This is a genomic window from Rhodobium gokarnense, from assembly GCF_025961475.1.
Classification (GTDB): domain Bacteria; phylum Pseudomonadota; class Alphaproteobacteria; order Rhizobiales; family Rhodobiaceae; genus Rhodobium; species Rhodobium gokarnense.
Genome location: NZ_JAOQNS010000004.1, coordinates 172033 through 400128 on the forward strand (window position 1 = coordinate 172033; position 228096 = coordinate 400128).

209 protein-coding genes and 5 tRNA genes (1 of these 214 only partly in view) are annotated in these 228096 nt (G+C 64.8%); 130 read left to right on the forward strand and 84 right to left on the reverse strand.

From position 1 onward, the window contains the following. Window positions 1–70 precede the first annotated feature (70 nt). The gene (locus M2319_RS08430) at window positions 71–2407 is read right to left on the reverse strand and encodes a S8 family serine peptidase (protein ID WP_264601018.1); all 2337 of its coding nucleotides are present in this window, start codon (window positions 2405–2407) and stop codon (window positions 71–73) included. Between the two features lie 268 nt (window positions 2408–2675). After that, window positions 2676–3671, reverse strand: a complete 996-nt coding sequence (locus M2319_RS08435; RefSeq protein ID WP_264601019.1) for an AAA family ATPase — start codon at window positions 3669–3671, stop codon at window positions 2676–2678. A gap of 219 nt (window positions 3672–3890) precedes the next feature. On the opposite strand from M2319_RS08435, the gene M2319_RS08440 reads away from it, so the two are divergent. The 3 genes from M2319_RS08440 to M2319_RS08450 all read left to right on the forward strand — a co-directional run bounded on the left by M2319_RS08440 (window position 3891) and on the right by M2319_RS08450 (window position 5997). Next, window positions 3891–4841: an STM4504/CBY_0614 family protein gene (locus M2319_RS08440; protein WP_264601020.1), complete on the forward strand. Its 951-nt coding sequence runs from the start codon at window positions 3891–3893 to the stop codon at window positions 4839–4841. Window positions 4842–4936: 95 nt separating this feature from the next. Beyond that, window positions 4937–5191, forward strand: a complete 255-nt coding sequence (locus M2319_RS08445; protein WP_264601021.1) for a hypothetical protein — start codon at window positions 4937–4939, stop codon at window positions 5189–5191. 131 nt (window positions 5192–5322) lie between these two features. Continuing rightward, window positions 5323–5997 carry a thermonuclease family protein gene (locus tag M2319_RS08450; protein ID WP_264601022.1) on the forward strand — a complete coding sequence of 225 codons (675 nt, stop codon included), beginning with the start codon at window positions 5323–5325 and terminating at the stop codon, window positions 5995–5997. Between the two features lie 270 nt (window positions 5998–6267). Here the strand turns inward: M2319_RS08450 and M2319_RS08455 are convergent, their stop codons facing one another. After that, window positions 6268–6846, reverse strand: coding sequence for a tyrosine-type recombinase/integrase (locus M2319_RS08455; protein ID WP_264601023.1), 579 nt, complete (start codon window positions 6844–6846; stop codon window positions 6268–6270). A 268-nt stretch (window positions 6847–7114) separates the two neighbouring features. Here M2319_RS08455 and M2319_RS08460 point away from each other — a divergent pair, with 268 nt between their 5' ends. The 10 genes from M2319_RS08460 to M2319_RS08505 all read left to right on the forward strand — a co-directional run bounded on the left by M2319_RS08460 (window position 7115) and on the right by M2319_RS08505 (window position 15706). Next, a complete protein-coding gene (locus tag M2319_RS08460) occupies window positions 7115–8203 on the forward strand; it encodes a mitochondrial fission ELM1 family protein (protein WP_264601024.1) in 1089 nt (362 codons plus the stop codon). Window positions 8204–8363: 160 nt separating this feature from the next. Beyond that, complete coding sequence (locus tag M2319_RS08465; RefSeq protein ID WP_264601025.1) at window positions 8364–8639, forward strand: hypothetical protein; 276 nt, start codon at window positions 8364–8366, stop codon at window positions 8637–8639. A gap of 679 nt (window positions 8640–9318) precedes the next feature. Continuing rightward, complete coding sequence (locus M2319_RS08470) at window positions 9319–10173, forward strand: phage integrase N-terminal domain-containing protein (RefSeq protein ID WP_264601026.1); 855 nt, start codon at window positions 9319–9321, stop codon at window positions 10171–10173. Between the two features lie 5 nt (window positions 10174–10178). Beyond that, window positions 10179–10505: a hypothetical protein gene (locus M2319_RS08475; RefSeq protein WP_264601027.1), complete on the forward strand. Its 327-nt coding sequence runs from the start codon at window positions 10179–10181 to the stop codon at window positions 10503–10505. Window positions 10506–10664: 159 nt separating this feature from the next. Beyond that, on the forward strand, window positions 10665–11126 hold the full coding sequence (locus M2319_RS08480) for a helix-turn-helix domain-containing protein (protein WP_264601028.1): 462 nt from the start codon (window positions 10665–10667) through the stop codon (window positions 11124–11126). Between the two features lie 32 nt (window positions 11127–11158). Then, window positions 11159–13126 (forward strand): BTAD domain-containing putative transcriptional regulator, encoded by a 1968-nt coding sequence (locus M2319_RS08485; protein WP_264601029.1) that lies wholly within the window; start codon window positions 11159–11161, stop codon window positions 13124–13126. 21 nt (window positions 13127–13147) lie between these two features. Then, entirely contained in the window at window positions 13148–13396 is a 249-nt protein-coding gene (locus M2319_RS08490; protein ID WP_264601030.1) for a hypothetical protein, read from the forward strand. Between the two features lie 29 nt (window positions 13397–13425). Beyond that, window positions 13426–14646, forward strand: a complete 1221-nt coding sequence (locus tag M2319_RS08495; protein WP_264601031.1) for a YcaO-like family protein — start codon at window positions 13426–13428, stop codon at window positions 14644–14646. Continuing rightward, window positions 14643–15359 (forward strand): TfuA-like protein, encoded by a 717-nt coding sequence (locus M2319_RS08500; RefSeq protein WP_264601032.1) that lies wholly within the window; start codon window positions 14643–14645, stop codon window positions 15357–15359. The genes M2319_RS08495 and M2319_RS08500 overlap by 4 nt, the downstream gene beginning before the upstream one ends. A 110-nt stretch (window positions 15360–15469) precedes the next feature. Then, window positions 15470–15706, forward strand: a complete 237-nt coding sequence (locus M2319_RS08505) for a hypothetical protein (RefSeq protein WP_264601033.1) — start codon at window positions 15470–15472, stop codon at window positions 15704–15706. A gap of 152 nt (window positions 15707–15858) precedes the next feature. On the opposite strand, the gene M2319_RS08510 is transcribed toward M2319_RS08505, so the two are convergent. After that, window positions 15859–16383 carry an antirestriction protein ArdA gene (locus M2319_RS08510; RefSeq protein ID WP_264601034.1) on the reverse strand — a complete coding sequence of 175 codons (525 nt, stop codon included), beginning with the start codon at window positions 16381–16383 and terminating at the stop codon, window positions 15859–15861. Next, on the reverse strand, window positions 16380–16592 hold the full coding sequence (locus M2319_RS08515) for a hypothetical protein (RefSeq protein ID WP_264601035.1): 213 nt from the start codon (window positions 16590–16592) through the stop codon (window positions 16380–16382). The genes M2319_RS08510 and M2319_RS08515 overlap by 4 nt, the downstream gene beginning before the upstream one ends. A gap of 385 nt (window positions 16593–16977) precedes the next feature. Between M2319_RS08515 and M2319_RS08520 the strand changes: the two genes are divergently transcribed. Both M2319_RS08520 and M2319_RS08525 read left to right on the forward strand, forming a co-directional pair. Next, on the forward strand, window positions 16978–17220 hold the full coding sequence (locus M2319_RS08520; RefSeq protein WP_264601036.1) for a type II toxin-antitoxin system ParD family antitoxin: 243 nt from the start codon (window positions 16978–16980) through the stop codon (window positions 17218–17220). Next, the gene (locus tag M2319_RS08525; RefSeq protein ID WP_264601037.1) at window positions 17220–17552 is read left to right on the forward strand and encodes a type II toxin-antitoxin system RelE/ParE family toxin; all 333 of its coding nucleotides are present in this window, start codon (window positions 17220–17222) and stop codon (window positions 17550–17552) included. Before M2319_RS08520 ends, M2319_RS08525 begins: the two co-directional genes overlap by 1 nt. Before the next feature lie 17 nt (window positions 17553–17569). On the opposite strand, the gene M2319_RS08530 is transcribed toward M2319_RS08525, so the two are convergent. Further along, window positions 17570–19018, reverse strand: a complete 1449-nt coding sequence (locus tag M2319_RS08530) for a MobA/MobL family protein (RefSeq protein ID WP_264601038.1) — start codon at window positions 19016–19018, stop codon at window positions 17570–17572. Between the two features lie 238 nt (window positions 19019–19256). Between M2319_RS08530 and M2319_RS08535 the strand changes: the two genes are divergently transcribed. The 5 genes from M2319_RS08535 to M2319_RS08555 all read left to right on the forward strand — a co-directional run bounded on the left by M2319_RS08535 (window position 19257) and on the right by M2319_RS08555 (window position 25550). Then, a complete protein-coding gene (locus tag M2319_RS08535) occupies window positions 19257–20990 on the forward strand; it encodes a type IV secretory system conjugative DNA transfer family protein (protein WP_264601039.1) in 1734 nt (577 codons plus the stop codon). Continuing rightward, the gene (locus tag M2319_RS08540; RefSeq protein WP_264601040.1) at window positions 20962–21951 is read left to right on the forward strand and encodes a M48 family metalloprotease; all 990 of its coding nucleotides are present in this window, start codon (window positions 20962–20964) and stop codon (window positions 21949–21951) included. Before M2319_RS08535 ends, M2319_RS08540 begins: the two co-directional genes overlap by 29 nt. Before the next feature lie 480 nt (window positions 21952–22431). Next, a complete protein-coding gene (locus tag M2319_RS08545; protein ID WP_264601041.1) occupies window positions 22432–23298 on the forward strand; it encodes a radical SAM protein in 867 nt (288 codons plus the stop codon). Further along, window positions 23282–24820 (forward strand): hypothetical protein, encoded by a 1539-nt coding sequence (locus M2319_RS08550; protein ID WP_264601042.1) that lies wholly within the window; start codon window positions 23282–23284, stop codon window positions 24818–24820. The genes M2319_RS08545 and M2319_RS08550 overlap by 17 nt, the downstream gene beginning before the upstream one ends. Window positions 24821–24902: 82 nt before the next feature. Next, on the forward strand, window positions 24903–25550 hold the full coding sequence (locus M2319_RS08555) for an MBL fold metallo-hydrolase (RefSeq protein ID WP_264601043.1): 648 nt from the start codon (window positions 24903–24905) through the stop codon (window positions 25548–25550). 3 nt (window positions 25551–25553) lie between these two features. Here M2319_RS08555 and M2319_RS08560 read toward each other — a convergent pair whose 3' ends face one another. From M2319_RS08560 to M2319_RS08575, 4 genes are all read right to left on the reverse strand, one after another. Further along, window positions 25554–26444 (reverse strand): phosphoenolpyruvate carboxykinase (ATP), encoded by an 891-nt coding sequence (locus tag M2319_RS08560; RefSeq protein ID WP_264601044.1) that lies wholly within the window; start codon window positions 26442–26444, stop codon window positions 25554–25556. Window positions 26445–26943: 499 nt separating this feature from the next. Beyond that, window positions 26944–28092, reverse strand: a complete 1149-nt coding sequence (locus M2319_RS08565; RefSeq protein WP_264601045.1) for a tyrosine-type recombinase/integrase — start codon at window positions 28090–28092, stop codon at window positions 26944–26946. 92 nt (window positions 28093–28184) lie between these two features. Then, window positions 28185–28258, reverse strand: a tRNA-Gln gene (locus M2319_RS08570). A 222-nt stretch (window positions 28259–28480) separates the two neighbouring features. Further along, entirely contained in the window at window positions 28481–29134 is a 654-nt protein-coding gene (locus M2319_RS08575) for a helix-turn-helix domain-containing protein (protein ID WP_264601046.1), read from the reverse strand. A 127-nt stretch (window positions 29135–29261) separates the two neighbouring features. Here M2319_RS08575 and M2319_RS08580 point away from each other — a divergent pair, with 127 nt between their 5' ends. From M2319_RS08580 to M2319_RS08605, 6 genes are all read left to right on the forward strand, one after another. Next, window positions 29262–29471, forward strand: a complete 210-nt coding sequence (locus M2319_RS08580) for a hypothetical protein (RefSeq protein ID WP_264601047.1) — start codon at window positions 29262–29264, stop codon at window positions 29469–29471. Further along, window positions 29468–30382 (forward strand): glycoside hydrolase family protein, encoded by a 915-nt coding sequence (locus tag M2319_RS08585; RefSeq protein ID WP_264601048.1) that lies wholly within the window; start codon window positions 29468–29470, stop codon window positions 30380–30382. Before M2319_RS08580 ends, M2319_RS08585 begins: the two co-directional genes overlap by 4 nt. Beyond that, a complete protein-coding gene (locus tag M2319_RS08590; RefSeq protein ID WP_264601049.1) occupies window positions 30375–30584 on the forward strand; it encodes a hypothetical protein in 210 nt (69 codons plus the stop codon). Before M2319_RS08585 ends, M2319_RS08590 begins: the two co-directional genes overlap by 8 nt. A gap of 3 nt (window positions 30585–30587) precedes the next feature. Then, the gene (locus M2319_RS08595) at window positions 30588–30968 is read left to right on the forward strand and encodes a hypothetical protein (protein ID WP_264601050.1); all 381 of its coding nucleotides are present in this window, start codon (window positions 30588–30590) and stop codon (window positions 30966–30968) included. Between the two features lie 752 nt (window positions 30969–31720). After that, entirely contained in the window at window positions 31721–32902 is a 1182-nt protein-coding gene (locus M2319_RS08600; protein WP_454557347.1) for a Ppx/GppA phosphatase family protein, read from the forward strand. After that, window positions 32899–33615, forward strand: a complete 717-nt coding sequence (locus M2319_RS08605; RefSeq protein WP_264601052.1) for an RlmE family RNA methyltransferase — start codon at window positions 32899–32901, stop codon at window positions 33613–33615. The genes M2319_RS08600 and M2319_RS08605 overlap by 4 nt, the downstream gene beginning before the upstream one ends. A 288-nt stretch (window positions 33616–33903) precedes the next feature. Here the strand turns inward: M2319_RS08605 and M2319_RS08610 are convergent, their stop codons facing one another. Continuing rightward, entirely contained in the window at window positions 33904–34605 is a 702-nt protein-coding gene (locus M2319_RS08610; RefSeq protein ID WP_264601053.1) for an SDR family oxidoreductase, read from the reverse strand. A 285-nt stretch (window positions 34606–34890) separates the two neighbouring features. Here M2319_RS08610 and guaB point away from each other — a divergent pair, with 285 nt between their 5' ends. The 3 genes from guaB (at window position 34891) to gatA (ending at window position 38298) form a co-directional block, all read left to right on the forward strand. Next, a complete protein-coding gene (gene guaB, locus M2319_RS08615) occupies window positions 34891–36393 on the forward strand; it encodes an IMP dehydrogenase (RefSeq protein WP_264601054.1) in 1503 nt (500 codons plus the stop codon). A 131-nt stretch (window positions 36394–36524) separates the two neighbouring features. Continuing rightward, the gene (gene gatC, locus M2319_RS08620; protein ID WP_264601055.1) at window positions 36525–36812 is read left to right on the forward strand and encodes an Asp-tRNA(Asn)/Glu-tRNA(Gln) amidotransferase subunit GatC; all 288 of its coding nucleotides are present in this window, start codon (window positions 36525–36527) and stop codon (window positions 36810–36812) included. Window positions 36813–36816: 4 nt separating this feature from the next. After that, on the forward strand, window positions 36817–38298 hold the full coding sequence (gatA, locus tag M2319_RS08625) for an Asp-tRNA(Asn)/Glu-tRNA(Gln) amidotransferase subunit GatA (protein WP_264601056.1): 1482 nt from the start codon (window positions 36817–36819) through the stop codon (window positions 38296–38298). Window positions 38299–38403: 105 nt separating this feature from the next. Here the strand turns inward: gatA and M2319_RS08630 are convergent, their stop codons facing one another. Further along, window positions 38404–38892: a hypothetical protein gene (locus tag M2319_RS08630; RefSeq protein ID WP_264601057.1), complete on the reverse strand. Its 489-nt coding sequence runs from the start codon at window positions 38890–38892 to the stop codon at window positions 38404–38406. Between the two features lie 321 nt (window positions 38893–39213). Between M2319_RS08630 and M2319_RS08635 the strand changes: the two genes are divergently transcribed. Continuing rightward, the gene (locus M2319_RS08635) at window positions 39214–39501 is read left to right on the forward strand and encodes a hypothetical protein (RefSeq protein ID WP_264601058.1); all 288 of its coding nucleotides are present in this window, start codon (window positions 39214–39216) and stop codon (window positions 39499–39501) included. A 41-nt stretch (window positions 39502–39542) separates the two neighbouring features. On the opposite strand, the gene M2319_RS08640 is transcribed toward M2319_RS08635, so the two are convergent. Next, the gene (locus M2319_RS08640) at window positions 39543–40706 is read right to left on the reverse strand and encodes a DUF2235 domain-containing protein (RefSeq protein WP_264601059.1); all 1164 of its coding nucleotides are present in this window, start codon (window positions 40704–40706) and stop codon (window positions 39543–39545) included. A 119-nt stretch (window positions 40707–40825) separates the two neighbouring features. Between M2319_RS08640 and M2319_RS08645 the strand changes: the two genes are divergently transcribed. Further along, window positions 40826–42253, forward strand: coding sequence for a DUF2779 domain-containing protein (locus M2319_RS08645; RefSeq protein WP_264601060.1), 1428 nt, complete (start codon window positions 40826–40828; stop codon window positions 42251–42253). Between the two features lie 171 nt (window positions 42254–42424). On the opposite strand, the gene M2319_RS08650 is transcribed toward M2319_RS08645, so the two are convergent. Both M2319_RS08650 and M2319_RS08655 read right to left on the reverse strand, forming a co-directional pair. Beyond that, window positions 42425–42763, reverse strand: coding sequence for a hypothetical protein (locus M2319_RS08650; RefSeq protein WP_264601061.1), 339 nt, complete (start codon window positions 42761–42763; stop codon window positions 42425–42427). 293 nt (window positions 42764–43056) lie between these two features. Beyond that, complete coding sequence (locus M2319_RS08655; protein WP_264601062.1) at window positions 43057–46779, reverse strand: vitamin B12-dependent ribonucleotide reductase; 3723 nt, start codon at window positions 46777–46779, stop codon at window positions 43057–43059. A gap of 602 nt (window positions 46780–47381) precedes the next feature. On the opposite strand from M2319_RS08655, the gene M2319_RS08660 reads away from it, so the two are divergent. The 4 genes from M2319_RS08660 (at window position 47382) to M2319_RS08675 (ending at window position 53011) form a co-directional block, all read left to right on the forward strand. Next, entirely contained in the window at window positions 47382–48095 is a 714-nt protein-coding gene (locus tag M2319_RS08660) for a response regulator (protein ID WP_264601063.1), read from the forward strand. A 169-nt stretch (window positions 48096–48264) separates the two neighbouring features. Beyond that, window positions 48265–48663, forward strand: a complete 399-nt coding sequence (locus M2319_RS08665; protein WP_264601064.1) for an NADH:ubiquinone oxidoreductase subunit NDUFA12 — start codon at window positions 48265–48267, stop codon at window positions 48661–48663. A 150-nt stretch (window positions 48664–48813) separates the two neighbouring features. Then, on the forward strand, window positions 48814–49572 hold the full coding sequence (locus tag M2319_RS08670) for a class I SAM-dependent methyltransferase (protein ID WP_264601065.1): 759 nt from the start codon (window positions 48814–48816) through the stop codon (window positions 49570–49572). 565 nt (window positions 49573–50137) lie between these two features. Then, window positions 50138–53011 carry a ribonuclease E/G gene (locus M2319_RS08675; RefSeq protein ID WP_264601066.1) on the forward strand — a complete coding sequence of 958 codons (2874 nt, stop codon included), beginning with the start codon at window positions 50138–50140 and terminating at the stop codon, window positions 53009–53011. A gap of 51 nt (window positions 53012–53062) precedes the next feature. Here the strand turns inward: M2319_RS08675 and M2319_RS08680 are convergent, their stop codons facing one another. Next, the gene (locus M2319_RS08680) at window positions 53063–54226 is read right to left on the reverse strand and encodes a pyridoxal phosphate-dependent aminotransferase (RefSeq protein ID WP_264601067.1); all 1164 of its coding nucleotides are present in this window, start codon (window positions 54224–54226) and stop codon (window positions 53063–53065) included. Between the two features lie 206 nt (window positions 54227–54432). On the opposite strand from M2319_RS08680, the gene M2319_RS08685 reads away from it, so the two are divergent. The 5 genes from M2319_RS08685 (at window position 54433) to aat (ending at window position 58424) form a co-directional block, all read left to right on the forward strand. Next, entirely contained in the window at window positions 54433–55203 is a 771-nt protein-coding gene (locus M2319_RS08685; protein WP_264601068.1) for a DsbA family protein, read from the forward strand. A 143-nt stretch (window positions 55204–55346) separates the two neighbouring features. Next, a complete protein-coding gene (aroQ, locus tag M2319_RS08690; RefSeq protein WP_264601069.1) occupies window positions 55347–55799 on the forward strand; it encodes a type II 3-dehydroquinate dehydratase in 453 nt (150 codons plus the stop codon). 13 nt (window positions 55800–55812) lie between these two features. After that, the gene (accB, locus tag M2319_RS08695; protein ID WP_264601070.1) at window positions 55813–56280 is read left to right on the forward strand and encodes an acetyl-CoA carboxylase biotin carboxyl carrier protein; all 468 of its coding nucleotides are present in this window, start codon (window positions 55813–55815) and stop codon (window positions 56278–56280) included. Between the two features lie 11 nt (window positions 56281–56291). Beyond that, entirely contained in the window at window positions 56292–57641 is a 1350-nt protein-coding gene (gene accC, locus M2319_RS08700) for an acetyl-CoA carboxylase biotin carboxylase subunit (RefSeq protein ID WP_264601071.1), read from the forward strand. Between the two features lie 96 nt (window positions 57642–57737). After that, the gene (gene aat / locus M2319_RS08705; protein ID WP_264601072.1) at window positions 57738–58424 is read left to right on the forward strand and encodes a leucyl/phenylalanyl-tRNA--protein transferase; all 687 of its coding nucleotides are present in this window, start codon (window positions 57738–57740) and stop codon (window positions 58422–58424) included. A 131-nt stretch (window positions 58425–58555) separates the two neighbouring features. On the opposite strand, the gene M2319_RS08710 is transcribed toward aat, so the two are convergent. Further along, complete coding sequence (locus tag M2319_RS08710) at window positions 58556–59260, reverse strand: DUF2155 domain-containing protein (protein ID WP_264601073.1); 705 nt, start codon at window positions 59258–59260, stop codon at window positions 58556–58558. A 244-nt stretch (window positions 59261–59504) separates the two neighbouring features. Here M2319_RS08710 and M2319_RS08715 point away from each other — a divergent pair, with 244 nt between their 5' ends. The 3 genes from M2319_RS08715 (at window position 59505) to prfB (ending at window position 64797) form a co-directional block, all read left to right on the forward strand. After that, window positions 59505–60809 carry an N-acetylmuramoyl-L-alanine amidase gene (locus tag M2319_RS08715; RefSeq protein WP_264601074.1) on the forward strand — a complete coding sequence of 435 codons (1305 nt, stop codon included), beginning with the start codon at window positions 59505–59507 and terminating at the stop codon, window positions 60807–60809. A 249-nt stretch (window positions 60810–61058) separates the two neighbouring features. Next, the gene (locus M2319_RS08720) at window positions 61059–63530 is read left to right on the forward strand and encodes a penicillin-binding protein 1A (protein ID WP_264601075.1); all 2472 of its coding nucleotides are present in this window, start codon (window positions 61059–61061) and stop codon (window positions 63528–63530) included. A gap of 141 nt (window positions 63531–63671) precedes the next feature. Then, window positions 63672–64797 (forward strand): peptide chain release factor 2 gene (prfB, locus tag M2319_RS08725; protein ID WP_406682087.1). Its coding sequence is split into 2 segments (ribosomal slippage): window positions 63672–63737 and window positions 63739–64797, totalling 1125 coding nucleotides; the frame shifts between segments, so codons are not numbered across the junction. Window positions 64798–64993: 196 nt separating this feature from the next. Here the strand turns inward: prfB and M2319_RS08730 are convergent. The 3 genes from M2319_RS08730 to bcp form a co-directional block, all read right to left on the reverse strand. Further along, window positions 64994–66295, reverse strand: coding sequence for a peptidoglycan DD-metalloendopeptidase family protein (locus M2319_RS08730; RefSeq protein WP_264601077.1), 1302 nt, complete (start codon window positions 66293–66295; stop codon window positions 64994–64996). A 128-nt stretch (window positions 66296–66423) separates the two neighbouring features. Next, entirely contained in the window at window positions 66424–67236 is an 813-nt protein-coding gene (locus M2319_RS08735; RefSeq protein WP_264601078.1) for a ferritin-like domain-containing protein, read from the reverse strand. Window positions 67237–67256: 20 nt separating this feature from the next. Beyond that, window positions 67257–67724: a thioredoxin-dependent thiol peroxidase gene (gene bcp, locus M2319_RS08740; RefSeq protein ID WP_264601079.1), complete on the reverse strand. Its 468-nt coding sequence runs from the start codon at window positions 67722–67724 to the stop codon at window positions 67257–67259. A 265-nt stretch (window positions 67725–67989) separates the two neighbouring features. On the opposite strand from bcp, the gene M2319_RS08745 reads away from it, so the two are divergent. Further along, window positions 67990–71307 carry an AsmA-like C-terminal region-containing protein gene (locus M2319_RS08745; protein ID WP_264601080.1) on the forward strand — a complete coding sequence of 1106 codons (3318 nt, stop codon included), beginning with the start codon at window positions 67990–67992 and terminating at the stop codon, window positions 71305–71307. A gap of 14 nt (window positions 71308–71321) precedes the next feature. On the opposite strand, the gene tyrS is transcribed toward M2319_RS08745, so the two are convergent. Continuing rightward, entirely contained in the window at window positions 71322–72575 is a 1254-nt protein-coding gene (gene tyrS / locus M2319_RS08750; RefSeq protein WP_264601081.1) for a tyrosine--tRNA ligase, read from the reverse strand. 254 nt (window positions 72576–72829) lie between these two features. Between tyrS and M2319_RS08755 the strand changes: the two genes are divergently transcribed. Then, complete coding sequence (locus tag M2319_RS08755) at window positions 72830–73939, forward strand: anhydro-N-acetylmuramic acid kinase (RefSeq protein ID WP_264601082.1); 1110 nt, start codon at window positions 72830–72832, stop codon at window positions 73937–73939. 25 nt (window positions 73940–73964) lie between these two features. Here the strand turns inward: M2319_RS08755 and M2319_RS08760 are convergent, their stop codons facing one another. After that, complete coding sequence (locus M2319_RS08760) at window positions 73965–74621, reverse strand: alpha/beta hydrolase (RefSeq protein ID WP_264601083.1); 657 nt, start codon at window positions 74619–74621, stop codon at window positions 73965–73967. 346 nt (window positions 74622–74967) lie between these two features. Between M2319_RS08760 and M2319_RS08765 the strand changes: the two genes are divergently transcribed. The 8 genes from M2319_RS08765 (at window position 74968) to tenA (ending at window position 82630) form a co-directional block, all read left to right on the forward strand. Then, window positions 74968–76128: a cysteine desulfurase family protein gene (locus M2319_RS08765; RefSeq protein ID WP_264601084.1), complete on the forward strand. Its 1161-nt coding sequence runs from the start codon at window positions 74968–74970 to the stop codon at window positions 76126–76128. 39 nt (window positions 76129–76167) lie between these two features. After that, window positions 76168–77637 (forward strand): Fe-S cluster assembly protein SufB, encoded by a 1470-nt coding sequence (gene sufB, locus M2319_RS08770; RefSeq protein WP_264601085.1) that lies wholly within the window; start codon window positions 76168–76170, stop codon window positions 77635–77637. Between the two features lie 78 nt (window positions 77638–77715). Beyond that, window positions 77716–78468: a Fe-S cluster assembly ATPase SufC gene (sufC, locus tag M2319_RS08775; protein ID WP_264601086.1), complete on the forward strand. Its 753-nt coding sequence runs from the start codon at window positions 77716–77718 to the stop codon at window positions 78466–78468. A gap of 52 nt (window positions 78469–78520) precedes the next feature. Then, the gene (gene sufD / locus M2319_RS08780) at window positions 78521–79843 is read left to right on the forward strand and encodes a Fe-S cluster assembly protein SufD (protein ID WP_264601087.1); all 1323 of its coding nucleotides are present in this window, start codon (window positions 78521–78523) and stop codon (window positions 79841–79843) included. After that, window positions 79840–81093 carry a cysteine desulfurase gene (locus tag M2319_RS08785; RefSeq protein ID WP_264601088.1) on the forward strand — a complete coding sequence of 418 codons (1254 nt, stop codon included), beginning with the start codon at window positions 79840–79842 and terminating at the stop codon, window positions 81091–81093. Before sufD ends, M2319_RS08785 begins: the two co-directional genes overlap by 4 nt. A gap of 10 nt (window positions 81094–81103) precedes the next feature. After that, window positions 81104–81538 carry an SUF system Fe-S cluster assembly protein gene (locus tag M2319_RS08790; RefSeq protein ID WP_406682088.1) on the forward strand — a complete coding sequence of 145 codons (435 nt, stop codon included), beginning with the start codon at window positions 81104–81106 and terminating at the stop codon, window positions 81536–81538. A 34-nt stretch (window positions 81539–81572) separates the two neighbouring features. After that, window positions 81573–81944, forward strand: a complete 372-nt coding sequence (sufA, locus tag M2319_RS08795; protein WP_264601262.1) for a Fe-S cluster assembly scaffold SufA — start codon at window positions 81573–81575, stop codon at window positions 81942–81944. Between the two features lie 20 nt (window positions 81945–81964). Continuing rightward, complete coding sequence (gene tenA, locus M2319_RS08800) at window positions 81965–82630, forward strand: thiaminase II (protein ID WP_264601089.1); 666 nt, start codon at window positions 81965–81967, stop codon at window positions 82628–82630. A gap of 115 nt (window positions 82631–82745) precedes the next feature. On the opposite strand, the gene M2319_RS08805 is transcribed toward tenA, so the two are convergent. The 6 genes from M2319_RS08805 to parE all read right to left on the reverse strand — a co-directional run bounded on the left by M2319_RS08805 (window position 82746) and on the right by parE (window position 90050). Further along, entirely contained in the window at window positions 82746–83807 is a 1062-nt protein-coding gene (locus tag M2319_RS08805) for a GGDEF domain-containing protein (protein WP_264601090.1), read from the reverse strand. A 119-nt stretch (window positions 83808–83926) separates the two neighbouring features. Further along, entirely contained in the window at window positions 83927–85453 is a 1527-nt protein-coding gene (locus M2319_RS08810) for a DEAD/DEAH box helicase (protein WP_264601091.1), read from the reverse strand. Between the two features lie 288 nt (window positions 85454–85741). Beyond that, window positions 85742–86176 (reverse strand): hypothetical protein, encoded by a 435-nt coding sequence (locus M2319_RS08815; protein ID WP_264601092.1) that lies wholly within the window; start codon window positions 86174–86176, stop codon window positions 85742–85744. A 138-nt stretch (window positions 86177–86314) separates the two neighbouring features. Beyond that, window positions 86315–87079, reverse strand: coding sequence for a sulfotransferase family protein (locus tag M2319_RS08820; RefSeq protein WP_264601093.1), 765 nt, complete (start codon window positions 87077–87079; stop codon window positions 86315–86317). Window positions 87080–87110: 31 nt separating this feature from the next. Then, a complete protein-coding gene (locus tag M2319_RS08825; RefSeq protein ID WP_264601094.1) occupies window positions 87111–87848 on the reverse strand; it encodes a sulfotransferase family protein in 738 nt (245 codons plus the stop codon). A gap of 114 nt (window positions 87849–87962) precedes the next feature. Next, complete coding sequence (gene parE, locus M2319_RS08830; RefSeq protein ID WP_264601095.1) at window positions 87963–90050, reverse strand: DNA topoisomerase IV subunit B; 2088 nt, start codon at window positions 90048–90050, stop codon at window positions 87963–87965. Window positions 90051–90280: 230 nt separating this feature from the next. Between parE and M2319_RS08835 the strand changes: the two genes are divergently transcribed. Further along, a complete protein-coding gene (locus M2319_RS08835) occupies window positions 90281–90838 on the forward strand; it encodes a thioredoxin family protein (protein WP_264601096.1) in 558 nt (185 codons plus the stop codon). 99 nt (window positions 90839–90937) lie between these two features. Beyond that, on the forward strand, window positions 90938–91801 hold the full coding sequence (purU, locus tag M2319_RS08840; RefSeq protein ID WP_264601097.1) for a formyltetrahydrofolate deformylase: 864 nt from the start codon (window positions 90938–90940) through the stop codon (window positions 91799–91801). A 67-nt stretch (window positions 91802–91868) separates the two neighbouring features. Here the strand turns inward: purU and M2319_RS08845 are convergent, their stop codons facing one another. From M2319_RS08845 to M2319_RS08855, 3 genes are read right to left on the reverse strand one after another with little or no spacing between them, the layout of a single operon-like run. Next, window positions 91869–95474 carry an efflux RND transporter permease subunit gene (locus M2319_RS08845; protein WP_264601098.1) on the reverse strand — a complete coding sequence of 1202 codons (3606 nt, stop codon included), beginning with the start codon at window positions 95472–95474 and terminating at the stop codon, window positions 91869–91871. Between the two features lie 2 nt (window positions 95475–95476). Continuing rightward, window positions 95477–96583: an efflux RND transporter periplasmic adaptor subunit gene (locus tag M2319_RS08850; RefSeq protein ID WP_264601099.1), complete on the reverse strand. Its 1107-nt coding sequence runs from the start codon at window positions 96581–96583 to the stop codon at window positions 95477–95479. Window positions 96584–96608: 25 nt separating this feature from the next. Next, window positions 96609–97163, reverse strand: a complete 555-nt coding sequence (locus tag M2319_RS08855; RefSeq protein WP_264601100.1) for a PadR family transcriptional regulator — start codon at window positions 97161–97163, stop codon at window positions 96609–96611. 326 nt (window positions 97164–97489) lie between these two features. On the opposite strand from M2319_RS08855, the gene M2319_RS08860 reads away from it, so the two are divergent. The 3 genes from M2319_RS08860 to M2319_RS08870 all read left to right on the forward strand — a co-directional run bounded on the left by M2319_RS08860 (window position 97490) and on the right by M2319_RS08870 (window position 100472). Then, a complete protein-coding gene (locus M2319_RS08860) occupies window positions 97490–97831 on the forward strand; it encodes a hypothetical protein (RefSeq protein WP_264601101.1) in 342 nt (113 codons plus the stop codon). Window positions 97832–97990: 159 nt separating this feature from the next. Further along, the gene (locus M2319_RS08865; RefSeq protein WP_264601102.1) at window positions 97991–99085 is read left to right on the forward strand and encodes a TRAP transporter substrate-binding protein; all 1095 of its coding nucleotides are present in this window, start codon (window positions 97991–97993) and stop codon (window positions 99083–99085) included. A 106-nt stretch (window positions 99086–99191) separates the two neighbouring features. Further along, the gene (locus M2319_RS08870) at window positions 99192–100472 is read left to right on the forward strand and encodes an FAD-dependent monooxygenase (RefSeq protein ID WP_264601103.1); all 1281 of its coding nucleotides are present in this window, start codon (window positions 99192–99194) and stop codon (window positions 100470–100472) included. A 12-nt stretch (window positions 100473–100484) separates the two neighbouring features. On the opposite strand, the gene M2319_RS08875 is transcribed toward M2319_RS08870, so the two are convergent. Then, the gene (locus tag M2319_RS08875) at window positions 100485–101411 is read right to left on the reverse strand and encodes a carbohydrate kinase family protein (RefSeq protein ID WP_319801772.1); all 927 of its coding nucleotides are present in this window, start codon (window positions 101409–101411) and stop codon (window positions 100485–100487) included. 146 nt (window positions 101412–101557) lie between these two features. Here M2319_RS08875 and paaX point away from each other — a divergent pair, with 146 nt between their 5' ends. Both paaX and M2319_RS08885 read left to right on the forward strand, forming a co-directional pair. Continuing rightward, window positions 101558–102478: a phenylacetic acid degradation operon negative regulatory protein PaaX gene (gene paaX, locus M2319_RS08880; RefSeq protein ID WP_264601105.1), complete on the forward strand. Its 921-nt coding sequence runs from the start codon at window positions 101558–101560 to the stop codon at window positions 102476–102478. A 113-nt stretch (window positions 102479–102591) separates the two neighbouring features. After that, entirely contained in the window at window positions 102592–103290 is a 699-nt protein-coding gene (locus M2319_RS08885; RefSeq protein WP_264601106.1) for an RluA family pseudouridine synthase, read from the forward strand. Here the strand turns inward: M2319_RS08885 and M2319_RS08890 are convergent. The 5 genes from M2319_RS08890 to paaG all read right to left on the reverse strand — a co-directional run bounded on the left by M2319_RS08890 (window position 103287) and on the right by paaG (window position 107865). Then, on the reverse strand, window positions 103287–103907 hold the full coding sequence (locus M2319_RS08890) for a TetR/AcrR family transcriptional regulator (RefSeq protein WP_264601107.1): 621 nt from the start codon (window positions 103905–103907) through the stop codon (window positions 103287–103289). The genes M2319_RS08885 and M2319_RS08890 overlap by 4 nt on opposite strands. 58 nt (window positions 103908–103965) lie before the next feature. Then, on the reverse strand, window positions 103966–105276 hold the full coding sequence (gene paaK / locus M2319_RS08895) for a phenylacetate--CoA ligase PaaK (RefSeq protein ID WP_264601108.1): 1311 nt from the start codon (window positions 105274–105276) through the stop codon (window positions 103966–103968). A gap of 115 nt (window positions 105277–105391) precedes the next feature. Then, a complete protein-coding gene (pcaF, locus tag M2319_RS08900; RefSeq protein WP_264601109.1) occupies window positions 105392–106597 on the reverse strand; it encodes a 3-oxoadipyl-CoA thiolase in 1206 nt (401 codons plus the stop codon). After that, window positions 106594–107004, reverse strand: a complete 411-nt coding sequence (gene paaI, locus M2319_RS08905; protein WP_264601263.1) for a hydroxyphenylacetyl-CoA thioesterase PaaI — start codon at window positions 107002–107004, stop codon at window positions 106594–106596. Before paaI ends, pcaF begins: the two co-directional genes overlap by 4 nt. A 60-nt stretch (window positions 107005–107064) precedes the next feature. Beyond that, entirely contained in the window at window positions 107065–107865 is an 801-nt protein-coding gene (gene paaG, locus M2319_RS08910; RefSeq protein ID WP_264601110.1) for a 2-(1,2-epoxy-1,2-dihydrophenyl)acetyl-CoA isomerase PaaG, read from the reverse strand. Between the two features lie 285 nt (window positions 107866–108150). Here paaG and paaN point away from each other — a divergent pair, with 285 nt between their 5' ends. From paaN to M2319_RS08955, 9 genes are all read left to right on the forward strand, one after another. Continuing rightward, a complete protein-coding gene (gene paaN / locus M2319_RS08915) occupies window positions 108151–109812 on the forward strand; it encodes a phenylacetic acid degradation protein PaaN (protein ID WP_264601111.1) in 1662 nt (553 codons plus the stop codon). 106 nt (window positions 109813–109918) lie between these two features. Next, window positions 109919–111076 (forward strand): ABC transporter substrate-binding protein, encoded by a 1158-nt coding sequence (locus M2319_RS08920; RefSeq protein ID WP_264601112.1) that lies wholly within the window; start codon window positions 109919–109921, stop codon window positions 111074–111076. A gap of 98 nt (window positions 111077–111174) precedes the next feature. After that, the gene (locus tag M2319_RS08925; RefSeq protein ID WP_264601113.1) at window positions 111175–112047 is read left to right on the forward strand and encodes a branched-chain amino acid ABC transporter permease; all 873 of its coding nucleotides are present in this window, start codon (window positions 111175–111177) and stop codon (window positions 112045–112047) included. Further along, window positions 112048–113016 carry a branched-chain amino acid ABC transporter permease gene (locus tag M2319_RS08930; protein WP_264601114.1) on the forward strand — a complete coding sequence of 323 codons (969 nt, stop codon included), beginning with the start codon at window positions 112048–112050 and terminating at the stop codon, window positions 113014–113016. It begins immediately after the preceding gene. Then, window positions 113013–113801 (forward strand): ABC transporter ATP-binding protein, encoded by a 789-nt coding sequence (locus M2319_RS08935; protein ID WP_264601115.1) that lies wholly within the window; start codon window positions 113013–113015, stop codon window positions 113799–113801. Before M2319_RS08930 ends, M2319_RS08935 begins: the two co-directional genes overlap by 4 nt. Beyond that, window positions 113788–114489 (forward strand): ABC transporter ATP-binding protein, encoded by a 702-nt coding sequence (locus M2319_RS08940; protein ID WP_264601116.1) that lies wholly within the window; start codon window positions 113788–113790, stop codon window positions 114487–114489. The genes M2319_RS08935 and M2319_RS08940 overlap by 14 nt, the downstream gene beginning before the upstream one ends. 398 nt (window positions 114490–114887) lie before the next feature. Then, entirely contained in the window at window positions 114888–115535 is a 648-nt protein-coding gene (locus M2319_RS08945) for an ABC transporter ATP-binding protein (RefSeq protein WP_319801775.1), read from the forward strand. Between the two features lie 3 nt (window positions 115536–115538). Continuing rightward, window positions 115539–116786 carry a hypothetical protein gene (locus M2319_RS08950; RefSeq protein ID WP_264601117.1) on the forward strand — a complete coding sequence of 416 codons (1248 nt, stop codon included), beginning with the start codon at window positions 115539–115541 and terminating at the stop codon, window positions 116784–116786. A 317-nt stretch (window positions 116787–117103) separates the two neighbouring features. Beyond that, complete coding sequence (locus M2319_RS08955) at window positions 117104–118234, forward strand: polysaccharide biosynthesis/export family protein (RefSeq protein WP_264601118.1); 1131 nt, start codon at window positions 117104–117106, stop codon at window positions 118232–118234. A 253-nt stretch (window positions 118235–118487) separates the two neighbouring features. Here the strand turns inward: M2319_RS08955 and irrA are convergent, their stop codons facing one another. Next, window positions 118488–118892, reverse strand: coding sequence for an iron response transcriptional regulator IrrA (irrA, locus tag M2319_RS08960; RefSeq protein ID WP_264601119.1), 405 nt, complete (start codon window positions 118890–118892; stop codon window positions 118488–118490). 202 nt (window positions 118893–119094) lie between these two features. On the opposite strand from irrA, the gene M2319_RS08965 reads away from it, so the two are divergent. Both M2319_RS08965 and guaA read left to right on the forward strand, forming a co-directional pair. Further along, complete coding sequence (locus tag M2319_RS08965; protein WP_264601120.1) at window positions 119095–120399, forward strand: RsmB/NOP family class I SAM-dependent RNA methyltransferase; 1305 nt, start codon at window positions 119095–119097, stop codon at window positions 120397–120399. 96 nt (window positions 120400–120495) lie between these two features. Next, complete coding sequence (guaA, locus tag M2319_RS08970) at window positions 120496–122043, forward strand: glutamine-hydrolyzing GMP synthase (RefSeq protein ID WP_264601121.1); 1548 nt, start codon at window positions 120496–120498, stop codon at window positions 122041–122043. A 79-nt stretch (window positions 122044–122122) separates the two neighbouring features. On the opposite strand, the gene M2319_RS08975 is transcribed toward guaA, so the two are convergent. Further along, window positions 122123–123100, reverse strand: coding sequence for a LysR family transcriptional regulator (locus M2319_RS08975; RefSeq protein ID WP_264601122.1), 978 nt, complete (start codon window positions 123098–123100; stop codon window positions 122123–122125). 223 nt (window positions 123101–123323) lie between these two features. Here M2319_RS08975 and M2319_RS08980 point away from each other — a divergent pair, with 223 nt between their 5' ends. After that, a complete protein-coding gene (locus M2319_RS08980; protein WP_264601265.1) occupies window positions 123324–123986 on the forward strand; it encodes a L,D-transpeptidase in 663 nt (220 codons plus the stop codon). A gap of 52 nt (window positions 123987–124038) precedes the next feature. Next, complete coding sequence (locus M2319_RS08985; protein WP_264601123.1) at window positions 124039–124998, forward strand: VOC family protein; 960 nt, start codon at window positions 124039–124041, stop codon at window positions 124996–124998. 84 nt (window positions 124999–125082) lie between these two features. On the opposite strand, the gene M2319_RS08990 is transcribed toward M2319_RS08985, so the two are convergent. Then, the gene (locus M2319_RS08990) at window positions 125083–126003 is read right to left on the reverse strand and encodes an NmrA family NAD(P)-binding protein (RefSeq protein ID WP_264601124.1); all 921 of its coding nucleotides are present in this window, start codon (window positions 126001–126003) and stop codon (window positions 125083–125085) included. 157 nt (window positions 126004–126160) lie between these two features. Between M2319_RS08990 and M2319_RS08995 the strand changes: the two genes are divergently transcribed. Then, window positions 126161–126532 (forward strand): winged helix-turn-helix transcriptional regulator, encoded by a 372-nt coding sequence (locus M2319_RS08995; protein WP_264601125.1) that lies wholly within the window; start codon window positions 126161–126163, stop codon window positions 126530–126532. A gap of 66 nt (window positions 126533–126598) precedes the next feature. Here the strand turns inward: M2319_RS08995 and M2319_RS09000 are convergent. Then, window positions 126599–126674: transfer RNA gene (locus M2319_RS09000), tRNA-Asn, on the reverse strand. Window positions 126675–126823: 149 nt separating this feature from the next. Here M2319_RS09000 and M2319_RS09005 point away from each other — a divergent pair. Continuing rightward, complete coding sequence (locus tag M2319_RS09005) at window positions 126824–127123, forward strand: hypothetical protein (protein WP_264601126.1); 300 nt, start codon at window positions 126824–126826, stop codon at window positions 127121–127123. A 13-nt stretch (window positions 127124–127136) separates the two neighbouring features. Here M2319_RS09005 and cbiB read toward each other — a convergent pair whose 3' ends face one another. Together cbiB and M2319_RS09015 are read right to left on the reverse strand one after the other, a co-directional pair. After that, a complete protein-coding gene (cbiB, locus tag M2319_RS09010) occupies window positions 127137–128138 on the reverse strand; it encodes an adenosylcobinamide-phosphate synthase CbiB (protein ID WP_264601127.1) in 1002 nt (333 codons plus the stop codon). 146 nt (window positions 128139–128284) lie between these two features. Beyond that, window positions 128285–128358, reverse strand: a tRNA-Cys gene (locus M2319_RS09015). Between the two features lie 322 nt (window positions 128359–128680). Between M2319_RS09015 and M2319_RS09020 the strand changes: the two genes are divergently transcribed. From M2319_RS09020 to M2319_RS09100, 17 genes are all read left to right on the forward strand, one after another. After that, entirely contained in the window at window positions 128681–129352 is a 672-nt protein-coding gene (locus M2319_RS09020) for a protein-L-isoaspartate O-methyltransferase family protein (RefSeq protein ID WP_264601128.1), read from the forward strand. Window positions 129353–129634: 282 nt separating this feature from the next. After that, complete coding sequence (locus M2319_RS09025; RefSeq protein ID WP_264601129.1) at window positions 129635–130996, forward strand: TolC family outer membrane protein; 1362 nt, start codon at window positions 129635–129637, stop codon at window positions 130994–130996. Between the two features lie 179 nt (window positions 130997–131175). After that, window positions 131176–131925: a PopZ family protein gene (locus tag M2319_RS09030; RefSeq protein ID WP_264601130.1), complete on the forward strand. Its 750-nt coding sequence runs from the start codon at window positions 131176–131178 to the stop codon at window positions 131923–131925. Window positions 131926–132126: 201 nt separating this feature from the next. After that, window positions 132127–134889 carry a valine--tRNA ligase gene (locus M2319_RS09035; RefSeq protein WP_264601131.1) on the forward strand — a complete coding sequence of 921 codons (2763 nt, stop codon included), beginning with the start codon at window positions 132127–132129 and terminating at the stop codon, window positions 134887–134889. A gap of 747 nt (window positions 134890–135636) precedes the next feature. Next, window positions 135637–135873 carry a hypothetical protein gene (locus M2319_RS09040; RefSeq protein WP_264601132.1) on the forward strand — a complete coding sequence of 79 codons (237 nt, stop codon included), beginning with the start codon at window positions 135637–135639 and terminating at the stop codon, window positions 135871–135873. A 488-nt stretch (window positions 135874–136361) separates the two neighbouring features. Further along, window positions 136362–136700, forward strand: a complete 339-nt coding sequence (locus M2319_RS09045) for a P-II family nitrogen regulator (protein WP_264601133.1) — start codon at window positions 136362–136364, stop codon at window positions 136698–136700. Between the two features lie 106 nt (window positions 136701–136806). Further along, a complete protein-coding gene (gene glnA / locus M2319_RS09050) occupies window positions 136807–138216 on the forward strand; it encodes a type I glutamate--ammonia ligase (protein WP_264601134.1) in 1410 nt (469 codons plus the stop codon). 187 nt (window positions 138217–138403) lie between these two features. Continuing rightward, window positions 138404–139906: an NAD(P)H-hydrate dehydratase gene (locus M2319_RS09055; protein WP_264601266.1), complete on the forward strand. Its 1503-nt coding sequence runs from the start codon at window positions 138404–138406 to the stop codon at window positions 139904–139906. A 152-nt stretch (window positions 139907–140058) separates the two neighbouring features. After that, on the forward strand, window positions 140059–140202 hold the full coding sequence (locus M2319_RS09060) for a hypothetical protein (protein ID WP_264601135.1): 144 nt from the start codon (window positions 140059–140061) through the stop codon (window positions 140200–140202). A 253-nt stretch (window positions 140203–140455) separates the two neighbouring features. Beyond that, window positions 140456–140540, forward strand: a tRNA-Leu gene (locus M2319_RS09065). A 114-nt stretch (window positions 140541–140654) separates the two neighbouring features. Further along, window positions 140655–142001, forward strand: coding sequence for a trigger factor (gene tig, locus M2319_RS09070; RefSeq protein WP_264601136.1), 1347 nt, complete (start codon window positions 140655–140657; stop codon window positions 141999–142001). 221 nt (window positions 142002–142222) lie between these two features. Further along, on the forward strand, window positions 142223–142864 hold the full coding sequence (locus M2319_RS09075; RefSeq protein WP_111433008.1) for an ATP-dependent Clp protease proteolytic subunit: 642 nt from the start codon (window positions 142223–142225) through the stop codon (window positions 142862–142864). Window positions 142865–143172: 308 nt separating this feature from the next. Next, window positions 143173–144435 carry an ATP-dependent Clp protease ATP-binding subunit ClpX gene (gene clpX, locus M2319_RS09080; RefSeq protein WP_264601137.1) on the forward strand — a complete coding sequence of 421 codons (1263 nt, stop codon included), beginning with the start codon at window positions 143173–143175 and terminating at the stop codon, window positions 144433–144435. 226 nt (window positions 144436–144661) lie between these two features. Beyond that, entirely contained in the window at window positions 144662–147088 is a 2427-nt protein-coding gene (gene lon / locus M2319_RS09085; protein WP_264601138.1) for an endopeptidase La, read from the forward strand. A gap of 183 nt (window positions 147089–147271) precedes the next feature. Then, complete coding sequence (locus tag M2319_RS09090; protein WP_111433011.1) at window positions 147272–147547, forward strand: HU family DNA-binding protein; 276 nt, start codon at window positions 147272–147274, stop codon at window positions 147545–147547. Window positions 147548–147736: 189 nt separating this feature from the next. After that, window positions 147737–148942: a thiolase family protein gene (locus tag M2319_RS09095; RefSeq protein WP_264601139.1), complete on the forward strand. Its 1206-nt coding sequence runs from the start codon at window positions 147737–147739 to the stop codon at window positions 148940–148942. Window positions 148943–149113: 171 nt separating this feature from the next. Continuing rightward, the gene (locus tag M2319_RS09100; RefSeq protein ID WP_264601140.1) at window positions 149114–150943 is read left to right on the forward strand and encodes a feruloyl-CoA synthase; all 1830 of its coding nucleotides are present in this window, start codon (window positions 149114–149116) and stop codon (window positions 150941–150943) included. A 213-nt stretch (window positions 150944–151156) separates the two neighbouring features. Here the strand turns inward: M2319_RS09100 and M2319_RS09105 are convergent, their stop codons facing one another. From M2319_RS09105 to M2319_RS09130, 6 genes are read right to left on the reverse strand one after another with little or no spacing between them, the layout of a single operon-like run. Then, entirely contained in the window at window positions 151157–151804 is a 648-nt protein-coding gene (locus tag M2319_RS09105) for an isochorismatase family cysteine hydrolase (protein WP_264601141.1), read from the reverse strand. After that, complete coding sequence (locus tag M2319_RS09110; protein WP_264601142.1) at window positions 151801–152619, reverse strand: N-formylglutamate amidohydrolase; 819 nt, start codon at window positions 152617–152619, stop codon at window positions 151801–151803. Before M2319_RS09110 ends, M2319_RS09105 begins: the two co-directional genes overlap by 4 nt. A 3-nt stretch (window positions 152620–152622) precedes the next feature. Next, on the reverse strand, window positions 152623–153516 hold the full coding sequence (locus M2319_RS09115; protein WP_111433016.1) for a branched-chain amino acid ABC transporter permease: 894 nt from the start codon (window positions 153514–153516) through the stop codon (window positions 152623–152625). Window positions 153517–153520: 4 nt separating this feature from the next. Beyond that, window positions 153521–154234, reverse strand: coding sequence for an ABC transporter ATP-binding protein (locus M2319_RS09120; protein ID WP_264601143.1), 714 nt, complete (start codon window positions 154232–154234; stop codon window positions 153521–153523). 22 nt (window positions 154235–154256) lie between these two features. After that, entirely contained in the window at window positions 154257–155426 is a 1170-nt protein-coding gene (locus M2319_RS09125; RefSeq protein ID WP_264601144.1) for an ABC transporter substrate-binding protein, read from the reverse strand. Between the two features lie 43 nt (window positions 155427–155469). Continuing rightward, entirely contained in the window at window positions 155470–157287 is a 1818-nt protein-coding gene (locus M2319_RS09130) for a branched-chain amino acid ABC transporter ATP-binding protein/permease (RefSeq protein ID WP_264601145.1), read from the reverse strand. 212 nt (window positions 157288–157499) lie between these two features. Here M2319_RS09130 and M2319_RS09135 point away from each other — a divergent pair, with 212 nt between their 5' ends. The 3 genes from M2319_RS09135 to M2319_RS09145 are packed head-to-tail and all read left to right on the forward strand — an operon-like array spanning window position 157500 to window position 161016. Then, on the forward strand, window positions 157500–158384 hold the full coding sequence (locus M2319_RS09135) for a MurR/RpiR family transcriptional regulator (protein WP_264601146.1): 885 nt from the start codon (window positions 157500–157502) through the stop codon (window positions 158382–158384). Continuing rightward, window positions 158381–159694 carry a glutamine synthetase family protein gene (locus M2319_RS09140; protein ID WP_264601147.1) on the forward strand — a complete coding sequence of 438 codons (1314 nt, stop codon included), beginning with the start codon at window positions 158381–158383 and terminating at the stop codon, window positions 159692–159694. The genes M2319_RS09135 and M2319_RS09140 overlap by 4 nt, the downstream gene beginning before the upstream one ends. 2 nt (window positions 159695–159696) lie before the next feature. After that, entirely contained in the window at window positions 159697–161016 is a 1320-nt protein-coding gene (locus M2319_RS09145; RefSeq protein WP_264601148.1) for an aspartate aminotransferase family protein, read from the forward strand. Between the two features lie 27 nt (window positions 161017–161043). On the opposite strand, the gene M2319_RS09150 is transcribed toward M2319_RS09145, so the two are convergent. Continuing rightward, window positions 161044–161958, reverse strand: a complete 915-nt coding sequence (locus M2319_RS09150; RefSeq protein WP_264601149.1) for a helix-turn-helix domain-containing protein — start codon at window positions 161956–161958, stop codon at window positions 161044–161046. Window positions 161959–162095: 137 nt separating this feature from the next. On the opposite strand from M2319_RS09150, the gene M2319_RS09155 reads away from it, so the two are divergent. Together M2319_RS09155 and M2319_RS09160 are read left to right on the forward strand one after the other, a co-directional pair. Further along, window positions 162096–163259, forward strand: a complete 1164-nt coding sequence (locus M2319_RS09155; protein WP_264601150.1) for a cytochrome P450 — start codon at window positions 162096–162098, stop codon at window positions 163257–163259. A gap of 78 nt (window positions 163260–163337) precedes the next feature. Then, the gene (locus M2319_RS09160) at window positions 163338–163661 is read left to right on the forward strand and encodes a 2Fe-2S iron-sulfur cluster-binding protein (protein WP_264601151.1); all 324 of its coding nucleotides are present in this window, start codon (window positions 163338–163340) and stop codon (window positions 163659–163661) included. A gap of 48 nt (window positions 163662–163709) precedes the next feature. Here the strand turns inward: M2319_RS09160 and M2319_RS09165 are convergent, their stop codons facing one another. Continuing rightward, a complete protein-coding gene (locus tag M2319_RS09165) occupies window positions 163710–165119 on the reverse strand; it encodes an MFS transporter (protein WP_264601152.1) in 1410 nt (469 codons plus the stop codon). Window positions 165120–165258: 139 nt separating this feature from the next. On the opposite strand from M2319_RS09165, the gene M2319_RS09170 reads away from it, so the two are divergent. Both M2319_RS09170 and M2319_RS09175 read left to right on the forward strand, forming a co-directional pair. Continuing rightward, window positions 165259–166206 (forward strand): LysR family transcriptional regulator, encoded by a 948-nt coding sequence (locus tag M2319_RS09170; protein ID WP_264601153.1) that lies wholly within the window; start codon window positions 165259–165261, stop codon window positions 166204–166206. 368 nt (window positions 166207–166574) lie between these two features. After that, a complete protein-coding gene (locus M2319_RS09175) occupies window positions 166575–167093 on the forward strand; it encodes a hypothetical protein (protein ID WP_264601154.1) in 519 nt (172 codons plus the stop codon). Window positions 167094–167161: 68 nt separating this feature from the next. Here M2319_RS09175 and M2319_RS09180 read toward each other — a convergent pair whose 3' ends face one another. The 7 genes from M2319_RS09180 to M2319_RS09210 form a co-directional block, all read right to left on the reverse strand. Beyond that, window positions 167162–167593, reverse strand: coding sequence for a GlcG/HbpS family heme-binding protein (locus M2319_RS09180; RefSeq protein ID WP_264601155.1), 432 nt, complete (start codon window positions 167591–167593; stop codon window positions 167162–167164). 93 nt (window positions 167594–167686) lie between these two features. Then, window positions 167687–168529 (reverse strand): class III extradiol dioxygenase family protein, encoded by an 843-nt coding sequence (locus M2319_RS09185; protein ID WP_264601156.1) that lies wholly within the window; start codon window positions 168527–168529, stop codon window positions 167687–167689. A 5-nt stretch (window positions 168530–168534) separates the two neighbouring features. Then, window positions 168535–168882, reverse strand: coding sequence for a protocatechuate 4,5-dioxygenase subunit alpha (locus M2319_RS09190; protein WP_264601157.1), 348 nt, complete (start codon window positions 168880–168882; stop codon window positions 168535–168537). A 26-nt stretch (window positions 168883–168908) separates the two neighbouring features. Then, the gene (locus M2319_RS09195; protein WP_319801773.1) at window positions 168909–169775 is read right to left on the reverse strand and encodes an amidohydrolase family protein; all 867 of its coding nucleotides are present in this window, start codon (window positions 169773–169775) and stop codon (window positions 168909–168911) included. 17 nt (window positions 169776–169792) lie between these two features. Continuing rightward, window positions 169793–170851 (reverse strand): 4-oxalomesaconate tautomerase, encoded by a 1059-nt coding sequence (locus tag M2319_RS09200; RefSeq protein ID WP_264601158.1) that lies wholly within the window; start codon window positions 170849–170851, stop codon window positions 169793–169795. After that, complete coding sequence (ligK, locus tag M2319_RS09205) at window positions 170844–171518, reverse strand: 4-carboxy-4-hydroxy-2-oxoadipate aldolase/oxaloacetate decarboxylase (protein WP_264601159.1); 675 nt, start codon at window positions 171516–171518, stop codon at window positions 170844–170846. Before ligK ends, M2319_RS09200 begins: the two co-directional genes overlap by 8 nt. Further along, complete coding sequence (locus tag M2319_RS09210) at window positions 171518–172252, reverse strand: PIG-L deacetylase family protein (RefSeq protein WP_264601160.1); 735 nt, start codon at window positions 172250–172252, stop codon at window positions 171518–171520. Before M2319_RS09210 ends, ligK begins: the two co-directional genes overlap by 1 nt. Window positions 172253–172459: 207 nt before the next feature. On the opposite strand from M2319_RS09210, the gene M2319_RS09215 reads away from it, so the two are divergent. The 10 genes from M2319_RS09215 to M2319_RS09260 all read left to right on the forward strand — a co-directional run bounded on the left by M2319_RS09215 (window position 172460) and on the right by M2319_RS09260 (window position 181502). Continuing rightward, window positions 172460–173683 carry a LysR family transcriptional regulator gene (locus M2319_RS09215; protein ID WP_264601161.1) on the forward strand — a complete coding sequence of 408 codons (1224 nt, stop codon included), beginning with the start codon at window positions 172460–172462 and terminating at the stop codon, window positions 173681–173683. Window positions 173684–173876: 193 nt separating this feature from the next. Next, the gene (locus M2319_RS09220; RefSeq protein ID WP_264601162.1) at window positions 173877–174815 is read left to right on the forward strand and encodes a DUF1932 domain-containing protein; all 939 of its coding nucleotides are present in this window, start codon (window positions 173877–173879) and stop codon (window positions 174813–174815) included. Beyond that, window positions 174812–175204: a protocatechuate 4,5-dioxygenase subunit alpha gene (gene ligA, locus M2319_RS09225; RefSeq protein ID WP_264601163.1), complete on the forward strand. Its 393-nt coding sequence runs from the start codon at window positions 174812–174814 to the stop codon at window positions 175202–175204. Before M2319_RS09220 ends, ligA begins: the two co-directional genes overlap by 4 nt. Next, a complete protein-coding gene (locus M2319_RS09230) occupies window positions 175197–176036 on the forward strand; it encodes a class III extradiol dioxygenase subunit beta (protein ID WP_264601164.1) in 840 nt (279 codons plus the stop codon). The genes ligA and M2319_RS09230 overlap by 8 nt, the downstream gene beginning before the upstream one ends. Before the next feature lie 115 nt (window positions 176037–176151). Beyond that, the gene (locus M2319_RS09235) at window positions 176152–177099 is read left to right on the forward strand and encodes a Gfo/Idh/MocA family oxidoreductase (RefSeq protein WP_264601165.1); all 948 of its coding nucleotides are present in this window, start codon (window positions 176152–176154) and stop codon (window positions 177097–177099) included. 51 nt (window positions 177100–177150) lie between these two features. Next, complete coding sequence (locus M2319_RS09240; RefSeq protein ID WP_264601166.1) at window positions 177151–178155, forward strand: aldo/keto reductase; 1005 nt, start codon at window positions 177151–177153, stop codon at window positions 178153–178155. Window positions 178156–178233: 78 nt separating this feature from the next. Beyond that, window positions 178234–179256: a TRAP transporter substrate-binding protein gene (locus M2319_RS09245; RefSeq protein ID WP_264601167.1), complete on the forward strand. Its 1023-nt coding sequence runs from the start codon at window positions 178234–178236 to the stop codon at window positions 179254–179256. 28 nt (window positions 179257–179284) lie between these two features. Further along, window positions 179285–179794 (forward strand): TRAP transporter small permease, encoded by a 510-nt coding sequence (locus M2319_RS09250; protein WP_264601168.1) that lies wholly within the window; start codon window positions 179285–179287, stop codon window positions 179792–179794. Window positions 179795–179802: 8 nt separating this feature from the next. Next, a complete protein-coding gene (locus tag M2319_RS09255) occupies window positions 179803–181077 on the forward strand; it encodes a TRAP transporter large permease (protein ID WP_264601169.1) in 1275 nt (424 codons plus the stop codon). 11 nt (window positions 181078–181088) lie between these two features. Further along, window positions 181089–181502, forward strand: a complete 414-nt coding sequence (locus M2319_RS09260) for a bacteriohemerythrin (RefSeq protein WP_264601170.1) — start codon at window positions 181089–181091, stop codon at window positions 181500–181502. A 106-nt stretch (window positions 181503–181608) separates the two neighbouring features. Here the strand turns inward: M2319_RS09260 and M2319_RS09265 are convergent, their stop codons facing one another. Beyond that, window positions 181609–182334, reverse strand: coding sequence for an aspartate/glutamate racemase family protein (locus M2319_RS09265; protein WP_264601171.1), 726 nt, complete (start codon window positions 182332–182334; stop codon window positions 181609–181611). Between the two features lie 109 nt (window positions 182335–182443). On the opposite strand from M2319_RS09265, the gene M2319_RS09270 reads away from it, so the two are divergent. The 6 genes from M2319_RS09270 to M2319_RS09295 all read left to right on the forward strand — a co-directional run bounded on the left by M2319_RS09270 (window position 182444) and on the right by M2319_RS09295 (window position 189473). Continuing rightward, the gene (locus tag M2319_RS09270) at window positions 182444–184144 is read left to right on the forward strand and encodes a thiamine pyrophosphate-binding protein (RefSeq protein ID WP_264601172.1); all 1701 of its coding nucleotides are present in this window, start codon (window positions 182444–182446) and stop codon (window positions 184142–184144) included. Window positions 184145–184248: 104 nt separating this feature from the next. Further along, window positions 184249–185520 (forward strand): NAD(P)/FAD-dependent oxidoreductase, encoded by a 1272-nt coding sequence (locus tag M2319_RS09275; protein WP_264601173.1) that lies wholly within the window; start codon window positions 184249–184251, stop codon window positions 185518–185520. Between the two features lie 43 nt (window positions 185521–185563). Next, on the forward strand, window positions 185564–186538 hold the full coding sequence (locus M2319_RS09280; RefSeq protein ID WP_264601174.1) for a TRAP transporter substrate-binding protein: 975 nt from the start codon (window positions 185564–185566) through the stop codon (window positions 186536–186538). An 81-nt stretch (window positions 186539–186619) separates the two neighbouring features. Then, entirely contained in the window at window positions 186620–187153 is a 534-nt protein-coding gene (locus M2319_RS09285) for a TRAP transporter small permease (protein WP_264601175.1), read from the forward strand. A gap of 10 nt (window positions 187154–187163) precedes the next feature. Further along, window positions 187164–188477, forward strand: coding sequence for a TRAP transporter large permease (locus M2319_RS09290; RefSeq protein ID WP_264601176.1), 1314 nt, complete (start codon window positions 187164–187166; stop codon window positions 188475–188477). 51 nt (window positions 188478–188528) lie between these two features. Then, window positions 188529–189473, forward strand: a complete 945-nt coding sequence (locus tag M2319_RS09295; protein WP_264601177.1) for a hypothetical protein — start codon at window positions 188529–188531, stop codon at window positions 189471–189473. Between the two features lie 53 nt (window positions 189474–189526). Here the strand turns inward: M2319_RS09295 and M2319_RS09300 are convergent, their stop codons facing one another. The 3 genes from M2319_RS09300 to M2319_RS09310 form a co-directional block, all read right to left on the reverse strand. Continuing rightward, on the reverse strand, window positions 189527–189784 hold the full coding sequence (locus tag M2319_RS09300; RefSeq protein WP_264601178.1) for a hypothetical protein: 258 nt from the start codon (window positions 189782–189784) through the stop codon (window positions 189527–189529). Between the two features lie 93 nt (window positions 189785–189877). Beyond that, on the reverse strand, window positions 189878–190327 hold the full coding sequence (locus M2319_RS09305; RefSeq protein WP_264601179.1) for an NUDIX hydrolase: 450 nt from the start codon (window positions 190325–190327) through the stop codon (window positions 189878–189880). 30 nt (window positions 190328–190357) lie between these two features. Next, window positions 190358–191224 carry a LysR substrate-binding domain-containing protein gene (locus tag M2319_RS09310; protein WP_264601180.1) on the reverse strand — a complete coding sequence of 289 codons (867 nt, stop codon included), beginning with the start codon at window positions 191222–191224 and terminating at the stop codon, window positions 190358–190360. Window positions 191225–191359: 135 nt separating this feature from the next. Between M2319_RS09310 and M2319_RS09315 the strand changes: the two genes are divergently transcribed. After that, window positions 191360–192619, forward strand: a complete 1260-nt coding sequence (locus M2319_RS09315) for an MFS transporter (RefSeq protein ID WP_264601181.1) — start codon at window positions 191360–191362, stop codon at window positions 192617–192619. A 10-nt stretch (window positions 192620–192629) separates the two neighbouring features. Here M2319_RS09315 and M2319_RS09320 read toward each other — a convergent pair whose 3' ends face one another. The 5 genes from M2319_RS09320 to M2319_RS09340 all read right to left on the reverse strand — a co-directional run bounded on the left by M2319_RS09320 (window position 192630) and on the right by M2319_RS09340 (window position 198951). Then, window positions 192630–192950 carry a DUF6455 family protein gene (locus M2319_RS09320; protein ID WP_264601182.1) on the reverse strand — a complete coding sequence of 107 codons (321 nt, stop codon included), beginning with the start codon at window positions 192948–192950 and terminating at the stop codon, window positions 192630–192632. A gap of 107 nt (window positions 192951–193057) precedes the next feature. Further along, window positions 193058–194986: a TRAP transporter permease gene (locus M2319_RS09325; protein WP_264601183.1), complete on the reverse strand. Its 1929-nt coding sequence runs from the start codon at window positions 194984–194986 to the stop codon at window positions 193058–193060. Next, entirely contained in the window at window positions 194983–195966 is a 984-nt protein-coding gene (locus M2319_RS09330) for a TAXI family TRAP transporter solute-binding subunit (RefSeq protein ID WP_264601184.1), read from the reverse strand. Before M2319_RS09330 ends, M2319_RS09325 begins: the two co-directional genes overlap by 4 nt. 77 nt (window positions 195967–196043) lie before the next feature. Then, a complete protein-coding gene (locus M2319_RS09335; protein ID WP_264601185.1) occupies window positions 196044–197492 on the reverse strand; it encodes an aldehyde dehydrogenase family protein in 1449 nt (482 codons plus the stop codon). Between the two features lie 175 nt (window positions 197493–197667). Beyond that, window positions 197668–198951 carry a Rieske 2Fe-2S domain-containing protein gene (locus tag M2319_RS09340; RefSeq protein WP_264601186.1) on the reverse strand — a complete coding sequence of 428 codons (1284 nt, stop codon included), beginning with the start codon at window positions 198949–198951 and terminating at the stop codon, window positions 197668–197670. 135 nt (window positions 198952–199086) lie between these two features. Here M2319_RS09340 and M2319_RS09345 point away from each other — a divergent pair, with 135 nt between their 5' ends. From M2319_RS09345 to M2319_RS09355, 3 genes are read left to right on the forward strand one after another with little or no spacing between them, the layout of a single operon-like run. Continuing rightward, window positions 199087–200031, forward strand: coding sequence for a PDR/VanB family oxidoreductase (locus M2319_RS09345; RefSeq protein ID WP_264601187.1), 945 nt, complete (start codon window positions 199087–199089; stop codon window positions 200029–200031). Continuing rightward, window positions 200021–201187 carry a Gfo/Idh/MocA family protein gene (locus M2319_RS09350; RefSeq protein ID WP_264601188.1) on the forward strand — a complete coding sequence of 389 codons (1167 nt, stop codon included), beginning with the start codon at window positions 200021–200023 and terminating at the stop codon, window positions 201185–201187. The genes M2319_RS09345 and M2319_RS09350 overlap by 11 nt, the downstream gene beginning before the upstream one ends. 25 nt (window positions 201188–201212) lie before the next feature. Beyond that, window positions 201213–202202: an ABC transporter substrate-binding protein gene (locus M2319_RS09355; protein WP_264601189.1), complete on the forward strand. Its 990-nt coding sequence runs from the start codon at window positions 201213–201215 to the stop codon at window positions 202200–202202. A gap of 99 nt (window positions 202203–202301) precedes the next feature. On the opposite strand, the gene M2319_RS09360 is transcribed toward M2319_RS09355, so the two are convergent. Next, entirely contained in the window at window positions 202302–202835 is a 534-nt protein-coding gene (locus M2319_RS09360; RefSeq protein ID WP_264601190.1) for a MarR family winged helix-turn-helix transcriptional regulator, read from the reverse strand. Window positions 202836–203068: 233 nt separating this feature from the next. Here M2319_RS09360 and M2319_RS09365 point away from each other — a divergent pair, with 233 nt between their 5' ends. Next, window positions 203069–204799: a thiamine pyrophosphate-binding protein gene (locus tag M2319_RS09365; protein WP_264601191.1), complete on the forward strand. Its 1731-nt coding sequence runs from the start codon at window positions 203069–203071 to the stop codon at window positions 204797–204799. A 28-nt stretch (window positions 204800–204827) separates the two neighbouring features. Here the strand turns inward: M2319_RS09365 and M2319_RS09370 are convergent, their stop codons facing one another. Further along, window positions 204828–205733: a LysR family transcriptional regulator gene (locus M2319_RS09370; protein ID WP_264601192.1), complete on the reverse strand. Its 906-nt coding sequence runs from the start codon at window positions 205731–205733 to the stop codon at window positions 204828–204830. Window positions 205734–205834: 101 nt separating this feature from the next. Here M2319_RS09370 and M2319_RS09375 point away from each other — a divergent pair, with 101 nt between their 5' ends. Continuing rightward, window positions 205835–207022 carry an MFS transporter gene (locus M2319_RS09375; protein WP_264601193.1) on the forward strand — a complete coding sequence of 396 codons (1188 nt, stop codon included), beginning with the start codon at window positions 205835–205837 and terminating at the stop codon, window positions 207020–207022. 17 nt (window positions 207023–207039) lie between these two features. After that, window positions 207040–208074, forward strand: coding sequence for an aldo/keto reductase (locus tag M2319_RS09380; protein ID WP_264601194.1), 1035 nt, complete (start codon window positions 207040–207042; stop codon window positions 208072–208074). 77 nt (window positions 208075–208151) lie between these two features. Here M2319_RS09380 and M2319_RS09385 read toward each other — a convergent pair whose 3' ends face one another. Beyond that, a complete protein-coding gene (locus M2319_RS09385; protein ID WP_264601195.1) occupies window positions 208152–208946 on the reverse strand; it encodes an alpha/beta fold hydrolase in 795 nt (264 codons plus the stop codon). 76 nt (window positions 208947–209022) lie between these two features. Between M2319_RS09385 and M2319_RS09390 the strand changes: the two genes are divergently transcribed. Next, window positions 209023–209379, forward strand: coding sequence for a MerR family transcriptional regulator (locus M2319_RS09390; protein WP_264601196.1), 357 nt, complete (start codon window positions 209023–209025; stop codon window positions 209377–209379). A gap of 39 nt (window positions 209380–209418) precedes the next feature. On the opposite strand, the gene M2319_RS09395 is transcribed toward M2319_RS09390, so the two are convergent. Beyond that, complete coding sequence (locus M2319_RS09395) at window positions 209419–210159, reverse strand: SDR family oxidoreductase (RefSeq protein ID WP_264601197.1); 741 nt, start codon at window positions 210157–210159, stop codon at window positions 209419–209421. A gap of 100 nt (window positions 210160–210259) precedes the next feature. Between M2319_RS09395 and M2319_RS09400 the strand changes: the two genes are divergently transcribed. Continuing rightward, complete coding sequence (locus M2319_RS09400; RefSeq protein WP_264601198.1) at window positions 210260–211162, forward strand: LysR family transcriptional regulator; 903 nt, start codon at window positions 210260–210262, stop codon at window positions 211160–211162. 22 nt (window positions 211163–211184) lie between these two features. Here the strand turns inward: M2319_RS09400 and M2319_RS09405 are convergent, their stop codons facing one another. Continuing rightward, window positions 211185–211646, reverse strand: coding sequence for a carboxymuconolactone decarboxylase family protein (locus M2319_RS09405; RefSeq protein WP_264601199.1), 462 nt, complete (start codon window positions 211644–211646; stop codon window positions 211185–211187). Window positions 211647–211713: 67 nt separating this feature from the next. Between M2319_RS09405 and M2319_RS09410 the strand changes: the two genes are divergently transcribed. Beyond that, complete coding sequence (locus M2319_RS09410) at window positions 211714–212190, forward strand: MarR family winged helix-turn-helix transcriptional regulator (protein ID WP_264601200.1); 477 nt, start codon at window positions 211714–211716, stop codon at window positions 212188–212190. 12 nt (window positions 212191–212202) lie between these two features. Here the strand turns inward: M2319_RS09410 and M2319_RS09415 are convergent, their stop codons facing one another. Continuing rightward, window positions 212203–213162, reverse strand: a complete 960-nt coding sequence (locus M2319_RS09415; RefSeq protein WP_264601201.1) for a quinone oxidoreductase family protein — start codon at window positions 213160–213162, stop codon at window positions 212203–212205. Between the two features lie 95 nt (window positions 213163–213257). Between M2319_RS09415 and M2319_RS09420 the strand changes: the two genes are divergently transcribed. Continuing rightward, window positions 213258–214103, forward strand: a complete 846-nt coding sequence (locus M2319_RS09420) for a LysR family transcriptional regulator (RefSeq protein ID WP_264601202.1) — start codon at window positions 213258–213260, stop codon at window positions 214101–214103. 40 nt (window positions 214104–214143) lie between these two features. Here the strand turns inward: M2319_RS09420 and M2319_RS09425 are convergent, their stop codons facing one another. Further along, window positions 214144–215040 (reverse strand): LysR family transcriptional regulator, encoded by an 897-nt coding sequence (locus tag M2319_RS09425; RefSeq protein ID WP_264601268.1) that lies wholly within the window; start codon window positions 215038–215040, stop codon window positions 214144–214146. A 200-nt stretch (window positions 215041–215240) separates the two neighbouring features. On the opposite strand from M2319_RS09425, the gene M2319_RS09430 reads away from it, so the two are divergent. Then, a complete protein-coding gene (locus tag M2319_RS09430) occupies window positions 215241–216443 on the forward strand; it encodes an MFS transporter (protein ID WP_264601203.1) in 1203 nt (400 codons plus the stop codon). A gap of 214 nt (window positions 216444–216657) precedes the next feature. Here M2319_RS09430 and M2319_RS09435 read toward each other — a convergent pair whose 3' ends face one another. Then, window positions 216658–217008 (reverse strand): winged helix-turn-helix transcriptional regulator, encoded by a 351-nt coding sequence (locus M2319_RS09435; RefSeq protein ID WP_264601204.1) that lies wholly within the window; start codon window positions 217006–217008, stop codon window positions 216658–216660. Window positions 217009–217094: 86 nt separating this feature from the next. Between M2319_RS09435 and M2319_RS09440 the strand changes: the two genes are divergently transcribed. Beyond that, a complete protein-coding gene (locus M2319_RS09440) occupies window positions 217095–217844 on the forward strand; it encodes an SDR family NAD(P)-dependent oxidoreductase (RefSeq protein WP_264601205.1) in 750 nt (249 codons plus the stop codon). 293 nt (window positions 217845–218137) lie between these two features. On the opposite strand, the gene M2319_RS09445 is transcribed toward M2319_RS09440, so the two are convergent. The 9 genes from M2319_RS09445 to M2319_RS09485 form a co-directional block, all read right to left on the reverse strand. Continuing rightward, window positions 218138–218227, reverse strand: a tRNA-Ser gene (locus M2319_RS09445). Between the two features lie 260 nt (window positions 218228–218487). Further along, a complete protein-coding gene (locus M2319_RS09450) occupies window positions 218488–219261 on the reverse strand; it encodes an SDR family NAD(P)-dependent oxidoreductase (RefSeq protein WP_264601269.1) in 774 nt (257 codons plus the stop codon). 39 nt (window positions 219262–219300) lie between these two features. Further along, complete coding sequence (locus M2319_RS09455; protein WP_264601206.1) at window positions 219301–220410, reverse strand: ABC transporter ATP-binding protein; 1110 nt, start codon at window positions 220408–220410, stop codon at window positions 219301–219303. A gap of 119 nt (window positions 220411–220529) precedes the next feature. Continuing rightward, window positions 220530–221420 (reverse strand): sugar phosphate isomerase/epimerase family protein, encoded by an 891-nt coding sequence (locus M2319_RS09460; protein WP_264601207.1) that lies wholly within the window; start codon window positions 221418–221420, stop codon window positions 220530–220532. Between the two features lie 57 nt (window positions 221421–221477). Beyond that, entirely contained in the window at window positions 221478–222242 is a 765-nt protein-coding gene (locus M2319_RS09465) for an SDR family NAD(P)-dependent oxidoreductase (RefSeq protein ID WP_264601208.1), read from the reverse strand. Between the two features lie 40 nt (window positions 222243–222282). Continuing rightward, on the reverse strand, window positions 222283–223104 hold the full coding sequence (locus M2319_RS09470) for a carbohydrate ABC transporter permease (RefSeq protein WP_264601209.1): 822 nt from the start codon (window positions 223102–223104) through the stop codon (window positions 222283–222285). Further along, window positions 223097–224023: a carbohydrate ABC transporter permease gene (locus M2319_RS09475; RefSeq protein ID WP_264601210.1), complete on the reverse strand. Its 927-nt coding sequence runs from the start codon at window positions 224021–224023 to the stop codon at window positions 223097–223099. The genes M2319_RS09470 and M2319_RS09475 overlap by 8 nt, the downstream gene beginning before the upstream one ends. 110 nt (window positions 224024–224133) lie before the next feature. Next, the gene (locus M2319_RS09480) at window positions 224134–225471 is read right to left on the reverse strand and encodes an extracellular solute-binding protein (RefSeq protein WP_264601211.1); all 1338 of its coding nucleotides are present in this window, start codon (window positions 225469–225471) and stop codon (window positions 224134–224136) included. A gap of 131 nt (window positions 225472–225602) precedes the next feature. Beyond that, window positions 225603–226712 (reverse strand): LacI family DNA-binding transcriptional regulator, encoded by a 1110-nt coding sequence (locus tag M2319_RS09485; RefSeq protein WP_264601212.1) that lies wholly within the window; start codon window positions 226710–226712, stop codon window positions 225603–225605. A gap of 135 nt (window positions 226713–226847) precedes the next feature. Between M2319_RS09485 and M2319_RS09490 the strand changes: the two genes are divergently transcribed. Continuing rightward, window positions 226848–227507 (forward strand): nucleoside/nucleotide kinase family protein, encoded by a 660-nt coding sequence (locus tag M2319_RS09490; protein ID WP_264601213.1) that lies wholly within the window; start codon window positions 226848–226850, stop codon window positions 227505–227507. A gap of 427 nt (window positions 227508–227934) precedes the next feature. After that, a protein-coding gene (locus M2319_RS23170; RefSeq protein ID WP_319801774.1) for a septal ring lytic transglycosylase RlpA family protein crosses the window boundary here: on the forward strand, window positions 227935–228096 show its 5' end (the start). It continues 1440 nt past the right edge of the window; the window shows 162 of its 1602 coding nt (coding positions 1–162); the start codon lies at window positions 227935–227937; the stop codon falls past the right edge of the window.

Below are 228096 nucleotides of genomic sequence, written 5' to 3' on the forward strand. Positions count from 1 at the left end.
AGCCTTGAGGCCGGTCGGCGGGCGGATCACCATGTTTACCGGAGATGCTATGGCTAGCGGCGATCAGACGTTATTGGCCGACAACCACGCTAGTTTGAATAGCCTGTTGTATCTCGTCGAGGATATCAAACTGGGTTTCGATTTCGGCTTGAAGCGAAACGACAACTGCGAACTCAATCTCTTCGTCAGGACTTAATCCACCACTGGCGGCATCTCGGCATTGGATGCAGATCGGGATGGATTCTTCATCCCCGAAAGAGGGCACCTTCTGAACCGCGTTTGTGAGGCGGCGGGAAAAAACCGTTCCCTTCTTCTGTGCATTGATGTCAGGGCAATCAGAAGCCGATTTCATAGAAAAGCCCCATTGATTATCTGTATCGGAATGATGGTTTTCAGTACAAATTGGTTCTAGGGCTGCAAGACGATACTGCGCCCGAGATGGATTCATGGGTGAAAACCACGCGACTGTTACTCGCATCGTTCGTGGCATTTTTTGTCCGGACATCGAGGGTGGTTTCGGTAGCTTGAAGACAAGCGCCTGATCTTTTCTAAGATGCCCGTAGCCGACCGCTGTTGCTCCGGTTTCAGGGGAGGAGGTCATCAAATCCACATCCAAGATGCCATGACCGTAAAAACGGGAGATGTCATCTTTTGCTCGCTTGTGCCCATGGGCACCGTATTCTTGCAAAGCAATATTCTTGATCTCATCAGCTTCTGTGGGCCAACGTGCGGCGTGGATCGCAAGAGCCTTTGTCATCAGAGCAAGTTGTCGCCGGGGAAGCTCCTGCCCCTCGTAGGGCCCCCCTTCAGTCGTGAGTGCTTCGGCTGCGAGCAGCAATGACCGCGTCGTCAAAGCGGCAGCGTCACTAGTTCCATGGGAGTTCACAACACCGCCTGTTGCATTGGCAGCAGCTACAACGAGCCCGGACCGTTTCAGGGCTGTTGAAGGACGTATGCGGACGTCATTGCCCGAAGGCTGTAATCGGACTTCTTGTTTACCACCAATTGATAGAATATCTGGTTTGATTGCTTTCACATGCCCTAAGCCTAAACAGCTCGAAATCTGCGGCACGGCTTCTTCATTCATGTGCAATGAGAAAATACTTGCGTCATGCGGCGGCTGGTGATCGATGACGTCTTGGGACAATGCTCCGACTGAAATCGGATTGAGTGCTTCCGCTGGGGATAGCAGGGTCCGGATATGGCGTTGTTGATGCAGTGCTTCTAAGATCTTTTTCCGCTTATCCTCAGTGTTTAGGGCTTCAAAAGCGGAATATCCGGTATTCAAAATTTCAATTGGGCTTTCGTTATTCCCTGCAGAAATAACGAAAAGTACCCCATGGGCGTTTGCCCACCAGTCAATCAACCGCGCTAGTGAACTAATCCGGTTTGCGTAGCCATGATTTCTGATGCCAATGGAGAAGTTTACAACAAACGCGTCCGGGGCGAGAGGCTCATCACCTGCAAATAGTTGGTAGAGAGTGCTGTGAATGATATCGACAAAAAGTCGGTTTGGCGGCGACTCGGTAGAGCCGTTAGTATCAATAAGCACAGGCACGGCGAGCAGACTTGAATCCTGAAGCGGTGCTCCATCGCCACGAAGATCGCCCCTCAAAATCAAAGATGCCATGGCGGTCGCGTGTTTTCGATCACTTACAATCGTCTGGCCGACGAGATCGTTGAGGTCTTCAATGGAGACGCCATCGGTCAGGGCTGGATGCTGAGCGACCGGCGTGCCATCCAGCAAGACAGCACGTTGTGGTGCGTCGGGTGAGAAAGCCGCAAAATCTACTTTCTCGGCCTCTTCAATTGTATCGTCGGGAGACGGGATGCTTTGTGCAATTGTCTGAGCTTGGATAAACTGAATACCTTCGAGTTGGGCCAAACTCCCAGGCTGGTCGGGTTGACCGATTAGCGCCCTCACTTCTCCCGCTGGCAGATTGACGAGGAGTGCTTCATAGATGAAGCCATCCTCTGCGATCGTGCTTTGATCCAAAATCTCCCCATTTGCGGCTCTGATCCAGCTTCTCACGGACCGACGCCATTCATTTCGTTTGTCTTGGTTAGAGGTCGGAAATATCTCGATTTCGAGGTTTACGGCCTCGTCGTCGTTTAAGGGGAGGTGTTCGGCAATCTCGTTGATTGCCGCCTGGTCAAGGCGATCTTTCGGTCCCCATGGGTGAACATCCAGCAACAAATCAAAAACAGCGCGCCAGCCCGTAAAGCCGCGAGGAGGATCTATGTTGTTTTTGTAATCATTCCAACAACTTAAGAGGGTTCGAAATGACTCAAGCGTCGGCATAGTGGCGTATAGCGTGCGCGCCAGAGTAGTTTCGTCACCTGCTGGCTGGAAGCCATCTGGAATGGTGGCTAGGGCCTCTAGGTCCATTTCACCTAAAACTTCCAAGCCGGTTCTTTGGGCTAGCTCAACGAACTTTTGAGCATCACCCGCAATTTCGAAAACAAGAGCCCGTTCAGGTGCAATCCCGTTTGGGTCGGCTCTCAAGATGGAAGCAGGGTCATCACCTTGGAGGGCTTGTGAAATCCGATCAAACTTATTTCCTAGACGCCGAGTTTGGCCAGCACGGCCCGGGCCGCCCGGGCTTGGTATCCAGGCAGGACTTCTCGTACTTCTCCGAGCTGGCACTGGATCTTGAAGGCGGAGAATCGGTCGGTTAGGCATCCTTTCCGCTTACCGTTGGTTGAAACTGTTTTCTAGTCAAAAAAGCCTTCACACGATCATCTATCACCGCTCGCAAATCTTTTAATCCTTGAGATAGTATAAGTCGCCTCTTTATGTCTTCAAAGAAGTTCTCCGCTTCAGAGAAATTTGTTGGCTTAATCTTATCGTAAAGTCGTTTCGCAGTATATCCCGGACGGCCGCCTAGCATTTGGAGATAATGCGAGAAATAGCTAAGCATCAATTGTTCGGAAGGGGAATCGATTTGTAAGACAAACTGAAACCTGCGCCAAGCTGCACGATCAAGAAGTTCATGGTGGTTTGTGGCGCAAACGAGGACACAGTATGAGGGAAGGCGGTCGAGTTGCATTAGAAGGGTTGTGACAACCCTTTTGATCTCGCCAGTTTCATTCGTATCGCCGCGTTCTTTGCCGATCGCATCGAACTCATCAAAAAAGAGGACACACGGTTCAGTTCGGACATATTCGAAGAGGCGTTGCAACCGCTGGGCAGTTTCGCCGAGGTAGCTAGTGACTACGGCTTCGTATCGAACGGTGAACAAGGGGAGCGCCAGCTCGTAAGCCAGTGCTTCTGCCAGAGATGTTTTACCGTTGCCTGGGGGGCCGCAAAAGAGAACTCTGTGACGGGGCTCTAGCCCATGGGCGCGTAGGAGGTCGGCCCGACGTTGCTCTTCAATGATTTCCAGGCATGCTGACTGAATGCCGCTTTCGACGAACAAGGTGTCGAGCGGCCGCTCTGGTTCTTTGTGAAGGATGCCACCAGAGCCATCCCTTACGCGGAGCCCAGGGCGGCTGTTATTGACGTTGGCTGGTGGTGGTCGATCCAGAACGCGGTTTATTCTATCCGCAACGCCAAGGTGCTTTTTAGAACGCTCATCGGCAGCGATCGCTTCCGCGATTTGCCTAGCTTCGGTCGTGTCCCCTGTTACCCCGGCTTTTACCAGGCCGAGAATGAGGTCGCTGCGCGCCATAGTGCCAAAATCTTTTTTTCATTGTGCGTTCCGGAATCCCGTGATTCCACCCGTATTTGCTATAGCATGTCACGGATTACGGGGATTGTCTCCCGGATTTTGATGTTTTTTCCCGCGCAAGCCGATCTGATTCTACGAGCAAGCACTCTAATGTGCGTGATCAATGCGAGTGATTGATGATAGAATTTCTTTCTGATTGAGGAAGGAGGCGAGTCGACTGTGCCAATTTTTGAAACGTTTAAAAAGCGCATGCGAAGGCAACGTGGTGATATTTTCGATGTATTTCAATATGAAACGGCCCCGGACAGTCTACGCAATCAAATTGTTCAGATAATGTTTAGCGTTGTTGGTGGCCAAGAGGAATACTGGATCAACTACGGACAGGATGGTGGAGTTAAAGAAGCCTACAAAATTATTGTTGAAACTCTTCGGCGGGAACGGGGAGTTTTTCGTTTGCCTCCAACTAGGCAGCACCAAAACGAAGACTTTTCTGTGGAGCTTGCAAATTATATTTTATCTGAGCCGGATATTGAAGAATTTCTCAGTGCAGTTGAGCTTCTGTGCCGCGTAATCGAAAATGTTGTGGGTGATTTCAATTATCGCCGTTTCCAAGATTCGAAGGAAAAATCGGCTGAAGCGATCAAAGAGATCAATCATCGTTTCAGAGAGCATGGTCTTGGTTTCGAATATGATGGTGAGTTAATTAGAGTCGATAGCGAGTTAGTTCATTCTGAGACTGTTAAACCGGCATTAACTTTATTAAGAAATGGCCGGTTTAGTGGGGCAGAGGAAGAATTTCTCGGTGCTTATGATGATTACAAAAATGGGAAATACGAAGATGCACTTACAGACGCATTAAAAGCCTTGGAGAGCGTATTAAAGGAGATATTAGCTCGCCGTGGGTGGAGTCATGATCCTAACAGAGATTCTTTTAGTAAATTGTTGAACGTTGCTTTCGACAATCACCTCGTGCCCGGTTTTTGGCAAAGTCATTTTGCAGCATTGCGGAGCACGTTGGAGGCGGGGGTGCCTACAGCTAGAAACCGCCTTGGGGGGCACGGTCAAGGCACAGCTACTCGGGAGATACCTCCGCATCTGGTTGGATATGTTTTGCATATGACGGCTTCGGCCATTGTTTTCCTTGTGAAATCGGATGAGACATTGCCTTAATCCGTGTCCTGGGCGCACCCTTTGTGGCTCCAGCGACGGAGTGGAATTGGGTCGAACTTTCGCTTAGAACAAATATGAAGCCGAGGTTCCACGCCATGACCTCACCGCGCGACGGCTATATCGACTATCTCAAGAAACCCGCCCAACACAATTTCGACTACGAGCCGCTGGCCGAAGTGCTCGCCGCCTGCCGCCAACAGCTGCTGGTCCTCCACCGGGCCTGTGGAATCCGTGCGCCCCTGTATTGGGAGAGTGGCTCCGGCGTTGAGGTCATCGATGCTGTCGCCGCCATGCTGCCCCCATGTGCCAATGCGCGTGAGCGTGTCATTCCGCCGGACGACTATTCCTGATAGCCAAACTGGCTCATCCCGTCATCTTGTGATGCTCCGCAGCCTTGACCCTACCCCCTGGCAACGCTCATTAGTGGGCGGAAACGCCTGCAACCATTTTGCGGCTTACGATATTGCCGGGGGAGGCACCCATGAACGTCCTTGCGCGCCTTGCTATTGCCGCCTGCGCAGTAGCAGCCCTCACCACGTCCGCTGTCGCCTACGAGTTCAAAGGTCGGGGTGAGGTGGTTGATGGCGACACGCTGGTGATCGACCAGCAATCGATCCGGCTCTCCGGCATCGACGCCCCCGAAGCGGGACAACGCTGTCAACGCCCCAACGGCAAAACTTGGCGCTGCGACAACGCCGCCATGGATCGTCTCCAGGCCATGCTGGCAAAAGGCGACGTCACCTGCCGAGGTGATGAATTTGACGGCTACGAACGACTCCTGGCCCACTGCACGACCAAAGACGGTATCGAGATCAATGAAACGCTCGTACGCGAGGGCCTGGCCTGGGCATTCGTCAAATACAGCAACGCCTATGTCGCACAGGAACAGGAGGCCCGCCAGGCACGCCGCGGTATCTGGCAGGCCGATACCCAACCGGCCTGGGCCTACCGGGCAGCCAAATGGGACGTCGGCGAGCAGAAGGCACCAGACGGTTGCCCGATCAAGGGCAACATCTCTCGGAACGGGCGGATCTACCATCCGCCGTGGTCGCCCTGGTATAGCCGGACCAAGATCAGCCCCGAGAAGGGCGAACGCTGGTTCTGTAGCGAACGCGAAGCCCTCGACGCTGGCTGGCGGGCACCGCGATGGCGCTGACGCCCGATCCCGAGCAATTGGACGAACTGACGGCTCACCTCGACGCCGCGCTGAGGCTTGCAACCGAACAGGACTTGAACCTGCTTGCTTATCTTATTAGCTGCGCTCTGGAAGAGGCCGCGGTTCAGGGCGAACCAGCCAAGGCCCAACCGACAGCATCAAACTCGGACACACAGGCAGATGGCCCCCCGCGCGATTGGCGCCGGAGCCGGTCGCCGCGGCGACCGTGATCCAGTCACAACCTTGCACCCCACACTTTTGGTATGCCGATCACATCCACATCCGTTCCGCAATCATCCGCTCTTCGCTCCCCGTCGCATTCGCATAGATCGCGGTAGTGCTCATCGAGGCATGGCCCATCCATTTTTGCAGCATGTTGAGTTGGACGCCGTAGCGGATGGCGTGAACGCCGAACCCGTGGCGCAAGCCCTTGGCGGTGGCCTGCGGCCCGCTGATGGCCGCCCGTTCCATCACCGTTTTGACGATCCGCCACGCAGTCGCGCGGTGGTACGGCCACAGCGGCGTGGTCGTCGCAATCGGCCCCGCCCGCTGCGCATGATGAACCTCATGCACGCGGTCTAGTAGCGCCAACAAGACCGGCGGCACCGGGACTTCCCGTACGATGACCTTGTCCCGCTTTTTCAGACAGCGGATGGCAATGATGCCTGGCCCCAGCTGAATCGCGGCTGGCGTAAGCGCCAACGCTTCGGACAGGCGACAGCCGGTATAGGCGAGGGTCAGGCACAAGGTCTGGACCGGGCCGCCTGCGGCATCGGCCACCGCCAGGAAGCGAGCCCGTTCATCCGCGTTGATGTACAGCCGCTCCCCCGTGGCGGCGTAGATACGCATTTCGGAACTGGTCGTCGGCATAAGCGGGGCGGCATCTTCAATTTAACAAACGGTCGCGTCGCGGCCCCGGGCGGGGGCAGGCGCAACGAAATTACCAATTCGGTTGCAGGGTGGGATTCCAGTCGCGGCATCAAAAGGATGCGCGGCTTCACAATAATCCGTAGCGTATTTAATGGCGTTTTACAAGTGGGAATTTGTAGTTTTTCCAAATACATAACACTATTGGTAATTCTGTTGCAGAACCCACAAGTCATTCTCAGGGTTTGCAATGAACATTGCGGAGATTTTACCGAGGATAGAAACTCGGCATGACTTCAGTAACCTTTCCGCCTGGATTGTCGACAACGGCGCAGTCGGCGACGTCAAACAATGCCGGGGCATCGCCAACGCTCTCAACCTGACCGACGTCGAACTGATCCCTCTCCAATTGCCACACCCGCCGAAGCTGGTCCGGCGGCTGTTCCCCGGCATCGGGTGCCGGATTCCGCCGCCGCCGTATCCGGATGTCGTGTTCAGTTCCGGGTCGGATGCGGCGTTCGCAACCCGCCTGATCAAACAGGCCAGCCCGGCCACCGTCGCGGTTCACCTGGCCAAGACCCACGTCCCGGCGGACGCGTTCGATGTGGTCGTGACCCCGCTCCATATGATTGAGGATCATGCCGGGTGTGCCAGCGGCAAGGTGCTGCCGATCTTCGGCGTGCCCAACAACATCACCCCCGAACTGCTGGCCGCTGAGCGTGCTGCCTGGGCGCCGGTACTGGACCAACTACCAAAACCGCGACTGGCCGTGCTCGTCGGCGGCAGTGCGGGCGGGTTCAGGTTCCGGCCGCGTCAGGTGCAGGCCTTTTGCCTTGATCTGATCGGGCTCGCCTCGCTCCGGCACTATTCCCTGATGGTGTCGACCTCCCGCAGGACGGGCCGGGCCCGGCACGAAGCGATCCTGAGCAACCTCGAACTGGTCGGGATGCAGACCCATTGGTACGACGGCGCAGCCGATCTCCATGATGGGATCAGGCTGCCATACGATGCTCTGAACCTCAGCGGCAATCCGCTCGTCGCGTTTCTGGCGATGGCGGATGCCATTGTGGTGACGGCGGACTCGCTGACGATGACCTCGGAAGCCTGCGCCACCGACAAGCCCGTCTACGTCTGGGGCCGGTACGAGGCCAACAGGCCGGAACGGTTCGGCGTCCATGTGCGGTTTCAGGAAACGCTGCGCTTGCTCGGGCGGACCTCGTTTCTGGTGGATAACGACCCGGTGCCGCCACCCAATCTCACGCCGCTGGACGAAACGTCCCGGATTGCAGCGCATATCGCCAAGCTGCTGCGGGCACGCGCGGCCGGGGCTGTGGCATGAGCGAATGGCGCCATTCCCCATATCGATAAAGTGTTCCGCACCATGGATGACCCAATCAGTATCATTGCTTGGGTGAGGGCGGGGCAATTGTAGCGCGCTTGGCGATGTCCCATTCCTGATGTAGAACATATCAGGAACATGCGCAGCCAGGGAGACGGCCATGACCCCACCGCGCGGCGGCTATATCGACTACCTCAAGAAGCCCGCCCAGCATAATTTCGACTACGAGCCGTTGATCAAGGCGCTGAGTGCGTGCCGTCAACAACTGGTCGTGTTGCAGAAGGCGTGCGGCGTGCGGACCCCGCTCTATTGGGAGAGCGGGGCCGGGATCGATGTCATCGATGCCGTGGCGGCATTGCTGCCGCCGAGTACCGAAGCGCGGGAACGGGTTACCCCACCCGACGAACTGCAACGCTTCCGGTCGTCCGCTTATTAGCGCCGCTCCGGCGGCGCTTCCCCAACGCCCGCGTTGGGACGGCGCAGCGCGCCGTTGCCGTGGGGTTCGGGGAGTGGCCAACGTCCCCGTCCGCACAACGTGCGGATGGCCAAGGGTAGGGGAGCGGCCGAGAGCATCCCCGCTGGCCCAATGGTACTCGACGTGCCCGCGGGCCATGAAGCGGCCGAGCCGCTGTCACTACCCGAAATTGTTTCGGTAGTGACAGCGGCGCTAACCCCAATCTCCCCAAGCCCTTAGCTTGTACTCCCACAAATGCTCCACGCGTGCTCACCGTCTGCGACACACGCGGAATACAACTTTTGCTTGCATTTTTCCGCGTTTTGGGGTAGTATTTTGTCAGTCTGGAAAAACTCCCGGCTTTCGTCGACTCATCTGCTGATCATTTCACCACGAAAGGAGACATCGCCATGTCAGCCCGTTTGACTGGCTGCACCTGACGCAGCCCCATGCAGTGCGTATGACCTACGGTCCCAGCGCCTGCCGCCGATCCCGGCACGATACCGAGTGAGCCCAAGCGGCTCTTTTTTTGTGCCTGAAGGCACCAACCACGAAGGAGACCACATCCACGTATCCGGCCTTTACCGCGCCATGCGCGGGCCGTGCTGTGCCAAGGCCAGCCGGCGGCCACCAACACTAACCATAACGAAAGACCGATCCCGTGAACGACCTCGCCCTGGCCCTGACCCGGTTGTGCCGCCACAACCGCGACGGCTCTCGGGCGACCCAGGCCAACCGCTTGCGGGGGCTGAAAGCCCTGGCGAACGATCTCCACCGCCTCGGCTACAAACTCCCCCGCGCCGACTCCCTCAAGCCCAAACACGTCACCGCTCTGGTCACCGACTGGCAAGGCCGGGGCCTCAGCCCCGCCACGCTCAAAAACCGCTTGGGCTGGGTGCGCTGGTGGGCGGAGAAGGTCAATAAGGCCTCGGTGGTGCCGCGCGCCAATGCCGACCTCGGCATTGATCCGCGCGGCGCGGCTGCGGTGAACCGTGCCTGGCAGCTCTCGAACGATACCCAGCTTGCCGATCCGCACATGCAAACCTCGCTGGAACTGATGGCCGCGTTCGGCCTGCGCCTCGAAGAAGCCCTCAAACTGCGCCCGCATGACGCCGACGACGGCCATGTCCTGCGCTTACAGGGCTCATGGACCAAGGGCGGGCGGCCCCGTGATGTCCCGATCCGAACCGAACATCAGCGTGCCGTCCTCGCCAAAGCGCAAACGCTCGTCGGCCGAAACTCCCTGATCCCGACCGAGCGCAGCTACATCCAGCACCGCAAGGCGTTTGAATACCAGTCCCTCAAAGCCGGGCTCGCCAACCTCCACGGCCTGCGGCACGCCTATGCCCAAACCCGCTATGTCGAACTGACCGGCTGGATCTGCCCGCGACAGGGCGGCCCGCTCCCGAAAGGTATGACGTCTAACCAACAACGCCTCGACCGCCACGCCCGGTTGGTCATTGCCGCCGAACTCGGTCACGGCCGCGTCAGCATCACGGCGACCTATCTGGGATGACGGCTATGGAGATGATTGATTCTTATGAGGCAGGCGTGCTGACCCAAGAGGGGCGGGAAGGCTATGCCCGCAGTCTGTTCGACCCAGCCAAAGTGATGATCCGGATCAAACAGGCCGCTTCCATCGGCCTCAGCAACGTTCGGATTTTTCAGGAGGTGCCCGCCGACCTGAGCGAGACCGCTGCCGCGCGCAATCTGGTCAGCCGCCTCCAAGCTCTCGGCTATGTCGCAATCTGGGAAGAATCCGCCCAGCGCGAAAAGGACGGTAAGCGCGAGACGGGGCGGTTCTTGCGGTATCAGGAACTCATCGTGGCGTGGGGAGCGGTGTCTTGAAATGCCGGAAATCCACAGCGCGTATCTTGTCACAGTCTATACTTTTAATTGAGGCTGCCGTATCGTTGGTGTTGGCCAATTCTTCGTGCCGGCAGGTCGCGCGGCGCGAACAGCGAGTGGCGACGCTCATCGTCGCGTTTGCATCGGCAGAGGTAAGGTATGTCGGCAAAAATGCCCAATTCCATCGATGTCTTCGTTGGTTCGCGGGTTCGTTTGCAGCGTATGCTCCTGAATATGTCGCAAGAGCGCCTGGGCGCCGAATTGGGGATCACTTTCCAGCAGATTCAGAAATACGAAAAAGGCACGAATCGCATCAGCGCGTCGCGGTTGCAGGAAATCGCGAACGTCTTGCAGGTGCCGGTTGCCTTTTTCTTTCAGGATAAAGGTCAACCAGCCGGGTCCGTGCTGGTTGCCGGTGACGCGCCGGACTATGAGCTGGTGGCGGACTTTCTCAGTTCCCGTGAGGGCATCGCTCTCAGCAAGGCATTCACGAAAATCAAAAACCCCAAGACCCGTCAGGCAATCGTGGCGCTTGCCAAGACGCTGGCGGAAGAGGGTGACAAACAGATCATCGAATTTCCTGGCCGCATGCACACCGCCAAACCCCACGTGGAGCCATAGTCAGACAGCTCCGAGCGATCGGTTGCCAAAGCATGCGTCAGACGTTTCGCCTTTACACGTTCGGTAACGTGCGCCTGACCGACCGGGACGGCCAAACCATCCCTTTTCCGGAAAAGGGCTTGGTGACGCTTGTTTACCTGCGCTCCCGCGGTTTGACGCACATCTCGCGTGCCGAGCTGGCGCGCGTCCTGTGGGGCGAGCAGACGGACGCCGACATCCTCCGCAATTTGCGCCAACTGATCCTGCGGGTGAAAACGCGACAGCACGAACTCGGGACGACCCTTTTCCATATCGGCGACAACGCAATCGGCCTTGAGCAAGGCAACCTGTCGTTCGACCTCGATGATCTGGATCAGGCACGGGACGCGGCACCGGCGGTCCGCTTGCGCGCCCTTGTGACCCACGTGCGGGGCCTGTTCCTGGCCGATGTCAACTTTCAAAGCGAACAGGTGCAGTTCTGGATCGAAGGGGAACGCGCCAAACATCTGTCCGCGCTTGCGGCGGATGTGCAGGCGTTGGCGACCCGGCGGGATGTCAAAACCTTTGCCGATTTGGTTCAGGAGGCGGCCTTCCGCTTACTCGAACTGGATGCGTACAACGATGTCGCCTACGAAGCCTTGATGCGCGTGTTTGCCTGCCAGGGGCAACTGGCCCAGGCCAAAGCGATCTTCGCGCAGTACAAGGAGCGGCTCTGGCACGATTTGGGCACCTCGCCGCCGCAACAAACCCTCGACCTCACGCGTGCCCTGCGGATTGCGGAGCCGGTGCGGCGGCCCCGGCAGGACGCCGGAAGCTTCGCGGCGGCGCGGGCGCCGACCCCGGATGCAGTCGAGCCTATTCGTTTTCCGCGGGTGGCGTTGCTGCCGCCCACCGGTGACGCGCCGGACGACACGACCGGCCTGCTGGCAGCGGCGCTGCTGGAGGACGTGACTATCGGCCTCTGCCGCGTCCGCACGATCAAAACCGTTGCCCCGCGTACCGCCCGCCAAATTGCTGCCCGTGAGGCCAAAACGGGCGACCTCCTCCATGAACGACGCATCGGCTACGCCGTCGAAACCCGGTTTAGTGCCCGCACCGGCAGGGCATCATTGTGGGTAGAACTGGTGGACGTCCCGCGTGAAGATCTGCTCTGGGCCGAACGGTTCGACCTGACGCCGAGCAAACTGCCGCGGTCCTATAACGAGATGGTGCGGCTGACGGTCGGGACGGTCGCGGGCCGGATCGAAGCTGACCAACTCGCCCGGATCGACGACGCGCAGCGTCCCAGCGCCTACCAGCACTATTTGCTGGCACAGCGCCATCTCCGGCGCGTCGACCTCCCGGATATTCGGCGGGCGCGTAAGGCCTTTCGGGCGTCACTGCGGGATGCGCCGGAGTTCTCGGGCGCGCTCGCGGGCCTGGCCCGCACTGAACAACTGGAATGGCTCCTGACCGCCCGCGGCGACGCGGAACTGCTGGAATCGGCGGAGACCCACGCGCTGCAGGCGATCTTGATGGACGGCGACGACGCCGGCGGCTACCGGGCGTTGGGCGTCACCAAGCTTTTTCAAGGCGCTTTCGATGAGAGCATCGACGCGTTCAAAGGTGCCGAGATCAGTGCGCCCTGGTACGCCGATTTGCTGGCCGACTATGCGGATACCCTGGTCCACGCCTCCGAGCCCGGATTGGCTCTCGATAAGATCAATCTGGCGATTGAACTGAACCCATACTGTCCGGACATCTATTGGTGGACCGCCGCAGGCGCCAACTATTTTCAGGGCGGCTATCAAGCCGCGCTGTCCTGCATCAACAACATGGATGATAAGAACGCCGCCGTCCGGCTGGAAGCGGCCTGCTGGGGCATGCTCGGCGACAAGGCGAAAGCGAACGCCTTGATGCGGCGGACGATGTCGATTTTTCCGGACTTCGAAATTGAAAAATGGCTGGCAATCATGCCGGTCAAAGAATCCTGGCAAAAGGATCAATACCGGGAAGGCTTACGCAAAGCTGGATTTAAATAACCCTTTAGACTGGAGGATAACATGGCAAAGTTTGTGGTGCTGGGCTTGCGCGGCGAGAACGGTTATTGGCTCGTTGATTTCGCAAACGGGACGGTTGCGCCGCTGCCGGACCTCGATAGCCCGCCGTTCGACTATTCTGACGCAGCAAGGGCGAACGGGGCCGTCTTGACCGCCGGTATCGATCTCGGCGTTCAGGTGGTGACCGAGGGCGAGGCGTTCTCGGGGCAGTTCGATATTTCGGAGGCCTTTTCCGGACAATTTGATAGCTAGCGGCTCGTTGGCTGATTTCCGGGCATAGCATGTCCGGTGCGGGCGATCGGGGCGAGCGCGTCCCGGTCCGGTATTCGGATCGGGTGTGCTCGCCCGCCGACACCTTGGCACGGGTGACGCCGCTGCTGGTAGGCAGCGGCGTCACCCGACTGGCACGCATTACCGGGCTGGATGCCATCGGCATCCCGGTCTGGAATGCGATGCGGCCCAACGCGCGCTCGCTGGTCGTGCATCAGGGCAAGGGGATCACCGATCTCGACGCCAAAGTCTCGGCGGCAATGGAGGCACTGGAACGTGCCGTCGCCGAAAATCCCCCTCTGCCGACCCGACGAGCGAGTATCCAGGCGCTGCGGGCGGACGGTCGGCGTGCCGACCCGTTGTCCGGCCTGTTGGCGGCCGGCAGCCCGGAAATCGCCCCGGATACGGCCTTGGAATGGATCGCGGCCTGTGACCTGGTGCACGGAACACCGGTCTGGGTCCCCCGCGCGGCGGTGACGTTGGATCGCACCCGCCCGAGCCGCTACTGGCAGTCGTCGGACGGCCTGGCATCCGGCAATACTGCCGCGGAAGCCATTTTCCACGGGGTGCTCGAACGGATCGAACGGGACGCCAAATGCTTGTGGCAACTCGCCGGTCCGGCGCAGCGGGCACGGACTTGTGTCGATGTCAGGTCATATGCTGACGACCCGGTGGTGCGTGACCTGCTTGACCGGATCGAACATGCCGGGTTCCGCATCCAGTTGTTCGATGTCACCAGCGACGTCGGCGTGCCGGTGTTCATGGCGTTGCTGGCGCCGGCCACGCTCCGGATGAGCGCAGCAGCGAAGTACATCGACGTGACCCACGGCAGCGGGGCGCATCCGCACCCCGTGCGCGCGCTCATCCGCGCGCTGACGGAGGCGGTCCAGTCGCGGCTGACGCTGATCAGCGGCACGCGCGACGATGTTGCGCCGGAGACCTTTGCCCGGCCGCTGCCGCCTGCGCTGCGGCAGGAGCTGGACTTTCCCGTTCGGTGCGACCACCGCAGCTATGCGGTGGCGCCGGCCGGATCGCTGACCGAGATGACGGCCGCGGTGATCGGGATGCTCGACCGCAAGGGGCTGGGTCCGCTGCTGGCAGTCCGGCTCAATCCTGACGAAGACCGGATGGCGGTGGTCAAAGTCCTGGCTCCCCGCCTGGAAAATCCTCCCGGCGCACGCAAGCACCCTTTGGGCGCGCGGGCATTGGGCAAGATGCTGGTATTTCGATGAAGGTTATCTTTGCGGGTCCATCGCTGTCGGGCATGCCCTGGAACGAAGCAGCCGACGTTGACCTACGCGCACCGGCGGCCCAGGGCGACGTTTATGCCGCCGTTGGCGGCGGCGCCAATGTGATTGGCCTGATTGACGGGGCGTATGAAAGTGTGGCCGCCATTTGGCACAAGGAAATTCTGTTTGCTCTGGCCCAAGGGGTCCAGGTGTTCGGCGGCGCCAGCATCGGCGCGCTGCGCGCGGCCGAGTGCGCCGCGTTCGGTATGATCGGCGTCGGGGAAATCTATCGCGCCTATGCGGCCGGCGACGTCGACGACGACGCCGCGGTGGCCTTGCTCCACGGCCCGGCCGAACTTGGTTATGCCCCGCTGACCGAACCCTTGGTGAATGTCTGGGCCACGTTGGCGCATGCGCAGCAACAGGGCCTGATTTCCGGCGAAGAGCAGGTGCGGTTGGCCGCGGCGGCTGAAGCCACATTCTTCAAGGAGCGGACCTGGGGCACAATCGTTGCCGGTGCCGGCCTGGCGCCGGCGCGCCGCGCCGCGCTGGCCCGCATCCTTAAGGAGAATGGTGTCGATCAAAAGCAGCTCGACGCGGCAGCGGTACTGCAAGCGGTGCGTGGCGCAAAGAATGCGCGGGTGCCGCAGCCCGAAGGCTGGGAGTTCGCGCACACGGCGCAATTCCGGCAATGGGTAGCCCGCGAACAGGAATAAACCGGTACCGGAGTATGCGCGTGTAACGCTGATATAACGCCCAACCAAGTTGAATAGCTGGATTGGGGACGCTGATCTGTCTGCTAGATCAACAAAGAGGGGTGTGGAACATGTCAACGGAACTCACGGCTACCGTGTCCGAAACGGAAACCGAACGCGAAATTGCTGCGATCGCGCGGATGATTGCCTTTGCCCGCCAAAGCGCACACGCGCAGGCGCTTGATCTGGTCACCTATTGCCTTGATACGGCGCTCGCGGCCGCGTTGGAGGAACTCGACAAATCGGCCGCCAACGCGGCCGAGGCCCAGGTCCACGTGGAGGCTCTCTGCGGTGAGGTGGTTCACTAGGCTAGCGCCAGCCGAGCTGGCCACGGGAGGCTAAACCGCCTGATTTGCCGCGCCTAAGTAAAGGTTCGTGGCATTTCCTTTAATTACGCCGACGCTAAGAAAAGGATGCCCGCTCCGGCAACAGCCGGGGCGGGCATCGTGCTGGTGGACGATCAGTAGCCCATGATCAGGACGGTCTCGCCATCGATGTCAACCTCGTTGATCTCGCCGTTCAGACGCATGTCGCGGGCAACCGCGGCATAGTCGACGTAGTAGCGCAGCGCCTCGGGCAGCTCATAGCAGTCCTCGACCAGTTCCTGCGCGTACTCCTCGGCTGTGCCGTGCCAGACGGTCAGGTCGTCCAGCCGATCGGGGATATCGGCCATGGCGTAGCCGTTCTCGGCCAGATAGACCGCCTTGAGGTAGTCGTCGTTATCTGGATCAAGCTCCGCGAACGTCTCGAACCAGAGCGACAAGGTCGCTTGGTTGACGTTGAGGGCGTTAAACAGCCGCGCGTTGTCCCCGTCGATGAACTGGATTTCGTACTCTTCGACCGGCATGCCGTGGCGGTCGGTGTGCCCGGCCGCCCGGGCTTCATACTCCTCCAGGGCGGAGAAGTAGAAGCCTTCGGCGACGATGCTGTACGGCTGGGCGAAGTACACCGCCTCTGGCGGGTAGATGAGGGGAAGCGGGCTCATTTGCTCGCCTCCTGATCCCGGTTCACCTTGCGGACCACCGTCCGGCCCTCGACCAGCGGGGTGTAGTTGATGGCGAGGTTCAGGCCGTCGCCGTCGTTGTGACCCCAGCCCACGCCGATTTTCGTCCAGCGGGCTTTATCCCCGTCGCCGACCACATGAAAAACTTCGTGGGTCGGTGCCTTGTTGAATGTTTTGGTTTGTTTTGCCATGTCGGCTCTCCTTCCTTTCGTTACAGCCGCCCCATGCGGCTGGTCGGAAAGCCAAAAAGGCCGCGCCCATCAGTTCCCCGTGCAATGGTCTTCTCGGGAGACCGCTTGCGGCGGAAGACCGTTGCACGGGGGACGGGTCGGCCTAATTTCCGACCGTTCCCGGCCGCGGTGGGCTGTTCTAAGGGAAGGAGAGGCCTGCTGCCCAAACCAGGGCTTAACACGGCAGACCCAACATGATTTGTGGACGGTAGGAGCTATCCCGCGAACTTAATCAATGTGGCTGATTTGTCAGAGCAGGCGATCGGCATCTAATTCCGTCAATAAAAATAATTGCTAACAGTTGTTATTTGTGGGAGCCTTCATAGGAAGAACAGGAGGTGCCGAAATGAACTTTTCCCTGGGCAAGAAGCTGGAAGAGTACGTGGCCGAGCAGATTGCGCGTGGCCCCTACAACAACGCCAGCGAAGTAGTGCGGGATGCCTTGCGGTTGCATGAGGAGCATCATTTGAAGCTGGAAAGCCTGCGCCGGGATGTCCAGCGCGGCATGGAATCGGTCAAAGCCGGCAAGGTCAGCCGCGCCAGTGCCGACGAAGTGATTGCCAAAGCCAAACAACGGAAGCAGGGGTAGTGGACACCTGGTTTCTGTCACTCGATGCCGAAGAAGATATCCAGGACATTTATATCTATTCCGAAGGGAAGTGGGGCGAGGACCAAGCCCGCAGGTACGTGTTCAGCCTGTATGACGTCTTCGCGACTATCGGCGATAATCCGCGCATAGGCCGCCTCCGGCGCGAACTCGGTGACGGCATCCGCAGTCTGCCCCATGCGTCGCACATCGTGTTCTTCATGGAGTGGCAAGGCGAAACAGCCATCGTGCGCGTGCTCCATAAATCCCGCGATTTTGAGGACCTGTTCGGGACCTATAACCCGCTGCCCGGCATTGAAGAAAGCCAGCGGTAGACGCCACACCGAACGCCTCAGCGTTCGGGCTCGCGGTCCCGGTCGTCGCGCTCGTATTCCTCGCGCATCTTTTCCTGCGCCCGCTCGAGGGTGTCGCGGGTTTCCGGTCGGTAGTAGGGACCAGGCTCCGGCTGGGTTTGACCCTGCTGTCCCTGACCCTGACCGCCAAGGAAATCGTCCAGGCGTTCCCGTAGACTCGGGTCCATCTCTTTTTCGAACCTGGAGAGGCGTTTGGCGTCATCCTCGGCCCGGATGTGCCGCATACGCTCCTCGATGACGATTTCCTTGATGCGGTCGCGGACCTCCGGGGTCGCCCCCTCGGCCAACGTCAGCAGCTCGCGCTCCTCCCGGTTCGGTCCCTGATTGACGGCCCGTTCCCAGACGTTTTGCTCGTAGGCGCTGCGCCGCTCGGTGAGGTCCTGTTCCAGGTCACGCACCGGCTCTCGGACAACCCGGTCGTATCCTTCGGGCATCTGATGCTCGGCACGGGCGCGCGACAGCGCGGCCTCATACCAGGGTTTGGGTTCCCGGGCTTGCTCACGCCGCCGGGCGGCATCTTCATTGGTACGATCCAGCCAACTGCCGAGATCCCGCCTGCGGACCTCGGCGGTATTGGCCTGTTCGGCTTCTGCCCTGCGATCATCCCAATAGCGTGCCAACTCGCCCCGTTCGTGCTGGCTCATGTCCCGCGCGGGCTGTTCGCTGGTCGGGGGCCAGTCTTCCCGTTCGGTCAGCAACGGATACGCACGGCGTTCATCGTCACTCGCCCGGCGGTTCATGGTCTGCTCCTTGAACTGGCGGGCCTGTACACGGCGCAGCGCACGCTCGGCCGGGTTGGGTCCGCGGTGTTTGGTCGGTTCAGCCTGGATGCCGCGAGCCTTGTGGCTGCGTTTGTCCAAACGCAGCGCGGACCCGGCAGCCTCCAGAAATTTGTTGCTGTTCGCTTCCCAGCCCGTTCGGGCTTTGGTCACGAAGGTTTTTTGATCCACGTTCGTGATCTTGGCCCCGAAGCCCTCCGGCTTCAGGGTACGGACGGTCAGCAGAATGTGGACATGGGGGTTGTGACCCGTACCGTCGTCATGAATGGCCACGTCAGCCACCATGCCTTGCGCCACGTACGGGGCGACAAAGGCATGGAGCAGGGGCACCCATTGATCTTGCGGGATGTCCCGCGAGATCGCCGCATCGATGGTCTTGGCCAGGCGGGCGTCGCGCCGCTTGGCGGTCGTATCGACCATGTTCCAGAGTTGGGCGCGGTCCCGCGCCCATGCAGGGGCACCCTCCGGTGCCAGTAGCGCGCTATGCACCACATCGGCCCGGTTGCCGAAATTGGTGACCTTGTTCTCGCGCTCATTCCAGATGGCCGTGCCGGAGTTGTAGGCCGCTTTCGCCACGGCGGAACGTTCTCCGCCGTCCGCCTTGCGTCGGGACAGGTTGTCGACGTGACAGTGGATGGTGTCCATCATCGGCGTCGGCCTTCGGGTACGCATTCACCAAATCGCACGGCGTGGGGGTGCAGGGGGTCTCCCCCTGCCGCACTTCCGTGTTCGCCGGGCCCGCGAGGGACCTGCGAACGCGGCAATGTTGCGCAACCTGTACGCGTTGTGCAACATGTAAGTGCGCTGTTAGATGGATAAACATATCCCCGAACATGTTCCGGGGAAAGTTGAGCAGCCTGAAGTAGTTGCGTGCCGGGGGGGCTATATGGCGGACGATCCGTTCGACCAGCTCAAGAACATGCCAATCCAGCCGGTCAAAGGCTTCGGGAACGAGGTCCGGGACGGTGTGCGGATCACTCAGGGCGGGCTGCGTGCCGGTCTGAGTATCGGCCGTGGCATGAGTGCCTGGATGCTCCGCCGCCGTTTGGAGAAGGAAGGCTACGACCCCATCACGATTGAGGCCGCCGTCGAAGCGGTGAAGGCCGGACGTGAGCCGGACGGTATCCTTGCCGCTGCTCAGCAGGCCTATCGGGCCAGGCGCAAACTCGATGAGATGCGGACCAACCCGCCGCCGATCCACGGCTCAGCGGCGTGGGCATTGCCCCAGGCACTCGTCGACGCCGGGTTCCTCGGTCCCGAGACCCAGGCGGACGGCCGCGGCATCCTGCTGGGGAAGGCGGACAGCGGCCAGCCGTTGCAGTGGGCCGGTGAAAGCCACCTGCTGACTGTCGCCCCTACGCGGACCGGCAAGGCGACGATGCAGATCATCCCGAACCTGCTCCACTACCGGGGCAGTGCGGTGGTGCTCGACCCGAAAGGCGAACTGGCTCTCGCCACCGCCCGCTGGCGTGCCGAGAACGTCGGCCCGGTCTATATCCTCAATCCGTTCGATATCCCGCAGTTCAACGGTGTCGGTCACGCGTTCAACCCGCTTGACCACGTCAAGGACGAGCGGGACGCGACCAAGCTGGCGGAGATGATTTATCCCCGAACGGACGACGATCGGCAGCGGTTCTTCGATAACGAAGCCATCGGGTTCCTGTCCGGCGTGATTTTGTTCAACGCCCGCTATGCGCCCGAACCGCACCGGAACTTCGGCACCATTCGCGACACGTTATCCTCGCTCAGCAAGGACTTTTACGGCCTCTTGCGGGCTATGAGCGATCCCGTGATGCCGGCGGCGATCCGCAACGCGGCCCAGACGGTCCAGACCAAAACCCGCGACGTGGGCCAGCCCCGGCTGATCGACAGCCTCAGCCAATATCTGCGCATCTGGGATACCCCCGGCCTGCGCCAGGCCACAGCACAATCTGACTTTGATTTTCGGGCGCTGAAGGATGCGCCGGCGACGGTCTATCTGGTTCTGCCGTTCGAAGAGATCAACGCCTACGGCACCTATGTGCAAATGGTCTTTGCCGCCGCGCTCGACGCCATGCTCGCCAATCAGGCCAAGCCCGATATCCCCGTGCTGTTTGTGCTCGATGAGTTTCTGGCGCTGGAAGCCGATGACCGGTTCATCAACGCGCTCAGGACCCATGCCAGTGCCGGGGTGCGGCTGTGGTTCTTCCTCCAGGACCTGCCGACGCTGGAACAGAAATACCCGACCACCTGGAAATCGTTCTTCCAGGCGGAGGTGAAGACGTTTTTCGGGACCGATGACCCGCATACGGCGGAACTGGTCTCGAACTATCTTGGCGACACCACCGTTGCGTACGAGTCGCCCAACACGAACATGGCGGTGGGCGGCGGCGGGGCGTCGTATTCGATTTCCGACAACGTGCATCTGACCGGCCGCAAGCTGCTGAACCCGGACGAAGTGATCCGGTTGCTGGCCACGACCGACGCCTCGAAGCCGCGCAAGGCGGTGCATTTCCTGCGGGGGGTTGCGCCGGTCCAGGCCACCCTGACGCCATGGTTTTCAAACGAGACCTGCCGCACTCGACACGGCAACTGGAATGGGGGGAATCCCAATGGCGACACTCGATCCGGCCCGACTTAGGAATCCGGTCTGGCCGACGGTGACGATCATGGTGATCGGCGCCATCATCGGCGTGTTCATCGGTACAGCGTTCGCGCTGACGACCGGCATGTTTGCCGCGGGCTTTGCCGGGCCACTGGCCTTCCTCATGTTTGGCCCGCTGGTGTTGGCTGAAGCCGGGGCCGGTCTCGCACTGGCGCTGGTCGCAGCACCGACCTGGGCCGGGTTCGGCGGCTGGCACTTCGGCGCAAAAGCCGCCACGCCCGGCGTGGCTGCGACCACCCTGGGCGTGACGTTGTTTTCGGAAGGTCACCCCATCCACCAGTACATCAACAAAAAAGCCGAAGAACTGTCGTTGCCGCCGATCAAATGGGTCGGCTGGTTCGATGATGAAGCGATTAACGCCTTCGCGATGGGGACCACACAAGAGAACGCGCTGCTGGCGTTCTCACGCGGGGCGATCCAGAAACTGACCATGCCACAACTGGATGCGGTGATGGCCCATGAACTGGCGCACGTGGCCAACAACGATATGGCCCGCATGACCTATGCCTATGGCGCGCAAAACGCCCTGACCTGGTTCCTCTACTTTCGCGGCCTCAAGAACATTGCCCGCTGGCTGTTCACGCCCACGTCGCAGATCGAAATTATGCGGTTCTCGCGACAGCGGGAGTTCTGGGCCGATGCCGTTGCGGCGGTGCTCACCAACCCGGAACAGATCATCGGGGCGTTGGACGCGATCCAGAACGATGTAGCCAAGCCCCCGAAGCAACAGCGCGCATTCGCCAGTTTCATGCTGCGGGCCAACCTCAACAATCTGTTCGCCAGTCATCCGCCGATTTCGGATCGGATACAGGCAATCGAAGATGGCCGATATATCAAGCGGTTGCCCTACCTGAACGCTGACGCGGCTCAGGGTGCGCCCACGACAGCACCGGTCGGGGCTGCTATGCCCGCGCCCGTGCGCGCTTCCGAACGTTGATCGCCGAGGCATTAAGCTGCGTCTTGATGTGCGCGGCATAGTGCTTCTCGATCATTTCGACGCTGGTGCGGCAGTTCTTGGCAACCTGATAGATGTCAGCGCCTTCCAGCAGGGCAGACAGATATAGGTATGCCGTAGGCTGTAGGCCGTGCGGCGGGCGCTTTCATGCTCGAGCTTGAACACTGTTACCAGCAAAAGCGGTTGAACCGCTCATTGTAGATGGTAGCAAATTTGACTCATAATCTATGACGTGTTGTTGTTTAATTTTGGAAGTTGAGGCTAGTCGATTTGCGTGACTTGAATTTCTGTAAATTAATAACATTCGAGGCCTTTCGAATTAAAATGCGTTCGACAGTCAAAAACAGGTCTTATGATCGAATTCTTGGACGCAGAGACGACAACCTATAATTGACGATAGGCATAGAGATTATATACCATTATCAAAATGCGTCGCTATTGCGCTAACGGAGGAGCATATTGATGCCCTGTTCAATTTACGATCCCGAGTTAGATATCGTAAAAATAGATACAAAAAAAGAACATAATCCGCTAATCAGTGTTTGCTTCGAACCGACTAATCGATGCCAAGGCATGTGTCCATACTGTTTAATTGAGAGGCACAAACCTGATATCGCGTTGGATAAAGCAATCACGTATGTCGATCTTTTAAATCAACTTGGCACTCGCAGAATCGGGTGGGGTGGCGGAGAGCCTTTACTTTTTCCGGGAATTTATGATCTCGGAACGTATGCACGCGGTCTCAACATGGGCTCATTATTGAGAACGAGTGGAACATTTACGATCGACGCGAGTGAGGCAATTAGTGCTTTCGATTGGGTCGATGTTTCACTTGACTCAATCGATCCAAACGTTTTCTCACAGTGTCGCCCGGGCGTTTCTTTCGAAAAACTGATTTATAACATTGTTAGCTTGTCTCCAATACTAAGGGTTCGTGTAAGTATATTACTTACATCGGTAAATAAGAATTCTCTATTCGAAACAATAAAATGGGCTTCAGCCACTGGGGTCAGGTGTGTCAGGATTCAGACACTTGTTCCCCGCGGTCGTGCGAAATCAAGATATGGCCAACTATCGGTGGATCCGTCTATTGAGCATAAATTGATCGAAGAAGCGATAAATTACGCCGAAAGCCTTAGTCTCCCTTGCTATGAACTTAAATCTGTATCAAAAGGTTTGATCGCAATTTTGAAGCCAAACGGAGATATCTATTCCGGTGACCCTGCGGGGATTGTCAAGTTAGGAAACTTGGAAGACGATCAAATTAGCATATTGATTGCAAATGCACTGGGAGATTCTCATAGGAGTCATTATGCAATTGGACAGTAATTATCACGAAATAATAAAAACGCTTAAATATCCGTACAGTGATACGCTTTTTACAGCCAATGGCGGCATTTTCTTTTGTGACGACTGTATTGTTAAGATTTCTCCAATTTCAATTAAAGATGTTATTCAATCAGTTAAAGAAAGGAAAATTTATGAGGAGCAAGATATCGATGTTTCTTCAGAAAAATGCACGCTTAACGGAAAGCATTACAAAGTGGAGAAATTTCCATTATATGCAGAAAATAGGTTTCTTGCCAATATTCTATGTTCAAAAGACAAAGTAAATATAGAAAGGATAGTTGCCAGCCATTTTTCACTAAGTAAGGTGTTCCCGCGCGATCCTGTGCTCGCGAAAACCTATTTCGCGGCACTTCGGAAGAATTTTAGGGAACAAAAAGCACACTTACATACGGAATATAGCCACGAGTTAGGTGAATTAGAAAGCGTGTTTCTATTTCTTATGGCTGCATCGGAGGCGAATGAAAGATTGAATGCCCGCATATCGGCACTTCATTTGTGCCACGGAGATGTCCATCCAGGAAATATTCTCTTGCATGGTAGTCGATGCTTGTTTCTCGACCCTTCAACAGGGCCTAGATATCATTCAAGGAATTTTGTTTGGAATGATTTGGCCGCACTTGCGGGGAGTTCTATAATGTTAGCAAGGGAGGACGTTGCCGAAAATGTGATTTCTTGTTTGGATGGTCTGTATCATGATTTCGATCTGAGGTTGTTTAGTCAGTGGATGATTCTTAAATCTTTGGTCCGGGTTCGATTTGAGCGTTCGATACTTAATTTAAATGGGCACATGCCATCACACCGATTGTATTGGCGAAAGGAGTTGGTTACAAACGGTTTAAAACGATTAATATTTTATATAGACTCGTCTAACCTGCTTATACGCCGCGGAAGGCGCTGCTTCTCTCAAAATGATTTGCACGTAATTATTAATAGAAGCGATAAGATGTTGGAGACATTGAACTTCAGAAGAGTTGAACTCGTTTACAAGTCAACTGTTCTGCTTGCTGTCTATGCTGCTATTCTTGCGGCAGATATACAGGCGCTGTCGACTATTGATAGCGGTGCAGTTGGGAAATATGCACGGTTTCTCGCTCTTGTTAGTTTATTTGCGGCTCTAATTGGTGCCATTAAGACATTGGGAATCATAAAGCGGTTATCAAAACCGAGAGGGAGCCGACGTATTCGTGGGAGAATTTTCTTTTTTGGTTGGATCGCTGGGCAAGAACAAAAAGTTTTACGAGAAGTCCTGCTCGAAAGCGATCCTGAAAAACTCATTGATGAAGTCGGACGCCAAGCGGTTGCTTTGTCTTTGAACTTAGAGGATCGATATGCGGCGCTTAGGTGGGCCTATCGTTGGGCCGTCATCGCACTGACAATGCTTTGCGCCTATGCTGCTGTCGGCCCGTCCATAGAATTACTTAATGGCGTGACTAGTTGGTTGGCCGCATGGGACATTCGGGATATGGTAGTGTTGTTTTTGGAGTTTTTCCAAAGGGAGTAGGGTTATGAAACTAACTATGATTGGAACGGGTTCGATTCTTACGAACCCTCTCAGTGCATGTTGTCTCATCGATGACTGTATAATGGTAGATGTTCCTAATGGCGCTGTTAAAAATTTGCGGCGAATGGATGTTAATATAGCTGATATCGACGTTTGCCTGATAACGCATTTCCATGGAGATCACTACTTCGACATACCTTTTATGTTACTAGAACAAGGGTTAAGAAATAAGCGGGAAAATGATTTTAATATTGTTGGTCCTTCTAGCGTAGAAGAGTATGTTTTTAATTTGTTTAATATGGCTTATCCTGATCAGTGGGATCGAATAGCGGAGGGCTCGCGAGTCAAATTTTTACCGCTGAGAGCCAATGAATTTCAGTCGGTGTGTATTAATGGCTACGAAATAAATTCGGTACCTGTAAAACATGATGGGCTCGAGGCTTATGGGTATTGTGTTACAAAAGACGGGAAAACGATTGGTATCTCGGGAGATTCGGAACTCTGTGATGGGGTTGAGTGGATAGCGCGGGTATCGGACTTAGCTGTTGTAGATACCTCTTTTTTAAAGGCTCGATCGGGGCATATGGGTGTTGATGATATGGCGTATCTTGTTAGGGCATATGGATCAATAGGAAAAACTTTTGTTGCCACACATATGAGTGATGAAGTGCAGTCCATTGATACGGATGAGTTTATTGTTCCGAAAGACGGTTCTGTTTTTAATGTTTAATAATTACGATAGTATTTCGTTTAGTGCGTAGGCCCATGCCTTTTTGAGTGATGGGAGGTCAGACCTTAAACAGTAACAACGTATACCGGAGAAATTAAAGGTCGCAAAATTGTTTTTCTCTTGGAGTTCGAGCGGCTTCTTGATCGTTGTTGGAAGGACTTGTTCTGAGAGGGGGAGGTTGAGCAGGTCGATCACGTTCGATCGTTCTTTGTTTGTCTCTAGTTCGGATAAACTGTAGTGAGATTCGCATTTCTGATATTCGATAGCGGCGACTATTTCGCACTGATTGAGGATTTTGGGAGATTGGGAGCCTGTGTGTTCTCGGATTACCGAAAGATAGTCAACAGGGCTTAAACTTAGTCTGCCATCATAGTATCCGTTCAATGGACTGGCGTGAAGTATTTTCGGAATTGGCGATTCTTCAATATACCCTAAGGGCGGCTCGCGAAAACGAGTTATGGCAGGGTAAGACAATGCCCGTAAAAAGTTGTTTTCTTGACGTAAAATGCACTGATCGTTTGTGACGAAATCGTAATGACCAATGGGGAGTATTCCCTGTAATGCTGTCGTTTTCCCGCCTCCTGGTTTCGCAGTGATGAGTACACCTTTTTTACACGTATTGGCTATCGCGGCTGCGTGTATATTAACTCCACCCATTTCTATTGCTCGAAGCTTTGCTGAAATGCGAACGGTTGAAATAGCGTCTAAGATCTTCTGCCTTGTGTCGGTACCGTTGGCTTGATGTTGACCGTTTTCTTGAAATATTTGGACTTTTGAAAAATACGGATTGAGCTCTCTGGATAAAATATCGGATTGGTCGGATGAAAAGAAATTACTCGTAGCCGCCCGTATATTTAACTTTAGGCGCTCGTCGCTGAATTCAATTGTATTCATTGGTGGCGTGACTCCGATTGGATGGATCGAATTATTTGCAAATAGGAGGGGCGTTTTTTGGTCTACTCATGAGGCGCTATTTCGGGGCGACTTGAGCTAAAGGTTCCATCAATCTTTTTGGGATGCTTTACGCAGAAAATAGTGATTTAAGACGTGAAATCTAGTGTTTGAGTAGCGCGAATTGTACGTGTTTAAGTGTGCTCGATCCAGCGCAATTTGAGGCGAAATGAAATATCGCGGATGCCAATGCGAACGGTCTTTGCGTCGTCGCACGCAATTGCCATAAACCAAACAGTTAAAAGGCATTTGGCGCTTAAGGCGTGTCTCGATACTGCGCAGCGCTAAGTCTAACGTTTTTTGCACCATTTAGTTCTTTTTGGCCGCCGGGGCTGTGAACATTGTCTGTACTATCACATTACCATCTTCGTTGGGCCGTTTGCACTATCCAAGGAGTTCGATTATATTTGGAATGATTTACGTTTTTCAATTTTGAATTCGATCATCCATCGTTTTTTGACACGCGTTTCCGAACGTTGATCGCCGAGGCGTTGAGCTGCGTCTTGATGTGCGCGGCGTAGTGCTTCTCGATCATTTCGACGCTGGTGCGGCAGTTTTTGGCGACCTGATAGATATCAGCGCCCTCCAACAGGCGCAGACAGATATAGGTATGGCGCAGGCTGTAGGCCGTTCGGCGGTTGCCCTGGCGGTCGTACTTGAGGCCTTCTTCCTCCAGGATCCGGTTGAACCCTTTGCGGTGATAGGCCGGAAACAGCTTGTCGGTGGGGGCAGGGGTGTTGCGCTCGACCATCCGCTTGAACGGATGCACGGCCCCGGCCGTGCTCTTGCAGTAGCCGACCCCGCGCTTGCCCCGCACCTCAATCACCAGAATGGTTTGGCCGCCGTCCTGCTCAATCGACACGTCCCGGTATTCGAGGTTGTTGGCCTCATCGGGCCGCAGGCCGGTGTTGGCCATGAACAGCACATAGTCGTGCATCTGCTCGGCCGCCCATTGCCATTTCTTGCCCTGGGCTGCCTTCGCGTTGCGCCGGGTCGCCTGATAGAGCTTCTTGTAGTCCTCCGGTGAGAACCACGCCCGATGGGTGACCTTCCGGGAAAGCTGGTAGGGCGTTGAGAAGTCGGGCAGGTGCCCAATCCAGCCCTCGCGCAAGGCGGTCTTCATGACCTGCCGGAGCACGACGATTTCCTGATTGAGCGTGCTGTGTGCCGGCACTTTGCCGTTTTCGTCCGGCGTTCGCCGGAGCACCCGGTACTCCTGCAACAGGCCGGGGGTGATTTCCGACAGGCCCTTGGTGCCGAAGAACGGCAGCAGGTGGTTGTTTAGCCGTCCCTGGTGGTTCTGCACATACCGCTCGTTCCGCTCCCCTGCGGTCATCACCGCGTACTGCGTGGTGAACAGCTTCGCCGCGTCGGCAAACGTCTTCTCGTTCTTGATCTCGCCGCGGCGCACCTTGACGCGCAGTTCCAGATACCAGTCCTCGGCAAACTCCTTGGCGCGGGCCAGGCTCTTCTCACGGGTGCTGGTCCGCATCTTCTTGCGGTTGACGTAGGTATGGCACTGCCAGACGGAGCTGCTGCTCCGTTTGTAGACCCGAACCTTCCCGCCCAGAATGGAATGCGATTCAGCCATGGCACACCCTCCGAAAAGTGTGCCTGCAGTGTGCCTGCGGTTTTTGGCGAAAATGTGAGTCGAAAGACCGACCGTAAGTATCTGATTTTGCTTGGCTGGGGAACCTGGATTCGAACCAGGACCGACGGAGTCAGAGTCCGCTGTTCTACCGTTAAACTATTCCCCAAGGATGCCGTCGGGTCGGCAGCCCGGCTCCGCGGGCGCGGCCCGCGGAAGACCCTCCGTATAGGGTCGGCAAAATGCGTTGTCAACGGCGGGGCGGCGCCGGCAAACGGGTTTTGCCGAAAGGGGCGTTCGGCCGGGCTGCATGGCGCTTGAGCGTTGCCGGCGCGGGGCGGGCCCGAGAGCTCGGTTGCGGCTGGCGTTGGGTCCGCAAGGCCTTGCCGGTTCAGGGCGTTCTCAGGATCCAGACGACCTTTGCTGCGATCCGCGTGTCGATGCCGTCCTTGCCGTGCCCGGTGCGGATGGGCTCGGCCGTGCCGGCGGCCGGGTCGGCTTCGACCAATTCGGTCCGGCCGCCATGTCGTGAGACGCGCCGCGCGGTGCGCTCGACGATGCCTTGCGCCTTCCTCAGGCGTTCCACCACGACGAGGGCGCCGTCATTTGGAGCGGCGTCGGGGTCGAGCGCCCGGCAGATGAGGAAGCCGCCTTCCGGAGCAAGGTGACCGAGCGAGCCGTCGCGGACGCGATAGGCGACCATGGCGCCGTCCTCCGTTCTGTCGTCAATGACCGGCAGGAAGGCCGTCGGCGTCCGGTCCGGGGCCTCCTCGATCCACGCCCCCTTGGCGATCTCGCCGACGACCGGGGTAGGGGCGGGCGCTGCCTTGCCCTTTTTTTCCAGCGGTTCGGCCTCGCCCGTCAGCAGCCAGGCGGCAGTGACGCCAAACGCTTTGGCGTAGCGGCGGGCGACGTCCGGCCCGAAGGCGTTCTGGCCGTTTTCATGGGCGGCATAGGTGGAGGGGGAAAGGCCCAGGCTCAGCGCTGCGGCGCGGGCGGAGCGGAATCCAGCTTCGGCCCGGGCGGTGCGCAATCGGTCGGCCATCGTGTCCATCCTGTCCCCCTTCAACACGGAATGTACATAAATCATGTTGACATTATAAACACAAATAATGTAAATAACAGATCACCGCGAGGCGGTTTCTTTTCAAATCTTCAAGCGAGGCGACGCGATGGCCGTTGCACAGATGCCGGCGCCGGCAGGGGCGCCGAACAATCCCGTTTTGCCCGAATGCGAGCGGGGGCGATCCACGGGCGTTGCCGCCGCCCTCGGCATCACGCCCTGCACCTGGTGGGTGCCGAATGCCGATCCGCTGGCGCCGCGCGGCGGGCTCGTTGCTGTGTCGCTGGCGCGGCTGTCGTTCCTGGAGGATCCACAATGAGCTTTTGCCTGTCGCCGCGCGGCGCGGCGTTCCTGGAGCGCCGGGAGGGGTTCGTCGCCAACGCCTATCGCGACGCGGTCGGCGTCGTCACCATCGGTACCGGTTTCACCGACGCCAGCCGCATATTCCGGGCCTATTGGCAGGAAACTCGCGGCCACCGGCTGCGCATGGGCGACACCATCACCCGCGCGGAAAACGCCCGTCTCTTGAGCGAGGTCGCCGACGGGGAATATGGCGCCGCCGTCACCGCGTCGATCCGTCCAAAGGAGCAGCATCACTACGACGGTGCGACCTCGGTCGCCTTCAATCTCGGCAAGGGATCTGTCGCCTGGCGCTGGGCGCAGGCGCTGAGGGACGGCGATCCGGCCCGCTGCGCGGCGCTCTTGAGGGTCGGCTACAACACGGCCGGCGGGCGTCGGCTTGCCGGGCTCGTCGCGCGGCGGCGGCTGGAAGCGGCGCTCATCGAGCACGGCGACTATGCCGACGGTGGCCCGAATGGCCATTCCGCCGATGGGGACGACAAGAAAACGCTTGCCGACTACCAGAAGCTCCTGAAGGACCGCGGTTTCGATCCGGGGCCGGCCGACGGGCTCTGGGGGCCGAAGACGAGGGCAGCCGTGCTTGCCTTCCAGCGGTCCCATGACGGGCTCGCCAATGACGGCATTCTGGGGCCGGCGACGAAGGCCGCGCTCGACCGCGGCGCGGTCGCGACGCGTGATGCAAGGTCCTCGGCCCTTGCGGCGGGGCTCGCCACGGCGGCGGGCGGGGCCGTCTCTGCCGGCTCCGATACCGGCGCCCCGGCCTGGGTGCTCGCCGTGGTGGCGACAGTCATTGCCGCATCGCTCGCCTATGTCCTCTGGCGCAATGGCGACGAGATCGCCCGCAGGCTGCGGGGGCTCGGCCATGCGTGAGACCCTCAAACGCCTGAAGGGCTGGCGCACGCGGCTCTCCAACGCCGCCTTCGCCGTCGTCGGCCTCCTTGCCCTTGTCGAGCCGCAGCTCTGGGCGGCGGTCGTGCCGGTCAAGTATCAGGGCGCCGTCCTCGTCGTCTCGGCCCTTGCCAACATCCTGCTCCGCCAGGTCACCACCGGCCCGGCCGGCACCAAGGTGTGAACGATGCTGAAGCTGGTCCTCTCCTGGCTCACCGGCGGCGTCGCCGACCGGCTGATCGAGGCCTATCGGGCAAAGCTCGACGCCGCCAACGATGCGGAGCGAATCGCTGCCGATATCCGCATCGGCAAGCTGGAAGCCCAGCGCGATCTCGCCCTTGCCGAGAGCGGGTATTTCTGGTCGGCGACCCGGCTCGGGCGGTTTCTCTTCGCCGTGCCGCTCGGCCTGTGGTACGCCGCAGGCGTCCTCGACAGCATCTTTTTCTTCGATTGGAACGTTGCGGCGCTGCCGCCGCAGTTCTGGTCGATCGCCGAGATCGTCATTCCGGCTCTGTTCCTGTCCGAGACGGCCCAGATCGGCCTGCGCTACTGGGGCCGCAAGGCCTGACGGCTGCCGTCCGCGCGCTCGACAATCCGCCGGCACTCAATCGTCCATCGTGGGCAAGACGCATTCCGCCCGGTCAGTTTCGGCGCGGCGAATGCTTGCACCCTGTCCTTTGCCTGCTACACTTGTCGGCAACGGGAAATATCGGCGTCGCCGCGCGCGGTCTCTCGCGCGGTCGGTGACGCGAGAGGATAAAATTGAGTGACACGGGTGACGGTCCGCCGCCGGCGGATCGGGATAGGCCCGGTGACGGCGCGCGGATCGGCGTGAACGATCTCGCGTGCGGCAAGGCCGAGGCAGCCGGCGGAGCCGGCGCTGAACCGGGGCGCAAGCATCGCCGCCGCAAGAGAAGGCGTGGCAAGGCGGCGCATGGGACCGGGCAGGGGGCGTCGGCTGTGCCGGCGGGAGAGGCTGCGCGCGCGATGCAGCACTCCCGGCCTGACCAGCCCCGGCAGAACCAATTCCAAGACACTGAGAACGGACCGGCCGCGGCGAACGCGTCGACGAGCGCTGCTGCGGGGGGCGATGCTTCCGGCATCGATCCTGCCAATGGGCCGGGCAACGCCGTTGACCAGCCCCGACATGGCGGCCCGGACGGCGTCGCGTCTTCCGGGACCGGCGGAAAGCGCCGCCGGCGGCGCAACCGCGCAAGGCGGCGCCTGAAGGAGGCCCTCAGTCAGGAGCAGGCGCGGGCCCGCGAGGAAAGCGCGGCGGAAGAGCCCGTCGTTGCTCCCGTCCTGAAGGACCCGGGGCCGGTGCCGGACCTGCCGGGACCCGAAGAACCGGTGGTCATTGCCGCCGCCGACCCCGTGCCGCCCGCCGATCCCCCCTTTCCCGAAAAGGCGCCGGATGCCGGGCGGCCGAGATATGGTCACGGCGGCTCGCGGCCGCCTTCCGGCAATGGCAAGCGCGCCCTTTATGCTGCCCTTGATCTCGGCACCAACAACTGCCGGCTGCTCGTTGCCGAACCCCAGGAGCGCGGGTTCAGGGTCGTCGATGCGTTCTCGCGCATCGTCCGGCTCGGCGAGGGCGTCCAGCGCACGGGCACGCTCAGCGACAACGCCATGGAGCGGGCGATCGAGGCGCTGCATGTGTGCCGCAAGAAGCTGACGGACCGCGGCGTGGAGCGGGTCCGGCTGATCGCCACAGAGGCCTGCCGGGCGGCCCTCAACGGCGAGGCGTTCCTGGAGCGCGTCCATGGCGAGACCGGCCTGACGCTGGAGATCGTCAGCCGCGAAACCGAGGCGCGGCTTGCGGTTGCCGGCTGTTCGACGCTGGTCGATCCGCAGGCCGCCGGCGTCGTCCTGTTCGATATCGGCGGCGGCTCCTCGGAACTCGTCTGGCTCGACCTGCGTGGCCGCTCGCGCGAGCGCGGTGTCGCGCTGACCCGCTTCATCCGCTCCTGGACGTCGATGCCGCTTGGCGTCGTCACCCTGTCGGAGCGTCATGGCGGGGTGCATGTCTCGCGCGCCGTCTTTGAGGACATGGTCGCCGACGTCGACACCCATCTCGACCATTTCGCCGAGGCCGCGCTCCTCACCAAGATCATCGCCGGCCGGCAGGTCCACATGCTCGGCACGTCGGGCACGGTGACGACGCTTGCCGGCGTCTATCTCGGCCTTGAGCGCTACGACCGGCGCCGGGTCGACGGCGTCTGGCTCGACGAGGACGATCTCGGCGCGATGATCACGCGGGTCGCCTCCATGAGCTATGACGAGCGGGTGGCGAATCCGTGCATCGGCGCCGACCGAGCCGATCTGGTGCTGGCCGGCTGTGCCATCCTGGAGGCGATCCGCCGGCGCTGGCCCTGTCCGCGCCTGCGCGTTGCCGACCGGGGACTGCGCGAGGGCATCCTCGTGGAACTGATGGCCGCCGACGGCGTCTGGCGGCGGCGACGCCAGCAACGGCGCCAGCGCAACCGGGGAGGTCCGTCATGAGCGGCAGGCGAAGCGGCGGTACTGGCAGTGGCAGTGGGGGCGGCCGCAACATCCACACCAAGGTGCGCGCCAACAGGAAGCGGACCGAATCCTCGCGCCGCTGGCTGGAGCGCCAGCTCAACGACCCTTACGTACAGCGCGCCAAGATCGAAGGGTTCCGCTCGCGCGCGGCCTTCAAGCTGATCGAGATCGACGAGCGTTACTCGCTCCTGAAGCCGGGCGCCCGGGTCGTCGACCTCGGCGCCGCGCCCGGCGGCTGGTCGCAGGTCGCGGCCGACAAGGTCGGATCGACGGATACCGACCCGCTGGTCGTCGCCATCGACCTCCTCGACATGGAGCCGGTGCCGGGCGTTATCTTCATGAAGAAGGATTTTCTGGACGACGACGCGCCGGACGCCCTCAAGGCCGCGCTCGGCGGGCACCCGGCCGATCTCGTCCTCTCCGACATGGCGGCCCACGCCACCGGCCACCGTAAGACCGACCATTTGCAGATCATGCATCTGTGCGAGGTGGCGCACGAGTTCGCCCGCGAGGTGCTGGCGCCCGGCGGACATTTCCTCGCCAAGGTCCTGCGCGGCGGCACCGAGCACACCCTGCTCGCCGCCCTGAAGCGCGATTTTTCGTCCGTCGGCCACGTCAAGCCGGCGGCGAGCCGGCAGGATTCGGCGGAACTCTATGTGCTGGCGCGGGGATTCCGGGGCGAGGGGGAATAGGCTACGATTCCGGTCCTATTCTCCGGCATTGGCTCCAACTCTGCCGTCACCCCGGCCGTAGCGGAGCGGAGAGCCGCGGGCTTTTGTCCTTGTCCCGACGTTATGCCGGGGCGCGTCACGGAGGCTGTTTCTGGATTGCTTCGCTGCGCTCGCAATGACGGTTTTCCCAAGAATTTCAACGTCATTGTGAGGAGGCCGTAAGGCCGACGCGGCAATCCAGTCCTGCCTTGCCAGGCGCTCCAGCGTCGATGCGGGCATCTGTCTGGCTTGATGTCCGACCGACGTTCCTCACGTCGAATGGGTGAAGCCGCCGTCGACCCGGATATTCTGGCCGGTGATGTAGCCGGCGCCGTCCGAGAGCAGGAATGCCGCCGTCTCGGAGATCTCCGTGAACCGGCCGTAGCGCGCCATCGGGATGCGGTTGAGGATCGCGTCTTTCGGCTCCAGGGACTCCATGAAGCCCGGCAGCACGTTGTTGATGCGGATGCCCTTGGCCGCGTGCTGGTCGGCGTAGAGCTTGACGAAATTGGCGAGCGCGGCGCGAAACACCGATGAGGTCGGAAAGGCGGCTTCCGGCTCGACCGATGAGAAGCCGGTGATGTTGACGATGGCGCCCCTGGTCTTTTCCAGGTGCGGTGTCGCCAGCCGGATGAAGCGGACGATCGCCAGGAAATAGACCTCCATGCCGCGCACCCAGTCATAGTCGGTCAGTTCCGCGACCGGACCCTTGGGCCCGTGGCCGGCGCTGTTGACGAGGGCGTCGATGCGCCCGTAGCGCTGAACGACCGCGTCGATGAAATCGGTGCAGGCATCGTGGTCGAGATTGTCGGCGATCATGCCGAAACCGCCGAGTTCGGCACCGAGCTTTTCGGCCTTGTCCGACGACGAGGAGACGGCGACGGTATAGCCCCTGGCAGCAAGGGTGCGGGCGATGTCGGCGCCCATGCCGCTGCCGGCGGCGGTGACGACGGCGATTTTCGGCTCGCTCATGGTCGGCTGGTCCCATTCAAGACGTCAAAAACCCTGCGGCCATCACCGGCGAGCGGCCCCGAAATGTCAAGCCGCCGGCGCGCTTGTTCGCGGCTTCATGGAAAAGCCGCAGAAAGCCCGTATACCGCGCTTTTCACCGGCCCGTCCGCATGGTAATGACCGGCGCCAATCCTTTCCGGAGTTGCCGAGTCGCCAGCCAGCCCAAGGGCTGGCCGACCGTGCTGCGAAGGATGCCATTCGGAGCGCTTTCCCGGCCCTTCGATCCAACACTTCGGGAGCTGGCTCATGCCGACATTCTACGAACCCGCGGGCAGCCGGGAAGCGCTGACCTTTGATGACGTCCTCCTGTTGCCGGGCCACTCGGAAGTGATGCCGGGCCAGGTCGATGTGAAGACGCGGCTGACCGCCACCATCGAGCTCAACCTGCCGATCCTGTCCGCCGCCATGGACACCGTGACGGAATCGCGGCTCGCCATCGCCATGGCCCAGGCCGGCGGCCTTGGCGTCATCCACCGCAACATGACGCCGGAACAGCAGGCCGAAGAGGTCCGCCAGGTCAAGAAGTTCGAATCCGGCATGGTCGTCAATCCCGTGGTCATCGGCCCGGACGCAACGCTCGCCGACGCGCTGGCGCTGAAGGAGCGCTACGGCATTTCCGGCATTCCGGTGGTGGAGAACGGCGGCACCGGCGGCCAGCATGTCGGCCGTCTCGTCGGCATCCTCACCAACCGCGACGTGCGCTTTGCCTCGGACATGGGCCAGAAGGTCTATGAGCTGATGACGCGGGAGCACCTGATCACGGTCAGCGAGAACGTCCGCCACGAGGAAGCCAAGCGGCTCCTGCACCAGCACCGCATCGAGAAGCTCCTCGTCGTCGACGACGACCGCAACTGCATCGGCCTGATCACCGTCAAGGACATCGAGAAGTCGCAGCTCCACCCGAACGCCTGCAAGGACGACCAGGGCCGGCTGCGCGCGGCGGCGGCGACCACCGTCGGCGACGACGGCTATACCCGCTCGGAACGGCTGATCGATGCCGGCGTCGACCTCATCGTCATCGACACGGCGCACGGCCACTCCCAGAAGGTGCTCGATTCCATCGGCCGCACCAAGGCGCTGTCCAACCGGGTCCAGGTGGTCGCCGGCAATGTCGCGACGGGCGACGGCGTCAAGGCGATGATCGATGCCGGGGCGGATGCGGTGAAGATCGGCATCGGGCCGGGCTCGATCTGCACCACCCGCGTCGTTGCCGGCGTTGGCGTGCCGCAGCTCACCGCAATCATGGATGCGGTCGAAGTGGCGGATGCCGCCGACATTCCGGTCGTTGCCGATGGCGGCATCAAGTTTTCCGGCGACCTGGCCAAGGCGCTCGCCGCCGGTGCGTCCTGCGCCATGGTCGGCTCGCTGCTGGCCGGCACCGACGAAAGCCCCGGCGAGGTCTATCTCTACCAGGGCCGCAGCTACAAATCCTATCGCGGCATGGGCTCCGTCGGCGCCATGGCGCGCGGCTCGGCCGACCGCTATTTCCAGGCCGAGGTGCGCGACAGCCTGAAGCTGGTGCCGGAGGGCATCGAGGGCCAGGTGCCCTACAAGGGCCCGCTCGGCAGCGTGCTGCACCAGCTCGCCGGCGGCCTTCGGGCGGCGATGGGCTATGTCGGCGCGCCGGATCTGGCCTCGTTCCGGGAAAAGGCCCGGTTCGTCAGGATCTCGTCCGCCGGTCACCGGGAAAGCCACGCCCACGACGTCACTATCACCCGCGAAAGCCCGAACTATCCGGGCAACCAGTAGGCACCGCGGCATGCCGGTTCTTGCGGGGGTTTTTGCCCCGGTGCTATAGCCCGGTGTGAGGGACCCGTGTGAACGACCGTTTCGGGCGCGCCTCCCGTTGCCTCGCGCCCGCCATCTCTTTTGGAGCATCCATGTCCGTCGATACCGCCACCGTCAAACGCGTCGCGCACCTGGCGCGGATCGCCGTCACCGAGGAAGAGGCCGAGAAGATGACCGGCGAGCTCAACGCCATTCTCGGTTTCGTGGAGCAGCTCGACGAGGTCGACGTGACCGGCGTCGAGCCGATGACCTCTGTCGTCGCCGTCACCATGAAGAAGCGGGCGGACGGCGTCACCGACGGCGGCTATCCCGACGACGTGGTCGCCAACGCGCCGGAGACGGAAGACCATTTCTTCGTCGTGCCGAAGGTCGTGGAGTAAGCCGATGACCGATCTGACGGAGCTGACCGTTTCCGAAATCCGCGACGGCCTTGCCGCCAAGGATTTCTCCGCCCTGGAACTGACCGACGCCTACCTTGCGGCGATTGACGCCTTCAACGGGCGCTTCAATGCCTATGTGGCGGTGACGCCCGATGAGGCCCGCGAGATGGCGATCGCGTCGGACGCGCGGATCGCCACCGGCGAGGTCCGGCCGCTGGAGGGCGTGCCGGTCGGCGTCAAGGACCTCTACTGCACCAGGGGCGTCCACTCCCAGGCCGGCAGCCACATCCTCGACGGCTTCAAGCCGCCCTATGAATCCACCGTCACGGCGAACCTGTGGAACGACGGTGCGGTGATGCTCGGCAAGCTCAACATGGACGAGTTCGCCATGGGTTCCTCCAACGAGACCAGCTATTACGGCCCGGTCGTCAGCCCGTGGAAGTCGCGCGAGAGCAACGCCGACCTCGTGCCCGGCGGCTCGTCGGGCGGCTCGGCGGCGGCCGTCGCGGCGAACCTTTGCGCGGCGGCAACCGCAACCGACACCGGCGGCTCTATCCGCCAGCCGGCCTCGCTGACCGGCACGGTCGGCATCAAGCCGACCTATGGCCGCTGCTCGCGCTGGGGCATCGTTGCCTTTGCCTCCTCGCTCGACCAGGCCGGGCCGATCACCCACACCGTGCGCGATGCGGCGATGATGCTGAAGTCGATGGCCTCCGTCGACGCCAAAGACACCACTTCGGTCGATATCGAGGTGCCGGACTACGAGGCGGCGATCGGCCAGTCGGTCAAGGGCATGAAGATCGGCATTCCCAAGGAATACCGGGTCGAGGGCATGCCGGCGGAGATCGAGACCCTGTGGGCGAAGGGCCGCGACTGGCTGAAGGATGCCGGGGCGGAGATCGTCGACATCTCGCTGCCGCACACGAAATATGCGCTGGCTGCCTATTACATCGTGGCGCCGGCCGAGGCCTCGTCGAACCTTGCCCGCTATGACGGCGTGCGCTACGGCCTCCGGGTGCCGTCCGACGAGATCATCGAGCAGTATGAAAAGACTCGGTCCGCCGGCTTCGGCGCCGAGGTCAAACGGCGCATCCTGATCGGCACTTATGTGCTCTCGGCCGGCTATTACGACGCCTACTACCTGAAGGCGCAGAAGGTCCGAACGCTGATCAAGAAGGACTTCGAGGACGTCTTTGCCGCCGGCGTCGATGCGATCCTGGCCCCGGCAACCCCGTCCGCGGCCTTTGCCGTCGGGGCCATGGACAATGCCTCGCCGGTTGAGATGTACCTGCAGGACATTTTTACCGTCACCGTGAACATGGCCGGTCTGCCGGGCATTTCCGTCCCCGGTGGGCTCGACGCCTCCGGCCTGCCGCTCGGCCTGCAGCTCATCGGCCGCCCGTTCGACGAGGCGACGCTGTTCCGCGCCGGCCAGGTCATCGAGGATGCCGCCGGGCGCCTGCGGCCGCAGAAGTGGTGGGGCTGAGCGCCCGCGCCTCAAAAATTCACCGGAAAACAAAAACGCCGCGCGGCCGGATCGGCTCGCGCGGCGTCTTGATTCCGCGGAAAGGTCGGGCCGGCGGCGTCGGCGCTACTGCGCTTTGGCGGCGGCGTCGCAGGGCGTGTAGGTGCCGGTGATGTATTCGAAGTTCGGCACCACCTCGTCGGCCTGGTCGTCGGTCTGCTCGCCGTCGTTTTCCGGCACCGGCGTCAGGCTGAGGGCGACCTCGCCCATGACGAACTCGTTCTGCGACTGCACCCGCAACTCGCCGTTCTGTTCGCGGATGACGGACAGCATGTCCGGGCGGGTGATGCCCGAATCGTCGCCGCAGGAGACCAGCACGGTCACCGTACCGTCCTTGCCGCCCCAGAAGTCGCGGTAGGTGCAGCCGAACTCGGTACCAAAGATGCCGGTCTTGTCGAGCACGAGGGCGCCGGACTCCTCCCGCGCCGCCTGGTCTTTGCACGCGGCGGGATCGGTGGCGTATGTCTTGTTGAAGAAGTCGGGCATCTGACCGGCCAGCGCCGGCAGCGTCGTCCCGGTAAGGATCATGGCAACGAGCGCAGTCTTTCGAAGCATGGAAAACCACCTGAAGGGTTCGAGAAACGGTGCGGGATTATTAGGCAAGTTTTTGGCGTTGCCAATGGCGAAATGGCGGCGAAAAAGAGGCGCCGTCAGGGGTTTTTCGCGCCCGGGCATGCGGCCGTGCGAAGACATCGCAAGAAAGGCCGTTCCGGCGTGACCGGGCCGCTTGCACTGCGATTGCCGGTGGGTCCGTTCGGGAGCAGATTGGGGGCGCTTCAGGCCGACGCTCTCGTCGCGGAGCAGCACCCCATAGGACCATGATGCGACAGGTGTCGTTTCCGGGCCCGACGATGCAAAGACAAGGGGATGAATGTGATGACGGTCGACGAATTCGCAGCCACGCTTGACGCCGGCACGCCGCCGGCCGGCCTGTCACCGGCGCTCCTCGGCCTGTGGCATGCGGGACGGGGCGAATGGACGACGGCGCACGAGATCGTTCAGGACGACGACGGGCGCGACGCGGCCTGGGTCCACGCCTGGCTGCACCGCGACGAGGGCGACACCTGGAACGCCGGCTACTGGTACCGCCGCGCCGGCCGGCCGGTATATTCCGGTGCGCTGGACGAGGAGTGGCGCGAGATCGCGGAAGGGCTGCTGGGGTGAGGGGTTATCTTGCCTTTTGAGGTTCCTGAGCGGCTCCCCCATCACGCCTCGATTTCATATTTCTTGGGGAAGTTCACCGGGTCGTAGTCGGTGTCGCTCCGCCGGTCGACAACGGATTTGTGGATGCGGGGGACGACCGCGTCGTTGTCGATCATGCGCGGCTCGGCAAGCGGCAGATAAAGGCCTCCCAACCGCCGTCGCGGCCATTCCATCCACTTTGCGTCTTTCGGCACGTATTCGAGCGGCTGCCAGCCCCATGTGAGCGAGTCGTGGGCCCTGGCCTTGTGGTCGGGCCTGACGTAGACGGTCTTTGCGCCCATTCGCGGCTTGCCGAGGACGATGTGGTTCCACATCGGAGTATTGACGCTGAGGCCGCTGGCCTTGGCTTCGCGCAGCATCCAGTCGAGGGGGAACTTCGCCAGCCCGCTTTCCGCCTCCGGATAACCGCCGCCGACGTCCGAATGGCAGCCGGCGAACCAGACCTGTTTGATGTCCTGGAGGGTTGCAGGGGCCTTTTTGTCGAACGGGTTGCGTTTGAAGGGTTGCGGTTCGATCCATCGATTGAGGCGGAACATCGCCCGTCTTTCGTCGATCGCCATGGCGTGGCGGACGATTTCGACACTCGGATTGGTCCGCGTGTGGACCAGCATCTGGAGTTGCGGGACCAGGCGATCGGGCCGGGGAGTGATGATCGACGACACCGTATCCCAGATGCCGAGGAACTTGATGCGAACACGCGTGTTGCTTCCCGCGATCTTGGCAAAATGCCAGGAAATGGTGAATTCGCCTTCCTTGCTCGTTTGCTTGAAGGCGCGAAAGGCATAGTTCGCGATGTTGAGCTGGTCGACGGGGAGCAGTCCGACGACGTGGACGAAGGCGGCAAGCACGCGGACCGTGTAGGCACCCCGGCTGAAGCCGAACAGGAAGATCTGGTCGCCTTTTTCGTAGTTGCGGCACAGGAAGTCGTAGGGGCCGAGCACGTCGTCGTCGAGGCCGTGGCCGGTCGCCAGTTCGAACACCGATTTGACGTTCTGACGGTAACGCGCCCAGGCGTCGCTCGAGCCGACCGTTCCCACGCCGGCATTGTAATAGACGCGCTGGGCATCGTTCTTGCGGCAAACGCGAAACAATTTCAGGACATTCGACAGATTTTCTTCGATCTGGTTTCCCGTGCCGTCGCAACAAATGACGATGTTTTTTCCCATGCACCGGCCCCAATTCGAAATACCCTGTATCCCTTTTCGGTCGCCCAATTAGATCAATAATTGAAATCTCGATCAATTGCCCGGTAGGGTGGTTTTTTCGGAGAGCTGTGGGCGGCGCAATGTTGTCGAAGTCGGATTTCATTCAGTATCTCAATTGCCCGAAGTCCCTCTGGCTCAAGCAGCACAAGCCGGACGCCTATCCCGAGGACGATTCCTCCGAATACCCGGGAAAGCTCGCCGCGGAAGGCTATCTGGTGGAAGGTTATGCGCGGCAACTGGTCGAGGGCCGACCGGATTCCGGGCGCTTCTCATTCCAGACCGTTTTCGAGACGGAAGACGGTCTTTATGCCCGCGTCGACATGCTCCGGAAAAACGAGGACGGCAGCGTCGATATCTTCGAGGTCAAGTCGTCGACGAGCGTGAAGGGCGACACAGCTCACGATCACCTGAAGGATGCGGCCTTCCAGACGATTGCGGCGGGAAAGGCAGGGCACGACGTCAGAAACGTCTTTATCGTTCACCTGAACAAGGACTATGTGCGCGATGGAGAGATCGACCCGCAGGGCCTTCTTGCTTTCGCCGACGCGACAGAGCCGGTCAAAGGCCTTTTGAAAGAGACGGAGCTGGAAATCGCCGGGGCATTGGCGCTGCTCCGTGAGCCCTCGATCGACGAAAGCTCCTGTAGTTGTCTGGCCCTATCCCGTGCGCATCACTGCGAAAGCTTCGACTATTTCAATCCGGCCGTGCCGGAATTCTCGATCTACTCCCTTCCGAACTTATCCGCATCAAAACGGGCGACCTTCGTGGCCGAGGGGCGGTTCGGCCTCGATCAGATCGAGCCCGGGGAAGTCACGCGGCTGCAAAAACCGGTCCTCCACGCCCACAATGTCGAGAATCCTTATGTGGATCTGGCCGACATCGATAACTTCCTCGATGTGTTGGAGTATCCGCTCCATTTCCTCGACTACGAGACCTACGCATCGGCAGTTCCGATCATGAACGGAATGGCGCCGCACGAGCCGCTGCCGTTTCAGTTCTCGTTGCACGTGCTTCACGACGACGGCCGGCTCGATCATGTCGAGTATCTGGCCGACCGGCCGCAACGGCCGCTTCCTCTGGTGGAAGCCCTGGAACAGGCAGTCGGCGCGGCAGGATCCGTGATCGTCTGGAACAAGCGGTTCGAGAACGGACAAAACGAGCGCATGGCGAAAGCCTTTCCGGAGAAGAGGGCATTTCTACTGGGTGTCGTCGACCGGACCGTCGATCTGAGGGATGTTTTCAAGACGGGCTACGTCGATATCCGGTTCAATGGCTCGACCTCGATCAAGAAGGTCTTGCCGGTCGTCATTCCGGAATTGAGCTATGAGGGAATGGAGATCGCCGACGGCACTGCGGCGATGGATGGCTGGGAAAAGATGCTCGGTGAGAGCGACCCGGCAAGGCGCGAACACCTGCGGCAGGCGCTTTTGACCTATTGCGAGCTCGACACGCTCGCGATGGTGCGCATATTCCAGTTTGTGGCAGCTCGCGACTTTCGCAGCGGATAGAGCGAAGTCGCACCGGCCGGCGCGGCACGGCTCGCTCGGAAAAAGGATCGGCAGGACATCGGCGAAGCGCCGTTGGGGGAGGGGCGTCGCTGCTCGGCGCCCCCTGCGTCACGCCCAACATGATTTCAGGACGTTGGTCCGTTCAGGCTCCTCTTTGGGCGACCAGTGCAGTCAGGAGGAGCAGTTCTTTGCAATGATGGCTTGCTGCACCGCTTGTCGCTCACCCTTCAGGCGCGCGATTTCGGGGGCGATGTTGTCGCCTGAAAGCGACGAGACCGGAAGACCAATAAGGATTACCCCGACCGTATCGTTGGATCTCGCTTTCTCCTGCTGCTTGGCGGCAACGGTATAGGCGTCGGTCAGACGTATATCTTCTTCGTTAAGTTGCTCGCAGGTATAATCGCGGTACTTTAGATCGCTCACATAGGCGGGAGAAATACTTTCTGGGGATTTGGCGCAGGCGGCAACGGCTAAAGTCGCGAAAAACAAAATAAATCTATTTATCATCATGCGTCCTCTCCGGTGTCGCATTCAATCAGTTCCCCCTGCTTCGGTCATCCTTTCCAGCGTTGCTATTAGGGAAACTTGGTAGTGACATTCTGTCCGGAAATGAGCTTCGGCACGGGCGCGCAGGTGGCGGCGTCTTCGTGCAGCTTCGTCCGGCGCCGTGGGCCGGATTTCGACACAGCATGGCGGTCCTCAAAACAAAAAGGCGGCCCTGGGGCCGCCTAGTCTGGACGCACCGGGAGGTGCGTCTTCGCCGGAAAGGGCCGCCGGCGTTGGTGCCGGCGGCTGGCTGTTCCTTAGCTGCAGCCGCTGGTGGCGCCGCAGGTGTCGCATTTCAGGCAGGTGCCGTTGCGGACCATGGTGAAGTTGCCGCATTCGCCGCAGGCCTCGCCCTCATAGCCCTTGAGGCGGGCAAGGGCGATCTGGTCGGCCTTCGGCGCGGTCTCGGCTTCCATGGGGGCCTCGTCGGCGCTGAGTTCGGCCTCAAGCTCCTCCTGCAGGTCGCGCTTGAACGCGGTGGCCGCGGCCTGGCCGGAGGCCGCCGTCGTCGACGCGGAGCTCTTCAGGCTGGTCACGTTGCTGCCCGAAGCCGTCGTGCCGCCGCCGGCCTCGCCCTTCGGGTCGCCGGAGCCGGAGAGCACCCGGAAGCGCTCGGTGCGGCCGCGCACCAGCCCCTTGGAGACGACGTTCTCAGCAGGCTTTCCTTCGGCAACGCCGGAACCCATCGCCGTGGAGCCGATGTCGTTCGGGTCCACATGGGCAAGGTCGTGGCGGCCGAGATAGGAGACGGCCAGCTCGCGGAACACGTAGTCGAGGATCGAGGTGGCGTTCTTGATCGCCTCGTTGCCCTGCACCAGGCCCGCCGGCTCGAAGCGGGTGAAGGTGAAGGCGTCGACATATTCCTCCAGCGGCACGCCGTATTGCAGGCCGAGCGAGATGGCGATGGCGAAGTTGTTCATCAGCGACCGGAAGGCGGCGCCTTCCTTGTGCATGTCGATGAAGATCTCGCCGATGCGCCCGTCATTGTACTCGCCGGTCCTGAGGTAGACCTTGTGGCCGCCGACGATCGCCTTCTGGGTGTAGCCCTTGCGCCGGTCGGGGAGCTTTTCGCGGTCGCGGATGTGGCGCTCCACGATCCGCTCCACGATCCGTTCGGCCACGGCCGCCGCGCGGGCATTGGCCGGCTCGGAGGCGACCATCGCCTCTGCCGCGTCCTCCGCATCGTCCTCGTCCTCGGCAAGGAGCTGGGAATTCAGCGGCTGCGACAGCTTGGAGCCGTCGCGGTAGAGGGCGTTCGCCTTAAGGGCCAGCCGCCAGGACAGCTCGTAGGCGCTCTTGCAGTCGGCGACGGTGGCGTCGTTCGGCATGTTGATGGTCTTGGAGATGGCGCCGGAGATGAACGGCTGGGAGGCCGCCATCATGCGGATGTGGCTTTCCACCGACAGGTAGCGCTTGCCGATGCGGCCGCAGGGATTGGCGCAGTCGAAGACGGCAAGGTCGTCTTCCTTCAGGTTCGGCGCGCCTTCCAGCGTCATCGCCCCGCAGCAATAGACATTGGCGGCGTCGATGTCGGCCCTGGAAAAGCCGATGGCGGCCAGCAGGTCGAAGCCGGGATCGTCGAGGGAGGCGGCATCGAGGCCGAGGGTCTCCACGCAGAAGGTCTCCGTCAGCGTCCACTTGTTGAAGCAGAACTTGATGTCGAAGGCCGAGGCGAGGGAGCCCTCCACGGTCTTGATGGCGTCCTCGGTGAAGCCCTTGGCCTTCAGCGTCTCGTGGTTGACGCCGGGCGCACCGGCAAGCGTGCCGCGGCCGACCGCATAGTCGACGATGGCGCGGATGTCGGCCTCGCCGTAGCCGAGGGTGGCAAGGGCCTCGGGAACCGCCCGGTTGATGATCTTGAAGTAGCCGCCGCCGGCCAGCTTCTTGAACTTGACGAGGGCGAAGTCCGGTTCGATGCCGGTGGTGTCGCAGTCCATGACGAGGCCGATGGTGCCGGTCGGCGCGATGACCGTCGCCTGGGCGTTGCGGTAGCCGTGCTCCTCGCCGAGCGCGAGCGCCCGGTCCCAGGCCTGGCAGGCCGCGTCGACCAGACGGCGGTCCGGGCAGGCGTCGTGCTCCAGCGGCACCGGCGGCGTGTTGAGGCCTTCATAGCCCTCGACCATGCCGTGGGCGGCGCGGCGGTGATTGCGGATCACCTTCAGCATCGCCTCGCGGTTCGGCTCGTATTGCGGGAAGGCGCCGAGCTCGCCCGCCATTTCGGCGCTGGTGGCGTAGGAAACGCCGGTCATCAGCGCGGAGATGGAGCCGGCAATGGCGCGGCCCTCGTCGCTGTCGTAGGGGATCGCCGAGGACATCAGGAGGCCGCCGATATTGGCAAAGCCGAGGCCGAGCGTGCGGTACTGGTAGGAGAGTTCGGCGATGCGCTCGGACGGGAACTGCGCCATCAGGACGGAGATTTCCAGGACGACGGTCCACAGCCGGACGGCATGCTCGAAGGAGACGACGTCGAAGCGCTTCGCCTGATCGCGGAACTGCATGAGGTTCAGCGAAGCGAGATTGCAGGCCGTATCGTCGAGGAACATGTACTCCGAGCACGGATTGGAGGCGCGGATTTCGCCGCCGGCCGGGCAGGTGTGCCAGTCGTTGATGGTGGTGTGGAACTGGATGCCCGGATCGGCCGAGGCCCAGGCGGCGTGGCCGATGTCTTCCCACAGGTCCGAAGCGTTGAGGGTCTTGGCGACGTCGCCATTGGTGCGGCGGATCAGGTTCCAGTCGTCGCCGTTCTGGGCGGCTTCCAGGAACTCGTCGGTGACGCGCACCGTGTTGTTGGAGTTCTGGCCGGAAACCGTCAGGTAGGCCTCCGAATCCCAGTCGGTGTCATAGGTGTCGAACTGGATCGAGGTGTAGCCCTGGCGGGCGAACTGGATCACCCGGCGGATGTAGTTCTCCGGCACGCCGGCGCGCTTGGCGGCGCGGATTTCGCGCTTCAATGCCGGGTTCTTGGCCGGATCGAAGCAGTCGTCGCCGGGGCCCTGGCAGTTGATGCAGGCCTTCATGATGGCGTTGAGGTGCCGGTTGCAGATCTTGGAGCCGGTGACGAGGGCGGCGACCTTCTGCTCTTCCTTGACCTTCCAGTTGACGAATTTCTCGATGTCCGGATGGTCGATGTCGCAGACCACCATCTTGGCGGCGCGGCGGGTGGTGCCGCCCGACTTGATGGCGCCGGCGGCGCGGTCGCCGATCTTCAGGAAGCTCATCAGGCCGGAGGAGCGGCCGCCGCCGGACAGCGGCTCGCCTTCGCCGCGAAGGGCGGAGAAGTTGGTGCCGGTGCCGGAGCCGTATTTGAACAGGCGCGCCTCGCGCACCCACAAATCCATGATGCCGCCGCTGTTGACGAGATCATCGCCGATCGACTGGATGAAGCAGGCGTGCGGCTGGGGATGCTCGTAGGCGGTCAGGGAGCGGGTCAGCTCGCCGGTGCGGAAGTCGACATAGTGGTGGCCCTGGCTCGGGCCGTCGATGCCGTAGGCCCAGTGCAGGCCGGTGTTGAACCATTGCGGCGAGTTCGGCGCCACCTTCTGGGTCGCCAGCATGAAGCGGATTTCGTCGAAGAAGGCGCGGGCGTCGTCCTCGCCGTCGAAATAGCCGCCCTGCCAGCCCCAGTAGGTCCAGGTGCCGGCAAGTCGGTCGAACACCTGCTTGGCGGAGATTTCAGAGCCGGCGCGCTCGGCCTCGGGCAGTTCGGCGAGCGCCTCGGCGTCGGCCTCGGAGCGCCACAGCCAGGACGGGACGGTGTTTTCCTCGACCCGCTTCAGGCGCGCAGGCACGCCGGCCTTGCGGAAATATTTCTGGGCGATGATGTCGCTGGCGACCTGCGACCACGCCGCAGGCACCTCGATGTCGGCCAGACGGAAGACGATCGAGCCATCCGGATTCCGGATCTCGCTGGTGGTGGTCCGGAACTCAATGTCCGCATAGGGAGAACGCCCCTTGGACGTGTAACGCCGCTCGATCCGCATCGATTTGCCTCTTTCAATTCGCTTGTCTTCAGGCCGCGTCCGGACGTGCCGGACCCGTTGCCCGGTCCCCAAAACCCGGCGCCCGCATCTCTGTTTGAAGCCTGCTTAAACCCGATTCGCCGATCGGTTATCTAGTGTCTTATGCCGCCTCGAAACACTAAATATAGTGTTAACAGGGTTTGAAAGGCAAATCCTTTGTCACTCCGGAAGCGGCCCTTGACAAGGCACGCAAAATCCCCTGCCGGCGGCGGGTGGAAAACCCGCAGGTCGGCCTGAAAACCCCAGAAATCACAGGAACTTGCCGTACTCGTGCCGCAACGCCCGAAAGGGCTCTCGACGACGAGGGAAAAGCTAGTCTGACTCGGCTTTTGCCGTCAAGCGATAGTGGCGCCAAATCCCTAATCGGCTAAATATTGTGTATGGGCTGTGGAGATCGGTTTTCCGGCCGCGAAAGACGACTGTACAGGTGCGGAAAAAACGCGCCCGGGAAAGGGATTTGCGCCGATCGTTACAATTGTAGGCATCTTCTTGAACCGGGTTTAAGCCGGTTGTGGCAGGGTCACCGTCCGATAGTGTGAAACCCCGCAGCAGGCCTAGACAAAATGGCGCACCACACCGCGTTTCGGCGTCCGCCGGAAGACCTCGACGTGATCATCGTGGAGGACTCAAAGCCGATGCAGACCGTGCTCCGCTCGATCCTGATGCCGCTGCGCTTTGCACGCACCAGGGTGTTCGATTCGGCCGACGTCGCGCTGCAGGCCATGCTGAACGAGCCGCCGAGCCTGCTGATCACCGACTGGCGCATGCGCCCGACCAGCGGCTTCCAGCTGCTGCGCGCCATCCGCCACGAGCAGATGGCGCCGCTGTGCTACGTCCCGGTGATCTTCGTCACCGCGCATGCGACGCGGCCGCTGGTGGAAAAGGCGATGCGGGCGGGCGCCCATCATCTCCTTGCCAAGCCGGTCTCTCCGGCGCGGATGCACGAATGCATCTCCTGGGTGATCCGCGATTCGCGCGAGCTGCACGCCGCCGAGGACGGCACGGTCGGCATCGAGGGCGTGCGCGAGGCGTTCGACGCCCAGCACGAGCGGATGAAGACGATCAACCGGGCCAAGGCCTTCCACCAGCACATGGAGCGCCGCTCCAACGAGCTGCAGGGCCAGGTCGACCAGATCATGGGCAGCCAGGCCGTCGGCGCCGAGCCGGTGACGGCGACCAGCGCCGCCAAGGCGAAGATGCAGGTGAAGCCGGTGCTGCGCTCGCGCCGCGCCGGCGAGGCCGGCGAGTTCGCCGCGGTCAAGCGCCGCTTCGGCTGAGCGTCCCGTCGCGACAGGGGACGGCCGGGAAGGGACCTGCCCCCATGGCCGGCTCCCCGGTGATTCCCCGCACAAAAGCCGGCGGCGCGCTTCCCGCAACAGGTTCTGGACAAGCGCGGGCGCGGGCGGCATAGTCCGGCCCGTTGTTCCCGGAATTCGGACCTGTCCCATGAAGACCCTTCTTCTCCTCATCTTCACCTGGTGGAACCGCCAGACCGCCGGCACCTGGTTCTATACCTGGCGCAAGGGCGAACGCGTCGGCGAGGACGAATACGGCAACGTCTACTACCGGGCGAAGAACGCCGGGCCGCTCGGCGAGCGGCGCTGGGTGGTCTTCAGCGGTGTGGCCGAGGCGAGCGCCATTCCGGCAAGCTGGCACGGCTGGATGCACCACCGCACCGACCGGACGCCGGACGAGGAAAAGCGGGCGCCGTTCCCCTGGGAAAAGCCGCATCGCCAGAACCTGACCGGCACTGCCGGCGCCTACCGGCCGGCCGGCTCGATCCTCAACACCCGTCCGCGGGCCGAGGGCGACGGCGACTACGAGGCCTGGACGCCGGGCACCTGAGTTCGGGGCACCCCTTGCGGTATCGGGCACCTGAACCCGTCACCGTCCGGGCCCTGCCAACCTTCGTTCACTCGATCGTGATCCCGCCGACGGCGCGCTGCCGAGACCCGCGCCGGCCCGGCATGTCGTCTTCCTGAAGGAACACCCGCAATGGCCGACAAACAGACCTGGTCCGCCGAATCCTACGGCCGCGATGCCCGGTTCGTCTCCGATCTCGGGGCCGATGTGGTGGCGCTGCTCGATCCCAAGCCCGGCGAGCGGATCCTCGATCTCGGCTGCGGCGACGGAGCGCTGACGGAAGAGATCGCGGCGGCCGGGGCCGAGGTCGTTGCCGTCGATTCCAGCCCGGATTTCGTTGCCGCCGCAAAGGATCGCGGCCTCGACGCACGGCTGATGGACGGCGAGGCGCTGACCTTTTCCGGCGAGTTCGATGCGGTTTTTTCCAATGCGGCGCTGCACTGGATGGTGGATGCGGGCGCCGTTCTCGACGGCGTGTCCCGGGCCCTGAAGCCCGGCGGGCGCTTCGTTGCCGAGTTCGGCGGCCACGGCAACGTGGCGGCGATCGCGACTGCCATGGTCGCCATTGCGCGCCACCGCGGCGCCGATCCGGCACTGGCCCATCCCTGGTTCTTCCCGACCCCGGCGGAATATGCCGAACTGCTTGAGGCCAAGGGCTTTTCGGTGGAGACGATTTTCGCCTTTTCCCGGCCGACGCCGCTGCCGACCGGCATGAAGGCCTGGATCGCCTTGTTCCGGGACCCGCTGTTCCGCCAGTTCGGGCCCGAGCGCGAGGAGGCGCTCGACGAGGTGGAGGCGCTGCTTGCCCCGGCGCTTCGCGATTCGAGCGGAAAATGGCACGCCGACTATGTTCGGCTGCGGGTGGCGGCCTCGCTCAAACCCGTTTTTTAAAAGCGCTTTAAACGGTTTGACTGTGCGGACTTGCCATTTGGTCAGCCGCTACGTAAATAACAAAGTACGGATTTCCTTGTCCGGCCCAAGCTAACCGACCACGGGCGACGAGGGTGCGCGCGAGAATTTCCGCGTTGGCCTCAACGCGTTACGCGAACACCGACCGGCTCTCGGTCTCGCCCGTTCGACCAGCACCAACGGCTACAGGATCCGAAGGTTTTGCGCTTGCCGACGCCGGCAAATCGTCACAACGCACGGCAAGCGGGTTGATAGGTCGTGACCGGATTCCGGCGCGGCCACGATGCGGACGCCGCTAGACCAACAGCGGGTCAAACAAACACGAGGGGTCGCCAGCGCACGCCATGATGCATCACGCCACGGACAGTTTTGTGCGCGTGGTCGGGCGGCGCTCAGCCGGTCCGTGCGAGGCCGGCCGACTTCGTCGACGCCGACAGGGCTCGCGGCTCCTTTACCCCCATCCTGCCACAGACGGCATCGTCCCGGGAATCGCGGCGCATCAGCGCGCGTGGGGACCCCCGCACGATCGCCGTGGAGTTTTCGCCAAATGGCCAACAAAATGCTTATCGATGCCGCCCACCCGGAAGAGACCCGGGTCGTGGTGGTGCGTGGAAACCGGGTCGAGGAATTCGACTTCGAGGCCGCCAACCGCAAGCAACTGCGCGGCAACATCTATCTTGCCAAGGTAACGCGGGTCGAGCCGTCGCTGCAGGCGGCCTTCGTCGATTATGGCGGCAACCGCCACGGCTTCCTCGCCTTCAGTGAAATCCACCCGGACTACTACCAGATCCCGGTCGCTGACCGGCAGGCGCTTCTGGACGAGGAGGCCGCGGAAGAGGCCGCCGCCAAGGAAGAGGACGTCGAGGACGACGAGGCTTCCGCCGACGAGCACGGCGAAGACGCGGGCGACCACGACGATCCGGACGCCGACGACGAGGCCCATAACGACGCCGACGCGGACGACGAGGACGACTCCGACGAGGAGCCGGACCACGATGACGAGGATGGCGACGACGATGACGGCGACGAGCCGTCCGGGGACGACGACGCGCCCCGGGCGATGGCCGCATCGGCCGGTGACGGCGACACGGTGACCGCGGAGGCCGACGAGCTTTCCGACGATGGCGAGTCCGATGACGATGCCGGTGACGGGGAAAAGACCCAGCGTTCCAGCTCCCGCTCGCGCGGCCGGCGCCGCCGGCGCCCGTCGGGCCGCGACCGGGGCGGCGATCGCGACGACGACGACCAGGTCGAATCGGTCGGCGCCGAAGATGCCCTGGAAGAGGTGCCGCAGCGCGGCCTTCGCCGCCGCCGGCAGTACAAGATCCAGGAAGTGATCCGGCGTCGCCAGGTGCTGCTGGTCCAGGTCGTCAAGGAGGAGCGCGGCAACAAGGGCGCGGCGCTGACCACCTATCTGTCGCTCGCCGGGCGCTATTCCGTCCTGATGCCGAACACGGCGCGGGGCGGCGGCATTTCCCGCAAGATCACCAATCCGACCGACCGCAAGCGCCTGAAGAAGGTCGCCTCCGATCTCGCCGTGCCGGAGGGCATGGGCGTGATCCTGAGGACCGCCGGCGCCAGCCGCACCAAGTCGGAGATCAAGCGCGACTTCGAATATCTCCTCAGGCTGTGGGAGAACGTGCGCGACCTGACCCTGCAGTCCTCTGCGCCGTCGCTGGTCTATGAGGAAGGCAGCCTGATCAAGCGGTCGATCCGCGATCTCTACAACAAGGACATCGACGAGGTTTCCGTCTCCGGCGAGGAAGGCTACCGCGAGGCGAAAGACTTCATGCGCATGCTGATGCCGAGCCATTCCAAGCATGTGCAGCCCTATCGGGACGCAACGCCGCTGTTCACGAAGCACGGGGTCGAGGCGCAGCTCGATGCTATGTTCTCGCCCCAGGTGACACTGCCGTCGGGCGGCTACATCGTCATCAACCAGACCGAGGCGCTGGTCGCCATCGACGTCAACTCCGGCCGCGCGACCCGCGAGCACAATATCGAGGACACCGCGCTTGCCACCAACATGGAGGCGGCGTCCGAAGTGGCGCGGCAGCTCCGCCTGCGCGACCTTGCCGGCCTCATCGTCATCGACTTCATCGACATGGAGGAGAAGCGCAACAACCGGTCGGTCGAGCGCAAGCTCAAGGAATGCCTGAAGTCGGACCGGGCGCGCATCCAGGTCGGCCGCATCTCCCATTTCGGGCTGATGGAAATGTCGCGCCAGCGCATCCGCACCGGCGTCCTTGAAAGCTCCACCGAGGTCTGCCCGACCTGCCGCGGCACCGGCACGGTGCGCTCCACGGAGTCCGTTGCCCTGCACGTGCTTCGGGCGCTGGAAGACCACCTGATGCGCGGCGTCAAGCATCACCTCAGGATCCGCACCCGGACCGAGGTGGCGCTCTACATCCTCAACCAGAAGCGGCCGCACCTGGCCGACCTGGAAAGCCGCTTCGGCCTGACCGTTGCGGTCTTCGCCGACGAGATGATCAATGGCGAGCACTTCATCCTGGAGCGCGGCGATCCGATCGAGCGGGTCGAGCGGCCCGGCGTGGAGGCGATCGCGCCGGATCAGGTGCGCGCCGACGAAATCGACATGGAAGAGGACGAGGACGACAGCGAGACGGATACGGATACGGACGGCGACGAGAAGAAGTCGTCGAGCCGCCGCCGTCGCCGGCGGCCGCGCCGGCGCTCCTCGTCGGACCGGGACGGGTACGACCGGGACGGCTCCGAGACGTCCCAGCGGTCCGACGAGGGCGAGGACGAACTCGCCGCTTCCGACGACAGCGGCGACGACAACGGCGACGGCAATTCTTCCGACGGCGACGACGGCGACAACAAGCGCCGGCGCCGGCGCGGCCGCCGCGGCGGCCGCCGCAACCGCCGCAACCGCTCGGACAAGGACGACGCACGCGCCTCCGAGGGCGACGAGGACCGGCAGGACGGTTCCGATCAGGATGGCTCCGATCAGGACAACTCGGACGCCGATGGCGGCGACAGCTACGACAGCCAGCCGGTCGCCGAGGCTTCTGACGTCAGTCAGGGTTCCGGAGATGCCGGAGACGCGGCGGCGCCCGTTGCCGCAAATGACGATGATACGTCCGGTCCGGAAGAGGCAGCCGGCGGTGCGTCCGTCGCCGAGGAGACTTCGGAAACACCGGATGCCGGCGAGGCCGAGCCCGTTCGCGTCGAGGAGGCCGAAGACGTACCGGCCGCCGAAGCGCCGTCAGGGGACAACGATGCCGCAACGGGCGAGGAAGACGACACCGCGCCCGCGGCGGCGTCCGCCGATGGAGAGACTGACGAGACCGCTGGCGACGTTGCTGGCGAGACGCCGTCCGATGAGGCGGACGACGGTGAGGGCGAATCGGGCGGGACGAAGCGGTCCGGCTGGTGGCAGCGCCGCTCGTTCTTCTGATTTTCAGGGGCGTTCAGGCGCCACGCGGGCTTGACGGCGCAAGAGCGCCGTCTATCTGAGCCAGTTCTGGAGGCGGTCGCAGCCCTCTGCGATCGCCTCCGTCGTTCCGGCGAAGGAAAACCGCAGATAGTTGTGGCCGCCGAGCGGATCGAAATCGACGCCGGGCGAGGCGGCAACGCCCGCCTCAAGCAGCATCTTTTGCGCGAACTCCATGGAATCGTTGGAGAACTTCCGCACGCTGCCATACACGTAAAAGGCGCCGTCGACGGGTAGCAGCTCGTCGAAGCCGATCTGCGGCAGCCGGTCGAGCAGAAGCCTGCGGTTGGCGGCGTAGCCTTCCTTGATGGCTTCGAGTGCGTCCTTTGCCTCGAAGGCGGCAACAGCAGCGCGCTGGGACAGCTCCGGCACGGAGAGATAGAGGTTCTGGCCGAGGCGCTCGATCGGCCGCACCAGCCGCTCCGGCACCACCATCCAGCCGACCCGCCAGCCGGTCATGCAGTAGTATTTCGAAAAGCTGTTGATGACGATCGCATCGTCGGAGAGCGCCAGCGCCGTCTCTGCGCGGCCCTCATAGACGAGGCCGTGGTAAATCTCGTCGGAGATGAACCAGATGCCGAGTTCGCGGCAGACATCCGTCAGCGCCTTCAGGGCGTCCGGCCGGACCATGGTGCCGGTCGGGTTGGCGGGGCTGGCGACGAGGACACCCTTCAGCGGTTTTTCGGCGTGGGCGGCGCGGACCATCTCCGGCGTCAGCGCCCAGCGGCTTTCCGCCGTCGTCTCGATCTCCACGGCGTCAAGGCCGAGGGCGGCGAGGATGTTGCGGTAGGCCGGATAGCCGGGCGTCGGCAGGGCGACCCGGTCGCCGACGTCAAAGCCGGCGAGGAAGGCGAGGTTAAAGGCGGCCGACGAGCCGGTCGTGATGGCTATGCGGTCCACCGGCACCTCGATGCCATAGGCCTCGCGGTAATGCACCGCGATGCGCTCGCGCAGCGGCAGGATGCCGAGGGCCTCGGTGTAACGCACCTGGCCGACGTCCAGCACCCGGCGGGCGGCTTCCAGAACCGGAGCAGGGGCGGGTGCGCCCGGCTGGCCGACTTCCATGTGGACGATCGTCCGTCCGGCGGCCTCCAGCGCATTGGCCTTGGCCAGCACATCCATGGCGTGAAACGGTGCGACATTGCATCGCGCGGACGGGGCGGGGGCGTTGGCGGACATGGGTCAGTCCCTGCTGCTTCGGCGCGTTTCGTGGTGCGGCCCGGGGCGGTAAGGGCGTCTGCGCTCAAGCAAAATTGAAGCTTCCGCCGATGCGGCGGGTTTTGGGCAGCCGCGTGCTGCCCTATAACCCGGCGCCAGGATCACATACCCGTTGCCGAGCGATGTGACAACGCAGGACCGGCGGCCCAACACTGGAGAACACCCATATGAACCGTCTCGTGCGCGCCGCCACTGCCGGCGCCCTCATGCTTTCCTTTGCCGGCGCTACTGTGTCCGTCCAGGCCGCCGACGAGGTGTCTGATGCGGAACGCGGCCGTATCGAGGGCGTCGTCCGGGACTATCTCCTGAAGAACCCGGAAATCATCCAGGAAGCGCTGGTCGCTCTGGAGAAGAAGCAGGAGGCGGAAAAGGTCGAAAAGCGCAAGCAGATGATGTCGGAGAACAGCGGCGCGCTGTTCAACTCGCCGCGCCAGGTGGTGCTCGGCAATCCGGACGGCAAGATCACAGTCGTTGAGTTCTTCGACTACAATTGCGGTGTCTGCCGGCGCGGCTATGGCGACATGATGAAGGTCCTGAAGGAGAACGAGGACGTCAAGTTCGTCCTCAAGGAGTTCCCGATTCTCGGCCGGCCGTCCCAGGAGGCGGCGCGGGTCGCCATCGCCCTGCACCTGACCGATCCCGACAAGTATCTCGACTTCCACACGGCGATGTTCGCGCTTGAGGGCGGCGTCAACGAGGAAAAGGCGCTGATGGTCGCGGAAAACCTCGGCGCCGACATGGATGCGCTGAAGAAGAACATGGACAATCCGGAGATCTTCAAGACCGTGGAAGAGGTCTACACGCTCGCCAACGGTCTGGGGCTCACCGGCACGCCGTCCTACGTGGTCGGCTCGGAAGTCTTCGGCGGCCTGATCGGCTACGAGCAGATGTCGAAGGTGATCGCCTCCATGCGCGAGTGCGGCGAGACCTCCTGCTGACGGCTGCATCGCCTGCCGAAAATTCCCTGCGGCATTCGATTTTGCCCCTGACGGCGGCGGGGTCTTTCCCTCGTTCATGAGGTCCCCTATAAGAGCGGAGCTTCGTGGCGCGGTTCCGGCCGCGCCACCGTCAAAGGCTGCTCATGGCGATCTCGATCTATATCCTCAACGGCCCCAACCTGAACCGCCTCGGCACGCGCGAGCCGCAGATCTATGGCTCGGCGACGCTTGCCGACATCGAGGCGGATTGCGTCCGCCGTGGCGCGGCGCTCGGGCTGGACATCGACTTTCGCCAGAGCAACCACGAAGGCATGCTGGTCGACTGGATCCATGAGGCAGGGGACGCCGCCAAGGGTCTGATCATCAATCCCGGTGCCTATTCGCACACCTCCATCGCCTTGCACGACGCCATTCAGTCGGTCTCCCTGCCGGTGATCGAAGTCCATATCTCGAACATCTTTGCGCGGGAGAGCTTCCGCCATCACTCCTATGTCTCGCCGGTGGCGCGCGGAGTGATCTGCGGAATGGGGACGCAGGGATACGGGCTCGCACTTGAAGCGCTGGCCGGAATGGTCGGCGGGGCGCGATCGTCATAACGGACAGGTTTAGATGTCATCAAAAAAACACGCGATCAATCAGGACCTCATTCGCGAGCTCGCCGCGCTTCTCAATGAGACGGATCTGACCGAGATCGAGGTCGAGCAGGACAATCTGCGCATCCGCGTCGCCCGCCAGACCCAGGTCGCGGCCGCCGTCGCCGCTCCCGTGCCGATGGTCGCGCCGGTCGGCATCACCTCGCCGTCGGGCAAGGCGGCACAGGGCGCCGACGAGTTCGCCGACCATCCGGGCGTCGTCACCTCGCCGATGGTCGGCACCGCCTACCGCTCTCCGGAGCCGGGCTCGGCCCCGTTCGTATCGGTCGGCGATACGGTCACCGAGGGCCAGACGCTCCTCATCGTCGAGGCGATGAAGACCATGAACCAGATCCCGGCACCGCGCGGCGGCGTCATCAAGTCGATCCTGGTCGAGGACACCCAGCCGGTCGAGTACGGTGAGCCGCTGGTCATCATCGAGTGAGCGGCGCACCCATGTTCTCAAAAATCCTGATTGCCAATCGCGGCGAGATCGCCCTTCGGGTCCTCAGGGCCTGCAAGGAACTCGGGATCTCGACCGTCGCGGTGCACTCCACCGCCGATGCGGACGCCATGCATGTGCGGCTCGCCGACGAGAGCGTGTGCATCGGCCCGCCTTCGGCCGCCGAAAGCTACCTCAACATCCCGCAGTTGCTGGCCGCCTGCGAGATCACCGGCGCCGACGCGGTGCATCCGGGCTACGGCTTCTTGTCGGAAAACGCCCGCTTTGCCGACATCCTGAAGGCGCACAAGATCAATTTCATCGGCCCCTCCGGCGACCACATCCGGCTGATGGGCGACAAGATCGAGGCCAAGAAGACGGCCGAAAAGCTCGGCATCCCGGTGGTTCCGGGCTCCGACGGCGAGGTGGCGACGCTTGAGGATGCGCGCCGGGTCGCCAAGGAGATCGGCTATCCGGTCCTGATCAAGGCGTCTGCCGGCGGCGGCGGGCGCGGCATGAAGATCGCCCTGACCCCCGACGACATCGAGATGGCGTTTTCCACGGCGCGGGCCGAGGCGCGGGCGGCCTTCGGCAACGATGCGGTCTATCTGGAAAAATACCTCGCCAAGCCGCGCCACATCGAATTCCAGGTGCTCGGCGACGGACGCGGCAACGCCATCCACCTCGGCGAGCGCGACTGCTCGCTGCAGCGGCGCCACCAGAAGGTCTGGGAAGAGGCGCCGTCGCCGGCGCTCAACGAGGAAGCGCGCACGCGGATGGGCGAGATCGTCGCCAAGGCGGTGGGCGACCTCGGCTATGCCGGCGCGGGCACCATCGAGTTCCTCTACGAGGACGGCGAGTTCTATTTCATCGAGATGAACACCCGCCTGCAGGTCGAGCATCCGGTGACCGAGATGGTCACCCGCATCGACCTCGTCAACGAGCAGATCCGGGTCGCCTCGGGCGCCAACATCTCGTTCTCGCAGGAAGATGTGCTGCCGTCGGGCCATGCCATCGAGTGCCGGCTCAACGCCGAGGACCCGCGCACCTTCGCGCCGTCGCCGGGCAACATCACCTATTACCATCCGCCGGGCGGCCTCGGCGTCAGGGTCGATTCCGCCGTCTATCAGGGCTATTCGATCCCGCCCTATTACGACAGCCTGATCGGCAAGCTGATCGTCCACGGTCGCAACCGTGTCGAGTGCATGATGCGCTTGAAACGCTGTCTCGATGAGATCATCATAGACGGAATCAAGACCACGCTTCCGCTGTTCCGCGACCTTGTGGACCATCAGGACATTGCCGACGGCATGTATGATATCCACTGGCTGGAGCGGTATCTTTCGCAACCGGAAGATGCGTGAGGAGCGGTGACGGCGGGGCCCGCGGCATGCGGGCCCGGTACGGCGGGATGACGGCATTCGGGCATTTGGAATTCGGGGTTTCGGCAAGAGCGGCTCATGGCAGGTTCTGACGACGTCGTTCTGGAAATCACGCCGCAGGTCCTCCTGAAAGCCTATGCCTGCGGCATCTTCCCGATGGCCGAGTCGGCGGAGGATCCGGGGCTCTACTGGATCGAACCGGAACTGCGCGGCATTGTGCCGTTCGAGCGCATCCACGTCCCGAAACGGCTCGTGCGCACCATCCGCCAAGACGTCTTCACCGTTCGCATCGACACCGATTTCGAGGGCGTCATCGGCGGCTGTGCGGAATCAACGCCGGACCGCGGCAAGACCTGGATCAATTCGCGCATCCGCCGCCTCTACCAGGAGCTCTACGAGCTCGGCCACTGCCATAGCGTCGAAGCTTGGCGCGACGGGAAACTGGTCGGCGGGCTCTACGGGGTGCGGCTCGGCAAGGCATTCTTCGGCGAGAGCATGTTCTCGCGCGAGCGGGATGCCTCCAAGGTTGCGCTGGTGCATCTGATGGCGCGGCTGATCGCCGGCGGCTTCACGCTCCTCGACACCCAGTTCGTCACCGACCATCTGCGCCGCTTCGGCGCGGTGGAAATCCCGCGGCACGACTATCACGTGCTCCTGGAGGATTCCCTCAACGGCTTCGGCGATTTCTTCGCCCTCGACCGGGAGGCGGACGGCGTCGCCGTCCTGAAGGTCCTTGCGGACCACGCCGGGGAGCGGCATCGCTAAAGCGTTTCACGCGATGATGGCATCGCCCGAAACGCTCCGGCTTCTTGTCTTGACGCGTATTCCTGTCCGACAACCGGGTCCCGCTTTTTGCGGAACACGGTCAAACGGCGTCGCCCGTCGTCGGAGAAAAACTAGTCAGTCAGATTGAGCTGCGGCAGGGGCTGCTGCTCGAACTGGTCCTGCCCGAAGGGCTGCTGCTCGAATTCCTGCTGGCCCGGCGGCTGTTGGTCGAACTGTTGTTGACCCAGCGGCTGCCGTCCCGTCGGCGGTTCGGGCTTGGGCTTCGGCACGTCGGTCGGGGCCGGGCCGTTATAGTCGCTGCTGTCGCCCTCATTGGCCGGCGTCAGCTCGGTGGCGCGCTCTTCGGCATTGGACTTGGCCGCCTCGGCGGCCTTGGAGCCCGGCGGTGGCGGCACGTTGCTCTTTTCCTTGCAGCCGGTCAGCCAGATGTCATAGACGGCGTGCTCGACGGCGTGCAAGCCGGGGCTGGAGGCGAACATCCAGCCGGTGAAGATGCGGCGCACCTTGTTGTCGAGGGTGATCTCGTCGATTTCCACGAAGGTGGTCGTCTGCGGCGCTTCGGACAGCGGCCGCGTATAACAGACGCGGGGCGTCACCTGCAGGGCACCGAATTGCACCGTCTCGTCGATATAGACGTCGAAGGAGATGATGCGGCCGGTGATCTTGTCGAGGCCGGAAAAGACGGCGACCGGATTGGAGATCTTTTCCGCCCGGGCCGGGCCGGTGCTGAAAAGCGAGACCGACGCAGCGGCAAGCGCGGCGAGGAAAAGGGCAGGGCGAAAGGCCGGGATCAGGCGGTCCGTGAGGAGAGACATAAGCCGCATGCGCTCGTTCGTTGTGCTGGCCGCGTGGCGCTCGCGGCCGGGCCGCTCAGATGACAGGCAAAGGGTCGCACCGGGACGCCGGGACCGGCGCGGGGCGCGCGTGAAAACGCGCCGACATATAGCTGACAGCGTCCTTTGAGGGCAATATCTCGGCGACTTCGTCAATACCGGGTTAACCAAAGCAGTCCTATGTCTTATAGCTGACGCAGCAAGGGAGCCGCGAGACCGGGTCGCAATGTTCCGCACACGCATCAATGGCTTGATACGCGCGCCGGGGGGGCTGGCGCTGGCATTTCTGGCGCTTTTCGCCGCGACGGTGCTCGCCGTCGGCAACGGCCCCGTGCTAGCGGCCGAGGCGGGCGAGATTGAGGCCAGGGCCGCCCGAATCGCGGGCGACGCCACCCGCACCCGCTTCGTCGTCGATTTGACCGACGCGGTGGAGATCGCTCCCTTCGTGCTCGGCGACCCGCACCGAATCATCGTCGACCTGCCGAATGTGCGCTTTGCGCTGCCGCCGGAGGCCGGCAAGGGCGGGCGCGGCCTCATCACCGGCTGGCGCTACGGCAGCATCGCCCGCAACAAGGCCCGCATCGTCATCGACACCAAGGGCCCGGCGCTGATCGACAAGAGCTTCGTGTTGCCGAAGGTCGACGACCAGCCGGCGCGCATGGTGCTCGACATCGTCACGGCGACCGAGGAAGCGTTCGCCGAGGAAGTGGCGCGCACCGCCAACGCGGCGCAGGCCGGCGCGGTGACCGCCGGCAAGGGCGACCGCCAGCCGATCCGCAACAAGGAGCGGACCCGGCCGCTGATCGTGCTCGATCCCGGCCATGGTGGCATCGATTCCGGCGCCGTCGGCAAGAAGGGCACGCTGGAAAAGGCCGTGGTGCTCGATTTCGCCAGCGTCCTGAAGCGCAAGCTGGAAGAGACCGGCCGCTTCGAGGTTGCCCTGACGCGCTCCGACGACAGCTTCATCCCCCTGAAACAGCGGGTGGAAATCGCCCGCGGGCTGCATGCCGACCTGTTCGTGTCCGTGCACGCCGACTCCGTGCGCCAGGCCTATGTGCGCGGCGGCACCGTCTACACCCTTTCGGAGCGGGCCTCGGACCGCCTTGCCGCGCAGATCGCGCGCAACGAAAACCAGTCGGACATCCTCGCCGGCCTGGAATTCGAGGAGGAGGCGGACGACGTCAGCGACATCCTCATCGACCTGACGCGGCGCGAGACCAAGAATTTTTCGGTCTATTTTGCCAATGCGCTCGTCGGCGAGCTGCAGAGCGCGGTGAAGATGATCAACAATCCGCACCGCTCCGCCGGCTTCGTCGTCCTGAAGGCCGCCGACGTTCCCTCCGTGCTGGTGGAACTCGGCTACCTCTCCAATGCGCATGACGAGCAGCTTCTGACATCCGACGAATGGCGGGGGCGGGCGGCTGATGCCATCACCGCGGCGATAACACGTTTTTTTGAGCCGCGAATCGCGCACCAGGATGCCGCGATCGAGGGAAATTCGATAGCCGGTGTTGCGCCGTCACAACAATAGTGCCACAGCATCACCACAGACTTGTCGATATTGAGCGATAACGGCATTCGGGCATGGCGATCGGTCGTTGACCGGTTCGCCCCGTCGCTGAGACAATCAATGGAACCGGCGAACGGGACGGCGGAACGGACCCGAGCGAACCGGCGACAGGCACCGTGCCGCCACCCTTTTTGAAACGGCCGAGAAACGGCGCCGCGGCGCCCGGCGGCAAGCGACACGCAATTAGCGAGAATTACGGAAACCGGCGATATGAAGTTTTTCGTCAAAATGTTCGGCTACTTCTTCGGGATCGGCGCGGTCTTTTTCCTGATCGTCGCAGCAGTCCTGTGGATCGTGCTGAGCGATGCGACCAAGGACCTGCCCGACTACACGGCGCTGAAGAAATACGAGCCGCCGGTGATGACTCGCGTGCATGCCAGCGACGGCAGCCTGATCGCCGAATATGCCCGCGAGCGGCGCCTGTTCCTGCCGATCCAGGCGGTGCCGGACCTGGTCAAGAACGCGTTCCTGGCGGCCGAGGACAAGAACTTCTATTCCCATCCCGGCGTCGACATGATGGGCATCGCGCGCGCCGTCGTCACCAACATCAAGAACCGCGGCTCGAACCGGCGCATGGTCGGCGCCTCGACCATCACCCAGCAGGTCGCCAAGAACTTCCTGCTCTCCAACGAATACAGCTACGAGCGCAAGATCCGCGAGGCGATCCTGGCGCTGAGGATCGAGCAGGCCTTCACCAAGGACGAGATTCTCGAGCTCTACCTCAACGAGATCTATCTCGGCATGGGCTCCTACGGCGTCGCCGCGGCCTCGCTGTTGTATTTCGACAAGGCGGTGCAGGAGCTGACGCTGGCCGAGGCCGCCTATCTGGCGGCGCTGCCGAAGGCGCCGAGCAACTACCATCCCTTCGACAACACCGAAGCGGCGATCGAGCGCCGCAACTGGGTCATCGACCGCATGGTCGAGAACGGCATGGCGACCGCCGAGGCGGCCGAAAAGGCGAAGGTGCTTCCGCTCGACGTGACGCCCCGCACCCGCGGCCCGCACCTCTTTGCCTCCGACTATTTCGCCGAGGAAGTGCGCCGCCGGCTGCTGGAGCGCTACGGCGAGAAGGGCCTTTACGAGGGCGGCCTGTCGGTCCGCGGCACGCTCGATCCGCAATTGCAGGTCCTCGCCCGCAAGGCGCTGATGGACGGCCTCGTGGAATTCGACCGCCGCCGCCGCGGCTGGCGCGGTGCGGTCACCACGATCGACGTCAGCGCCGGCGATTGGGGTCCGGCGCTCGGCAAGGTCGAGGCGCTGTCCGACGTGCCCGAATGGCGGCTCGCGGTGGTGCTTTCCTCCGGCGACGGCGAGGCGCAGATCGGCCTGCAGCCGAAAAAGCTCGTCTCCGGCAAGCTGTCGACGGATCGCGAGCGCGCCGTCGTGCCGCTCGAACACGTCAAATGGGCGCGCTGGGAGAAGGGGCCGAAGCGGCGCCAGCCGATCCGCGCCGTCAGCGATGTGCTCGCCCCCGGCGACGTCGTCTATGTGGAAAAGGACCCGGAAGGGGGGTCGGACACCTATATCCTGCGCCAGGTGCCCGAGGTCTCCGGCGCGATCGTCGCCATGGACCCGCACACAGGGCGCGTGCTGGCGCTGGTCGGCGGCTTCACCTTCGCCAAGAGCCAGTTCAACCGCGCCACCCAGGCTTGGCGCCAGCCCGGCTCCTCGTTCAAGCCGATCGTCTATGCGGCCGCGCTCGACAACGGCTATACGCCGTCGAGCGTCGTGCTCGATGCGCCGATCTCGCTGCCGATGGGCAACGGCAAGATGTGGACGCCGAAGAACTATGGCGGCAAGTTCTACGGCCCGTCGACGCTTCGCACCGGCATCGAGCGCTCGCGTAACGTGATGACCGTGCGGCTCGCCAAGGACATGGGCATGCCGCTGGTCGCCGAATATGCGACCCGCTTCGGCATCTATGACGAGCTGACGCCGGTGCTCTCCATGGCGCTCGGTGCCGGCGAGACGACGGTGCTGCGGCTGACGGCGGCCTATGCGATGATCGCCAATGGCGGGCGCAAGCTGCATCCGACGCTGATCGACCGCATCCAGGACCGCCGCGGCAAGACCATCTACAAGCACGAGGAGCGCATCTGCGACGCCTGCGAGGCCAGTTCCTGGACCGGCCAGGACGAGCCGGAGCTGATCGACAATCGCGAGCAGGTGCTCGATCCGATGACCGCCTACCAGATCACCTCCATGATGGAGGGCGTCGTCCAGCGCGGCACGGCGACCCGGGTCAAGGCCGTCGGCAAGCCGGTCGCCGGCAAGACCGGCACCACCAATGACGAACGCGACGCCTGGTTCGTCGGCTTCTCGCCGGACCTCGCTGTCGGCGTCTTCGTCGGCTACGACACGCCGCGGCCGATGGGGCGCGGTGCGACCGGCGGCCAGGTGGCCGCGCCGATCTTTACCGAGTTCATGAAGGCGGCCCTGAAGGACAAGCCGGCCGTGGAATTCCGCGTGCCGCCGGGCATCAAGCTGATCGCCATCAACCGGCGCACCGGCATGCCGGCGAGCGGCTCGGGCGGCGACGTCATCCTGGAAGCCTTCAAGCCCGGCACCGGTCCGGCCGACACCTATTCCATCATCGGCTTCGACGGCTCCTCCGGCACCCTGCAGCAGGTCTCGCCGGCGGCGGCGAGGGCAGTCATTTCCTCGCCCGGCGGGCTCTACTGACAGCGCCCGCCGATCCGTCCGGATCGGTCTCGTCGGACGTTTACAGGCCGCGGGCGGCCCGTTACATTCGCCGACCGCAGCGGTTGCCGGGTTTCCTCCGGCAGCCTTGCATATATCCAACCAACCGAGAGCGAGTAGCGAATGCGTGCCGAAGTGCAGGGCATTGTCGACGAAATCAAGCAGACGATCGGTCTGCTGAGGAGGCATCTTTGACTGGGATGCCGCAACCGCACGCCTTGAAGAGCTGAACGCCAAGGCCGAAGACCCCGACCTCTGGAACGACCCGGAAGCCGCCCAGAAGCTGATGCGCGAGCGCCAGCAGCTGGACGACAGCCTGACGTCCATCCGCACCGTCGAGCAGCGGCTCACCGACAATATCGAGCTGATCGAACTCGGCGAGATGGAGGGCGAGGAGAGTATCGTCGCCGAGGCGGAAAAGGCGCTGGGCGACCTTGAGGACGAACTGGCGCGGCGCCAGGTCGAGACCATGCTGTCCGGCGAGGCCGATGCCAACGACACCTATTTCGAGGTCCATGCGGGCGCCGGCGGCACGGAGAGCCAGGACTGGGCCAGCATGCTCCTTCGGATGTACATCCGCTGGGCGGAGCGGCGCGGCTTCAAGACCGAGGTGCTGGAAGTCCATGACGGCGAAGAGGCGGGCATCAAGTCCGCCACTGTCATGATCAAGGGCCATAACGCCTATGGCTGGATGAAGACCGAATCGGGCGTCCACCGCCTGGTGCGCATCTCGCCCTTCGACAGCCAGGCGCGGCGGCATACCTCTTTCGCCAGCGTCTGGATCTATCCCGTCGTCGACGACAATATCGAGATCGACGTGTCGGAAAGCGACGTGCGCATCGACACCTACCGGGCGTCGGGCGCCGGCGGCCAGCACGTCAACACGACCGATTCGGCGGTGCGCATCACTCACATTCCGACCAATATCGTCGTGCAGTGCCAGAACGAGCGCTCGCAGCACAAGAACCGGGCGACGGCCTGGGCGATGCTGAAGGCGCGGCTCTACGAGGTGGAGCTGCAGAAGCGGGAAGAAGAGGCAGCGGCGAGCGCGGCCTCCAAGACCGAGATCGGCTGGGGCCACCAGATCCGCTCCTACGTCCTGCAGCCCTACCAGCTCGTCAAGGACCTCAGGACCAACGTGGAAAGCACCAACCCGAACGACGTGCTGGACGGCGCGCTCGATCCGTTCATGGAGGCAGCACTGGCCCAGCGCGTGCTCGGCGAGGCGGCGACCGAGGCGGCGGGGTAGGCGATCCGGTCGCGTTCGATTGGAAACAAAACGGCGCCCATTGCGGCGCCGTTTTTCGTTTCACAAGTGGGCTGGATTGCTTCGCTGCGCTCGCAATGACGAATGAGAATCCTCAAACATTTCAATGTCATTGCGAGGAGGCCGTAAGGCCGACGCGGCAATCCAAAAGGCGGTCAGTGGAAATGCACCCCAACCCTCAGAGCAGGTTGCCGAGCTTGCGGCCGGCGCTGAGGTAGAGCATCGGGTTGATGGTCTTCTTGCCGACGCGGGTCTCGTAGTGAAGGTGCGGGCCGGTGGAGCGGCCGGTAGAGCCGACCTCGCCGATCTTCTGGCCGATGACGACGCGCTGGCCGCGTTTCACGGAAATCCGCGACAGGTGCGAGTAGCGGCTCCGGAGCCCGCGGCCGTGGTCGATCTCCACGGTGTTGCCGTAGCCGCCCTTGCGGCCGGCGATGACGACGCGTCCGTTGGCGGTGGCGTTGACCCGGGTGCCGGTGGTGCCGCGGAAATCGATCCCGGTGTGCATCGCCGGGCGGCCGAGGAAGGGATCGATGCGCGGACCGTAGCGGCTGGTGACCGGGGCATTGCCGATCGGTTTCCTCAGCGGGATGGCGGTGGTCGCCTTGCGGATCTGCGTCAGCCGGGTGATCGCCGTCTCGGCGCGCTTGATGCGGTCGGCAAAGCCGTTTGGCGACAGCGGCACGAAGGGCCCGCCGGTCGCCGTGTTGTCGGCGTCGTCGCCGGCCATCGGGTCGGCTTTCGCGAGGCGTACGCCGATCCGCTTCAGCACCTTCTCGAAGCGGTTGACGTCGGTCTCCGCAGCAAGGGCAAGGGCGTCGAGGGCGTTGCCCTGTTCGTTGAGCATCGCCGTCATGTCGGTCGCGACCGTGTCGAGCTTTTTCGCGTAGGGCGAGCCGTAGCGCTCGGGATCGTCGGCGCGGGCCTCCTCGTCGGAGGGCAGGGCCATCGACGACTTCATCGGCTCGGCCGGCTCCAACTCGCCGCCGATGCCGCCGGTCACATCCGGGTCATCAAGGTCGACGCCCGGTTTCGGCTGCGGGACGATGGTGGAGGCGAGTTCGATGCCGTTCTTGCGGGCCTGCTCGATGACCTGGGTGACCAGCACCTGGCGGTCGGAGAGCGCGTTCTGCTTGGCGAGCAGCCTGTCGAGCTTGATCTCGAAGGATTCCTGGTCGATGAGCTGGCGGCTGGTGATGCGATCGACTTCCGAGCGCAGCGCCGCTATACGGTCCTCATAGGCGTGCTGCATGCGGGCCTGGCGGGCCATCGCCGCGCCGATCAGGTCGTCGCGGAAGAAGAGGTAGGTGGTGGCGCCGAGATAGACGACCGCGAACAGCGTCAGCAGCCCGGCGATGGCGCCGACCATCAACGGGTTCAGCGTCACGGAGGTGATGCGCTCGCCCTTGGCGAAAATGATCTGGTGATGGTCCTTGCGGCGTCCGAATGCCTTCGGAGTTCCTGCAGCCCGGGTTTCCATGTTCTGTCACCGTTGGCGCTACGCGTTACAGGTCCGGACCGCCGGGCGGCCAACCCTCTCAAATCCCGGTGACGATTAGAAACCGTTAGGGTTAATTTTTGCTTTCGCGGCGCTGTCAGTCAGTCGGCTTATCGGGCGGTTGCGACCAGCGGCTTGTAAAAGCCCGGCGTCAGGCCGGCAGCGGCGCGCGCGGCGTCGTTGAAGGGCGGCTTGAGGGCGCCGCGGAAGTGCTTTCTGACCAGCGCGTGGAAGGTCGGCTCCGGCTCCAGCCTTTCGCGGTCGCACAGGAACCGGAACCATTTGGCGCCCGCCGCCACATGGCCCTTTTCGTCGCGGTAGATGATTTTCAGGATATCGGCAGTGGCGCCGTCGCCGGCCTCCTCGGTGCGCTCGATCATCGAGGGCGTGATGTCGAGGCCGCGCGCCTCCAGCACCAGGGGGATGATGGCGAGCCGGGCAACGAGGGAGTCCCTGGTCGAATCGGCCGCCTGCCAGAGGCCGTCATGGGCGGGCAGGGCGCCGTAGTCGGCGCCGAGGTCCTGCAGCCTCTGGCGCAACAGGCCGAAATGCTTTGCTTCCTCCATGCCGATCTTGACGAAATCGTCGAAGAAGGAGCGCGGCATCGCCGTGTCGTTGAAGCGGGCGATGAGATCCCAGGTGAGGTCGATGGCGTTGAGTTCGATATGGGCGAGGGCGTGGATCATGGTGATCCGGCCGCGAAGCCCGTGGGAGGTGCGCTTCGGCATCTCGCGCGGCGGCAGCAGTTCCGGCTTTTCCGGCCGTCCGGGACGCGCCGGCAGCGGGCCGTCGGTGCGCGGCGCGCTGCGGTCGAGCCGGCGCGCGAACCAGGCAGTGCCGGCCGCGCCCGAAAGCGCGACCTTTTCCGCCGGGTCCGGGGCGGCGACGATGCGCCGGGCAAGGCCGGTGAGGCTGTCGGCCATGGCGTCTGGGGCCTTGGTTCCTAGAGCGCCTTTGCGGCGTCCAGAACGGCCTCGGCGTGGCCGGCCACCTTCACCTTGCGCCAGACCCTGGCGACCTTGCCGCCGCCGTCGATCAGGAAGGTGGAGCGTTCCACGCCCATGTATTTCTTGCCGTACATGGATTTCTCCACCCAGACCCCATAGGCCTCGATGGTCGCCTTGTCCTCATCGGCGGCGAGCATGACGCTGAGCTCGTGCTTGGCCTTGAACTTGTCGTGCTTGGCGGCCGAATCGGGCGAGATGCCGATGACGACGGCGCCGGCCTTCTCGAACTCCCCGGCCAGTTCGGTGAAGGCAATCGCTTCCTTGGTGCAGCCGGAGGTGTCGTCCTTGGGATAGAAATAGACGACGACGGTTTTTCCTTGCAGATCCGACAGCTTGACGCGTCCGCCGCCGTCGGTCGGAAGGTCGAAGTCTGGCGCCTTGGCGCCTTCGGTGATGTCGCTCATGCTGCCTCCGTTTGGTCGCGTTTTCGTTGCTTGATGTAGCGGAAATCCGCAAGGGTTGCCAGCGGGCATCGGCGCCACGACAAAGGGGGGGAAGGGGCGCAACGACCCGGTACTCCAGTATGCCGTGCAAATGCCGCAAGGGCACCACATGCCCCCTGCACCGGGCGTCGTTTTCGCGCTATGGGTTGGCAAAGGGGGCAGGCAGGCTGCGCGGCAAAGCGCACCGCGATGCCCTTGGCGGGGACAACGAGACACAGGGACTGGAATGGCGCCGCGACGGCTCCAGCCGTTAACACAGCATACCCATCACGTTCACAGCGCCTTCGGCATCCTGCTGCGGGTGGCGCTGGTGCTGGTTGTGGTGACGGCGATCGCCATCGGCGCCTTCGCCTGGCGGGTCTCCAGCGGGCCACTGACCCTCAACATCTTTGCCGAGGCCGTGCGGGCGCGGATTGCCGAGGCCGTCGGTCCCGACGCCAGGGTCGGGCTGTCCGCCATCGTCCTTGCCTGGTCGGAGGACGGCGGGCCGCGGGTGCGCCTGCGCGGCCTCGTCATCGCTGATACCGAGGCCGGCTTCGAGGCCGAAGTGCCGACCGCGGACGTCCGGCTCAACGGTTTTCAGCTTGTCATCGGCCGGGTCTCGCCGCGGGCGATCCGGGTCTATTCGCCCCGCGTGCGCATCCCGGTCGCCGGCGGCGCCAGCGCGTCGCCGGAAACGCTTTTGGAATTCGCCGATCACGCCTTCAAGGGCACGCTCGCCGGCGCCCGCTCCATCGGCCTTTCCAGCATCCGGGTCGAGGACGCCACGGTGGAGATGCGCTCCACCGACGACGATGGACACAGCCGGACCTATTCCAGCGTTTCCGCCGATCTCGGCTTTGCCCACGACACCCGCACGACGACCCTCGACGTCAGCGGCATCGGATTCGGCGGCAAATGGTCGGCGTCCGCGGTGCATCGTCCGGACCCGGCCTCCGGCGGCTCGGTGCTGGCGCTTTCCGGCACCGACATTACCGTCGACGACGTCTTCGGCATCGGCGATGCCGCGCGCACCGGGTCCGCCACCCGTATCCCGCTCTATCCGAGCTTTGCGGCCCAGTATGACGAGGTCGGCCGGCTGACGGCAGCGCATATGAAGCTGGTCGTCGGCGCCGGCCATGTGCCGTTCGGTGGCGGCTCGCCCTATCTGCTCGACGAAGCGGTGGTGGACGTTGCCTGGGTGCCGGACGAGAAGGTCTTCAAGATCGGGCCCTCCGTGGCCGAGTTCGGACCGACGAAGCTTCCCTTCACCGGCATCGTCGTGCCGCCGCGCGGCCCGGAGGCGGCGCTTTGGGAGTTCGGCGTCGAGGCGCGCGATGTGGAAATCGCCTCGCCCTTCGAGGGCGAGCCGCCGACGCCACTCGACCTGGTGGTGACGACCGGGACGTTCGACCCCGATCTGCTCCGGATCGGTGTGACGAAATTCCAGGTCGGTGCCGGCGCGACGCCGCTGATCCAGTCGACGGCCGTCGTCGATCTCGGTGCCTTCGGGCCGAAACTGGAGGTCGACGGCCGGCTCAACGCGGTCCCGGTGCACGAGCTGAAGCGGATCTGGCCGGAATTCATCGCCCCGCCGGCGCGGCGCTGGATCCTCGACAACGTCGTCTCCGGCGACACCGTCGACGGCAGCTTTCGTGCCGCGGTCGGCGCGGAGGAACTGGACGACAATCCGGAGACCTGGGGCTGGGGCGAGGACGACCTGACGGCACACTTCACCGTCAGAAACGCCGTCGTGAAGACCTTCGGCGAGATGCCGGCGGCCAGGGCACCGGTCGCGACCGGGCAGATCGACGGCGGCCATCTGAAGGTCGAGATTCCCGGGGCGAGCCTCACGACCGCTTCCGGCGGGAAGGTCACCGTCGACGAGGCGGTGTTCGAGATCGCCGACATCAGGCCGCCCAAGCAGACGGCGAGCCTGCGCCTGCAGCTCTCCGGTCCGACCCGGAACGTTGCCGAGGTCGTCAACGCCAAGCCGATCGAGGCGCTGGGGCCGATCGGCGTTACCCCCGCCGCGCTCGGCGGCACGGCGACCGTGAAGGCGGGGGCGAGCTTCGCGCTGCTGCGCGAGCTGTCCTTCGACGATGTGGACTACGGCCTGACGGCGGAGCTTGACGATTTCTCCTCAAAGACCCCGATTTCCGGCAGGAAGGTCACCGACGGCACGCTCTCCGTCACGGTCGCCGAGGGCGTTGCGCGGATCGACGGCAAGGCCCGGTTCGACGGAGCGATGGCAACCGTCGACCTGACGGAGCCGCTCGACGGCAGCGGCGGCGGCGCCAGCAAGGTCGGCATCACCCTGAAGCTCAGCGATGCGGAACGGCGCGAGCAGGGGCTCGACCTCGGCGGGCTCCTCACGGGTCCGATCGAGGTCTCGATCGCGTCTGAGGGCGACGGCGCCGACAGGTACGAGATCGACCTGAAGGACGCACGGCTCGCCGTTTCGCCCCTCGGCTGGGCCAAGGAGCCCGGCGTTCCGGCGACGGCCCGGTTCCGGATCGCCGGTGCCCGCAAGAACGAGGTCAGCGACCTTCGGATCGAGGGCAAGGATTTCGCGATCGCCGGCCATGTGGTGCTTGACGACAAGGGCGACCTGAAGTCGGGCGAGCTGACGTCGGCGCGGCTCGGACGGACGGTCATCGACCGGGCCGTGATGCGGGCCTCCGACGCCGGCCAGGACGTCGTCCTCACGGCGAGCGCGATCGATGCGCGTACCATCCTCAAGGGCATCACCGACGTGCGCGGCAAGGACGAGGGCGCCGACCTGGAAGGCGATTTCCACATCCGCGGCAAGATCGGCACCCTGATCGGCTTCAACGGGGCCAACTTCTCCGGCGTCGACCTCGACGTGACGGTCGCCGGCGGCAGCCTCAGGGCGCTGAAAGTCACCGGCAGCTCCGGCAAGCGCGGCCGGCTCGACCTGACGCTGAAGCCGGACGGCGCCCGGCGGGCGCTCTATGTGGAATCCGACAATGTCGGCGACTTCCTGCGCTTCCTCAACATCTACAAGCGCATGCAGGGCGGCTCCGGCGAGATCACCGCCGCCCTCGGCGACGGCACGGCCTCACAGGGCCGATTCCGGATCAGCGACTTCCGGGTCACCGAGGACCCGGCCCTGAAGCAGCTCGTCGCCCGCGGCAATTTCGAGGATCGGCTGCGCGGTGACCGCCCGGTCAACATCCGGCCGATCGCGGAAAGCGGCGATACGGTCTTTGAAAAGCTCGACGTTTCGTTCCGGCTGGAGAGCAACCGCATGGTGATCACCGATGCGCTCTTAAAAGGCGCGGTGATCGGCGGCACCATGAAAGGGACCGTCGATTTCCGCAACAAGCGCATGGCGATCGCCGGGACCATGGTGCCGGCCTATGGCATCAACAATCTGTTCGGGCGGGTGCCGCTGCTCGGCCAGGCGCTTGGCGGCGGCCGCAATGGCGGGCTGATCGGCGTCACCTTCAAGATCGAGGGACCTGTCGGCGACACCAAGATGACGGTCAATCCGATGTCCGTCGTCGCGCCCGGCATTTTCCGCAAGATATTCGAGTACTGACCGCGCCGCGGTTCTTACACCGGGCGCAGCAGCACGTGGCGCTTCTTGCCGACTGACAATTTGATGACGCCGTCGCCGGTGACGTCGGCCATGGTCAGGGATCCGCGCTCGTCGGTGACGACGCTGTCGTTGACGCGGATGCCACCGGAGCGGACCTGGCGGCGGACCTCGCCATTGGAGGCGGCAAGGCCGGCATGGACGAAGGCGGCAAGGACGCCAAGGCCGGCTTCAAGCTCCGCGGCTGCGATGTCGACGCTCGGAAGGTTCTCCGCCAGGGCGCCTTCCTCGAAGGTCAGGCGGGCCGTTTCGGCCGCAGCCTCGGCCGCGGCGCGCCCGTGCAGCATGGCGGTCGCTTCGGTTGCAAGCGTTTTCTTTGCATCGTTTAGTTCGGAACCTTCGAGCGCTTCCAGGCGTTTGATCTCATCCATCGGCAGATCGGTGAACAGCCTCAGGAACCGGCCGATGTCGGCGTCCTCCGTGTTGCGCCAGAACTGCCAGTACTCGTAGGGGCTCTTGGCGTCGGCGTTGAGCCAGACGGCGCCGTCCGCCGTCTTGCCCATCTTGGCGCCGGAGGCCGTGGTGATCAGCGGCGTCGTCACGGCGAACAATTCGGCGCCGGCGAGACGGCGTCCGAGGTCGATGCCGGACAGGATGTTGCCCCACTGGTCCGAGCCGCCCATCTGCAGCCGGCAGCCGGTACGTCGAAAAAGCTCGACGAAATCGTAGGCCTGCAGGACCATGTAGTTGAATTCGAGGAATGAGAGATGCTGTTCCCGCTCAAGGCGCATCCGGACGGCGTCGCGCTGGATCATCTGGTTGACCGAGACGTGGCGCCCGACATCGCGCAGGAGATCCACATAGCCGAGGCCGAGCAGCCAGTCGGCGTTGTCGACCATGACGGCGTCTTGCGGCCCGTCGCCGAAGGTCAGGAACGACGAGAAGACCTGCCGGATGCCTTCCTTGTTGGTCTCGATCGCGTCCGGCGTCAGCAGCTTGCGCGATTCGTCCTTGCCGGACGGATCGCCGACCCTGGTCGTGCCGCCGCCCATCAGGACGATCGGCCGATGGCCGCATTTCTGCAGCCAGCGCAGCATCATGATCTGCACCAGCGAGCCGACATGCAGGCTCGGCGCCGTGCAGTCGAAGCCGATATAGGCGCTGACCGTTTCCGTCGTCAGGCAGCGATCGAGCGCTTGCGGATCGGAGCACTGATGGATGAAGCCGCGCTCGGAAAGCGTGGCGAGAAACTCGGACGAAAACTCGGTCATGACCGGAACTTCCCTGGAAAGGATCGGGGATCGGCGGGCCGGATCAAGGGGCCCGGCGCGCTCTATAGCGCAACTTTTGTGCAAAGGCACGGGGGGCGGCCAATGCGAAATGCGGGAGCCCGCCATGCGCAGGAATACCCCGAAGGATTAACCCCCTCTTTGCATACAGCCAATACAATTTGTCGCTGCGCCGTACGGCGCGACCACGCTAAGCTGGCTTGCTGCGGGCATTCTCTGGGAGGTCACAAAAACAGATGAAAACCTTTCGGGCCATCGGGCTCATGAGCGGGACGTCGTTCGACGGCGTCGACGCCGCCATCATCGAAACGGACGGCGAAAAGGTTTTTGCGACCGGCCCGGGACTGACCCAGCCCTACACCGACGACGAGCGCCAGATCCTGAGGACCGCGATGGCGGTGGCGGCGCAGCAAAGCGACCGCGACGCCCGTCCCCCGGAGCTGGCCGAGGCCGAACTGGTGGTGACGGAGGCCCACGCCAAGGCGGTCGACGTCATCCTGGCCGCGGCCGGCCGCGACCGCTCCGAGATCGACATCATCGGCTTTCACGGCCAGACGGTGTTCCACGCGCCCGACCGGCACCTGACCATCCAGCTCGGTGACGGCAACGCGCTGTCGCGGGCGACCGGCATTCCCGTCGTCTTCGATTTCCGCAAGTCCGACGTTGCCGCCGGCGGCCAGGGCGCGCCGATGGTCCCGGTCTATCACCGGGCGCTGGCCGACCAGAGCGGCCTTGAGCGGCCGCTCGCCATCATCAATCTCGGCGGCGTTGCCAATTTCACCTGGATCGGCCGCGACGGCGCAATGGTCGCCTGTGACACCGGACCGGCGAGCGCGCTGATCGACGACTGGGTGTTTTCCCATTCCGGCGCCGCCTTCGACATGGACGGCGAGCTTGCGGCCTCCGGAACGGTCGACCGGGGGGTGCTCGGTGCCCTGCTGGACAATCCCTATTTCGGGTTGCCGGCGCCGAAGTCTTTGGACCGGCACGCCTTTTCGCTCGATCCGGTGAGGGGGCTGTCACTGGAGGACGGGGCGGCGACGCTGACCGCGTTCACCGCCGAGACGCTCGCCATCGGCCTGAAACGGGTGCCGGAGACGCCGCGCATGCTGGTCGTTTGCGGCGGCGGCGCGCACAACCCGTCCCTGTTGTCGGCGATCGAACGGGCGACGGGCATCTTCACGGTGGTCACCGGCGAAGCGCTCGGCTGGTCGTCAGACCACATCGAGGCGGAGGCCTTCGGCTATCTCGCGGTCCGGCGGATGCTGTTCCTGCCGATCAGCTTTCCGATGACGACGGCCGTCGATGCGCCGATGATGGGCGGCGAGATCGCCGCGCCGAAATAGGGCGCCGAGACCGGACGTTTCTGACTTAAGCGGCGTCGGTGATCGCGGCCAGCCGCCGGTCGACATAGTCGGAGCAGACGCCGACCAGTTCTTCCACGTGATTCTCGAAGAAATGGTTGGCGCCGGAGATCGTCGTCTGGTCGATGACGATGCCCTTCTGGGTCTTCAGCTTGTCGACGAGCGCCTGGACGTCCTTGACCGGCACCACCTTGTCGGCGTCGCCATGGGCGATCAGGCCGGACGAGGGGCAGGGGGCCAGGAACGAGAAATCGTTGAGATTGGCCGGCGGGGCGATCGAGATGAAGCCTTCCACTTCCGGGCGCCGCATCAGCAGTTGCATGCCGATCCAGGCGCCGAAGGAAAAGCCGGCGATCCAGCAGGCGCGGGCGTCGGGGTGGATGGTCTGCACCCAGTCGAGCGCGGCGGCGGCATCGGACAACTCGCCCGAGCCGTGGTCGAACTCGCCCTGGCTGCGGCCGACGCCGCGGAAGTTGAAGCGCAGCACCGCAAACTCGCGTTTCGCGAACATATAGAACAGCTGGTAGACGATCTGATTGTTCATCGTCCCGCCGAACTGCGGATGCGGGTGCAGGATGAGGGCGATCGGTGCGTTGCGGCTCTTGGCGGGCTGAAACCGCCCTTCCAGTCGGCCCGCAGGACCGTTGAAAATGACTTCCGGCATGGTGCGTTGGGGTCTCTCTGAGGCGTTTTACGGGAACGTTACTCTTGTCGATCGCAGGGACCTTCAGCCTCGGGCGATCCTTGACTTGGATATAGGGGCTCCCTAGAACTTTGCTAAGAGCTAATTTGCTTGTCCGACCGGACCTTGACCCCGGCCAGGGCGGCGCGAAATGGACATGAGGGGAGTTTCGTCTCCCCAAACTCGTCTTCTTAGACAGGTGCCCGCGTTTTCTCAAGGCGGGTTTTGTCGGGGAGCATCCGGTCCTTGCGTTTCAGCGCCTTCCTGCCTTGGCCGTGTCAGGCCGGCCCGACACCGGGGCGATGGCAACGAGGCGATGCAGGAAACCGTGACCGAGAACAGAGCCTATCTCGACTGGAATGCGACGACACCGCTGCGGCTTGATGCCCGCGCGGCGATGGCGGCTGCGTTCGACGTTGTCGGCAATCCGTCCTCCGTCCACGGCGAGGGCCGCAAGGCGGCGGCGATCCTGCGCGATGCCCGCGATGCGGTCGCCGACCTCGTCGGCGCTGCGTCCGACCGCGTCGTCTTCACCAGCGGCGGCACGGAGGCGAATGCCGCCGTCGTCCGTCCCGATCTCTATGACAGGATCATCGTCTCCGCCGTGGAGCACGATTCCGTCAAGGCGGCGGCCTCAAGCGATCCGGCAAGGCTCGTGACCATTCCCGTCGACGTGACGGGAGAGATCGATCTCACGGCCCTCGACCGCCTGCTCGACCAGACGGCCGGAGCGCGCGTGCTCGTCTCCGTCATGCTCGCCAACAACGAGGTCGGCACGATCCAGCCGGTCGCCGAGGCGGCCGAGCTCTGCCACGCCCATGGCGCCGTCATCCATTGCGATGCCGTCCAGGCGGTCGGCAAGCTGCCGGTGTCGATGGCGGCCCTCGGCGTCGATTTCCTGACGCTCTCAGGCCACAAGTTCGGCGGCCCGAAGGGCGTCGGCGCGATCGTTTGCGGGCCCTCCGCCGCGGTTACCCCGCTCATTCGCGGCGGCGGCCAGGAGCGGCGCCAGCGGGCCGGTACGGAGAATCTCATCGGCATTGCCGGCATGGGCGCGGCCATTCGGGCCGCGGCAGACGGCATGGACGATTGGGGCCGCGTTGCGGCGTTGCGTGACCGCATCGAGGATTTCGTCGGCAAGCTGCCGGGCGTCGGGGCCAGCGCGCCGGTGCTGATCGCGCCCGAGAAGCGCCTTCCCAACACCACGGCGGTTGCATTGCCGGGCCTGAAGGCCGACATGATGGTGATGACGCTGGACCTTGAGGGCGTTGCGGTGAGCGCGGGCGCGGCCTGCTCGTCCGGCAAGGTCAAGCGGTCGGACGTCCTTGCGGCGATGGGCGCGCCGGCGGCGATCGCCGATGCCACCATCCGCGTCAGCCTCGGCTGGGAGACCGGCGAGAAGGACGTGGACCGCTTTTGCACCGCCTTTGAAACACTCTATCGCCGCTGGCGCCAGCGCCTCGGCGCCGACAGGCTTGAAGTGGCGTAACGGGGCCTGAGCCCCGCCGTCCAAGGGAGACGAACAGACATGGCAGCCGTCAAGGAAACCGTCGATCAGGTCGCCGAACTGGAGCGCTACAAGTACGGCTTCGTCACGGACATCGAATCGGAATTCGCGCCGAAGGGCCTCAACGAGGACGTGGTGCGGTTCATTTCCGCCAAGAAGGGCGAGCCGGACTGGCTGACGGACTGGCGGCTCGAGGCGTTCCGGCGCTGGCAGACCCTGAAGGAGCCGAGCTGGGCCAAGCTCGGCTATCCGCCGGTCGATTTCCAGGACCTCTACTACTACGCCGCGCCGAAGAAGAAGGAGGGGCCGAAATCGCTCGACGAGGTCGATCCGGAACTGTTGGCGACCTATGAGAAGCTCGGCATCCCCTTGCGGGAGCAGGAGATCCTCGCCGGCGTCGAGGGCACGGAAAACCGCGTCGCCGTCGATGCCGTGTTCGATTCCGTTTCCGTCGTCACCACCTTCAAGGAGAAGCTGGAGGAGGCCGGCGTCATCTTCTGCCCGATCTCGGAGGCCGTACATCGCTGTCCGGAAATCGTGCAGAAATATCTCGGCTCGGTGGTGCCGATCACCGACAATTTCTATGCGACGCTGAACTCGGCGGTGTTCTCCGACGGCTCCTTCGTCTACGTGCCGGAGGGCGTCAAATGCCCGATGGAGCTCTCCACCTATTTCCGCATCAACGCCCAGAACACCGGCCAGTTCGAGCGCACGCTGATCATCGCCGACAAGGGCGCCTACGTCTCCTATCTGGAGGGCTGCACGGCGCCGCAGCGCGACGAGAACCAGCTCCATGCCGCGGTCGTTGAACTGGTCGCGCTGGAGGACGCGGAGATCAAATACTCCACGGTGCAGAACTGGTATCCGGGCGACAAGGACGGCAAGGGCGGCATCTATAATTTCGTCACCAAGCGTGGCGACTGCCGCGGCGCGCGCTCCAAGATCTCCTGGACGCAGGTGGAAACCGGCTCGGCGATTACCTGGAAATATCCGAGCTGCATCCTGCGCGGCGACGACAGCGTCGGCGAATTCTATTCCATCGCCATCACCAATGGCCGCCAGCAGGCCGACACCGGCACCAAGATGATGCATCTGGGCCGGAACACTTCCAGCCGGATCATCTCCAAGGGCATTTCGGCCGGCCATTCGTCGAACACCTATCGCGGCCTCGTCTCGGCCCATGGCAAGGCGAAGAACGCGCGCAACTACACCCAGTGCGATTCGCTGCTGATCGGCGACAAATGCGCCGCGCACACGGTGCCTTATATCGAGGCCAAGACCGCCAGCGCCGTCTTCGAGCACGAGGCGACGACGTCGAAAATCTCCGACGACCAGATGTTCTATTGCATGTCGCGCGGGCTCTCCGACGAGGAGGCCGTGGCGCTGATCGTCAACGGCTTCGTCAAGGAGGTGATCCAGCACCTGCCGATGGAGTTCGCGGTGGAAAGCCAGAAGCTCATCAACATCTCGCTGGAAGGCAGCGTCGGCTAGGCGCGCTGGAACAGCGGACCGACACGATCGATATCAGCCGGCCGGGGCGAAAAACCGGCAAGGGCAAGGGAAGAAAGAATGCTTGAGATCAAGAACCTCCACGTCGCCGTCGACGGCAACGAAATCCTGAAGGGCATCGACCTGACGGTGAAGCCCGGCGAGGTGCACGCCATCATGGGCCCGAACGGCTCGGGCAAGTCGACGCTCTCCTATGTGCTCGCGGGCAAGGACGACTACGACATCACCGAGGGCGAGGTTCTCTTCAACGGCGAGAACCTCCTGGAAATGGAGCCGAACGAGCGTGCCGTCGCCGGCATGTTCTTGGCCTTCCAGTACCCGATCGAGATCCCGGGCGTCGCCACCATGACGTTCCTGAAGACGGCGCTCAACGCGGTCCGCAAGGAACGCGGCAAGGACGAACTCTCCACGCCGGAATTCATGAAGCTTGTCAAAGAGAAGGCTGCAAAACTTAATGTATCGCAGGAGATGCTGCGGCGGCCGCTCAATGTGGGCTTTTCCGGCGGCGAGAAGAAGCGCGCGGAAATCCTGCAGATGGCGCTCCTGGAGCCGAGCCTGTGCGTCCTCGACGAGACGGACTCCGGCCTCGACATCGATGCGCTCCGGGTCGTTTCCGACGGCGTCAACGCCCTGCGCGCGCCGGAGCGCTCGATGATCGTCATCACCCATTACCAGCGCCTCCTCGACCATATCGTGCCGGACATCGTCCACGTCATGGCCCGCGGCCGCATCCAGCGGACCGGCGGCAAGGAACTGGCCAAGGAACTGGAGGCCAAGGGCTACGCCGATTACGTCGGCGAGGCGGCGGCGTGAGGCCGTTTCAGCCCGCCATCGCCGCACCAAATCTGTTGAGGACCCCGCCGCAATGACCGTCAAGCCCGATATCCCGAGAACGCCGGCCGAGGAGGAAATCCTCAAGCGGTTCGAGGATTGCGACCCGCGCGATGCCCTTTCGTCCTTGCGCGAGACCGCCATGGAGACTTTCGCCAGGACCGGCCTGCCGCACCGGCGCGTGGAGGCCTATCACTACACCGACCTCAAGGCCCTGATACGCGCTGTGCCGCCGCGCGGCTCGCAGCCGGCGGACGAACTGGCCCAGGCGACGATGGCGGGCGCGCCCGACTGGGGCGCGGCAAAGGTCAATCGCCTCGTCCTCATCGACGGCCATTTCGTCGCCGGCCTCTCCGATGCGGATGCGCTCGGCGAAGGCGTCGGCTTCATCCCGCTGGCAAAGGCGCTGTCGGAGAAGAGCGTCATCCTTGAGCGCGTCGGCACGCTGCCGGTCGCCGAAACCGACCCGGAGCTGGCGCTCAACACCGCCTTCATGCAGGACGGCGCCGTGCTTGAGATCGCGCCTGGCGCGATGGTCACAACGCCGATCGAGATCCTGCACCTGGCGACGGGCGAGGTGGCGAGCTTTCCACGCCATCTGGTGCTGGTCGGCAAGGGCGCCTCGGTCAACCTCGTCGAGACCTATTCCGGGCCGGCGGAGACCGCCTACCAGGTCCACGCGACGAGCGAGGTGGAGATCGGGGAGGGCGCTACGGTCACCTTCCTGAAGCGCCAGGAGGACGGCAGCGCCGCCATTCACCTGTCGACGACGGTGGTGCGGCTGGCTGAGGAGGCGCGCTACCACCAGACCGGCTTTGCCATCGGCGCGTCGCTCGCCCGGGCCCAGAGCTTCGTCACCTTCGCCGGCACCGGCGCGGAGGCGACCCTCGACGGCGCCATCCTCGGCCGCGACAGGCAGCATCTCGACACCACCATGGTGATCGACCACGCGGTTCCCGGCTGCAACAGCAAGGAGGTCATCCGCGCTGCGATCGACGACCGCGCCAAGGGCATCTTCCAGGGCCGCATCGTGGTGCGCCCCGACGCCCAGCAGACCGACGGGCGGATGATGTCGCGGGCGCTGCTCCTGTCCGACGGTGCCGAGGTCGACACCAAGCCGGAGCTGGAGATCTTTGCCGACGACGTCCAGTGCGCCCACGGCGCGACGTCGGGCGAGATCGACGAGGGCATGATGTTCTACCTGATGTCCCGCGGCATCCCGGCGGACGAGGCCGAGACCATGCTGATCGCCGCCTTCCTTGAGGAAGTGGTTGACGCGATCGATCCGGAGCCCCTGCGCGAGGCGCTGTCGGCGCGCATCGAAATGTGGCTCGGCGAACGGCGGAGGCCGGCATGAACGTCGACGCAGCAGCGACCCTGAAGCACGAAGACTACGACGTTGCGCGGGTGCGGGCGGATTTCCCGATCCTGTCGCGCGAGGTCTACGGCAAGCCGCTGGTCTATCTCGACAATGGCGCCTCGGCGCAGAAGCCCCAGCGGGTCATCGACCGCATCACGCGCGCCTATTCGGAGGAATACGCCAACGTGCACCGCGGGCTGCATTTCCTCTCCAACCTTGCGACCGAGAATTTCGAGAACGCGCGCGAGACCGTGCGCCGCTACCTGAACGCGGCGTCCGGCGACGAGATCATTTTCACGCGCTCCTCGACCGAGGCGATCAACCTCGCTGCCGCCTCCTATGGCGGCATGGTGCTGGGCGAGGGCGACGAGGTGGTGCTTTCCGTCATGGAGCACCATTCCAACATCGTGCCCTGGCACTTCCACCGCGAGCGCGCCGGCGCCGTCCTGAAATGGGTGCCGGTGGACGACGAGGGGGCGTTCTCGCTGGAGGATTTCGAGGCGACTCTCAGTCCACGCACGAAGCTCGTCGCCATCACCCACATGTCGAACGTCACCGGCACCATCGTGCCGATCAAGGACGTCTGCCGCATCGCCCATGCGCGCGGCATTCCGGTGCTGGTCGACGGCAGCCAGTCGGCGGTTCACATGCCCGTCGACGTGCAGGATCTCGACGCCGATTTCTACGTCTTCACCGGTCACAAGCTCTACGGCCCGTCGGGCGTCGGCGTGCTCTACGGCAAGAAGGCGCTCTTGGAAGAGATGCCGCCGTTCCTCGGCGGCGGCGAGATGATCCTCGATGTGGCCGAGGAGGGCGTCACCTATGCCGAGCCGCCGCACCGCTTCGAGGCCGGCACGCCGCCGATCGTGCAGGCGATCGGGCTTGCTGAAGCCATTGATTACGTTGAGGAGATCGGCCGCGATGCCATCGCCCGCCACGAGGCGCGGCTGAAGGACTACGCCCATGAGCGGCTGAAGGCGATCAACAGCGTCCGGATCATCGGCACGACGCCGGAAAAGGGCGCCATTGTCTCCTTCGAGGTGGCTGGCGCCCACGCCCACGACATCGCCACGATCATCGACCGCTCCGGCGTTGCGGTCCGGGCCGGCACCCATTGCGCCCAGCCGCTGCTGAAGCGCTTCGGCGTCACCTCGACCTGCCGGGCGTCGTTCGCGCTCTACAACACGACCGAAGAGATCGACCGTCTCGCCGAGGCGGTCCAGAAAGCCCATGAGTTCTTCGCTTGAGGATCCGGACATGACCGAAGAAAGCACCGCCCGCAAGACCGTCGACGAGGCCGGGACGACGACTGAAGATGCGGCCTTCGAGCGGTCCGGCGACGTCGAGATGGCGTTTTCCGCCCCGGCGCTCGGGACCGACGAGGCCGAGCAGCTTCGCCGCGACATCATCCTGGCGCTGAAGACGGTCTACGATCCGGAAATCCCGGCCGACATCTATGAACTCGGCCTGATCTACGAGGTCGCGGTCGATGCCGACCGCAATGTCGGCGTTGTGATGACGCTGACCGCGCCCGGCTGCCCCGTCGCCGGCGAGATGCCGGGCTGGGTGGCGAATGCGGTCTCCACGGTGCCGGGCCTCGGCCAGGTCGACGTGGAGATGGTGTTCGAGCCGATGTGGAACCCGGATCGGATGTCCGACGAGGCCCGGGTCCAGCTCGACTTCTTCTATTGATCACCCTCCACGAGAGGAGACGACCATGACTGCAATGAAATCCCGCTTCGATGTGCTCTCGCTGACGCCGGCAGCGGCGGCGCGGGTGCGCGAGATCGTGGAGAATTCCGAGGCCGGCAGCGGCGGCCTCCGGATCGGCGTCAAGAACGGCGGCTGCGCCGGCATGTCCTACACCATGGACCTCGCCAGTGCGCCCGAAGCGGGCGACGAGGTGGTCACTGCGGACGGCGCGACGGTCTATGTGGACCCGAAGGCGGTGCTGTTCCTGCTCGGCACGGAGCTCGACTACGAGGAGACCAAGCTGCGCTCCGGCTTCGTCTTCAACAATCCGAACCAGACGTCGGCCTGCGGCTGCGGCGAATCGGTGGCGCTGACGGCGGCCGATCCGGCAGCGCTCCAGAACTGATCCGGGGGCTTACCGCCGCAATGACCGTTTTCGACCGTCTGAAGGCGGCAACGCCCAGTTCCTGGCGCGCCTATACCGACCATGAATTCGTTCGGCAGATGGGCGACGGCTCGCTCTCCCAGGACGCGTTCCGGCACTATCTGGTCCAGGACTACCTGTTCCTCATCCATTTCGCGCGTGCCTATGCGCTCGCCGTCTACAAGGGCCGCAACCTCGCTGACATGCGCGCGGCGGCGGCCGGTATTTCGGCGATCCTCGATGTTGAGATGAACCTCCACCTGAAGCTCTGCGGCGAATGGGGGCTGGCGCCGGAAGAGATCGAGGCGGCACCGGAGGCACGCGCCACCATGGCCTATACCCGCTTCGTGCTCGACACGGGGCTGAGGGGCGACCTCCTAGACCTCCATGTGGCGCTTGCGCCCTGCATCATCGGTTATGCGGAGATCGGGGCGGCGCTCGCGGAAGTCCCCGGTGCGCTTGAGGAGGCGAATCCCTATTCGGTGTGGATCCGGGAGTATGCCGGCACCGAGTACCAGGAAATCGCCGAAGCTGCCCGGGCCAACCTCGACCGGCTGGCGGCCGACAGCCTGACGGAGGCGCGGTTTCCGAAGCTCTCCGTCATCTTCGACCAGGCGACGCGGCTGGAAGCCGACTTCTGGCAGATGGGGCTCGAACGGGCGCTTTGAGGGCGGCGTGCCCGCGCGCGGACACTGAGCCTCCCCAACACACGGCCATCCACAACGCAAAAAGGCCCGTCGGGCGGGCCTTTCCTGAACGCTGGATAGTTTTGCTGGATCGTCGTCAGGCGACGGCCTGGCGGTATTCGCCGACCTCCGGGTCGGTCTCGCACAGCACCTTGTTGCGGCCGGTGCGCTTGGCGGCATACATGCACTGGTCGGTGCGCTCGATGAAGTCGCCGACGCCTTCGCTCGGATGGTAGAGCGCGACGCCGATCGAAATCGTGATGCGGCCGAGATGCTCGCCCGTGGAGCGCTTGATCAGTTCCTTCGACATCACCGACTTGCGGATGTGCTCGGCCACGGTGACGGCCTGGCGCAGATGGGTGCGCGGCAGGATCACGGCAAATTCCTCGCCGCCATAGCGGCAGGGGATGTCCTGACCCTTGACGTTCTGCTTCACCGCGAGCGCGACGAGGCGCAGCACCTGGTCGCCGGTCTGGTGGCCGTAGGTGTCGTTGAAGCGCTTGAAATGGTCGATGTCGGTCATCAGGAGCGCAAGCGGCTCGCCGGTCTCGTCGGCCTTGGCGAGCGCGCGGTCGATCGACTGGTCGAAATGCTTGCGGTTGGCGAGCGTCGTCAACTCGTCCGTCAGCGACTCAAAGCGGATCACCTCAAGGTTCGACTGCAGCTCGGTGATCTGGCGCTGGGATTCTTCGAGCTGGGTGCGGAGGTTTTTGTTGATACCGCTGTTTTCCTCGTTCGCGGAGATCAGGTCCTTGACGATCTCGCGGATGCGGGACAGGTCGGTGGTGTTGGAGAGCTTTTGGTTGGCGCCGTTGAGGGAGCTCTCATAGGCCGTCGATTCCGCAAGCGAGCATTCGATCATGCTGATCACCTGGGAAATCTCTTCCGACACCTGGCTGCCGACGTCCTCGATCTGCTCGCCGATGCGGCGGGGCGACAAGTATTCGGCATAGATGTTGTCGATGTCGGTCGCGGTGATGCGGCCGCGGTCGCGCAGGATATCGTTGATGGCCTTGTTGAGGCCGATGTTGAACCCTGCAGAATAAGTGTACCAGAACTCATAGTTACGGGGAAAAGCCGACACCTGGTTGCGCTTGATCAGACTAAGCGCGTTTTCACCGTAAGAAATCGTTCTTTCAAAATCGTCTTGACTGGTCATAGTCCTCCCCCGGCGGCACGCCTTGCGGCCGCACCGCTTCCGAACACAATCTCGGAATTAGGCGTTAATGAGCATGGTCGGGAGCGGTTAAGGCCGCGTTAAATCGACCGTAGAAAACCCTATTTTGTGGTCTTCTTGGGCAGCCTGACGGGGCGCAGCAGGAAGGCGGGGACGTGGTCGCCGAGACCGATCACCGGCTCGTCCTGCTGCTTGCCGGAATTCCTGCCGGAGCGACGGCCCTTGCCGGATTTGCCCTGGTCCGATCCCTTGGCGCGGGATTTCGGCTGTTCCCTGGGCTCGCTGCGCGTGTCGTCGCCGGCCTTGGCCGGCTCCTTGCGGCCGCTCGATCTTTCCGGACGGGCGGACTTTTCGGTGCCGCCGCCGGTATCGGGCTCGGCCTTTTTCCGGGACGAGGAGCGCCTGCCGCGCTTGCGGCCGTCGTCGTCGCCCTTGCCCTTCACGGCATCGCCGATCCATTCGATCGAAAAGCCGATCAGGTCCTCGATCGCCTTGACGTATTTGCTGTCGCCGGGCGTGACGAGGCCGATTGCGGCGCCCTTGCGACCGGCGCGGCCGGTGCGGCCGATGCGGTGGACGTAGTCTTCCGCATGTGTCGGAATGTCATAGTTGAAGACGTGGCTGACGGCCGGGATGTCGAGGCCGCGGGCGGCGACGTCGCTGGCCACCATGATGGCGATCTTGCCGGCGCGGAAATCGTCCAGCATGGCCATGCGCGCGTGCTGGTCCATGTCGCCGTGCAGGGCGCCGGCATTGAAGCCGTGGCGCTGCAGCGAGCGGGCCACGGTGGCGACGTCGCGCTTGCGGTTGCAGAAGACAATGGCGTTCTGCAGGTCCTCCGACGTGCGGATGAGCTCGCGCAGGGTCTCGCGCTTGTCGTGCGGCTCGCGGCCGGTGGCGATCAGCCGCTGGCTCACCGTGGAGACGGTGGAGGCGGGCTTGGAGACCTCGATCCGGGTCGGATTGTGCAGGAACTGCTCGGTCAGCCGCTGGATCTCCGGCGGCATCGTGGCCGAGAAGAACAGCGTCTGGCGGGTGAAGGGAATCAGCTTCGAAATGCGCTCGATGTCCGGGATGAAGCCCATGTCGAGCATGCGGTCGGCCTCGTCGATGACGAGGATCTCGACGCCCTGCAGCAACAGCTTGCCGCGCTCGAAATGGTCGAGCAGGCGGCCGGGCGTCGCGATCAGCACGTCGGCGCCGCGGCTCAGCTTGCGGTCCTGTTCGTCGAACGAGACGCCACCGATGAGGAGCGCCACCGTCAGCTTGTGGTTGATGCCGTAGCGGGAGAAGTTCTCCTCGACCTGGGCGGCAAGCTCGCGGGTCGGTTCCAGGATCAGCGTGCGCGGCATGCGCGCCCGTGCCCGGCCCTTTTCCAGGAGCGTCAGCATCGGCAGGGTGAAGGAGGCGGTCTTGCCGGTGCCGGTCTGGGCGATGCCGAGGACATCGCGGCGCTGCAGCACGTGCGGGATCGCCCCGGCCTGAATCGGGGTCGGGTTCTCGTACCCGGCCGCCGTTACGGCGTCGAGCACCTTCGGACTCAGTCCAAGTTCGGAAAAGCTTTGTTGTTCAGTCAGTGGTGGTCGCCTCTTGCGACATGACCTTCCGTCCGGGCGGACGATCTTCATTGAATGCTGGAGATTGCCCGGAACATAGCGTGGACGGGCGGCCTGTCAATCGTGCTCACAGGGTTCGTGTCGTTTCTTTCCGTGTTGGTTACCAGTCGAATGCAGTTTTGTCACCCGTCGCGGCAAACAGTTTTCGCCGCGCCAGGCGCGTCCCCGGGCACAAATCCTATTCCGGCAAAGGGTGCGCCGCCAAAGGCGCGAACCATAGGGCACAAATCGACGCAGATATCACCGCATCGCAAAGGATGCCGGACGTAGTCGATCGGGCGCGGTCCCTGCCTGCCGGCTTCAGTTGCTCGCCGGCTGAAACATGTAGGTGCCGTCCTCGTTGAAGAACGCCTCGTAGGTGGTGTCGTTGGCATCGCCTGCGCCGACCTCCACGAAGAGCGTCAGGCCGAACTGATCGATCTCGAAATTATAGCCGGTGAGCTTGAGCTTGCGGTCGTGGATCTCGGTCAGCTCGATCGTCGAGACGACCGCATCGGCGGAAACCTTCTGGATGAAGAAGCGGATGACGTCGGGCTCCGCCTCGCGCCGAATGATCGCGCGGTAGTGGCCCTCGGCATCATCCTTCTTCCACTCGCCGAAAATGCGCATATGGGTGATCGCCGGGTCGATGCCGGCGATCGCGTCGGAGACCTCGTCGGCGGATGCGGGCACCGACCAGAGGATGGCGGCAAGGGCGGCGCCGGCGACAATATTCGTGATGCGGGTGGCGGTCATGGCGTGGCCTCCATGGCGTTCGCGGACGGTTCTGGCGCCCGTGAGGTTTTCGCAAGCCTACGCGATCCGGCGCCGGTGCGCATCACGGTTCGATGAATGCGCCGGCGGCCGGTCCTTCTCCCGGCGGCGCCGTGGCCCTCAGCCGGCGGCGTTCAGTTGCTTCAGCGCTGCCGGCAGGTCGGCCGCATCGGCGTAAAGGTGTTCGAAATCGGCCGGGTAGCGGTCCCGGACCATCCGCACCAGGGCGGGATCGGCATAGTAGTCGACGAGGTCGTCGCGGCCCTGGCGCTTGACGTGGCGGGTCTGCAGCGGGCCGATCTCAAAGCCGATCTCGTCGCGCAGCCGTTGCTGCAGCTTCGGCCAGTCGTCCGGGTCCTCGCAGCGGCCGGTGAATGCGGGCAGGTAGCGGCCGCGATGGGAGAGGATGTCCATCTGGCCGCGGAAATGGTTGTCGGCCCTGTCGTCGCCGATCTCGGCGACCTTTTCCACGAAGGCGGCAAAGTCCATGCCGAGGGAAAAGCCGAGCCGGGCAAAGCTCGGCTGGATCTCGTCCTTGATGCGGATCTTGTTGTTGTAGCAGCTCACCACCCGGTCGAACGGGTTGCGGACATAGGTGAACATGAAGCAGTCCGCATGGCGCGCAACGATGCTGTCCGCGCCGAGAAGGTCGGCGCCCTGGGAGCGGCCGTCGAGCCAGAAGAGGTCGTTGTTGGGTCCGATACCGTCGCTGCGGCGCTGACGCTTCCAGTCGAGATGTTCGGCAAGGGTGTATTTGATTGAGGAATTGGCGGCCTTCGGCACCCGGGCATAGACCAGCTTCCTTTCCGGCAGGACGATGAAGTGCCGTTCGCGGATCGGCGTCAGAAGGAGCCGGATGGAGCGGGAAAGGGTGTTGAACAGCATGTCAGTCCTTGGCTAAGGGCCGGTCCCGTCGTCAGGCGCTGCCCGGCGCATCGGCATCGGGATAGAACAGGCGGAAGTCGTCGGCATAGCGCTGGCGCACCAGGGCGACCGTTTCGATCGACGTGTAGTAGCCGGCAAGGTCGTCGGCGCCGCCGCGCCGGTAGTTGCGTTTTTCCAGCCGGCCGAGGCGGATGCCGCAATGGTCGAAAAGCGCGGCATCGAGGTCGTGCCAGTCGTCGGCAAGATTTTCGAAGCGCCCGATGAAGCCCGGCACGATATCGCCGTCATGGGTCAGCATTGCGGCCTGGGACTGGAAATGGATGTCGGCGTGGCCGTCGTCGATGGTCGCGACCTTTTGCGCGAAGGCATCAAAGGACATGTCCTTGTCGAAATCGAGGCGGGCAAAACTCGCCGGCAGCTCTTTCGAGACGACGATCTTGTTGTTGTAGCAGCTCACCAGCCGGTCGAACGGATTGCGGGTGAAGGTGAAGATGAAATAGCCGGACAGCGTGGCGGCCTCGGCCGGCGTCACCATCGCCGTGCGGCCATCCGTGCATTCGGCCCAGAACTGGTCGCGCGTCGGCTTCACCGGCCCGTTCGGGTCGTGGGCGACATGGCGGGCGAGCGCTGCCTTGATCGACGAATTTGCGGCCTTGGGCACCCGGCCGAAGGCGATCTTCAGCTCCGGGATGACGACGAAATGCTCCGCCTTGGCGGCCGGCGGCGGGCCGCGGAAGCGTTCGCGCAGATTGCCGAAAAGGGATGCCAAGGACGTCGCTCCGGGTAGGGCGGCGCAAGGCGCGCCGGACATTGCCGCGAGGGGCGCCGCCGGTTTAGCCGAAACGGGGAAAAAGCGAAAGCGCCGTGACGGGCGCCGCCGACGTCAGATATCGAGGTCGGTGGCGAATTCGGCGTTGTCCTGGATGAAGCGGAACCGGGCCTCGGGCTTGGTGCCCATCAGCCGGTCGACCGTCGTTCGCGTCAGGCCGTCGTCGTCTTCGACGATGTCGACGCGCAGGACCGTGCGCTTGTCGGGCGCCATGGTGGTTTCCTTGAGCTGCGCCGGCAGCATCTCGCCGAGGCCCTTGAAGCGGCCGATATCGACCTTGCCGCGGCCGTTGAACTCCTTGGCGAGCAGTTCGTCCTTGTGGGCGTCGTCGCGGGCATAGAGCGTCTTGCCGCCCTGGGACAGGCGGTAGAGCGGCGGCACGGCCAGATAGAGATGGCCCTCGCGGATGAGGTCCGTCATCTCGCGGTAGAAGAAGGTGATCAGCAGCGAGGCGATATGGGCGCCGTCGACGTCGGCGTCCGTCATGATGATGACCTTCTCGTAGCGCAGGTCGCTCTCGCGGTACTGGCCCCTGGTGCCGCAGCCGAGCGCCTGGACGAGGTCGGCGAGCTGCTGGTTCTGGGCGAGCTTTTCGCGCCCGGCGCTGGCGACGTTGAGGATCTTGCCGCGCAGGGGGAGGACGGCCTGGGTGGCGCGATTGCGCGCCTGCTTGGCCGAGCCGCCGGCCGAATCGCCCTCCACGATGAAGATCTCGCTGCCGGCGGCCTGGCCGCTGGAGCAGTCGGCGAGCTTGCCCGGAAGCCGCAGCTTGCGCACCGCGGACTTGCGGTTGACTTCCTTTTCCTGGCGCCGCTTCAGCCGCTCCTCGGCCCGGTCGACGACCCATTCCAGCAGCCGGTTGGCCTGGTTGGGCGATGCGGCGAGCCAGTGGTCGAAGGCGTCGCGGACGGCGTTTTCGACGATCCGGCTCGCTTCCGTCGTCGCCAGCCTGTCCTTGGTCTGGCCGACGAATTCCGGCTCGCGGATGAAGACGGAAAGCATGGCGCCGGCAGAGGTCAGCACGTCATCGCCGGTGATGATGCCGCCCTTCTTGTTGCCGACCAGTTCGGCATAGGACCTCAGCCCCTTCAGGAGGGCGTTGCGGAGGCCGGTCTCGTGGGTGCCGCCCTCCGGCGTCGGGATGGTGTTGCAATAGGAGCGGGTGAAGCCGTCGCCGGCGAACCAGGCGGCGGCCCATTCCACCGAACCGTGGCCGCCGGGGCGGTCGGTCTTGCCGGCGAAGATGTCGTCGACGACCTTGCGCTCGCCGTTGAGGCTCTCGGCGAGAAAGTCCTTGAGGCCGCCGGGAAAATGGAAGGTGGCCGAGGCCGGCGGCGCATTGGCGCCTTCCAGCCAGTTGGCCGCGCAGGACCAGCGGATTTCCACGCCGCCGAAGAGATAGGCCTTGGAGCGGGCCATGCGGAAGAGGGTGGCCGGCTGGAACTTGCAGTTGGCGCCGAAGATCTCCGTGTCGGGCACGAAGCGCACGCGGGTGCCGCGCCGGTTCATGACCTCGCCGAGTTCCTCCAGGCCGCCGACCGGAATGCCGCGGGAAAAACACTGGCGATAGAGCCGGCGGCCGCGGGCGACCTCGACTTCAAGCTTTTCGGACAGGGCGTTGACGACGGAGACGCCGACGCCGTGCAGGCCGCCGGAGGTCTCGTAGACCTTGGAATCGAATTTGCCGCCGGCATGGAGTGTCGTCATGATCACTTCCAGGGCCGACTTGTCGGTGAATTTGGGGTGCGGGTCGACCGGGATGCCGCGGCCGTTGTCACTGACCGTCAGCGCCCCTTCGGCGTCGAGTTCGACCTCGATCCAGCTCGCATGGCCAGCGACCGCCTCGTCCATGGAGTTGTCGATGACCTCGGCAAAGAGGTGGTGCATGGCCTTGGAATCGGTGCCGCCGATATACATGCCCGGTCGCCGGCGCACCGGCTCAAGGCCTTCCAGGACCTCAATGTCGGCGGCGGAATAGCCGGTCTCGCCGCTGTCGCCCGTGCTCCTTGCGGGGGTGCGCGCGGCCGGCCGCGACGGCGCGGGGCGGTCCGCAGCGGCTTTGCGCTTTGCCGGACGGTTCTGCGCCTTCAGGTCGGCGACGCTCTCCTCGAGCTTGGCAAAAAGGTCTTCGGATTTGGCCATTTCCAGCGGGTCTTCCCAGGCGTTAAAGGGGGATTTCGCAGGCAAGCGAATCGGTTCGCATTCTGGCATGACGAAAAAGTAAAGGCGAGATCGGCGTTCGCGGCTTGTTCCATCACAAGTCCGCTAGCGGCGCAGAAGATGTCGGGCGCTGGCCAACGGCCATGGAAAATGACTGGCAAAACTGGTTTCTTGGGCAGCGATCCAATGCAATCGCACCGATGGAGGTTTTCATGGCTGCAACGCCCCCGCCGCCGGAACTCGGGATACCCGCTCCGGACTTCACGCTGCCCGGAATTGACGGCAAGACCCATTCGCTCAGCGAGCTGAAGGGCGAGAAGGGGACGGTCGTCGTCTTCATCTGCAATCACTGCCCCTACGTCAAGGCGATCACCGAGCGGCTGGTGAAGGCCGCCGACGACATGGCCGCCTTCGGCGTCAGCCTGATCGCCATCAATTCCAACGACACGGCGACCTATCCGGAAGATTCCTTCGACAGGATGAAGGACTTCGCCGCTGCGTCGGGCTTTTCGTTCCCCTATCTCCACGACGAGAGCCAGGAGGTGGCGCGGGCCTATGACGCCGTCTGCACGCCGGACTTCTTCGGCTATGACGCGGGCCTCACCCTTCGCTATCGCGGCCGGCTCGACGAGGGACGCAAGGACCCGCCGCCGGCCGGTGCCGACCGCGAGCTGGTCGATGCCATGAAGATGGTGGCCGAGACGGGAACGGGGCCGGAGATCCAGATCCCCTCCATGGGCTGCTCGATCAAGTGGAAGGAAACCGCCTGATCTTCGCCATCGCCGGACGGGTCCGCCCGTCCGGCTTTCCTCGCAGGGCCACGGCCCGCCACTCCCCAAAATCTGTAAAGCACATCCCGAGAGGTTGCCGTGACCACTGCGTCCTTCGTTCTCACCACCTTCTGCCAGAGCCGTCCCGGCATCGTCGCCGCCCTGTCCACGGCGATCTTCGAAATGGGCTGCAACATCGATGACCTGCAGCAGTTCGACGATCACGAGACCGACCAGTTCTTCGCCCGGATCGCGTTTGCCGCGGTGGACGGGGACATGACCAAGGACGAGGTGCTGGAGCGCCTTCAGCCGGACATGGAGCGCTTCGACATGACCTGGAAGCTGCGCGATGCCGACGCGCGGCGCCGGGTGCTGCTGCTCGCCTCGAAATTCGACCACTGCCTTGCCGACCTGCTGTACCGGTGGCGTATCGGCGAGTTGCCGATGGAGGTGGTCGGTGTGGTCTCCAACCACCCACGGACGACCTATCCGAACCTGTCGTTCCGGGACACGGAGTTCCGGCACCTCCCGATCACCAGGGACACCAAGGCCGCCCAGGAAGCCGAGATCCTGAAGATCATCGACGACTGGAAGATCGACCTGGTGGTGCTCGCCCGCTACATGCAGATCCTCTCCGACGACCTGTCGAAAAAGCTGCACGGGCGCTGCATCAACATCCACCATTCGTTCCTGCCGGGCTTCAAGGGCGCCAAGCCCTACCACCAGGCCTATGTGCGCGGCGTCAAGCTGATCGGCGCGACGGCCCACTACGTCACCAGCGATCTCGACGAGGGGCCGATCATCGAGCAGGACATCGAGCGCATCAGCCACCGCGACCGGCCGGAGGAACTGGTCCGCAAGGGCCGCGACATCGAGCGCCGGGTACTGGCCCGGGCCGTCAGGAGCCACCTTGAGGACCGGGTGCTGCTCAACGGCATGCGGACCATCGTGTTTCCGGATTGAGCGCTGTGTCGGGCACTGCCTGAAACGAAAAGGCCGGCGTCTCCGCCGGCCTTTTTTGTTGCCGATCCTACTCGGCGGCGTCGCTGACGCCTTTGCCGCGCCTTGCATCCCCGTCCGCGGCTGCCGGGGCGGGCGGGACGGCCGGGCGGGCCGTCTCCTCGTCATTGGCGGCCGTTGCCGGGGCGCCGTTTGCCGTTGCCATCGCCGGCCGCATCGCGCGGCCGCCGCCAAACCAGCGCCCGAACGCCTCGGACCAGACGAAGGGCACGGCGAGCATCGTCGGGATGACGACCAGCGTCAAAAGCGTGGAGAAGGCAAGGCCGGCGATGACCGCCGTCGAGAGCTGCACCCACCAGACGGCGGTGATCGAGCCGACCGAGACGACCCGGTTGACGAAGTCGAAATTGGTCTGGGTCGCCATCGGGATCAGGCCGGCAATCGTCGTGATCGTCGTCAACAGGATCGGTCGCAGCCGCTGCGCCGCCGTCTTCAATATCGCCTCGATCGGGTCGATGTCGTGGTCCTCGCGGAACCTGTTGTAGGTGTCGATGAGGACGATGGCGTTGTTGACGACGATGCCGGCGAGGGCGACGACGCCGGTGCCGGTCATGATGACGGAGAATTTCTGTCCGGTGAGGAGCATGCCGAGGATGACGCCGAAGCCGGACATGATCACCGTCGAGAGGGTCAGGAAGGTCTGGTAGAACGAGTTGAACTGCGTCACCAGGATGATGAACATCAGGAACAGCGAGGCGAACATCGCCTTCTGCAGGAAGGCCTGGGATTCCTTCTGGTCCTCGTCGGCGCCGCGGAACCGGAAGCGGACGTCTTCGGGCCAGGCTTCCGTCTTCAGCCATTCCTCCAGCTCGCCGACCTTCTGCTCCTTGGAAAAGCCCTGTTCCGTGATCGCGTTGGCGCGCACGGACATGGCATAGAGCCCGTCCTTGCGGGTGATGGAGGAGACCTTCTGCTGCGGCTTGCGGGTGACGAAGTTGGAGATCGGCACCATGCCGTTGGGCGTCAGCAGGCGGAGCTGGTCAAAGCGGTCGAGCGTCCTCTGGTATTCCGGCAGGCGGGCGCGGATGTCGACCTCGTCCTCGGAGTCGTCCGGCCGGTACTTGCCGATCAGGATGCCGTTGGTGACGAGCTGCACCATGGCGCCGACCGAGGCGATGCCGGCGTTGAAGCGGCCAGCCTGTTCGCGGTCGATGGTAAGCTGCCACTCGATGCCGGGCAGCGGCCGGTCGTCCTCGATGTCGCGCAGGCCCTCCATCTCCTGGAAGTGGGCGTGGACGCGGCCGGCCATCTGCTCGACCTCCTCATAGGACGGGGAGGTGATCTGTAGCTGGATGTCCTTGCCGGAGGGCGGCCCGCCTTCGACCTTGCGGATCTCCACCTTGATGCCGGGGAACGAGCCGGTGCGCTCGCGGATTTCCTTGAAGATCTCCTTGGCCTTGCGGCGGCAGCAATAGTCGGCGAGCTCGATCTGGATTTCGCCGATGGTGTCCTTCGGCTTGTCCTGGACGCCGCCGAGGATCTGGCCAGTGCTTTCGCCGCCGGACGTGTAGGCGGCGGTCACCGCGCTCTTGATGCCGTGGACCTGGAGGACCTGGTTTTCCACCGTGCCGACGAGGTCGCTCGCCTCGTTCGCCGAGAGGTTGCCGCGGCCGGCAACGAGGATGACGGCGATCTCCGGCTCCTCGTCGACGAAGAATTCGACGCCGTTGTTGTGATGCACGAAGGCCATGAGGATCATGCCGCAGATGGCAACGGCGGCGACGACGACGGCGATGTTGCCGATGGGGTGGGCGACCAGCGGGGCGAGGAACCTCAGATAGGCGCCGGTCGGGCCGGTGACGTGTTCCGGGTGGAAGTGGCCGGGGCCGGAGAGCTTGCGGGCCGCTTCCGCGTCGCGCTCGGCGCGCTCGGCCGCGCGCTTGCGGGCCGTTCTGATCAGCGGCCGCAGCACCGGGAACAGGAGCGCTGTGAAGAGGGTGCCGACGACAAGCGTGGCAACAATCGCGGCGGTTTCCATATTGGCGGCGAGGAAGTCGATCACCGGGCCGGCCTGGGCGGGCGCTTCAAGCGCGCCGCCGGAAATGGCCGCGACCAGCGCCGGCACGACGCCGAGGAACAGTGCGGCGGTCAGCCCGTAGCCGATGAGCGCCGGCACCAGGATGTGGGCCTTGCGGCCGACAAAGGCAGAGACCCGGGCGAGCACGGCGCCGGTCGCCGGCAGGAAGATCATCGCCGTCACCAGCGCCGCGGTGAGCACGATCACCACCATGATCGGCAGATAGCTCATGAACTCGCCGACGACGCCGGGCCACAGCAAGAGCGGCAGGAAGGCGGCGAGCGTCGTGCCGGTGGAGGCCATGATCGGCCACAGCATCAGCTTGGCGGCGCGCACATAGGCCTCGTCCGGGTGCATGCCCTCGTGGATTTTGCGGTCTGCGTATTCGACGATGACGATGGCGCCGTCGACCAGCATGCCGACGGTGAGCACCAGCCCGAACATGACCATCATGTTCACGGTCATGCCGATGGCGCCGAGGAACAGGAAGCCGACCATGAAGGAGGTCGGGATGGCGATGCCGACGAGGAGCGCGGAGCGCAGGCCAAGGGCGGCGACCACCAGCGCCATGACCAGGAAGATCGCCGTCATGATCGAGGACTGCAGCGACTGCAGGATCTCGTTGGTGCTCTTCGATTTGTCGAGCAGGTAGTGGACCTTGATCGTGTCCGGCCAGTTCTTGGTGTAGGCGGCGACGACGCGGCGGACCTCGGCGTTGTTCTCGATGACGTTGGTGCCGAGGCGCTTGACGACCTCAAGGTTTATCGCCCGCTCGCCGTTGACCCTTGTGATGCGCGAGGCGTCCTTGAAGGTGCGACGGATCTCGGCGACGTCGCCGAGGGTGACGACGCCTTCGCCGTTCTGCTTGATCGGCAGCTCGTAGACGTCCTGGCTGGTCTCCAGGAGGCCCGGAACCTTGACGTTGAAGCGGCCCTTGCCGGTGTCGAGGAAGCCGGCGGGAACGAGCTGGTTGTTGCGCGACAGGGAGTCCAGCAGCTCCTGCTGGGTGACCTGGTAGGACTCCAGCTTCATGGTGTCGATGACGACTTCCAGGAGCTCCTCGCGGTGGCCGGAAAGGTTCGCCTCCAGCACCGAGGAGATCGACTCGATCTGGTCCTTCAGCTTGCGCGCATGGCGATAGAGGGTGCGTTCCGGGGCGCTGCCGGAGAGCGCCACGATGATGGTCGGCACGAGGCTGAAATTGGTTTCCGTGACGGTCGGCTCTTCTGCCTCGGCGGGGATCTCGGCCTTGGCCTGGTCGACCTTGTCGCGGACGTCGGCGAGCGCCTCGTCCTTGTCGAAATCGATGTTGAATTCCAGGATGATGCCGGCATGGCCTTCCGAGGCGATCGCCGTGATCTCCTTCAGCCCGTCCATGCCGCGCAGCGCCGTCTCCATCGGCCGCACCAAGAGCCGTTCGGCGTCCTCGGGCGAGATGCCCTGCTGGACGACCGAGACGTAGAAGATCGGCACGTCGATGTCCGGGTCGGATTCCTTGGGGATGTTGATGTAGGTGAAGACGCCGGCCATCACCATGACCACCATCATGGTGAGCACGGTTCGCGGCCGCTGCAGGATCGTCTCAAGGGGCGATGCCATGGCTATTTCGCCTCCGCCGTCTCGAACACCGGCTCGACCTTTGCGCCGGCCCGGACATAGTCCTGGCCGACGGTGATGACGGGAACCGTCTCCGGCAGGCCGCCGACCCAGACGCCCTCGGTGCCGGAGCCGAGGATGCGGACCGGCAGGAAGGCGACGGTGTTGCCGTCCTCGATGACCCGGACGCCGACCGTGCCGTCGTCGGCAAGGGTCAGGATCGAGGGCGAGATGAGGTGGGCGCGGGTCGGCTCAAGCTGCACTTCGGCGAGCGCCGTGACGCCGTCGCGCAGGGCGCCGTCGTCATTCGCCATCTCGATGTCGACGCGGAAGGTGCGGGTCTTTTCATCCGCCGCCGGCGCGATGTAGCGGATCGTGCCGGTGATCTCCTCGCCGGTGACCAGCGAGACCTTGGCGGTCATGCCGGTCTTCAGGGCGCCGACGTCGCGCTCGGAGACCTGGCCGGTCATCAGCATGGGGTCGGCGTCCAGAATGGTGGCACAGGTGCCGCCGATGGCCAGCATGTCGCCGACCTCGGCATAGGGTTCGTGGATGACGCCGGCGATCGGCGCGCGGATGGTGGTGCGCTCGATTTCCAGCTTTGCTTCGGCGACGGCCGCGCGCGCGGCATCGAGCGCGGCGCGTGCGGCGCGCAGCGTGGTGCGGGCCGAATAGCCCTTCTGGCTCAGCGTGTCGGCGGCGGTGTGGCTGAGTTCGGCCTGGGCGAGCTGGGCCTCGGCCTGCAGGAGGCGGGCCTCGCGGGTGCCGTTCTCCAGCTTGCAAAGGACGTCGCCGGCGGCAACGCGCTGACCCTCGGTGACCGGCCGCTCTTCGACCTGACCGGCGGTTTCCGCGCGCACCTCGACCCGCAGGTCGGCACGGGTGCGGCCGCGGATCTCCAGCGTCACCCGGCGGTCCGCCGCCGTGATCTCGGTGACGCCGACCCGGAACGGCTTTTCGGCGGCCTCGGCGTTGCGCTCGGCCGGGGAGGTGGCTTCGACGCCGCTGTCGCTGACGCCGCCGATGACGACATCGCCCGTGTACATCCAGGCGGCGACGCCGCCGATGATGGCGAGGGCGAGAATGTGAGAAGAGCGAATTCCGGACGGCATGGGTCCAATCCTTGGAAGATGTCGCCTATTCGGCTGCGTTGGTGGTGGTGTTGGAAAGGCGGCTTCCCGCCAGCTTTTCCAGGTCGCCGCGGGTCTTTTTCAGGTTTTCCAGCGCCTGCGCCTTGCAGGTTACGCCGTATTGCGCGGTCCAGATGGCGGCCTCGTCGTCGAGCTCTTCGACGATGTGCCGGAGCTGGCCGACCTCTTCCTCGATCGATCTGATCCGCGACTCGATCGCCTCGGTCACCACGTGCTGCGGCAGGTTCTTGGCGCACATGGCGATCAGCAGGAACTCGGAGCGGAAGACGTCGCGGCCGGGCGGTTCCGACAGTTCCTCGACGAGGGCGGTGCGGCCGGCTTCGGTGATCTCGTAGATCTTGCGCGGCGGCTTGCCCGGCTGGATCTCCTGGCGCGACGTGACGAAACCGTCCGCCTCGAGCCGGGCAAGGGCGGGATAGATCGAGCCGAAACTGGCATCGACGAAATAGCTGAACTTGCCTTCCACCGATTGCTTCTTGATCTCGTAGCCGGTGGATTCGCCGAAGGAGAGAATGGCAAGGCAAAGCGTTCTGACGTTCATGTCGGTATCCCGCTCTCGGGCAATCACGGAAATTCGGGCAGCCGCCGGGTTTCCCGGCGGTCAGGGGCAGCGTTGCGACCCATCAACACCCCTTTCATGGCAGATATATGTTCGTGCGATATATTTCAATCCAATATGTATCGAACCGATATATGCAAGACGGCGTAATGACGGGGATGTGATCGGCCGCGGTCGGGCGATCGGGCCTCGCCCGCCCTGCGGGTGGAAAAAGGCGAAATTCGGGGTCGACGTTTGTCAACGAAGCGCTAATATTTGAAGAGGTCTAATAATGCAGCCGCTTGCCGCGCCATGAGAAGGACGCTCCGATGATCTCCAAGGCACTGAAGACCAATCCGCTGTTCCGGCTTCTGTTTGCCAACGGTCTTGCCGGCATTGCCGCGGCCGCGATCCTGACCGCGGGGCTGCTTCTCACCGATGTCGGCGGCCTCGGCCATCTCGTCGCCAATTCGTCGAGCCCGGTGCTGCCGGTGGCGCTGCTCTTTGCCAGCCTGTCCATCACGCTGGCGAGCGTTGCCATGGGCGTTGCGGTGATGCGGCTGCCGACCGGTGACGGTCCGGACACCGGGCATCGCAAGCGCCTGCCGCCGCTTTTCCCGCAAAAGACGCCGCAGCGCGCCTACGCCACGGTGCGCCCGCGCCGGCGCTGATCCTTGTCTGCCATTCCGGTAAGGTTCGGCAAACCCTGAATCCTGCCAGGCTTGCGGGGCTTCCCTCGAACGACTAATGCTTGCTCACCCTTGGGCGCCGGGCCCGCCGGTGCGAGTCGTTGCCGGTGCGGCTCCGTCCGAACGGAGGGCCGGTGCGGCATGACAATTCGATCGGACGGCGCGGCATTGCGTGGCCGCCACGGGCGGCTGCCTCTCGGCATTGCGGTGCCGCTGGCGGGCATCGTCTTTGTGGCGGCGCTCTTTGCACTGCCTGCCCTTGCCGCCGACGTCACCCTCAAAATCCACCACTTCCTGCCGGCCGATGCACCGGTCCCGGCCGAATTCATCGCGCCCTGGGCGAGGAAGGTCGAAGCCGCCTCGAACGGACGCATCGCCTTTTCGATCCATCCGGAGATGGAACTCGGCAGCCATCCGCCGGCGCTCATGGACCAGCTCGCCGACGGCACGGCGGACATCGTCTATGCCGTGCCGAGCTACTCGCCCGGTCGGTTTCCGCGCACCGAGGCGCTGGAAATGCCGTTCCTGCCGGCGAGCGCCGAGGCGACCTCGCGGGCGGCCTGGGATTTCTTCAAGGCGCATCTCGGCGAGGAATATGCCGACTACAAGGTCATCGCCATCAACGTGCACGGCCCCGGCCGCATCCACGTCAAGGGCAAGGGCGTTGCCAGCCTGGAGGACCTTGAGGGGCTGAAGCTGCGCGGCCCGCCGGGCATGGTCAACGCCATGATGGTCAAGCTCGGCGCGATCGCCGTCGGCATGCCGGTCTCCGATGTCATGCCGGCCCTGAAGAAGGGCCTGGTGGAGGGGACGCTCGCCCCCTGGGAGATCATCGGGACGCTCGGCATCATCGATGCCGTCGATGCCCATACCGAGTTCAGCGGCGCGCGCGGCCTCTACACGGTGCCGCTGATCTTCGCCATGCGCCGGGAGCGCTTCGAGGCGCTGCCGAAGGACCTGCAGGCGGTGATCGAGGCCAATTCCGGGGCCGACGTCTCGGCCGAAATCGGCCGGATCATGGACGAGGCGGACCGACGGGCGAAAAGTCGCGCCCAGGACCGGGGCGATACCTTCATCACCCTCAACGCGGCCGAGACCAATCGCTGGAAAGCCGCGGCTGCGTCGGTGGTTACCGCCTGGGAAGAGGACATGGCGGCGCGCGGCATCGACGGTGCGGCGCTGACCAAGGCCGCCCGCGACCTCGTTGCGAAATACGCCGAAACACATTCCGATTAGGAAAAACAGCCCGTTATGTTTTAGGCTGCGGCCCAGTCAGGCCGCGCCGACGATCATTGTCGGGATCGGGCGCGGCACCAAATGACGCGATCCCAGGGGGGACGCCATGGGTGTGCTGGTCGTCGGGGGCGGCATCGGCGGACTTGTCGCCGCGCTCAGCCTTCACCAGGTCGGCGTGAAGGTGAAGCTGTTCGAGCGGGTGCTGCATGCGCGCCCGCTGGAAGTCGGCATCGTGCTCTCGCCGGGCGCCGTGCGGGAACTGGATGATCTCGGCTTTGCCGGTCTCCTTGCCGAAATCGGCATCCCGCTCTCCGCCGTCGCCTACCACAATCGGCTCGGCCAGCGCATTCTCCAGGAACCGAGCGGTCTTGAGGGCGGCTATCGCTGGCCGCAATACGCCGTGCCGCGGGACGTGCTGCAGACCGCACTGGTTGCGGAAACACGGCGGCGGATCGGCCGCGACAACGTCCATCTCGGCTGCGAACTCCTGTCCTTCGACAATGGCGAGGACGCGGTCTCGGCCGCTTTCCGCGACAAGTCCGACGGCGGGGCGGTGGCCCGGTTCGACGGCTCGCTGTTGATCGGCGCGGACGGCATCGCCTCGACGGTGCGCCGGTCGCTCAACCCGCAAGAGGGCGAGCCGATCTGGAACGGCGCCATCCTGTGGCGCGGCATGTCGCGGGGCATCGATCTCCTCGATGGCCGGACCATCGCGGTCGCCGGCAATGCCGGCCAGAAATTCGTCTGCTATCCGCTGGCAGGCCCCGATCCGGACGTGACGACGGTGAGCTGGATCGCGCAATTGCGGTTCCGCTCCGAGCATGAGTGGCGCGAGGAGGAATGGAACCGGCCCGGCCAGCCGATCGATTTCCTGCCGGCGTTCGAGGACTGGCGGTTCGACTGGCTCGACGTGCCGAGGCTCGTCGCCGCCGCCAAGGGCATCTACGAGTTCCCGATGATCGACCGCGATCCGCTGCACGGCTGGTCGAGGAACCGGGCGACGCTCATCGGCGATGCCGCCCATCCGATGCATCCCGTCGGCACCCACGGCGCCAGCGAAGCGATCATCGATGCGCGGATCATCGCGCGCTCCGTGGCGCTTGCCGGCGAGACCGCGGAGGCGCTTGCCGACTATGAACGTGCCCGGCGCCTGACGACGAAGCGGATCACGCTCGCCAACCGCCAGAACGGCCCGGAGCAGATCCTGCAGATCGCCGACGAGCGGGCGCCGGACGGCTTTTCGGCCATCGAGGAGGTGGCGCCGCGCGGCGAACTCATGGAAATGATCGCCAAATACCGGCAGATGGCGGGCATCGACGCCGATGCCGTCAACGGCCGCGAGGCCCTGGTGCCGGAGGGGCTGCGCGTCGCTCCGGTCACGCCGTAAGCTGCAGCGCGCTCAGCCCGTGACCTCGTAGCGCCAGGGCATATCGGCGCCGCCCTGCGTGCAGACATAGGCGGCGACCCGCTGGCCGAGGATGGTGGCGTGCTCCAGCCGGTCCTCGTTGAGGCCCTTGAAGCCTTCCGCGGTCAGGACATCGGCATCGACGAGGCCGGCGAGGAAGCCGGCCATGAAGGCGTCACCGGCGCCCAGCGTGTCGCGCACGTCGACCGCATGGGCGGGCTTGGACAGCACGAAATCGTCGGTCGCCACATGCACGCCGAGGTCGCCGCGGGTGATGATGGCGATGGTGGCGCCGCCTTCCAGCCAGTATTCCATCACCATTTCCGGCGGCTGGCCAGGATAGAGCCAGCGGATGTCGTCCATGCTCGCCTTGACGATGTCGGCCTGGTCGACCATCCGCGTCAGGCGTTGGCGGTAGGCGGCCTCGTCGTCGACCAGTTTCGGGCGGATATTGAGGTCGAGGGAGATCAGCCGTTCTTCCACCTCGTCGGAGATGAAATCCTCGACGAAGGAGCCGATCGGCTCGGTGCCGAGCACGTAGGAGCCGCAATGGACGAGTTCCACGTCGCCGCCGAGGGGGCTGGTGTCGGCCGGATCGAACTGGCGTCCGGCCGAGCCGATGTCGAAGAAATCGAAATGCGGCTCGCCCTTGTCGATGCCGACGAAGGCGAGCGTCGAGGGCTCGTCGACGAAGACGATGCGGTCGGTGTCGACGTCGGCTTCTTCGAGCGCTTCGGCAAAGCGCGCGCCGAAGAGATCGCTCGACAATGCCCAGACATAGCCGACCGGGACGCCGAGCCGGCCGAGGCCGAGGGCGACGTTGAAGGCGGAGCCGCCGAGCACGGGACGAAAGGTGCGGGCGCCGTCGAGATTGCGCTCCGGCAGGAAGTCCACCACCGCTTCGCCGACCGTGATGATCACGCGCCTTGTCCTTTCGCCCATGGGGCCGGTTCGTTTCCTGGCGGAGAAGATCGCGTTCGCCGCCGCTTTTCAAGCCGGCTTATCGACGCCCGCGCGTTCGCTTTTGAAGTGTTGCCAATCGGAACCGCTCGGCTTATCCACCGGTCATGCCCGACCGAGCGCTCGTTCCCGCCGAAACCGCCCCGCCGCTTCGACCCGAGGTCGAGGCGCTGATTTCGGCCTTTCACGCCAGGACGCCGATCCGCACCTGGTCTCTGATCGTCACGATCTATGGCGATGCCATCGTGCCCCGCGGGGGAACGCTGTGGGTCGGTACGCTGATTACGCTGATGCAGGCGGTTGGCGTCGCGCCCGGCCTGGTGCGCACGGCCGTCTCGCGGCTCAGCGCCGACGACTGGCTGACGCGGCACCGGATCGGGCGGCGCAGCTATTACGCGCTGTCGGCGCGCGGCCGCGATGCCTTTGCCGCGGCGACGGAGCGCATCTACAACGCGCCTGCGAACACCTGGAACGGACGGTTCCGCATCGCCGTCCTCGACGACGGCGGTGACCCGGACCGGGCGGCGGCACGAAAGCCGCTGGAAGAGGCCGGCTACGGGCTCCTGGCACCGATGGTGATGATCGCGCCGGAGGGGCGCGCGGGACCCGATCTCGGGCATTCCGACGCGCTCGTTCTCGACGCTGTTCCTGTCGACCCGGACGATGCGCGGCGGCTGGCGGCGCGGGTCTGGCCGCTGGACCGGATCGCCGGTGGCTATGAACGGTTCTGCGGACAGTTCGCCGATCTCGACGCGGCGCTTCAAGAGGGCGCCGAGTTCCCGCCGCTCGATGCGCTCCTTGCCCGCATCCTGATGATCCACGAATTCCGTCGCATCCTGCTCCGCGATCCGGCGCTGCCGGCGGAACTGCTGCCGGCAGACTGGCCGGGGGCAAGGGCGCGCGACATGAGCGGGCGCATCTACAGCGCTCTGGTCAGTGCTTCGGAGGCCTGGCTCGACGCCCATGCGGCCTCCGAGACCGGTCCGCTGCCGGCACCGGGCCCGCAGTTCCATAGCCGGTTCGCCTGAGGATGGCGGGAAGCGGAAAAGAGCGGGGAGGGCGACGACGACAGCGCCCGGGCCGCCAGACAGAACGGGCGGTCAGGCCGCCTGCCGACGATCTTCCGGCTACCAGCGAGCCCGTGGCCGAAGCGACCGATCCGCTCGGGCTTCTCGACCGGGTGCTCTATCGCGACGACCACGTCATTGTCATCGACAAGCCGGCCGGACTTGCCGTCCATGCCGGGCCGAAGGGCGGGCTGACGCTGGAGGACGGGCTGGAGGCGCTGCGGCTCGGCGGGCCGCGGCGGCCGGGCCTCGCCCACCGGCTCGACAAGGACACCTCCGGCTGCCTCGTCCTCGGCCGCGACCGGGAGACCCTCAACCGGCTCGGCCGCATGTTCCATTCCGGGCGGGTGCAGAAGACCTATTGGGCCGTCGTCGAGGGCCATCCGAAGACCGACCGAGGGCGCATCGCCCTCAATCTTTCCAAGCGCACCAAGGGCAGGGGCTGGTGGATGCGCGTCGATCCGAAGGGCCAGCCGGCCGAGACCTTTTTCACGGTGCTCGGCCGCTCCGACCGGTTTTCCTTTCTGGAGCTTTCCCCGAAGACCGGGCGCACGCACCAGCTCCGGGTCCATTGCGCGACCAAGGGCTGGCCGATCCTCGGCGATCCGATCTACGGCAAGGGCGTTGACGGCGGTCCGCGCCTGCACCTCCACGCGCGCTCCATCTCGGTGCCCGGTGGCAAGGGCCAGAAGGCGGTGACGGTCACGGCCCCGGTGCCGGAGGATATGGCGGCGGCCTTGAGGCTGTGCGGATGGGAGGGGGAGACCTCTTAATCCCCCCGCTTCAGGTGTTCCAGTTCGACGCCGGTCGCGCCTTCGATGACGAGCTGGGTGGCGAGGCGGGCGAAGTCGCGCCGGCTGATCGGACCGTCGGGCCGGAACCACAGGAACTGCCAGTTGAGCATGCCGAAGAGCGACATGGTCACGGGCTTGAGGAGCGGGTTGCCGCCGCCCAGCGAAGGGACGGCGCCGCGGATGCCGTCGGAGAAGATGGCAACGAGCGCGCGCTCCTTGGCCTTCAGTTCGTCCTGGCGGGCGTGGGGCAATCTCTTCAGGTCGTTGATCTGCACCTTGTGTTCGGCGTCGGCGTCGCGATAGGCCTCCAGCAGCGCGATGCAAAGTGCCTCCAGCCTTTCGCGGGGACTGGGATGGTCCTCGCCGACCTCGCCGACGGCCTGAAGCAGCCGCTCCAGATGGTCGTCGACGATGTCGAAGAGGACGGCTTCCTTGTTGTCGTAATAGTGGTAGAGCAGGGCCTTGGAGACGCCGCAGGCCTCGGCGATCTGGCTCATGGAGGTGCCGTCATAGCCGTGCTCGGCGAACAGCCGGGCCGCGGTCTGGTAGATCGCTTCGCGCTTTTCCGTGTGGTCCTGGGCGCGCGGTCTTGCCATGTCGGTCCTCGCTGTCTCGCCAATGGGGTGCGGCCCGGACGCGCCGGGCCGCCGTTGTTCAGGTTTTCGGGCGCTTGTCGATGACGCGGCGCGCCTTGCCGACCGAGCGCTCGATCGAATCGGGATCGGTGACGTTGATCCGTGCCGAAATGCCGACCACGGACTTGATGTGGTGGGCCAGTTCCTTCGCCGCGTCGGTGCGCCCGTCGCGGGTGACGTCGATGTCGCGGGCCTCGACGTTGACCGTGATGATGTCGAGCCGGCCGTCGCGGGTCAGGTCGATCTGGTAGTGGGGCGCCAGCGCCCGGCATTTCAGGATCTGCTCCTCGACCTGGGTCGGGAAGACGTTGACGCCGCGGATGATCATCATGTCGTCTGAGCGGCCGGTGACCTTTTCCATGCGCCGCATGGACCGTGCGGTGCCGGGCATCAGTCGCGTCAGGTCGCGGGTGCGGTAGCGGATGACGGGCATCGCCTCCTTGGTCAGCGAGGTGAAGACCAGTTCGCCTTCCTCGCCGTCCTCCTTCACCTCGCCGGTCAAGGGATCGATGATCTCCGGATAGAAGTGATCCTCCCAGATGTGGAGGCCGTCCTTGGTCTCCACGCATTCCTGGGCGACGCCCGGGCCGATCACCTCCGACAGCCCATAAATGTCGACCGCATGCATGTCGAAGGCGTCCTCGATCTCCCGGCGCATGGCGTCGGTCCAGGGTTCGGCGCCGAACAGGCCGACCTTCAGCGAGGTGTCGCGCGGATCGATCCCCTCGCGGCGGAACTCGTCGAGGATGGAGAGCATGTAGGACGGCGTCACCATGATCAGTTCCGGCCGGAAGTCGGTGATGAGCTGCACCTGGCGTTCCGTCATGCCGCCGGAGACCGGAATCACGGTGCAGCCGAGTTCCTCCGCGCCGTAATGGGCGCCGAGACCGCCGGTGAAGAGGCCGTAGCCATAGGCGACATGGGCCTTCCAGCCCGGACGCCCGCCGCCGGCGCGGATCGAGCGCGCGACCACTTCCGACCAGACATTAATGTCGTTCCGGGTGTAGCCGACGACGGTCGGCCGGCCGGTGGTGCCGGAGGAGGCATGGACGCGGGCGACCTTTTCCATCGGCACGGCAAAGAGGTCGAAGGGGTAGTTGTCGCGCAGGTCCTGCTTTTGCAGGAACGGAAACCGCGCGAGGTCGGCAAGGTCCTTCAGGTCGTCCGGATGGGCGCCGGCGGCGTCGAAGCTGGTCCTGTAGTGCGGCACGTTCTCATAGGCGTGGCGAAGGGTCCATTTCAGGCGATCGAGCTGCAGGGCGGCGATTTCGTCGCGCGAGGCGGTCTCGATCGGCGCAAGGGTGTCCCTTGCCGGCGTTAAATCTTCCACGGCGTTTCTCCCGTCTCTGGTCGGCCGCGTCGCCGGCTTTGCGGTGCGCGGGCCTTGTCGTTGTCGTTTCCGGTGCCGGACCGATCGTTGCCGGTCGCGGCGTTGTCGTTCGTCGTCAGGGGCGTTCCAGCATCAGGGCGATGCCCTGGCCGACGCCGATGCACATGGTGGCGAGCGCCCGGGTCGCATCGCGCTCGGTCATTTCGATTGCCGCGGTGAGCGCCAGGCGCGCACCGGACATGCCGAGCGGATGGCCGAGCGCGATGGCGCCGCCATTCGGATTGACGTACTCCACATCGTCGGGCAGGCCGAGACGGCGCAAGGTCGCGAGGGCCTGGGCGGCAAATGCCTCGTTGAGTTCGACGACGTCGATGTCGGTGATTTTCAGGCCGAGCCGGTCCAGCAGCTTCTCGGTCGCCGGGGCCGGGCCGATGCCCATGATGCGCGGCGGCACGCCGGCCGTCGCCATGCCGGTGACGCGGGCAATCGGCGTCAGGCCATAGGCCTTCACCGCCGCCTCCGAGGCAACCAGCAGCGCGGCGGCGCCGTCGTTGACGCCGGAGGCGTTGCCCGCCGTTACCGAGCCGCCGTCGCGGAAGGGCGTCGGCAGCTTGGCGAGCTGTTCCAGGGTGGTCGAGGGGCGCGGGTGCTCGTCGGTATCGACGACGATGGGGTCGCCCTTTCGCTGTGGGATCGTCACCGGGACGATCTCCTTGGCCATCCGGCCGCTTTCCATCGCCGCCTTGGCGCGCTGCTGGGAGCGGTATGCGAAGGCGTCCTGGTCGGCGCGGGAGATGTCGAAGTCTTCCGCGACGTTTTCTGCCGTCTCCGGCATGGAATCGATGCCGTATTGGGATTTCATCAGCCGGTTGACGAAGCGCCAGCCGATGGTGGTGTCGTGGATCTCGGCATTACGAGAAAAGGCGCTCGTTGCCTTGTTCATGACGAAGGGCGCGCGGGACATGGATTCCACGCCGCCGGCAATCACCACGTCGCATTCGCCGGCCTTGATGGACCGCGCGGCAATGCCGAGGGCATCCAAGCCGGAGCCGCAGAGCCGGTTGACCGTGGTGCCGGGTACCGTCTCCGGCAGTCCGGCAAGGAGGCCGGCCATGCGGGCGACGTTGCGGTTGTCCTCGCCGGCCTGGTTGGCGCAGCCGAAGATGATGTCGTCGATTCTATCCGCCGGCAGGCCGGGGACGGACTCCATCAGCGTCCTGATGACATGGGCAGCGAGGTCGTCGGGGCGCACGGGCGAGAGCGCGCCGCCATAGCGGCCGATGGGGGTGCGGATGCCCGCGCAGAGATAGGCTTCGCTCACTGGGGCGCTCCTTCGTCGCTTGCTGTGTTCACGAGGGTGCCCTTGATGGTGCGCGACAGGCCCCGGAATTCGGCAATCTTGCGGCCGTCAGACGTGGTGACGGAGATGTCGTAGATGCCGGAGCGGCCGCCGCGCGAACGCTCCTCGGCGCGGGCTATCAGCGTCTCGCCGCTATGGGCCGGGGCCATGAAATCGATGGAGCAGTGCTGGGCGACGGTTCGCTGGTTATAGGTATTGCAGGAATAGGCAAAGGCGGTGTCGGCGAGCATGAAGATGTAGCCGCCGTGGCAGATGTCGTGGCCGTTGACCATCGCCTCCGTCACCGTGAAGGTTGTCGTCGCCCGGCCGGGCGCCACGTCGGAGACGGTGACGCCGATCGCCTGGGCGGCCTTGTCGTCCGGCCACATGGCATCGGCGCAGGCGCGGGCAAGGACGTTGGGATCGCTGATATTCAAGGGGATTCTCCTTCAGCCCTTGCGGCGGCCGACGAAATTGGGGGGGCGCTTTTCCATGAAGGCGCGCACGCCCTCGGCATAGTCCGGGGTGCGGCCGGCCTTGCCCTGGAGGTCGCGCTCCAGGTCGAGCTGGGTGGCGAAGTCGTTGGTTTCCGAGGCATCGAGCGCCTGCTTGATGAGGTCGTAGCCGACAGTCGGGCCGGCCGCGAAGCGCTCGGCGAGGGCGGTGACTTCGGCCATCAGCGCGTCGTCGTCGACGGCCTTCCAGATCATCCCCCAGTCGGCGGCGGTCTCGGCGGTGAGCGGATCGCCGGTCAGCGCCAGGGCGCGGGCGCGGGCGGCGCCGGCAAGGCGCGGCAACGACCAGGTGCCGCCGGAATCGGGAATGAGCCCGATCTTGGCGAAGGCCTGGATGAATTTCGCGGATTTCGCCGCAATGACGATATCGCAGGCCAGTGCGATATTGGCGCCGGCGCCGGCGGCAACGCCGTTGACGGCGGCAATGGTCGGGAAGGGCAGGGCGCGCAGCTTCTTCAGGAGCGGATTGTAGTACGTCTCGATGGTGACCGAGAGGTTCGGCGGCTCCCCGCCCTCCGGCGTCACCCGGTCGGAAAGGTCCTGGCCGGCGCAGAAGCCGCGGCCGGCGCCGGTGATGACGAGTGCGCCGCAGGCCGCGTCCGCCTCGGCATCCGCAACGGCGGCAAAGAACGCCTTGTGCTGCGCTTCGTTGAAGGAGTTCAGACGGTCCGGCCGGTTGAGCGTGATGACGCGATAGCCCTCGCGCAGCTCCACCAGGATGGGTGTATCGTCCATGTCGTCGTGGTCCTCCCTGTTGCCGGCATGTCATGTTTCGCATGCCGTTTCGATGGCCCTTCTTTTTTCACGTTTGCGAAAATGAGGGCTTGACTGACCGTCCGGTCGGTAAATTATTATGGGCGGGACTTGAGGAAGTCAACACGGCGTCGCGGCGGTTGTGACGAAACGGCTCCGACCGGCGGAAACCAGCCGGGTTGCGGCTTCCTCACCGAGAAAAAAGGCCGCGCGGGCCGCCGCATTTCCGGCACTGCCCGACGACGCGCCGACAAAGGGAGAGACGGAATGCCGGCGTTTTTCGACACGCATCGCGACACCCTGGAAAAGGCCGTGGAGGCCGCAAAGACGCGCGGCTTCTGGACGCCCTATCCGGAGGTTCCCTCGAAGTCGGTCTATGGCGAGACCGCCAAGGAGGACGCCGAGGCCGCGTTCCAGGCGATGCTTGGTTCGCCGTTCGACCTCGTCCAGCCGAGCGATGCGGGTCTTGCCGGCAAGGAGGACTCGCCCTTCGGCCTTACCCTCGGCATCACCTATCCGGCGGCAACGACCGACACGCTGATTGCGGCGGCGAAATCCGCCGGCAAGGGCTGGGCGGCGGCGGGCGTTGAGGACCGCGTCGGCGTTGCGCTGGAAATCCTGTCGCGCATCAACGCGCAGACCTTCCTGATGGCCCACGCGGTGATGCACACCTCCGGCCAGTCCTTCATGATGGCGTTCCAGGCCGGCGGTCCGCACGCCCAGGACCGTGGCCTTGAGGCCGTCGCCTATGCGTATCACGAGATGTCGCTGGTGCCGGGCGCGGTGCGCTGGGAAAAGCCCCAGGGCAAGCACGGCCCGCTCGTCATGGACAAGACGTTCAAGGTGATCCCGCGCGGCATTGCGCTCGTCATCGGGTGCAGCACGTTCCCGACCTGGAACACCTATCCGGGGCTCTTTGCCAGCCTCGTCACCGGCAATCCGGTGATCGTCAAGCCGCATCCGAAGGCGATCCTGCCGCTGGCGCTGACGGTCAGGATCGGTCGTGAGGTGCTCGCGGAAGCCGGCTTCGATCCGAATGTGCTGCTGCTTGCCGTCGACGAGGCGGACGCGCCGATCACGCAGGAACTCGTCACCCATCCGGACATCGCCATCGTCGACTTCACGGGCTCGCCGGCCTTCGGCGCCTGGGTCCGCGAACACGGCGCCGGCAGGCAGGTCTTCACCGAGGAGGCCGGCGTCAACTCCATCGTCATCGACTCCACCGACAATTTCCGCGGCATGTGTGCCAACATCGCCTTTTCGCTGTCGCTCTATTCCGGCCAGATGTGCACCGCGCCGCAGAATATTTTTGTGCCGCGCGACGGCATCGAGACTGACGAGGGCACGAAGACCCTAGACGAGGTGGCCGCCGGCATCGCCGCTGCCGTCGACAAACTCCTCGGCGAGCCGAACCGTGCGCTCGGCATCCTCGGTGCGATCCAGAACCCGGCGACCACCGAGCGGGTTGCCGAGAGCCGCGGGCTCGGGCGCATCGTGCGCGATTCCGGGCCGGTGGATCCCGCGGTTGCCGGCGCGGCGCGCACGGCGACGCCGCTCATTCTCGCCGTCGACGGGTTCAACGAGGATACCTATCTGGCCGAACGTTTCGGGCCGATCTCATTCATCGTCGCGACGTCGACAACCGCGTCCGCGATTGCCCGGGCCGCAGGCTCGGCGAAATCGCGCGGCGCCATCACGGCGGCGATTTACTCGACCGACGAGGCGGTCATCGATGCTGCAAGCGAGGCCTTCGCCGATGCCGGCGTGCCGCTGTCGGTCAATCTGACGGGCGGCATCTACGTCAACCAGTCGGCCGCCTTCAGCGACTACCACGTGACCGGGGCCAACCCGGCCGGCAATGCGTGCCTGACCGATGCGGCGTTCGTCGCCAATCGGTTCCGCGTTGCCACGGTGCGCCGCCAGGCATAAAGCTCGGCGTACCCGCTTAAGACGATGCGCCGCACGGCTTTCGCCCCGGCGTGTCGCTAAAAATAAGACCAATAAAGTCCAATAACGGGCATTTGGGAGGAAAAAAATGACCCTGAAACTGACCAACCTTCTGGGAGCTGCCGCGGTGTCGGTCGCGGCACTGTCGCTGGGGGCCGTTACCGCTTCCGCCGACACGATCAAGATCGGCACGGTGCTTTCGGCCACCGGTCCGGCGTCGTTCCTCGGCGATCCGGAGATGAAGACGCTCGAACTCTACGTCAAGGAGATCAACGCGGCCGGCGGCGTCGACGGCAACGAGATCGAACTCGTCGCCTATGATTCCGGCGTCGACGCCAACCAGGCGCGCACCTTCGCGACCCGGCTCGTCGAAGAGGACGAGGTCGTCGCGGTCGTCGGGGGCTCGACCACCGGCACCACCATGGCGATGATCCCGGTCTTCGAGGAGGCCGAAATTCCGTTCATTTCGCTCGCCGGCGCCGTCGTCATCATCGACCCGGTGAAGAAATGGGTGTTCAAGACCCCGCACACCGACAAGATGGCCTGCGAGAAGATCTTCGAGGACATGCAGACGCGGGGCATCTCCAAGGTCGGCATGATTTCCGGCACCGGCGGCTTCGGCAAGTCGATGCGCGACCAGTGCATGGCGGTTGCCGGCAACTACGATGTGGAGATCGTTGCCGACGAGACCTACGGCGCCAAGGATTCCGACATGACGCCGCAGCTCACCAACATCAAGAACACCGAGGGGCTTGAGGCCGTCGTCAATCCCGGCTTCGGCCAGGGTCCGGCGATCGTCACCCGCAACTATAAGCAGCTCGGCATCGAGGTTCCGCTCTACCAGAGCCACGGCGTTGCCTCCAAGAGCTTCATCGAGCTTGCCGGCGATGCCGCCGAGGGCGTCCGCCTGCCGGCCGCAGCGCTGCTGGTTGCCGACAAGCTGCCGGACGACGATCCGCAGAAATCCGTCGTCGTCGGCTACAAGGAGAAGTACGAGGGCGCCACGGGTGAGCCCGTCTCGACCTTCGGCGGCCACGCCTATGACGGCCTGATGATGCTGGTCGAGGCGATCAAGCGCGCCGGCTCGGCCGATCCGGCGGCGATTCGCGACGAGATCGAGAAGACCTCCGGCTTCATGGGGACGGCCGGTGTCGTCAACATGAGCGCGGACGACCATCTCGGCCTCGACCTGACGGCCTTCAGGATGCTGGAAGTCAAGAACGGCGACTGGACGATCGCCGAATAGCCCCCAGGGGCCATCTCGCGGGCCGGCGCCTTCACCAGCCGTCGGCCCGCGGTTTTCCTTGGCATTTCCGCAATCCGCTTTTCCGTAAGGGGGAAGAGATGGCCGAATTCCTGCAATTCGCCTTCTCCGGCCTGACCGTTGGCGCCGTCTATGCGCTCGTCGCGCTCGGCTTCACGATCATCTACAACGCCTCCGACGTGGTGAATTTCGCGCAAGGCGAGTTCGTCATGATCGGCGGCATGGCGACGGTGTTCCTGACCGCCCTCGGTGTGCCGATCCCGGTCGCCGTCGTGCTGGCGATCCTCGGGGCCGTCGGCGTCGGCCTCCTGCTGCACCGGCTCGCCATCGAGCCGGCGCGCGGGGCCTCGTCCGTCACGCTCATCATCATCACGATCGGCGCCTCGATCTTCCTGCGCGGCCTTGCCCAGGTGGTGTTCGACAAGCAGTTCCATACGCTTGCGGCCTTCTCCGGCGACACGCCGATCGTCGTCGGCGGAGCCTCGATCCTGCCCCAGAGTTTCTGGGTGATGGGCGGCGCCGTCGTCATCGTCGTTCTCCTGTGGGCGTTCTTCAACCACACGCTGATCGGCAAGGCGGTGCTTGCCACCTCGGCCAACCGGCTGGCGGCAAAGCTCGTCGGCATCAATACCGGCATGATCATGAGCCTTGCCTTTGCACTGTCGGCCGCCATCGGCGCCGTCGCCGGCGTGCTCGTCACGCCGATCACGCTGACCAGCTACGACGTCGGTACGCTGCTGGCCCTGAAGGGCTTTGCCGCGGCGATGCTCGGCGGCATGGGCCACCCGCTCGGCGCGGTCGTCGGCGGGCTCGTCGTCGGGCTGCTGGAAGCCTTCGGCGCCGGCTATCTCTCGTCGGACTACAAGGACGCGATCGCCTTCGTCGTCATTCTGCTAACCCTCTTCGTGCTGCCGACCGGGCTGTTCGGGCGGGCCAGCGTGGAGCGCGTCTAGATGTCCGCACTCCTCAACCATCGCCTCGCCGTGCCGGCCGTGCTCATTGTCTTCGTCGCGCTGTTGCCGCTGGTGCTGCCGTCGAGCTTTTACCTGCGCATCGCGACGCTGGTCTGGATCTCGGCCTTTGCCGTCATCGGGCTCAACCTGTTGATGGGCTATGCCGGCCAGGTCAGCCTCGGCCATGCCGGCTTCTTCGGCATCGGCGCCTATGCGGCCGCAGTCCTGCCGGCGCAGCTTGGCGTTCCCGGCATTTTGGCCGTCGTCATCGGCGCCATCGTCTCTGCGCTCATCGCCTATCTGGTCGGCCGGCCGATACTGCGCCTCAAGGGGCACTATCTCGCCGTCGCGACCCTCGGCTTCGGCATCCTCGTTGCCATGGTCATCAACAACGAGGCCTGGGTCACGGGCGGTCCGGACGGCATGACCGTTGCCGCCCTCGGCATCAAGAAGCTTCTGAAATCCGCCTTCGGGCTGAAGGTGAAGACGGCCGAGCTCTGGTACTGGATCGCGGGGGCCATGCTCGTCGTCGGCGCCTGGGTCGCCGTCAACCTTGTCGATTCGCCGACGGGGAGGGCGCTGCGCGCCGTCCACGATTCGGAGATCGCGGCCCGGGTCGCCGGCATCGACGTTGCCCGCATGAAGCTCGTCGTCTTCGTCGTCTCGGCCGTCTATGCCGCGCTCGCCGGCTCGGCCCTGGCGCTTTTCAACGGCTTCATCACGCCGGATACGGCCGGGTTCCTGCATTCCATCGAACTCGTCACCATGGTGGTGCTCGGCGGTATGGGGTCGATCCTCGGCTCTGTCGTCGGCGCCGCGGTCCTCGTCGTGCTGCCCCAGCTCCTGACCATGTTCCATGACTACGAGCACCTGTTGCTCGGCCTCCTGATGATGGTCTTCATGATCTTCCTTCGGGCGGGGATCGTGCCAGGGCTGCGCAGTCTCATTGCGGGGAGGGGTGCGGCATGAGCATCCTTTCCGTGGAAGACCTCGGCATCGAGTTCGGCGGCCTCAAGGCCGTCGACAATGTCAGCTTTGCCGTCAATGCCGGCGAGGTGTTCTCCATCATCGGCCCGAACGGGGCCGGCAAGACGACGCTCTTCAATCTCATTTCCGGCGTCTACACCCCGAAGCACGGCAAGGTGCTCCTGGAAGGCCGGGACGTCACCGGCGTCGGTCCCCATCTGCTTGCCCGCCGCGGCCTGTCGCGCACCTTCCAGAACCTGCAGATCTTCTTTCGCATGACGGCGCTGGAAAACGTCATGGTCGGCTGCCATCGCCACGAGAAAATGAACGTATTCGCCCATCTTTTGGCGCTGCCTTCCGTTGCCCGCCAGAACGCGGCGACGCGCGACGCGGCGCTGAAGCTGTTGTCGCGCGTCGGCCTTGCCGCCTATGCCGACACGGCCGCCGGGTCCATGCCCTATGGCGCGCTGAAGCGGCTGGAGATCGCCCGCGCCCTTGCCGCCGATCCGAAGGTACTGTTGCTCGACGAGCCCGCCGCCGGCTGCAACCCGGTCGAGACGGAGGAGATCGATGCGCTCATCCACCAGATCGCCCGGGACGGCGTCACCGTCGTCCTTGTCGAACACGACATGAAGCTCGTCATGCGCATTTCCGACCGGCTGCACGTCCTCGACTATGGCCGCACGCTGGCCGAGGGGACGGCCGAGACCGTGCGCCGGAACCCGGACGTCATCGCCGCCTATCTCGGCAGCCACGGATCGAAGGAGGCCGCCCGTGCTTTCGGTTGAGGGGCTCGGCTCGGCCTATGGCCGCATCGAGGCGCTGCACGGCGTCAACGTCGCCGTCGATGCCGGCGAGATCGTCTCGCTCGTCGGCGGCAACGGCGCCGGCAAAACGACGCTGTTGCGTGCCATCTCCGGCGTGCAGCCGGTAACGAAAGGCAAGGTGCTCTTTGAGGGCGTGGACGTTACCCGGCTCGGGCCGCACCGGCGCGTCGAGAGCGGCATCGCCCAGGTGCCGGAGGGCCGGCAGATCTTCGGCTCGCTGACGATCGAGGATAATCTCCGCCTCGGCGCCTACCGACGCAACCGCGGCGAGACGTCGGCGTTCCTCGAGCGGGTCTACGACAGCTTCCCGGTTTTGCGCGAACGGCGCCAGTCGCTCGCCGCCGGCCTTTCCGGCGGCCAGCAGCAGATGCTGGCGATCGGCCGGGCGCTGATGAGCGATCCGAAGCTCCTTCTCCTCGACGAACCGTCGATGGGGCTTGCGCCGATCCTGGTCGACAGGATCTTCGAGGCGATCACCCGGCTGCGCGATGCCGGGACCACGGTGTTCCTGGTCGAACAGAACGCCTTTGCCGCGCTCAGCATCGCCGACCGCGGCTATGTCATCGAGACCGGCGACATCACGCTCACCGGCCCTGCCTCAGATCTGATGCGCGACGAGCGCGTCCGCGAGGCCTATCTCGGCGTCTGAGGAGCGCCGGGCGAACCGCCTCCCGTGCCGATTGCTGCATGTGAAAGACTCGCTCCGGCGGCCGCGACGGTGGACGGGCGGGCCGGTAATGTTGTAATCCTTTCTTTGGGTTCTCGTGGTTTGGTGCCTTGGCGACTGCCATCGTAAGGTCATGATCGTCTGGCGAATATGCGATCGGCATCATCCACAGACTGTACTCCAAGGGGGCATTTTTGGCCGACGCGATCGTTGAAAGCGCCAGGAATCATGCGACGCGCCTGTTCCAGAGCGGCGTCGAAAGGCTGGCGCCGCTCGCCGAAAAGCGTGCCGTCATCGGCGACAAGGTGGGCGCCAAGGTGGGCGCACTGGCCGGCAGGATCGGTGCGCTGGCCCCCGCACGCGCCGAGCGCGAGCAATATATCGTCGAATTCGACGGGGTGACGAAGACCTATCGGACCAAGAAGGGCACCAAGACGATCCTTCGCGACGCCGACTTCAAGGTCAAGCGGGGGCGCAGCCTCGCCATCCTCGGCAAGAACGGTACCGGCAAGTCGACGCTGCTGCGCCTGCTCGCCGGCGTCGAACATCCGACGGAGGGCTCGATCCGGCGCGGCGGCCGGGTGTCGTGGCCGCTCGGCTTCGGCGGCGGCTTCGCGAGCGACATCTCGGCGCGGGAAAACTGCATCTTCATCAGCCGCATCTACAACGCCGATCCGCAGGAAGTGATCACGTTCGTCGAGGATTTCGCCGAGCTCGGCAATTATTTCGACATGCCGGTGAAGACCTATTCGTCGGGCATGAAGGCGCGGCTCGCCTTCGGCATGAGCATGGCGATCGAGTTCGACTGCTACCTGATCGACGAGCTCACCGCGGTCGGCGACAAGCGCTTCCGGGACAAATGCCATGCGGAGTTTTCCGCCCGGCGCGAGACGGCCGACGTCATCATGATTTCGCACTCCGTACAGACGATCATATCCTACTGCGATACCGCGGCGGTCTTGAACAACGGCCGGCTGGAGTTCTATGACGATCTCCACGAGGCGATCGAAATCTACAAGGCCCTTTAGCTCATGCTGGAAATCCCCAATTCTGCCGACAGGCTGAAACGGCTGGCACTGGACCCTTCGGTCTTCACCACCGAGGCCAAGAAGAAAGACGACGCGCAGATGAAGCCGGAACGCAAGCGCTCCGGCCGCAAGATCCAGCGCAAGAAAAAGCCGCGCCTTTCGGTCAGCAAGTCGCTGGCGCTGTTCGTGCTCGTGCCGGGGCTGCTCGCCGCGATCTATTTCTTCCTCATCGCCTCCGATCAGTATGCGGCCGAGGCCCGGTTCGCGATCCGCAGCGCCGAATCCGGCGGCGGCACGGACGTCATCGGCGGCCTGCTCGCCGGCGTCGGCAGCACCTCGTCGACGGCATCGGACGCCTATATCGTCACGGAGTACATCTATTCGCGCGAACTCGTCGACGAGCTCGACGAGGCAATCAACCTGCGCCAGATCTACAATCGGGACGAGGCCGACTTCATTGCCCGGGCCGGCGCCGACCGGTCCGTGGAGTCCTTCATGGACTACTGGAAGAGCATGGTCAGCGTCTATTTCGATTCGACCGAAGGGATCATCCTTCTGGAAGTGCGGGCGTTTACGCCGGCCGATGCCAAGCTGGTCGCCGAGAATGTGATTGCCCGCAGCGAACGGCTGATCAACGAGCTCTCCCGGAAAATGCGCGATGACGCGGTCAACGAGGCTCGCTCCGAAGTGGCGCGGGCCGAAAACCGGCTGCGCCTGGCGCGCGTCGCGATTTCCCGTTTCCGCGAGGTGAGCAAGATCATCGATCCGTCGCTCACGGCCAAGACCGAGCACGCCATCGTTTCCTCGCTGGAGGGCCAACTGGCCAAGCGGGAAACGGAATTGAGCACGGCCCTGATGTCGATGGGCGATACGGCGCCGCGCGTCATCCATATGCGGACCCAGATCGAGGCGTTGAAGAAGCAGATTCTCGACGAACGGACGAAGCTGGCGCTTCGCGATTCGACGGGCGGTGAGTCGCTGAACGAGAACCTGAAGCGCTACGAGGAACTGGTCACGGAGCAGGAGTTCGCCCAGAAGGCCTATGTGTCGACCCTGGCATCGCTGGAGCGTGCGCGAATCGAGGCCGACCGGCAGCAGCGCTATCTGGCGGTGTTCGTCAATCCGCGGCTGCCGCAGGACGCGCTCTATCCGGAGCGCCTGCGCTGGACGCTGATCATTTTCGGCGGCGCCTTCCTGATCTGGGGTGTCGGCTCGCTGGCGATCGCGAGTATCCGCGATCACATGATTTAACCGCCCGCCGTCCGGCGTTTCTGGACAGGCGGTTCATATGGCATTTACCTTTTCCCTTCACCGCATGCTAACCAGGATGCGGCGACACTGGGTACGGGGACCATGGCTGGCGCATCGCGTTTTTTTAAAAAAATGCCTTGCGACTATCCGAAAATGACCGTCTCTTCCGACTTGCGGACGCGGCGGCAAAGGGGACTGGCGCAATGGTGTGGCGCCACTGCAACGGGGATCTCGGAAACCCGTCCGACTAATTTCGCGGATATGGCGGATGCGCCATGACGATGGTAAGCAACTGCGTGCAATAACGACATAAACCCATGCATCACAAACTCCTTTTCGCGCTTGCCATTGTCGGATTTCTGGGCGGCTGTTCGGGGCTTCCGAGCGAAGGTCCGTCGGCGATGGATATCAGCGCGGAAGACATCGAGTCGCTGCCGCAGACGGAATACATTTTCGTCACCATCGACGCCAACAGCGCGAACGTGGCCGGCCAGTACCGGCTGACGGAATTCTCCCGCAATTTCAAGGTCGGCGCGCCGGGTAACGGCCAGCGCCTCGGCGTCGGCGACCGCATCTCCGTGGCAATCTGGGAAGCGGGCGAGGACGGCCTGTTCTCCACGGAGAACGGCAAGAAGACGACCGTCGATGCCATCGTGGACGAGAACGGCATGATCTTCATTCCCTATGCCGGACGGATGCGGGTGGCGGGGCGGACCGTGGAGACGGTGCGCCAGAACATCGAGGCCAACCTCGTCGACAAGGCGATCCAGCCGCAGGTGCTGGTGTACGTGAAGGGGAATGTCAGCAACAGCGCGGTGATCGTCGGCGACATCTCCAAGCCGGGCCGCTATCCGATCTCGCTGCGCGGCACGCGGATTCTCGATCTGATCGCCGGCGCGGGCGGCTCGAAATACCCGACCTACGAGACGGTGGTGACGCTGAAGCGCAAGGATCGCACCGCGACCACCGTGCTTGAGAACCTTTTCGACTATCCGGGCAACAACATCTTCCTGTCGCCGAACGACAATATCCTCCTGGCCCACGCACCGCGCACCTTCACGGCGTTCGGCGCGGTCGAGACCACCAAGGAGTATCCGTTCGAATCGCGGACCATCACGCTGGCCGAGGCTCTGGCCCGGGCCGGCGGCCTCGACGACAAGCGGGCCGACGCCGGCGGCGTGTTCCTGTTCCGCTTCGAGGACGTGGAAGTGGCGCGGCAGCTCAGCGACAAGGTCGATGAGCAGGCCGTTTCCGGCTACAAGGTGCCCGTCGTCTACCGGCTCAACTTCAAGGATCCGAAGGCCTTCTTCTACGCCCGGTATTTCGAGTTGCGCGACAAGGACATCCTCTATGTCGCCAACCATCCGACGGCAGAATTCGGCAAGTTCCTGAACATCATCCAGCCCGGTATTTCCTCGGCGCGCTCGGTTGACCTGATCACCCGCTAGAAGCGTATTCCCGAAAAGCGGGAACCGGTTTTCGGACCGGAATACGCGTAAGAACAAGACATTAGAGCGTTTTGGGCGATTTCCGTAGTCGCATGAAACGCTCTAAAGGCGGTGTCGCAGACCGAAGCTGCCGCTGCCCGGTCGTCGACCGGGGTGATGTGGGCGTGTCGTGAGATCGGGGCCGCGCGGGCGCAAGCGCCGGCCGGGGCCGGCCGCGCAATGCGATCCTGGTCGGGAAAACGTTCGGGAAGGTTTACTTGTTGCCGACGCGCACGACGATATCCACCGAGCGGATGGTCTCACCGTCTCCCAGGGGCGGGAGCTTGTCGGTGTCGATCGCCATCATCGGCAGGTCGACCAGGCGATGGTCGTCCTCGTTGTAGATGTGGTGGTGATCGTCCGTGTTGGTGTCGAAAAAGGTGCTGGAGTTGTCGATGACGATGCGCTTCAGGAGGCCGGCCGCGCAGAACTGGTTGAGGGTGTTGTAGACGGTTGCCTGGGAAACGCGCACGCGCGAGCGCCGCGCCGTTTCCATGACGTCGTCGGCGGTGACGTGCTTGGTCGGGCCGTCGAAAAGAAGGCCGGCAATGGCGACGCGTTTCTCGGTCGGCTTGAGACCGGCCTTGCGCAACAGGCGCTCAAGGGCAAGGCGCTGCATGGGAGACTCCCGATTTATACCTAGGAAATAATTTTAGAAGCATTCTTGTTTATTACAAGGGCAAAGTTAGTCGGTGCCCATTTCACGGGCGCTGCAGTGTTTTCCCATCGCTGGTGTGCCGATTTTCAAAGAAGCTTCTTGACCGGACCCGGTGTCGACGTGGATACCGGCGATCTCCACACCATTCAAGACAGGAACCGGCATGAAGGACGGCGGCCGCCTGACGGCGGCGATAGAGATCATCGACGACATCTTCTCGCGGCGCCGCCCGGCGGCCGATGCGCTGAAGGACTGGGGCCTTGGCCACCGCTTCGCCGGCTCCGGCGACCGGGCGGCGATCGGCAATCTCGTTTTCGACGTGCTGCGGCGGCGGCTGTCGCTGGCCTGGCGCATGGGCGACGAGAGCGCCCGGTCCCTGGTGCTCGGCGCCTACGGGACGATGTGGCGGCGCGACATCGCAGACCTCGATGCGGTGCTCAGTGACGACCGCCATGCGCCGGAGCCCTTGAGCGATGGCGAGCGGGCGGCGCTCTCGGGTGATGTCCCCGAGGGCGCGCCGGACCATATGCGGGCCGACGTGCCGGAGTGGCTGTGGCCGGAATTCGTCGCCGCCTTCGGGGAGCGCGCCGTCGAGGAGGGCAGGGCGCTCGCCGGGCGGGCGCCGCTCGACCTGCGCGTCAACACGCTGAAGGCGGACCGGGAGAAGGTCGCCAAGGCACTTGCGCGCTTCGACGCCGCAGAGACGCCGCTGTCGCCCGTCGGCCTTCGCATCGCCGCGCCGGAGGGGCCGAAGCGGCTGCCCCATGTGCAGTCGGAGGACGCCTTCAGGAAGGGCTGGTTCGAGGTCCAGGACGAGGCGAGCCAGCTTGCCGCACTGCTTGCGGGTGGGCTCGGCGGCGGCCAGTCGGTGGATTATTGCGCCGGCGCTGGCGGCAAGACCCTGGCGCTTGCCGCCCAGTCCCGCAATGCCGGCCAGATCTACGCCCACGACGCCGACCAGCGGCGCTTCGGCGACATCCGCGAACGGCTGAAGCGGGCGGGCGTGCGAAATGTCCAGCTCCGGGGACCCGACGGCGACACGCTCGCCGACCTCGAAGGTCGCGCCGATACGGTGCTGGTCGATGCGCCCTGCACGGGCACCGGCACCTGGCGCCGGCGGCCGGACGCCAAATGGCGGGTCGCACCGGGGGCTCTGGAACTGAGGATCGCGGAGCAGGAACAGGTGCTCGCCGAGGCCGCCCGGCTGGTCAAGCCCGGCGGCCATCTGGTCTATGCCACCTGCTCGCTGCTTGCCGCCGAAAACGAAGGCCGCATCGCGGCCTTTCTCGACGCCAATCCCGGGTTCAGGCTGACGGCGCCGGCGGATGCCTGGCTGGCGGCGACCGGCGCAGCGATGCCGGATGGGATCGGGGTCACTCTCAAGGACCGCGGCGAGGTCGCGCGACTCACGCCGGCGACGACGGAGACGGACGGGTTCTTCGTCGCTCTGATGCAGCGGGCCGAATGACCAACGAGGCCTTTCATACCGCACTGCGGAAACAAAACGGGTGACGGCAGGGCCGCCGGTCTTGCGGACGGGCACAAGCTCGCTTATGCGATGTCCATGACAGACACCGTTCTTGTGATCGATTTCGGCTCCCAGGTGACGCAGCTGATTGCGCGTCGCGTGCGCGAGGCCGGGGTCTACTCCGAAATCGTCCCGTTCCAGAGTGCCGGTGAGGCGTTCGAGCGGCTGAAGCCGAAGGGCGTTATCCTGTCCGGCGGGCCGGCTTCGGTGCTGGACGAGAACGCGCCGTCGGCGCCGCCCATTGTCTTTGAGGCGGGCCTTCCGATCCTCGGCATCTGCTACGGCCAGCAAACCACCTGCCTGCAGCTCGGCGGCATGGTCGAAGGCGGCCACGCGGCGGAGTTCGGACGCGCCTTCGTCGAAATCCACGAGCCCTCCACGCTTTACGAGGGCATCTGGTCGGTCGGCGAGCGGCACCAGGTTTGGATGAGCCATGGCGACCGGGTGACAAGGCTGCCGGAGGGCTTTGCGGTGCGCGCCACCTCGCCGAACGCGCCCTTTGCCGTCGCCACCGACGAGGACCGGAAAATCTACACCACGATGTTCCATCCGGAGGTCTATCACACCCCGGACGGGGCGGCGCTGCTGAAGCGCTTCGTGGTCGATATCTGCGGCTGCAAGGCCGACTGGACGATGGCCGCGTTCCGCGATGAAGCGATCGCAAAGGTTCGCGCCCAGGTCGGCGACGGAAGGGTGATCTGCGGGCTGTCCGGCGGGGTCGATTCCTCCGTCGTCGCGGTGCTGCTGCACGAGGCGATCGGCGAGCAGCTCACCTGCATCTTCGTCGACCACGGCTTGATGCGCCTCAACGAGGCCCAGGAAGTCGTCGGCCTGTTCCGGGACCACTACAACATCCCGCTCGTCCATGTGGATGCGGCCAATACCTTCATCGGCGCGCTTGAAGGCGAGAGCGACCCGGAGACCAAGCGCAAGACCATCGGCCGGCTGTTCATCGAGGTGTTCGAGGAAGAGGCCAGGAAAATCGGCGGCGCGGAGTTCCTGGCGCAAGGGACGCTCTATCCGGACGTCATCGAGAGCGTTTCCTTCACCGGCGGGCCGTCGGTGACGATCAAGTCGCACCACAATGTGGGCGGCCTGCCGGAGCGCATGAACATGAAGCTCGTGGAGCCGCTCCGCGAGCTCTTCAAGGACGAGGTGCGCGCGCTCGGCCGCGAGCTCGGCCTGCCGGAGGCTTTTGTAGGTCGCCATCCGTTCCCCGGGCCGGGGCTCGCCATCCGCTGTCCCGGCGGCGTCAGCAAGGAAAAGCTCGACATATTGCGCCAGGCCGACGCCATCTATCTCGACGAGATCAGGAAGGCCGGGCTCTATGACGCGATCTGGCAGGCCTTTGCCGTGCTCCTGCCGGTGCAGACGGTCGGCGTCATGGGCGACGGGCGGACCTACGAATTCGTCTGCGGCCTCAGGGCCGTCACCTCCGTCGACGGCATGACGGCGGACTTCTTCCATTTCGACATGGAATTCCTCGGCCGGGTTTCCGCCCGCATCGTCAACGAGGTCCGCGGAATAAACCGCGTCGTCTACGACGTCACCTCGAAGCCGCCGGGGACCATCGAGTGGGAATGATCTCTGCCCGCACCGTCTCCGAGGTGCGGATGAAACGGGCATGGCGGCAAAGCCGGCCTCTGCCGGCGACGCCCGCTCTCTAGGCGTCGGCGGTCGTTCTTGCCGCCATTGAACTCTGCGGGCACTCTTCGCTCGACAATCTTTCCCCTGTGCCCACGATGCCGTCTACCGAACGCAGAGCCGGGACCGCGAAGTCGGTGAACGCGCGCACGACCGGCCGCATGAAACGGACGGACGGATAGGCAAGGAACGCCTCCGTCGGCCTGACCTCATAGTCCGGCAGGATGCGCACGAGGCGCCCTCCCGCAAGCTCGTCGTTGACGAGAAGCTGTTGCACCGGACCGGCGGCGTGGCCCTTGATCAGCGTTGCGGCGATGACGTCGGCGTTATTGGTGCGCAGGACGGCGCGAACCGGAACATCAACCAGCCCGCCGTCGCGATGCCGGAGCGGGAGGACGTCGCGCGAGGCGAGGAGGGCAGCATTGGTGATGATGCCGACCTCCGACAGGCGCTCTACGGTGTCGATCGGGCCAAACCGGTCCAGAAAATCCGGCGAGGCGACGAGAATGCGCCGGACCGAGCCGAGACGGCGGATGATGAGGTCCTGGTCGACCGGGCGGCCGTATTTGATCGCGAGATCGAAATTCTCGTAGACGAGGTCGACGTCACGATTGTCGAGCACCAGATCCGCCGTGACATCGGGATGGCGCCGCTGGAAGGCCATGACGATGCCATGGAGGTGCTTCGCCCCGAGGCATGATGGCGCGTGAACGCGCAGATTTCCTTCCACCGCGCCCATGTCGCGACGAACGCCTTCAAGCGCTGCCTCGATCGTGGCCAGCGCCTCGCGGCTGGTGTCGTAGAGGGCCTGGCCCTCGGGGGTGGTCCGCACGATTCGCGCCGAGCGCTCGAGCAGGCGCGCGCCGACATGGCGTTCCAGATTGCGCAGATGCTTCGTGACGCCGGGTTGGGAGACCCCGAGATCGCGTGCGGCGGCGGTCACGGAGCCGCGCTCGACGGTGCGGATGAAGGCTCTCAGCGCGGCGGCGATATCCATCGGTTCTGACCTCGATTTCTCCAAGCCTGCGGGCGACTCGAAGCGGCGTCCGCGGCATCCGCCCGCCGAATGGGCCGACCCCGTTCGCCACCGCCTGCTTGATCGCGCGATTCGATCATAACTAATGGCTATGAGATCAATTACACCATAACGTATGGACGCACCTCATGCCATCTGTTTCTGATCGCAGGGATTTTTGGCTCACATGAGGTGCGAACGCGGCATGACTATCAACAGACGTGGCTTTGTGGCCGCCTTTCCCTTTGTCCTGGCCGGCTGCGCCACGGTTCGGCAGTCCCCGGCAGAATCGGCCATCGGGTCCTCCTACGCCTCCATGTATGCGGCCGTCGACACCGAGCCGTTTCCTGTGCCCGCGATCGATCTCAGAAAAGTCAAACCGGCGTTCCTGCGCCGTGAGGTGGCGTATCGGACAGACGAGTGGCCGGGCACGATCGTCGTCGATCCCGCCGCGCGCTACGCCTATCTGGTGCTGGAGAACGGCCGTGCGCTTCGCTACGGCGTCGGTGTCGGCAAGGAGGAAGCGCTCAATTTCCGCGGCGAGGCGACGATTGCCCGCAAGGCCGAATGGCCGGGCTGGCGCCCGACGCTGGACATGATCAAGCGTGACCCCAAGAGGTACGGCCCGTTGAAGAACGGTCTTCCGGGGGGCGCCGGCAATCCGCTCGGGCCGCGCGCGCTCTATCTCTACCGCGATGGCCGTGACACCTATTACCGGCTGCATGGCACCGTGGAGCCGTGGACGATCGGCACGACCGTGTCGTCGGGCTGCATCCGGCTGCTCAATCAGGACATCATGGATCTCTATCGGCGCGTGCCCGTCGGCACGAAGGTCGTCGTCCTGCCCGCCGGCGCGGCAACGGCTTGACATCGGCGCGGCGACGAGGGGGAGAACGGCGATGCCGGCAACGGGCAGATCCATGACGACCCGCCGATCGGTGCTCGCGGCCGCCGCGAGTGTCCTCTGGGCGGGCGTCCTGACCGGAGTCCATGGGACGGGCAGGGCGCTGGCGGGCGGGGCGGGTCGCATCCCCGCCCACCGGCGGTCGATGTTCATCGACCGCGCCGGTCTGCGGGTGCGCAATCTGGAGGGAACGATCCTTTTCTACCGGCAGGTCATCGGGCTGGAGGTCCTCAGTCGGACCGAGCATGGTGCGCTCCTCGGCGCCGGCGGTGCGGGGTTCCTGGAACTGGAGCGCGACCCCGGTGCGGCGCCCGCTCCGGTGGGGGCCGCGGGCCTCTACCATCTCGCCTTTGAGATGCCGACACGGCCGGATCTTGCGCGCTGGATCGTCCATGCCGCTCGGCATCGCATTCCGGTGTCGGGCCTCGCCGACCATCGCGTGACCGAATCCGTCTATCTCGACGATCCGGAGGGCAACGGGATCGAGGTCTACGCCTCCCGGCCGGAGGCGGAATGGATGTGGACGGGTGGCCAGGTCGCCATGGGTGTCTTCGACCTCGATCTTGATCCGCTGTTGAAACTGGTCGACCGGAGCGAGGAGGCCTATGCCGGCGCGCCGGCGGCGATGCGCATCGGCCATATCCATCTGCGGGTCGGGGACCTCGCTGCCGCCGAGCGGTTCTATTCCGACCTGCTCGGCTTCGACGTGACCCGGCGCGCATCCGGCGTCGTGTTCCTGTCCTCCGGCAAATATCACCACCATGTGGCCGTGAACGTCTGGGAGAGCGCGGGCGCGGGCCGGCGCGGCGAGACGGACCTCGGGTTATCGTGGTTTTCGGTCGCGATAGCAGATCGGCCGGCGCTGGACGATCGAAAGGCCCGCCTGCGCAGCGCCGGCGTCCCGTTCAGGTCCATCGCCGGAGGGATAGACGTCGAAGACCCCTGGGGAAACAGGGTTCGGTTGAGGGCGATCTAGGCGTTGTCGTCACAGGACGGCTGCGAGAGCCGAGCTTTGCCGCGGCGACGGATGGGGTGGGTGCGGACGATGCGCTCCGCCGTCTCACAGGCCTTCGCTGCGCACATATTCCGCGATGCCGGTCGGCCTGATGTGCGGATAGCGGTCGTTGGCGATCGATTGCAGCTTGGCTTTCCCGGACAGCATTGCGCGCCAGTACATCAGCGGCAGCCAGGCGTACATGTTGCCGGGCTCCGCCAGCCGGCGGCGCTCAAGCTCGGCGTCGAGATCGGCGAGGGTGCCCATATTGCTGACCGTGATGGATTTGCCTGAGCCCGCCTCATAGGCCTTTACCAGCCCATGGAAATCCACGGTTTCGCCGGCCACTTCGAAGAGCGGCGGCAGGGGCTCGTCGTCGACGGCCGCCTCGGCGGTGTAGCGGGCGGCGTCGGCATAGGTCGTGAAGTCCATGTCCTTGTTGCCGTTGCCCCACAGGAAGGCGCGTCCTTCGCCGAGGTCGAATGCGCCGAGGAAGCCGAAGGTGACCCTCTTGTCGTTGAATGCGCCGATCTGAATCTGGACGACCTCCACATCGCCGCTTGCGTCATCTGCGGCGCGCGCAAAGGCGCGGCGGTCGTCGGAGTTGATGTTGTCGCCGTCATCAAGGCCGAAGATGTTGTAGGAGAAGTTGGAGGGGATGAACCGGCGCACGCCGGCCTTGCGCGCGGCCTCAAGCAGGCGAAGCTGGGCGCCGACGATGATATCAGGGCCGCCCTGGACCGCCGAGACGACCGAGAAGGCACCGGCCATCGCCCCGTCCAGCACGCCGCCCTGGTCCTCGCTCGCCAGGTCGACCTCGACGACCTCGACGCCCCGCTCGCTGAGGCTTGCGACCTTGGCGACGCTTTCGGGACGGACGAGGACGCGCAGCGTCACCTCCGGCTTTGCCAGAAGCTCTTTTGCGATCAACGAGCCCAAATCACCCGTTGCGCCTGCGAGAACGACGATCTTCTTCGTGTCGGTCATGTCTTGCCTCGTCCTGAACGTTTTTGTGGGAGCGCGCCTGAGGCGGAACGACAAGTATTTGTTCCGGATCGGCACCTGGTTCCTTTTCGTAATCCGGCATAGATAGTAGGCTCCGATCAGGCGCCGCAAGACGGCACAACAGTGTTACCGGGGTCACATGGACGGAACCGACCTTCCCATCCGCCACACGGCCGACTGCATGAAGGCCTCCCAGGTGCTGTCGCGCATTGCCGGCAAGTGGAGTGTGCTCGTCATCATGCTGCTCAGGGCGCACCCTTTGCGGTTCAGCGAACTGAAGCGCGGCATCGAGGGCATATCCCAGCGCATGCTGACCCTGACCCTGCGCAACCTGGAGCGCGACGGCCTCGTCACGCGGACGGTGACGCCGTCGATCCCGCCGCGCGTCGACTACGAGCTGACGGATCTCGGCCATTCGCTCGCCGGGCCGATCGAGGCCGTCGGCACCTGGGCGTTCCGCAATATGTCCCGGATCGAGGCCGCGCAGGCGCGCTACGACGCCACGGACTAGGCGCATGCGCATCACGCGCGGAACGACCGGCGGCGCAAAGGTGTCTGGAATGTCTGGGAGAAAAGGTGGCTCCCCGGGCCGGACTCGAACCAGCGACCCAGCGGTTAACAGCCGCTTGCTCTACCAACTGAGCTACCGGGGAACAGACGGTCGCGAACGACCGAGGCCCGTCCTATATCAAATCCCTGTCGCAATTGCCAAGAGCCAAATCGCCATGTTTTTTCGCACCGAAACGTTTTCCACCCGCAAGGACCGCGGACGTTGCCTCCACGGGTTTTCCGGCCGGGCGGGATGCTGTGCAAAGGTCTCTCTATGACGAAGGTCCGGCTCGGCAATCGCAGCGTCTCGCTGCCGGGATCGCGCATTGCCCGGATCGTCATCGGCGTGCTTCTCGTCGTCGGCGGCGTCCTCGGCTTCCTGCCGGTCGTCGGCTTCTGGATGTTGCCGCTCGGTATTCTGGTGCTTTCCATCGACCTGGCGCCGGTCCGCAGGCTCCGGCGGCGCGTCGAGGTGTGGTGGGAAAAGCGGCGACGGCGGCGCAACGGCGAGACGGAGAAGGGCCGCTGGACTTCGCGGGAAAACGGCTCCTGAGGGAATTGCCGCCTCAGGGCGCGATGAGCACGGTGGCGCCGAGAGAAAGGGCACCGATCATCAGCACCGCATAGATGCCGGCATGGAAGACGCCGGCGGCGGCAAAAAGCCCCAGGGCCCGGTCGAGGTCGCCTTCCGCCAATTCCTTCTTGCCGCCGTCGTTGACGAAGTCGTCGTCGATGACGACGCCGGCATAGACCCGCGGGCCGGCAAGGGCGATGTCGAGGGCCCCGGCAAAGGCGGCCTCCGGCCATCCGGCATTTGGCGAGCGGTGTTTCCTGGCATCGCGGAGCGCGGTGCGGAGCGCCTTCCTGGCGGCTGCGCGGTCGGCAAGGAAGGTCGCGCCGGCAATGACGAGGGCGGAAAGCCGGGCCGGGACGAGGTTGGCAAGATCGTCGAGGCGGGCAGCGGCCCAGCCGAACTCCGAATAGCGCGCGTTGCGGTGGCCGATCATGGAATCGGCCGTGTTGAGGGCCTTGTAGACAAGCAGCCCCGGCAGGCCGAAGATCGCGAACCAGAAGGCCGGCGCGACGACGGCATCGGAGAAGTTCTCGGCTAGCGATTCGGTCGCCGCGCGCACGACACCGGCCTCGTTCAGCCGGTCCGGGTCGCGGCCGACGACCTTGGCGACGGCCTCGCGGCCGCCCTTGAGCCCGTCCTTCAAAAGTGCGTCTCGGACGATGGCGACGTGCTCGTAGAGCCCGCGCTGGGCGATCAGGATCGAAGCCAGAAGGCCGATGGCGAAATCGCCGAAGGGCAGGCGGGCGAGACCCATCTGCAGGGCGATACCGATGCCGATGGCGACACTAAGAAGAACGACGACGGTGAGGACGCCGCCACCGCGCCGGCGACCGTCTGCGGCGTCTTCCAGGTTGAGCTTGCGGTCCAGAACATCGATCAGGTGGCCGAACAGCACGACCGGATGGGACAGTCGGCGCCACACCGGATCGGGATCGCCGACCAGCGCATCGATGATGAGGGCAAGGAGAAGGGCTGCGAGGGTTTCCGGAAACATCGGGATTTCTGGGCCGAAGCTGACGTCACGGCGCCTTGGTTAGAGCATCGGCAGGTTTGGCAAAAGCGGAAAAACCCGCAGTCCGGATGCGCGCGTCATCAGCGCCGGGCAATCGGACAGGGTCTGGAACAATCGGAAGGGAAATTTGGAGGCCACGCCCGGAATCGAACCGGGGTATACGGATTTGCAGTCCGCTGCGTCACCACTCCGCCACGTGGCCGTCGCGTTCACACGTTCGTGAAACAGCAATGGTAGCAGCGTCATTATCAAAGCTTCCGTCCGACCTCAATCGCAAAAACTCACAAGGTGACGAAACGCGTCCGTTGCGGGCGATGCGGCAAATGGCCGGACGGCATCGTCGCCGGCGCGATTGCGGCTTCTTCTTGCCAGCGGCCGTTGGCGGGGCTAATCAATCGGGCACGGCCGGCAACGGCCGGATCGCCGGAACGGGGCGCTGCGGCATCTTTTCCTCCGGGCGGTCGGTTGAGGCGACGGAGACGGCCGACAGGGCCGGCGGCTCCGGCAAGCGGCGGGGACCCGAGATGGTCGATTTCACCACAGCGCGCAGGAAGATGGTCGACAGCCAGCTTCGTACCAGCAACGTCACCCATTACGGGGTGCTGGCGGCGATGGGCGAGGTGCCGCGCGAGGATTTCGTGCCGGCGGCCCAGCGCTCGCTCGCCTATATCGACGAAGACATCCTTCTGAAGGACGCCGATGCCGGCGAGCCGGCGCGCTATCTGACGCGGCCGGCGCCGTTCGCCCGGCTGGTGCAGCTCGTTGCGCCCGGGGCCGACGACGTCGCGCTTCTGGTCGGTGCCGGCGGCGGCTATGGCGCTGCCGTGCTGGCGAAGATGGTCAGCGCCGTCGTCGCGCTGGAATGCGACGAGGAACTGGCGAAAGAGGCCGGCAAGACGCTGGACGAGCTCGGCATCGACAATGCCGCCGTCGTCGTCGGGCCGCTCCAGGCCGGATGGCCGGGCGAGGGGCCCTATGACGTCATCCTGGTCGACGGCGCCGTGGAAAAACTGCCCGACGGATTGCTCGACCAGTTGAAGGATGACGGCCGGCTCGTCGCCGTGGAGGGCCATGGCCTTGCCGGCAAGGCGATCGTCTATACCCGCTCCGACGACGACGTCAGCGGCCGGCTCGGGTTCAATCTGGCGTTGCGGTCGCTGCCGGGGTTCGAGAAAGAGCCGGAATTCACGTTCTGAGCCGGACCGGCGCCGCTATTGGCGGTTTTCCCGGCCTTTCCACAGGCCGAACGCTGCCGGGACGCCCGGTTGTGGCCCGTGGCGAATCGACCTGTTGCCCTTTAGCCGCACAGCTGACGATTTCTTAAGATGCCCTTAAGGTGCCTGTTTCGGGTACTGCGGCTTTTCATTATTGTGCTTTCGAAGACAGACGAAGGGGCAGAAGGCGGTGCTTTTGCCCCGGCTGAATGAGTCTGCGTGAGGTTCGCTTCCGTGTTGCGCGTAAAAACGGCCACCCTGACATTGGTTCTGACCCTTGGCGTCGCAATTTGCGTCGGCCAGGGCGCGCGGGCCCAGACCCTGATGCAGGCGCTGGCGGAGGCCTATAACAACAATCCGACGTTGAACCAGGCGCGGGCCCAGCTCCGGGTCACCGACGAGGGCGTGCCGATCGCCAAGTCGACGGGCCGGCCGACGGCGACCGCGTCGCTGGAACGCGGCCATGTGTCGAGCTGGTCGACGTCGCCGGGCAACGGCCTGCCGCACTATTCCTCGCACTACAATCCCTCGACCGTGGCGCTGCAGATCGTGCAGCCGATCTTCCAGGGCTTTCGCACCCGCAACAGCGTCAAGCAGGCCGAGGCGGCGGTGCTGGCCCAGCGCGAGTCGCTGAAGAACACCGAGCAGCAGGTGCTGCTGGACGCGGTCACCGCCTATATGGACGTCATCCGCGACGGCGCCATCGTGCAGCTTCGCGAGCGCGACCTGGAATTCCTCGACGAGCAGGTCGGGGCCTCGCGCGACCGCTTCGAGGTCGGCGAGGGCACCCGCACCGACGTCTCCCAGGCGCAGGCCCGCGCCGCCAGCGCCCGCTCGGAGCTGAACCTTGCGCGCGCCAACCTGACCACCAGCCGGGCGGTGTTCCAGCAGATCATCGGCATCAAGCCGCAGCGGCTCGTCGGCCGCACCAAGGTCTACGGCACGCTGCCGAGGTCCGTCGACGGCGCGGTGCAGATCGGCCGCGCCGAGCATCCGGCGATCCGCGCCAGCGAGATGAACATCGATGCCGCGCTCTATGCGGTGAAGGTGGTCGAGGCGGAAATGCTGCCGACGATGACGCTGGAGGGCAATCTCAGCCGCCAGTGGCAGCCGTCCTCCAGCTTCGACGGCCGCGTCGACACCGCCTCCGTCTACGCCCGCGTCCGGGTGCCGCTCTACCAGGGCGGCGGCGTTTCGGCGCGGGTGCGCCAGGCCAAGGAAGAGCTCGGCGTTGCCCGTATCCAGCTCGACGTCAACCGCGACCTCGTGCAGTCCAACATCATCGCCTCCTGGGGCCAGTTGCAGGCGGCCATGGCCTCCATCATCGCCGGCCGGGCGGCGGTCGCGGCCAACCAGCTCGCCCTTGACGGCGTCATCGAGGAGCAGAAAGTGGGCCAGCGCACGACGCTCGACGTGCTCGACGCCCAGCGCGAGCTGATCAACGCCCGCGTCTCGCTGGTCACCGCGGAGCGCAACAAGGTGGTCGCCGCCTACACGCTGCTGTCGACGATCGGCCGCCTCAAGGCGGAAAGCCTCGGCCTCCAGGTCACGGCCTACAATCCCGAGGCGCACTTCGAAAAGGTCGAGGACAAGTGGTTCGGCCTGCGCACCCCGGACGGCCGCTGAGCCCGCCGCGGGGCCCGTAAAGGGCGCTTTTCCACAACAAAGAATTCCGGTGAATACATGTGGGCCGTCCGGCCGGCGGGATTCCTTACCGCCGGTGCGGCGTCTATAGTGTGGGTTGACCGAATCGCCGAAAGCATCGGTGGGTAAGTGGAAAGAGTAACGCGGGAGCGAGCGGGCATATGGCCAAAGTCAATCAGGACCAAGAGCCGTCGATGGAGGAGATCCTGGCGTCGATACGCCGGATCATTTCCGACGACGAGAGCGCTCCTGCGCCCGGCGACGCGCCCGTTGCCGAGGCACCGCCGCCGGAGCCCGACCTGGAGCCCGACGCCGACCTTTCCCAGGATGACCTCGACGCCCTGTTCGACACGCCCACTCCGGAACCGGAGCCCGAGCCGGAACCAGAGCCGGAGCCGGAGACCGAGCTTTCCCAGGACGATCTCGACGCGCTGTTCGATGCCCCCACGACACCTGAACCAGAGCCGGAGCCCGAACCGGAACCTGAGCCGGAGCCCGAACCTGAGCCGGAAACCGATGTCCTCGACCTGACCGAGGACCTGGTGGAGACGGACGACGGCGGCTTCGACGTGGAATTCGCCGAGTTCGAGGCCGAGGAAGAGCCGGAGCCTGAGGTCGAGCCGGAACCGGAACCCGAGCCGGAACCGCAGCCGGACCTTGCGGCCTTCGCCTCTGCCGCGCGCGCCGAGGCGCCGGACGAGCCGCTGCTGTCGCCGACCTCCGATGCGGCGGTTTCCGCCGCCTTCGGCAACCTGGCCCACACGATCCTGTCCAACAATGCCCGCACGCTGGAGGATCTGGTCGGCGAGATGCTGCGGCCGATGCTGAAGACCTGGCTCGACGACAATCTGCCGGCGCTGGTCGAGCGGCTCGTGCGCCAGGAGATCGAACGGGTCTCGCGCGGCCGCTGATCCGGCGCATTCCGGCGGGCCGTGCCCGCATGGATTGGTGCTGCGGTTTGCCACGTGAAGGCCTGCCGCGACGCGAACGCATGGGCGGGGCGGTTGACTTCGCCCCGCCCATTCGCTTTACCAGCGACTTGCAGCAATGCCAGTGCCTTGCGGCAATGTCAGGGCCTTGCGGCAAGGGACCTTCTTCGCGGACCGGATTTCATGCTCGACAAAACCTATGACGCGGCCTCGATCGAGTCGCGCATCTACGACCTCTGGGAAGACACGGGCGCCTTTCGCGCCGGCGCCGGACCGCGGGGCAAGGACGACACCTATTGCATCGTCATTCCGCCGCCGAACGTCACCGGCTCGCTGCATATGGGCCACGCCCTCAACAACACCCTCCAGGACGTGCTGATCCGCTTTGAGCGCATGCGCGGCAAGGACGTCTTGTGGCAGCCGGGCACCGACCATGCCGGCATCGCCACCCAGATGGTGGTCGAGCGCCAGCTCTTGGAGCGCCAGGAGCCGGACCGCCGCAGCCTCGGCCGCGAGAAATTCGTGGAGCGGGTCTGGGAATGGAAGGCCCATTCCGGCGGCACCATCATCAACCAGCTAAAACGCCTCGGTGCCTCCTGCGACTGGAGCCGCGAGCGCTTCACCATGGACGTGGGCCTGTCGAAGGCCGTCCTCAAGGTGTTCGTCGCGCTCTACAAGGACGGCCTCATCTACAAGGACAAGCGGCTGGTCAACTGGGACCCGAAGCTGCACACGGCGATCTCGGACCTGGAAGTCCAGCAGATCGAGATGAAGGGCCATCTCTGGCACCTGCGCTATCCGCTGGAGGGCGGCGCCACCTACGAGGCGCCGGTCGCCTGGAACGAGGAGGGCGCCCCGACCGCCTTCGAGACCCGCGACTACATCGTCGTGGCGACGACCCGGCCGGAGACCATGCTCGGCGACACGGCCGTTGCCGTCCACCCGGAGGACCCGCGCTACAAGGATCTGATCGGCAGGAACGCGATCCTGCCGCTCACCGGCCGGCGCATTCCGATCGTTGGCGACCACCATGCCGACCCGGAGGCGGGCTCCGGCGCGGTCAAGATCACGCCGGCGCACGATTTCAACGACTTCGAGGTCGGCAAGCGCCACGACCTGGCCCAGATCAACATCCTCGACATCGAGGCCAATCTGGCGCTTGAGGGCAACGACGATTTCCTCGCCGGACTGGAAGAGAGCGCCGAGCTTGCTGAAACACTGAAGCTGCACGGCGTCGACCGCTTCAATGCCCGCAAGGTCATCGTCGAGCGCATGGACGCCGCCGGTCTCCTCGACCACATCGAGGACCACACGCATATGGTTCCGCATGGCGATCGCGGCGGCGTGCCGATCGAGCCGTATCTGACCGACCAGTGGTATGTGGACGCGGCAACGCTCGCCAAGCCCGCCATCGCCTCGGTCCGCGAGGGGCGCACGGAGTTCGTCCCGAAGACCTGGGAAAAGACCTATTTCGAGTGGATGGAGAACATCCAGCCCTGGTGCATCTCGCGCCAGCTCTGGTGGGGCCACCAGATCCCGGCCTGGTACGGGCCGGACGGCGCCACCTTCGTGGAAGAGAGCGAGGAGGCGGCGCTCACTGCCGCCCGCGCGCACTACGGCAAGGACGTGGAACTCACCCGTGACGAGGACGTGCTCGACACCTGGTTCTCCTCCGCGCTCTGGCCGTTCTCAACGCTCGGCTGGCCGGACCAGACGCCGGAGCTGCAGCGCTACTACCAGACAGACGTTCTGATCACTGCCTTCGACATCATTTTCTTCTGGGTTGCCAGGATGATGATGATGGGTCTTCACTTTATGGATGAAGAACCCTTCCACACCGTCTACATCCACGCCCTGGTCCGCGACGAGAAGGGTCAGAAGATGTCGAAGTCGAAGGGCAACGTCATCGATCCGCTCGAGCTGATCGACGAATACGGTGCCGACGCCCTGCGCTTCACGCTCGCCGCGATGGCCGCGCAAGGGCGCGACATCAAGCTGGCACCGACGCGGGTCGCCGGCTATCGCAACTTCGCCACCAAGCTGTGGAACGCCACCCGCTTTGCGGAAATGAACGGCTGCGTCCGGGTGCCCGGCTTCGATCCGGCGACGGCCAGGGAGCCGGTCAACCGCTGGATCGCGACCGAAACGGCGCGCTGCGCCGGTGCTGTTCGCGACGGGCTTGAGACCTACAAGTTCAACGAGGCGGCCGGCTCGCTCTACCGCTTCGTCTGGAACACCTTCTGCGACTGGTATCTGGAGCTCGCCAAGCCGATCCTGACGGGCCCCGACGGGGCGGCCAAGGACGAGGTCCGGGCGACCGCCGCCTGGGCCATCGACCGTATCCTGGTGCTCTTGCATCCGTTCATGCCGTTCGTGACGGAAGAGCTGTGGCAACGCACCGGCGAGGACGGCCCGGCGCGGGACGGCATGCTGATCCATACGGCCTGGCCCCACCTCGACTTTGCCGATGCGGACGCCGCCGACGAGCTCAACTGGCTGGTCGACGTGATCTCGGCCGTGCGCTCGGTGCGGGCGGAAATGAACGTGCCCGCCGGCGCCCGGACGTCGCTGGTGGTGCTCGGCGCGGATGAGGCACTCAAGGCCCGGTTCGACACCCATCTGCCGGCGATCGAGCGGCTCGCGCGCGTCGACGACCTGACCTTTGCCGATACCGCGCCGGAAGAGTCCGCGCAGATCGTCATCGGCGCGGCGACGCTCTGCCTGCCGCTTGCCGGCGTCGTCGACCTCAATGCGGAGCGGGCCCGGCTCGACAAGGAACTGAAGAAGATCGACGGCGATATCACCCGCATCGACAAGAAGCTCGGCAACGAGCAGTTCCTGGCCAAGGCGCCGGAAGAGGTGGTCGAGGGCGAGCGCGAAAAGCGCGAGGAATTCGTCCAGCTTCGCGCCAAGATGGCCGAGGCGCGGGGTCGACTGGGGCCATAGAGCACATCGAAGATCGATAAATCGATTGTGAAGCGACGGTCGGCTGCGTGTCCGATTCGACGTCTCCGACAGAGGAGACTTTGGAACGGGATGAGCATTGAAAAAGGGATCTTCGCTGGGGGGTTTTGAGAGCCTCGGACGAAGCCCTTTCAGCATCGACCTCATCGAAATGGCGTTCGTCGAGAGGCGTCGTAAGCAAGATAATTCATCTCGCCACACACCTTGATCCGTTGTAGAAATCGGCGACATTTCGCGGATCAGTCTTCAATGAAGTCGGTCTCATTCGAGCGAGCCTGCTTCCTGCTCTTGGCAGCTTTCTGGCTAGGGTTGGACGCTCACTATTGTCCGCCGAATGTATCGGCCCTCGACGAAGCCAATCTTGCCCAGGAAGGACCGCACGAGGTTTTTGCGATCCTCCGGCAAGCAGTCATTCACGTCGAGGCATTGCCCCGCGACGGGGATGCGGCAAGCGAAAACGGCTTGGGAAGTGCGGTAACGCCTCCCGTAGGGTCGTTCGTTCCGTCGACGCAGCTGTCGAAATCGACGCGTGCACCCGCATTTCCCGAAAAGCGCATTTCTTCCAGCGCTTCTTCCCGTCACCGGGCGAGACCGCCGCCGCTGTTTGCCTGAAGACCCGACATCATCGGAAAAAGCAATTGGCGCACCTAATGCTCTGCGCGCCTGCCTGTTCGGCTGTCTGTATGGCCGCCGTTCTCATTGCGCCCGATGGGGCGCACAGGATTTCCAATGAAACGTGTCATCAATTTCTGGAGCCTATTGGGCTTCATCTCCGTCTCTGCCTTCCTAGCCACCGAGATTGCCGTTGTCGCTGCCGCTGTGGTTTGGGGGATATCTAGCCTCTTCGGGCTGGCGATGGTGCCGACGATAGCCCTAGGTATCCTGGTCGGAGTTCCGAGCCTCTACGGCATGGTCAAGGCCACCATTCTGGCTTTTCAAGCCGAGACCGATCCGGAGAACAACTGAGGCAAGGTGGTCATCGGCCGCGTGCCGTCGTTCCTGACCGCGCCTGCATAGCTGCCTGCTGTGTAAGCCGGTTCCGCGTTTTTAGGACGGGCTATAACCACAATAGGCGGCAAAGACTGGACCGGCACTGCGCCGGTCCGGCAGTCCCGTTTTTTTCTTTCATTGTTGGCCATGGCGCCATCGGCATTGCCTTTGACGAAGCCGCGGTCATGCCTGTCGCGGGCTCCATGCTGGCGCGCGTACCGTCGGCTTCACCGCGCTGCCGAATGGGTTTGACTAACAATTCGGCAACTGCAACAAATTTGGCCATCAGCAGTGCTCCCTCCGGTACCGGAACGCCGCTCAATGCGGCGGATTGCCGGGGGTTTTTTGCGTAGGCAGGGTTTTTCGAATTGGCATGCCGCGTGCTAGGACGGGGGCGATCGCGCCGGGGTTTCCCCACTCACGGCCGCGGCGACGATTAAGGGATGTGGGAAAAGGCGGAGGCGATGAAGAAGATCGAAGCAATTATCAAACCCTTCAAGCTCGACGAGGTGAAGGAAGCGCTGCAGGATGTCGGCCTGCAGGGCATCACGGTAATCGAGGCCAAGGGGTTTGGCCGGCAGAAGGGCCACACCGAGCTCTACCGGGGCGCGGAATATGTGGTGGACTTCCTGCCGAAGGTGAAGGTGGAGATCGTCCTTGCCGACGATCTGGTGGACAAGGCCGTCGAGGCCATTCGCGGCGCCGCCCAGACCGGGCGGATCGGTGACGGCAAGATTTTCGTCTCGCAGGTCGAACAGGCTATCCGCATCAGAACAGGTGAAACCGGCCTCGAAGCGGTCTAGGATACCGCTCGCGCCACCCGCCTGTTTTCTCAACTGACCGGTCCCCGCCGACAATTTTTGCACGGGACCAGACAAGACCAATCCAACACGTGAAGGAATGTAGCAGATGAGCACTGCCAGCGACGTCCTTAAGAAGATCAAGGACGAAGACATCAAATTTGTTGACCTGCGGTTCTCCGATCCGCGCGGCAAGATGCAGCACCTGACCATCGATTCGGGCATGGTCGACGAAGACATGTTCGCCGACGGCACCATGTTCGACGGGTCGTCGATCGCCGGCTGGAAGGCCATCAACGAGTCCGACATGTGCCTGATGCCGGATCCGGCCACCGCGCATATGGATCCCTTCTTCGGCCAGTCGACGCTCGCTATCTTCTGCGACATCCTGGAGCCGTCCACCGGCGAGGACTACAACCGCGATCCGCGCTCCACGGCCAAGAAGGCCGAGGCCTACCTGAAGTCCACCGGCATCGGCGACACCGTCTTCTTCGGCCCGGAAGCCGAGTTCTTCGTCTTTGACGACGTCCGCTTCTCGCGCGATCCCTATGACACCGGCTTCATCATCGATTCCGGCGAGCTGCCGATCAACTCCGGCACCGAATACGACGCCGGCAACCTCGGCCACCGTCCGCGCACCAAGGGCGGCTACTTCCCGGTGCCGCCGGTCGACAGCGCCCAGGACATGCGCTCCGAGATGATCTCGGTGATGGCCGACATGGGCATCAAGACCGAAAAGCACCACCACGAGGTCGGTGCCGCCCAGCACGAGCTCGGCATCATGTTCGACACGCTGACCATGAACGCCGACAAGATGCAGATGTACAAATACGTCGTGCATCAGGTCGCCCATGCCTACGGCAAGACCGCGACCTTCATGCCGAAGCCGGTGTTCGGCGACAACGGCACGGGCATGCACTGCCACCAGTCGATCTGGAAGGACGGCGCCCCGGTGTTCGCCGGCAACCAGTATGCCGACCTCTCCGAGGATTGCCTGTTCTACATCGGCGGCATCCTGAAGCACGCCAAGGCGCTCAACGCCTTCACCAACCCGTCGACCAACTCCTACAAGCGTCTGGTCCCGGGCTATGAGGCGCCGGTGCTCTTGGCCTATTCGGCCCGCAACCGCTCGGCCTCCTGCCGCATTCCGTTCGCGACCTCGCCGAAGGCGAAGCGCATCGAGGTCCGCTTCCCGGATCCGGCTGCCAACCCGTATCTGGCCTTCGCCGCCATGCTGATGGCCGGCCTCGACGGCATCAAGAACAAGATTCATCCGGGCGACGCCATGGATAAGAACCTCTATGACCTGCCGCCGGAGGAGCTGAAGGACATCCCGACCGTCTGCGGCAGCCTGCGCGAAGCCATCGAGTGCCTCGATGCCGACCGCGAGTTCCTGAAGGCCGGCGGCGTCTTCGACGACGACCAGATCGATGCCTATGTCGAGCTGAAGATGGAAGAGGTCCTCGCCTACGAGATGACCCCGCATCCGATCGAGTTCGACCTCTACTACTCGGTCTAAGCACCGCATTTCCGGCGCCAGCAACGACTGGCGCCGTCAGAGGGGAAAGCCGGGCCGGAGCGCAAGCGCTCCGGCCCATTTTTTTGTCTTTTTGTCCTGTCCATCGGACCGGTAGCCGCCTTGACAGGCCGGCGATGCCTCCGACAATGGCCGCGTTTCGTTTGGACCTTTGAAGGGCTCTGTTGTGATCGAGCTGTTGACGCCGGAGGAAATGGGGCGGGCCGACGCGGCGACGATCGCCGCGGGAACGCCGGGCATCACGCTGATGGAGGCGGCGGGAAAGGCGATCGCCGAGACCGTCCGCGACCGCTTCGCCGATGCCCGCCGCGTCCTCGTCCTTGCCGGCCCCGGCAACAATGGCGGCGACGGCTATGTGGTGGCGCGTCTTCTGGCCGGGCGCGGCTGCGCCGTCGCGCTCTGCCAGTTCGGCGATCCGGCAAAGCTGAAGGGCGATGCCAGGCTTGCCGCCGAGGCGTGGGGTGGCGACATCGGCGCGGCCACGCCGGCGTGCGTTCCCGGCCACGACCTCATCATCGATGCGCTGTTCGGCGCCGGGCTCGCCCGGCCGGTGACGGGGGCGGCCGCCGATCTCATCGAGGCCGTCAACGCCGACCCGGCTTCCGTCCTGGCCGTCGACCTGCCGAGCGGCGTTTCCGGCGAGACGGGACTGGCCCAAGGCGCTGCGATCCGGGCCGATGCCACCGTCACCTTCTTCCGTAGGAAGCCCGGGCATCTGCTCTATCCGGGGCGCGGCCTTTGCGGGCCCGTCGACGTCCATGACATCGGCATTCCCTCCGGCGTCCTTGGCGATATCGCTCCGAAAACCTTTGCCAACGAGCCGGCCCTGTGGCGCGACCACTGGCACCCGCCGGTCGTCGAGGGCCACAAATACGCCCGCGGCCATGCCGTCGTCGTCTCCGGGCCGGCATCGGCGACGGGCGCCGCGCGCCTTGCCGCCATGGCGGCGCTGCGGGCCGGGGCGGGGCTCGTCTCGCTCGCCTCGCCGCCGGGCGCCGTCCTCGTCAACGCGGCCCATCTGACGGCGGTCATGGTGAAGTCCTGCCGCGGCGCGGAGGGGCTGTCGGAGCTGCTGTCGGACACGCGCCTCAACGCGGTCGCCATCGGTCCGGGCGTCGGGATCGGACCCGAAACCTGCGACCTCGTCGCTGCCTGCCTCGACGGTGACCGGTCCGTCGTCCTCGATGCCGATGCGCTGACGGCATACCAGAATGAGCCACAAGGACTGTTCGGTGCCATTGCGGCACACTCCGGGGCGGGCGTGGTGATGACCCCGCATGAAGGGGAGTTTTCCCGGCTGTTCCCCGATCTCGGCGTTGCCAATCCGGAGACGGCCGTTGTCTCGAAACCGGACAGGGCGCGCCAAGCGGCCGCGCGGAGCGGCGCCGTCGTCGTCCTGAAAGGACCCGATACGGTCATTGCCGCGCCGGACGGACGGGCTGCGATCAATGCCAGCGCCCCGCCCTGGCTGGCGACGGCGGGGGCAGGGGATGTGCTCACCGGCATCGTTGCGGGCCTCCTCGCCCAGAAGATGCCGGCCTTCGAGGCGGCCGCCATGGCGGTCTGGATGCACGGAAAAGCCGCCGCTTGCTTCGGGCCCGGCATGATCGCCGAGGACCTCGCTCCGGCGCTCCCGGCGGTGTTCGCCGACCTCCTCGAGCCGGGCGATTAAACGGCTACCGCGCCTTTCGAGAATTCCGTCAACGCTTCGTTTGGCCTTTCCCCAACGCGCCTGTCGTGGGCGACGCACATGGCGCACGCATTGCAGCTTTGCCGGCATCAGCAACGAAGTGTTCCGTTTTCGAACGGGAGGCACGAGGACCCATGAAAATCTTTGCAGCGATCGCCGTCGCCATCGGCGCGGTGCTGTTTTATCAAGCCGGCTTCGACGTCGACCGGCTGCCGATGACCCTTGTCTGGTTCGCGGTTGCGACCACAGGTGTCATCTGGGCGTTGGCCAAAATCTGAGGCGCCGTTTTTTATTGATCTCACGCGCGTTCGCTTCGCCCGCCGCTGCGATGGGGCGGCCTGGCCGGCCGGCTCCCGTTCGGGCTTGCGAACGCCTTGCGTTCGAAACGGCGCCCCATGAGCCCCGCTGCCGCGCCCCGCGCGGCGGCCCTGCGGCCCTTTTGTGATGGAAAAGCGCCGTTTTTCCTTTGATGGCCGAACATCGGGTGATATAGAGGCGGCGCCTCGGCTTCGGTCGGTTCGGGCGCCCGTTGCGGGCGTGGTGGAATTGGTAGACACGCCAGGTTTAGGTCCTGGTGGCGCAAGCCGTGGGGGTTCAAATCCCTCCGCCCGCACCAAGCTTTCCGCCGGTACCCCCAAAGCTGCTCCCGAGCGAACCCCACGGCCCCTGAGGGCCGGTCGGGCGGTTCGGCGAACATTCAGACGCGCGATACGTAAGGACAGAGCACGTAATGCAGATCAACGAGACCCTGAACGAGGGGCTGAAGCGGGAGCTTTCCGTCGTCGTTCCCGCCGACGAGCTGGACAGCCGTCTTGTCAAATACCTGGAGGACGTGAAGGACCGCGTCCGGCTGCCGGGCTTCCGCCCGGGCAAGGTTCCGCTCGCCCATCTGAAGCGCGTCTACGGCACCGAGGCCATGAAGGAGATCGTCAACGAGACGATCACCGAAACCATCCGCTCCTCGATCGACGGCAAGGACGAGAAGCCGGCCTTCCAGCCGGATGTCGACGTGGAGAACGAGACCCTTGAAGGGGTTCTCAATGGCGACGGCGACCTGACCTTCAAGATCAAGTACGAGGTCCTGCCGGAATTCGAGCTCGGCGACTTCAAGTCGATCAGCATCGAGCGCCCGGTGGCCGAGGTCACCGACGAGGAGGTCGAGGCGCGGGTCCGCCAGATTGCCGAAGGCAACCAGAGCTACGCGCCGCGCGAAGAGGGCGCTGCCGCCGAGGACGGCGACCGGGTGACCCTTTCCTATGTCGGCAAGCTCGACGGCGAGGCCTTTGAGGGCGGCAGCGACGAGAACGGGCAGATCGTGCTCGGCTCCGGCCGCTTCATCCCGGGCTTTGAGGAGCAGATCGTCGGCGTCAAGGTCGGCGACGAGAAGACCATCAAGGTGACCTTCCCGGAGGACTATCCGGCCGAGCATCTGGCCGGCAAGGAGACCGAGTTCGACATCGTCATCAAGGAAGTGGCGGCGCCGGAAGAGGTCGTGCTGGACGATGCCTTCGCCTCGCGCTTCGGCATCGAATCGATGGACAAGCTCAACGAGACCGTCAAGCAGCAGATCGAGAACGAGTTCGCCGGCGAAAGCCGCCAGAAGGTCAAGCGCCAGCTCCTCGACAAGCTCGACGAGCTGCACAAGTTCGAGCTGCCGCCGACCCTGCTGCAGAGCGAGTTCGAGCAGATCTGGGGCCAGCTCACCAACAACATGGAGCAGGCCAAGCACAGCTTCGAGGACGAGGACACCACCGAGGAGAAGGCGCGCGAGGAGTATATGACCATCGCGGAGCGCCGGGTCCGCCTCGGTCTCGTCCTGTCGGAGATCGGCGAGCGCAACGAGATCAAGGTCACCGAAGAGGAAATGCAGCGGGCCCTCTATGAGAAGGTCAGCCAGTTCCCGGGCCAGGAAAAGCAGGTGGTGGAGTACTACCAGCAGAACCCGACGGCGATGGCGAGCCTGCGCGCACCGATCTATGAGGACAAGGTCATCGACTATCTGCTGGAGCTCGCCGAGGTGGAGGAAAAGACCGTCACCAAGGACGAGCTCTTTGCCGAGGACGACACCAAGAAGTGACCGCCATTGGGAGGGCGCCCCGAACGGCTTTTGCCCGGGCGCCCTTTCCGGCTCTTCCGGTGCCGCGCGGCCGGGCCGCTAACCACGGCGGTCGAATGACGCTTTTTTATCGGGCGGCGTTTGACTAAATAGGACCAGACACCGATCCGAATCGGGGCCGCCCCCCGATCGCACCGCGCAAGGCGGGGACCGCCCCGCCGCGACGACGACAAGGACTGTTTATGGCCGACCGCGATCCCGTCGATTACACCGTCAATTCCCTGGTCCCCATGGTGGTCGAGCAGACCAACCGCGGCGAGCGGGCCTACGACATTTTTTCCCGGCTCCTGAAGGAGCGCATCATTTTCATCACCGGGCCGATCGAGGACACGGTGGCGACGCTGGTCTGCGCCCAGCTTTTGTTCCTGGAATCGGAAAACCCGAAGAAGGAAATCGCGCTCTATATCAATTCGCCCGGCGGCATCGTCTCGTCCGGCCTTGCCATCTACGACACCATGCAGTTCATCCGCCCGGCGGTCTCGACCCTGTGCTTCGGCCAGGCCGCCTCGATGGGCTCGCTGCTGCTGGCGGCCGGCGAGAAGGACATGCGCTTTGCGCTGCCGAACGCGCGCATCATGGTGCACCAGCCGTCCGGCGGCTTCCGCGGCCAGGCCAGCGATATCATGTTGCACGCCCAGGAGATCCTGGCGCTGAAGAAGCGCCTCAACGAGATCTACGGCAAGCACACCGGCCAGGAGCTCGACAAGATCGAGGCGGCGCTGGAGCGCGACAATTTCATGACGGCGGAGAAGGCGCAGGAGTTCGGCATCGTCGACCAGGTGATTTCCGACCGCGACATGATCTCCGGCGGCGCGGAAAGCTGACGGCCGAGCCGGGTCGCAAGGGGGCGCCTGGTACGTCCGGGAGAGTTGCCGCGAAGTGTGCCCTTGCGGGCGCACCTTACGGAAAATCTCGGATGTTGTGCCGCAGCCCTCTATTCTTTAGCGTAAGGGCCATTAAGTTTCTCTTGAGTGTTGGCCGTCTAACATGATGTCATCGCATCATGCGTTTGACGACGGCGGACGTTCGAAGACGTGTGGGATGGCACGACAGGAGCAGGATCGCCTCCCGGTCCGGCTTTCCATTCCGACAAGGAAGGCGCGTTGCCTTCCCGCGACGTGAGGATGATTGAATGAGCAAGGTCAGCGGCGACAACAAGAACACGCTCTACTGTTCTTTCTGCGGAAAGAGTCAGCATGAGGTGCGCAAGCTGATCGCGGGTCCGACGGTTTTCATCTGCGATGAATGCGTGGAGCTGTGCATGGACATCATTCGCGAGGAGAACAAGACCTCGCTGGTGAAGTCGCGCGACGGCATCCCGAGTCCGGACGAGATCGCGACGGTCCTGAACGATTATGTGATCGGCCAGAGCCATGCCAAGAAGGTGCTGTCGGTGGCCGTGCACAACCACTACAAGCGCCTCAACCACGCGTCCAAGAACAACGACGTGGAGCTGGCCAAGTCCAACATCCTCCTGATCGGCCCGACCGGCTGCGGCAAGACGCTGCTCGCGCAGACGCTGGCGCGCATCCTCGACGTGCCGTTCACCATGGCCGACGCGACGACGCTGACCGAGGCCGGCTATGTCGGCGAGGATGTCGAGAACATCATCCTGAAGCTGCTGCAGTCCGCCGACTACAATGTCGAGCGCGCGCAGCGCGGCATCGTCTATATCGACGAGGTCGACAAGATCAGCCGCAAGTCGGACAACCCCTCGATCACCCGCGACGTGTCGGGCGAGGGCGTCCAGCAGGCGCTGTTGAAGATCATGGAAGGCACGGTGGCGAGCGTTCCCCCGCAGGGCGGCCGCAAGCACCCGCAGCAGGAATTCCTGCAGGTCGACACCACCAACATCCTGTTCATCGTCGGCGGTGCCTTCGCCGGCCTTGAAAAGATCATCTCCGACCGCGGCCGGTCGACCTCCATCGGCTTCAAGGCCCAGGTGCTGGCGCCGGAAGACCGCAAGACGGGCGAATTGTTCCGCGACGTGGAGCCGGAGGACCTTCTGAAGTTCGGCCTCATTCCGGAATTCGTCGGCCGCCTGCCGGTCATCGCCACGCTGGAAGACCTCGACGAGGCGGCGCTGGTGGAAATCCTCGGCGAGCCAAAGAACGCCCTGGTCAAGCAGTACCAGCGGCTGTTCGAGATGGAATCGGTGGAACTCACCTTCCAGGAAGAGGCGCTTCGTGCGATCGCCCGCAAGGCGATCGAGCGCAAGACCGGCGCCCGCGGCCTGCGCTCCATCATGGAGACGATTCTGCTCGACACCATGTTCGAGCTGCCGAGCCTTGAGGGCGTCAAGGAGGTCGTGATCTCCGCCGAGGTCGTCGATGGCAAGGCGCGTCCGCTCTACATTTACGAGGATCGTGCGGAGAATTCCGCCACGTCCGCGTAACTTTCGGGGATAGGTCAAGGCATCGCCGTTCACGTGCCTTGACACCCATAGGGCCGAGCGCCACCTAATACGGACAAGCGGCAGTGCCGGAGACGCCGGATGCGCCCGTTTTGGGGTGTTCGGCGCCTGCCGATTTCCTCCCGACACCGCTTCCATTGCCGCAGGTGCGCGGACCGTTGGCACGCCTCGTGCAACGTTCGGCACCGTTCAGGAAAAGGATGACCCGATGTCCGCCATTGATTCGAGCTCTCCGGAAAAGAAGCAAGACGAAAACGTGTTCCCGGTTCTGCCGCTGCGCGACATCGTCGTCTTCCCGCACATGATCGTCCCGCTCTTCGTCGGCCGCGAGAAATCCATCCGCGCCCTTGAGGAAGTGATGCAGGGCGACACCCAGATTCTGCTTGCGACCCAGAAGAACAGCTCCGACGACGACCCCTCGACCGACCAGATCTACGAGGTCGGCACGCTAGCCACCGTGCTGCAGCTCCTGAAGCTGCCGGACGGCACCGTGAAGGTGCTGGTGGAAGGCGGCGACCGGGCCGAGATCGTCGAATTCAGCGACCGCGACGACCTGTTCGAGGCGCGCATCGAGGTGCTGCCGGAGGACGAGGGCGACGAGGTCGAGGCCGAAGCGCTTGCCCGTTCCGTGGTCAACGAGTTCGAAAATTACGTCAAATTGAACAAAAAGGTGTCACCGGAGGTGCTCGGCGCCATCGGGCAGATCGACGACTATTCCAAGCTCGCCGACACCATCGCCTCGCACCTGGCGATCAAGATCCCGGAGAAGCAGGAAATCCTGTCGATCGTCTCCGTCGGCGGCCGGCTGGAGCGCATCCTCGGCCTGATGGAGAGTGAGATCTCCGTGCTGCAGGTCGAAAAGCGCATCCGCAGCCGGGTCAAGCGCCAGATGGAGAAGACCCAGCGCGAGTACTATCTCAACGAGCAGATGAAGGCGATCCAGAAGGAGCTCGGCGACTCGGAGGACGGGCGCGACGAGATCCAGGAACTGGAAGACAAGATCGCCAAGACCAAGCTCAGCAAGGAAGCCAAGGAAAAGGCCCTCGGCGAGATCAAGAAGCTGCGCCAGATGAGCCCGATGTCGGCCGAGGCGACGGTGGTGCGCAACTACCTCGACTGGCTGCTCGGCATTCCGTGGTCCAGGAGCTCCAAGGTCAAGAACGATCTCGGCTATGCCGAAGAGGTGCTCGACGCCGACCACTATGGCCTGGAAAAGGTCAAGGAGCGGATCATCGAATATCTCGCCGTGCAGAGCCGGGCCAACAAGCTGAAGGGGCCGATCCTCTGCCTCGTCGGGCCTCCGGGCGTCGGCAAGACCTCGCTCGGCAAGTCGATCGCGCGGGCCACGGGCCGCGAATTCGTGCGCATGTCGCTGGGCGGCGTGCGCGACGAGGCGGAAATCCGCGGCCACCGGCGGACCTATATCGGCTCGATGCCCGGCAAGGTCATCCAGTCGATGAAGAAGGCCAAGAAATCCAACCCGCTGTTCCTTCTCGACGAGATCGACAAGATGGGCATGGATTTCCGCGGCGATCCGTCGTCGGCGCTGCTTGAGGTGCTCGATCCGGAGCAGAACTCCTCGTTCATGGACCACTATCTGGAGGTCGAGTACGACCTCTCCAACGTGATGTTCGTGACGACGGCCAACACCCTCAACATCCCGGCGCCGCTGATGGACCGCATGGAGATCATCCGCATCGCCGGCTACACCGAGGACGAGAAGGTCGAGATCGCCAAGCGCCACCTGATGCCGAAGACGCAGAAAGACCACGGCCTTGACGATGGCGAGTTCGCCATCACGGAGCCGGCGCTCCGGATGCTGATCCGGCGCTACACCCGCGAGGCGGGCGTCAGGAACCTTGAGCGCGAGATCGCGACCCTGTCGCGGAAAGCCATCAAGGAGCTGCTGACGTCTAGGAAGAAGAGCATCAAGGTCACGCCGAAGAAGCTCGAGGAGTATCTCGGCGCGCCGCGCTATCGCTACGGCGAAGCGGAGGACGAGGACCGGGTCGGCGTCGTCACCGGCCTTGCCTGGACCGAAGTCGGCGGCGAGCTGCTGACGATCGAAGGCGTCGACATGCCCGGCAAGGGCAAGATGACCGTGACCGGCAATCTGCGCGACGTGATGAAGGAATCGATCTCGGCGGCGGCGTCCTACGTCCGTTCGCGGTCGGTCGATTTCGGCATCAAGCCGAGCCTCTTCGACCGGCGGGACATCCACGTCCACGTGCCGGAAGGCGCCACCCCGAAGGACGGTCCGTCGGCGGGCGTTGCCATGGTCACCGCGATCGTCTCGGTGATGACCGGGGTTCCGGTCAAGAAGAGCGTCGCCATGACCGGCGAGATCACGCTGCGCGGACGGGTGCTGCCGATCGGCGGGCTGAAGGAGAAGCTCCTTGCGGCGCTGCGCGGCGGCATCAAGACGGTGCTGATCCCGGAAGAGAACGCCAAGGACCTGACCGAGATTCCGGACAACGTGAAGAACGCGCTGGATATCATCCCGGTCGGTCGCATGGACGAGGTGCTGGCCAATGCCCTTGCGGGCGAGCTGGAACCGATCGAATGGGACGCGGCGGACGAGGAGCAGAAACCCGCCGTTTCCGACGACGACAGCGCCGCTTTAACGGCGCATTAAGCGACAAAGCTGCAACACAAACGTCCCCCCGGCCGTCTGGCCGGGGGTTTTTTATTGAAAATGGTGAAAAACCGCGGATTTCTGCGAGAAACAGCCTTGCTTTCGGCGGCTTTTCCCCAGAAGTATGAACCTTGGCGGGCAAGCGGCGAATCAGGCAGCCCGCAAGACACGAAAGGATTTCTGATGAACAAGAATGAACTCATCGCCGACGTCGCCGAGCGCACGGGGCTGACGAAGGCCGCTGCCGGCGAAGCCGTCGACGCGACCTTCGCTGCGGTGACCGATGCCCTGAAGAAGGGCGACGAGGTCCGCATCATCGGTTTCGGCAACTTCTCGGTCACCCAGCGTGCCGCCACCGAGGGACGCAACCCGCGCACCGGCGAGACCATCAAGATCCCGGCATCCAAGACGCCGAAGTTCAAGGCCGGCAAGGGCCTCAAGGATTCCGTCAACGGCTGACCCCATTGGCGCCCGATCCGCGCGGCCTCATCGGCCGCGGCGGAGCCGGGTCCTTGCTACCTGCGAAAACGGGTCGTTCCGATCGGGGCGGCCCGTTTTCATTTGGGCACTTCTCCCTGTTGCGCTGTCCCGCCGGCCCCGGCACAGTGGCGGCCGATTGCAGGTATCGCGTTTTGAGGAGGCGCCCCGGTGACCGCGCTCGCAGAAATTCCCTACGGCCTTTACTGGTCGACTCCGTTCGCCAAGTGGCAGGGGGCGTTCGCGTCCCTCAACAGCGTCGAATTCGCCGCCCATGTGGCGCGGCAGGAATTGGCGAAGCGCGCGGTCGACCCAGGCGTCTTCGACCATGCGGTGCTGGGCATCAGCGTGCCGCAGCACCATTCCTTCTATGGCGCGCCCTGGTTCATGGGGCTGATCGGGGCCGGCCATGTGGGCGGGCCGACGGTGATGCAGGCCTGCGCCACCGGCGCGCGGGCGTTGCTGTCCGGCACCCAGGAGATCGGTTCCGGCATGGCCGGCGTCAGCCTCATCGCCACCTGCGACCGCACTTCCAACGGCCCGCACCTCTACTATCCGAATCCGCGCGGGCCCGGTGGCACGGGGGCGTCGGAAGACTGGGTCATGGACAATTTCGGCTGCGATCCGCTCGGCGGCCACGCCATGGTGACGACTGCGGAGAACGTTGCGAAAAAGCACGGGATTTCAACGGAGGAGCAGCATGAGGTCGTGCTCCGTCGCCACGCGCAGTACCAGATGGCGACCGCGGACGACCGGGCCTTCCAGCGCCGCTACATGACGCTGCCCTTCGAGGTGCCGACACCGAACTTCAGGAAGATCGCCACGACCATCGACGGCGACGAGGGGATCACGGCAACGACGGCGGAGGGGCTCTCGCGCCTGAAGCCCGTGGTTCCCGGCGGCACGGTCACCTTCGGCGGCCAGACCCATCCGGCGGACGGATCCGTTGCCATGGTTGTCGCAACCCCTGATAAGGCGCGCGAGCTGTCGCGCGATGCTGCGATCCGGATTTCGCTTTGCGGTTTCGGCCAGGCGCGCACGGAACTCGCCCACATGCCCGAGGCGACGATCCCGGCAGCTCGGCGGGCGCTCGACCAGGCCGGGCTCGAGATCTCGCAGATGGTGGCGATCAAGTCGCACAACCCGTTTGCGGTCAACGACATCGTCTTTGCCCGCGAGACCGGGTGCGACCTTTCCGCCATGAACAATTACGGCTCGTCGCTGATCTGGGGCCATCCCCAGGCGCCGACGGGGCTGCGCTCCATCATCGAGCTGATCGAGGAACTGGTGATCCGGGGCGGCGGCTACGGGCTCTTTGAGGGCTGTGCGGCGGGTGATACGGCGATGGCCGTCGTCCTCAAGGTGGAGAGCCGCTGAGTTGCCCGTCGCAAACGGCCTTTCCGGCTCTTTTCGGCAGACGACGAGTCGTGCACCGGCGATTGTATCCAGCCCCTTCACAGGGCCGGTTCGGCTTGCCATAGTTGCCCGCAACGCCGACCGGGATAGCCGCCGAAGGGTGCGCCGATCGGGCATTTGAGGGGACCAAGAATGGCAATCGTTGAGCGGGGGAGCCTGGAGTTTGCGCCCGCGCGGGTCGAGCGCACCGAGCTTGCCGACGGCGGCTTCGTGCTCGCCTCGCCGATGCCGCTCGCGTCCTATCCCGACCACATCTGCGCCTGCCTGCACCATTGGGCCGACAGGGTCCCGGACCGCACCTTCCTTGCCGAACGGGACGGCGAGGGCGCCTGGCGGCGGGTGAGCTATGCCGAGGCGCTGCAGAGCGTCCGGGCGATCGCGGCCGCGCTCCTTGGCCGCGGCATCACCGCCGACAATCCGGTGATGCTGCTCTCCGACAATTCCATCGAAAACGGCCTCCTGCAGCTCGGATCGATCTATGCCGGCATTCCGGCGACGCCGGTCTCTCCGGCCTATTCGCTGATGTCGGAGGACCACGAAAAGCTCAAATATATCTATGACCTGGTCGGGCCGAAGCTGATCTTTGCCGCCGACGGCGCGCGCTTCGAAAAGGCGCTGTCGAGCCTCGATCTGACCGGCGTGGAACTCGTCATCGCCGCCAACGAGGCGCGGCCGGCAACGCACTTCTCGGAGCTCCTGGAGGCCGTGCCGGGCGCTGCCGTCGATGCGGCCTACCGGTCCGCCGGACCGGACACGCCGACCAAAATCCTCTTCACGTCGGGATCGACCGGGCAGCCCAAGGGCGTCATCAATACGCACCGGATGATGGTCTCCAACCAGCAGATGATGCTGCAGGTCTGGCCGTTCCTGGAGCGCCGGCCGCCGGTCATCCTCGACTGGCTGCCGTGGCACCACACCTTCGGCGGCAACCACAACTTCAACATGATGCTCTACAATGGCGGCACGCTGTTCATCGACCACGGCAAGCCGGTGCCGGGGCTGATCGACCGCACCATCGCCAATCTCAGCGACGTCGCCCCAACCCTCTATTTCAACGTGCCGCGCGGCTTCGACATGGTGCTGCCGTACCTGGAGGAAGACGAGCGGCTGCGCGACTATTTCTTCTCCGAGCTCGATCTCATCTTCTATGCCGCGGCCGCCCTGCCGCAGAACCTGTGGGAGCGGCTGGAACAGCTCTCCGTCGCCGCGCGTGGCTCGAAAATCCCGATGACCTCGTCCTGGGGCGCGACAGAGACGGCGCCGGCCGTCACCAACGCCCATTTCCCGATCGAGCGGGCCGGGGTGATCGGTCTGCCGCTGCCGGGCGTCGACCTCAAATTCACGCCGAACGGCGACAAGCTGGAAATGCGCGTGCGCGGGCCGCTGGTGACGCCGGGCTACTATTTGCGCGACGACCTGACGAAGGCGGCCTTCGACGATGACGGCTTTTATCGGATCGGCGATGCCGGCCGGCTGGCCGACCCGGACAATCCGGCGGCGGGCGTCGTCTTCGACGGGCGGGTGGCGGAGGACTTCAAGCTGATGTCCGGGTCGTGGGTCAGCGTCGGCAACATCCGCGTCGCGGCGATTGCCGCCGGCGCGCCGGTGATCCAGGACTGCGTCGTCACCGGCCACGACCGGGACGAGGTCGGCATCCTCGTTTTTCCCAATGTCGCCGGCTGCGCCAAGCTTTCAGGCCGCGATGCGGGCGCCCCGCTTGAGGAACTGGTCGTCGCGGAGGCGGTCCGCGACAAGCTGCGCCGTGGCATCGGTGGCTACAACCAGCACCACGCCGGCTCCAGCTTCCGGATCGCCCGGGCGCTTATCATGACAACGCCGCCATCGATCGACCGGAACGAGATCACCGACAAGGGCTACATCAACCAGCGCGCCGCCATCGACAACCGCGCCGACCTCGTCGATGTGCTCTATTCGGACGATCCGCGGGTGATCCGGTTTTGAGGGGGCCCGGCCCGATCGTGCCGTTCGCAGGCTGGGCTGCGTGTCCCGTTTTTCTAAAGGATTGATCTGAAAGGCCGAACTGGATTGCTTCGCTGCGCTCGCAATGACGAGCGTGGGAGATTCGTCATTGCGAGGAGGCCGACAGGCCGACGCGGCAATCCATAGGGCGGTTCGGCCGAGGATTGCGTGCAGAGACCCGGAAAGCCCGGCGCCTCACGAAATCTCCGCAATCAACTCTTCGGTCGTCACCTGGCGGCAATAGCCTTTGATGGCGCGGAGCGAGAAGTCATGGCGCTCCTCAGTATAGGTCGCGCAGGCGTCGGTCACTTCCGTGACCAGATAGCCGAGGTCGCAGGCGTCGCGGATCGCGCTTTCCACGCACTGGTCGGTGACGAGGCCCGCGATGACGAGTTGCTTCACGCCGAGATTGCGCAGGATGTAGTCGATGTGGGTGGAGACGAAGACGGAGGACGAGCTCTTCGGCAGCCAGATCTCGTCGTCGGTCGGCGCCAGTTCGTCGATCACCTTGCCGTCCCAAGAACCCTTCGGCACGTTGAAGCCCGAGATTTTGTAGTCGAGGCTGCGGTCGCGGCCGTCCTTGGTCAGGCTCTCGATGGTGGTGTAGAGGACTTCGATGCCGGCCTTTCGGAACGCCGCCTGGAGCTTTTGCATGTTGGGGATTGCGAGCGTCTTCAGGCGCTCGAAGTAATAGGCGTATTTGGTCGCGATCTCCTCGTCGGGGATGTCCTTGAACTCAGCGCCCTCGCGTTTCACGGCGAAGTTCTGGACGTCGATGAAGAGCAATGCGGATTGTGCGGGAACGAGCGGGACCTCGCGGGTCAGGCCTTCGGCAGCGGTCATAGCAGTCCTTCCTGATTGGCAAGCACGTGGTCGATGACGACGGCAAGGATCCCGGTCCAGGTCTCGCGGCCTGCCGGTGTGGCGAGTTCGTCGTTGCGGACTTCCAGGAGCACATGCGGGATGCCGCGCTTCTCGCCATGGACGGGGATCGTGAAGTCGCTGTCGTCCTCGACCGTGTAGGGCTCGTTGAAGGTCGACAGATACGACGAGGCGTGGACCTCAAGGCCGGCCATCAGGTGGCGCGCCAGCCGGTCGTCGCGATTGTAGAGGAGGCCGACATGCCAGGGGCGCGGCTCGGGCCTGGCGGCAAGCTCGGCGGTGAAGGAGTGGACGGCGACGAGGAGGGCCGGCTGTCCGGCCGTCTGCCGCGCGTCGAGAAGCCCCGCGACCGTGCCGTGGAACGGCGTGTGAATATCCTCCACGCGCTGGCGGTGGGCGAGGGGCGAGATACCCCGGTTGGCCGGGATCGCGGTGCCGTCGCTAATCTCCGGCACGCATTGCGGACTTTCCGGCGGGCGGTTGCAGTCGACGACGAGGCGGCTGTAGGGCTGCAGGACGAGCGGGGCGTCGAGCCGGGCCGAGAGCCGCCGCGCGAGGTCCTCTGCGCCGATGTCGTAGGCGATGTGCCGGTCCATCTCGTGGCCTGGGACACCAAGATCGCCGAGGGCGCGCGGGATGCGGCGCCCGGCATGCTCGCAGGTGAGAAACACCGGCGATGATCCGGCCCGGTTGGCGACCTCGAAGGGCTTCGGCTCGTCAGGGCCGAGAAGGGGCGCGGTGGCGACCGCGCCGGCGTTCCGCGAAGCTTCTGCCATGGGTCAGACCTTTTCCGTGCCGAAATTGGCAGAGGGAATGAGGCCGTTCGGTCGCCACAGCAGCACCAGCACGACGACGGCAAGGCCGATCGGCTCCTTGAACTCCTGCAGGCTCTCCGGCAGGAAGGCCGTGGAATAGATCTCGATGAAGCCGAGGAGGAAACCGCCGGCGACGGCACCGGTCAGCGAGCCGAGACCGCCGAGGATGGAGGCGATGAACGCCTTCAGCACCGGCACGAACCCCATCAGCGGGTCGACCGAGGCGCGCTGGGAGACCCAGAGCACCGAGGCGACGCCGGCAAGCAGGCCGGAAAGGGCGAAGGCGCCGGCGATGACCGCATTGGCCCTGACGCCCATCAGCCGGGCGACGGGGAAATCCTCGGCCGCGGCGCGCATGGCGATGCCGACGGAGGTCCGCTTCAGGAACCAGTTGAGGAAGATCAGCATGACGATGGTCGCGCCGATCGCGGCCAGCTTGTTGACGCCGATGAGGAAGTCGCCGAAGGCAACGCTCTGGGCAAGCCCTTCCGGCAGCGCCACCGGCTTGGAGCGCGTGGCGATGAGGTTCTGGAACAGGATCTGCAGGATCGTGGCGACGGCAAAGCTGGTGACCAGCATGGTCGCGCCGGAGGCGTTGCGCACCGGCCGGAACGCGATGCGCTCCATCAGGACGGCGGCGAGGATCGCGGCAAGGATCGCCAGCGGCACGGAGATGACGAAGGGCACGCCCGCGATGCCGCAATACATCAGCGTGTAGCCGGAAATGGTCATCAGCTCGCCGTGGGCGAAGTTGATCATCCCCATGACGGAAAAGACGATGGCAAGGCCGAGGGCGAGAAGCGCGTATGTGCCGCCGAGCGCCACCGCGTTGACCGTCTGCTGCAGGAACAGTTCCATGGGGTCAGTGGGCTCCCAGATAGGCTTCTTCGACGATGTTGGAGGACTTCAGCTCCTCCGCCGTGCCGGAGGCGACGATGGCGCCGCCGGCGACCAGGTAGCCCCGGTCAATGATGTCGAGCGACATGGCGACGTTCTGTTCCACGAGGAGGATGGTGATGCCTTGGGCCCGCAGCTTGGCGATCAGCTCGAAGATGGATTCCACGATCTGCGGGGCAAGGCCGAGCGACGGCTCGTCGAGGAGCAGGAGCTTCGGATCGATCATCAGCGCGCGGGCGATCGCCAGCATCTGCTGCTGGCCGCCGGAAAGCGTGCCGGCGAACTGGTGCTCGCGTTCCTTCAGGATCGGGAACAGCTGAAAGACCTGGTCGTAGCTGTCGGATAGCGTCGAGGTGTCGGCGCGGCCGTAGGAGCCGAGCCTGAGATTTTCCGCCACCGTCAGGCCGGAAAAGACGCGCCGGCCTTCCGGGCAGAGCGTGATGCCGCGGCGCACCAGCATTTCCGTCGGCAGCTTGGTGACGTCGTTGCCGCGAAAGGAAATCGATCCTTCCGCTGCCGGCACCAGGCTGACGATGGCGTTCAGCGTCGACGACTTGCCGGCGCCGTTGGCGCCGAGGAGGGCGACGAGTTCGCCTTCCTCGACGTTGAGCGATACGCCCCTGACCGCTTCGACGGGGCCGTAGCGGACTTTCAGATCGGAGACGGTCAGGAGCGGCATGCCGGGAACTTTCCGTTGTCGCTTACTGCATCCGGGGGGCGGGGATGAGGTCCGCATCCGGCGAGGGCTGGCCGACGAGTTCGCGCTCGCCGCCCTTGACGCGCACGAGGGAGACTTCCCGCACGGGCATGCCCATGGTGCCCTTGTAGGTGATCAGGCTGGTCGCGCCCTGGACGTTCTCAAGATTGGCGATGGCATCGCGGAGCGCGACGGAATCCGTGGTGCCGGCTTCCTTGACGGCGGCGGCGATCACCTGGACGAGGTCGTAGCCGATGGCGTTGAAGACGGTCTCGGACTTCTTGCCCATCTTCTCCTCGTAGAGCTTGTTGAACTTCTCCAGCGGGCTGCCCGCGGTCGGGTGGCCGGCGGTGGAGAAGACGACGCCCTCGGCCGCTTCGCCGAGCGAGAAGGTGGTGGGCGAGTCGATGCCGTCGGAGCCGATCACCTGGGAGGTGACGCCGGCGGCGCGGAGCTGCTTGATGAAGGCCGGGAAGTTCGGCTCATAGGCCGACGTCATGATGACGTCCGGCTGGGGATCGAGCGCCTTGATCTTGGTGACCTCGGCGGAGAAATCCTGTTGGTCGAGCTTGTAGGTGGCCTTGCCGAGGATCTTTCCGCCGAGCGCCTCGAAGACGTCGCCGAAATAGAGCGGCAGCGTGGTGTACTGGGTGTCCGGCGAATAGAGCAGGTAGGCGGAGCGGTGGCCCTGGTCGAAGGCCCATTTGGCCGAGACGGTCGCCTGGACGTTGTCGCCGGGGAAGTTGGCGAACATGTAGTCGCCGCCCATCACCGGCAGGGTCGGCGAGGAGGCGCAGGTGGAAAAGGCCGGGATCTGGGCGGCGCCGGAAATCGAGGCGGCGGCGAAGGCCGGATCGGCGTCGCAGGGCAGCACCAGCACGTCGACGCCGGCATCGACCAGTTCCTGGGTGGCGATCGAGGTCTGGGCGGCGTCGGACCGCACATCCTTGTCGATGGTCTCGATCTTGATCTTGCCGTCGATGCCGCCGGCCTCGTTGATCTCGTCGACGGCGATCTTGAAGCCCTCGATGACCGGGCCGTCGAACGGGGCGAGGCTGCCGGTCTGGGCGGTGGCGACGCCGATGGTCAGCGTGTCATCGGCAGCCGAAGCGGCACCGAACGCGGGCAGCGCCAGCGCCGTGCCGAGGATGAGCGGTGTCAGAAACTTCTTCATGTCGGTTCCCTTCTTTTGGGCGGAGGTGGTGTCTCTTTTCCGGTCAGGCCGCGATGTCGTCCTGGCGTTTGCGGCCCAGATAGGCAGTGATCACATCGGGGTTCTTCTGCACGTCGCCGGGAGCGCCCTCGGCGATGAGCTTGCCCTCGTTGAGGACGACGACGCGGTCGCACAGCCGCACGATCAGCGGCAGGTCGTGGTCGACGACGAGAAGGCCGAGGCCGAGCGTGTCGCGGAGCTTGCGCAGGGTCTCCATCAGCGCATCGGTCTCTTCGCGGTTCATGCCGGCGGCCGGCTCGTCGAGGAACAGGAAGTCGGGCTCCAGGGCGAGGGCGCGGGCGATCTCCACCCGGCGCTGGTCGCCATAGGACAGCGTGTTGGCCTTGAATTCGGCCTTGTCGGCGATGCCCATCCAGTCGAGCGCCGCGGCGCTTGCGGCTTCGGCCTCGGCAACGCTGCGCTTCGGCCAGGCGTTGAGGGCGGCGGCGAGCACGTTCTGGCGCACGCTCAGGGTCCGGAACAGGCGGATATTCTGGAAGGTGCGGGCGATGCCGAGGCCGGCGATCCTGTGCGCCGGCATTTCGGTGATGACGGTTTCGCCCTTTTTCACAACGCCTTCGGTCGCCGGCAGGACGCCGGAGATGAGGTTGAGGAGCGTGGTCTTGCCGGAACCGTTGGGGCCGATCAGGCCGACGATCTCGCCGGGGGCGAGCGACAGGGACACCTTGTCCACGGCGATAAGGCCGGCAAAGCGTTTGGTGACAGTCTCGGCGGTCAGCGTCGCGTCGTTTGTCGTTGCCGCCAGTTTTGGCGCGTCGTCGCCTTCCGGCACCTTTCGTCGGAACAGCCACGGCAGCAGCCGTTCGTCCCATTCGTCGAGGCCGGCAAGGCCGTCGGAGCGGCGGAACATGACGAGGAGGATGATGAGGCCGATGCCGATCTGGGTGGTGCCGAAGACCTCCGGGAGCTGGTAGCCGAAGAGGTCGATGCCGCCTTCCAGGCGCCGCAGGATCTCAGAGACCAGCGTGATGGAGACGGCGCCGACGACGGCACCGGTCATCGTCGTCATGCCGCCGACGATGAGCATGGCAAGGAGCGCGAAGGTGTCGTGGAAATAGAATTTCTTCGGCGAGAAGGCGCCGAGGAAGTGCCCCAGCGCGACGCCGGCGAGCGCAACGAGGCCGGCGCTCAGCACCCAGGCGAGCATCCGCTCGTGCTTGACGCCGATGCCGTTGGCCTTGGCCGCGATCAGGTCCTCGCGGGCGGCCCTCAGCTTCAGGCCGGGCACGGAATCCCGGAACAGGCGGACGATGACAAGGGCGACGGCGCAGACGGCGGCGGCGACCCAGATATCGGTCTCGCGCGGCACGCCGAAGAAGGACTGGCTGCCCCTCGTGATGTCGCGCGCGCCGATGATGACGCCGTGGACGATGATGAGGAGCGCAAGGGTCGCGATGGTTGCCGCCGCGCCTTCGAGCCGGGCGATGACCAGGCCGGCGACATAAGCGACGAGCATGGAGAAGGCGACGGCGACGAGGAGGGCCAGCACGAAATCGAGGTGGATGGCGGCGAGGACCGGCGGCAGGTTCGGCAGCGTCATGTTCTTCATCGCCACCGGCAGCGACAGGATCGCCGAGGTGTAGGCCGCAATGCCCATGAAAGACAGGTGGCCGAAGCTGAGAATGCCGGAATTGCCGCAGTAGAGCCCCATGCCGGCAACAGCGGCCAGGTTGATGAAGAAGACGATCAGGGTGCGCTCGACGCCGCCGCCGACATTGGCGCCGACCATTGCGGCCGCGATCACCAGGAGGACCGGCACGAAGACGGCGATCGCCAGAAAGCGCCAGGGGAGTACCGTCATGCCACCATCTCGTTGGCCATCATCTCTTGGGCTCGCCGTTTCGCCTGGGAGGGGGCGTCAGACCGCCGGAATTACCGTCACATTTCAGCAAAAGGAAAATTTCAAAGTCAATAGTTTAGTGCGCATTGACAAAAAATTTTCATTTTCAATAATGCAGTGCGACGGTGCGAAACGCTTAAAAACACGATGAAAAACGGCATCGGGGAGGGTAGATGTTGGTGAGTGTGCGCGGCAGGATCGAGGAAATGGTCCCCGAATTGACCTCCAGCGAGCGGAAGGTGGCGACCGTCATTCTGGCGGATTATCCGTTCGCCGGGCTGCAGACCATCCAGGAACTCGCCGACCGCGCAAAGGTCTCCGCGCCGTCGATCACGCGCTTCGTCGCCAAGCTCGGCTACCATGGCTACCAGGCGTTCCAGCGCGGGCTGATCGCGGAGCTGAAGGAGAGCCATCGCTCGCCGGTCGATCTGAAACCGGAGGAAAACCCGGCGACGCCGGACCGGTTCCTCGCCGACTATGCCGATCGCCTGGCGACCCTCATCAAGGAGATGGCGGCGGCGATCCCGCAGCAGCAGTTCGACGCCGTCTGCGACCTCATCGCCGATCCCTCGCGCAACATCTTCCTCATCGGCGGGCGTATCTCCGACACCATCGCCCGGATGCTCTCCATGCATCTCAGGCAGATCCGCGGGCGCATCCACCATCTGCCGCTCGACCCGGAGATCTGGCCGGACTACGTCCTGCGTATCCGCCGCCAGGACGTCTTTATCCTTTTCGACTTCCGCCGCTACCAGCCAAGCCTGACCGAGCTTGCCCGGCTCGTCTCGGAGCGCCGCCAGGCGCAGGTCGTTGTCGTCACCGACAAGTGGCTGGCGCCCGCCTCCCGCCATGCCGGCCACGTCCTCGTCGTGCCGACCGAAACCGGAACGGCCTGGGACGGCCAGGCCGCCGCCGTGACCCTGATCGAGGCGATGATCGTCTCGATTTCGGAGCGCGACTGGGAGGCGACCCGCAAACGCATCGAACAATGGGACGACGCCCGCATCACGCTCGGGCGGTCCGGACCGGACATGGACATTGAGGAGATTGATCCGTGAAGCAGGAATCCCTGGTTTTTCTGTGCACCAGCGACATCGCCGGCAAGGTGCGCGGCAAGGCGTTTCCCGAAAGCGATTTCGAAAAGCGCCTGAAGCGCGGCATCGGCTGGACGCCGACCAATGTGCAGATCACCTGCTTCGATGCGATCGCCGACAGCCCCTATGGCGCGCTCGGTGACCTCGTCATGATCCCCGATCCCGACACCATGGTGGTCGCCGACTATATGGACGAGCGCCCGCCCGAGCGTTTCGTCCTCGGCGATATCCATGAGACGACGGGCGAGGCATGGGAGTGCTGCACCCGCTCGATCCTGAAGGGCGCGCTGGAGCGTTTGGAGCGGGTCGCCGGCGTCACGCTGGTCTCGGCCTTCGAGCACGAGTTTCACTTCAAGGGCGGTAACTGTCCGCTCGGCTCGGCCTACAGCGCCTCCGGCTTTCGCGCCGAGCGGGATTTCGCAGAGGCACTGACCGCCGTCATGCGCACCGCCCATCTCGGCCCGGACACCATTATGAAGGAGTACGGCGTCGACCAGTATGAGGTGACCATGAAGCCGGCGGCCGGCATTGCCGGGGCCGACCATGCCGTGATCCTGCGCGAACTGGTGCGGATCACCGCCGGCCGCGTCGGCCGCGAGGCGAGCTTTACGCCTCTGCGCAGCCCCGCCGGCGTCGGCAACGGCGTCCACATCCATATGAGCATGCGCCACGCCGACGGCACGCCGGCCACCTACGATCCGGACGGCCCGCACGGGCTCTCCAAGGTCGCCGGCCAGTTCGTCGCCGGCGTGCTCGCCTATCTCGACCGCATCGTCGCCGTTACCGCGCCGAGCGTCATCTCCTATACGCGGCTGACGCCGCATCGCTGGAGCGCTGCCTTCAACAATCTCGGCTACCGCGACCGGGAGGCCTCGGTACGCATCTGTCCCGTCTCCGGCATGAGCGATATCGCCACGGCAGAGCAGTTCAATTTCGAGTTCCGGGCCGGCGATGCTGCGGCGAGCCCCTATCTGGCACTGGCCGCCATCGTCCATGCCGGAACGCAGGGCATCGAGGAGGGGCTGACCCCGCCGGCGGCCACGGAAGAGGACCTGTCGCTTCTTTCCATGGAAGAGCTTAACAAGCGTGGTTTCATACGGTTGCCGCAATCTCTTGAAGAAGCACTTGAACGATTTTCGGGCGATGAAACGGTCACCGGATGGTTCCCGGGCCGGTTCGCCGAAGTCTACGCCAAGCACAAGAAGGGCGAGATCGACTTCCTCAAGGGCCGCAAGGAGGACGACGTCTGTGCGGCGTACGAGGAGGTCTACTAGGAATGGCCTTCCCGCTCTACGAAAAAGACCAGAAAACGCTCTCCAAGCTGCAGAACCTTCGCTTCTTCCCGCTCGCCGTCACCGGCGGCAACGGCTCCTATGTGATCGCCGAGGACGGCCGCAAGCTGCTCGACCTTTCCGCCTCCTGGGGCGCGGCGAGCCTGGGGCATGGCCATCCGGCCTTTGTGGCGGCAATCACCGCGGCGGCGGCCAACCCCGCCGGCGCCAGCATCCTGTCGGCGGCGAGCGCGCCGGCGATCCGGCTCGGCGAGCGGCTGCTTGCGCTGACGCCGGGCACCGGCGAGCGCCGGGTCTGGCTCGGCCATTCCGGGTCCGACGCCAACGAGACCGTGGCGCGCGCCGTCGTTGCCGCCACCGGCCGCAAGCGGCTGATCGCCTTCACCGGCGCCTATCACGGCGGCACGGCAGGCTCCATGGCGGTTTCGGGTCACTCGGCGCAGGAAGGCTCCGACAAGGCGGAGGGCCTCAGCCTCGTTCCCTATCCCGATCCGTACCGACCGTTCGCCGACGATCCGACGGGGGCGGCGCTGCTCGACCAGATCGAGGAACTGCTGGCCGGTCCCTGTCCCGGCGAGGAGACGGCGGCGTTCTTCATCGAGCCGATCCAGTCGGACGGCGGGTTGATCGTGCCGCCGCCCGGCTTCTTCAAGCGGCTGGCGGAAATCTGCGCGCGCTACGGCATCCTGACCGTCAGCGACGAGGTCAAGGTCGGCATGGGCCGGACCGGGCGGCTACACTGCTACATGCATGAGGACTTCACGCCTGACATCGTCGTCTGCGGCAAGGGGCTGGGCGGCGGCGTGCCGATTTCCGCGGTGATCGGGCCTGCAAGCATCCTCGACTTTGCCGTCTGCTTTTCCATGCAGACGCTGCACGGCAACGCCATTTCCTGCGGCGCGTCCCATGCGGTGCTCGACACCATCGAGACCGAAAAGCTGATCGACAATGCCGCCACGGTCGGCGGACATCTGCTCAACTCTCTGGAATCCTTGAAAGAAAAACACGCCGAGATCGGCGAGGTTCGAGGGCGGGGGCTCGCCATCGGCGTCGAACTCGTCACCGACCGGGAGACCAAGGAACCGGCGAAAAAGCTCGCCGCCAAGGTCGTCTACCGGGCCTTCGAGCTCGGACTCGTCGTCTACTATGTGGGCATGAACTCCAACGTCTTGGAGCTGACGCCGCCGTTGACGCTGTCGGCGGCGGAGGCCGACGAGGCCGTGGCGATCATCTCCGACGCGATTTCCGATGCGGCGGCCGGGCGGGTCGACGACGCCAAGCTGAAGGGTTTTGAGGGCTGGTAGGCCCGCCGCTCCCGACAGGTCCGTTTCTCAGTGCGGGAAAGGCTCGGCCATCTTCTCTTCGCGGAACCGACCGGGCGCGAGCCCGGTGCGCCGCTTGAACAGCCTTGAAAAATAGGCCGGATCCTGGAAACCGAGTTCGTAGGCGATCATGGAGGCCGTTGCCGAGGTGTAGATCAGGTGCCTCTGGGCCTCCAGCACCAGGCGGTCCTGGATCAGCTCGCTCGGCCCTTTGCCGGCGAACGACCTGCACATCCGGTTGAGCCGGGCCTGGCTGACGCCGAGGGAAGAGGCGTAGCCGGCGACGGACCAGTGGTGCTTGTAGTTGTCCTCCAGAAGGTGGCGGAAGCGGGTGAAGAGCTCGCGCCGCTCCTCCACCGGCTGGCGCAGGGGCTGCTGGCGGTCGTGCTCGCGCCGGATTGCCATCAGGACGATGCGCACCATCCATTCGAACATGGAGCCGCGGCCGAGTTGCGGCCACTGGAACTCGCGCAGCATCTCGTCGAGGGTGGTCGCGATCAGCCTTGCGCCGTCCGCGTTGTCGGCAAAGGAGAGGATCGTCGGCTCGCCGAACAGCGGCTCGAAGAGCTTGCGGCTGCGCCGGTAACGGGCGTCGATCAGCAATAGTTCCGACATGGTCAGCACCCAGCCGACCGTTTCCGGCTCGAAGGAAAAGCCGTGGACGACGCCGGCGGGGACGCAGACGACGGCGGGTGCATCGGCCCTCATGGTGCGGTCGTCGATCCAGACCGAGGCCGATCCGGTCGTCAGATAGACGATCTGGAACATCCGCCGGTGGGTGTGCGGCGTGATCTGCCATTCATAGAGCCGCGAGCGGGTGCGGATATCCTCGATATGGATGAACTGGGGGTCGTCGTCCGGCTGCTCGTCGCCGAAAAGCACATAGTGGGAAATCGTCTGAAGCGCCGGATCGTGTCGGGCCATGGCGGATCGCTTTCTTCTGAAACGTGCAAAAAGTACAAGACATATTCCATTTCGTCCATTCCACGGCGGCTCCTCCGTCCATACAGTTCAAGGTGGAACAAGAACAAATTGCACAATGATCCCGGGAGGAAACACGCGTGTTCCGCTTCGATCCCTATTCTCCGGCAAACGATGCCGACCCGTTCGACGCCTACAAGACGCTGCGCGACGAGTATCCGGCGTTCTGGTGCGAGGAGGCCGGCATGTGGGTCTATTCGCGCTATGACGACATCGTCTCGGCGCTGAACGACTGGCAGACCTATTCCTCGGCCAAGGGCAATCTCGTCGACGAGTTGCCGAACCGGGCCGGCGCCACGCTCGGCACCACCGATCCGCCGCGCCACGACCGGCTGCGCGCCCTGATCCAGAAGGCGATGACCAAGCGCGCCCTCGACGTCATTGTCGAGCCGACGCGGGGAATGTGCAAGAAGCACCTCGATGCCCTCGACGGCCGCAAGAGCTTCGACTTCGTTGCGGAATACTCCTCCAAGGTGACGGTCGACCTCCTGTTCGACCTCTTTGCGATGCCGGAATCCGGCCGCCAGACCGTGCGCGACAACGCCGTCCTGATGGTGCAGACCGATCCGGTCACCCGCCAGAAGGGGCCGGAGCACATCGCCGCCTATGAGTGGATGGCGAACTACGCCAACGAGCTGATCGCGGAACGCAAGAAGGCGCCGGGGGAAGATCTCCTTTCCAACTTCATCACCTCGGAAATCGACGGCGAGAGCCTTGCCGATCGGGAAATCCAGATGACGGTGACGACGCTGATCATGGCCGGTGTGGAGTCGCTCTCCGGCTTCCTCAGCATGATGGCCTACAATCTGGCGGAACAGCACGATGCGCGCCGGGCGCTCGTCGCCGACCCGTCGCTGATCCCCGACGCCATCGAAGAGTCGCTGCGCTTCAACACGTCGGCCCAGCGCTTCCGCCGCTGTCTGACGCGGGACGTGGAGAACCACGGCCAGCTCATGAAAGAGGGCGACTTCATCATGCTGGTCTACGGCTCGGGCAACCGCGACGCGCGGCGCTTTCAGAACCCCGACGTCTTCGACATCGCGCGCAAGCCCCGCGGCCATCTCGGCTTCGGCGGCGGGGTGCATGCCTGCCTCGGCGGGGCCTTGGCGCGGCTGGCGACGAAGATCGCGTTCGAGGAGTTCCTCGGCCGCTATCCGGAGTTCGAGCGCGTCGGCGAGACCACGAAATGGGTGCCGTCTTCCAACTTCCGCAGCCCGATGAAGCTGGAACTCACCGCCGCCTGAGGCCGCGACGACGGATCAAGGCGCCGGGCGACGGACTTTGTCGCCCGGACCGGTCCGCGCATTTCGGAGACCGATTTGATGCCGAAGGTAACCTATATTGAACATGACGGCCGCCGGTTCGAGGTCGACCTGCCGGAGGGCTGGAGCCTGATGCAGGGGGCGCTCCTCAACGGTGTCACCGGCATTGAGGGCGAATGCGGCGGCTCCTGCGGCTGCGCCACCTGCCATCTCTATGTGGACGAGGCCTTCGTCGACCGCCTGCCGGAGATCGCCGAGGCGGAAGACGAGATGCTCGACTGCACCGTGGCCGAGCGCGAGGCAAACTCCCGCCTCGGCTGCCAGATCAAGATGACGGCGGATCTCGACGGCCTCGTCGTCCGCCTGCCGGAGGAGCAGAGCTGACGGACCGGCCGCCGGCCGCGATCACGCGTCTTCCGGCGCAGGGGTCTCTCAGCGGTCCCCACTGCCGCCGCGACGCGCAAGCACCACCGCGAGAACCATAAGGCCGGCTGCGACGAGGAATGTCAGCCGCATGCCGGCCGCGACGGCAGCTCCCGAGGCCGTGGCGACCGGAGCCGCCGCCCCGAAGGCGAAGACGGCGCCCATGACCGAGGCGCCGGTGATGAAGCCGAGATTGCGCGACAGCGAGAGCATGCCGGAGACGACGCCGCGCCGGTCGTCGGCAACGCCGGTCATGACCGCGGTGTTGTTGGCGGCGAGGAAGAGCTGGTAACCGGGGGTGAGGACGGCAAGCGCGGCGACGTAGCCGGCAACGCCCGCGATCCCCGGCAACAGGGCCAGTAACAGGGCGCCGATTGCCATCTCCACAAGCCCGAAGACGGCCACCCGCGGTGCGCCGAAGCGATCGACGATGCGCCCGGCCGGAATGCCGGTCAGCGCCGAGACCACCGGGCCGACCGACATGACGAGGCCGACCATGGCCTCGCCGAGCCCAAGGCTGCGGGAGAGGTAGAACGGCCCGACCAGGAACGTTGCCATCATCACCGACGCGACCAGCAGATTGGTTACAAGGCCAGAGCGAAGGAAGCGGTCGGCAAAGGCGTTCAGGTCGATCAGCGGTGCGGCCGCGCGGGCCTCGATGTGCAGGAACAGGAGGATACCGGCGATCGCCGCAACGACGAGGACGGCGGTCCCGGCGCCTGTGGTCTCCCCGGCGGTTGTTGCCAGGGCGTAGGCGCCGAGCGCCAGCGTCAGAACGAGGGTGCCGGCGATGTCGAAGGCCCGCAGCTCCGGCCGTCCCGCCTGCCGGTCGCCGGGCAGATGCCGCAAGGCGAGGGCGGCCGCCGTGATCCCCATCACCACCATGACGAGGAAGATGGACCGCCATCCGGCGCCGGCGATGAGGGCGCCGCCGAGGGAGGGGCCAAGCGCGGTGCCGACCGCCGACATCGTCCCGAGCAGACCCATGGCGCTGCCGGTGCGATGGCTCGGCACTGCGGCGCGGACCATCGCCACCGTCAGCGCCAGGACGGCCGCCCCGCCGAGGCCCTGGATGCCGCGCGCGATCACGAGCACAAGAAGGTCGGGCGCGGCTGCGCAGACGACCGACGCCGCCGTGAAGACGAGGATGCCCACAACGAGCACCCGCCGCGGGCCGACGATATCGGCGAGCCGGCCGGCACCGACGCTGAACACGGTGACCGCCAGGAGATAGGCGAGGACCACCCATTGCACGGTGCCGAAGGGGGCCGCGAAGGCATGGGCGATGGTCGGCAGGGCGACATTGGCGCTGCTGATGCTGAGCGACGACATCAGCATGGCAAGCGCCAGACTGGCGAGCGCCCATCGCGTCGCGCCGGGGCTCGTGGTTGCGGCGGGATCGGCCGTTCGGATGTTCAAGATGCGCCTCCATTCTCTCGCGCGTCGGGTTTTCCCGAAAGCTAGGGAGGAGGCATCGATTGCGGAAGACACATCATTTGCATTCAATCAGTGCATCGAGCGCCATGTTATTTGCGGGAGGTCGTGGTAATCTCGCGCCATGGACCATCCCGATCTCAATCTGCTCGTCACGCTCGATGCCCTGCTCGCCGAGGGCAGCGTCGCCGGCGCGGCACGGCGGCTGCGGCTCAGCCCGTCGGCCATGAGCCGCGCGCTCGCCCGGCTTCGCGCGACGACCGGAGACCCGCTGCTGGTGCGGGCGGGGCGCGGCCTTGTGCCGACGCCCCGGGCGCTGGAGCTGCGCGAGGAGGTCGGGCCGCTGGTCGAGGCGGCGCTGGCCGCGCTCAGGCCGGCCGAAACGCTCGATCCGGCGCGGCTGGAGCGCACCTTCAGCATTCGCAGCCGGGAGGGGTTCACCGAGACCTTCGGGCCGGCACTCATCGCCCGCATCGCCCTTGAGGCCCCTGGCGTGCGCCTGTGGTTCCTGCCGAAGCCGGACAAGGACAGCGCAGCCTTGCGCGAGGGCACGATCGATCTGGAGATCGGCGTCGTCGGCGCCGACATGGGCCCGGAACTGCGCGCGAAGGCGCTCCTTCGCGACCGTTTCGTCGGCGTCGTCAGAAGCGGCCATCCGCTCGCTTCGGGCGTCGTGACGCCGGAGCGCTTCGCTGCCGCCGGGCATATCCTCGTCGCCCGTCAACGGCGCAAGACGGCCACCATAGACACCGATCTGGAGGCCCTCGGCCTTGCCCGCGAGGTTGCCGTCATCGTCGGCAGCTTTGCCACCGCCATCACCCTGGCGCGGGAAACCGACCTCGTCGCCTGCGTGCCGGAGCGCCATACCGAGACGCTCCGCACCGGGACGGCATGCTTTCCGTTGCCGGTCGGATCGGAGGAATTCACGGTATCGATGCTCTGGCATCCGCGGCTCGATGGCGATCCGGCCCATCGCTGGCTTCGCGACCTCGTGCATGCCGTCTGCACCGGCGCTCCTTCGACGCCCGACCTCGACGGACCCGTCGCGCGGCGGGCGGAAGGGCAGGGCTGATGTTCGAGGTAGTGTGTTGAGACCCCTTTGGGGCGGTGTCGGCAGGATTTGGTATTATTACAATTCCACTTGTGAAAAGCTTCCCGCGCACCTAGGCTTCCATGGCTTGGTCGTGGCGGTCGAAATTTCCGGCCCATATGTTCCGGGATGACTCCCAGTTCTCGAGGATGACCATCCACATTCCGCCTTCCACATCTGCCTGCCACGCCCGTTCATCTGAGCGCGTTCCCAGCAAGACGCGCTCCCAATAAAAATCAGCTCGTTTCTCCGGCCCGTCCGGCGAAATGCGGATGCTTTTTCACGTGCGCCTGCCTCCTTCCCGTCCGCGAGCGTTCGGCCGGAGGGGCGCTGTAGGGGGGTAAAATTCCATGTTCAAGAAATGCGTCGTGCTACTCGGCTTTCTTGCGGGCTCACTTGCCGCCACGACGGCGAGCGCCCAGGTCGGCCACCTTTTCTACAAGTCCTTTGGCCCCTTTAAGGTCAACAGGGACTTCCTGGGAGACAGCTTTGCCGGATGCAGCGCAACGATCCGCTCAAAGTCCGGTCAACTGCGCTTTCAACTGCAGACGTCGGGCAGCAAGAGCTTCCATTTCAAGAGCCCGAAGCGAATGGGGAACACGTCTTTTGCCAAGGTCGCTCGCTTCCCGGTCACCGTGATCCTCGATGGCAAGCAGCGCCTGGTGTTTCGCCAGCACTCCGTGCCGATGATGTTCAATGACGAGAAGCTGACGAGGGTCCCGTTCGACAAGGAGACCTCGGCTTTTCTGAACACCAAGAGGGCGATACGGATCAAGCAGGGCAAGCGGACGATGACCTGGAAATTTCCCAATGGCGCCATGAAGAATGCGCTGCTTGGCGTCTGGGACTGCGTTCAGAAAAACAATTAGCGGCGCCAGGTTGCGGACAAGGCCTCGCCTTGGCGGGGTGAGGAGAGCTCAGGGGTGGGGCCGGGCGCTCAGACCTCGTAGCCGGCCCGCTTCAGGGTTTCGGTGACGACCTCGATGTCGTCGCCCTCCAGCCCGCCGGCGATGCCGATGGCGCCGATGCAGGCGCCGTCGTAGAGCACCGGCGCGCCGCCGCCGATCATCGCGACCTTCGGGTGCTGGGAGAGGCCGGCGGCGAGGTGCGGGTTGTCGTTGAGCCGGCCCTTCCAGCCAGCTGTCGGCTTTTTGAAGCTGACGGCGGTATAGGCCTTCTTCTCGGAAAACTCCCGGGCCGGGAAGGGCGCACCGATCATGCGCTGGTAGACGAGCACGTGGCCGGCCGCATCGACGACGGTGACGTGGATCTTGAGGCTCTTTTCCAGGGCGACGTCGAGGGCCGTGTCGGCCAGTGTCTGGGCGGCCTCAAGCGTCAGGCTCTCGACCATGTGGCTGCGATCGGACATCGCGGTTTCCCCCAAAAGAATTCTCTCAAAACGAGAACGCCGGGCGTGTCCGTTGTGGACTGCCCGGCGGAGTGGTGCGTGGAAAGGGTCCGCTCAGGCGGCGTTTTCCAGGCAAAGAAGGCCGGACGCCGTGTTGGAGATCGGGATGTGGTAGTTGCTGTGCCGGGTCGTGACCTTCCCGGTCAGCGCGCCGCGCATGGCGAGCCACAGGATGAACTCGGCCCCTTGCGCGCCGGCCTCCAGGACCAGGTCGCGGATCGACATGTCGAGGAAGTGCTCGGGATCGTCGACGATCTTTTCCATGCACATCTGGTCGAAGGCCTTGTTGATGAAGCCGGCCCGCTGGCCGTCGAGCTGGTGCGACAGTCCGCCGGTGCCGAGGATCACGACCTTCAGATCCTCCGGATAGGACTCGATCGCCTTGCCGAGCGACTTGCCGAGATTGTAGCAGCGGCGCGGCGAGGGCAGGGGGTGCTGCACGGTGTTGATGACCAGCGGCACCGTCTTGATGCCTATATCGGCATAGTTCGGCCAGAACAGCTGCATCGGCACGGCAAAACCATGGTCGACCAGCATTTCCTGGCAGGTCACCAGGTCGAAATCGTCATGGACGAGGTTGTCGATCAGGTGCCAGGAGAAGGCCGGGTCGCCCTTGAAGGGAGCTATGGTCGGGATGCCCCAGCCCTCGTCGGCATTTTTGTATTCGGGTGCCGCGCCGATGGCGAAGGTCGGCTGCTTGTCGAGGAAGAAGTTGAGGCCGTGGTCGTTGTAGATGACGACGGCGACGTCCGGCTTGACCTCGTCGAGCCAGTCGCGCACCGGCGGATAGCCGTCGAAGAACGGCTTCCAGTACGGGTCTTCGAACATCTTGCGGGCAATGGCGTTGCCGATTGCCGGAATGTGTGAGGTGGTCAGTCCACCGACGATACGTGCCATGGTCGCTACTCCCCTGCGCGCCGCAGTTTTTCCTTGAATTCCTCGACCGACATGCCGGTCTGCTGGGCCCCGACGTCCTGGACGTTGAGGCCGTAGATGCCGGCGAATTTGGCGAGGTAATAGATGTTGCCGCCGGCGGCGATGAGGTCGAGCACGACCTTGTCGCGGACCGCCTGCTTCTGCTGGTCGTTGAGGCCGTACTTGTCCATGTAGGCCTCCTCGTCGGCGAGGAATTCCTCGCGGTTTTCCTTGTTGTTGAACGAGTAGCACATCTTGTTGAGGGCATAGCCCTTCATCGCCTGGGTCCCGTCGAACATGACGGTGCCCGGGATCGGCTCCTTGTGGTGCGGCATGGCGGTTCCTCTCCGTTAAGTCCTTGTCAGCTCCAGTAAAGGCGCAGGGGGTTGTCGACGAGCAGCGCCTGTTGTTGGTCTTTTTCCGGCGCAATCTTCGGGATGACGTCGACGAGCTTGCCGTCGTCCGGCATGTGGCTCTTCATGTTCGGGTGCGGCCAGTCGGTGCCCCAGAGCACCCGGTCGGTGAAGCGCCCGACCAGGAGCCTTGAGAACGGCACGACATCGCTGTAGTCGGGCGGCCCCTCGACGCTGAGCCGCTCCGGGCAGCTCACCTTGGTCCAAACCTTTTCTTCGTCGGCCATCAGGTCGACGAAGCGCTGGAAGTCGGGGTGGTCGACGCCCTTTGCGACATCCGGGCGGCCCATATGGTCGACGACGATGGTGGTCGGGATTTCTTTCAGGAACGGGATCAGCTCTTCCAGATCCTCGGCCTCGAAATAGACCACCACGTGCCAGCCGAGCTCGGCGACGCGGGAAGCGATCCCCAAGAACACCTCTTTGGGCGTGGCATCGACGAGGCGCTTGACGAAATTGAAGCGCACGCCGCGGACGCCGGCCGCATTCATCTCTTCAAGGTCCGCATCGCTGACGTCCGGGCCGACCGAGGCGACGCCGCGGGCAAGGTCGCCGGCGGTCTTCAAGGCATCGACAAGGGCGCGGTTGTCCTTGCCGTGGCAGGTCGCCTGGACGATGACGTTGCGCGAAAAGCCGAGGTGGTCGCGCAGCGCAAAAAGCTGCTCCTTGGAGGCATCGCACGGCGTGTATTTGCGCTCGGGTGCGAAGGGGAATTTGTCCGCCGGTCCGAAGACGTGGCAATGGGCATCGACCGCGCCGACCGGCGGCGTGAAGGCCGGCTTCGACGGGTTCGGGTGAAAGGGCATGTAGCTCATCAAAAACTCCGTTGCGCTCAGGGCGCAAAGACAATTCCGTCGAACAGCTTGCGCGCGGTGCGCAGGATCGCCGCATCGAGGACGGCGCCGTCGCCGTCGACCTCCACCACCACGGACATGGCGCCGATGGGGTGTTCGATCTCAAGCGTCTTGCGCGTGCCCTCCGGGATCTCGGCGATCTCGGCCGCGGGGCTGCCCGGCAGCATGCAGGCGGTGGCGACGCTGACGGCGCCGAGGACGCCGATGGACGCGTGGCAGCGGTGGGGGATGAAGGTGCGGGTCGATAGCACCCCGCCCTTGGTCGCCTTGGAGACCATCGTCATCTTCGGCACGGATTTTTCCGTCACGTCGCCGAGGTTCATCAGATGCCCGGCAGCAAGGCGGATTTTTTCCAGCCGCGCCTTCAGGGCCTCGTCCTCGTCGAGCTTCGCGCGGCTTTCCGTTCCCGTTATCCCGAGGTCCGAGGCGCGCATGACGACGACGGGCATGCCGTTGTCGATCATGGTGACCTCGACGCCCTCCACGACATCGACCGCATTGCCGGTCGGCAGCAGTGCGCCGCAGGTGGAGCCGGCCGTGTCCCGGAAGCTGACCGGAACGGGGGCCGCCGTTCCCGGCACGCCGTCGATGCAGGCATCGCCCCGGTAGGTGACGGTGCCGCCGGGCGTCTGGACCCTTGCGACGGCGATCTGGCCGGTGTTCTCCATATAGATGGTCACCGGCGTCTCGCCGTCCTTGGCGGCGACGAGGCCGCGCTCGATGGCGAAGGGGGCGATGCCGGCAAGGATGTTGCCGCAGTTCTGGGTGTCGGTGACGATGGCCTGGTCGACGAAGACCTGCAGGAACAGATAGTCGACGTCGACGCCGTCGCGCTCCGATTTTTTCACCACGCCGACCTTGGAGGTGAGCGGGTCGGCGCCGCCCATGCCGTCGATCTGGCGCGGGTCGGGCGATCCCATGACGCCGAGCAGGAACGCATCGCGGGCGGCAAGGTCGGCGGGTAGTTCGTTGGCTAAGAAATAGCCGCCCTTGGAGGTGCCGCCCCGCATCCACATGCAGCGAATGCCATCAGACATATTTGAGGCCCTTTTCCGCGAGCCGTTCGCGCATGCCGTAGATGTCGAGGCCGAGTTCGCCGGCCGTTAAGCGCTTGCGCTTGTCCTCTTCCTTGGCCTCGCGGTCCTGGGCCTTCTTCAGGACCTCCTCGGCCTCGGCAAGGGCAACGACGCAGACGCCGTCGTCATCGGCGACGATGATGTCGCCGGGATTGACCAGCGCACCGGCGCAGACGACGGGGATATTGACCGAGCCGACGGTTTCCTTGACCGTGCCTTGCGCATGGACCGCCTTCGACCAGACGGGAAAGCCCATCTCGGTGAGGTCGCGCACGTCGCGGACGCCGGCATCGATGACGAGACCGAGGCCGCCGCGGGCGCGCATGGAGGTGGCGAGAAGATCGCCGAAATAGCCGTCCTCGCAGGGGGACGTGGGGGCAAGGACGAGGATATCGCCGTCCTTGACCTGCTCGATCGCCACATGGACCATCCAGTTGTCGCCGGGAGGCGCGGAGATGGTGACGGCCGAGGCGCCGAGGCGGGCGCCGGAATAGATCGGCGTCATGTAGGGGGCAAGCAGCCCCTTTCGCCCCTGCGCCTCATGGACGGTGGCGACACCGCATTTGCCGAGCGCCTCGACGATCTCGCGGGGCGCGCGGGCGACGTTCCGAACGACAACGCCTCCCATCACAGTTCATCCACGGTGCGGGGATAGATCGACTGGAAGCCCTCGGCATATTTCGCCGCCCGGCCGCCGGCCTGGCCGCCGGAATTGCGGCGGAAGTGGTTGCCGCGGTTTTCCGCCACGTTGGTGTAGTAGGTCCACAAATGCTCCTGGCCCTGCATGCATTCGATGGCCGCACGCTTCTTGTCCCAGACCGGGGTGATGTCGAGGAAGACGTCGGGCTTCCAGCCCATCTGCTCGGTCTGGTGCGGCTCGAACAGGTAGAGCTGCGGGGCGCCCAGCACCTTCTCGCCCGGATTATGGCCCCAGGCCTGGGCGATCATCCGGCACTCCATGGCGACGTTGGTCGCGTACATGTGGTCGGTGTTATAGGGATCGTAGAGCGAGTGGCTCATCATGAAGGCCGGCTGGACCTTGCGGATCAGGTCGACGAGCTGGAACTTCTGGTCGCGGTCCAGGGCCAGCGGATAGTCGCCGGCATCGAGGAACTGGATGTCATGGGCGCCGAGGGCGGCGGCGGCGGCTTCGGCCTCGCCCTTGCGGGCGGCCTTCACCTTTTCCAGCGTCATGCCGTCCTGCTTCCACAGCTTTGCCGACTCGCCGCGCTCGCCGAAGGAGAGGCAGGCGATGGTGACCTCGTAGCCTTTTTCCTGGTGGAGCGCGATCGCGCCGCCGCAGCGCCAGACGAAGTCGGCGGCATGGGCACTGATTACGAGGGCGGTTTTTGTGTCGGTCATCGACGCCTCTTCATGTTTTGCGGGGCAGGGCCGGGATCGTTCCTGCATTTATCCCTGGGGGTGCGTGTGGCCGGGGATTAGTGCGATCGCTATCATCCGCAATCGGGGCGGAAAAGCTATTTGATTGTTTTTCATCCGCTATAAGAAACTGCTATATACGAGTGAATACGGAGCTGGCAGTTTTTAGGCACTCAAGAAAAAATGAATATGAGGGTTCCCAATTTCCGGCACCTGCGCGCGTTTCGCGAGGTTGCCGCCACCAGAAGCGTCAGCGGCGCGGCGGGACGGGTGCACCTCTCCCAGCCGGCGATCACCCAGGCGATCGCCAAGCTCGAGGAACAGCTCGGCACGGCCCTCTTCGAGCGGCGCAGCGATGGCATGATCCCGACCGAGACGGGGCTGATGTTCCTGGAGCGCTCGGAGCGGGCGCTCGGTTTCATTCGTAGCGGCGCACGCGAGGCCGTCAGAATCGGCGCAAAGAAGGGCGGCCGCGGCTTTGCCAATTTCGACCAGTTGCTGACGACGGCGCAGCTTCGCGCGCTCGTCGCGGTGTCGCGGGCCGGTAATTTCAGCCTCGCCGCGCGCAATGTGGGGATATCCCAGCCGACGCTGCACCGGGCGGCGCGGGACCTGGAGCGGCTCTCGGGTCTAGCGCTGTTCTCCAAGACCAGCCAGGGCATCGAGCTGACGCCGGCGGCCGTCGCGCTCTCCCAGGCGGTCAAGCTCGCCTTCGCCGAGCTGGAGCAGGGGTTTTCGGAAATCGAGGAAACGCTCGGCATCGATGCGGCGACGATCGTCGTCGGCGCCCTGCCGCTGCCGCGCGCCTATGTGCTGCCAGCGGCGATCAACCTTCTGACGCGCGAGCGGCCGGAGGTGCGGGTAAGTGTCGTCGACGGGCCCTATAACGACCTCTTCCACGATCTCCGCCACGGCGAGATCGACCTCCTCGTCGGGGCCTTGCGCGATCCCGTGCCGATCGACGACGTCTCCCAGGAAACGCTCTTTTCCGACCCGCTGCTGGTGGTCGCCCGCACCGACCATCCGCTGGCGGGCAAGGCGCGGATTACGCTCGACGATCTCGCCGCCTATCCCTGGGCCGTGCCGCGGGAAAACACGCCGACCAGGGCCTATTTCGACCGGCTGTTCTCCGGCCGGCCGATGCCGGCATCGATCGTGGAGTCGAGCTCCATGGTGCTGATCCGCGAGCTCCTTTTGAAGAGCGACCGGCTGACGCTGACCTCGGCGCACCAGATCCGCCACGAGCGCAACATGGGGCTTCTGGCGCCGCTCGATGTCGACCTGCCGGAGGGCATGTGGCGGCCGATCGGCATCACGCTCCGCCGCGGCTGGCGGCCGACCGTCACCCAGAACCGGTTCCTCGACTGCCTGCGCGAGGCTGGTCGTCTCAGCGCCGGAGGGGAGGCCGCGTGAGGGTTGCCAAAGCCCGCAAGGGGCTGCAAAAAGATACGGCAGATAACATTTTCTCTATTCAAAATTTGAATAGCGATGAAGCCTAATCAATTTCGGTCTTGAAAGTTTGAATGCTAAAAGACTGACAGGAACGTCCCGGAAAGTTCCAGAAGGTTCCTCGGGGAGATCACGTTCCACAACCAGAGAGAAAACGGTGCGACAGGCTCCGACGACAGATCATCCAGCGGCGTTCATCGGGTTCGGCGAAGCCGGCGAGGCCATCGCCTCGGGCTGGCTCGCGGAGGAGGGCGTCGATGCGGGCGCCGTCCGCGCCTATGACATCAAGACCGACAGCGATGATGCGGCCATCGCCGAAGGCAAGCGCGCCGACTATGCCCGCGTCGGCATCATCGGATGCGACAGCGCGGCCGACGCGCTCTCGGGTGCGGCGCTCGTCTTTTCCACCGTCACCGCCGACCAGGCGCGGATCGTGGCGGAGGGCGCTGCGGCGAATATCGCGAAGGGCGCGCTCTATTTCGACTGCAATTCCTGCTCGCCGGGCGCCAAGAGGAAGGCGGCCGAGGCGATCGAGGCGGCCGGCGGCCGCTATGTGGACACGGCGGTGGTGGCACCGGTCTATCCCAAGCGCCACAAGGCGCCGATGCTGATCAGCGGCCCGCACGCCGAGGCGGGCCTTGAGGCGCTTTCGAGCCTTGGCATGTCCGCGACCATCGTCGAAGGCGCCGTCGGGGCGGCCTCGTCGATCAAGATGATCCGCTCGGTCATGATGAAGGGGCTGGAGGCGCTGTTCCTGGAATGCGTGCTTTCCGGCCGGCGTGCAGGCGTCGACGAGGTGGTTCTGGCCTCGCTCGATGACACCTTCCCCGATTTCGGGTTCGCGCGCCGCGCCGCCTACATGCTGGAGCGGTCGGCGACGCACGGGCTTCGCCGGGCAGCGGAAATGCGCGAAGTGGCGGTGACCGTCGACGAATTGGGGCTGACCGGACGGATGGCCCGGGCGACCGTCGACTGGCAACAGCAGATCGGCGATCTCAAGATCAAGGCCGACTTCGGGACCGACGGGGAGGGGGACTACCAGGCGCTCGCCGATGCGCTGATCGCCAAGCTGATATCCAGGGAGGACGCGGCATGAGCGGCAACGACTACCACGACATCCCGGGGACCTTCGTCTTCGACGCCGAGCAGTCCCGGCAGGGCTATCACCTCAACATGTTCTGCATGTCGCTGCGGCAGGCAAAGAACCGCGAGGCGTTCCTTGCCGACGAGGCGGCCTATCTCGACCGATATCCGATGTCGGCGGAACAGCGCCAGGCGGTGCTGAGCCGCGACTGGAACGAGATGCTGCGGCTCGGCGGCAACATCTATTACACCTCGAAGCTGGCGGCGACCGACGGCATCACCTTCCAGGACCTTGCCGCGATCATGACCGGCATGGACCGCGACGCCTATCGCCAGATGATGGTCGCGGGCGGCCGGCCGATCGAGGGCAACCGGACCAAGGGAGACTGGGACAATGGCTAAGATTGTCGGCGGATACGCCACCTCCCATGTGCCGGCGATCGGCGTTGCCATCGACCAGGGCAAGACCGAGGAGCCCTACTGGCAGCCGGTGTTCTCCGGCTACGAATGGTCGAGGAAGTGGATCGAGGAGCTGAAGCCGGACGTTGCCTTCGTCGTCTACAACGACCATGCGACGGCGTTCTCGCTGGAACTGATCCCGACCTTTGCGCTCGGCTGCGCGGCGGAATACCAGCCCGCCGACGAAGGCTGGGGCGCGCGGCCGGTGCCGACGGTGCACGGCCATCCGGAACTTGCCTGGCACATCGCCCAGTCGGTGATCCTCGATGAGTTCGACATCACCATCGTCAACGACATGGAGGTCGACCACGGCCTCACCGTGCCGCTGTCGCTCGCCTTCGGCCAGCCGCATGCCTGGCCCTGCGCGGTCATTCCGCTGGCCGTCAACGTGGTGCAGTACCCGCCCCCGACGGGCAATCGCTGCCTGCAGTTCGGCAAGGCGATCCGAAAGGCGATCGAGAGCTTCCCGCACGACATGCGGGTGGTCGTCTTCGGCACCGGCGGCATGTCGCACCAGCTCCAGGCCCAGCGCGCCGGGCTGATCAATCCGGAATTCGACCAGAAGTTCCTCGACCTCCTGGTGCACGATCCGGCGGCCGCGGCGGCGATCCCCCATGTGGACTATCTACGCGATGCCGGCTCGGAGGGCATCGAACTGGTCATGTGGCTGGTGATGCGCGGCGCGCTCGGCGATAACGTGACCGAACTGCACCGGCACTACCACGTCCCGGCCTCCAATACGGCCGTCGGGCACCTGGTGCTGGAGCCGAAATGACCTTGCAGCGTGCGCGACCGAACGGGGCCGCGCCGCAAACCGACCGAATGGGGCATGTGGCGCGACGATCGTCGACCGCGGCATGCCCTCCAGAAATTCAATTGGAGCTCTATCGATGAAAATCTGTGTTGCTGGCGCCGCCGGAGCCTTCGGGCGAAAGCATCTCGATGCGCTCGCCAAGATCGACGAGGTCGAGGTGACCTCCGTCGTCGGCGGCGGACCGGACGACATCGACGCCTTTGCGGCCGAGCGCGGTATCCCGCACGCCACCAAGGACCTCGCCGAGAGCCTTGCCCGCGACGACGTGGAGGCGGTGATCCTTGCCACCCCGACCCAGATCCATGCCGCCCAGGCGATCCAGTGCATGAAGGCCGGCAAGCATGTGCTGGTCGAGATCCCGATGGCCGACAATCTGGCGGATTCCCGGGAAGTCGTGAAGGTCCAGCAGGAGACGGGCAAGACCGCCATGGCCGGCCATGTTCGGCGCTTCAACCCGAGCCACCAGTGGATCCACAACAAGATCAAGGCCGGCGAGATCAAGGTGCTGCAGATGGACGTGCAGACCTATTTCTTCCGCCGCTCCAACCTCAATGCGCTCGGCGAGCCGCGCACCTGGACCGACCATCTCCTGTGGCACCACGCCTGCCACACGGTCGACCTCTTCCAGTACCAGACCGGCGAGGCGGCGTCGGAGGCGATGGGCGTGCAAGGGCCCGTGCATCCGGAGCTGGGCATCACCATGGACATGGGCATCGTCATGAAGGTGCCGTCGGGGGCGCTCTGCACCCTGTCGCTTTCCTTCAACAATGACGGCCCGCTCGGCACCTATTTCCGCTATATCTGCGACAACGGAACCTACATCGCCCGCTACGACGACCTCTTCGACGGCAAGGAAGAACAGATCGATCTTTCCGGCGTCGCCGTCTCCAACAACGGCATCGAGCTGATCGACCGGGAGTTCGTCTCGGCCATCGGGGAAGGCCGTGAGCCGAACGGATCGGTTGCGCAGTGCCTGCCGGCGATGGAAACTCTCGACAAGATCGAGAAGTCATTTCAGTCCTAGATGGGCCAGTCCTAAGCCAGCCAGTCCTTGGCGATATCAGCGGAGACAGTCTTGCAGCAGCGCAAACTCGGCCCCTTCGACAGTTCCGCGGTCGCCGTCGGCTGCATGAACCTGTCCCACGCCTACGGCACGCCGCCGGGCGAGGAGGCCGGGTCGGAGCTGCTCCTGAAGGCGCTCGACCGCGGCTACACCCTGTTCGACACGGCCGCGCTCTACGGCTTCGGCGCGAACGAGAAGCTGGTCGGCAGGACGCTGTCGGCGCGGCGCGACGAGTTCCTGCTCGCCAGTAAGTGCGGCATGGACAGGAACGACGAGGGCAAGCGTGAGATCAACGGCCGGCCGGAGGTCATGCGCCGCACGGTGGAGAACTCGCTGAGGAATCTCAACACCGACGTCCTCGACCTGTGCTACCTGCACCGCTGGGACAAGAGGGTGCCGATCGAGGAGAGCATCGGCGCGCTTGCCGATATGGTCCAGGAAGGCAAGCTCCGCACGATCGGCCTGTCGGAGGTCTCGGCCGCCACCGTCAAGAAGGCGCACGCCGTCCACCCCGTGACGGCGGTGCAGTCGGAATATTCGCTGTGGACGCGCAACCCGGAGATTGGCGTCATCGAGGCCTGCGCGGAGATCGGCGCGGCCTTCGTCGCCTTCTCGCCGCTCGCCCGCAAGTTTCTCACCGGCACGCTGCGGGACGTCGCCGTCCTGGAGGACAAGGACCTGCGCAAGGGCATGCCGCGGTTCCAGCCGGACACCTATGCCAAAAACCTTGCGCTCCTCGACGGCTTTGCCGAAATCGCCAGGGACACCGGCTGTTCCATGGCCGAGCTGGCGCTTGCCTGGGTGCTCGCCAAGGCCGACCACATCATCGCGCTGCCCGGCACCACCAGTCTCGACCACCTGGCGGAAAATGCGGGCGCGGCGGAGATCGCGCTGACGCCGGAGACGATTGCCCGCTGCGAGGCGCTGATCAACGAGAAGACGGTGCACGGCCCGCGCTATCCGGCCGGCACGCAACAGGAAATCGATACGGAGGAGTTCGCGGAAAGCGAACTCTGACGACCGCAACCACCGGACGGACGCGCCAAGAAAAAAACCGTCCGGATGACACCTAAGGAAACCCAAAGGGAGAGCACAATGAAAAAGATTCTGATGACTGCCGCAGCGGCGACGGCCGTTGCGCTCGCCAGCTTCGTGCCGGCCAGTGCCGCCGACGTCACCATCCGCCTCGGCCATCTGTGGCCGTCCGTCGCCGGCATCCACAAGGACCTCCTGGTGAAGTGGGGCGAGAAGGTCGAGGCCGATTCCGAGGGCCGCATCTCGGTCGAGATCTATCCGTCCTCGACGCTGGCGAAGCCGCCGGCACAGTATGATGCGGTGACCACCGGCATCATGGACGCCACCATGACCATCCAGGGCTATTCGGCGAACCGCTTCCCGCTGACCCAGATCGTGGAACTGCCGGGCCTTGCCAAGAACGGCCGGCACGGCTCCTGCATCCTGCAGGGCCTTTATGACGAGGGCCTGCTCGCCGACGAGTACACCGATACCCATCCGCTGTTCCTGATGACGCACGGACCGGGCCTGATCCATACCGCGGAAAAGACCGTCAAGGTGCCGGGCGATCTGGCCGGCCTGCGCATCCGCCGGCCCACCACCGTCGTCGCCAAGCTCCTGGAAGACTTCGGCGCCCAGCCGGTCGGCATGCCGGCCCCGGCGTCCTACCAGTCGATGCAGCGCGGCGTCATCGACGGCGTGGCGCTGCCCTGGGAGGGCGCGCTGGCGTTCCGCCTCAACGAGCTCGCCGAGCACCACACCGAGGTCGGCGGCCTCTATACCCTTTCCTTCGTCGTCACCATGAACAAGCGCGTCTATGACGGCCTGCCGGACGATCTGAAGAAGGTCATCGACGACAACAGCGGCAAGGAATGGTCCGGCAAGGGCGGCGACGTCTTCGATGCGCTCGACGTCAAGGGCCGCAAGCAGGCCGAGGAGGCCGGCCACGAGATCATCGAGGTCGAGGGCGGCATCGAGAACCCGGACTGGAAGCCGGCGCTGACCGGCGCCACCGAAGCCTATATCAAGGAGCTTCAGGACAAGGGCCTGCCCGGCCAGAAGGTCTATGACCGGGCCCTGGAACTGGCCCAGAGCTGCCTGTAGGCCGCCGGACGAGGGGAGTTAAGCGATCGTGCGCCTCGCAATGAACGTCGTCCGCCGCATCGCGCACGCCATGCACATGGTGGCCGGCGTTCTCCTCATCGTCATGGCCGTGACGGTGCTGATCGAGGTCGTCACCCGCGCCCTGTTCGGGGCGACGGACGGCGCCCTCGATCTGACCATCCGCGGCGGCGTGGAGATCGTCAGCTACAGCCTCCTGTTCATGGTGCTGTTCGCGCTGCCCTATTCGGTCAGCCGCGGCCAGGTCATCGTCGACCTTTTCACCGAGAACATGAGCGAGCGGCTGAAGATGCTGCTCGCCGGCATCTATACGCTCGGCTTCAGCTTCCTGGGGTTCGCCATGGCCACCCGCTTCTACGAGAGCGTCGGGCGGGTCGCCATGACCGGCGAGACCACCCAGGACCTGCTGATCCCGCTCACCTACATCTACGCGATCAGCGCGTTCGCCACCTTCATGCTCGGCCTGCGCGGCCTGTTCGTTGCGATCGATGAAATCGGCAAGGGGCTGAAGACCTCATGAGTGCGTCGGTGATTGGGTATATCTGTATCGCCGGCATGCTGGCGCTGATCGCGGTCCGTTGTCCGGTCTCGCTGGCCATGGCGGCCACCGGCTTTATCGGCTTCGGCCTCATCGTGGCGTTCCCGCCGGCCTTTTCGATCCTCGATACCGGGCCGTTCGAGACGCTGACCAATTTCGATTTCAGCCCGATCCCGATGTTCATCCTGATGGGTGTGTTCGCCTCCAAGGCGAAGATGTCGGCGGAGCTGTTCTCCGGGGCGCGGACGCTGTTCGGCGGCTGGCGGGGCGGAATGGCGCTTGCCGCGGTCACCTCATGCGGCGTCTTTTCCGCGATTTCCGGCTCGTCGCTGGCGACCGCCGCCAGCATGGCCCGGGTCGCCCTGCCGGAGATGCGAAAGCGCGGCTACGCATCGTCGCTGGCGACGGGAACGCTCGCCGCCGGCGGCACGCTCGGCATCATGATCCCGCCGTCGATCGCGCTCTTGCTCTATGCGCTGATCACCGAGCAGTCGGTCGGCCAGATGTTCATCGCCGGCATCATGCCGGGCATCCTCGGGCTTATCCTCTACTGTGTGGCGATCGCCATCCTCGTCGCCCTCAGGCCGAACCTTGCAACGCCCGGCGATCCGACGACGCTGAAGGAAAAGATCGTCGGCCTGAAGGGCCTTGCCCCGTTCGGCGGCATCTTCGCCTTCATCATCGGCGGCATCTATGGCGGCTTTTTCACGCCGACCGAGGCCGCCGCCGTCGGCGCCGCCGGCACCTTCTTCATCGCCCTTTTCCGCGGCATGACGCTGGCCCAGTTCCGCGAGGCGATCGAGGAGACGCTGTTCCTCTCGGCCATGATCTTCTTCATGATCATCGGCGCGGAGATCTTCGGCACCTTCCTGACGGTGTCGCGCATCTCCTTCACGCTGGTCGAGTTCGTCGGCGGGCTCGGCCTGCCGCCCTACGCCATCCTCCTGGCGGTGCTGCTGCTCTACATGCTGCTCGGCTGCGTCATGGACAGCATCGCCATGCTGCTCCTGACCGTGCCGGTGGTGTACCCGATCGTCATTGCGGCGGGCTTCGATCCGATCTGGTTCGGCGTCATCTCGGTCATCACCGTGGAACTCGGCCTGATCACGCCGCCGGTCGGCATGAATGTCTTCGTCATCAAGACCGTTGCGCCTGAGGTCCCGATCCGGGAGATCTTCAAGGGCGTCTTCCCGTTCGTCCTTTCCGACATGGTCCGGCTCGGTCTTCTCATCCTCTTCCCTTGGCTTGCGCTCGGATTGCTCTAGGATTTCATCATATGATCGAATCCAAATGGTCACAGGAATACAGCGTCGGCGACGAGGCCATCGACGACGATCACAAGGGCCTGTTCGAGCTCATCGACATGCTGCAGCATGCCGATCGCAGCGAAATCGACATGGCCGAGATCATCGCCGAGCTGGAGGATTACGCCGAGGAGCACTTCGCGCGCGAGGAGATCTACATGCGCGAGGAGGGCTTCCCCGACCTCAAGCACCATATCGAGGAGCACAAGGCGTTCGTCGAATGGCTTGAGACCATCAAGAAGACCTACCGGCGGGCCGCGGAAAGCCCGTTCCAGGTCGGCGAGGTGGTCAACGACTTTCTGGTGGAATGGCTGCGCAACCACATCATGACCGAGGACATGAAGTACCGCGACTATATCCTCGCCAAGAAGAAAGAGCCGGCCTGACGCCTCGCGCCGGGCCCCGGCGTTCATTCCATCCCGATATGTGACGGCCGATGCGGCGACGGGGAGGGTGGTTGCCGCCGCTCGGCCTCTCGATGAACTGCCGCTGTTACAGGTGATTGAGCGGGTAGCGGCGCGGCCGGAGCCCACCCTGGAACCAGGTCACGAAACTCTCGATCGAGAACACCGGCAGGCCGGTGGTGACCCTGATGTCGTCGGCATAGGGCATCATGTTGGTGCATTCCAGGACGATGGCGCCGAGGTCGGGATTTCCCGCCTGCAGGTCGCGGGCGGCCTCCACATTGTCGCGGCGGGCGGCCTCCACATCCATTTCCATTTCGTCGGACAGGACGACGCGGCTGAACTCCCGGCCGCGTTCGGTCGAGCCGATCGGCGTGTCGAGCGGCACGTTGGCCTTGGTCAGGTGCTCCTCGGTCAGCGTCGAGCCGGAAATCGTCAGGATGCCGGCGCGCCGGCCCTTCGGCAGGAGCTGGTTGACGAGGTTGACCTGCATCAGGGACGAGGTGGCAACGGGCACCTCCACGGCATCGGCCAGCTCCTGCTGGAACAGCGACAGGAAGCCGCAATTGGTGGTGATGCCGTCGACGCCGTCGGCAACCAGATCGCGGGCCGCCCGGATGAAGGCATCGAGCAGGCCCTCGGCCCGCTTGCGCACCACCCGGTCCGGCGAGGCTTCGCGCACCACCCGGTAGAGCACCGGGAAAGGCCAGGTCTCGGCATTGCCCATGTCCCCGGGGATGCGCGGAAACTTGGCATCCAGCATCAGAATGCCGACGGAAGCGCCATAGATCGATTTGCCACCCGTTACCCTCATGGGAACTCCTTTCAGTTGCTTGACCCCATGGCCAAGGCCGTGCCTACTCTTAATGGTCCGGGACAACGATACCACCAAAAGGTCAGGGCATAAGGAGTTCCAGCGTCACATGGGCCAGGCCTTTTCCAACCAGTTGACCGGGGCGGAGGCGATGGTCCTCATGCTCCAGCGCCACGGCGTCAAGCACATGTTCGGGCTTTGCGGCGACACCACGCTGCCGTTCTACGATGCGCTCTCCCGGCTCGACCACGGCATCACCCATTTCCTGACCCGCGACGAACGGCACGCGGCCTATATGGCCGACGGCTATGCGCGCGTGACCGGACGGCCCGGCGTCTGCGAGGGCCCGTCGGGGGGCGGGGCGACCTACATCCTTCCCGGTGTCGTCGAAGCCAACGAGAGCTCGATCCCGATCCTTGCCATCACCACGGACGTCTCGACGACGTCGCGCGGCCGCTATGCGCTGACCGAGCTTGACCAGACGGCGCTGTTCCGGCCGCTGACCAAATGGAACGCCTCGCTGGACGATGCCGGCCGGCTGCCGGCGATGGTCCGGGCCGCGTTCCGGGCGATGACCACCGGGCGGCCGGGGACGGCGCATCTGGCGTTTCCGTTCGACACCCAGAAGGCGCCGGTCGACGGCGAAGAGATCTGGGTCGACGACCGGCACAGGACGTTTCCGGCGGAACCCGCCGCGCCCGATCCGGCGGCTATCCGGGAGGCGGCGAAGCTTCTCGCCAATGCGCGCTCCGCCGTCCTCGTCTGCGGCGGCGGCCCTGTGATTTCGGGTGCTGCGGCCGAACTGAAGGCGCTTGCCGACCGGCTCGACCTGCCGGTCGCGACCTCGGTATCCGGCCAGGGGGCGATCGCGGAGACCGATCCCCAGGCGCTCGGCGTCGTCGGCTCCAATGGCGGGGTCGCGGCCACCCGCGCCGTCGTCGATGCCGCCGACCTCGTCGTCTTCATCGGCTGCCGAACGGGTTCGGTGACGACGGAGCGCTGGCGCTCGCCGCCGCCGGGCCGCCCGGTCATCCATATCGACAGCGATCCGATGGTGATTGGCGCCAATTATCCGACGGAGGTCGCCATAGCGGCCGACGCGCGGCTCGCGCTTGCAGCCCTCAACGCCGAACTGGAGGCAATGGGCGCGGCCGAGTCCCAGGACGGGCGCGCGCGGGCAGAGGCCGCCTGGCGGGCGAAGCTCGCCGAGTTCGCGCCGCTGGCGGCGAGCGCCGAGACGCCGATCCGCCCGGAGCGGGTCATCCAGGCGCTTTCCGACCTCCTCGATGACGACGCCATCATCGTTGCCGATCCGGGAACGCCGTGCCCCTATTTCTCCGCCCACTATCGCTGGCGCAAGGCCGGGCGCCACTTCATCACCAATCGCGGCCATGGCGGGCTGGGCTACGCCCTCGGGGCCGCCATGGGCGCCCATGTGGGGCGGCCGGACGTCAGGACCGTGGCGGTGATGGGCGACGGCTCCTTCGGCTTCTGCGTCGGCGAGTTCGAGACGATCACGCGGCACCGGATGCCGATCACCTCGATCGTCTTTTCCAACTCCGTCTTCGGCTGGATCAAGGCCGGCCAGAATTCCGGCTTCGGCCAGCGCTTCTACAATGTGGACTTCTCGCGCACCGACCATGCCGCCGTGGCGGCCGCCTACGGCATCAAGTCGTGGCGGGTGGAGGATCCGGAAGACCTTTCGGGCGTGCTGAGAGAAGCGCTTGCCCATGATGGGCCGACGCTGGTCGACGTGATTTCCCAGCCGTTGCACGAGGCGGCGGCGCCGGTCTCGGAATGGGTGGCCTGAGCCGGTGCGACAGTATTCATCGATAATTTATCGATGTTTTCTTGTTAAAAGACCCGTCGGTGATACGATGACCGCAATAGGCGCAAAAGCGCCAGGGGAACAACATGGCTGAGGGTGCAACAGACCGGGAGGCCGGCCGCAAGACAATTGCGGTCGTCGGTGCGGGGATTGTCGGCGTGGCGAGCGCGCTGTGGCTGCAGCGCGACGGCCACGACGTGGTGCTGATCGACCGGGGAGAGCCGGGCGACGGTACGAGCTACGGCAATGGCGGCATCCTTGCCTCCTGCGCCGTCGTGCCGGTGACCGTGCCGGGGCTGTTCCTGAAGGCCCCGAAGATGCTGTTCAGCCCGAACGAGCCGCTGTTCCTGAAATGGTCGTACCTGCCGAAGCTGATGCCCTGGCTGCTGCGCTATATCAGCCACGCCAACGCCAGGGACACCAAGCGCATCGCCGAGGCGCTTTGCCCGATCATCGGCGACAGCCTTGCCGACCACCAGGCGCTGGCCGCCGGCACGCCGGCGGAAAAATGGCTGGTGCCGAGCGACTATCTCTATCTCTACCGCAACCGCGCTCATTTCCAGGAAGACGCCTTCGGCTGGTCGGTGCGCAAATTCCATCGCTTCGAATGGGATGAGCTGGAGGGGCCTGAATTCCAGGCCTATGACCCGGTGTTCGCAAAGGAAATCGGGTTTGCCGCGGTGCTGAAGAACCACGGGCGGATCGCCGATCCGGGGCGCTATGTGAAGGACCTTGCTGCCCATTTCGTCGCAAACGGCGGCAGACGGATCACCGCCGAGGTCTCCGATTTCGTTCGGGAAAACGGCAAGGTAACGGGCGTGCGCGCGGCCGGTGAGACGATCCCGTGCGAGGCCGCGGTTCTGGCGACGGGCGTCTGGTCGAAGGGGCTGACGGCAAAGCTCGGCCTTACCGTGCCGCTGGAAAGCGAGCGCGGCTATCACATCGAGCTCTTCGAGCCGAGCGTCATGCCGAAATCGCCGTCGATGATCGCGTCGGGCAAGTTCGTCGCAACGCCGATGGAGGGCCGGCTCCGGCTGGCCGGCATCGTGGAGTTCGGCGGCCTTGAGGCATCGCCCTCGCGCGCGCCGTTCGATCTTTTGATGCGCAACATCAAGGCGGCGATCCCCGGCATCACCTGGAAAAAGACCGAGGAATGGATGGGCCACCGGCCGGCACCGTCGGACTCCATCCCGCTGATCGGCCCGGTGCCGGGCGCCAAGAACGTCTATCTCGGCTACGGCCACCACCATGTGGGCCTCACCGGCGGGCCGAAGACCGGCCGACTGCTTTCCCAGATGATTTCCGGCAAGACGCCGAATATCGACCTTGCACCCTATGCACCTTCGCGATTTCAATAGGATCAGGCGGACCAGTATGCCGTCCAATAGAGGGAGAACACCGATGAAACGACTTGCAACGCTTCTTGCGACGACTGCACTCGTCGCGGTCGGCGCCACGTCCGCCCTGGCGGAGAAGTGGGATATGCCGCTCGCCTATGCCGCGACCAACTTCCATTCCGAAAACGCCGCCGAATTCGCCGCCTGCGTGACCAAGGGCACCGACGGCGCCATCGAGGTCGTCACCCATCCGTCCGGCTCGCTGTTCAAGGGCAACGAGATCAAGCGCGCCGTGCAGACCGGCCAGGCGCCGATCGGCGAACGGCTCCTTTCCGCCCACCAGAACGAGAACCCGATCTTCGGCGTCGATTCCATCCCGTTCCTGGCGACCTCGTTCGATGCCCATGAAAAGCTCTGGAAGGCGGCGCAGGACACCGTCACCAAGGCGCTCGAAGAGCAGAACCTCGTCTATCTCTATTCCGTGCCGTGGCCGCCCCAGGGGCTTTACGTCAACAAGCCGGTGGACTCCGTCGCCGACCTCAAGGGCATCAAGTTCCGCTCCTATTCCACCGCGACGGCCCGCATGGCCGAGCTGACCGGCATGCTGCCGGTGCAGGTGGAAGCGGCCGAGCTCAGCCAGGCGCTCGCCACCGGCGTTGCCGAGGCCTTCATCTCGTCGGGCGCCACCGGCTACGACCGCAAGGTCTGGGAGCACCTGTCGCATTTCTACGAGGTCGACGCCTGGCTGCCGCGCAACGCCATCTTCGTCAACAAGGATAGCTGGGACGGGCTCGACGAGGCGACGCAGACCGTGTTCCGCGATTGCGCCGCCACCGCCAAGGCCAACGGCCTGCAGCGCTCCAAGGACTACACCCAGTTCACCCTCAACGGCCTGAAGGAAGGCGGCATGACCGTCGGCCCGGCGAGCGACACGCTGGTCAAGGAGCTGAAGGAGATCGGCGAGACCATGACCAACGAATGGCTGGAAAGCGCCGGCGAGGAAGGCAAGGCCGTCATCGACGCCTACAAGGCCATGTAACCGCGCTTGCTTTGGGGACCGGCGCCGCGCCGCCGGTCCCTTTGCGCGCGGACACCGGATCTCGAACCAGACGGGGGCTTCATGGCGGCGATCGGCCGGACGCTGAGGCGCGTTCTCGACCTTCTCTATCTCGGCGGCGGCGTCATCGCGGCGCTCTTCATGATCGCCATCCTCGTCATCATCGTCCTGCAGATGCTGGCGCGCTGGACCGGCCACGTCTTTCCCGGCGCCACCGACTATGCCGGCTACTGCATGGCCGGGGCGTCGTTCTTCGCCTTCGCCTACGCGCTCAACCACGGCGCCCATATCCGCGTCTCGATCCTCCTCAACGCGCTCGGCAAGCGTCGGCGCTGGCTGGAGATCTGGTGCTTTGCCATCGGGGCCGCGGCGGCGACCTATTTCGCCTGGTATGCCGTGCGCGGCACCTACTGGTCGCACAAGCTGAACGACATCAGCCAGGGGCTCGACGCGACGCCGGTCTGGATCCCGCAGCTCTCCATGGCGGCCGGAACGGTGCTCCTCGCCGTCGCCTTCTGGGATCACCTGATCCGCCTCCTCATCACCGGCCAGCACGGCATTACCGCCGACACGGTCGACCAGAGCCACGGCGAATAGGGGCGAACCCATGGAACAGCTTGCGCCGATCGCGATCTTCCTTTTCGTTCTTTTCCTCTTGCTCGGCACCGGGGTCTGGGTCGGGCTGGCGCTCCTCGGCGTCGCCTTCGTCGGCATGGAGCTTTTCACCAGCCGCGGGCCCGGCGATGCCATGATCACCACGATCTGGACGTCGTCCTCGTCCTGGACGCTGACGGCGCTGCCGCTGTTCATCTGGATGGGCGAGATCCTCTACCGAACACGATTGTCCGAGGATATGTTCCGCGGCCTGTCGCCCTGGATGGCGCGGCTGCCGGGCGGGCTCATCCACACCAACATCGTCGGCTGCACCGTGTTTGCCGCCGTCTCCGGATCGTCGGCGGCGACGCTGACGACCGTCGGCAAGATGTCGATCCCGGAGCTGCGCCAGCGCAACTATCCCGAACACATGATCATCGGTACGCTCGCCGGCGCCGCCACGCTCGGCCTGATGATCCCGCCGTCGCTGACGCTTATCGTCTATGGCGTCTCGATCAACGAATCCGTCACCAAGCTGTTCATGGCCGGCGTCCTTCCCGGCATCGTGCTGGCCGCCATGTTCATGACCTATGTGGCGGTCTACTCGAAAGTGGCGCGCAACTTCGACCCGACGCCCGACCCGGAGATGAGCCTCTGGGAGAAGCTGAAGAACTCGCGCTTCCTGATCCCGGTCATCTGCCTCATCCTGCTCGTCATCGGCTCCATGTATCTGGGCTTTGCGACGGCGACCGAAGCGGCCGCCTTCGGCGTCATCGGCTCGCTGGTACTCGCCGCCGGCCAGCGCTCGCTGACCTTTTCCACCTTCATCGAGAGCCTGATGGGCGCGACCCGGACCTCGGCGATGATCGCGCTCATCCTCGCCGGTGCCGCCTTCCTGTCGCTCTCCATGGGCTTCACCGGCCTGCCGAGGAGCCTTGCCACCTTCATCGGTTCCATGGAGCTGACGCGGTTCGAGCTCCTGATGGCGCTCCTCGTCTTCTACATCGTGCTCGGCTGCTTCCTCGACGGCATCTCCTCGGTCGTTCTCACCATGGCCGTCATCGAGCCGATGATCCGGGCGGCCGGCATCGACGTCATCTGGTTCGGCATCTTCATCGTCGTCGTCGTGGAGATGGCGCAGATCACGCCGCCGATCGGCTTCAACCTCTTCGTCCTGCAGGGCATGACCGACCACGAGATGAACGTCATTGCCCGCGCCGCCTTTCCGATGTTCCTGATCATGGTGGTGATGGTCTTCGTGCTGATCGCGTTCCCCGACCTCGCCACCTGGCTGCCGGACAACATGCGCACGCGGCCGGGCGGCTAGCACGATGGGGGCAGGGCACATGAACGGGGCTGCCCGCCGGCGCGGCCGGCCATGATCGCGCGTCTCTTGCGCCTCCTTGCGGCGAACGGACGGATGGTGCTCGTCGCCGGGCTCGTCTGCGGCGTCGGCCTGCCGGACCTTGCCGCGGCGATGAAGCCGTACCTGCCGGAGATCGTTGCCGCGCTCCTCTTCATCGCCGCGTTCCGGATCGGCCCGCGCGAGGCGGCGGGAAAGCTGCGCGACCTCGGTTCCGGCGCCGGCATCGTCGGGCTCTACCAGCTTCTCCTGCCGCTCGGCCTTGCCCTCGGTTTTCTGTTCCTTGGGGTTTCCGCGCCGCTTGCCGCCGGCCTCGTTTTGATGGCTGCAGCACCGTCGATTTCCGGCAGCCCGAACCTGACGCTGCTTGCCGGCAGCGATCCGGCGCCGGCCCTCAGGCTCCTGCTGATGGGAACGGCGGCCGTGCCGCTGACGGTCGTTCCCGTCTTCTGGGTGACGCCGGCGCTCGGCGATGCGGGCGTCGTCGCGGCTGCGGCCTTGAGGCTCCTCGTCCTCATCCTCGGGGCGGGTGCGGCGGCCTTTGCGCTACGCCGGCTGATCCTGAAAAATCCGACGCCGGAGGCGCTGCAGGTCGTCGACGGCGTCTCCGCCCTGGCGCTCGCCATTGCCGTCGTCGGCCTGATGGCCGCGGTCGGCCCGGCGCTCCGCGAGGAGCCCTTGCGGCTTGCCGCCACGCTCGCTTTCGCCTTTGCCGCCAATTTCGGGCTTCAGATCGCCGCCTTCGTGATCCTCGGCGCGCTCGGCGTTAAGCGCGAGCGGGTGGCGTTTTCCATCGTCGCCGGCAACCGCAACATCGCGCTCTTTCTGACCGCGCTTCCGGCGGCGATCACCGACCCGCTGCTCCTCTTCATCGGCTGCTACCAGATCCCCATGTACCTGACGCCGCTGATTCTCGGCCGGCTCTACGCCGGGGCGAACGCCGACGGCCCCCGGGCATGAAAACGGGCCGGCGCTGTCCCGCCGGCCCGCAGATGCAGCACAACGTGGCGCCGTTAGTGGGTCTTGGCGAAACGCATGCCGCGCTTCACCTCGTCGATCGCCATGTCGGTCAACTGGATCGCCTTGACCCGGTGGCCGCCCTTGTTGCGGCTGGCCTTTTCCAGCTCCCTGCGGGCCTCGAGCAGGTGCTGGATGGCGCGCTCCATGAAGACCTGCCGGTTGTTGCCGGCAAAGGACGGGGCGGACTGCAGGGCAATGGCGCCTCCGAGGAGGGCGGCAAGGGCAAGGACGCGAGCGGTCGAAAAATTCATCGTGCGATTCTCCGTGAGATCGTTGCAAGGCGCACAGTCTGACGGCCAATCTGGTTGCGATTGTATTGACGACGCGGGCTGGCCGTGAAGTACCTAACGGCCGCCGAGCACGGCCGCCTGCCGCGCGACCTCGGCGACGTCGAGGCTGAGGGCGAGGCCGGCGTCCTCCAGCTCGTCGAGGCGGAACCAGCGCGCCTCCAGCGCGTCGTCGCCGGCGACCGGCGTTCCCGCAACGAAATCGCACAGGACGGCGATCAGCACGTAGTGGCGGCGCAGCCGTCCGTCGCCGTCCTTGTCGAAGGCGTCGACCGCGGTGAAGACATCCCTGGTGCGGCCCTCGATCCCGGTCTCTTCGAAAAGCTCGCGGACGGCGGCCCGCTCGATCGGCTCTCCGGCCTCGATCTTGCCGCCGGGAAAGCCCCAGCGGCCGGCGTCGGGCGGGTTGGCGCGGCGGACCAGGAGGATGCGGTCCTGGTGCCAGACGGCGGCAATCGTCGCCGGGATCGGGTAGGGGTGAGCGGTCGTGTCTGTGGTGTCGGGCATGCGCGTGTTTTCAGGCCTTTTGCGACGTGGTCAGGAAGGAACGACCCGCGCCAGCGTCTCGGTCTTCAGCAGCGCGCAGAGGTCGGCGGCGGCCCCGGGCGCGTTGTCGGAGCGGAGCATCTTCAGGTCGATGGCGGGGAGTGGCGGCAGGCCGGCATCGTCGCCGAGGCAGACGATGTCGGCGGGCACGCCGTGGCCGGTGCGCACGGCGATGCCGAGGCCGGAGCGCAGCGCGCCCCAGATGCCGGGCAGGCTCGGCGTCGTCACCGCGGCGCGCCAGCGCCTTTCCGCCCGGTCGAGGGCGGCGAGTGCCGCCTGGCGGAACAGGCACGGATGGTCGAAGAGGACGAGGGGGACCGGGTCGTCCGTCGGGGCGCAGCTCTTATGGGCGAGCCAGCGCATGGGCATTGTCCCGAGACGCGTCCCGTCGCCAGCGGTCCCCTCGGGGAAGAAGACGATGGCACCGTCGAGGCGGCCGGCGCGGACCTCGTCCGGCAACAGATGGTTCGGGCCGGCGCGGACGTCCACATGGACCTGCGGGTGCTGCTCGGAGAACGTCGCCAGCGTCGCCGGCATGACGTCGTCGAAGAAATCCTGCGGCAGGCCGAGGCGCACCGTCGTCGGCAGGGTCGCCGCGCCGAGCGCCCGGGCCGCCTCGTCGTTGAGGGCGACGATCCGCCGTGCATAGGCGGCGAGCGCCTCTCCGGCCTCGGTCGGCACCAGGCCGCGTCCCTTGCGCTCGAACAGCCGTGTGCCGGCCTGCTGCTCCAGCTTCTTCAACTGCATGCTGACGGCCGATTGGGAGCGGCCGAGGCGCACCGCGGCCCGGGCGAAGCTGCCGAGTTCCAGGCCAGCCACCATGGTGCGCAGGGCGTCGATGTCGAAGGTGGAATTCACTTCAGGAAACCGAATATGTGACTTCAATCATTTTCGCTATTCGAAAGTCTAGGATGTTGCTAGCCTTGCGGTCAATACCGCGGAGCGGCGTTCCCGTGCGCCACAACGGGCAGGACGAAAGGCGACGGACGAAACATGGCGACGACTTCGGAGACAACGGCCGACAGCAATCGGGATGCACTGATCATCGTCATTGCGGGCGGTATCGTGCTGGCGCTCGCCTTTGGCGTCAGGTCCGTTTTCGGCGGCATCGTCGAACCCTTGTCGGCCGATCTCTTCGGCGGCCGGATCGACGTCTTTTCCCTGTCGATCGCGATCCAGAACCTCGTCTGGGGGCTCGCCCAGCCGGCCTTCGGCATGGTCGCCGACCGCTTCGGCGACCGGCGGGCACTGTGGCTCGGCTTTGCCTGCTATGTGGCCGGGATGCTGATCTGCGTCGTCGGGACGAGCCCGCTCGCCCAGCACATGGGCGCGGGCGTCCTCGTCGGCATGGGGATTTCGGGCACGGCCTTCGGCACCGTCCTTGCCGTCGTCGGCCGGGCGGCGCCGGAGGAAAAGCGCGCGAGTTATCTCGGCATTGCGTCGGCCATCGGCTCGGCCGGGCAGGTCGCGCTGCCGCTCCTGGTTGCCTGGCTGATCGAATTCCTCGACTGGCGGATGACGCTCGTTTTCATCACGGCGATGCTGGCGCCGATGGCGCTGTGCATTCCGCTGCTGAAGGTCCGCACGGGCGCAGCGGCTGCGGCGACGCCCGATGCGGAGGCGATGACCCGCACGGTCCGCCAGGCCTTCGGGCATTCAAGCTATCTGCTGCTCGCCGCCGGCTTCTTCGTCTGCGGCTTCCATCTCGCCTTCATCACCGCGCATCTGCCGAACTATGTGCAGAATTTCTGCATGTCGACGGCGTCGGCCGCGGAGCTTCGGGCGCTCGGGCTCAGGGCGCTGGCGCTCGCGGGCCTTGCCAACATCTTCGGCACGCTGTTCGCCTCGCGGCTCGGGACGCGGTTCCCGAAGCCCTATGTGCTGGCCGCGATCTATGCGCTGCGGGCCGTCGTCATCCTCGTCTTCATCACGCTGCCGGTGACGCCGGCCTCGGTGATGGTCTTTGCGCTCGTCATGGGGGTGTTGTGGCTTTCCACCGTGCCGCTGACCAGCGCGCTGGTGCTGACCATGTTCGGGCCGCGGGCGATGGGAACGCTGTTCGGCTTCGTGTTCCTGTCCCACCAGCTCGGCAGCTTCGTCGGGGTCTGGCTCGGCGGTGTGTTCTTTGAACGCACCGGCAGCTACGACCAGGTCTGGTACCTGGCGATCGCCCTCGGCGTGCTCTCCGCGATCGCGCATCTGGTCGTGCAGGAGCGCGCGGCGCCGCGGCCGGGGCTGGCTTTCGGCGGGTGAGGGATCCCGCTCAGGCCTGTTGACCCTTCAGGCCGTCGAGGAAGTCGGCGTTGGGGCAGATATCGCAATAGGCCGGCTTTTCCTCCGTCTCCATGCGCTCCAGGCAGGTGTCGTAGTGCTGGCAGTTCATGCACTGGCGGGCGCAGGCGACGAGTTCGTCCTCCAGGCCGTGATCGACGACACGCTTCATCTCAAGGCCGTGCCGGTCCATCATTTCGCCGAGCACCACCTCGCGCCGGGTCTTCATCCGTTTCCTCAGCCGGTCGACGACGAGATATCCGGCTGTCGCCAGCACCAGGATCGTGACCAGGGCCCAACCAAACGACTCCATTCTCTACCTTCCATCTATTTATTAGATTTCTAAGTTATAGGTGCGGCGCCCCGTTGCGGCGTTGATCCAGGTCAATCGGCACTACCGGCGTCGCCGATGGCCGCGGCCTATTTGGCCGCGACCGCCTTGTCGTCACCCGCGGCGGCGACGCGCCGCGAATGCATGTAGACGATGCTGAGGATCGTGCCGACGGAGGCGATGCCGAGGAGGGAGACCGCTGCAACCGGCGCAACGGCGGCAATACCCGACGCAACGAGCGCGATGCGCAACAACCACGCCATGCCGGCCCCGCCCGGAAAGCAGACCCACTCCAGGGAGACCGCGATGGCCGAGGCCGCGCAGACCCCGCCGAGGCTCGCCAGCACCACCGAGGCCGGGTCGGCGAGACCGAGGATCGCCGGGTTCCACAGGAACACGAAGGGCAGCAGGAAGCCGACGGCGGCAAGCCGGACGGCATCGACGGCGATGATGATCGGGTCCTCCTGGGCGATCGCGGCCGCCGCCAGCGCGGCAACGGCGATCGGCGGCGTCAGCGCCGACAGGATCGCGAAATAGAGCAGGAACATGTGGCTCTGGAAGTCGGGATAGCCGATCTTGGCGAGCGCCGGGCCGACGAGGACGGCGGCGAGGATGTAAGCCGACGGCGTCGGCATGCCGAGGCCGAGGATGATGGTGACGACCGCGGCGATGACCAGCGTCAGCACGTCGACGCCGGAGGTGACCATCAGGATGACGTTCGCCGCCTTCATGCCGAGGCCGGTCATCGACAACCCGCCGATGACGAGGCCTGCGGCGGCGCAGGCGCCGGCGACCGGAAGAATGCGCAGCGTCGTTTCGCCGAGGCCCTCGATGATCTGCCAGGGCGTCATCCGCGTGCCGGAGGTCATGAAACTGGCGACGATGACGGCGAGCGTGCCGGCGCCCGCGGTGAAGACCGGCGAATAGCCGACCATCAGCACGCCGACGATGACGCCGATCGGGATCAGATAGGGCCAGCCCTGCCGCATCGTCTCGGCGAGCGGCGGCACGTCGTCCTCATAGGGGCGCAGATTGTGGCGCACGGAGCGGAAATGGACCTGCAGGAAGATGCCGAGATAGTAGAGGAGGGCGGGGATGATCGCCGCATAGACGATCTCCCGGTAGGGCGTTCCGGTGTACTCCGCGAGGATAAACGCGGCCGAGCCCATGATCGGCGGCATGGCGCTGCCGCCCGTGGAGGCCGCGACCTCGACGGCGCCGGCAAAGCGCTTCTTGTAGCCGAGGCGTTCCATGATCGGGATGGTGATGGAGCCGGTGGCGACGACGTCGGAGGTCGGGCTGCCGGACATGGTGCCGTAAAGGCCGGAGGAGATGACGGCGACCTTGGCCGGCCCGCCCGGGCTCTTGCCGGTCAGCGAGGCGGCCAGGTTGAAGAAGAAATTTCCGCCGCCCGCCTTCGACAGCAGCGTGCCGAAGAGGACGAACAGGAAGACATAGCTGGCGACGACCTGGATCGGGACGCCGAACAGCCCGTCGGTCGTGAAGATGAGGATGTCGAGCAGGTAGGAAAAGCTCGAAATGCCGTGCCCGAAGGGCGGCGGCAGCAGATATCCGAACTGGTTGTAGATCAGGAACAGGCCGACGACCATGGTGAGGCCCAGGCCCGTCGTGCGCCGCGTCGCCTCAAGGGTCAGGAAGAGGAGCGCCGAGCCGAAGAAGAACTGCGCCGTGGTGAAGGGCTGCAGCAGCGATATCCGGTCGGAAATCTCCTTGGCGTTGAGGAAGAAGAAGATCCCGGCGGCAAGGCTGAGCGCCGCCAGCGCCCAGTCGAGATAGGTCGGCCGGTTCGGCGCCCGCGGCGAGTGGCCGATGACGACGAACAGCAGCGTGTAGATGCTCGAGACGAACAGGATCCCCAGCACCAGCGGATCGGAAATGACGAAGATGTTCGCGTAGATCACCCAGCATGCGAAGGCCGCAGCGACGAGGGTGAGCACGGTCAGCGGGGCACCCTTGAAGATGCGCCGCCGACCCGTTGCGAGGAACGAGACACTCACTTAAGGAGGCCCGCTTCTTTGTAGGCGCGCTCCGCACCCGGATGGAATGGCAGGACCGTCTGGCTGACCATCAGCTCCGGGGTCAACTGGGCCATCGCCTTGTGGACGCCGCGGATCTCGTCGATGTGGTCGACGAACGCCTTGCTGAGGGCATAGGCGGTGTCGTCGGACATCTTGTCGGTGGCAACGACCATCGCGCCGAGGGCCATGGTGTCGACGTCCTCGGCCTGGTTGGAATAGCTCTTGGCCGGGATCGTGTAGGCCGAGGTGCCGAATTCCTTGTTGGTCGCTTCGATGACGCTTTCGGGAATCTTCAGCAGCACGACGTCGACATTCTCGTCGATGGCGCGGAACGAGGAATGGCCGATGAAGATGCCGTTGGTCGCCATGTCGATGCGGCCGTCCTTCATCAGTTCGCCCTGCTCGTTGGCGCCGGCGCGCACGAAGCTGCCGCCGTTCGCGTTCAGCGTCGCTTCGTCGAGGCCGGCCTTGGCCAGCATGAACAGGGCAACATTGCCGGTGATGTTGCCGGAGCGGTTGATGCCGATCGAGAGCGGGGCCTTCGACGAGGCGATGTCGTCGATGCTGTCGATCCCGTACTGCTCGGCGACGCCCTTGGTCAGGAAGAAGTGCATCGGCGCCCAGTTATACATGTAGCCGATGGCCATCATGTTCTTGATCGGCGCCGGGAAGGGCGGCTGGCCGGTGAGCGCGAGCTTGACCTCGGCGTCGTGGACCATGCCGAGGTCGGTGCGGTTGGCACCTAAGAGGCCGATATTGGCAAAGCCGCCGCCGGTCGCCTGGTAGGTGATGACGGAATTGGGGTCGGAGGCCTTCACGGCCCGGTCCATGCCGGCGCCGAGCAGCGACCACAGGCCGCCGGGATTGCCGCCGGAAAGGGTCAGGTTGAGGGGCTCGGCGTTGGCCGCCCCCGCGACAAGCCCGGCGCAGAGCGCGATGGCGAGTGCTTTGAATCTCATGAGACGTCTCCCTTCTGCTGGTTCTTGCATTTGTTTTTGCCCGCATTGCCGAACTTGGAGGTCCGGCAATGCGGGCCTCAGGCTGTTCCCGACGGCACGATCGTGACCGTTTTCTGTTCGGTGTAGGCGAGCAGCTCCTCCAGGCATTCTTCGCGCCCCTGGCCCGAGCTCTTCACGCCGCCGAACGGCACACCGAGATAGTGGTCGCTGGAATCGTTGACCCAGACGTAGCCCGCCTCGATGCGATCCGTCAGGCGCATTGCCGTGTCGAGGTCCCGTGTCCACACCGATGCGGTGAGACCGACGTCGAGACCGTTGACGATCTCGACCATCTCGGCCTCGTCCTGCCAGGAGAGGACGGACAGAACCGGACCGAAGACCTCTTCACGTGCAATTCTCATATCCGCCGTCACGTCCGTGACGAGCGTCGGGCGGACGTAAAAGCCGTCCGCGGGCAGGCCCTCGGGCAGGCCGCCGGTCGCGATCGTCGCGCCTTCGGCGGCGGCCTGTTCGATGTAGCCGCAGACTTTTCGGTACTGGCCGCTTGTCGACAGGCTGCCCATCTGGGTTGCCTCGTCCGTCGGATCGCCTAGCCGGAGTGCCTCGAAGGCGCGGACGATGCCGTCGACGACGCGATCCTTGAGGCTCTCATGGACGAGGACACGGCTGGTCGAGCCGCAGGACTGGCCGGCGGTCCAGCCGAGGTTCATGCCCTTGACGGCGCCGGCAATCGCGGCGTCCACATCGGCATCGGGACAGATGATGAGGGCGTTCTTGCCGCCGAGTTCGAGCTGGACCCGCTTCAGCGTGTCGGCCGATCCCTTCAGGACCGCCTTGCCTGTCGGCACGCTGCCGATCAGGCTCGCCGCCGCGATGCCCGGATGGGCGCAGATCGCGGCTCCGAGATCGGCGCCGCCGGTGAGGACAGAGAGCAGCCCCTTGGGGAAAAGATCGCCGATGATCTCCGCCATCCGGAGGGCGGAGAGCGGCGTTTCCTCGGACGGCTTGACGATGACGGCGTTGCCGGCGGCGAGCGGGGCCGCCAGCTTTGCGGCGGCGAACAGGAGCGGATGGTTGAAGGCGACGAGCCGCGCGACGACGCCGAGCGGCTCGCGCGTCACATAGGTGATGCGGCCGCCGCGCTGGGGGATGGTCTCGCCCTTGGCTTCCGTCGCGATGCCGGCGAAATAGTCGATGAGGGTCGCGCCCAGCGTGACGTCGAAGCGCATGCCGGCGATCGGATTGCCGCTGTCCAGCGCATCGATCAGCGCAAGCTCGTCGGCATGGGCGCGCAGGCGCTCGGCGGCCTTGCGCAGCGCCGCCGCACGGGCGCCGGGGCCCGCGTTGCGCCAGCCTTTCTGGGCTTTCTTGCCGGCCGCGACGGCGCGATCGAGATCGTCGCCATCGGCATCGGCGACGACGGCCAGCAGGCATCCGTCGCTGGGTGACAGGACCGTGCGGTCTGCACCGCCGCCTTTACGCCATTCGCCGCCGATATATTGCTCCACCGGAAAAATCGGCAGCACTCGGCCCGAAGACTCTCGAACGTCTTCCTCCACGGGAACTCCCCTTGCAACATTGGCCTTTTGGCCCTTGCGCCTTTGGCGGCGCTTTTCGTTGTTGTGCCGGCTTTTCGCCGGCAGCGACCGGACATTGCCGGCCGCTTACCTCAGTGCTGTGGCAACGGCCACAGGATAGCGCCTATTCGGCGGCGTTGGCGTTGCTTTCGTCGACCCCGAGCGTGCGCCAGTCGGTCTCCTTGGAGTAGACGCCCTCCTTGGAGGAGATCGTCACCTGGGGCACGCGCGGCTCGGTCGTTCCGATCGCAGGCTCGCCGTCGCCGACGCGGCGGGCCGCATCGCTCATCAGGCGCCGGAACTCCACGATGGCAAGGTCCGAGGACCCGAGGAGATCGGTGGAGCGGTCGACGCGGGCGCCCATCGACACCCACATGGCGATGTCCTGGTTCGGAATGCCCTGGATGCCGGTGAAGTCGCCGAGCTTCATGGCCTGGCGGTCCTGCAGGAAGTTGTTCTCCATGGTCCGCTTCGGCACCCAGCGCTCGTCGACGTCGACGCCCTTGCGGGCATAGGCGAATTTGCGCCACTGCTCGGTCGTCGGGCAGTTCACGCCGCCCCAGGCGATGAAGTGGAACTGGCTGGTCTCGTCGTTGATCGGCACGATTACCGTGGCGACGTTGTAGGAGCTGTTCGGTGGAATGAGCGAGATGAACGGCGCCACATATTCGGTGATCCGCAGATAGTTGTGGGTGGCGGCCTTCTTCATCGGCTTTCTGATCGCTGCGTAGTGGAAGCCGTAGGAGGTCTTTTCCGCCTGCATGCGCGGCGACTTGTCGGTCGACGGGCGGTACCAGGATTCATCGTCCGCGGCGGCGCCGGGGACCCGGGCCGGGACCATGTCGGAGGAGTGCAGGGACGAGGAGTGGGCACTGTCGATCTGGCCCTCGGTGATCTGCGCCCAGTTGGCCGGGATGCGGATCTTCAGGATCGAGACGGTGGTCGCGTCGTCGGGCGAGAAGGGCGGGCGCTCGAACTCCGGCGCCTCTTTCTCGGTGTCGAGCCAGGCCCAGATGAAGCCGGCGCATTCCCTGACCGGATAGGACCGGTGCTTGACCGTGCCGTGCATCGGCGAGCCTTCCGGCTCGGAGGCCATGGACACGCAGTTGCCGTCGACGTCGAATTTCCAGCCGTGATAGAGGCAGCGCAGGCCGCATTCCTCGTTGCGGCCGAAGACGAGCGACGCCTTGCGGTGCGGGCAGAGCTCGTCGAGCAGACCGACGCGCCCGTCGGTATCGCGGAAGCAGACATAGCGCCGGCCGATGGCCTCGACCAGAATCGGCGTGCCGTCCGGCTCCTCGACCTCTTCGATGAGACACACCGGCACCCAATGCTGGCGCATCAGCGTGCCCATCGGCGCGTCGCCCTCGACCTTGGTCAGGAAATCGTTCTCTTCCCTCGTCAACATGGCGTTCCTTCCTCCCTTGTGACCCTGGTTCGTTCTGCCGTCCGGGCCTTGTCTTGACAGTTATCTTAGATATCTAATATAGGAATTTAGAAATCTAATATCATAAGGTTTCGGCCATTGACAAGGGGGATACGATTGGAAACGTCCACACAGCGATTGGAAATGCGCATCAAGGCGCGCCGCAAGCTGACACCCGAAATCGAGGAGTTTACGCTGGTCCCGGAAGGGGACACGGCGCTGCCGTCGTTTACCCCCGGCGCCCATATCACGGTCGAGACTCCCGACGGCGCGATGCGGCGCTATTCCCTCATCAATGATGGCCAGAATCCGCAGGAATACGTGATCGCGATCAAGCGCGAGGCGAACTCGCGCGGCGGCTCGTCCTCGATGCACGAAAAGGCTGTTGAGGGCACGACGCTGACCGTCGAGGCGCCGGAGAACGAGTTCGAACTCGTCGACGCTAAAAAATACCTTCTGATCGCCGGCGGCATCGGCATCACGCCGATCCTGGCGATGGCCCGGCACCTATGCGCAAACGGGAAACCGTTCGAGGTGATCTACTGCAGCCGGACAGCGGAAGACGCCGCCTATCTCGACGAGATATCAGCGTTCGAGCATGCGACGACCCATCACGACCAGGGCGATCTGGAGCTCTTGTTCGATTTCTGGGACCGGCTGGAAAAACCCGCCAACGAGCATGTCTATTGCTGCGGTCCGGCCGCCCTGATGGAAGAGATCAAGGGGCTGACCGGCCACTGGCCGGACGGCCATGTGCATTTCGAGGATTTCAATCCGGTCGATGTGGTGCGCGCCGACGACGTGCCGTTCAAGGTGACGCTGGCGCAGTCCGGAAAGACCGTCGAGGTCCCGGCCGACCGGTCGATCCTGGAAGCGCTGCGCGACGCGGGCCTCCATACCGTCAGCTCCTGCGAGAGCGGCACCTGCGGCACCTGCAAATGCGGGCTTATCGACGGCGAGGTCGATCACCGCGACCACGTCCTGATGGACGAGGAAAAGTCCGACCACATCATGATCTGCGTGTCGCGGGCCAAGAGCGGGGACCTGACCATTGACCTGTGATCCCGTCCGCCTCGGGGTCGCCGGCCTGGGGCGCGGGTTCATGCTGACCCTGCCGAGCATCCTGGCGGACAAGCATGTCAGGCTCGTCGCCGCAGCAGCCCCGCGTGCGGAATCCCGCGAGGCGTTCGTCGCCGAGTTCGGCGGCCGCGCCTACGCCACCATTGAAGAATTGGCTGCGGATCCCGACGTGGAAGCGGTCTATATCGCGACGCCGCACCAGATGCACCGCGAGCATGCGGAGATTCTGGCTGCCGGCGGCAAGCACCTGCTCGTGGAAAAGCCGCTCGCGATTTCCCTGGACGACGCCACGGCGATCGTCGATGCCGCCGCGCGGGCCGGGGTTCGGCTCGTCACCGGTCCGAGCCACAGTTTCGATCAGCCCGTTCTTGCCGCAAGGCGGCTCATCGACGAGGGCCGGTTCGGCCGCGTGCGGATGATCCATGCCCTAAACTACACCGATTTCCTCTGCAGGCCGCGCCGGCCGGAGGAGCTGTCGACGGAGCTCGGCGGCGGCGTCGTCTTCAGCCAGGCGGTGCACCAGGTCGACGTCGTCCGTGTGCTGATGGGCGGGGAGGCGCTCACCGTCTCGGCGATGACCGGGGCCTGGGACCCGGCGCGCCCGACCGAGGGCGCCTATGCCGCGCTGATCCGGTTCGATGGCGGACGCTTCGCCAATCTCGTCTATTCCGGCTACGCCCATTTCGACAGCGATACCTGGCAGGACGACATCGGCGAACTCGGCGCGGTCAAGGACCCGGCGAAATACGGCGCCGCGCGCCGCGCCCTTGCCACCGTTTCCTCGCCCGAAGAGGAGGCCGCCCTCAAGTCCGGGCGCACCTTCGGCGCCGTCGATGTGCCGCCGGCAGCGCCCCATGCGGAGCATTTCGGACCCGTCATCGTCAGTTGCGACCGGGCGGACCTCCGCCTCACGGCCAAGGGCATCGAGGTCTGGGGCGATACCGAACGCTCGTTCATCGCCGCGCCCGCCGACCCGTCGCCGCGCGCGGAGGTCCTGAAAGGGCTCTATGACGCGGTGCGCGGCAACAATCCACCCATCCAGTCCGGCGGATGGGGCAGGGCGAGCCTTGAGCTCTGCCACGCCATCCTGGAAAGCGCCACGACGGGCGGTCCCGTCCAGCTGCAACATCAATCCTGAAAACAATAACTAAGGGAAACGCCAAATGGGAAAGCTTCGACTATCGATCGCCATGGGGGACTACGACCGGACCCGGCCGATCCATGACGGACGGGTGCAGATCGACGGCGTCGAGCCGGTGACCATGCTGCTGTCACCGGAGGAAATGTTCTTTCGCGCCTTCCGCCACGAGGCCTTCGATATCAGCGAGCTGTCGTTCTCGTCCTATTGCGTGAGGCATTCCAAGGGCGAGAGCCCCTATGTCGCCGTGCCCGTGTTCCTGTCCCGGGCGTTCCGGCACTCCTCGGTCTATATCCGCACCGACCGCGGCATCGACGCGCCGGCCGACCTGAAGGGCCGGCGGATCGGCATTGCCGAATGGCAACTGACCGCCAATGTCTGGGTCCGCGGCATCCTTGAGGACTATGGCGTCAAGCAATCAGACATCACCTGGGTGCGCGGCGGCATGCACACGGCAGGGCGGCCGGAAAAGATCCCCGTCAACGTGCCCGACGACGTGACGATCGAGGCGGCACCGGACGGCGCGACGCTCGACGGCATGCTGCGCGCGGGCGATATCGATGGCTTTATCGGCCCGCGCTCGCTGCGCTGCTTCGACGAGGGACATCCGAATGTCGGGCGCCTGTTCCATGACGGCTTCAAGGCGGCCTCGGAGCATTTCGAGCGCACAGGGGTCTTTCCGATCATGCACCTCCTCGGCATCAAGAAGGCGATCGCGGAGGAGAATCCGTGGTTGCCGGGCGCGCTCCTGAAGGCTTTTTCCCAGGCAAAGGCGATGGCCGAGACGGCGCTGCAGGACACCTCGGCCACCAAGGTGACGATGCCCTTCGTGGAAGACACGCTGGCCGCCGCGCGCCGGCTGATCGGGCCGCAGATCTGGACCTATGGCGTTCCCGGCAACGAAAAGGTGCTCGACGCCTTCCTCGACCTGCACCACCGGCAGGGCCTGTCGGAACGCCGCCTTGCCGTGGAGGAGATCTTCCACCCGGCCGCCTACGAAGCCTACAGCCTTTAGGCGCGGCATGGGGGAGGCAGCCGCATCATGTGCCGGCCGGCCGCCGAAAGGCGCCGGCGGGACGGGGCAGGGGACGGCGGCCGGCACCGCCGCTCGCCGCTATTCCAGAAAGCTGGCCCGGGTCGCGGGGACGCGCATGCCGCGCGCTTCGGCTTCGTCCTCGTCGGCGTCGAGATTGCCGAGGATGGTGATCAGGTCGAGGCGGAGCTGTTCGCGCCGCGCGGCCGGAATGCCGGACAGCGCCACGTCGTTGGCTTCGACGGCGAGCGGTTCCAGCACCTCCTGCAGGGCGCGCCCGCGCTCGGTCAGGAACGTGCACTGGCGGCGCTTGTTCGGGGCCATCGACCGGCGCTCCACGAGGCCCAGCTTTTCCAGCTTGCTGAGCGCGGTGTGGGTGGTCGGTTCGGTCAGGTTGGCGGCGAGGCTGAGGTCGCGCTGGGTCAGGCCCTCCTCTTTCCACAGGATGCGCAGATATATCCAGTGGCCGAAGGTGATGCCGTGGGTCGCCAGCCGGCGCGCCAGCGACCGGTTGAAGCCGCGGGCGCAGAGCCGCACCAGATGGGCGACGCGCTCGTCGTCATACGATCGGGCGTGGCCCGCAGCCGGCTCGGCTTCGGGCTCCTCGTTCGGCATCGACGCTTTCCCCGGTTCATCGAAATCTGTCGGCATTGCTCGCGTTGCGACCCCGTGGCGGTAAAAAACGAAAGTTCTTTCGGTGCGTTCAATCGCACGCACCCAGTTACGACGCAATGAATCTCACGCACGCTCTAGAAGTCCAGCTCTATTGCAGGCCGAACCGGCCATGACAAGACTGAAGGGACCTTAAGGTGACACATTCCAGAAAAGAAACGCATGCAGAAACCCCTTTGGCGACCGAGATCGGCTCCTTGTGGGGCAGCGATGCCCTGGCCGCAATGCTGCGCCGGCTGGACGTCGGCTATGTGGCGCTGAATCCGGGCTCCAGCTTTCGCGGGCTGCATGACAGCCTCGTCAACTATCTCGGCAACGCCGATCCGAAGATGCTGCTCTGCCTGCACGAGGAAAACGCTGTCGCGCTGGCCCATGGCTGGGCCAAGGTCACCGGAAAGCCGATGGCCGTGGTGCTGCATGCAAATGTCGGCCTCATGCATGCGACGATGGCGATCTACAATGCCTGGTGCGACCGGGTGCCGATGGTCATCCTCGGGGCCGGCGGTCCGGTCGATGCCGATCTGCGGCGCCCGTGGATCGACTGGATCCACACCTCGCGCGACCAGGCGGCCATCGTCCGCCCTTACGTCAAATGGGACGACCAGCCGGCGAGCCTCAACGCCTCCCTCCGGTCGATGGCGCAGGCAAGCGTCGTCACCAGGACCGCGCCCCAGGCGCCGACCTATGTGTGCTTCGACGTCACCGTCCAGGAGACGCGGCTCGACGACCTGCCGGAGTTGCCGGACCCGGCCGCTTTTGCCGTGCCCGATGCGCCGATTCCGGCGCCGGGCCAGATCGACGATTTCAGGGCGCGGCTGGAGAGCGCCAAGAATCCCGTCTTCCTGATGGGCCGGATGTCCCGCTCGGACACCGACTGGGCGGCGCGGGTCGCGCTTGCCGAGCGTTTCGACGCGAAAGTGCTGACCGATATCAAGACCGGCGCGGTATTTCCGACCGACCATCCGCTCCATGTCGGCCCGCCATCCTTCTTCCTCTCCGGGCCGCAGGCGGAGGCCTTGCGCAATGCCGACCTCATCGTCGCCTTCGACTGGGTCGACGTCGCCGGGGCGATCAAGCAGGCCGGCGCCGGGGCCCCCGTCGTCAACGTCTCCATCGACCATCACCTGGCGAATGGCTGGTCGTTCGACCATACCGGGCCGGTCGGCTCCGTGCTCCACATTGCCGCCATGCCCGATGCCTGCGTTGCTGCTTTGGCGACGTCGCTGGGGCTGCAGCCGGGACCCGTGCCGGAATCGCTGCCAGCGCTTGCCGCCGTGCCGTTCGAGGCGAGCTCCGGGCCGATCTCCATGCGCGGCTTTGCGGCGGCCCTCGGCGAGGGGCTCGGCGACGAGCTTGTCACGCTGGTGCGCCTGCCGCTCGGCTGGGACGCCTCGACCTGGCACTTCCGCCATCCGCTCGACTATCTCGGCTATGACGGCGGCGCCGGCATTGGGTCCGGTCCCGGCATGCTGGTCGGTGCTGCGCTCGCGCTCCAAGATAGCGGCCGCCTGCCGGTCGCGGTCCTTGGCGACGGCGACACGATGATGGGGATTTCGGCGCTGTGGACGGCGGCGCGCTACGAGATCCCGATGCTCGCCGTCGTCTGCAACAACCGGTCCTACTTCAACGACGAGGTCCACCAGGAAAAGGTCGCCAAGGCCCGCAACCGCCCCGTGGAGAACAAATGGGTCGGCCAGGCGATCACCGGCCCGGACCTCGACTTTGCGGCGATGGCGAAGGCGCAAGGGCTCGTCGGCATCGGCCCGGTGTCCACGCCCGACGCGCTAGCCGAGGCGGTCGCCGAAGGGCTCCGGCTGGTGAAGGAGGGCGCCGCAGTGCTCATCGATGCCCGGGTCGAGCCCGCCTATTCGGAGGCGATGGCCAAGGGCATGACGACCGACGGTTGAACGGCGCCTTGTGCGGGGAGGGCGCGCGTCAGGAGACGGACCCGTGCTCGGCGAGGAAATCCAGCAACGCCCTGACGCGCGCCGGAAGCGGCCCGCCCTGGCCGGTGTAGACGGCATGGAAGGCCTCCCGGTCGTCCGCGGCAAGGTCTTCAAGGACCGGTTCGAGACGCCCGGCGGCGATGTCGTCCCGCACCGTGAAGGCGGCAAGGCGGGCGAGGCCCAGCCCCTGCAGCGCCAGCCGGCGCATGGTCTCGCCGTCGCTTGCCTGGATGGCAACGGCGGGCGAGGCGTGAACCGGCTCGCCGTCGCTTTCGAACCGCCAGCCCTCGATCTCGCGCGGATAGCCGAAGCCAATCCGCCGGTGCCGGTCGAGGTCGGCGATGGTGTGCGGCGTGCCGGCCCGTTTCAGGTAGTCCGGGGAGGCAACGATCCACATCGGCGTCTCACCGAGCTTGCGCGCCACCAGCCGTGAGTCCTTCAGCGGCCCGGCCCGGACGACGACGTCGGTGCGCTCGGCCAAGAGGTCGATCACCGTATCGGTCAGGACGAGGTCGAGGACGATCTCGGGATATTGCTCGACGAATGCCGGCAGGATCGGCTCCAGCACATGGACGGCGTAGGACGCGCTGGTGTTGAGCCTGAGGCGGCCGACCGGCTGTTCGCCGCGGCGGGCCTGGCGCTCGGCCTCGTCCATATCGGCAAGGATCGCGGCGGCGCGCTCGTAGAAGGCGCAGCCCTCAGCGGTGAGATCCAGCCGGCGGGTGGAGCGGTTGAAGAGTCGGGCGCCGAGCCGGGCTTCCAGCCGGGACACCAGCTTGCTGACCGCCGATTGGGTCAGGCCCAATTGCCGTGCGGCATGGGAGAACCCGCCCCGTTCGACGACCTGGACGAAGACCTCCATCTCACCGCTGCGATTGGTGCCGGTGCGCGCCATATGACGTCAATTCACTTCTGATATTCCAATAGGCCTGATTATTCATGATTAGGCCGCGCCTTAGGATCTGTCCATCGAAATTGTGATGGACCGGACCGACAATGCCCCTTGCCCTTTACGCGCTGGCGGCCGGTGCCTTCGGCATCGGCGTCACCGAATTCGTCATCATGGGCCTCCTCCTGGAGGTCAGCCGCGATCTCGGCGTCTCGCTCGCTGCCGCCGGCCTGCTCATTTCCGGCTATGCGCTGGGGGTCGTCGTCGGCGCGCCGGTGCTGACCATTCTCACCGCGAGCTGGAACCGCAAGCAGGTGCTGGTCGGCCTGATGGTCATCTTCATCGCCGGCAATGCGGCCTGTGCCCTGGCGCCGACCTACGGCCTGCTGATGGCCGCGCGGGTTCTGACGGCGCTGACCCACGGCACCTATTTCGGCGTCGGCTCGGTCCTTGCCGGCGGCCTTGTCGGCAGGGACCGGCAGGCCTCGGCGATAGCCATCATGTTCACCGGGCTGACGCTCGCAAACATTCTCGGCGTGCCCGCCGGCACCTGGCTCGGCCAGCAATTCGGCTGGCGCGCGACCTTCTGGGCGGTGACGGCGGTGGGCGTTGCCGCGCTCGCCATCCTCGTCCTCCTGGTGCCGGCGGACCGGTCGAAGCCGGCGCCGTCGAACTGGAAGAGCGACCTCAAGGCCGTGTCCCGGGCGCCGGTCGTTCTCGGTTTTGCGACGACGGTTCTCGGCTTTGCCGGCGTCTTTGCCCTCTTCACCTATATCGCGCCTCTCTTGACCGAGATCGGCGGCTTTGCCGACGGCGCCGTCTCGCCGATTCTTCTGGTCTTCGGCGGCGGGCTCGTCGCCGGCAACCTCCTTGGCGGCAGGCTGGCGGATCGGCGGCTGAAAGCCGCGGTGATCGGCAGCATGGCGGCGCTTGCGGCGGTGCTCGTTGCCATGGCGGTGGGGATGGAGAACCGCATCGCGGCGGTTGCGCTGACGGGCCTGCTGGGGGCTGCGGGCTTTGCCACCGTGCCGCCGCTGCAGGCCTTCGTCCTCTCCAAGGCCACGGGCGCGGGCGAGAGCCTTGCCTCCAGCCTCAACATCGCCGCGTTCAACCTTGGCAACGCGCTCGGCGCCTGGGCCGGCGGCATCGTCATTTCCGACGGTCCGGGCCTTGCCGCCCTGCCGCTTGCCGCCGCCGCCTTTCCCGCGCTCGCCATCGTCGTCGCGCTTGCCGCGATGGCCTTCGAGCGGCGGCGCGCCGCTGCTCCCGATCCCATCCAATCCACAGCCTGTTAGAGAAGGACATCGCCGTCATGGAATACCGCACTCTCGGAAAATCCGGCCTCAAGGTCCCCGCGCTCAGCTTCGGGGCGGGCACGTTCGGCGGTTCGGGGCCGCTGTTCAGCCATTGGGGCACGTCCGACGTCGCCGAGGCGCGGCGCCTCGTCGATATCTGCCTGGAGGCCGGCGTCACCCTGTTCGACACCGCCGACGTCTATTCAAACGGTGCCTCGGAAGAGGTGCTGGGCGAGGCCATCAAGGGCCGGCGCAACGAGCTGTTGCTCTCCACGAAGATGAGCCTTCCGCTCGGCGACGGGCCGAACGAAGCAGGCTCGTCCCGGCACCGCCTGATCGCCGGCGTCGACGCCGCGCTCAAGCGTCTCGGCACGGACCATATCGACATCTTCCAGCTCCATGCCTTCGATGCCTTCACGCCCGTCGAAGAGGTTCTGTCGACCCTCGACCAGCTCGTGCGCGACGGCAAGGTTCGCTATGTGGGCGTTTCCAACTTTTCCGGCTGGCAGGTCATGAAATCGCTCGCCGTCGCGGAGAAACACGGCTGGCCGCGCTATGTCGCCAACCAGGTCTACTATTCGCTCGTCGGCCGCGACTATGAGTGGGACCTGATGCCCCTCGGGGCGGATCAGGGGCTCGGTGCCATGGTCTGGAGCCCGCTCGGCTGGGGGCGTCTTACGGGAAAGATCCGGCGCGGGACGCCGATCCCGGAGGGCAGCCGCCTGCACGAGACCGCGAGCTTCGGGCCGCCGGTGCCGGACGAGCATCTCTACACGGTCGTCGATGCGCTCGACGGGATCGCGGAGGAAACCGGCAAGACGGTTCCGCAGATTGCGCTCAACTGGCTCCTGCAGCGGCCGACCGTTTCCTCCGTCATCATCGGCGCGCGCAACGAGACGCAGCTCCGCGACAATCTGGGCGCCGTCGGCTGGACGCTGACGGGCGACCAGATCGCCCGGCTCGACGCGGCAAGCGCGGTCACTGCGCCGTATCCGCATTTCCCGTACCGGCGGCAGGAGGGCTTTGCGCGGCTCGATCCGCCGATGGTTTGATGCGGGCTGCCGGTTGGCCATGGCTGCGAGATCGGTGGGGAGGGCGCCCCGCCGATTCCTCGATATGCCGCGAGGCCCTACGGCTGGCTGAGCAGAAAATCCTCGACGACATCGGCGAGCTTGTCCGGTTGCTCCATGGGGGCGAGGTGGCCGGTCGCAAGTTCGGCATAGCGGGCGCCTGCGATGGCGCCGGCGAGCGCCCGGGAATGGGCGATGGGCACCATCTGGTCGTGGGTGCAGCCGATGACCAGCGTGGGCGCGGCAATCTGGCGGACGGCGGCCGAGACATCGATCGTGAGGTCGAGGTCGACCTGGCGCGCCATGCCGGGCCAATCCGTGCCGGAGAGGGTTTGGGCAACGGCTTCGTTCACCGCGTCTTCCGGCCAGGCGGCGAGGGCGTCCGCGCTGAACCCGGTCATCACGGCAAGCCGCGCCATCGCCTCGCGGTCGGTGGCGATCAGGTCGCGCCAGAGACCGAACTGCAGCCTCGAACGGCTGTCCGCCGCGTTCTGGAACCCGGCGAGGAGGACGAGCGAGGCGACACGGTCGGGGTGGTCGCCGGCGATCGTCGCGGCGATGGCGGCGCCGAGCGAAAAGCCGAAGAGGCGGAACCGCTTTGCGCCGGCCGCGTCGGCGACGGCGAGTATCTGGCCGGCGACGCGTTCGGCGGTCAGGACGCCGCCGCCGTCGGTCGTTGCGCCCGAGCCGGAGTATTCCGGCCGGATCACCGTCCAGTGACGGGCGAAGCGGTCGACGAGCGCACCCCAATTGGTCTCGGCATTGCCGCCAGTGCCATGGACGAGGACCAATGGCGGGCCGTTGCCGTCGATTTCGAACGAGACCCGGGCGTCTTCAAAGGTGGCGAACGGCATCTTGCATCTCCTTGCTTGCACTATTCGGCCGGCAGGCTAGAGTCTGACAGCGATGTCAGGGTCAAGAGGCGACACCATGCAGATCGGAACGCTCTCCAAGCGCACCGGCGTCAGTGTCAGGATGCTGCGCTATTACGAGGCCGAGGGGCTGCTGAACCCGGCCCGGCGCGCCTCGGGCTACCGGGACTACGGCCCTGAGGACGAGGAAACCGTCCACCGCATCCGGATGCTGAACGAGGCCGGGCTGAAGCTCGACCTGATCCGCCGGTTCCTGCCCTGCGTGACCAGTGACCGGCCCGATTTCGACCCGTGTCCCGACCTCCTGGCGGCGCTGCGCGGCGAGGTCGCCCGGCTCGACGACCGGATCGGGGCGCTGGAGCAGAGCCGCACCGTGATCGGCCGCTATCTGGAGGAGGTCGAGGCCGGGATTTGACGGTCCGATCTGACGGTCCGATCTGGCGCAGACAGGCGCTCAGTGCATGACCTGCCCGCCGTCGACACAATATTGACTGCCAGTCACGAAGGAGGCCTCGTCGGAGAGGAGGAAGGCGGCGACGGCGGCGGCCTCCTCAGCGGTTCCGACGCGGGGCAGGGCAAGGCTCGCGGTGACAGCGGCCTCGAAGGCGTTGCGGACATCCGGCTCCATGAAATCCCTGAAGTTTGTGTCGATCGGGCCGGGAACGAGCGTGTTGACGCGGATGTTCCGATGCCCCAGGGCCGAGGCCCAGCACCGCGCAACCGAGATCATGGCGCCCTTGGCGGCCGCATAGAGGCTTGCCACGGGCAGGCCTTCATAGGCCGACGTCGAACTGGTCAGAACGACCGAAGCGCCGTCGCGCAGGTGCCCGGTGAGCGCGGCCATCTGAAGGAGCGGCCCCTTCAGATTGGCGCCGATGATGCGGTCGAACGTCTCGTACGACACCTCGTCGATCGCTCCGACACGGGCAAAGCCGGCGTTGAGCCAGAGGCCGTCGAGGCCTCCGGCGGCCGCGACCCGGCTGGCGAGGATGTCGGCCTCCTCAGGCCACGCGGCGTCGTTTCGGAGTACGGTCGCCGACTGTGGCAGTTTCCTGCGCAAGGCTTCGAGGCGCGCTTCGTCGCGACCGGTCGCGATGACCTCCGCGCCCTCGGCCGCAATCCGCAGGGCGCCGGCAAGCCCGATGCCGCTGGTCGCCCCTGTGATGAGCACGCGTTTTCCTTTGAAGCGATCCATGACTGACTGTCCCTGTTTTGTGGAGACAGCGTTCTAGTGCTTTCTGCCTGTGTTGTTTATGAAGTACAATCAGACAATGCTATTTAGAAAATGGTGCATAATGCGCGGCCGTGATCTGTTTCAGCTAAAGGCGTTTTGCGCCGTTCTCGAGCATGGCAATTTTGCCCGTGCGGCTGCCCATCTCGGGCTCTCGCCCTCGGCGCTCAGCCAGATCGTCAAGGACCTGGAGGAGCGCCTGGACCTGCGCGTGCTGAACCGCACGACACGCAGCGTTGCCGCGACCGAGGCCGGGCGGGCGCTCTACGACAAGATCGAGCCCGCCCTGCATCTGCTTGAAAACGTCGACACCGAGGTGGCAGCACAGGCCGGCCGGATCTCCGGGACTTTGCGGCTCAACGTCTCCCGGGTCGCCGCCAATATCTACCTGGCGCCGATGCTCGGCGGCTTCCTGCGCGACCATCCCGACGTCACCGTCGACATCGTCACGGACGACCGGCTGGTGGATGTGGTCGCGGACGGCTTCGATGCCGGCATCCGGCTCGGCGAGAAGCTGCACCAGGACATGATCGCGGTGCCGCTTTCCGGCGATCTGACGATGAAGGTGGTGGCCTCACCCGCCTATATCGCCCGCCACGGCGAGCCGCTCCATCCCAACGACCTGAGGCGGCACCGCTGCCTGTGCTACCGTAATCCCAGCGACCGCTCTCCCTATCGCTGGGAATTCGAGCGGGGCGACGATCGCCGGGAGGTGGCGGTGTCGGGTCCGATCATTGTCGATGAACCCGCGATGCTGCCCCGGATCGCGCTGGAGGGGATCGGCATCGCCTACCAGTTCTCGCACCAGGTCGACCGCTATCTGGAAACGGGCGACCTGGTGCGCCTGCTCACCGACTGGACGCCGCCGTTTCCGGGTTTTTTCGTCTACTATCCGAGCCGCCGGCAGATGGCGCCGGCGCTGCGCGCCTTCGTCGACCACGTCAAGCGGATGCAGGCGAGGGCGTGACCGTCAGGGCCGCATCCGTCCGTCACTGCCCCGGCGGCGGGAAGCGCAGGCCGCGGGCGATGCGGTTCCAGGCGTTGATGGTGCCGATCGTGATCGTCAGGAGCACCGTCTCCTGATCGTCGAAATGTGCGCCGAGGCCGGCGGTCTCGGTCTCGCACGGCTCCTCGCCACTGAGGCGCGTGAGTCGTTCCGCCCATTTGAGCGCGGCCTTCTCCCGGGGCGAGAAGACGCCGGCATCGCGCCAGGCCGATACGAGCCCGAGCTTGGCCTCGTCGACGGCGAGCTTGCGGGCGATGTTCAGGTGGAGCTGGACGCAGAACGCACAGCCGTTCATCTGCGAGACGCGGAGTTTGACGAGTTCCGTCAGCTCCTTTTCAAGCCCGCCGTCGTCGACGGCCTTTCCGAGTGCGATCAGCGCGTCGTGCGCCGCCGTCTGGGAGGTCCTGAAAGCGTCGTAGGTCATGCTGTCGTCGTTGTTCGGCATGGGATGCCTTTTCCGGATTTGATGGTATAATGTAAGTGCACGAATAATATATAAGAGCTATTATATTATGCGCAAGACGCCCCCCGACCGATCCCTGCCGGCGCCCGGAGAGGGAAGACGCGGCGAAACCGGCTATGTCGGCTACCTGCTGCGCCAGGCGGCGCACGCCTATCAGACCCATCTCGGCCGCGTGCTGGGGGACCTCGACGTGACGCCGCCGCAGTTCTCGGTAATGACGATGGTCGCCGCCTATCCCGGTCTTTCCAACGCCGACATTGCCAGACTGACGTTCCTGACGCCGCAGACGGTCAGCTTCATCATCGCCAGGCTGCTGAAGGCCGGGATCGTCACGCGGCGCCCGCATCCCGTTCACGGCCGCATCCAGCAGCTCGTCCTGACCGACAGCGGTCAAGAGCTCCTGACGGCGGCGAAGCGGCGCGTGAGCGCCGTCGAGAAAGAGCTGGTGGGTGAGGTCAGTGCCGATGACGAGCAGGTGCTCCGGCTATGGCTCGCCAGCATTTCCGCGCGGCTGAGCGATGACTGAGGCGGGACGGCCCTACGGCAGAAGAACCAGGCTGCCCGTCGTGCGGCCGGCTTCCAGGTCGGCATGGGCCTTGGCTGCTTCCGCCAGCGGATATCTCCCGCCGATTTCCGAGGCGATGCCGGCCTTCAGCGCCTCTATCACCGCCGGGCTCGCGTCGGCGTAGCGGTTCCTGTCGGCGGAATAGGCCATGACGCTGGGCTTTGCCAATGCGGCGAGGCCGAGGTCCTCGATGCGGATCGGCGACACCGGCCCGGCCACCCAGCCGATACTGGCGACAGTGCCGAAGGGGCGGGCGCATCTGAGGGATATTTTCAGCATCTCCCCGCCGATGCCGTCGATGACGAGATCGACGCCCTTGCCATCCGTCAGGTCGGCGATTTCCTGCACGACGTCCGCGGCCCGGCCGACGATCACGTGATCGACGCCGTTGGTGCTGGCGAAGGCCGCCTTTTCCTCGGTGCTTGCCGTTCCGATCACCGTGGCGCCGAGGTGCTTCGCCCAGCGGGTGAGCACGACGCCGAGGCCGCCCGCGGCGGCGTGGACGAGGAGGACCGTTCCGGCACCGACCGGATAGGTGACGGTCAAGAGCATGTGCGCGGTCAGCCCGCGCAGCATGGACGTTGCCGCGATGTCGAACGGAACCTCGTCGGGCAGCCGCACCGCGCGCCAGGCCGGCAGCAGCCGGCTCCCGGCATAGCCCCCCGGAACGCCCGCATAGGCGACGCGATCGCCGACCCGAAGGCCGTCCACACCGGAACCCACGGCCTCGACGACGCCGGCGCCCTCGACGCCCGGAACGTGCGGCTCGGCCAAGGGATAGAGCCCGCGCCGATGGTAGATGTCGATGAAACTGACGCCGATGGCCTCCTGGCGCAGCAGGATGTCTCCCGGGCCCGGCGCCTGCGGTGCGGCGTCCGTTACCTCGAGCATGTCCGGGCCGCCGTGGCCCTTGATGCGAACTTGAACGTCCATGGCTTTCGCCTCCGTCTGAACGAGGCGATGATGCAGGCTCTCCGGTGCTTGGAAAATTCCCTTTATTCTCCCATCTGATGGGAATATTTTGACATATGGATTGGGAAAACCTGCGCCATTTTTCGGCCTTTGCGAGCCATGGCAGCCTGGCGGGTGCGGCGCGCGTGCTGGGGGTGGAGCATGCGACCGTCGCGCGCCGGATTGCGGCATTGGAAGATCATCTTCAGGTCAAGCTCGTCGACCGGCGCGGACGCCGCGTGACGCTGACACCGGATGGGGAACGCGTCGCGGCGATCGCCAACGGTATGGAAAGCGATGCCGCGGCGATCGAGCGGGCAGCGGCCGGCGCGCGCGCCGAATTGGGTGGCGAGATCACGATCAGCGCGCCGCCGGCCTTTGCGGCCGCCCGGCTCGTGGCGCCGCTCGCGGCACTACGAAAACGGCATCCGGGACTTTCGATCCGGCTTATCGGCGAATCCCGCGGGGCGGCGCTGGAACGGCGCGAGGCGGACATCGCCATCCGGCTGAGCCGTCCGCGAGAAGGGGATTTCACGATCGCCAAGCTCGGGGTGATGACGTTTCACCTCTATGCGAGCCCCGGCTATCTGCGGCAGACGCCGGAGCCGAATTGGACGTTCATCGGGTATGACGGGGCCATGGCTTCGGCGCCCCAGCAGGTATGGCTTCGGGAAATCGCCGCCGGGCGGCCCGTCGCCTTTACGGCCAGCACGACCGAGATCCAGGCCGCAGCGGCAAGGGAAGGGGCCGGTATCGCCATCTTGCCGGATTTCGTGGCCGCGGCGGATCCGGCGCTTCAGCGGGTGAGCGCGGCCGAGCCCGCGTTCCTCCGCGACATCTGGCTGGCCATCCATTCCGACATGAAGGCTTCGGCGGCCATCCGCGTCACCATCGATGCGTTGAAGGCCGCGCTTTCCCGATAGGGCACCGATGCGGCCGGGCACCATGCCCGCGCTGCTGCCGCTATGGCGAGCGCTCGGGAAACAGGTTCCTGGCCATGAAATCGACGAAGACGCGCAGCTTCGGGGAGAGGTGCCGGCTCGACGGCCAGAGGATGCGAAAGACGCCGGTGTGCTGGATCGCGTCGTCGAGCGCGCTTGTCAGCGTGCCGTCCGCGAGCTGGTCGCGGACCGCGAAATCCGGCAGGCAGGCGATGCCGAGGCCGCGTTCGGCCATGTAGACGAGGGGGCCGATGGCGCTGGAAACGGCAGCCCCGGGAGGGGCGTCGCCCGGCGCCCGGCGACCATCGACAGGAAACCACTCTTCCAGCTTGCCGGTACTGGGGTAGCGATGGTGCAGGCAGCGATGGTTGGCGAGATCGGCAGGCGTTTCGGGAACGCCATGCGCCTCGAAATAGGCCGGCGCGCCGACCAGCTTGTAGCGGAACGTGCCGAGCGCCCGCGTCATCAATCTTGAATCGCTGGCCTCGCCGGTGCGGACCACCGCGTCGAACCCTTCCTCGATCACATCGACAAGGCGGTCGGTGAAATCCAGGTCCAGTTCGATGTCCGGCCAGGCCCGCATGAACGCGGACAGGGTCGGCATCATCAGCATGCCGACCAGCGGCAGGCTGACCCGCAGCACGCCGCTCGGATGGGCGCGCGTCTCGGACAGTTCCAGCTCCGCCGCCTCCATTTCGCAGAAGATGCGGCGGCAGCGTTCCAGAAAAAGACGTCCCTCGGGCGTCAGCGTGATGGCCCGTGTCGAGCGGTGGAACAGTCTTACGTCGAGGCGCTCCTCCAGCCGCGCGATCGCCTTGCCGACGGCCGATGGCGACACGCCGAGCTGCCGTCCGGCGCCCGTGAAGCTGCGGGCTTCCGCCGCCTGAACGAAGACGTTGAGGGCGCCGAGACTGTCCATGGGAATGCGCATTGCGGATATTTTAGTCCGAAGTGATCGGAATTGAAGCCTGTTTTTCCATTACGAGGCGGCGTGACAGCATTCTGACAACAGCAATGTCCGAATGAGGTCTGTTCCATGGGGTCAACGTCCCGTCACGCATTTCATACCTATCCGTCAGGCGATCTGGATCGGCTCCGGTCCGCGGCGGGAGCCGGCCGATGACGGAAGCACAATCGGCCACCGCGCCTGCCGCCGCTATCGCCGGATCTCCTCGGTCCGATCGCCTTCCCTGGGGCGGCTTGCTCGCGCTGTCGATGGCCGCCTTCATCACCATCCTGACCGAGGCGCTGCCCGCCGGCCTCCTACCCCAGATCGGCGCCGGCCTCGGCGTGTCGGAATCGGCGGCGGGGCAGCTCGTCACCATCTATGCGCTCGGCTCGCTTCTGGCGGCGATACCGCTGACGGCGTTCACCCAGGGCGTCCGCCGCCGGCCGCTCCTGCTCGCCGCGATCGCCGGATTTCTGGTCGCCAACACGATCACGGCGGTCTCGGGCAGCTATGGGCTGACGCTGGCCGCGCGTTTCGTGGCGGGCGTTTCGGCTGGGCTCCTGTGGGCGCTGGCCGCCGGCTACGCCGCGCGCATGGCGCCCGACCATCTCAAGGGGCGGGCGATTGCCATCGCCATGGCGGGAACGCCCCTGGCGCTGTCGCTCGGCGTTCCGGCCGGGACATTCCTCGGTGCGCTCATCGGCTGGCGGGCCTGCTTCGGCCTGATCAGCGGGCTGACCGTCATTCTGATTGTCTGGGTGCTCGTCCGGGTTCCGGATTTTGCCGGGGAGCCCGCCGGCACGCGGCGTTGGCTAAGAAGCGTCTTCGTCCTTCCCGGCATTCGACCGGTGCTCTTCGTCGTCCTTGCCTATGTGCTCGCCCACAACATCCTCTACACCTACATCGCGCCGTTTCTCCATGCCGCGGGCATGGTGGAGCGGACCGATGCCGTGCTCCTGGTCTTCGGCGTTGCGTCCCTCGCCAGCATCTGGGGCGTCGGCGTGTTGATCGATCGCCGCTTGCGGGAGCTGACCCTTTTCAGCATTGCGCTGTTCGGTCTTTCGGCGGCGGCCCTGTGGGGCTGGGGCGACGTGCCGGCCATCGTCTATGTCGCTGCGGGCGGCTGGGGACTTGCGTTCGGCGGGTGCGCAACGCTGTTTCAGACCGCGAGCGCCAAGACGGCCGGTCCGGCGGCGGACCTTGCCCAATCTATGCTCGTGACGGTCTGGAACACGGCGATCGCCGGCGGCGGTCTCATCGGCGGCCTGCTGCTCGACGAGCTCGGGGTCGCCGCCTTCGCGCCAGCCCTCCTGATCCTGCTCGCCGCCGCTTTCGTCGCAACGCTCAGCGCGCGCCGCCGGGGTTTTCGGTGATGTCTATGCCGGTCCGGCTCCGGCCGCTCAGGTCGCCCGATCGGAGCCGCGAGCGAAGCGAACCGGCATGAGATATCCAGAATGGCGGAGCGTTCGGGCGGAGCTTCGAACTCGAAGAGTTCGCAAGGCAAAGAGCCGCCCGAGCCTATGCGAGGCCCCGACTGGAGCGAAGCCCGAAGGGCGACAGCGCGAAGTCAGAAAAACGCAAGGCCGCCTATGGTTCGATGATGGCTGCGATCGCCCGTGTGTTTTCGTCGCCCCAAACACACAATGGCCGGAGCGCTTCAGCCAGCGTTTTTCCGAGCGGCGTCAGGCGATAGTCCACCCTCGGCGGTATCTCTTTGTAGTCGGTGCGGGCGATGATTCCGTGGGCTTCCAGCTCTTTGAGCTGCTGAATAAGCACCTTGTCGCTTACGCCTTTGACGGCGCGTTTCAATGCGCCGTATCGCATGGACCCCTTGGCCAGGAAGAACAGGATGAGCGGCTTCCATTTTCCGCCGACAACGCGAAGTGCCGCGTCCAGACCACAGATAAAAGGAGAATGATGTTCGATTATGTCGGCCATCTTGGGTACTTACCAAATGGTGCATACTTATCAAAATGAAATTTCGACTTACCTCCTGTTCATGCTCGAACTACGGAGATTGGGTCATGACAAAACTTGATGGAAAAACAGCCGTTATCACCGGCGGCGCCAGCGGTATTGGCCTGGCGACAGCCAAGCGGTTTATCGACGAAGGCGCCTTCGTCTATATCTTTGGGCGGCGCCAGGAGGCGCTGGACGCGGCCCTGCCGGGGCTGGGATCTAACGCGCGCGCCGTCCGGGGCGACACCACGAAGCTGGAGGATCTCGACCGGCTTATCGAAGCGGTCAAGGCCGAGCGAGGCAGCATCGACATCGTCTTCGCCAATGCGGGTGTCGGCGATTTCGCGCAGCTTGGCGAGATAACGCCGGAACATGTTGACTGGACATTCGACATCAACGTCAAAGGCACGCTTTTCACCGTTCAGAAGGCGCTGCCGCTGATGAAACCGGGCGGCTCGATCATCCTGACCGGCTCGACGACCGGATCGATGGGGACCGCTGCGATGAGCGTGTACAGCGCCTCCAAGGCAGCCATTCGGAACCTTGCCCGAAGTTGGGCTCTCGATCTCAAGGGCACGGGTATCCGGGTCAACGTCCTGTCGCCCGGCGCAACGGAGACAGAAAAGGTCCTGTCGATGTTCGAGAGCACGGGCATGGGGGATCAGATTGTCACTGGTTTTCAGGAAGGGATTCCGCTTGGACGGATGGGCGAGGCGGCCGAAATCGCCAGCGTTGCCGCGTTTCTCGCCAGTGGCGACAGCAGCTTCATGACCGGAAGCGAGGTGTTCGCTGACGGCGGGCATGCACAGGTCTGATCCAAACAACGGCGCAAAAGCGCTATGCCTGCCGTCGCCCGATTTGTCGGTATATGGCAGAGGATTCGGGAACAATTTCGAACCCGCCGGGTTCGCAAGGCGAAGAGCCGCCCGAGCTGATGGGAGGCCCGGACTGCAGCGAAGCCCGAAGGGCGACAGCGCAAGGCAAAAAATGGCGAGGAAGCGGGGAGAGCGTTCGAACCCAAAGGGTTCGCAAGGCGAAGAGCCGCCCGAGCTGATGCGAGGCCCCGACTGGAGCGAAGCCCGAAGGGCGACAGCGGGAAGTCAGATAATGGCGGACGGGGTGGGATTCGAACCCACGAGACGGTTGCCCGCCTGCTGGTTTTCAAGACCAGTGCCTTCAACCACTCGGCCACCCGTCCAGGCCGCCTTTGAGTATGGCGTCTTTCGACGCTTGCCGCATCCCTAAACACGGAGGGGAGCGTCACGATATGCTCAAGGCGCGGCGCATCCATAACCGGGTGCCTTGCGGCAATCAACATCGCGGTGGGCGAGCGCCTCGGCCGGGTTCGCGCCGGCCGGGGCGGCAGGCGCAAGCGGCGGTCTGGTACGGCCTGAAAAGAAAAGGGGCGCGGACGGTGCGCCCCAGGTTCCGGTTTGCGGCTTCTTTTCCAGGGAGGAGCTACCAGCAGCTATAGCCGCCGTCGGCGAGCACCACCGAACCGGTCATCAGGCTGGAGGCGTCGGAGGCGAGGAAGAGGACGACCGAGGCGACCTCGTCGACCGTGCCCATGCGGCCGAGCGGCGTGCCGCCGATCCAGTAGCGGTTGAGCTCCGGATTGTCGTGCACATAGGCGGTCAGCTCGGTCTCGATATAGGTCGGGGCGACGGCGTTGACGCGCACGCCGCGGCCGCCCCATTCGGCGGCAAGCGAGCGGGTCAGGTGGTGCACCGCCGCCTTTGAGGCGTTGTACTGGGACTGTTCCTGGGGTCGGTTGACGACCTCGCCGGACATGGAGCCGAGATTGACGATGACGCCGTTCTCCGCTTCCAGCATCTTTTTGCCGAAGCTGCGGCAGCACCAGAAGAGGCCGTTGAGGTTGACCTCGATGACCGACCGCCAGACCTCGTCGGCCATGTCCTCGGCCGGCTCGAAGGCCTTGCCGATGCCCGCATTGTTGACGAGGACGTCGACGCGGCCGTGGCGGGCAAGGATGGCGTCGCGGGCGGCGTCGACGGCGGCCGGGTCGGTGACGTCGAGGGCTTCGAATTCGGCCGTGGCGCCGGCAGCGGAGAGCTTTTTGGCAGCGGCCGTTCCGGCCTCGACATTGCGGTCGGCGACGACGATCAGGGCGCCGGCCTCGGCAAGGGCCTCGGCGATGGCAAAGCCGATGCCCTGGGCCGCGCCGGTGACGACCGCTATACGGTCTTTCAGGGAGAATTTTTCCAGATACATGGTTTTCTTCAGCACCATTTTGGTTGGTTTGACGCGCGGTCAGCCGGCCGCTGCTTCTGCCGGTGCGGCTGCGCCGCTGGAGGAAAAGTCGATGCGCATTCCAGCGTCGTCGAAGACGTGGCATTTGTCGTGTGGCAGATCGAGCCAGATGCGGTCGCCGGTGCGGAACCCGCGCTCGCCGACGGCGCGCACCGTGACCATGCCGAGGCCGCTGACCTCGACGTGGAAGAAGGCGTCGCTGCCGAGCTGTTCTTCGACGACTATGACGCCCGACCATAGTCCTTCCGTCGCCGAATAGGTCATGTGTTCCGGGCGGATGCCGAGGGTCGCCGGGCGGGCGCCGCGATCGGCGGCAAGACCGGGCAGGGGGAGGGCGTGGTCGCCGGGCAGCCTCAGGGTGTCGCCGTCGATGCCGTCGACCGGCAACAGGTTCATGCGCGGCGAGCCGATGAAGCCGGCAACGAAGAGGTTGGCGGGGCGGTCGTAGAGCTCCAGCGGCGTTGCGTATTGCTCGACCCGGCCCTCGTTGAGGACGACGATGCGGTCGGCCATGGTCATCGCCTCGACCTGGTCGTGGGTGACGTAGACCATCGTTGTCTTCAGCGTGTCGCGGAGCTTGTTGATCTCCACCCGCATCTGGACGCGAAGGGCCGCATCGAGGTTCGATAACGGCTCGTCGAACAGGAAGGCAACCGGCGAGCGCACGATGGCGCGGCCGATGGCGACGCGCTGGCGCTGGCCGCCGGAGAGCTCGCGCGGCTTGCGGTCGAGATAGTCCTCAAGGGCGAGGATGCGCGCGGCCTCGTCGACCTTGGCCGCGATCTCGGCCTTCGGCAGGCCGGCGATCTTCAGGCCGAAGCCGATATTGTCGCGCACGGTGATGTGCGGGAACAGCGCGTAGGACTGGAACACCATGGCAAGGCAGCGCTCCGACGGGCGCAACTCGGTGACGTCCTCGCCGTCGATCAAGACCCGGCCTTCGCTCACGTCCTCCAGCCCGGTGATCAGGCGCAGCAGGGTGGACTTGCCGCAGCCCGACGGGCCGACGAAGACGACGAAGGCGCCTTCCTCCACCGTCAGGCTGACGTCCTTGATCACCTCCTGGTGGCCGAACCGCTTGACGACGTGATCCAACGTGATCTGGCCCATCTTGCTCTCCCGTTTCCCGGGGCGTGTGGCGTGCGATCGTAGTGACGCCGCATGCCCCGGCTTTTCTGCTGTTCCGTGTATCCTTTGCCGGCTATTTATTCGCACCGGCAAAGGTCCTCTTAGATCGCGGCGGTGCCCCTGCCGGCGACGTTTTCCTTAGCCGACTTCATTTCAGTCCGGATGTACTCCTGGGCATGGCGGCAGAGGTCGGCGCCGTCGTCCCACAGGTTGCGCCAGATGCCGAGAATGCCGGTCAGCGGCTGTCCGGTCACCACCGAGGAGAAGGACTCGAATGTGATCGGGTGCCGGTAGTCGATCTCCGCAAGGGCCCGGAACATCTTCGTGAAGTCCACATTGCCGGAGCCGAGATAGCCGCGGTGGGATTCGCCGATGTGGAAATAGCCGAGGTCGGCGCCGGTCTGCCGGATGGCGCGGGCGTTGTCGGCCTCCTCGATGTTCATGTGGTAGGTGTCGAGGTGGACCTTGACGTTCGGCGCGCCGATGCGCCGGCACATGGCGACGGCCTGTTCGGCCGTGTTGATGACGTTGGATTCGTAGCGGTTGACGACTTCCAGCCCGATGGTGATGTCGTGCTTCGCCGCCCGCTCGCAGATCCGCTGCAGGACCTCCACGGAGTTGGCGATGCCGGTCTCGGTCGGCGGCACCATGTATTTCTGGAACGCCGAATAGAGGATGCCGCACATGTGGGTGGCGCCGATGCCGATGGCGACGTTGAGGGCGTCGTTGAGGCGTTCCTCGCCGCGGGCAACGGTCGCCTTGTCCTCGCTGGAGACGTCGGTGGAGGCATCGAGCCCGAGCGAGATCGTCGTGCCGATGCGGTTCTCTTCCAGCTTCTTCGCTGTGAATTCGATGTCGATGCCCTTGGGGTCGAGGGCCGGGATTTCGATGATGTCGAAGCCGAGCTCGGCGCTTGAGCCGATGGCGCGTGCCGCCTCGTCGTGGCTCCAGCCACCGGTCCAGACCAGGGCATGTACACCCAACTTATTCATTTTATTTGCCTTTCGTTCTTTTCATTGTGCTCCCGTCGGCCGACCGGGGAGGCGTGGTCAGTCGAACAGGATGCCGCCGCAGACATTGAGCGCCTGGCCGGTGATGAAGGCGGCGTCGTCGGACGCAAAGAAGGCCGCCGCGCCGACGACGTCTTCCGGGTAGCCGAGGCGGCCGAGGGCGGTCTTGTCCTTCACCGCCTGCAGGGAGGCCTCGTCCGGGTAGTTGTTGCGGCCCATGTCGGTATCGATGATGCCGGGACAGACCGAGTTGACGGTGATGCCGTCGGGAGCGACTTCCTGGGCGAGGATCTGGGAGAAGCGGATCACCGCGGCCTTCGAAGCGCAGTAATGGGCCTGGCCCGGCGCGCCGCGCTTGCCGCCGACGGAGGCGATGTTGACGATGCGGCCCTTGCCGTTGGCGCGGAAATGGGCGAGCAGCGCCTTGGTGACGAGGAAGGTGCCCTTGGCGTTGACGTCGAAGATGCGGTCCCACTCGTCGGGGGCGATGTCCTCGACATTGAAGACGGAGAGGACGCCGGCATTGTTGACGAGGACGTCGATGCGGGGCGACAGCTTCAGCGCATTGGAGACCAGGGCCTCGACCGAGGCCGGATCGCTGACGTCGGCAAAGAGCGTATCGCAGCGCCCGCCGGCGGCCTCGATCGCCGCCTTCAGGCTGGCGAGGTCGCCCGCCTGGCGGTCGAGGTCGTTGGCGATCACGTGATATCCTTCGGCGGCAAAGCGTTCGGCAATCGCACGGCCGATCCCCCGCGAACATCCGGTGATCAGAACCGTCTGGTTGTCACCTCTTCTCGGAATCATTGGGTGTTTTCCTTTCGACGAATGGCCGGGGCCCTGGGCGTCAGTCCTTGACGGCGCCCATGGTCAGGCCGGAAACGATGTGCCGCTGCATGATCAGCGTGAAGATGATCGGCGGGATCGCCTGGATGACGGAGGCGGCGGCGACCAGCTCCCAGAAGGTATTGCCCGTCGTCACGTAGGACGAGATGACGACCGGGAAGGTCTTGGCCGCGCGGGTCGTCAGGAACAGCGCCATCAGGAGTTCGTTCCAGGCGAAGATGAAGACGAAGGTGGCGACGGTCGCGATGCCGCTCTTGGAGACGGGCAGGGCGACCTTCAGGAACGTTTGCGTCCAGGAGCAGCCCTCGAGCTGCGCCGCCTCGATCAGCTCGCGCGGGACCCGGCGGAAGAAGGACATCGCCACCCAGACGGCGAACGGGATGTTGAAGCCGGCATAGACGATGATCAGCGCCCAGATCGAATCCAGCATGCCGAAGCCGTTGAAGACCATGTAGAGCGGCACGCCGGCGGCGATCGGCGGCATCATCCGGGTCGACAGGATCCAGTCGGCGAGGAAGTTGCGCCCGCGGAAGCGGAAATTGGTGAGGCCGAAGGCGGCGGGCAGGGCAAGCACGACGCACAAGATGGTGGCGCCGACCGTGACGATGACCGAGTTCAAAAGGTACGGCCAGTCGTCCTTCAGCATGGTCACGTAGTTGTCGGTGTAGGTGAAGTCCGGGACCCATTGCGGCGGGATCGAGAAGATGCCCGACACGGTCTTGAAGGAGGCCAGGAACATCCAGACCATCGGCGCGACGAAGATCAGCGTGATGATGAGCGCGCCGATGAGCGGCAGGATGGTGGACCGGGTGCGTCTAGTCATCTTCGGCGCTCCGCAGGTATTTCACCGTGATGGCGGTGATGATGACGCTGGCAAAGAGGATGACGACCGCCGCGGCCGAGCCGTAGCCGACCTGGAAGTACTGGAAATCCTGCTTGTAGGCGAAGAAGGTGACGATCTCCGTCGACGAGCCCGGGCCGCCGCGGGTGGTCACGTAGACGATGTCGAAGAGCCGCAGATTGTCGATCACCCTGAGGATGATGCCGACCAGGACGATGCCGCGGATCGCCGGGATCTCGATCCAGGCGGCGATGTGGTACCACTTGGCGCCCTCGATCTCGGCCGCCTCATACTGCTCGGCCGGGATCGACATCAGCCCTGCGAGCATCAACAGCATCATGAACGGCGTCCACTGCCAGGAATTGATCAGGATGACAGTGGCGAGCGCCAGGCTCGGATCGCTGAACCAGCCGAGCGGCGAGATGCCGATCTCACCGAGCAGGAAGTTGGCGATGCCGAGATTGGGATTGAAGATGTAGGAAAAGATCAGGCCGATGCAGATCGGCGTGATCATCATCGGCACGATCGATGCCGACCTGAGGACCGCGCCGACGCGGGTCTCGCGCAGGGAAAAGAACACTTTTGCGGCAAAGAACCCGATCAGGATCTCCACCGTGATGGAGGAAACCGTGAGCACCGCGATGTTGCGGCAGGCATCGAGGAACAGGCTGTCGGTGAAGAGTTCGGCGTAGTTGTCGAAGCCGATGAAGCGCATGCGGTGCAGCTTCGTCAGCTTGGCCTGGTGGAGGCTCAGATAGACCGAATAGACGAACGGAAAGATCGTCAGCGCCACCAGATAGACGCCCGCGGGAACGAGGAACATCAGGCGTTCCATGCGCTCCTTGCTGCGGGCCAGCCGGCGGCTGGCGGGACGGGCAATGGCTGTTTCGCTCGCCGACATCGGGGTTTCTCGTTCTGCCGGGCCCTTTACGGGCGCGTCTCCTCAGAGGTGTTCGGGGGTGGCGGACGCGAGGGGTGCCTTCCCCGCGTCCGCCTGTCATGCATGCCGGGTTATTTGAGGATGCCTTCGGATTTCAGCATCTCGGTCACCTCTTCCTGGGCCGTGTCCATGGCCTCCTGCGGGGTCGCTTCGCCGATGATCGCGCGATTGACCTGCAGGCCGATGGCATCGATCATTTCAAAGGTCAGCGGATGGCGCGGACGGCCTTCCGTCCAGGCCGTCTTGGCCGCGGTGTAGAGTTCCTTGGTCCAGGGCAGCTTTTCCTGGATTTCCGGATCCTGGAAGGCCGAGTGCCGGCTCGGAACGCCGCCGATCATCGCCCATTCCTTGTGGATCTCGGGGCTGGCGAACCAGCGCATGAAATCCCACGCGGCTTCCTTGTTCTTGGAGTGCTTGTTGAGGCACATGATCCAGCCGCCGACGGGCGGAACGGTCTTTTCGCCCTTGGCGTGGGGCATCTGGGCCGAGGCCCATTTGCCGACGATGTTCGACTTGGCCGGATCGCTGAGGCCGGGCGTGCGCACCGACCAGGCGTTGATCATGGCGACCTTTCCCTGCGCGAAGGCGTTGAAGCGGTCGTCCCACTGGTACTGCTCGCCGCCCGGAGGCCCGTAGGCCACCATGTCGTGGAAGAACTTCACCAGCTCGACGGATTTTTCCGAGTTCAGGAGCGGGGTCTGGTCGGCATAGGGCTCTTCGGAGCCCGGATAGTTGCTCTCCCAGGGCTTGCCGCCGGCGGAGTAGATCCACTCGAAATACTGCTGGCCGGCCGCGGCGCCGCGGCGGTTGTTCATGGCGTAGCCGGACATGCCCGGATAGTCCGGGTTGTTGGTGAAGAACTTCGCCGCTTCCATCGTCTCCTCGAACGTCTCCGGCACCTTCAGTCCGGCCTTGTCGAAGAGATCCTTGCGGTAGTGCATGACCTGCCAGTAGGCGCCGACGGGCAGGCAGTAGGTCTTGCCGCCCCATTGCGCCTGGCCGGCGATCGAGCCGACGAAGTCGTCCCAGGCGATGATCGCCGGGTCGGTGTCGCCCCACAGATCCTCGACCGGCTCCAGGCAGTCGGCCTCGACGAACTCGCCGACCCAGATGCCGTCGATGAACAGCACGTCATACTGGTCGTCCTGCTGCGAGCAGCCGAGGATTTCCTTTTCGTGCAGCGGGTCGTAGCCGAAGCCGTCGGTCGTCACCTCGGCCCCGGTGAGGCCTTCGAACTTCGACTCCATCTTGCGGATCGCCTCGATATAGGGATCGTTGACGACCATCATGTTGATCGACTTGCCGGAGTGATCCCCGAGCAGGGAATCCCAGTCCGTTTCGGCGACAGCCGGCGCTGCGGCAAGGACAACCGACGCCGCCACCGTTGCCATTAGCAATTGTTTGGTCATTGCTTCCTCCGATTGTTGGGCGCTCGTCATCGGCCTTGCGATCGCGCCCGCGTCGACAAAGCCTCTCCGTTCGCGGCAAAGGCCGCGTCGGGCATTTCTGAAGGACTCGGTTTTCGTGTGGTGCCGGCGCGTCAGGCGCCGGGTTTTATGCCCGTTCCCGCATCGGGGCGGGCCATCTCCCTGACATTGTCTTGGTCGTTTCCATCGCTTGCATTGCTGGTTTCTTGCCCCTTGGGCCCGATCGCCGCGGCGGATGCGCGGACGATGAGCTCGCAGGACAGGTAGACCCGCATCGGCGGACAGGTGTCGCCGCCGATGCGGCTGCGCAGGCGCGACCAGATGGCCTGGCCCATCGCCTGAATCGGTTGGCGGATGGCGGTGATCGGCACCGATCGTGCGCACATCCATTTGTAGTCGTCGAAGCCGATCACCGACATCTCGTCCGGAATGCGGATGTTGCGGCCGACGAGGGCGGTGAGGACGCCGAGGGTGGTGAAATTGGTGAAGCCGATGATCGCCGTCGGCCGCTCATGGCCGTCGAGCCATTTCGACAGGCGTTCGGAGGCGACCTCGAAGGTGAGGCCGGTCTCCAGAACCTCCGGCGCGGGGGCACCGGCCGCCTCAATGACCCGGGCGGCGCCGGCGCAGCGCTCGCGCATGTTGCCAAGGCCGAGGACGGAGGCGGCGAGGAGAATGCGGCGGTGACCGAGGTCCAGCAGATGGCGCGCGGCCATCGCTCCGGCTTCCTCGTTGGCAACGGAAACCGTGTCGGCCTGCGGGCTGTGGGTGACGCGGTCGGCAATCACATAGGGAACGCCCGCGCGCTCGATGAGGTCGCGGTTGGGGAAGCGGTCGGTGGAGGGAATGACGACGATGCCGGCAGGGCGCCAGGCAAGGATGGCGGCGAGCCGCGAGCGCTCGGTCTCCTCGTCGTCATTGGAATTGGCGACGATGATCTCGTAGTTCTCCTGGCTGACGCAGCCTTCGATCGCGGAAACGATGGAGGTGAAGAACGGGTTGTCGAGATCGGGAACGAGAACGGCTATGATCTGCGCCTTGCCGGTGCGCAGTTGCGAGGCGAGGCGGTCGGTCTGGTAGCCAAGCTCCGCGGCGACCTTGCGGACGTGGTCCGCGAGATCCTTGTTGACGGGCTTGCGACCGGTCAGGACGTTGGACACGGTTCCGGGGGAAACCCCGGCCTTCTTGGCCACGTCGCGGATCGATACCGGCTTGTCGGACATTTCCTCTCGCTTCGTTTCGCCGCTTGATCACGGTCTAGAAAAACGATTTACTGAAAAACGTTTTACAGTACCGTAGTAAAGGACGCAAGGCGGAATCCGACATGGCGCCTTGCGTTACCCTGACGGAGACGGACGATGGGCCTCGGGAACACCGAAACGATCGCTTTTGAGGACCTGGTGGAACGCTTGAAAACGCGCGGCGGCGCGGGCGGCCGGCTGCTCGTTGCGCTCGCCGGTCCGCCGGCGGCGGGCAAGTCGACGCTCGCCGATCGCCTCGCCGATGCCCTCAACGCTGCGGCGCCGGAAAGCACGGCTGTCTTCGGCCTCGACGGCTACCACTTCGACGACATGGTGCTGGAGGCCCGCGGCATGCGGGCGCGCAAGGGCGCGCCGGACACCTTCGACGTCGCCGGCTTCGCCCACATGCTCGCCCGGCTGAAGGCGAATGCGGAAGAGGAGGGGATCGCCGTTCCCGTCTTCGACCGGGACCTGGAAATCGCCCGGGCCGGGGCGCGGATCATTCCGCAGTCCGTCCGCACCCTGATCGTGGAGGGCAACTACCTGCTGCTCGACCGGCCGCGCTGGCGCGACCTTGCCGCGCTGTTCGACGTGACCGTCGGCCTCGACTGCGATCTGGCCGTCCTCGAAGCACGGCTCAAGCAACGCTGGGAAAGACTCAGTTCTGCCGAGGCTGCGGCCAAGATTGCGGACAATGACCTGCCCAATGCGCGCCTCGTGGTTGGCGAAAGCATGGCTCCGGACCTCAGGATTGCCTGCGACCCATCGTCTTCCTAATGGCTCGCGGACGCATTTTTCCGGGGTTCTCGGTGCGGATGCGTCAAATTCTTCTCAAATTGGGCCGAAAGACCACATTTGTGCCGTTTTTTGACCTGAAGCGGAGCAGTGTCGACGGGTCGTCCGGCAAAGTTCGACGCGACCTTAACGATGATGTAAGAGTCCTCGTGGATGTTGAGGGTTGGATGCACGTGTGGGGAGGCATCCGACGCTTGATACCCGACGCGCCCGGACGTGGCGCATCTACCGCAAAGCGGATGGCAACGGTGCTGTCGGTTTGGCGGGACGCGACAAGCGGGTCAGGCGTTCCGTAGGCCGACACAGCGTATTGAGTAAGGGCGGCATGCGTCACGGCATCAACGACCAGTCAGCGGCAGCGCCGGCGGGCTTCGATCCGCTTGGGGCAGGGCGATTCGCAAAGCTTCCGGTGAGGATCCTCCTGGTCGTTGCGGTCAGCGCCATGGTCGCCGCCTGTGCCACCGACAACAAGGGCAGCGGCAAGCGCTCCAAGGAATATTTCTCCGAAAAGAAGTATGGCGTGAAGGCGAGCCCGCGGGTCGCCAGGAACGGCAAGAAGATCCGCTCCGGC

Excerpts from the sequence above, each read along its gene's own strand:
- M2319_RS08435 (WP_264601019.1), bottom strand. The coding sequence starts at position 3,671 with ATGGCGCGCAGCGACCTCATTCTCGGCCTGGTAAAAGCCGGGGTAACA.
- M2319_RS08445 (WP_264601021.1), top strand. The coding sequence starts at position 4,937 with ATGACCTCACCGCGCGACGGCTATATCGACTATCTCAAGAAACCCGCC.
- M2319_RS08450 (WP_264601022.1), top strand. The coding sequence starts at position 5,323 with ATGAACGTCCTTGCGCGCCTTGCTATTGCCGCCTGCGCAGTAGCAGCC.
- M2319_RS08455 (WP_264601023.1), bottom strand. The coding sequence starts at position 6,846 with ATGCGTATCTACGCCGCCACGGGGGAGCGGCTGTACATCAACGCGGAT.
- M2319_RS08460 (WP_264601024.1), top strand. The coding sequence starts at position 7,115 with ATGAACATTGCGGAGATTTTACCGAGGATAGAAACTCGGCATGACTTC.
- M2319_RS08465 (WP_264601025.1), top strand. The coding sequence starts at position 8,364 with ATGACCCCACCGCGCGGCGGCTATATCGACTACCTCAAGAAGCCCGCC.
- M2319_RS08475 (WP_264601027.1), top strand. The coding sequence starts at position 10,179 with ATGGAGATGATTGATTCTTATGAGGCAGGCGTGCTGACCCAAGAGGGG.
- M2319_RS08480 (WP_264601028.1), top strand. The coding sequence starts at position 10,665 with ATGTCGGCAAAAATGCCCAATTCCATCGATGTCTTCGTTGGTTCGCGG.
- M2319_RS08485 (WP_264601029.1), top strand. The coding sequence starts at position 11,159 with ATGCGTCAGACGTTTCGCCTTTACACGTTCGGTAACGTGCGCCTGACC.
- M2319_RS08490 (WP_264601030.1), top strand. The coding sequence starts at position 13,148 with ATGGCAAAGTTTGTGGTGCTGGGCTTGCGCGGCGAGAACGGTTATTGG.
- M2319_RS08495 (WP_264601031.1), top strand. The coding sequence starts at position 13,426 with ATGTCCGGTGCGGGCGATCGGGGCGAGCGCGTCCCGGTCCGGTATTCG.
- M2319_RS08500 (WP_264601032.1), top strand. The coding sequence starts at position 14,643 with ATGAAGGTTATCTTTGCGGGTCCATCGCTGTCGGGCATGCCCTGGAAC.
- M2319_RS08505 (WP_264601033.1), top strand. The coding sequence starts at position 15,470 with ATGTCAACGGAACTCACGGCTACCGTGTCCGAAACGGAAACCGAACGC.
- M2319_RS08510 (WP_264601034.1), bottom strand. The coding sequence starts at position 16,383 with ATGAGCCCGCTTCCCCTCATCTACCCGCCAGAGGCGGTGTACTTCGCC.
- M2319_RS08515 (WP_264601035.1), bottom strand. The coding sequence starts at position 16,592 with ATGGCAAAACAAACCAAAACATTCAACAAGGCACCGACCCACGAAGTT.
- M2319_RS08520 (WP_264601036.1), top strand. The coding sequence starts at position 16,978 with ATGAACTTTTCCCTGGGCAAGAAGCTGGAAGAGTACGTGGCCGAGCAG.
- M2319_RS08530 (WP_264601038.1), bottom strand. The coding sequence starts at position 19,018 with ATGATGGACACCATCCACTGTCACGTCGACAACCTGTCCCGACGCAAG.
- M2319_RS08535 (WP_264601039.1), top strand. The coding sequence starts at position 19,257 with ATGGCGGACGATCCGTTCGACCAGCTCAAGAACATGCCAATCCAGCCG.
- M2319_RS08540 (WP_264601040.1), top strand. The coding sequence starts at position 20,962 with ATGGCGACACTCGATCCGGCCCGACTTAGGAATCCGGTCTGGCCGACG.
- M2319_RS08545 (WP_264601041.1), top strand. The coding sequence starts at position 22,432 with ATGCCCTGTTCAATTTACGATCCCGAGTTAGATATCGTAAAAATAGAT.
- M2319_RS08550 (WP_264601042.1), top strand. The coding sequence starts at position 23,282 with ATGCAATTGGACAGTAATTATCACGAAATAATAAAAACGCTTAAATAT.
- M2319_RS08555 (WP_264601043.1), top strand. The coding sequence starts at position 24,903 with ATGGTAGATGTTCCTAATGGCGCTGTTAAAAATTTGCGGCGAATGGAT.
- M2319_RS08560 (WP_264601044.1), bottom strand. The coding sequence starts at position 26,444 with ATGAATACAATTGAATTCAGCGACGAGCGCCTAAAGTTAAATATACGG.
- M2319_RS08565 (WP_264601045.1), bottom strand. The coding sequence starts at position 28,092 with ATGGCTGAATCGCATTCCATTCTGGGCGGGAAGGTTCGGGTCTACAAA.
- M2319_RS08575 (WP_264601046.1), bottom strand. The coding sequence starts at position 29,134 with ATGGCCGACCGATTGCGCACCGCCCGGGCCGAAGCTGGATTCCGCTCC.
- M2319_RS08580 (WP_264601047.1), top strand. The coding sequence starts at position 29,262 with ATGGCCGTTGCACAGATGCCGGCGCCGGCAGGGGCGCCGAACAATCCC.
- M2319_RS08585 (WP_264601048.1), top strand. The coding sequence starts at position 29,468 with ATGAGCTTTTGCCTGTCGCCGCGCGGCGCGGCGTTCCTGGAGCGCCGG.
- M2319_RS08590 (WP_264601049.1), top strand. The coding sequence starts at position 30,375 with ATGCGTGAGACCCTCAAACGCCTGAAGGGCTGGCGCACGCGGCTCTCC.
- M2319_RS08595 (WP_264601050.1), top strand. The coding sequence starts at position 30,588 with ATGCTGAAGCTGGTCCTCTCCTGGCTCACCGGCGGCGTCGCCGACCGG.
- M2319_RS08605 (WP_264601052.1), top strand. The coding sequence starts at position 32,899 with ATGAGCGGCAGGCGAAGCGGCGGTACTGGCAGTGGCAGTGGGGGCGGC.
- M2319_RS08610 (WP_264601053.1), bottom strand. The coding sequence starts at position 34,605 with ATGAGCGAGCCGAAAATCGCCGTCGTCACCGCCGCCGGCAGCGGCATG.
- guaB (WP_264601054.1), top strand. The coding sequence starts at position 34,891 with ATGCCGACATTCTACGAACCCGCGGGCAGCCGGGAAGCGCTGACCTTT.
- gatC (WP_264601055.1), top strand. The coding sequence starts at position 36,525 with ATGTCCGTCGATACCGCCACCGTCAAACGCGTCGCGCACCTGGCGCGG.
- gatA (WP_264601056.1), top strand. The coding sequence starts at position 36,817 with ATGACCGATCTGACGGAGCTGACCGTTTCCGAAATCCGCGACGGCCTT.
- M2319_RS08630 (WP_264601057.1), bottom strand. The coding sequence starts at position 38,892 with ATGCTTCGAAAGACTGCGCTCGTTGCCATGATCCTTACCGGGACGACG.
- M2319_RS08635 (WP_264601058.1), top strand. The coding sequence starts at position 39,214 with ATGACGGTCGACGAATTCGCAGCCACGCTTGACGCCGGCACGCCGCCG.
- M2319_RS08640 (WP_264601059.1), bottom strand. The coding sequence starts at position 40,706 with ATGGGAAAAAACATCGTCATTTGTTGCGACGGCACGGGAAACCAGATC.
- M2319_RS08645 (WP_264601060.1), top strand. The coding sequence starts at position 40,826 with ATGTTGTCGAAGTCGGATTTCATTCAGTATCTCAATTGCCCGAAGTCC.
- M2319_RS08650 (WP_264601061.1), bottom strand. The coding sequence starts at position 42,763 with ATGATGATAAATAGATTTATTTTGTTTTTCGCGACTTTAGCCGTTGCC.
- M2319_RS08655 (WP_264601062.1), bottom strand. The coding sequence starts at position 46,779 with ATGCGGATCGAGCGGCGTTACACGTCCAAGGGGCGTTCTCCCTATGCG.
- M2319_RS08660 (WP_264601063.1), top strand. The coding sequence starts at position 47,382 with ATGGCGCACCACACCGCGTTTCGGCGTCCGCCGGAAGACCTCGACGTG.
- M2319_RS08665 (WP_264601064.1), top strand. The coding sequence starts at position 48,265 with ATGAAGACCCTTCTTCTCCTCATCTTCACCTGGTGGAACCGCCAGACC.
- M2319_RS08670 (WP_264601065.1), top strand. The coding sequence starts at position 48,814 with ATGGCCGACAAACAGACCTGGTCCGCCGAATCCTACGGCCGCGATGCC.
- M2319_RS08675 (WP_264601066.1), top strand. The coding sequence starts at position 50,138 with ATGGCCAACAAAATGCTTATCGATGCCGCCCACCCGGAAGAGACCCGG.
- M2319_RS08680 (WP_264601067.1), bottom strand. The coding sequence starts at position 54,226 with ATGTCCGCCAACGCCCCCGCCCCGTCCGCGCGATGCAATGTCGCACCG.
- M2319_RS08685 (WP_264601068.1), top strand. The coding sequence starts at position 54,433 with ATGAACCGTCTCGTGCGCGCCGCCACTGCCGGCGCCCTCATGCTTTCC.
- aroQ (WP_264601069.1), top strand. The coding sequence starts at position 55,347 with ATGGCGATCTCGATCTATATCCTCAACGGCCCCAACCTGAACCGCCTC.
- accB (WP_264601070.1), top strand. The coding sequence starts at position 55,813 with ATGTCATCAAAAAAACACGCGATCAATCAGGACCTCATTCGCGAGCTC.
- accC (WP_264601071.1), top strand. The coding sequence starts at position 56,292 with ATGTTCTCAAAAATCCTGATTGCCAATCGCGGCGAGATCGCCCTTCGG.
- aat (WP_264601072.1), top strand. The coding sequence starts at position 57,738 with ATGGCAGGTTCTGACGACGTCGTTCTGGAAATCACGCCGCAGGTCCTC.
- M2319_RS08710 (WP_264601073.1), bottom strand. The coding sequence starts at position 59,260 with ATGTCTCTCCTCACGGACCGCCTGATCCCGGCCTTTCGCCCTGCCCTT.
- M2319_RS08715 (WP_264601074.1), top strand. The coding sequence starts at position 59,505 with ATGTTCCGCACACGCATCAATGGCTTGATACGCGCGCCGGGGGGGCTG.
- M2319_RS08720 (WP_264601075.1), top strand. The coding sequence starts at position 61,059 with ATGAAGTTTTTCGTCAAAATGTTCGGCTACTTCTTCGGGATCGGCGCG.
- M2319_RS08730 (WP_264601077.1), bottom strand. The coding sequence starts at position 66,295 with ATGGAAACCCGGGCTGCAGGAACTCCGAAGGCATTCGGACGCCGCAAG.
- M2319_RS08735 (WP_264601078.1), bottom strand. The coding sequence starts at position 67,236 with ATGGCCGACAGCCTCACCGGCCTTGCCCGGCGCATCGTCGCCGCCCCG.
- bcp (WP_264601079.1), bottom strand. The coding sequence starts at position 67,724 with ATGAGCGACATCACCGAAGGCGCCAAGGCGCCAGACTTCGACCTTCCG.
- M2319_RS08745 (WP_264601080.1), top strand. The coding sequence starts at position 67,990 with ATGGCGCCGCGACGGCTCCAGCCGTTAACACAGCATACCCATCACGTT.
- tyrS (WP_264601081.1), bottom strand. The coding sequence starts at position 72,575 with ATGACCGAGTTTTCGTCCGAGTTTCTCGCCACGCTTTCCGAGCGCGGC.
- M2319_RS08755 (WP_264601082.1), top strand. The coding sequence starts at position 72,830 with ATGAAAACCTTTCGGGCCATCGGGCTCATGAGCGGGACGTCGTTCGAC.
- M2319_RS08760 (WP_264601083.1), bottom strand. The coding sequence starts at position 74,621 with ATGCCGGAAGTCATTTTCAACGGTCCTGCGGGCCGACTGGAAGGGCGG.
- sufB (WP_264601085.1), top strand. The coding sequence starts at position 76,168 with ATGGCAGCCGTCAAGGAAACCGTCGATCAGGTCGCCGAACTGGAGCGC.
- sufC (WP_264601086.1), top strand. The coding sequence starts at position 77,716 with ATGCTTGAGATCAAGAACCTCCACGTCGCCGTCGACGGCAACGAAATC.
- sufD (WP_264601087.1), top strand. The coding sequence starts at position 78,521 with ATGACCGTCAAGCCCGATATCCCGAGAACGCCGGCCGAGGAGGAAATC.
- M2319_RS08785 (WP_264601088.1), top strand. The coding sequence starts at position 79,840 with ATGAACGTCGACGCAGCAGCGACCCTGAAGCACGAAGACTACGACGTT.
- M2319_RS08790 (WP_406682088.1), top strand. The coding sequence starts at position 81,104 with ATGACCGAAGAAAGCACCGCCCGCAAGACCGTCGACGAGGCCGGGACG.
- sufA (WP_264601262.1), top strand. The coding sequence starts at position 81,573 with ATGAAATCCCGCTTCGATGTGCTCTCGCTGACGCCGGCAGCGGCGGCG.
- tenA (WP_264601089.1), top strand. The coding sequence starts at position 81,965 with ATGACCGTTTTCGACCGTCTGAAGGCGGCAACGCCCAGTTCCTGGCGC.
- M2319_RS08805 (WP_264601090.1), bottom strand. The coding sequence starts at position 83,807 with ATGACCAGTCAAGACGATTTTGAAAGAACGATTTCTTACGGTGAAAAC.
- M2319_RS08810 (WP_264601091.1), bottom strand. The coding sequence starts at position 85,453 with ATGAAGATCGTCCGCCCGGACGGAAGGTCATGTCGCAAGAGGCGACCA.
- M2319_RS08815 (WP_264601092.1), bottom strand. The coding sequence starts at position 86,176 with ATGACCGCCACCCGCATCACGAATATTGTCGCCGGCGCCGCCCTTGCC.
- M2319_RS08820 (WP_264601093.1), bottom strand. The coding sequence starts at position 87,079 with ATGCTGTTCAACACCCTTTCCCGCTCCATCCGGCTCCTTCTGACGCCG.
- parE (WP_264601095.1), bottom strand. The coding sequence starts at position 90,050 with ATGGCCAAATCCGAAGACCTTTTTGCCAAGCTCGAGGAGAGCGTCGCC.
- M2319_RS08835 (WP_264601096.1), top strand. The coding sequence starts at position 90,281 with ATGGCTGCAACGCCCCCGCCGCCGGAACTCGGGATACCCGCTCCGGAC.
- M2319_RS08845 (WP_264601098.1), bottom strand. The coding sequence starts at position 95,474 with ATGGCATCGCCCCTTGAGACGATCCTGCAGCGGCCGCGAACCGTGCTC.
- M2319_RS08850 (WP_264601099.1), bottom strand. The coding sequence starts at position 96,583 with ATGCCGTCCGGAATTCGCTCTTCTCACATTCTCGCCCTCGCCATCATC.
- M2319_RS08855 (WP_264601100.1), bottom strand. The coding sequence starts at position 97,163 with ATGAACGTCAGAACGCTTTGCCTTGCCATTCTCTCCTTCGGCGAATCC.
- M2319_RS08860 (WP_264601101.1), top strand. The coding sequence starts at position 97,490 with ATGATCTCCAAGGCACTGAAGACCAATCCGCTGTTCCGGCTTCTGTTT.
- M2319_RS08865 (WP_264601102.1), top strand. The coding sequence starts at position 97,991 with ATGACAATTCGATCGGACGGCGCGGCATTGCGTGGCCGCCACGGGCGG.
- M2319_RS08870 (WP_264601103.1), top strand. The coding sequence starts at position 99,192 with ATGGGTGTGCTGGTCGTCGGGGGCGGCATCGGCGGACTTGTCGCCGCG.
- paaX (WP_264601105.1), top strand. The coding sequence starts at position 101,558 with ATGCCCGACCGAGCGCTCGTTCCCGCCGAAACCGCCCCGCCGCTTCGA.
- M2319_RS08890 (WP_264601107.1), bottom strand. The coding sequence starts at position 103,907 with ATGGCAAGACCGCGCGCCCAGGACCACACGGAAAAGCGCGAAGCGATC.
- paaI (WP_264601263.1), bottom strand. The coding sequence starts at position 107,004 with ATGTGGCCGGACGACAAGGCCGCCCAGGCGATCGGCGTCACCGTCTCC.
- paaG (WP_264601110.1), bottom strand. The coding sequence starts at position 107,865 with ATGGACGATACACCCATCCTGGTGGAGCTGCGCGAGGGCTATCGCGTC.
- paaN (WP_264601111.1), top strand. The coding sequence starts at position 108,151 with ATGCCGGCGTTTTTCGACACGCATCGCGACACCCTGGAAAAGGCCGTG.
- M2319_RS08920 (WP_264601112.1), top strand. The coding sequence starts at position 109,919 with ATGACCCTGAAACTGACCAACCTTCTGGGAGCTGCCGCGGTGTCGGTC.
- M2319_RS08925 (WP_264601113.1), top strand. The coding sequence starts at position 111,175 with ATGGCCGAATTCCTGCAATTCGCCTTCTCCGGCCTGACCGTTGGCGCC.
- M2319_RS08930 (WP_264601114.1), top strand. The coding sequence starts at position 112,048 with ATGTCCGCACTCCTCAACCATCGCCTCGCCGTGCCGGCCGTGCTCATT.
- M2319_RS08935 (WP_264601115.1), top strand. The coding sequence starts at position 113,013 with ATGAGCATCCTTTCCGTGGAAGACCTCGGCATCGAGTTCGGCGGCCTC.
- M2319_RS08950 (WP_264601117.1), top strand. The coding sequence starts at position 115,539 with ATGCTGGAAATCCCCAATTCTGCCGACAGGCTGAAACGGCTGGCACTG.
- M2319_RS08955 (WP_264601118.1), top strand. The coding sequence starts at position 117,104 with ATGCATCACAAACTCCTTTTCGCGCTTGCCATTGTCGGATTTCTGGGC.
- irrA (WP_264601119.1), bottom strand. The coding sequence starts at position 118,892 with ATGCAGCGCCTTGCCCTTGAGCGCCTGTTGCGCAAGGCCGGTCTCAAG.
- M2319_RS08965 (WP_264601120.1), top strand. The coding sequence starts at position 119,095 with ATGAAGGACGGCGGCCGCCTGACGGCGGCGATAGAGATCATCGACGAC.
- guaA (WP_264601121.1), top strand. The coding sequence starts at position 120,496 with ATGACAGACACCGTTCTTGTGATCGATTTCGGCTCCCAGGTGACGCAG.
- M2319_RS08975 (WP_264601122.1), bottom strand. The coding sequence starts at position 123,100 with ATGGATATCGCCGCCGCGCTGAGAGCCTTCATCCGCACCGTCGAGCGC.
- M2319_RS08980 (WP_264601265.1), top strand. The coding sequence starts at position 123,324 with ATGACTATCAACAGACGTGGCTTTGTGGCCGCCTTTCCCTTTGTCCTG.
- M2319_RS08985 (WP_264601123.1), top strand. The coding sequence starts at position 124,039 with ATGACGACCCGCCGATCGGTGCTCGCGGCCGCCGCGAGTGTCCTCTGG.
- M2319_RS08990 (WP_264601124.1), bottom strand. The coding sequence starts at position 126,003 with ATGACCGACACGAAGAAGATCGTCGTTCTCGCAGGCGCAACGGGTGAT.
- M2319_RS08995 (WP_264601125.1), top strand. The coding sequence starts at position 126,161 with ATGGACGGAACCGACCTTCCCATCCGCCACACGGCCGACTGCATGAAG.
- M2319_RS09005 (WP_264601126.1), top strand. The coding sequence starts at position 126,824 with ATGCTGTGCAAAGGTCTCTCTATGACGAAGGTCCGGCTCGGCAATCGC.
- cbiB (WP_264601127.1), bottom strand. The coding sequence starts at position 128,138 with ATGTTTCCGGAAACCCTCGCAGCCCTTCTCCTTGCCCTCATCATCGAT.
- M2319_RS09020 (WP_264601128.1), top strand. The coding sequence starts at position 128,681 with ATGGTCGATTTCACCACAGCGCGCAGGAAGATGGTCGACAGCCAGCTT.
- M2319_RS09030 (WP_264601130.1), top strand. The coding sequence starts at position 131,176 with ATGGCCAAAGTCAATCAGGACCAAGAGCCGTCGATGGAGGAGATCCTG.
- M2319_RS09035 (WP_264601131.1), top strand. The coding sequence starts at position 132,127 with ATGCTCGACAAAACCTATGACGCGGCCTCGATCGAGTCGCGCATCTAC.
- M2319_RS09040 (WP_264601132.1), top strand. The coding sequence starts at position 135,637 with ATGAAACGTGTCATCAATTTCTGGAGCCTATTGGGCTTCATCTCCGTC.
- M2319_RS09045 (WP_264601133.1), top strand. The coding sequence starts at position 136,362 with ATGAAGAAGATCGAAGCAATTATCAAACCCTTCAAGCTCGACGAGGTG.
- glnA (WP_264601134.1), top strand. The coding sequence starts at position 136,807 with ATGAGCACTGCCAGCGACGTCCTTAAGAAGATCAAGGACGAAGACATC.
- M2319_RS09060 (WP_264601135.1), top strand. The coding sequence starts at position 140,059 with ATGAAAATCTTTGCAGCGATCGCCGTCGCCATCGGCGCGGTGCTGTTT.
- tig (WP_264601136.1), top strand. The coding sequence starts at position 140,655 with ATGCAGATCAACGAGACCCTGAACGAGGGGCTGAAGCGGGAGCTTTCC.
- M2319_RS09075 (WP_111433008.1), top strand. The coding sequence starts at position 142,223 with ATGGCCGACCGCGATCCCGTCGATTACACCGTCAATTCCCTGGTCCCC.
- clpX (WP_264601137.1), top strand. The coding sequence starts at position 143,173 with ATGAGCAAGGTCAGCGGCGACAACAAGAACACGCTCTACTGTTCTTTC.
- lon (WP_264601138.1), top strand. The coding sequence starts at position 144,662 with ATGTCCGCCATTGATTCGAGCTCTCCGGAAAAGAAGCAAGACGAAAAC.
- M2319_RS09090 (WP_111433011.1), top strand. The coding sequence starts at position 147,272 with ATGAACAAGAATGAACTCATCGCCGACGTCGCCGAGCGCACGGGGCTG.
- M2319_RS09100 (WP_264601140.1), top strand. The coding sequence starts at position 149,114 with ATGGCAATCGTTGAGCGGGGGAGCCTGGAGTTTGCGCCCGCGCGGGTC.
- M2319_RS09105 (WP_264601141.1), bottom strand. The coding sequence starts at position 151,804 with ATGACCGCTGCCGAAGGCCTGACCCGCGAGGTCCCGCTCGTTCCCGCA.
- M2319_RS09110 (WP_264601142.1), bottom strand. The coding sequence starts at position 152,619 with ATGGCAGAAGCTTCGCGGAACGCCGGCGCGGTCGCCACCGCGCCCCTT.
- M2319_RS09115 (WP_111433016.1), bottom strand. The coding sequence starts at position 153,516 with ATGGAACTGTTCCTGCAGCAGACGGTCAACGCGGTGGCGCTCGGCGGC.
- M2319_RS09120 (WP_264601143.1), bottom strand. The coding sequence starts at position 154,234 with ATGCCGCTCCTGACCGTCTCCGATCTGAAAGTCCGCTACGGCCCCGTC.
- M2319_RS09125 (WP_264601144.1), bottom strand. The coding sequence starts at position 155,426 with ATGAAGAAGTTTCTGACACCGCTCATCCTCGGCACGGCGCTGGCGCTG.
- M2319_RS09130 (WP_264601145.1), bottom strand. The coding sequence starts at position 157,287 with ATGACGGTACTCCCCTGGCGCTTTCTGGCGATCGCCGTCTTCGTGCCG.
- M2319_RS09135 (WP_264601146.1), top strand. The coding sequence starts at position 157,500 with ATGTTGGTGAGTGTGCGCGGCAGGATCGAGGAAATGGTCCCCGAATTG.
- M2319_RS09145 (WP_264601148.1), top strand. The coding sequence starts at position 159,697 with ATGGCCTTCCCGCTCTACGAAAAAGACCAGAAAACGCTCTCCAAGCTG.
- M2319_RS09150 (WP_264601149.1), bottom strand. The coding sequence starts at position 161,958 with ATGGCCCGACACGATCCGGCGCTTCAGACGATTTCCCACTATGTGCTT.
- M2319_RS09160 (WP_264601151.1), top strand. The coding sequence starts at position 163,338 with ATGCCGAAGGTAACCTATATTGAACATGACGGCCGCCGGTTCGAGGTC.
- M2319_RS09170 (WP_264601153.1), top strand. The coding sequence starts at position 165,259 with ATGGACCATCCCGATCTCAATCTGCTCGTCACGCTCGATGCCCTGCTC.
- M2319_RS09175 (WP_264601154.1), top strand. The coding sequence starts at position 166,575 with ATGTTCAAGAAATGCGTCGTGCTACTCGGCTTTCTTGCGGGCTCACTT.
- M2319_RS09180 (WP_264601155.1), bottom strand. The coding sequence starts at position 167,593 with ATGTCCGATCGCAGCCACATGGTCGAGAGCCTGACGCTTGAGGCCGCC.
- M2319_RS09185 (WP_264601156.1), bottom strand. The coding sequence starts at position 168,529 with ATGGCACGTATCGTCGGTGGACTGACCACCTCACACATTCCGGCAATC.
- M2319_RS09190 (WP_264601157.1), bottom strand. The coding sequence starts at position 168,882 with ATGCCGCACCACAAGGAGCCGATCCCGGGCACCGTCATGTTCGACGGG.
- M2319_RS09195 (WP_319801773.1), bottom strand. The coding sequence starts at position 169,775 with ATGAGCTACATGCCCTTTCACCCGAACCCGTCGAAGCCGGCCTTCACG.
- M2319_RS09200 (WP_264601158.1), bottom strand. The coding sequence starts at position 170,851 with ATGTCTGATGGCATTCGCTGCATGTGGATGCGGGGCGGCACCTCCAAG.
- ligK (WP_264601159.1), bottom strand. The coding sequence starts at position 171,518 with ATGGGAGGCGTTGTCGTTCGGAACGTCGCCCGCGCGCCCCGCGAGATC.
- M2319_RS09210 (WP_264601160.1), bottom strand. The coding sequence starts at position 172,252 with ATGACCGACACAAAAACCGCCCTCGTAATCAGTGCCCATGCCGCCGAC.
- M2319_RS09215 (WP_264601161.1), top strand. The coding sequence starts at position 172,460 with ATGAGGGTTCCCAATTTCCGGCACCTGCGCGCGTTTCGCGAGGTTGCC.
- ligA (WP_264601163.1), top strand. The coding sequence starts at position 174,812 with ATGAGCGGCAACGACTACCACGACATCCCGGGGACCTTCGTCTTCGAC.
- M2319_RS09230 (WP_264601164.1), top strand. The coding sequence starts at position 175,197 with ATGGCTAAGATTGTCGGCGGATACGCCACCTCCCATGTGCCGGCGATC.
- M2319_RS09235 (WP_264601165.1), top strand. The coding sequence starts at position 176,152 with ATGAAAATCTGTGTTGCTGGCGCCGCCGGAGCCTTCGGGCGAAAGCAT.
- M2319_RS09245 (WP_264601167.1), top strand. The coding sequence starts at position 178,234 with ATGAAAAAGATTCTGATGACTGCCGCAGCGGCGACGGCCGTTGCGCTC.
- M2319_RS09260 (WP_264601170.1), top strand. The coding sequence starts at position 181,089 with ATGATCGAATCCAAATGGTCACAGGAATACAGCGTCGGCGACGAGGCC.
- M2319_RS09265 (WP_264601171.1), bottom strand. The coding sequence starts at position 182,334 with ATGAGGGTAACGGGTGGCAAATCGATCTATGGCGCTTCCGTCGGCATT.
- M2319_RS09270 (WP_264601172.1), top strand. The coding sequence starts at position 182,444 with ATGGGCCAGGCCTTTTCCAACCAGTTGACCGGGGCGGAGGCGATGGTC.
- M2319_RS09275 (WP_264601173.1), top strand. The coding sequence starts at position 184,249 with ATGGCTGAGGGTGCAACAGACCGGGAGGCCGGCCGCAAGACAATTGCG.
- M2319_RS09280 (WP_264601174.1), top strand. The coding sequence starts at position 185,564 with ATGAAACGACTTGCAACGCTTCTTGCGACGACTGCACTCGTCGCGGTC.
- M2319_RS09285 (WP_264601175.1), top strand. The coding sequence starts at position 186,620 with ATGGCGGCGATCGGCCGGACGCTGAGGCGCGTTCTCGACCTTCTCTAT.
- M2319_RS09290 (WP_264601176.1), top strand. The coding sequence starts at position 187,164 with ATGGAACAGCTTGCGCCGATCGCGATCTTCCTTTTCGTTCTTTTCCTC.
- M2319_RS09295 (WP_264601177.1), top strand. The coding sequence starts at position 188,529 with ATGATCGCGCGTCTCTTGCGCCTCCTTGCGGCGAACGGACGGATGGTG.
- M2319_RS09300 (WP_264601178.1), bottom strand. The coding sequence starts at position 189,784 with ATGAATTTTTCGACCGCTCGCGTCCTTGCCCTTGCCGCCCTCCTCGGA.
- M2319_RS09305 (WP_264601179.1), bottom strand. The coding sequence starts at position 190,327 with ATGCCCGACACCACAGACACGACCGCTCACCCCTACCCGATCCCGGCG.
- M2319_RS09315 (WP_264601181.1), top strand. The coding sequence starts at position 191,360 with ATGGCGACGACTTCGGAGACAACGGCCGACAGCAATCGGGATGCACTG.
- M2319_RS09320 (WP_264601182.1), bottom strand. The coding sequence starts at position 192,950 with ATGGAGTCGTTTGGTTGGGCCCTGGTCACGATCCTGGTGCTGGCGACA.
- M2319_RS09330 (WP_264601184.1), bottom strand. The coding sequence starts at position 195,966 with ATGAGATTCAAAGCACTCGCCATCGCGCTCTGCGCCGGGCTTGTCGCG.
- M2319_RS09340 (WP_264601186.1), bottom strand. The coding sequence starts at position 198,951 with ATGTTGACGAGGGAAGAGAACGATTTCCTGACCAAGGTCGAGGGCGAC.
- M2319_RS09355 (WP_264601189.1), top strand. The coding sequence starts at position 201,213 with ATGGGAAAGCTTCGACTATCGATCGCCATGGGGGACTACGACCGGACC.
- M2319_RS09360 (WP_264601190.1), bottom strand. The coding sequence starts at position 202,835 with ATGCCGAACGAGGAGCCCGAAGCCGAGCCGGCTGCGGGCCACGCCCGA.
- M2319_RS09370 (WP_264601192.1), bottom strand. The coding sequence starts at position 205,733 with ATGGCGCGCACCGGCACCAATCGCAGCGGTGAGATGGAGGTCTTCGTC.
- M2319_RS09375 (WP_264601193.1), top strand. The coding sequence starts at position 205,835 with ATGCCCCTTGCCCTTTACGCGCTGGCGGCCGGTGCCTTCGGCATCGGC.
- M2319_RS09380 (WP_264601194.1), top strand. The coding sequence starts at position 207,040 with ATGGAATACCGCACTCTCGGAAAATCCGGCCTCAAGGTCCCCGCGCTC.
- M2319_RS09385 (WP_264601195.1), bottom strand. The coding sequence starts at position 208,946 with ATGCCGTTCGCCACCTTTGAAGACGCCCGGGTCTCGTTCGAAATCGAC.
- M2319_RS09390 (WP_264601196.1), top strand. The coding sequence starts at position 209,023 with ATGCAGATCGGAACGCTCTCCAAGCGCACCGGCGTCAGTGTCAGGATG.
- M2319_RS09395 (WP_264601197.1), bottom strand. The coding sequence starts at position 210,159 with ATGGATCGCTTCAAAGGAAAACGCGTGCTCATCACAGGGGCGACCAGC.
- M2319_RS09400 (WP_264601198.1), top strand. The coding sequence starts at position 210,260 with ATGCGCGGCCGTGATCTGTTTCAGCTAAAGGCGTTTTGCGCCGTTCTC.
- M2319_RS09405 (WP_264601199.1), bottom strand. The coding sequence starts at position 211,646 with ATGCCGAACAACGACGACAGCATGACCTACGACGCTTTCAGGACCTCC.
- M2319_RS09410 (WP_264601200.1), top strand. The coding sequence starts at position 211,714 with ATGCGCAAGACGCCCCCCGACCGATCCCTGCCGGCGCCCGGAGAGGGA.
- M2319_RS09415 (WP_264601201.1), bottom strand. The coding sequence starts at position 213,162 with ATGGACGTTCAAGTTCGCATCAAGGGCCACGGCGGCCCGGACATGCTC.
- M2319_RS09420 (WP_264601202.1), top strand. The coding sequence starts at position 213,258 with ATGGATTGGGAAAACCTGCGCCATTTTTCGGCCTTTGCGAGCCATGGC.
- M2319_RS09425 (WP_264601268.1), bottom strand. The coding sequence starts at position 215,040 with ATGGACAGTCTCGGCGCCCTCAACGTCTTCGTTCAGGCGGCGGAAGCC.
- M2319_RS09430 (WP_264601203.1), top strand. The coding sequence starts at position 215,241 with ATGACGGAAGCACAATCGGCCACCGCGCCTGCCGCCGCTATCGCCGGA.
- M2319_RS09435 (WP_264601204.1), bottom strand. The coding sequence starts at position 217,008 with ATGGCCGACATAATCGAACATCATTCTCCTTTTATCTGTGGTCTGGAC.
- M2319_RS09440 (WP_264601205.1), top strand. The coding sequence starts at position 217,095 with ATGACAAAACTTGATGGAAAAACAGCCGTTATCACCGGCGGCGCCAGC.
- M2319_RS09450 (WP_264601269.1), bottom strand. The coding sequence starts at position 219,261 with ATGTATCTGGAAAAATTCTCCCTGAAAGACCGTATAGCGGTCGTCACC.
- M2319_RS09455 (WP_264601206.1), bottom strand. The coding sequence starts at position 220,410 with ATGGGCCAGATCACGTTGGATCACGTCGTCAAGCGGTTCGGCCACCAG.
- M2319_RS09460 (WP_264601207.1), bottom strand. The coding sequence starts at position 221,420 with ATGAATAAGTTGGGTGTACATGCCCTGGTCTGGACCGGTGGCTGGAGC.
- M2319_RS09465 (WP_264601208.1), bottom strand. The coding sequence starts at position 222,242 with ATGATTCCGAGAAGAGGTGACAACCAGACGGTTCTGATCACCGGATGT.
- M2319_RS09470 (WP_264601209.1), bottom strand. The coding sequence starts at position 223,104 with ATGACTAGACGCACCCGGTCCACCATCCTGCCGCTCATCGGCGCGCTC.
- M2319_RS09475 (WP_264601210.1), bottom strand. The coding sequence starts at position 224,023 with ATGTCGGCGAGCGAAACAGCCATTGCCCGTCCCGCCAGCCGCCGGCTG.
- M2319_RS09480 (WP_264601211.1), bottom strand. The coding sequence starts at position 225,471 with ATGACCAAACAATTGCTAATGGCAACGGTGGCGGCGTCGGTTGTCCTT.
- M2319_RS09485 (WP_264601212.1), bottom strand. The coding sequence starts at position 226,712 with ATGTCCGACAAGCCGGTATCGATCCGCGACGTGGCCAAGAAGGCCGGG.
- M2319_RS09490 (WP_264601213.1), top strand. The coding sequence starts at position 226,848 with ATGGGCCTCGGGAACACCGAAACGATCGCTTTTGAGGACCTGGTGGAA.